This is a genomic window from Serratia liquefaciens (assembly GCF_027594825.1).
Classification (GTDB): domain Bacteria; phylum Pseudomonadota; class Gammaproteobacteria; order Enterobacterales; family Enterobacteriaceae; genus Serratia; species Serratia liquefaciens_A.
Window position 1 is genome coordinate 4,726,011 of sequence record NZ_CP088930.1, and the last position, 230,686, is coordinate 4,956,696.

Annotated in this window: 214 protein-coding genes and 6 tRNA genes (2 of these 220 only partly in view); 107 read left to right on the forward strand and 113 right to left on the reverse strand. The window is 54.9% G+C overall.

The window, feature by feature from the left end:
• The 6 genes from aat to trxB all read right to left on the reverse strand — a co-directional run.
• Positions 1-380 carry the 5' portion of a leucyl/phenylalanyl-tRNA--protein transferase gene (gene aat, locus LQ945_RS21800; protein WP_122078100.1) on the reverse strand. 346 nt of this gene lie to the left of the window's left edge, so only the first 380 of its 726 coding nucleotides appear in the window; it begins with the start codon at positions 378-380; the stop codon falls past the left edge of the window.
• A gap of 30 nt (positions 381-410) precedes the next feature.
• Positions 411-2,147, reverse strand: a complete 1,737-nt coding sequence (cydC, locus tag LQ945_RS21805) for a heme ABC transporter ATP-binding protein/permease CydC (protein ID WP_270101718.1) — start codon at positions 2,145-2,147, stop codon at positions 411-413.
• 2 nt (positions 2,148-2,149) lie between these two features.
• Positions 2,150-3,916 (reverse strand): heme ABC transporter permease/ATP-binding protein CydD, encoded by a 1,767-nt coding sequence (cydD, locus tag LQ945_RS21810; protein WP_270101719.1) that lies wholly within the window; start codon positions 3,914-3,916, stop codon positions 2,150-2,152.
• A gap of 176 nt (positions 3,917-4,092) precedes the next feature.
• Entirely contained in the window at positions 4,093-4,710 is a 618-nt protein-coding gene (gene gstA / locus LQ945_RS21815) for a glutathione transferase GstA (RefSeq protein ID WP_270101720.1), read from the reverse strand.
• A gap of 98 nt (positions 4,711-4,808) precedes the next feature.
• A complete protein-coding gene (locus LQ945_RS21820; RefSeq protein ID WP_269933949.1) occupies positions 4,809-5,696 on the reverse strand; it encodes a LysR family transcriptional regulator in 888 nt (295 codons plus the stop codon).
• 80 nt (positions 5,697-5,776) lie between these two features.
• A complete protein-coding gene (trxB, locus tag LQ945_RS21825; RefSeq protein WP_044549490.1) occupies positions 5,777-6,748 on the reverse strand; it encodes a thioredoxin-disulfide reductase in 972 nt (323 codons plus the stop codon).
• A gap of 660 nt (positions 6,749-7,408) precedes the next feature.
• Here trxB and lrp point away from each other — a divergent pair.
• The 10 genes from lrp to LQ945_RS21875 all read left to right on the forward strand — a co-directional run bounded on the left by lrp (position 7,409) and on the right by LQ945_RS21875 (position 21,499).
• Positions 7,409-7,903 (forward strand): leucine-responsive transcriptional regulator Lrp, encoded by a 495-nt coding sequence (lrp, locus tag LQ945_RS21830; RefSeq protein ID WP_004928318.1) that lies wholly within the window; start codon positions 7,409-7,411, stop codon positions 7,901-7,903.
• Positions 7,904-8,023: 120 nt separating this feature from the next.
• Positions 8,024-11,608: a DNA translocase FtsK 4TM domain-containing protein gene (locus tag LQ945_RS21835; RefSeq protein WP_270101722.1), complete on the forward strand. Its 3,585-nt coding sequence runs from the start codon at positions 8,024-8,026 to the stop codon at positions 11,606-11,608.
• A gap of 322 nt (positions 11,609-11,930) precedes the next feature.
• Positions 11,931-12,542, forward strand: a complete 612-nt coding sequence (gene lolA / locus LQ945_RS21840) for an outer membrane lipoprotein chaperone LolA (RefSeq protein ID WP_044549499.1) — start codon at positions 11,931-11,933, stop codon at positions 12,540-12,542.
• Between the two features lie 7 nt (positions 12,543-12,549).
• Complete coding sequence (locus tag LQ945_RS21845) at positions 12,550-13,893, forward strand: replication-associated recombination protein A (RefSeq protein ID WP_270101723.1); 1,344 nt, start codon at positions 12,550-12,552, stop codon at positions 13,891-13,893.
• A 109-nt stretch (positions 13,894-14,002) separates the two neighbouring features.
• The gene (gene serS, locus LQ945_RS21850) at positions 14,003-15,295 is read left to right on the forward strand and encodes a serine--tRNA ligase (RefSeq protein ID WP_044549504.1); all 1,293 of its coding nucleotides are present in this window, start codon (positions 14,003-14,005) and stop codon (positions 15,293-15,295) included.
• A 271-nt stretch (positions 15,296-15,566) separates the two neighbouring features.
• On the forward strand, positions 15,567-18,020 hold the full coding sequence (gene ynfE / locus LQ945_RS21855) for a selenate/tellurate reductase subunit YnfE (protein ID WP_270101724.1): 2,454 nt from the start codon (positions 15,567-15,569) through the stop codon (positions 18,018-18,020).
• A 10-nt stretch (positions 18,021-18,030) separates the two neighbouring features.
• The gene (locus LQ945_RS21860; RefSeq protein ID WP_044549510.1) at positions 18,031-18,648 is read left to right on the forward strand and encodes a DMSO/selenate family reductase complex B subunit; all 618 of its coding nucleotides are present in this window, start codon (positions 18,031-18,033) and stop codon (positions 18,646-18,648) included.
• A gap of 1 nt (position 18,649) precedes the next feature.
• The gene (locus LQ945_RS21865; RefSeq protein ID WP_269933943.1) at positions 18,650-19,510 is read left to right on the forward strand and encodes a dimethyl sulfoxide reductase anchor subunit family protein; all 861 of its coding nucleotides are present in this window, start codon (positions 18,650-18,652) and stop codon (positions 19,508-19,510) included.
• A 52-nt stretch (positions 19,511-19,562) separates the two neighbouring features.
• Entirely contained in the window at positions 19,563-20,180 is a 618-nt protein-coding gene (gene dmsD, locus LQ945_RS21870) for a Tat proofreading chaperone DmsD (RefSeq protein WP_044549517.1), read from the forward strand.
• Positions 20,181-20,353: 173 nt separating this feature from the next.
• Complete coding sequence (locus LQ945_RS21875; protein ID WP_270101725.1) at positions 20,354-21,499, forward strand: MFS transporter; 1,146 nt, start codon at positions 20,354-20,356, stop codon at positions 21,497-21,499.
• 52 nt (positions 21,500-21,551) lie between these two features.
• Here LQ945_RS21875 and pflA read toward each other — a convergent pair whose 3' ends face one another.
• The 4 genes from pflA to ycaO all read right to left on the reverse strand — a co-directional run bounded on the left by pflA (position 21,552) and on the right by ycaO (position 28,014).
• The gene (gene pflA, locus LQ945_RS21880) at positions 21,552-22,292 is read right to left on the reverse strand and encodes a pyruvate formate lyase 1-activating protein (RefSeq protein ID WP_044549519.1); all 741 of its coding nucleotides are present in this window, start codon (positions 22,290-22,292) and stop codon (positions 21,552-21,554) included.
• Between the two features lie 304 nt (positions 22,293-22,596).
• Complete coding sequence (gene pflB, locus LQ945_RS21885) at positions 22,597-24,879, reverse strand: formate C-acetyltransferase (protein WP_182821511.1); 2,283 nt, start codon at positions 24,877-24,879, stop codon at positions 22,597-22,599.
• Between the two features lie 54 nt (positions 24,880-24,933).
• Complete coding sequence (focA, locus tag LQ945_RS21890) at positions 24,934-25,794, reverse strand: formate transporter FocA (protein WP_020826123.1); 861 nt, start codon at positions 25,792-25,794, stop codon at positions 24,934-24,936.
• 456 nt (positions 25,795-26,250) lie between these two features.
• Positions 26,251-28,014 carry a 30S ribosomal protein S12 methylthiotransferase accessory factor YcaO gene (gene ycaO, locus LQ945_RS21895; RefSeq protein ID WP_270101726.1) on the reverse strand — a complete coding sequence of 588 codons (1,764 nt, stop codon included), beginning with the start codon at positions 28,012-28,014 and terminating at the stop codon, positions 26,251-26,253.
• A 148-nt stretch (positions 28,015-28,162) separates the two neighbouring features.
• Here ycaO and ansB point away from each other — a divergent pair, with 148 nt between their 5' ends.
• From ansB to lpxK, 9 genes are all read left to right on the forward strand, one after another.
• Complete coding sequence (ansB, locus tag LQ945_RS21900) at positions 28,163-29,209, forward strand: L-asparaginase 2 (protein ID WP_044549525.1); 1,047 nt, start codon at positions 28,163-28,165, stop codon at positions 29,207-29,209.
• A 283-nt stretch (positions 29,210-29,492) separates the two neighbouring features.
• The gene (serC, locus tag LQ945_RS21905; protein ID WP_020826127.1) at positions 29,493-30,578 is read left to right on the forward strand and encodes a 3-phosphoserine/phosphohydroxythreonine transaminase; all 1,086 of its coding nucleotides are present in this window, start codon (positions 29,493-29,495) and stop codon (positions 30,576-30,578) included.
• Positions 30,579-30,692: 114 nt separating this feature from the next.
• Positions 30,693-31,979 carry a 3-phosphoshikimate 1-carboxyvinyltransferase gene (gene aroA / locus LQ945_RS21910; protein ID WP_269933893.1) on the forward strand — a complete coding sequence of 429 codons (1,287 nt, stop codon included), beginning with the start codon at positions 30,693-30,695 and terminating at the stop codon, positions 31,977-31,979.
• A gap of 277 nt (positions 31,980-32,256) precedes the next feature.
• On the forward strand, positions 32,257-32,946 hold the full coding sequence (gene cmk, locus LQ945_RS21915) for a (d)CMP kinase (RefSeq protein ID WP_020826129.1): 690 nt from the start codon (positions 32,257-32,259) through the stop codon (positions 32,944-32,946).
• Between the two features lie 181 nt (positions 32,947-33,127).
• Positions 33,128-34,804: a 30S ribosomal protein S1 gene (rpsA, locus tag LQ945_RS21920; RefSeq protein ID WP_182821503.1), complete on the forward strand. Its 1,677-nt coding sequence runs from the start codon at positions 33,128-33,130 to the stop codon at positions 34,802-34,804.
• Between the two features lie 63 nt (positions 34,805-34,867).
• Positions 34,868-35,152, forward strand: coding sequence for an integration host factor subunit beta (gene ihfB, locus LQ945_RS21925; RefSeq protein ID WP_004942652.1), 285 nt, complete (start codon positions 34,868-34,870; stop codon positions 35,150-35,152).
• 337 nt (positions 35,153-35,489) lie between these two features.
• A complete protein-coding gene (locus tag LQ945_RS21930; RefSeq protein ID WP_270101727.1) occupies positions 35,490-37,703 on the forward strand; it encodes a ComEC family protein in 2,214 nt (737 codons plus the stop codon).
• Between the two features lie 35 nt (positions 37,704-37,738).
• Entirely contained in the window at positions 37,739-39,487 is a 1,749-nt protein-coding gene (msbA, locus tag LQ945_RS21935) for a lipid A ABC transporter ATP-binding protein/permease MsbA (RefSeq protein WP_270101728.1), read from the forward strand.
• Positions 39,487-40,467 (forward strand): tetraacyldisaccharide 4'-kinase, encoded by a 981-nt coding sequence (gene lpxK / locus LQ945_RS21940; protein WP_270101729.1) that lies wholly within the window; start codon positions 39,487-39,489, stop codon positions 40,465-40,467. The genes msbA and lpxK overlap by 1 nt, the downstream gene beginning before the upstream one ends.
• 1 nt (position 40,468) lies before the next feature.
• Here the strand turns inward: lpxK and LQ945_RS21945 are convergent, their stop codons facing one another.
• Positions 40,469-41,875 carry a VOC family protein gene (locus tag LQ945_RS21945; protein WP_270101730.1) on the reverse strand — a complete coding sequence of 469 codons (1,407 nt, stop codon included), beginning with the start codon at positions 41,873-41,875 and terminating at the stop codon, positions 40,469-40,471.
• A gap of 527 nt (positions 41,876-42,402) precedes the next feature.
• On the opposite strand from LQ945_RS21945, the gene cspE reads away from it, so the two are divergent.
• The 6 genes from cspE (at position 42,403) to LQ945_RS21975 (ending at position 46,652) form a co-directional block, all read left to right on the forward strand.
• The gene (cspE, locus tag LQ945_RS21950) at positions 42,403-42,612 is read left to right on the forward strand and encodes a cold-shock protein (RefSeq protein WP_020826136.1); all 210 of its coding nucleotides are present in this window, start codon (positions 42,403-42,405) and stop codon (positions 42,610-42,612) included.
• A gap of 220 nt (positions 42,613-42,832) precedes the next feature.
• The gene (locus tag LQ945_RS21955; protein WP_006320799.1) at positions 42,833-43,054 is read left to right on the forward strand and encodes a cold-shock protein; all 222 of its coding nucleotides are present in this window, start codon (positions 42,833-42,835) and stop codon (positions 43,052-43,054) included.
• A gap of 109 nt (positions 43,055-43,163) precedes the next feature.
• On the forward strand, positions 43,164-44,390 hold the full coding sequence (locus tag LQ945_RS21960; protein WP_270101731.1) for a winged helix-turn-helix domain-containing protein: 1,227 nt from the start codon (positions 43,164-43,166) through the stop codon (positions 44,388-44,390).
• 287 nt (positions 44,391-44,677) lie between these two features.
• Positions 44,678-44,860 (forward strand): Trm112 family protein, encoded by a 183-nt coding sequence (locus LQ945_RS21965; RefSeq protein ID WP_006320791.1) that lies wholly within the window; start codon positions 44,678-44,680, stop codon positions 44,858-44,860.
• Positions 44,857-45,606 (forward strand): 3-deoxy-manno-octulosonate cytidylyltransferase, encoded by a 750-nt coding sequence (gene kdsB, locus LQ945_RS21970; protein WP_020826139.1) that lies wholly within the window; start codon positions 44,857-44,859, stop codon positions 45,604-45,606. The genes LQ945_RS21965 and kdsB overlap by 4 nt, the downstream gene beginning before the upstream one ends.
• A gap of 149 nt (positions 45,607-45,755) precedes the next feature.
• The gene (locus LQ945_RS21975) at positions 45,756-46,652 is read left to right on the forward strand and encodes a YcbJ family phosphotransferase (RefSeq protein WP_262240041.1); all 897 of its coding nucleotides are present in this window, start codon (positions 45,756-45,758) and stop codon (positions 46,650-46,652) included.
• A gap of 6 nt (positions 46,653-46,658) precedes the next feature.
• Here LQ945_RS21975 and elyC read toward each other — a convergent pair whose 3' ends face one another.
• Positions 46,659-47,432 carry an envelope biogenesis factor ElyC gene (gene elyC, locus LQ945_RS21980; protein ID WP_270103017.1) on the reverse strand — a complete coding sequence of 258 codons (774 nt, stop codon included), beginning with the start codon at positions 47,430-47,432 and terminating at the stop codon, positions 46,659-46,661.
• A gap of 151 nt (positions 47,433-47,583) precedes the next feature.
• Here elyC and cmoM point away from each other — a divergent pair, with 151 nt between their 5' ends.
• The 7 genes from cmoM (at position 47,584) to LQ945_RS22015 (ending at position 58,353) form a co-directional block, all read left to right on the forward strand.
• Complete coding sequence (gene cmoM, locus LQ945_RS21985) at positions 47,584-48,369, forward strand: tRNA uridine 5-oxyacetic acid(34) methyltransferase CmoM (RefSeq protein ID WP_262240040.1); 786 nt, start codon at positions 47,584-47,586, stop codon at positions 48,367-48,369.
• A complete protein-coding gene (gene mukF, locus LQ945_RS21990) occupies positions 48,366-49,688 on the forward strand; it encodes a chromosome partition protein MukF (RefSeq protein ID WP_020826143.1) in 1,323 nt (440 codons plus the stop codon). The genes cmoM and mukF overlap by 4 nt, the downstream gene beginning before the upstream one ends.
• Positions 49,669-50,397, forward strand: coding sequence for a chromosome partition protein MukE (gene mukE / locus LQ945_RS21995; RefSeq protein WP_044549558.1), 729 nt, complete (start codon positions 49,669-49,671; stop codon positions 50,395-50,397). The genes mukF and mukE overlap by 20 nt, the downstream gene beginning before the upstream one ends.
• Positions 50,394-54,845, forward strand: a complete 4,452-nt coding sequence (gene mukB, locus LQ945_RS22000) for a chromosome partition protein MukB (protein ID WP_269933889.1) — start codon at positions 50,394-50,396, stop codon at positions 54,843-54,845. Before mukE ends, mukB begins: the two co-directional genes overlap by 4 nt.
• A 222-nt stretch (positions 54,846-55,067) precedes the next feature.
• Positions 55,068-56,909 carry a L,D-transpeptidase gene (gene ldtD, locus LQ945_RS22005; RefSeq protein ID WP_420136170.1) on the forward strand — a complete coding sequence of 614 codons (1,842 nt, stop codon included), beginning with the start codon at positions 55,068-55,070 and terminating at the stop codon, positions 56,907-56,909.
• A 181-nt stretch (positions 56,910-57,090) separates the two neighbouring features.
• On the forward strand, positions 57,091-57,639 hold the full coding sequence (locus LQ945_RS22010) for a YcbK family protein (protein ID WP_020826147.1): 549 nt from the start codon (positions 57,091-57,093) through the stop codon (positions 57,637-57,639).
• A gap of 66 nt (positions 57,640-57,705) precedes the next feature.
• Positions 57,706-58,353 carry an MBL fold metallo-hydrolase gene (locus tag LQ945_RS22015; protein WP_269933888.1) on the forward strand — a complete coding sequence of 216 codons (648 nt, stop codon included), beginning with the start codon at positions 57,706-57,708 and terminating at the stop codon, positions 58,351-58,353.
• Positions 58,354-58,423: 70 nt separating this feature from the next.
• Here LQ945_RS22015 and LQ945_RS22020 read toward each other — a convergent pair whose 3' ends face one another.
• The 5 genes from LQ945_RS22020 to LQ945_RS22040 form a co-directional block, all read right to left on the reverse strand.
• Entirely contained in the window at positions 58,424-59,614 is a 1,191-nt protein-coding gene (locus LQ945_RS22020; protein ID WP_270101733.1) for an amino acid aminotransferase, read from the reverse strand.
• A 246-nt stretch (positions 59,615-59,860) separates the two neighbouring features.
• Positions 59,861-60,967 (reverse strand): porin OmpC, encoded by a 1,107-nt coding sequence (gene ompC, locus LQ945_RS22025; RefSeq protein WP_270103018.1) that lies wholly within the window; start codon positions 60,965-60,967, stop codon positions 59,861-59,863.
• Between the two features lie 306 nt (positions 60,968-61,273).
• Positions 61,274-62,674, reverse strand: coding sequence for an asparagine--tRNA ligase (gene asnS, locus LQ945_RS22030; RefSeq protein WP_044549569.1), 1,401 nt, complete (start codon positions 62,672-62,674; stop codon positions 61,274-61,276).
• A 226-nt stretch (positions 62,675-62,900) separates the two neighbouring features.
• A complete protein-coding gene (pncB, locus tag LQ945_RS22035) occupies positions 62,901-64,106 on the reverse strand; it encodes a nicotinate phosphoribosyltransferase (RefSeq protein ID WP_270101734.1) in 1,206 nt (401 codons plus the stop codon).
• Between the two features lie 255 nt (positions 64,107-64,361).
• Entirely contained in the window at positions 64,362-66,062 is a 1,701-nt protein-coding gene (locus LQ945_RS22040) for a GGDEF domain-containing protein (RefSeq protein ID WP_270101735.1), read from the reverse strand.
• A gap of 446 nt (positions 66,063-66,508) precedes the next feature.
• On the opposite strand from LQ945_RS22040, the gene pepN reads away from it, so the two are divergent.
• Positions 66,509-69,124 (forward strand): aminopeptidase N, encoded by a 2,616-nt coding sequence (pepN, locus tag LQ945_RS22045; RefSeq protein WP_270101736.1) that lies wholly within the window; start codon positions 66,509-66,511, stop codon positions 69,122-69,124.
• A 30-nt stretch (positions 69,125-69,154) separates the two neighbouring features.
• On the opposite strand, the gene ssuB is transcribed toward pepN, so the two are convergent.
• Genes ssuB through ssuE form a run of 5 tightly spaced genes read right to left on the reverse strand, consistent with a single transcriptional unit; the run spans position 69,155 to position 73,469 of the window.
• A complete protein-coding gene (gene ssuB, locus LQ945_RS22050; protein WP_270101737.1) occupies positions 69,155-69,931 on the reverse strand; it encodes an aliphatic sulfonates ABC transporter ATP-binding protein in 777 nt (258 codons plus the stop codon).
• On the reverse strand, positions 69,928-70,722 hold the full coding sequence (ssuC, locus tag LQ945_RS22055) for an aliphatic sulfonate ABC transporter permease SsuC (RefSeq protein WP_044549580.1): 795 nt from the start codon (positions 70,720-70,722) through the stop codon (positions 69,928-69,930). The genes ssuB and ssuC overlap by 4 nt, the downstream gene beginning before the upstream one ends.
• Before the next feature lie 11 nt (positions 70,723-70,733).
• Complete coding sequence (gene ssuD, locus LQ945_RS22060) at positions 70,734-71,882, reverse strand: FMNH2-dependent alkanesulfonate monooxygenase (protein ID WP_044549581.1); 1,149 nt, start codon at positions 71,880-71,882, stop codon at positions 70,734-70,736.
• Positions 71,883-71,898: 16 nt separating this feature from the next.
• Positions 71,899-72,864: a sulfonate ABC transporter substrate-binding protein gene (locus LQ945_RS22065; protein WP_262240032.1), complete on the reverse strand. Its 966-nt coding sequence runs from the start codon at positions 72,862-72,864 to the stop codon at positions 71,899-71,901.
• A 26-nt stretch (positions 72,865-72,890) separates the two neighbouring features.
• Positions 72,891-73,469: an NADPH-dependent FMN reductase gene (ssuE, locus tag LQ945_RS22070; protein WP_044549586.1), complete on the reverse strand. Its 579-nt coding sequence runs from the start codon at positions 73,467-73,469 to the stop codon at positions 72,891-72,893.
• Between the two features lie 259 nt (positions 73,470-73,728).
• Here ssuE and pyrD point away from each other — a divergent pair, with 259 nt between their 5' ends.
• Together pyrD and LQ945_RS22080 are read left to right on the forward strand one after the other, a co-directional pair.
• Positions 73,729-74,739, forward strand: a complete 1,011-nt coding sequence (pyrD, locus tag LQ945_RS22075; protein ID WP_020826160.1) for a quinone-dependent dihydroorotate dehydrogenase — start codon at positions 73,729-73,731, stop codon at positions 74,737-74,739.
• A gap of 175 nt (positions 74,740-74,914) precedes the next feature.
• The gene (locus LQ945_RS22080) at positions 74,915-75,463 is read left to right on the forward strand and encodes a cell division protein ZapC (RefSeq protein ID WP_270101738.1); all 549 of its coding nucleotides are present in this window, start codon (positions 74,915-74,917) and stop codon (positions 75,461-75,463) included.
• 6 nt (positions 75,464-75,469) lie between these two features.
• Here LQ945_RS22080 and LQ945_RS22085 read toward each other — a convergent pair whose 3' ends face one another.
• The gene (locus tag LQ945_RS22085; protein ID WP_182821478.1) at positions 75,470-76,573 is read right to left on the reverse strand and encodes a YcbX family protein; all 1,104 of its coding nucleotides are present in this window, start codon (positions 76,571-76,573) and stop codon (positions 75,470-75,472) included.
• 103 nt (positions 76,574-76,676) lie between these two features.
• On the opposite strand from LQ945_RS22085, the gene rlmKL reads away from it, so the two are divergent.
• The 6 genes from rlmKL to rmf all read left to right on the forward strand — a co-directional run bounded on the left by rlmKL (position 76,677) and on the right by rmf (position 84,714).
• A complete protein-coding gene (rlmKL, locus tag LQ945_RS22090; protein WP_270103019.1) occupies positions 76,677-78,797 on the forward strand; it encodes a bifunctional 23S rRNA (guanine(2069)-N(7))-methyltransferase RlmK/23S rRNA (guanine(2445)-N(2))-methyltransferase RlmL in 2,121 nt (706 codons plus the stop codon).
• A 5-nt stretch (positions 78,798-78,802) separates the two neighbouring features.
• On the forward strand, positions 78,803-80,707 hold the full coding sequence (locus LQ945_RS22095; protein ID WP_270101739.1) for an ABC transporter ATP-binding protein: 1,905 nt from the start codon (positions 78,803-78,805) through the stop codon (positions 80,705-80,707).
• A gap of 73 nt (positions 80,708-80,780) precedes the next feature.
• Entirely contained in the window at positions 80,781-82,088 is a 1,308-nt protein-coding gene (gene pqiA, locus LQ945_RS22100) for a membrane integrity-associated transporter subunit PqiA (protein WP_270101740.1), read from the forward strand.
• Positions 82,075-83,718 carry an intermembrane transport protein PqiB gene (gene pqiB, locus LQ945_RS22105; RefSeq protein ID WP_270101741.1) on the forward strand — a complete coding sequence of 548 codons (1,644 nt, stop codon included), beginning with the start codon at positions 82,075-82,077 and terminating at the stop codon, positions 83,716-83,718. Before pqiA ends, pqiB begins: the two co-directional genes overlap by 14 nt.
• Positions 83,715-84,272, forward strand: coding sequence for a membrane integrity-associated transporter subunit PqiC (gene pqiC / locus LQ945_RS22110; protein WP_044549599.1), 558 nt, complete (start codon positions 83,715-83,717; stop codon positions 84,270-84,272). Before pqiB ends, pqiC begins: the two co-directional genes overlap by 4 nt.
• Positions 84,273-84,543: 271 nt before the next feature.
• Positions 84,544-84,714 carry a ribosome modulation factor gene (gene rmf / locus LQ945_RS22115; protein ID WP_071827009.1) on the forward strand — a complete coding sequence of 57 codons (171 nt, stop codon included), beginning with the start codon at positions 84,544-84,546 and terminating at the stop codon, positions 84,712-84,714.
• A 64-nt stretch (positions 84,715-84,778) separates the two neighbouring features.
• Here rmf and fabF (LQ945_RS22120) read toward each other — a convergent pair whose 3' ends face one another.
• The 4 genes from fabF (LQ945_RS22120) to LQ945_RS22135 form a co-directional block, all read right to left on the reverse strand.
• Positions 84,779-86,053 (reverse strand): beta-ketoacyl-ACP synthase II, encoded by a 1,275-nt coding sequence (gene fabF, locus LQ945_RS22120; RefSeq protein ID WP_270101742.1) that lies wholly within the window; start codon positions 86,051-86,053, stop codon positions 84,779-84,781.
• A complete protein-coding gene (locus LQ945_RS22125) occupies positions 86,050-86,577 on the reverse strand; it encodes a winged helix-turn-helix transcriptional regulator (RefSeq protein ID WP_270101743.1) in 528 nt (175 codons plus the stop codon). Before LQ945_RS22125 ends, fabF (LQ945_RS22120) begins: the two co-directional genes overlap by 4 nt.
• Before the next feature lie 129 nt (positions 86,578-86,706).
• On the reverse strand, positions 86,707-87,225 hold the full coding sequence (fabA, locus tag LQ945_RS22130; RefSeq protein WP_012006178.1) for a bifunctional 3-hydroxydecanoyl-ACP dehydratase/trans-2-decenoyl-ACP isomerase: 519 nt from the start codon (positions 87,223-87,225) through the stop codon (positions 86,707-86,709).
• Between the two features lie 68 nt (positions 87,226-87,293).
• The gene (locus LQ945_RS22135; protein WP_197022760.1) at positions 87,294-89,045 is read right to left on the reverse strand and encodes an AAA family ATPase; all 1,752 of its coding nucleotides are present in this window, start codon (positions 89,043-89,045) and stop codon (positions 87,294-87,296) included.
• 209 nt (positions 89,046-89,254) lie between these two features.
• Between LQ945_RS22135 and matP the strand changes: the two genes are divergently transcribed.
• On the forward strand, positions 89,255-89,713 hold the full coding sequence (gene matP, locus LQ945_RS22140; protein WP_044549607.1) for a macrodomain Ter protein MatP: 459 nt from the start codon (positions 89,255-89,257) through the stop codon (positions 89,711-89,713).
• A 108-nt stretch (positions 89,714-89,821) separates the two neighbouring features.
• Here matP and ompA read toward each other — a convergent pair whose 3' ends face one another.
• Positions 89,822-90,898: a porin OmpA gene (ompA, locus tag LQ945_RS22145; RefSeq protein WP_020826172.1), complete on the reverse strand. Its 1,077-nt coding sequence runs from the start codon at positions 90,896-90,898 to the stop codon at positions 89,822-89,824.
• 358 nt (positions 90,899-91,256) lie between these two features.
• Positions 91,257-91,763, reverse strand: coding sequence for an SOS-induced cell division inhibitor SulA (gene sulA, locus LQ945_RS22150; protein ID WP_270101744.1), 507 nt, complete (start codon positions 91,761-91,763; stop codon positions 91,257-91,259).
• A 232-nt stretch (positions 91,764-91,995) separates the two neighbouring features.
• Here sulA and LQ945_RS22155 point away from each other — a divergent pair, with 232 nt between their 5' ends.
• Positions 91,996-92,655 (forward strand): TfoX/Sxy family DNA transformation protein, encoded by a 660-nt coding sequence (locus LQ945_RS22155; protein WP_262240027.1) that lies wholly within the window; start codon positions 91,996-91,998, stop codon positions 92,653-92,655.
• Here LQ945_RS22155 and yccS read toward each other — a convergent pair whose 3' ends face one another.
• On the reverse strand, positions 92,656-94,791 hold the full coding sequence (gene yccS, locus LQ945_RS22160; RefSeq protein WP_270101745.1) for a YccS family putative transporter: 2,136 nt from the start codon (positions 94,789-94,791) through the stop codon (positions 92,656-92,658).
• Positions 94,792-94,817: 26 nt separating this feature from the next.
• Positions 94,818-95,270, reverse strand: a complete 453-nt coding sequence (locus tag LQ945_RS22165) for a YccF domain-containing protein (RefSeq protein ID WP_044549611.1) — start codon at positions 95,268-95,270, stop codon at positions 94,818-94,820.
• A gap of 166 nt (positions 95,271-95,436) precedes the next feature.
• Between LQ945_RS22165 and helD the strand changes: the two genes are divergently transcribed.
• Positions 95,437-97,491 (forward strand): DNA helicase IV, encoded by a 2,055-nt coding sequence (gene helD, locus LQ945_RS22170; RefSeq protein WP_269933875.1) that lies wholly within the window; start codon positions 95,437-95,439, stop codon positions 97,489-97,491.
• 33 nt (positions 97,492-97,524) lie between these two features.
• Here helD and LQ945_RS22175 read toward each other — a convergent pair whose 3' ends face one another.
• Entirely contained in the window at positions 97,525-97,983 is a 459-nt protein-coding gene (locus LQ945_RS22175) for a methylglyoxal synthase (protein WP_020826178.1), read from the reverse strand.
• 120 nt (positions 97,984-98,103) lie between these two features.
• Positions 98,104-98,775, reverse strand: a complete 672-nt coding sequence (locus tag LQ945_RS22180; RefSeq protein ID WP_041415293.1) for a DUF2057 family protein — start codon at positions 98,773-98,775, stop codon at positions 98,104-98,106.
• A gap of 261 nt (positions 98,776-99,036) precedes the next feature.
• Here LQ945_RS22180 and LQ945_RS22185 point away from each other — a divergent pair, with 261 nt between their 5' ends.
• A complete protein-coding gene (locus LQ945_RS22185; protein WP_270101746.1) occupies positions 99,037-99,450 on the forward strand; it encodes a CoA-binding protein in 414 nt (137 codons plus the stop codon).
• 66 nt (positions 99,451-99,516) lie between these two features.
• Here the strand turns inward: LQ945_RS22185 and hspQ are convergent, their stop codons facing one another.
• Positions 99,517-99,834, reverse strand: a complete 318-nt coding sequence (gene hspQ, locus LQ945_RS22190; protein ID WP_020826181.1) for a heat shock protein HspQ — start codon at positions 99,832-99,834, stop codon at positions 99,517-99,519.
• A 61-nt stretch (positions 99,835-99,895) separates the two neighbouring features.
• Positions 99,896-101,086 (reverse strand): 23S rRNA (cytosine(1962)-C(5))-methyltransferase RlmI, encoded by a 1,191-nt coding sequence (gene rlmI / locus LQ945_RS22195; RefSeq protein WP_270101747.1) that lies wholly within the window; start codon positions 101,084-101,086, stop codon positions 99,896-99,898.
• A 92-nt stretch (positions 101,087-101,178) separates the two neighbouring features.
• Here rlmI and yccX point away from each other — a divergent pair, with 92 nt between their 5' ends.
• Positions 101,179-101,457, forward strand: a complete 279-nt coding sequence (gene yccX / locus LQ945_RS22200) for an acylphosphatase (RefSeq protein WP_020826183.1) — start codon at positions 101,179-101,181, stop codon at positions 101,455-101,457.
• Positions 101,458-101,461: 4 nt separating this feature from the next.
• Here the strand turns inward: yccX and tusE are convergent, their stop codons facing one another.
• Together tusE and yccA are read right to left on the reverse strand one after the other, a co-directional pair.
• Positions 101,462-101,791: a sulfurtransferase TusE gene (gene tusE / locus LQ945_RS22205; protein WP_020826184.1), complete on the reverse strand. Its 330-nt coding sequence runs from the start codon at positions 101,789-101,791 to the stop codon at positions 101,462-101,464.
• Positions 101,792-101,902: 111 nt separating this feature from the next.
• Entirely contained in the window at positions 101,903-102,562 is a 660-nt protein-coding gene (gene yccA, locus LQ945_RS22210) for an FtsH protease modulator YccA (RefSeq protein WP_004942825.1), read from the reverse strand.
• Between the two features lie 229 nt (positions 102,563-102,791).
• On the opposite strand from yccA, the gene LQ945_RS22215 reads away from it, so the two are divergent.
• Positions 102,792-102,879 (forward strand) — tRNA-Ser (locus tag LQ945_RS22215).
• Positions 102,880-103,002: 123 nt separating this feature from the next.
• Here LQ945_RS22215 and LQ945_RS22220 read toward each other — a convergent pair.
• Positions 103,003-104,997, reverse strand: a complete 1,995-nt coding sequence (locus tag LQ945_RS22220; RefSeq protein WP_270101748.1) for a BCCT family transporter — start codon at positions 104,995-104,997, stop codon at positions 103,003-103,005.
• 476 nt (positions 104,998-105,473) lie between these two features.
• On the opposite strand from LQ945_RS22220, the gene LQ945_RS22225 reads away from it, so the two are divergent.
• Positions 105,474-105,689, forward strand: a complete 216-nt coding sequence (locus LQ945_RS22225) for a hypothetical protein (protein WP_182821452.1) — start codon at positions 105,474-105,476, stop codon at positions 105,687-105,689.
• A gap of 95 nt (positions 105,690-105,784) precedes the next feature.
• Here LQ945_RS22225 and LQ945_RS22230 read toward each other — a convergent pair whose 3' ends face one another.
• From LQ945_RS22230 to LQ945_RS22265, 8 genes are all read right to left on the reverse strand, one after another.
• Complete coding sequence (locus tag LQ945_RS22230) at positions 105,785-107,194, reverse strand: c-type cytochrome (protein WP_270101749.1); 1,410 nt, start codon at positions 107,192-107,194, stop codon at positions 105,785-105,787.
• Positions 107,191-108,846 (reverse strand): GMC family oxidoreductase, encoded by a 1,656-nt coding sequence (locus tag LQ945_RS22235; RefSeq protein ID WP_270101750.1) that lies wholly within the window; start codon positions 108,844-108,846, stop codon positions 107,191-107,193. The genes LQ945_RS22230 and LQ945_RS22235 overlap by 4 nt, the downstream gene beginning before the upstream one ends.
• A gap of 15 nt (positions 108,847-108,861) precedes the next feature.
• The gene (locus LQ945_RS22240; protein ID WP_262240016.1) at positions 108,862-109,422 is read right to left on the reverse strand and encodes a sorbitol dehydrogenase family protein; all 561 of its coding nucleotides are present in this window, start codon (positions 109,420-109,422) and stop codon (positions 108,862-108,864) included.
• A 409-nt stretch (positions 109,423-109,831) separates the two neighbouring features.
• Positions 109,832-110,629, reverse strand: coding sequence for a DNA/RNA non-specific endonuclease (locus tag LQ945_RS22245; protein WP_262240015.1), 798 nt, complete (start codon positions 110,627-110,629; stop codon positions 109,832-109,834).
• A 165-nt stretch (positions 110,630-110,794) separates the two neighbouring features.
• Entirely contained in the window at positions 110,795-112,255 is a 1,461-nt protein-coding gene (locus LQ945_RS22250) for a TrkH family potassium uptake protein (protein ID WP_269933870.1), read from the reverse strand.
• A gap of 139 nt (positions 112,256-112,394) precedes the next feature.
• The gene (locus tag LQ945_RS22255; RefSeq protein WP_269933869.1) at positions 112,395-112,706 is read right to left on the reverse strand and encodes a hypothetical protein; all 312 of its coding nucleotides are present in this window, start codon (positions 112,704-112,706) and stop codon (positions 112,395-112,397) included.
• 228 nt (positions 112,707-112,934) lie between these two features.
• Positions 112,935-113,534, reverse strand: coding sequence for an NAD(P)H:quinone oxidoreductase (gene wrbA, locus LQ945_RS22260; protein ID WP_269933868.1), 600 nt, complete (start codon positions 113,532-113,534; stop codon positions 112,935-112,937).
• 77 nt (positions 113,535-113,611) lie between these two features.
• The gene (locus LQ945_RS22265; protein ID WP_270101751.1) at positions 113,612-114,229 is read right to left on the reverse strand and encodes a LysE family transporter; all 618 of its coding nucleotides are present in this window, start codon (positions 114,227-114,229) and stop codon (positions 113,612-113,614) included.
• 68 nt (positions 114,230-114,297) lie between these two features.
• On the opposite strand from LQ945_RS22265, the gene LQ945_RS22270 reads away from it, so the two are divergent.
• Positions 114,298-115,221, forward strand: coding sequence for a LysR family transcriptional regulator (locus LQ945_RS22270; protein WP_270101752.1), 924 nt, complete (start codon positions 114,298-114,300; stop codon positions 115,219-115,221).
• On the opposite strand, the gene LQ945_RS22275 is transcribed toward LQ945_RS22270, so the two are convergent.
• The gene (locus LQ945_RS22275) at positions 115,205-115,675 is read right to left on the reverse strand and encodes a helix-turn-helix domain-containing protein (RefSeq protein ID WP_182821441.1); all 471 of its coding nucleotides are present in this window, start codon (positions 115,673-115,675) and stop codon (positions 115,205-115,207) included. The genes LQ945_RS22270 and LQ945_RS22275 overlap by 17 nt on opposite strands.
• 119 nt (positions 115,676-115,794) lie before the next feature.
• Entirely contained in the window at positions 115,795-116,370 is a 576-nt protein-coding gene (locus LQ945_RS22280) for a helix-turn-helix domain-containing protein (RefSeq protein ID WP_262240012.1), read from the reverse strand.
• 67 nt (positions 116,371-116,437) lie between these two features.
• On the opposite strand from LQ945_RS22280, the gene LQ945_RS22285 reads away from it, so the two are divergent.
• Positions 116,438-117,355: a DMT family transporter gene (locus LQ945_RS22285; RefSeq protein WP_270101753.1), complete on the forward strand. Its 918-nt coding sequence runs from the start codon at positions 116,438-116,440 to the stop codon at positions 117,353-117,355.
• 24 nt (positions 117,356-117,379) lie between these two features.
• Here the strand turns inward: LQ945_RS22285 and rutG are convergent, their stop codons facing one another.
• From rutG to rutA, 6 genes are all read right to left on the reverse strand, one after another.
• Positions 117,380-118,699 carry a pyrimidine utilization transport protein G gene (gene rutG, locus LQ945_RS22290; protein WP_270101754.1) on the reverse strand — a complete coding sequence of 440 codons (1,320 nt, stop codon included), beginning with the start codon at positions 118,697-118,699 and terminating at the stop codon, positions 117,380-117,382.
• A gap of 66 nt (positions 118,700-118,765) precedes the next feature.
• The gene (gene rutF, locus LQ945_RS22295) at positions 118,766-119,293 is read right to left on the reverse strand and encodes an NADH-dependent FMN reductase RutF (RefSeq protein WP_182821432.1); all 528 of its coding nucleotides are present in this window, start codon (positions 119,291-119,293) and stop codon (positions 118,766-118,768) included.
• A gap of 14 nt (positions 119,294-119,307) precedes the next feature.
• Positions 119,308-120,111 carry a pyrimidine utilization protein D gene (rutD, locus tag LQ945_RS22300; protein WP_270101755.1) on the reverse strand — a complete coding sequence of 268 codons (804 nt, stop codon included), beginning with the start codon at positions 120,109-120,111 and terminating at the stop codon, positions 119,308-119,310.
• A gap of 17 nt (positions 120,112-120,128) precedes the next feature.
• Complete coding sequence (gene rutC / locus LQ945_RS22305) at positions 120,129-120,515, reverse strand: pyrimidine utilization protein C (protein ID WP_270101756.1); 387 nt, start codon at positions 120,513-120,515, stop codon at positions 120,129-120,131.
• Positions 120,516-120,561: 46 nt separating this feature from the next.
• A complete protein-coding gene (rutB, locus tag LQ945_RS22310) occupies positions 120,562-121,308 on the reverse strand; it encodes a pyrimidine utilization protein B (protein WP_182821628.1) in 747 nt (248 codons plus the stop codon).
• A complete protein-coding gene (gene rutA / locus LQ945_RS22315) occupies positions 121,308-122,408 on the reverse strand; it encodes a pyrimidine utilization protein A (protein ID WP_270101757.1) in 1,101 nt (366 codons plus the stop codon). Before rutA ends, rutB begins: the two co-directional genes overlap by 1 nt.
• Positions 122,409-122,704: 296 nt before the next feature.
• Here rutA and rutR point away from each other — a divergent pair, with 296 nt between their 5' ends.
• Positions 122,705-123,343, forward strand: a complete 639-nt coding sequence (gene rutR / locus LQ945_RS22320; protein WP_044549657.1) for an HTH-type transcriptional regulator RutR — start codon at positions 122,705-122,707, stop codon at positions 123,341-123,343.
• 51 nt (positions 123,344-123,394) lie between these two features.
• Here the strand turns inward: rutR and cycA are convergent, their stop codons facing one another.
• Entirely contained in the window at positions 123,395-124,795 is a 1,401-nt protein-coding gene (cycA, locus tag LQ945_RS22325) for a D-serine/D-alanine/glycine transporter (protein WP_044549660.1), read from the reverse strand.
• 349 nt (positions 124,796-125,144) lie between these two features.
• Here cycA and LQ945_RS22330 point away from each other — a divergent pair.
• Positions 125,145-125,220 (forward strand) — tRNA-Lys (locus tag LQ945_RS22330).
• A gap of 378 nt (positions 125,221-125,598) precedes the next feature.
• On the opposite strand, the gene LQ945_RS22335 is transcribed toward LQ945_RS22330, so the two are convergent.
• On the reverse strand, positions 125,599-125,970 hold the full coding sequence (locus tag LQ945_RS22335) for a winged helix-turn-helix transcriptional regulator (protein WP_182821427.1): 372 nt from the start codon (positions 125,968-125,970) through the stop codon (positions 125,599-125,601).
• 83 nt (positions 125,971-126,053) lie between these two features.
• On the opposite strand from LQ945_RS22335, the gene LQ945_RS22340 reads away from it, so the two are divergent.
• Positions 126,054-126,836: an NAD(P)H-dependent oxidoreductase gene (locus tag LQ945_RS22340; RefSeq protein WP_270101758.1), complete on the forward strand. Its 783-nt coding sequence runs from the start codon at positions 126,054-126,056 to the stop codon at positions 126,834-126,836.
• On the opposite strand, the gene LQ945_RS22345 is transcribed toward LQ945_RS22340, so the two are convergent.
• A complete protein-coding gene (locus LQ945_RS22345) occupies positions 126,833-127,666 on the reverse strand; it encodes an endonuclease (RefSeq protein WP_270101759.1) in 834 nt (277 codons plus the stop codon). The genes LQ945_RS22340 and LQ945_RS22345 overlap by 4 nt on opposite strands.
• 149 nt (positions 127,667-127,815) lie before the next feature.
• Here LQ945_RS22345 and LQ945_RS22350 point away from each other — a divergent pair, with 149 nt between their 5' ends.
• The gene (locus tag LQ945_RS22350; RefSeq protein WP_182821423.1) at positions 127,816-128,016 is read left to right on the forward strand and encodes a hypothetical protein; all 201 of its coding nucleotides are present in this window, start codon (positions 127,816-127,818) and stop codon (positions 128,014-128,016) included.
• Positions 128,017-128,135: 119 nt separating this feature from the next.
• Positions 128,136-128,582: a cell envelope integrity protein TolA gene (gene tolA, locus LQ945_RS22355; protein WP_262240001.1), complete on the forward strand. Its 447-nt coding sequence runs from the start codon at positions 128,136-128,138 to the stop codon at positions 128,580-128,582.
• A gap of 13 nt (positions 128,583-128,595) precedes the next feature.
• Here the strand turns inward: tolA and LQ945_RS22360 are convergent, their stop codons facing one another.
• Complete coding sequence (locus tag LQ945_RS22360; protein ID WP_270101760.1) at positions 128,596-129,090, reverse strand: DedA family protein; 495 nt, start codon at positions 129,088-129,090, stop codon at positions 128,596-128,598.
• Positions 129,091-129,171: 81 nt separating this feature from the next.
• On the reverse strand, positions 129,172-130,485 hold the full coding sequence (locus tag LQ945_RS22365; RefSeq protein WP_269933854.1) for an MFS transporter: 1,314 nt from the start codon (positions 130,483-130,485) through the stop codon (positions 129,172-129,174).
• Between the two features lie 398 nt (positions 130,486-130,883).
• On the opposite strand from LQ945_RS22365, the gene LQ945_RS22370 reads away from it, so the two are divergent.
• Positions 130,884-131,183, forward strand: coding sequence for a putative quinol monooxygenase (locus tag LQ945_RS22370; protein WP_270101761.1), 300 nt, complete (start codon positions 130,884-130,886; stop codon positions 131,181-131,183).
• Between the two features lie 105 nt (positions 131,184-131,288).
• Here LQ945_RS22370 and LQ945_RS22375 read toward each other — a convergent pair whose 3' ends face one another.
• The 5 genes from LQ945_RS22375 to LQ945_RS22395 are packed head-to-tail and all read right to left on the reverse strand — an operon-like array spanning position 131,289 to position 137,147.
• Positions 131,289-132,008, reverse strand: coding sequence for an enoyl-CoA hydratase-related protein (locus LQ945_RS22375; RefSeq protein ID WP_044549677.1), 720 nt, complete (start codon positions 132,006-132,008; stop codon positions 131,289-131,291).
• Positions 132,001-133,173, reverse strand: a complete 1,173-nt coding sequence (locus LQ945_RS22380; protein WP_270101762.1) for an MFS transporter — start codon at positions 133,171-133,173, stop codon at positions 132,001-132,003. The genes LQ945_RS22375 and LQ945_RS22380 overlap by 8 nt, the downstream gene beginning before the upstream one ends.
• Positions 133,170-134,381: a 5-aminolevulinate synthase gene (gene hemA, locus LQ945_RS22385; protein ID WP_270101763.1), complete on the reverse strand. Its 1,212-nt coding sequence runs from the start codon at positions 134,379-134,381 to the stop codon at positions 133,170-133,172. The genes LQ945_RS22380 and hemA overlap by 4 nt, the downstream gene beginning before the upstream one ends.
• Positions 134,382-134,396: 15 nt before the next feature.
• The gene (locus LQ945_RS22390; RefSeq protein WP_270101764.1) at positions 134,397-135,608 is read right to left on the reverse strand and encodes an acetyl-CoA C-acyltransferase; all 1,212 of its coding nucleotides are present in this window, start codon (positions 135,606-135,608) and stop codon (positions 134,397-134,399) included.
• Positions 135,609-135,617: 9 nt separating this feature from the next.
• The gene (locus LQ945_RS22395; protein ID WP_270101765.1) at positions 135,618-137,147 is read right to left on the reverse strand and encodes a 3-hydroxyacyl-CoA dehydrogenase NAD-binding domain-containing protein; all 1,530 of its coding nucleotides are present in this window, start codon (positions 137,145-137,147) and stop codon (positions 135,618-135,620) included.
• A gap of 345 nt (positions 137,148-137,492) precedes the next feature.
• Here LQ945_RS22395 and LQ945_RS22400 point away from each other — a divergent pair, with 345 nt between their 5' ends.
• Both LQ945_RS22400 and LQ945_RS22405 read left to right on the forward strand, forming a co-directional pair.
• A complete protein-coding gene (locus LQ945_RS22400; protein WP_182821410.1) occupies positions 137,493-138,209 on the forward strand; it encodes an autoinducer binding domain-containing protein in 717 nt (238 codons plus the stop codon).
• A gap of 177 nt (positions 138,210-138,386) precedes the next feature.
• On the forward strand, positions 138,387-138,815 hold the full coding sequence (locus LQ945_RS22405; protein ID WP_020826219.1) for a universal stress protein: 429 nt from the start codon (positions 138,387-138,389) through the stop codon (positions 138,813-138,815).
• A gap of 52 nt (positions 138,816-138,867) precedes the next feature.
• Here LQ945_RS22405 and LQ945_RS22410 read toward each other — a convergent pair whose 3' ends face one another.
• From LQ945_RS22410 to LQ945_RS22430, 5 genes are all read right to left on the reverse strand, one after another.
• A complete protein-coding gene (locus LQ945_RS22410; RefSeq protein ID WP_270101766.1) occupies positions 138,868-139,881 on the reverse strand; it encodes an Ldh family oxidoreductase in 1,014 nt (337 codons plus the stop codon).
• 18 nt (positions 139,882-139,899) lie between these two features.
• A complete protein-coding gene (locus LQ945_RS22415; protein ID WP_044549693.1) occupies positions 139,900-141,465 on the reverse strand; it encodes an APC family permease in 1,566 nt (521 codons plus the stop codon).
• A gap of 44 nt (positions 141,466-141,509) precedes the next feature.
• Complete coding sequence (locus LQ945_RS22420; protein WP_270101767.1) at positions 141,510-143,120, reverse strand: aldehyde dehydrogenase (NADP(+)); 1,611 nt, start codon at positions 143,118-143,120, stop codon at positions 141,510-141,512.
• A 57-nt stretch (positions 143,121-143,177) separates the two neighbouring features.
• Positions 143,178-144,098 (reverse strand): dihydrodipicolinate synthase family protein, encoded by a 921-nt coding sequence (locus LQ945_RS22425; RefSeq protein ID WP_044549698.1) that lies wholly within the window; start codon positions 144,096-144,098, stop codon positions 143,178-143,180.
• Positions 144,099-144,305: 207 nt separating this feature from the next.
• Positions 144,306-145,151 (reverse strand): AraC family transcriptional regulator, encoded by an 846-nt coding sequence (locus tag LQ945_RS22430; RefSeq protein WP_044549699.1) that lies wholly within the window; start codon positions 145,149-145,151, stop codon positions 144,306-144,308.
• 388 nt (positions 145,152-145,539) lie between these two features.
• Between LQ945_RS22430 and LQ945_RS22435 the strand changes: the two genes are divergently transcribed.
• From LQ945_RS22435 to LQ945_RS22455, 5 genes are read left to right on the forward strand one after another with little or no spacing between them, the layout of a single operon-like run.
• Positions 145,540-146,487, forward strand: coding sequence for a 4-hydroxyproline epimerase (locus LQ945_RS22435; RefSeq protein ID WP_270101768.1), 948 nt, complete (start codon positions 145,540-145,542; stop codon positions 146,485-146,487).
• Positions 146,487-147,611 carry an NAD(P)/FAD-dependent oxidoreductase gene (locus LQ945_RS22440; RefSeq protein WP_270101769.1) on the forward strand — a complete coding sequence of 375 codons (1,125 nt, stop codon included), beginning with the start codon at positions 146,487-146,489 and terminating at the stop codon, positions 147,609-147,611. The genes LQ945_RS22435 and LQ945_RS22440 overlap by 1 nt, the downstream gene beginning before the upstream one ends.
• Positions 147,608-147,868 carry a (2Fe-2S)-binding protein gene (locus LQ945_RS22445; protein WP_270101770.1) on the forward strand — a complete coding sequence of 87 codons (261 nt, stop codon included), beginning with the start codon at positions 147,608-147,610 and terminating at the stop codon, positions 147,866-147,868. The genes LQ945_RS22440 and LQ945_RS22445 overlap by 4 nt, the downstream gene beginning before the upstream one ends.
• Positions 147,861-149,123 (forward strand): NAD(P)/FAD-dependent oxidoreductase, encoded by a 1,263-nt coding sequence (locus LQ945_RS22450; RefSeq protein WP_270101771.1) that lies wholly within the window; start codon positions 147,861-147,863, stop codon positions 149,121-149,123. Before LQ945_RS22445 ends, LQ945_RS22450 begins: the two co-directional genes overlap by 8 nt.
• Before the next feature lie 48 nt (positions 149,124-149,171).
• Positions 149,172-149,327 (forward strand): hypothetical protein, encoded by a 156-nt coding sequence (locus LQ945_RS22455; RefSeq protein WP_270101772.1) that lies wholly within the window; start codon positions 149,172-149,174, stop codon positions 149,325-149,327.
• 49 nt (positions 149,328-149,376) lie between these two features.
• Here the strand turns inward: LQ945_RS22455 and LQ945_RS22460 are convergent, their stop codons facing one another.
• Positions 149,377-149,733 (reverse strand): hypothetical protein, encoded by a 357-nt coding sequence (locus LQ945_RS22460; RefSeq protein WP_262239987.1) that lies wholly within the window; start codon positions 149,731-149,733, stop codon positions 149,377-149,379.
• Positions 149,734-150,195: 462 nt separating this feature from the next.
• On the opposite strand from LQ945_RS22460, the gene LQ945_RS22465 reads away from it, so the two are divergent.
• Both LQ945_RS22465 and LQ945_RS22470 read left to right on the forward strand, forming a co-directional pair.
• The gene (locus LQ945_RS22465) at positions 150,196-150,510 is read left to right on the forward strand and encodes a hypothetical protein (protein WP_262239986.1); all 315 of its coding nucleotides are present in this window, start codon (positions 150,196-150,198) and stop codon (positions 150,508-150,510) included.
• A 231-nt stretch (positions 150,511-150,741) separates the two neighbouring features.
• Complete coding sequence (locus tag LQ945_RS22470; RefSeq protein ID WP_270101773.1) at positions 150,742-151,173, forward strand: hypothetical protein; 432 nt, start codon at positions 150,742-150,744, stop codon at positions 151,171-151,173.
• A 14-nt stretch (positions 151,174-151,187) separates the two neighbouring features.
• On the opposite strand, the gene LQ945_RS22475 is transcribed toward LQ945_RS22470, so the two are convergent.
• Positions 151,188-151,529, reverse strand: coding sequence for a GlpM family protein (locus tag LQ945_RS22475; protein ID WP_044549716.1), 342 nt, complete (start codon positions 151,527-151,529; stop codon positions 151,188-151,190).
• Positions 151,530-151,641: 112 nt separating this feature from the next.
• Entirely contained in the window at positions 151,642-151,866 is a 225-nt protein-coding gene (locus LQ945_RS22480; RefSeq protein WP_020826235.1) for a DUF2594 family protein, read from the reverse strand.
• A gap of 777 nt (positions 151,867-152,643) precedes the next feature.
• Between LQ945_RS22480 and uvrY the strand changes: the two genes are divergently transcribed.
• From uvrY to LQ945_RS22510, 6 genes are all read left to right on the forward strand, one after another.
• Positions 152,644-153,300 (forward strand): UvrY/SirA/GacA family response regulator transcription factor, encoded by a 657-nt coding sequence (gene uvrY / locus LQ945_RS22485; protein ID WP_041414407.1) that lies wholly within the window; start codon positions 152,644-152,646, stop codon positions 153,298-153,300.
• Positions 153,293-155,125, forward strand: a complete 1,833-nt coding sequence (gene uvrC, locus LQ945_RS22490; RefSeq protein ID WP_262239984.1) for an excinuclease ABC subunit UvrC — start codon at positions 153,293-153,295, stop codon at positions 155,123-155,125. Before uvrY ends, uvrC begins: the two co-directional genes overlap by 8 nt.
• A gap of 58 nt (positions 155,126-155,183) precedes the next feature.
• Positions 155,184-155,732, forward strand: coding sequence for a CDP-diacylglycerol--glycerol-3-phosphate 3-phosphatidyltransferase (gene pgsA, locus LQ945_RS22495; protein ID WP_020826238.1), 549 nt, complete (start codon positions 155,184-155,186; stop codon positions 155,730-155,732).
• 145 nt (positions 155,733-155,877) lie between these two features.
• Positions 155,878-155,953: transfer RNA gene (locus LQ945_RS22500), tRNA-Gly, on the forward strand.
• 58 nt (positions 155,954-156,011) lie between these two features.
• Positions 156,012-156,085, forward strand: a tRNA-Cys gene (locus LQ945_RS22505).
• Between the two features lie 10 nt (positions 156,086-156,095).
• Positions 156,096-156,181 (forward strand) — tRNA-Leu (locus LQ945_RS22510).
• Between the two features lie 608 nt (positions 156,182-156,789).
• Here LQ945_RS22510 and LQ945_RS22515 read toward each other — a convergent pair.
• Together LQ945_RS22515 and LQ945_RS22520 are read right to left on the reverse strand one after the other, a co-directional pair.
• Positions 156,790-157,020 (reverse strand): biofilm development regulator YmgB/AriR family protein, encoded by a 231-nt coding sequence (locus LQ945_RS22515; RefSeq protein WP_269933840.1) that lies wholly within the window; start codon positions 157,018-157,020, stop codon positions 156,790-156,792.
• Positions 157,021-157,264: 244 nt separating this feature from the next.
• The gene (locus LQ945_RS22520; protein ID WP_262241142.1) at positions 157,265-158,407 is read right to left on the reverse strand and encodes a MurR/RpiR family transcriptional regulator; all 1,143 of its coding nucleotides are present in this window, start codon (positions 158,405-158,407) and stop codon (positions 157,265-157,267) included.
• 402 nt (positions 158,408-158,809) lie between these two features.
• Between LQ945_RS22520 and LQ945_RS22525 the strand changes: the two genes are divergently transcribed.
• The 5 genes from LQ945_RS22525 to eptB all read left to right on the forward strand — a co-directional run bounded on the left by LQ945_RS22525 (position 158,810) and on the right by eptB (position 164,147).
• Entirely contained in the window at positions 158,810-159,115 is a 306-nt protein-coding gene (locus LQ945_RS22525; protein WP_044549723.1) for a PTS sugar transporter subunit IIB, read from the forward strand.
• A gap of 134 nt (positions 159,116-159,249) precedes the next feature.
• On the forward strand, positions 159,250-159,552 hold the full coding sequence (locus LQ945_RS22530; RefSeq protein ID WP_044549724.1) for a PTS lactose/cellobiose transporter subunit IIA: 303 nt from the start codon (positions 159,250-159,252) through the stop codon (positions 159,550-159,552).
• Positions 159,545-160,846 carry a 6-phospho-beta-glucosidase gene (locus LQ945_RS22535; protein WP_044549726.1) on the forward strand — a complete coding sequence of 434 codons (1,302 nt, stop codon included), beginning with the start codon at positions 159,545-159,547 and terminating at the stop codon, positions 160,844-160,846. Before LQ945_RS22530 ends, LQ945_RS22535 begins: the two co-directional genes overlap by 8 nt.
• Before the next feature lie 55 nt (positions 160,847-160,901).
• Complete coding sequence (gene celB / locus LQ945_RS22540) at positions 160,902-162,263, forward strand: PTS cellobiose transporter subunit IIC (protein WP_270103020.1); 1,362 nt, start codon at positions 160,902-160,904, stop codon at positions 162,261-162,263.
• Positions 162,264-162,494: 231 nt separating this feature from the next.
• On the forward strand, positions 162,495-164,147 hold the full coding sequence (eptB, locus tag LQ945_RS22545) for a kdo(2)-lipid A phosphoethanolamine 7''-transferase (RefSeq protein ID WP_270101774.1): 1,653 nt from the start codon (positions 162,495-162,497) through the stop codon (positions 164,145-164,147).
• A 67-nt stretch (positions 164,148-164,214) separates the two neighbouring features.
• On the opposite strand, the gene LQ945_RS22550 is transcribed toward eptB, so the two are convergent.
• The 5 genes from LQ945_RS22550 to LQ945_RS22570 all read right to left on the reverse strand — a co-directional run bounded on the left by LQ945_RS22550 (position 164,215) and on the right by LQ945_RS22570 (position 171,010).
• The gene (locus tag LQ945_RS22550; protein WP_044549732.1) at positions 164,215-164,349 is read right to left on the reverse strand and encodes a hypothetical protein; all 135 of its coding nucleotides are present in this window, start codon (positions 164,347-164,349) and stop codon (positions 164,215-164,217) included.
• A gap of 261 nt (positions 164,350-164,610) precedes the next feature.
• Positions 164,611-166,113 (reverse strand): glycine betaine/L-proline transporter ProP, encoded by a 1,503-nt coding sequence (gene proP / locus LQ945_RS22555; RefSeq protein ID WP_270101775.1) that lies wholly within the window; start codon positions 166,111-166,113, stop codon positions 164,611-164,613.
• 407 nt (positions 166,114-166,520) lie between these two features.
• Positions 166,521-167,885 (reverse strand): TolC family protein, encoded by a 1,365-nt coding sequence (locus LQ945_RS22560; RefSeq protein ID WP_270101776.1) that lies wholly within the window; start codon positions 167,883-167,885, stop codon positions 166,521-166,523.
• Positions 167,886-167,888: 3 nt separating this feature from the next.
• Entirely contained in the window at positions 167,889-169,829 is a 1,941-nt protein-coding gene (locus LQ945_RS22565) for a MacB family efflux pump subunit (protein ID WP_269933834.1), read from the reverse strand.
• Complete coding sequence (locus LQ945_RS22570; RefSeq protein ID WP_270101777.1) at positions 169,826-171,010, reverse strand: efflux RND transporter periplasmic adaptor subunit; 1,185 nt, start codon at positions 171,008-171,010, stop codon at positions 169,826-169,828. The genes LQ945_RS22565 and LQ945_RS22570 overlap by 4 nt, the downstream gene beginning before the upstream one ends.
• Before the next feature lie 252 nt (positions 171,011-171,262).
• On the opposite strand from LQ945_RS22570, the gene LQ945_RS22575 reads away from it, so the two are divergent.
• From LQ945_RS22575 to LQ945_RS22590, 4 genes are all read left to right on the forward strand, one after another.
• Positions 171,263-171,357, forward strand: a tRNA-OTHER gene (locus LQ945_RS22575).
• A gap of 186 nt (positions 171,358-171,543) precedes the next feature.
• The gene (locus tag LQ945_RS22580; protein WP_122078556.1) at positions 171,544-171,843 is read left to right on the forward strand and encodes a hypothetical protein; all 300 of its coding nucleotides are present in this window, start codon (positions 171,544-171,546) and stop codon (positions 171,841-171,843) included.
• Positions 171,844-171,972: 129 nt separating this feature from the next.
• Positions 171,973-172,476 carry a YlaC family protein gene (locus LQ945_RS22585; RefSeq protein WP_044549743.1) on the forward strand — a complete coding sequence of 168 codons (504 nt, stop codon included), beginning with the start codon at positions 171,973-171,975 and terminating at the stop codon, positions 172,474-172,476.
• A gap of 68 nt (positions 172,477-172,544) precedes the next feature.
• On the forward strand, positions 172,545-172,676 hold the full coding sequence (locus LQ945_RS22590) for a hypothetical protein (protein WP_012006291.1): 132 nt from the start codon (positions 172,545-172,547) through the stop codon (positions 172,674-172,676).
• Positions 172,677-172,904: 228 nt separating this feature from the next.
• Here the strand turns inward: LQ945_RS22590 and LQ945_RS22595 are convergent, their stop codons facing one another.
• From LQ945_RS22595 to mdoC, 5 genes are all read right to left on the reverse strand, one after another.
• Positions 172,905-173,030, reverse strand: coding sequence for a hypothetical protein (locus tag LQ945_RS22595; protein ID WP_044549744.1), 126 nt, complete (start codon positions 173,028-173,030; stop codon positions 172,905-172,907).
• A gap of 274 nt (positions 173,031-173,304) precedes the next feature.
• Positions 173,305-175,026 (reverse strand): potassium/proton antiporter, encoded by a 1,722-nt coding sequence (locus LQ945_RS22600; RefSeq protein WP_262241151.1) that lies wholly within the window; start codon positions 175,024-175,026, stop codon positions 173,305-173,307.
• A 301-nt stretch (positions 175,027-175,327) separates the two neighbouring features.
• Entirely contained in the window at positions 175,328-175,555 is a 228-nt protein-coding gene (locus LQ945_RS22605; protein WP_020826300.1) for a hypothetical protein, read from the reverse strand.
• A 303-nt stretch (positions 175,556-175,858) separates the two neighbouring features.
• On the reverse strand, positions 175,859-176,875 hold the full coding sequence (locus LQ945_RS22610) for an acyltransferase family protein (RefSeq protein ID WP_270101780.1): 1,017 nt from the start codon (positions 176,873-176,875) through the stop codon (positions 175,859-175,861).
• Between the two features lie 218 nt (positions 176,876-177,093).
• Complete coding sequence (gene mdoC / locus LQ945_RS22615; protein ID WP_270101781.1) at positions 177,094-178,224, reverse strand: glucans biosynthesis protein MdoC; 1,131 nt, start codon at positions 178,222-178,224, stop codon at positions 177,094-177,096.
• A gap of 258 nt (positions 178,225-178,482) precedes the next feature.
• Here mdoC and LQ945_RS22620 point away from each other — a divergent pair, with 258 nt between their 5' ends.
• From LQ945_RS22620 to LQ945_RS22630, 3 genes are all read left to right on the forward strand, one after another.
• Complete coding sequence (locus tag LQ945_RS22620; protein ID WP_182825189.1) at positions 178,483-180,051, forward strand: glucan biosynthesis protein G; 1,569 nt, start codon at positions 178,483-178,485, stop codon at positions 180,049-180,051.
• The gene (mdoH, locus tag LQ945_RS22625; RefSeq protein ID WP_270101782.1) at positions 180,044-182,605 is read left to right on the forward strand and encodes a glucans biosynthesis glucosyltransferase MdoH; all 2,562 of its coding nucleotides are present in this window, start codon (positions 180,044-180,046) and stop codon (positions 182,603-182,605) included. Before LQ945_RS22620 ends, mdoH begins: the two co-directional genes overlap by 8 nt.
• A gap of 162 nt (positions 182,606-182,767) precedes the next feature.
• Positions 182,768-183,013 (forward strand): YceK/YidQ family lipoprotein, encoded by a 246-nt coding sequence (locus tag LQ945_RS22630; protein ID WP_156033798.1) that lies wholly within the window; start codon positions 182,768-182,770, stop codon positions 183,011-183,013.
• Position 183,014: 1 nt separating this feature from the next.
• Here the strand turns inward: LQ945_RS22630 and LQ945_RS22635 are convergent, their stop codons facing one another.
• Positions 183,015-183,563: a GNAT family N-acetyltransferase gene (locus LQ945_RS22635; RefSeq protein WP_115059163.1), complete on the reverse strand. Its 549-nt coding sequence runs from the start codon at positions 183,561-183,563 to the stop codon at positions 183,015-183,017.
• Positions 183,564-183,625: 62 nt separating this feature from the next.
• Positions 183,626-184,003, reverse strand: coding sequence for a MysB family protein (locus LQ945_RS22640; RefSeq protein WP_020826306.1), 378 nt, complete (start codon positions 184,001-184,003; stop codon positions 183,626-183,628).
• A 207-nt stretch (positions 184,004-184,210) separates the two neighbouring features.
• On the opposite strand from LQ945_RS22640, the gene leuA reads away from it, so the two are divergent.
• Positions 184,211-185,881 carry a 2-isopropylmalate synthase gene (gene leuA / locus LQ945_RS22645; protein WP_269933829.1) on the forward strand — a complete coding sequence of 557 codons (1,671 nt, stop codon included), beginning with the start codon at positions 184,211-184,213 and terminating at the stop codon, positions 185,879-185,881.
• On the opposite strand, the gene LQ945_RS22650 is transcribed toward leuA, so the two are convergent.
• The gene (locus LQ945_RS22650) at positions 185,866-186,627 is read right to left on the reverse strand and encodes an AraC family transcriptional regulator (protein WP_269933828.1); all 762 of its coding nucleotides are present in this window, start codon (positions 186,625-186,627) and stop codon (positions 185,866-185,868) included. The genes leuA and LQ945_RS22650 overlap by 16 nt on opposite strands.
• Positions 186,628-186,767: 140 nt before the next feature.
• Here LQ945_RS22650 and LQ945_RS22655 point away from each other — a divergent pair, with 140 nt between their 5' ends.
• From LQ945_RS22655 to LQ945_RS22670, 4 genes are read left to right on the forward strand one after another with little or no spacing between them, the layout of a single operon-like run.
• Complete coding sequence (locus tag LQ945_RS22655) at positions 186,768-187,079, forward strand: ArsR/SmtB family transcription factor (protein WP_269933827.1); 312 nt, start codon at positions 186,768-186,770, stop codon at positions 187,077-187,079.
• Positions 187,076-187,510: a YeeE/YedE family protein gene (locus LQ945_RS22660; RefSeq protein ID WP_269933826.1), complete on the forward strand. Its 435-nt coding sequence runs from the start codon at positions 187,076-187,078 to the stop codon at positions 187,508-187,510. The genes LQ945_RS22655 and LQ945_RS22660 overlap by 4 nt, the downstream gene beginning before the upstream one ends.
• Before the next feature lie 4 nt (positions 187,511-187,514).
• Positions 187,515-187,934, forward strand: coding sequence for a YeeE/YedE family protein (locus LQ945_RS22665; RefSeq protein WP_182825176.1), 420 nt, complete (start codon positions 187,515-187,517; stop codon positions 187,932-187,934).
• Positions 187,934-188,332, forward strand: a complete 399-nt coding sequence (locus LQ945_RS22670) for a VOC family protein (RefSeq protein ID WP_269933825.1) — start codon at positions 187,934-187,936, stop codon at positions 188,330-188,332. The genes LQ945_RS22665 and LQ945_RS22670 overlap by 1 nt, the downstream gene beginning before the upstream one ends.
• 49 nt (positions 188,333-188,381) lie before the next feature.
• Here LQ945_RS22670 and LQ945_RS22675 read toward each other — a convergent pair whose 3' ends face one another.
• The 4 genes from LQ945_RS22675 to LQ945_RS22690 all read right to left on the reverse strand — a co-directional run bounded on the left by LQ945_RS22675 (position 188,382) and on the right by LQ945_RS22690 (position 193,156).
• On the reverse strand, positions 188,382-189,935 hold the full coding sequence (locus LQ945_RS22675; protein ID WP_044549764.1) for a peptide MFS transporter: 1,554 nt from the start codon (positions 189,933-189,935) through the stop codon (positions 188,382-188,384).
• A 473-nt stretch (positions 189,936-190,408) separates the two neighbouring features.
• Positions 190,409-191,647, reverse strand: coding sequence for a multidrug efflux MFS transporter MdtG (gene mdtG, locus LQ945_RS22680; RefSeq protein WP_262241161.1), 1,239 nt, complete (start codon positions 191,645-191,647; stop codon positions 190,409-190,411).
• 199 nt (positions 191,648-191,846) lie between these two features.
• Positions 191,847-192,131, reverse strand: a complete 285-nt coding sequence (locus LQ945_RS22685) for a YciI family protein (protein ID WP_270101783.1) — start codon at positions 192,129-192,131, stop codon at positions 191,847-191,849.
• 104 nt (positions 192,132-192,235) lie between these two features.
• Entirely contained in the window at positions 192,236-193,156 is a 921-nt protein-coding gene (locus tag LQ945_RS22690; RefSeq protein WP_044549768.1) for a Kdo(2)-lipid IV(A) acyltransferase, read from the reverse strand.
• A 275-nt stretch (positions 193,157-193,431) separates the two neighbouring features.
• Here LQ945_RS22690 and LQ945_RS22695 point away from each other — a divergent pair, with 275 nt between their 5' ends.
• Positions 193,432-193,593, forward strand: a complete 162-nt coding sequence (locus tag LQ945_RS22695) for a histidine kinase (protein WP_071827010.1) — start codon at positions 193,432-193,434, stop codon at positions 193,591-193,593.
• Positions 193,594-193,611: 18 nt separating this feature from the next.
• Here the strand turns inward: LQ945_RS22695 and LQ945_RS22700 are convergent, their stop codons facing one another.
• Positions 193,612-194,709, reverse strand: coding sequence for an NADH:flavin oxidoreductase/NADH oxidase (locus LQ945_RS22700; protein ID WP_269933823.1), 1,098 nt, complete (start codon positions 194,707-194,709; stop codon positions 193,612-193,614).
• 208 nt (positions 194,710-194,917) lie between these two features.
• Here LQ945_RS22700 and LQ945_RS22705 point away from each other — a divergent pair, with 208 nt between their 5' ends.
• A complete protein-coding gene (locus tag LQ945_RS22705) occupies positions 194,918-195,988 on the forward strand; it encodes a rhodanese-related sulfurtransferase (protein ID WP_270101784.1) in 1,071 nt (356 codons plus the stop codon).
• 39 nt (positions 195,989-196,027) lie between these two features.
• Here the strand turns inward: LQ945_RS22705 and LQ945_RS22710 are convergent, their stop codons facing one another.
• Together LQ945_RS22710 and LQ945_RS22715 are read right to left on the reverse strand one after the other, a co-directional pair.
• On the reverse strand, positions 196,028-196,606 hold the full coding sequence (locus LQ945_RS22710; RefSeq protein ID WP_020826320.1) for a YceI family protein: 579 nt from the start codon (positions 196,604-196,606) through the stop codon (positions 196,028-196,030).
• A gap of 23 nt (positions 196,607-196,629) precedes the next feature.
• The gene (locus LQ945_RS22715) at positions 196,630-197,184 is read right to left on the reverse strand and encodes a cytochrome b (protein WP_182825164.1); all 555 of its coding nucleotides are present in this window, start codon (positions 197,182-197,184) and stop codon (positions 196,630-196,632) included.
• A gap of 426 nt (positions 197,185-197,610) precedes the next feature.
• On the opposite strand from LQ945_RS22715, the gene LQ945_RS22720 reads away from it, so the two are divergent.
• On the forward strand, positions 197,611-198,663 hold the full coding sequence (locus tag LQ945_RS22720) for an AI-2E family transporter (RefSeq protein ID WP_270101785.1): 1,053 nt from the start codon (positions 197,611-197,613) through the stop codon (positions 198,661-198,663).
• Here LQ945_RS22720 and LQ945_RS22725 read toward each other — a convergent pair.
• The 8 genes from LQ945_RS22725 to pyrC form a co-directional block, all read right to left on the reverse strand.
• Positions 198,650-199,627, reverse strand: coding sequence for a zinc-dependent alcohol dehydrogenase family protein (locus tag LQ945_RS22725; RefSeq protein ID WP_270101786.1), 978 nt, complete (start codon positions 199,625-199,627; stop codon positions 198,650-198,652). The two genes, LQ945_RS22720 and LQ945_RS22725, sit on opposite strands and share 14 nt — an antisense overlap.
• Before the next feature lie 4 nt (positions 199,628-199,631).
• Complete coding sequence (locus tag LQ945_RS22730; protein WP_012006315.1) at positions 199,632-199,748, reverse strand: DUF2770 family protein; 117 nt, start codon at positions 199,746-199,748, stop codon at positions 199,632-199,634.
• A gap of 132 nt (positions 199,749-199,880) precedes the next feature.
• Positions 199,881-200,507: a LuxR C-terminal-related transcriptional regulator gene (locus LQ945_RS22735; protein WP_020826324.1), complete on the reverse strand. Its 627-nt coding sequence runs from the start codon at positions 200,505-200,507 to the stop codon at positions 199,881-199,883.
• Positions 200,508-200,732: 225 nt separating this feature from the next.
• Complete coding sequence (gene solA / locus LQ945_RS22740) at positions 200,733-201,848, reverse strand: N-methyl-L-tryptophan oxidase (RefSeq protein WP_270101787.1); 1,116 nt, start codon at positions 201,846-201,848, stop codon at positions 200,733-200,735.
• A gap of 143 nt (positions 201,849-201,991) precedes the next feature.
• Positions 201,992-202,246 carry a biofilm formation regulator BssS gene (gene bssS, locus LQ945_RS22745; RefSeq protein WP_044549787.1) on the reverse strand — a complete coding sequence of 85 codons (255 nt, stop codon included), beginning with the start codon at positions 202,244-202,246 and terminating at the stop codon, positions 201,992-201,994.
• A 200-nt stretch (positions 202,247-202,446) separates the two neighbouring features.
• Positions 202,447-202,725, reverse strand: coding sequence for a hypothetical protein (locus tag LQ945_RS22750; RefSeq protein ID WP_044549789.1), 279 nt, complete (start codon positions 202,723-202,725; stop codon positions 202,447-202,449).
• Between the two features lie 134 nt (positions 202,726-202,859).
• On the reverse strand, positions 202,860-203,099 hold the full coding sequence (gene dinI / locus LQ945_RS22755) for a DNA damage-inducible protein I (protein ID WP_020826328.1): 240 nt from the start codon (positions 203,097-203,099) through the stop codon (positions 202,860-202,862).
• Positions 203,100-203,178: 79 nt separating this feature from the next.
• Entirely contained in the window at positions 203,179-204,225 is a 1,047-nt protein-coding gene (pyrC, locus tag LQ945_RS22760) for a dihydroorotase (RefSeq protein ID WP_270101788.1), read from the reverse strand.
• Positions 204,226-204,448: 223 nt separating this feature from the next.
• On the opposite strand from pyrC, the gene LQ945_RS22765 reads away from it, so the two are divergent.
• Complete coding sequence (locus LQ945_RS22765; RefSeq protein ID WP_262241220.1) at positions 204,449-204,736, forward strand: putative quinol monooxygenase; 288 nt, start codon at positions 204,449-204,451, stop codon at positions 204,734-204,736.
• Between the two features lie 62 nt (positions 204,737-204,798).
• Here LQ945_RS22765 and rne read toward each other — a convergent pair whose 3' ends face one another.
• Positions 204,799-208,218 carry a ribonuclease E gene (rne, locus tag LQ945_RS22770; protein ID WP_270101789.1) on the reverse strand — a complete coding sequence of 1,140 codons (3,420 nt, stop codon included), beginning with the start codon at positions 208,216-208,218 and terminating at the stop codon, positions 204,799-204,801.
• Between the two features lie 552 nt (positions 208,219-208,770).
• On the opposite strand from rne, the gene rluC reads away from it, so the two are divergent.
• Positions 208,771-209,733, forward strand: a complete 963-nt coding sequence (gene rluC, locus LQ945_RS22775) for a 23S rRNA pseudouridine(955/2504/2580) synthase RluC (protein ID WP_182825152.1) — start codon at positions 208,771-208,773, stop codon at positions 209,731-209,733.
• A gap of 11 nt (positions 209,734-209,744) precedes the next feature.
• Here rluC and LQ945_RS22780 read toward each other — a convergent pair whose 3' ends face one another.
• On the reverse strand, positions 209,745-210,326 hold the full coding sequence (locus LQ945_RS22780; RefSeq protein WP_270101790.1) for a Maf family protein: 582 nt from the start codon (positions 210,324-210,326) through the stop codon (positions 209,745-209,747).
• A gap of 141 nt (positions 210,327-210,467) precedes the next feature.
• Between LQ945_RS22780 and yceD the strand changes: the two genes are divergently transcribed.
• The 14 genes from yceD (at position 210,468) to ptsG (ending at position 222,789) form a co-directional block, all read left to right on the forward strand.
• Positions 210,468-210,989: a 23S rRNA accumulation protein YceD gene (gene yceD, locus LQ945_RS22785; protein WP_020826334.1), complete on the forward strand. Its 522-nt coding sequence runs from the start codon at positions 210,468-210,470 to the stop codon at positions 210,987-210,989.
• A 16-nt stretch (positions 210,990-211,005) separates the two neighbouring features.
• Positions 211,006-211,173, forward strand: coding sequence for a 50S ribosomal protein L32 (gene rpmF / locus LQ945_RS22790; protein ID WP_004943042.1), 168 nt, complete (start codon positions 211,006-211,008; stop codon positions 211,171-211,173).
• Between the two features lie 11 nt (positions 211,174-211,184).
• Positions 211,185-212,219, forward strand: coding sequence for a phosphate acyltransferase PlsX (plsX, locus tag LQ945_RS22795; protein ID WP_071827011.1), 1,035 nt, complete (start codon positions 211,185-211,187; stop codon positions 212,217-212,219).
• Positions 212,220-212,225: 6 nt separating this feature from the next.
• Positions 212,226-213,179, forward strand: a complete 954-nt coding sequence (locus LQ945_RS22800; RefSeq protein WP_270101791.1) for a beta-ketoacyl-ACP synthase III — start codon at positions 212,226-212,228, stop codon at positions 213,177-213,179.
• A gap of 16 nt (positions 213,180-213,195) precedes the next feature.
• Entirely contained in the window at positions 213,196-214,125 is a 930-nt protein-coding gene (gene fabD / locus LQ945_RS22805; protein ID WP_020826337.1) for an ACP S-malonyltransferase, read from the forward strand.
• Positions 214,126-214,136: 11 nt separating this feature from the next.
• Entirely contained in the window at positions 214,137-214,871 is a 735-nt protein-coding gene (gene fabG, locus LQ945_RS22810) for a 3-oxoacyl-ACP reductase FabG (protein ID WP_020826338.1), read from the forward strand.
• Positions 214,872-215,025: 154 nt separating this feature from the next.
• Positions 215,026-215,262, forward strand: coding sequence for an acyl carrier protein (gene acpP, locus LQ945_RS22815; RefSeq protein WP_004719003.1), 237 nt, complete (start codon positions 215,026-215,028; stop codon positions 215,260-215,262).
• An 82-nt stretch (positions 215,263-215,344) separates the two neighbouring features.
• Entirely contained in the window at positions 215,345-216,586 is a 1,242-nt protein-coding gene (gene fabF / locus LQ945_RS22820; RefSeq protein WP_041414447.1) for a beta-ketoacyl-ACP synthase II, read from the forward strand.
• A 172-nt stretch (positions 216,587-216,758) separates the two neighbouring features.
• On the forward strand, positions 216,759-217,556 hold the full coding sequence (gene pabC / locus LQ945_RS22825; protein ID WP_270101793.1) for an aminodeoxychorismate lyase: 798 nt from the start codon (positions 216,759-216,761) through the stop codon (positions 217,554-217,556).
• A gap of 13 nt (positions 217,557-217,569) precedes the next feature.
• On the forward strand, positions 217,570-218,595 hold the full coding sequence (gene mltG, locus LQ945_RS22830; protein WP_270101794.1) for an endolytic transglycosylase MltG: 1,026 nt from the start codon (positions 217,570-217,572) through the stop codon (positions 218,593-218,595).
• Complete coding sequence (gene tmk, locus LQ945_RS22835; RefSeq protein WP_270101795.1) at positions 218,585-219,220, forward strand: dTMP kinase; 636 nt, start codon at positions 218,585-218,587, stop codon at positions 219,218-219,220. Before mltG ends, tmk begins: the two co-directional genes overlap by 11 nt.
• On the forward strand, positions 219,220-220,227 hold the full coding sequence (gene holB, locus LQ945_RS22840; RefSeq protein WP_270101796.1) for a DNA polymerase III subunit delta': 1,008 nt from the start codon (positions 219,220-219,222) through the stop codon (positions 220,225-220,227). The genes tmk and holB overlap by 1 nt, the downstream gene beginning before the upstream one ends.
• A gap of 14 nt (positions 220,228-220,241) precedes the next feature.
• Positions 220,242-221,018 (forward strand): metal-dependent hydrolase, encoded by a 777-nt coding sequence (locus LQ945_RS22845; RefSeq protein ID WP_262241177.1) that lies wholly within the window; start codon positions 220,242-220,244, stop codon positions 221,016-221,018.
• Between the two features lie 337 nt (positions 221,019-221,355).
• On the forward strand, positions 221,356-222,789 hold the full coding sequence (gene ptsG, locus LQ945_RS22850) for a PTS glucose transporter subunit IIBC (protein ID WP_020826345.1): 1,434 nt from the start codon (positions 221,356-221,358) through the stop codon (positions 222,787-222,789).
• Positions 222,790-222,943: 154 nt separating this feature from the next.
• Here ptsG and LQ945_RS22855 read toward each other — a convergent pair whose 3' ends face one another.
• The 9 genes from LQ945_RS22855 to LQ945_RS22895 form a co-directional block, all read right to left on the reverse strand.
• Positions 222,944-223,165, reverse strand: a complete 222-nt coding sequence (locus tag LQ945_RS22855; protein WP_115182712.1) for an ogr/Delta-like zinc finger family protein — start codon at positions 223,163-223,165, stop codon at positions 222,944-222,946.
• Between the two features lie 73 nt (positions 223,166-223,238).
• Positions 223,239-224,330 (reverse strand): phage late control D family protein, encoded by a 1,092-nt coding sequence (locus LQ945_RS22860; protein WP_270101797.1) that lies wholly within the window; start codon positions 224,328-224,330, stop codon positions 223,239-223,241.
• Positions 224,327-224,791 (reverse strand): phage tail protein, encoded by a 465-nt coding sequence (locus LQ945_RS22865; protein ID WP_270101798.1) that lies wholly within the window; start codon positions 224,789-224,791, stop codon positions 224,327-224,329. Before LQ945_RS22865 ends, LQ945_RS22860 begins: the two co-directional genes overlap by 4 nt.
• Positions 224,792-224,802: 11 nt before the next feature.
• Positions 224,803-227,724, reverse strand: coding sequence for a phage tail tape measure protein (locus LQ945_RS22870; protein ID WP_270101799.1), 2,922 nt, complete (start codon positions 227,722-227,724; stop codon positions 224,803-224,805).
• Positions 227,717-227,839 (reverse strand): GpE family phage tail protein, encoded by a 123-nt coding sequence (locus LQ945_RS22875; RefSeq protein ID WP_112362424.1) that lies wholly within the window; start codon positions 227,837-227,839, stop codon positions 227,717-227,719. The genes LQ945_RS22870 and LQ945_RS22875 overlap by 8 nt, the downstream gene beginning before the upstream one ends.
• A gap of 11 nt (positions 227,840-227,850) precedes the next feature.
• Positions 227,851-228,204, reverse strand: coding sequence for a phage tail assembly protein (locus LQ945_RS22880; protein ID WP_270101800.1), 354 nt, complete (start codon positions 228,202-228,204; stop codon positions 227,851-227,853).
• A gap of 73 nt (positions 228,205-228,277) precedes the next feature.
• Positions 228,278-228,793: a phage major tail tube protein gene (locus LQ945_RS22885; protein ID WP_270101801.1), complete on the reverse strand. Its 516-nt coding sequence runs from the start codon at positions 228,791-228,793 to the stop codon at positions 228,278-228,280.
• Between the two features lie 10 nt (positions 228,794-228,803).
• Entirely contained in the window at positions 228,804-229,976 is a 1,173-nt protein-coding gene (locus LQ945_RS22890; RefSeq protein WP_270101802.1) for a phage tail sheath protein, read from the reverse strand.
• 297 nt (positions 229,977-230,273) lie between these two features.
• Positions 230,274-230,686, reverse strand: the 3' portion of a protein-coding gene (locus LQ945_RS22895; RefSeq protein WP_270101803.1) for a stationary phase or STEss regulating sigma factor. Its footprint extends 508 nt past the window's final position; only the last 413 of its 921 coding nucleotides appear in the window; the start codon falls outside the window, past its right edge; the stop codon is at positions 230,274-230,276.

Sequence of the window (230,686 nt, forward strand, 5' to 3'; positions counted from 1 at the left end):
CCGAGGCGGTGCAGGTGCAGATAAGCGCGCTGCACCTCCGGGCCAATCCAGGTGCCTTCCTCCGGCCGATCGGCACAGGCGGCGATCACCGCCGCAAAGTCGTGATTTAGCGTGACGCGGAAGGGGTTGCTGCGCAAAAAGCGTTTCAGACTGCGGCTGATATGGCGTTCGGCCGGGAACAACACCGCCCGTGGGTCGGGCGACCACCACAAAATGGCCTCCCCGGGGGAAAACCAGGGAAAAATGCCGCGCTCATAGGCAGCCAAGAGACGAGGCGCTGTCAAATCACCGCCGATAGCCAGCAAACCGTTAGGATCGCGCAGCGCGCCCTCAGGAGAGGGGAACGCCAGCGACTGCGATGACAGCTTAACAATGCGCATATAAGGTCTCAGCGTCCTCTACAGGCTCTTTTACAGCGGTATCCCGCTGATACGTTGACGGAACTGGGCATAACGCCCCCGCTGGCGCATCAGGGAGAGGTGGTCGCCTTGCTCAACGATGTGCCCACCGTCCATCACGCAGATCCGGTCAAGGTGTTCCAATCCATACAGGCGGTGAGTCACCAGGATCAGCGTTTTTCCCCGACAATGTCGGCGCAGCAGCGCCAGGATCTGCTGTTCGGTTTCGGCGTCCAGGCCTTCGGTCGGCTCATCGAGCAACAGCAGCGGTGCCTGATGCAGCAATGCACGAGCAATGCCCAGACGGCGCTGTTCTCCGCCGGAAAGCTGCCGGCCGCCGTCTCCCAGCCAGGCGTTGAGCCCTTCGTTTTCCAGCAGCTTGTCTAAACCGACCTGCTGCAACACTTCGCGCAGTTGTTCATCGGTCGCCGTTGGCGCGGCGATACGCAAGTTTTCGCGCAGCGTATCGCTAAAGATATGCACTCGCTGACTGACGACGGTGGTCATCTGACGCAGCGTGCTTTCATCGTAAGCGGCCAGGGGATGGCCGTTGAGCAGCATCTGCCCGCTGTCGGCGTTCCAAGCGCGGGTGAGCAATTGCAGCAGGGTAGATTTACCGCATCCGGTGCGGCCGAGCAATGCAATGTGTTCACCGGCGGCAATCTCCAGCGTGACGTCCTGCAGCACCGGCTGCGGTTGGCCGGGATAGGTAAAGGTGACCTGTTGCAGGCTTAGCATGGCGCCGTTTTCGGCGGCCGGGCCATTGGCAGGGAAGGTCACTTCCGGTTGCCGATCGATAACCTGCTTCACCCGCGTGGCGGAAGCGATCACCTGACCCATATGCTGGAAGGCGCCGGCTACCGGCATCAAGGCTTCAAACGAAGCCAGGGCGGCAAACACGAACAGCGCAATCAGTGCGCCGGGTTGGCTGTCGCCACCGATACCGGCAGCGGTGAGCCACAACATCAACGTTACCGTCAGGCCGCTGGCCAGGATCATCAAAGCCTGTGCCATGCCGCCCAACGAAGCTTGCTGCCACTGACGGCGCTGCCACTGTTTTTCAGTGGTATCCAGAGCCGCGCGGAAGTGATCCACGGCACCGAATACCACCAGCTCGGCCTGACCTTGCAGCCAGGCGGTCAGATCGGTGCGGTACTGGCCGCGCAGGGCGGTCAACTGGCCACCAATCGGCTTGCCGGCACCATAAAATACCGGTGGCACCAGCAGCAACAGCAACAGCAGGATGCCGCCCAGCGTCAGGGCCAGTGAAGCGTCCAGCCAGCTCAGGCCGTAAGTGACCACGACAATCACCACGGCGGCGCTGACCAGCGGTGAAATTACCCGCAGATACAGATGATCCAGCGTATCGACATCCGCTACGAGTCGATTCAGCAGATCGGCCTGGCGGAAGCGGGCGATGCCCCCCGGCGACAGCGGCAGGATCTTTTTAAAGGTGAAGACCCGCAGATGAGACAGCACGCGGAAGGTGGCATCGTGGCTGACGACCCTTTCGGCATAGCGCCCGGCGGTACGGAAAATGGCGGCACCACGCACGCCGGCTGCCGGCAGCATGTAGTTGAAGGTGAACAGGCCTGCCAGCCCGGCGAGGGCGGAGGCGGCGAGGAACCAACCGGACAGTGCCAGCAGGCCGATACTGGCCAGCAGCGTGATGATGGCCAGCAGAATGCCCAGACAAATCAGCAGGCTGTGGCGACGGTACAGCGCCAGGAACGGCAGTAAAACGCGCATGATTATAGGTCCCCGCGGCGGTGAGCGATCAGATTGGCAAACAGGCCCGGTTGGGCGCTCAGCGTGGCGTAATCGCCTTGCTGGACGATATGCCCGTCTTCCATCACCCAAATCTGGTCGTAACCTTCAGTATCTTCCAATTGGTGGGTCACCAGCAGGGTGGTTTGTTGATGTGAAGCCGCATTCAGCGCCAGCATGACTTGCCGTTCACTGTGGGCGTCCAGGCTGGCGGCCGGTTCATCCAACAGCAGCAAACGGCGCGGGCTGATCAACGCCCGGGCGACGGCCACGCGCTGAGCTTGCCCAACGGACAGGCGTGCGGCGTTATCGCCGACTTCGGTATCCAGGCCCTGCGGCAGATAGGGCAGGATCTCGCCGACATAGGCGTCCTCCACGGCCCGTTGCAGTTGGGCCTCGCTGGCCTGAGGATTGCCTAACAGGATGTTGGCCCGCAGCGTTTGCGCCGGCAGATGCGGATTCTGTCCTACCCAGCCAAGTTGCCGGCGCCAGCCTTCGGCCGCCAGTTCGCGCAGTTCGATACCATTAACCTTCAGCGAACCGCGATAGGGTAAAAACCCGAGCAGCAGGTTCAGCAACGAACTTTTTCCGGCGCCACTTAACCCGACCAAGGCAATGCGCTGGTTGGCGGGCAGGGTGAAGCTCAGTGGCCCGGCCAGCAGCACGCCATTTGGCGACAGGATCTCCAGATCCTGCGCTTGCAGCTCCAGCGGCGCATGGGTATCCAGGGATTGTGTGCCATTGCCCATTTGTTCGCCCTCGGCGCTGAGGAAGGTTTCCAGCGCTTCGGCGGCACCCACGGCTTGCGCCTTGGCGTGGTAGAAGGTGCCCAGATCGCGCAACGGCTGGAAGAACTCCGGTGACAGGATCAGCACTAGGAAGCCGGCAAACAGCGTGACGCCGGTGCCATAACTGCCGAAATTAAGTTCGCCAAGGAACGAGAAGCCAAAATAGACCGCCACCACGGCGATAGAAATGGAGGCAAAGAACTCCAGCACCGCCGATGACAGGAAAGCCAGACGCAGCACTTCCATGGTGCGGCTACGGAAGTCTTCGGAAGATTTGGCAATCTGCTCGGTTTCCGCCTGCGCCCGATTGAACAGGCGCAGCGTGTCTAACCCACGCAGGCGGTCGAGGAAGTTACCGCTCAGACGCGCCAGCGCTACGAAATTGCGTCGGTTAGCGTCGGCGGCGCCCATGCCGACCAGCGCCATAAACATGGGGATCAGCGGTGCGGTGGTCAACAGAATCAGACCGGCGGCCCAGTTGATCGGGAATACGGTGATCAGGATCAGCAGCGGGATAAACACCGCCAGATACATCTGTGGTAAATAACGGGAATAGTAGTCCTGCATATCCTCGATCTGTTCGACGATGATGCTGGCCCAACTGCCGGCCGGTTTTCCCTGGATCCAAGCGGGGCCAAGTTGTTGCAGTTTATCCAGCACCTGCTGACGCATGCGCTGGCGGATCACTTGTCCGCAGATAAAGCCGACGCGTTCACGCAGCCAGCTCAGCACGGCCCGCAGCGCGAAGGTGGCAGCCAACCAGATAAACGACGGGATCAACTGCTCACGCGGCGCCTGTTCGATAATCAGGGCGTGGAGCAGGGCGGCCAACAGCCATGCCTGAGCGACAATAAGCATGCCGCTGATTAGCCCCAACAACATGGAAAGGCGCAACCAACGCTGCGCCAGGGTGCTCTGAGTTTTGAGCCAAAGGGTTAACTGTTGCTGTCTGGTTTTTTTCATCAGATATGAGTCTGCGTCGCCGGTGCCTGTTGTTACAGGCAAGGTTAACGTACTGTTAAAAAAAGTGTTTGCCCCAACCTGAAGCGAACAAGTGAAGGCCAATGTTACCTCTTCACCCGGCAGACTGAAAATAATAAAGCGGTCAAATATCGCTATAACAGACCGCAATAGCAGGATTAGGGTACCGCTTGACTGGTTGCTTCCGCCGCCAGGGCGGCTTGCACGGATCTGCGCTGGCTAATCAGCGACATATAACGGGTTATCGATGGCCAGTATTTAAGGTCGATGGAAAACTGATCCATCCAGCGCAGTACGGTAAACAGATAGGCATCCGCGACGCTGAAAGCTCCCCCCAGTAGAAACGCCTGTTCGTCCAGCGTCTGAGCAACAAAATCGAGGCGGCGTCGCAGCTTGTCGCGAAACAGCGTTTTGACTTCTTCCGGCAGGGTTGAGTTGAACAGCGGGCTGGATCCCGCGTGGATCTCGCCGGTAATGAAGTTCAGCCACTCCTGCAAACGCACCCGTTCGAAGGTCGCATTTGGTGGGGCCAACCCGGCCTCTGGGCGCAAATCCGCCAGATACTGCACGATGGCAGTGCCCTCGGTGATCACCTGACCGTCGTCCAGCATCAACGCGGCGACGTAACCTTTGGGATTAACCCGATAAAAGTCTTCGCCGTCGGCGCTGCGCTTGGTGCGGTTATTGACGCGGATCAGTTCGAACGGCAAATCCAATTCCCGCAAAACGATATGTGGCGAGAGGGAGCAGGTATCGGGCGCAAAATAGAGTTTCATCGGCATATTCCTGAGGCACAAAGCGACATCGCTTGGTCGTCAGAATGCCGTCGGCGCCGCCAACAGAAAAATTAGAATCTCAGAAACCCGGTATCAGCTCAGCTACTGACGGGCAACGGCAGATGATCCTGTAGAAAGTGCAACAGAGTTTGCACTGGCGCGGAGCCTGCACCGGCGAAAGAACAAACCAGGCCAAAATGGCGATAAAGTGGCGTGCTCAGCGGCAAGGCGCAAATGCCTGGCGTATCGGCAGGTATGACCGATGCGGGCACCAGCGATACGCCGATCCCTTCACGTACCAGCGTCAGTGCGGTGTTCCAGTCACTGACGGTGACGCGGACATCCATCAGCGCCAAACCTGCCTGCTGCGCCAGCAACTGAGCATTGAGCCGGCAACCTCCGGTGGCCAAGACAAACGGCTGTTTGACCAGCTCGCTAAAATCTATCGGCCGGCGATTTCTGGCAAGCTTATGAGCAGTGGCCGTCACGGCAAGCCATAGGTCTTTTCCCAGCGGGTGGCTTTGCCGTTCCGGTTCCGGATTCAACACTATGCCAACGTCGGCAGCTTCCAATGCCAGCCAGTTTTCGACCTCCAGATCGGTGCCTTCCAACTGAACCAGTTCAATGGCGGGAAAGCGGCGGTGAAATTTGCGCAGCAACGGGGGCAACAGCAGAGCAAATGCCGAAGGGAAACTGGCCAGGCGTATTTTGCCGGCGTGCGAACTTTGCGCCTGCTGCGCGCAGCGTTGGATTGCATTGAGTTCGGCCAGCATGGTGCGGGCATGGGCGACGATTTGTTCACCACTTTGCGTTAGCGTAACGCTGTGCGGTAGGCGAACCAACAACGGAGTATTCAACGCCTCTTCCAACTGAGCGATGGCCTGGCTGGCGCCGGACTGAGTCATGCCGCATTGACTTGCCGCCAGGGTGATCTTGCCGCTGTCGGCTACGGCAACCAACAGACGCCAGTGGAGAAGATTCTGCATTGAAGACCCGCCCTGTGTTGTTTGAGAGACAAAAAAAGCGGCTAATAAATAGCCGCTTTTCAGGATGACAGTCTGTGCCGTTACAGAACTTCTGCGTCGGCAATACCATCCAGATAACGCTCTGCGTCCAGCGCCGCCATACAACCGGTGCCGGCGGAGGTGATCGCCTGGCGGTAGATGTGGTCCATCACGTCGCCGGCGGCGAATACGCCCGGGATGGTGGTTTGGGTGGCATTGCCGTGAATGCCGGACTGCACCTTGATATAGCCGTTTTCCAGCTCCAGCTGACCACCGAAAATGCTGGTGTTCGGGCTGTGGCCGATGGCGATAAACACGCCGGCCAGCGCCAGTTCACGCGTTTCATTTTCCGCTTTGGTGCTGCGAATGCGTACGCCGGTCACGCCCATTTCGTCGCCCAGTACTTCGTCCAGGGTGTGGTCGGTGTGCAGCACGATATTGCCGTTTTTCACTTTTTCCATCAGGCGGTTGATCAGGATCTTCTCTGAACGGAAGCTGTCGCGACGGTGGATCAGGTGAACTTCGGCCGCGATGTTGGACAGATACAGCGCTTCTTCTACCGCCGTATTGCCACCGCCAACAACGGCGACTTTCTGATTACGGTAGAAGAAACCGTCGCAGGTAGCGCAGGCGGAAACGCCTTTGCCTTTGAAGGCTTCTTCTGTCGGCAGGCCAAGATAGCGGGCTGATGCGCCGGTGGCGATAATCAGCGCATCACAGGTGTATTCGCCATTGTCGCCAAACAGACGGAATGGACGATTCTGCAGATCAACGCTGGTGATATGGTCAAACACGATCTCGGTCTGGAATTTTTCTGCATGCTCGCGCATACGCTCCATCAGCGCCGGACCGGTCAGGTCTTCGGCATCACCCGGCCAGTTTTCCACTTCGGTGGTGGTGGTCAGCTGACCCCCTTGTTCCATACCGGTAATCAGCACCGGGCTCAGGTTGGCGCGCGCTGCGTAAACTGCGGCGGTGTAGCCAGCCGGGCCGGAGCCCAGAATCAATAATTTGCTGTGTTTAGCCGTGCCCATGAATAACCTCTTTTCCCACAATGGCGGACAATGGATTCGATTGTAGGGAAAATGCGGCATTAAAAAAAGCGTCAGGGGATGTTGTTAACGATTTGTTTGATAGTCATTGCCTATTAATTATTGCTTTGCTGCTAAAGCGAGCGCAAAACGCAGCAATTTAACTTATGGAAGCCGCTGGCGGGCGTTGGGTCCTCAAGCGACCGGAAACAGCACATTAAGCGGGTTTAAGTGCCTTACCCACGGCGTTTTTAAGCCAGCGATTCATAACTAAAAACGGGGTGCTAATTTTTCATGACGGTACGTTCTTCTGATTTTGCTTCTTTTACTTTGACAATCCGCTGCGCATTTGCGAAAACATCATAGGAAGAAGAAATTATCCTCCCACCTGCAGTAAATCGTACGTATTTGCGGCGTTGGCGCAGGATTTTGCGCCGTTGCCGGATCCGCGTGCGGCAGGGGAGGAGCATCGCGCAAGCGAATGGCACCTTTCTTCTTGCTTAAAACACCTTGTGCAGAGTTTGACAGACAGGCTGCACAGCGGTGAATGATGGTAGTGAAGCATATGACAGGCATCGGGTCTTCGCTTGGAACGAGCCCTTACACATTGACGTTGGCTAGGGTGTGGCAAGTGCAGGGAAGAAAATAAGAGAGACAATAATAATGGCAGACAATAAGAAACGCCCGGGTAAAGATCTCGACCGTATCGACCGCAACATCCTCAATGAACTGCAAAAGGATGGGCGTATTTCGAACGTTGAACTTTCGAAGCGCGTGGGGTTATCCCCAACCCCGTGTTTAGAACGTGTGCGCCGCCTCGAGCGCCAGGGTTTTATTCATGGTTACACCGCATTGCTCAACCCGCATTATCTGGATGCGTCCCTGTTGGTCTTCGTGGAAATCACGCTGAACCGCGGTGCACCGGATGTGTTTGAGCAATTCAACTCAGCAGTTCAGAAGCTTGAAGAAATTCAGGAGTGTCATCTGGTGTCCGGTGATTTCGACTATCTGTTGAAAACCCGCGTGCCGGATATGTCCGCTTACCGTAAGTTGCTCGGCGAAACCTTGCTGCGTCTGCCGGGGGTTAACGACACCCGTACGTACGTGGTAATGGAAGAAGTGAAACAGAGCAACCGTCTGGTTATCAAAACACGGTAGGGTGCAGGTGCAAAACCTGATTAAATTGGTTACACTCCTGTTTATCCATACAGTTTCAGCGCCGGGGAAGCTTCTCGGCGCTGTTGCTATGTCAGCTAACAGGAACCTGGAGAGCCTTTCTTGAGCCAGGAATATACAGAAGATAAAGAAGTTACCTTGAGAAAACTCAGCAGCGGTCGCCGTTTGCTCGAAGCTGTGTTGATTGTGGTAGCCATATTTGCCATTTACCTCATGGCTGCCTTGGTCAGTTTCAATCCCTCTGACCCTAGCTGGTCGCAGACCGCGTGGCATGAGCCGATTCATAATCTGGGCGGTGGCGTCGGGGCCTGGATGGCCGACACGCTGTTCTTCACCTTCGGGGTACTCGCCTATGCGATACCGCCGATCATGCTGGTGTTGTGCTGGGCGGCTTATCGTCAGCGCGGCAGCGGCGAATACATCGACTATTTTGCGCTTTCCCTGCGCCTGATCGGCACTTTGGCGCTGGTGCTCACTTCGTGTGGCCTGGCGGCACTGAATGTCGACGATCTCTATTACTTTGCCTCCGGCGGAGTTATCGGCAGCTTGCTGAGCAACGCCATGCTCCCCTGGTTCAACGGCATTGGCGCAACTTTGGCGCTGCTGTGCGTTTGGGCTGCGGGCCTTACGCTGTTTACCGGCTGGTCATGGTTGGTGATTGCCGAGAGGATCGGCGGCGTGGTGCTGGGGACGGCCACCTTTATGACCAACCGCTCGCGCCGTGATGATCGTTATCACGATGATGACGACCGTTATGTCGAAGATCAGCCCGAATCGGCAGAGAAAGGGGCAGCGATTGCTGCGGCCTCGACCGCGGCTGCGGCCAATGCGGCGGAAGACGACGTCTTGTTCTCAGCGCCTTCGGTGACGGAAACCGCCAAAGTGGCGGCGGAAGAGGTTGAGGATCCGTTGCTCAGCGGCCTGCGGGCGAATGACGACGAAGAGGCCGATGTCGTGCCTGCCGTGCCAGCGGTGGCTCATGAACCTGTTACCGCAGCCCCGGTTGTGGCACAGGCTCCGTCGGTTATGGTAGCCCCAACGGCACCGGCTTCGGTGAACCAGAGCCCGATGAGCGCGCCAGCGGAAAACAGTGCTCCACCGCTGTATTCGTTTGAAATTCCTGAAGAGACGCCGACGCCGAAGGTAACGCGTCCGGCCGATCCTTACCAGGACGATGACGAACCGCGCATGGGGAACTGGGACGCGCCGGCAGCATCTCCGTCGCACGATCGTTCTCCCTTTGATTTCTCCGCCGCTCAACGCGATAGCGCTGACGTCAGTGCTCCGGCCGGTTTCAGTGCCGGTGAGTCTGCGGTGCCATCGTTCGGCAGCGTGAAACCTCAGGCGCAGGCTGCAGCAACGGCAGCTGCCGGCGCTGTTGCCGCCAATACCTTTATGCCGGCCTTTACGGCTACCAGCGACGCTAACTCGCAGGTCAAACAAGGCCTCGGTCCTGAGTTGCCGCGTCCGAATCCGGTGCGCATCCCAACCCGGCGTGAACTGGCTTCTTACGGCATCAAGCTGCCTTCGCAGCGCATGGCCGAACAGGAACAGCGTAACCGTGGGGACGACGAGCCATTGCCGAATGCGAATGCTCTCCCGTCAGATCAAGACGATGAAGCCTTGCAGGAAGCTGCGCTGCGTCAGGCGTTTGCCGAGCAGCAAAACCAACGTTATGGCGAAGAGTACGCGCAGGAGAGTCAGGACGACGAGGCTGCTTTGCAGGAAGCCGCACTGCGTCAGGCATTTGCCGAACAGCAAAACCAGCGTTATGGGCAGCAAGACGCTGCGCCATCGGTGCAGCCAACCACGCCGGTAGATACTCGCAATGCGTTTGGTTTCTCGCCGATGGATGATTTGGTTGACGATGGCCCGGTTGAGCCGTTGTTCACCCTTTCGCCACAGCTTGAGGAACGTATCGAGCAGCAAAGCGAACGTGAAGATGATGTGCCATTCGGCCAGTTTGAGCCAGCCGCGCCGGCTTATGCGCCGCAAACGCAACCTCAAACTCCGCCGGCACAATCCTATCAGTCTGCACCACCTGCTTATCAGCCGCAGCAACAACCGCCAGCGCAACAGCAACCACCGGCCTATCAGCAGCCTGCGGCGCAACCGGCGCCGACCGCTCCGCAGCAGCCGGCAATGGACAGCCTGATCCACCCGTTCCTGATGCGCAACGATATGCCGCTGCAAAAACCGACTACGCCGTTGCCGACGCTTGATCTGCTGACCGAAGCACCGAAAGAGGTTGAACCGGTGGATTCCTTCGCGCTGGAACAGAAGGCGCGTTTGGTGGAAGCCAGCCTGGCCGATTATCGGGTGAAAGCCGACGTGGTAGACATTTTGCCAGGCCCGGTCATCACCCGTTTCGAACTGGATTTGGCGCCGGGCGTCAAAGCGGCGCGTATTTCCAATCTGTCGCGCGACCTGGCGCGTTCACTGTCAACTTCCGCGGTGCGTGTGGTTGAAGTGATCCCCGGCAAGCCCTACGTCGGCCTGGAGTTGCCTAACGTTAAGCGTCAGACGGTCTATCTGCGAGAAGTGCTGGATTGCCCGGCATTCCGCGACAACCCGTCGCCGCTGGCTATCGTGTTGGGTAAAGACATCTCCGGCGAGCCGGTGGTGGCCGACTTGGCGAAAATGCCGCACCTGCTGGTCGCGGGGACCACCGGTTCCGGTAAATCGGTTGGGGTCAATGCCATGATCCTGAGCATTCTGTATAAGGCCACGCCGAAAGAAGTGCGCTTTATCATGATTGACCCGAAAATGCTGGAGCTGTCGGTCTATGAAGGTATTCCGCACCTGCTGACGGACGTGGTTACCGACATGAAAGACGCCGCCAATGCCTTGCGTTGGTGCGTCGCCGAGATGGAACGACGCTATAAGCTGATGTCTGCGCTCGGCGTGCGTAACCTGGCAGGGTACAACGAACGTGTCGATCAGGCCGAGGCGATGGGACGCCCAATCCCGGATCCGTTCTGGAAACCGACCGACAGCATGGACATCACGCCGCCGGTTCTGGAGAAAGAGCCATACATCGTGGTGATGGTCGACGAGTTCGCTGACCTGATCATGACGGTCGGCAAAAAGGTTGAAGAGCTGATTGCGCGTCTGGCGCAGAAAGCGCGTGCGGCGGGTATCCATCTGGTACTGGCAACTCAGCGCCCTTCGGTGGATGTGATCACCGGCCTGATCAAGGCCAACATCCCGACCCGTATCGCCTTTACCGTGTCGAGCAAGATTGACTCGCGAACTATCCTCGATCAGGGCGGTGCTGAATCGCTGCTGGGGATGGGCGACATGTTGTATCTGGCCCCTAACTCCTCCATTCCGGTTCGTGTGCATGGTGCATTTGTGCGCGATCAGGAAGTGCATGCGGTAGTTAAGGATTGGAAAGCGCGTGAGCGACCTCAATATAAAGAGGGTATCCTCAACGGCGGTGACGACGGTGAGGGCGGTGCAGGTGGCGGTCTGGAAGGTGACGAAGAGCTGGATCCGCTGTTTGACCAAGCGGTGGAGTTTGTGGTGGATAAGCGCCGCGCCTCTATTTCCGGCGTACAGCGTCAGTTCCGTATCGGCTATAACCGCGCCGCGCGCATCATCGAACAGATGGAAGCGCAGGGCATCGTCAGCGAGCAGGGGCACAACGGCAACCGCGAGGTACTGGCGCCGCCACGGCATGACTGACGAAGCTTTACTGGTTGTTATTTAATAATAAAGGGCCGCTTAGCGGCCCTTTAGACTGATGACAAACACCCGAAAAACGGGGTTTCGAATGTTTGGTGTAAACCTGAAACGTAATCCTTTGTTTTTATTAGTACACAAAACCTAACTTTTAAGTACAGAGGACTTTGGCAGCCCTTGTGCAAAGAAGCGTAAACCACCGGCTTCTCGGAACATTGACCTATCTGCCTGCGAATAGCTTCGGGTAGAGTAAGGGTGTTAAGGGTTAATTTGACCCGCACGGCACCGCCTTGCGGTAAACGCATTTCATAAGGTATCTGGAATAATGAAAAAACTGTTAGTTGCCTGTTGTCTGCTTTCGGGATTCGCGTCCACCTCTGTGCTGGCCGACGCCGCTCAGGATTTGCAAAGTCGTCTGGCGAAAGTGAACAGTTTCCACGCCAGCTTCTCCCAGACCGTGACCAGCAGCGATGGTGCTGCGGTGCAGCAGGGGGAAGGTGAACTTTGGGTGAAACGCCCGAACCTGTTTAATTGGCATATGACCTCGCCGGACGAGAGTGTGCTGGTGTCGGATGGCCAAACCTTATGGTTCTACAATCCTTTTGTTGAGCAAGTCACCGCGACCTGGTTGAAAAATGCGACCGGCAATACGCCATTTATGCTGATCACCCGCAATAACGCCAACGACTGGAAACAGTACAACGTTAAACAGAAAGGCGATGACTTTGAGCTGACGCCAAAATCCAGCAGCGGCAACCTGAAGCAGTTTGCCATTACCGTGACCAACAGCGGCACCATCCGCAGTTTTGCTGCGGTTGAGCAGGATGGCCAGCGCAGTTCTTACGCGCTGAAAAGTCAGCAGAACGTTGCTGCTGATGCCAGCAAATTCAAATTTACCCCGCCGAAGGGGGTGACGCTGGACGACCAGCGCCAGTGAGGTCTGCGTGAGTAATATGTCGCTCGATTTTTCCCAGAATGAGTTCCAGCCATTGGCCGCGCGGATGCGGCCAACCACGCTGGCGCAATACATCGGCCAGCAGCACCTGCTGGCTGCCGGTAAGCCTTTGCCGCGCGCCATTGAGGCGGGGCAACTGCATTCGATGATTCTGTGGGGGCCGCCCGGCACCGGGAAAACCACGCTGGCGGAGCTGATCGGCCGCTACGGCCAGGCGGACGTCGAGCGAATTTCCGCAGTAACATCGGGCATCAAAGAAATCCGTGAGGCGATTGAGCGGGCACGACAGAATCGTGACGCCGGTCGTCGCACCATTTTGTTTGTCGATGAGGTACACCGTTTCAATAAAAGCCAGCAGGATGCCTTCCTGCCGCACATCGAAGACGGCACCATTACCTTTATCGGGGCGACAACCGAAAACCCCTCCTTTGAGCTTAACTCGGCGCTGTTGTCTCGCGCCCGCGTGTATTTGCTGAAAGCGCTGACTGCAGAAGATATCAGCCAGGTGCTGGATCAGGCGATGCAGGACAACAGCCGGGGGTTTGGCGGCCAGAATATCGAGCTGCCGGAAGAGACCCGTCGCATGCTGTCGGAACTGGTGGGCGGCGATGCGCGCCGGGCGTTGAACAGCCTGGAGATGATGGCGGACATGGCGGAGCTTGACGCCAAAGGCATTCGCGTGCTGACGCCGCAGTTGCTCAAAGAAGTCTCCGGGGAACGCAGTGCGCGCTTCGACAATAAAGGCGATCGTTTTTACGATCTTATTTCGGCGCTGCATAAATCGGTGCGCGGCTCAGCCCCGGACGCCGCGCTGTACTGGTATGCCCGCATTATTACCGCCGGAGGCGATCCGCTGTATGTGGCGCGCCGCTTGCTGGCCATTGCTTCGGAAGATGTCGGCAATGCCGATCCCCGCGGTATGCAGGTGGCGATCGCCGCCTGGGACTGCTTTACGCGCGTTGGTCCGGCCGAAGGTGAGCGTGCGATTGCTCAAGCGATCGTTTACCTGGCCTGCGCGCCAAAAAGCAACGCCGTTTATACCGCCTTCAAAGCGGCCATGCGCGATGCTAAAGAGCAAGCCGATTACGATGTGCCCGAGCATCTGCGTAATGCGCCAACCAAGCTGATGAAGGAAATGGGGTTGGGCGCGGAGTACCGTTACGCTCACGACGAACCCAATGCCTATGCTGCCGGCGAGGACTATTTCCCGGCCGAAATGGCCAGGACGCGTTACTATCATCCAACCACACGCGGGCTGGAAGGTAAAATCGGCGAAAAGCTGGCATGGCTGGCTGAGCAGGATCAAAATAGCCAGACAAAACGCTACCGCTAGCGTTGCCGTTGCGGTAAGGTTAGCGGGTATCACTCTTCCTTTATGCGGCTTTTAAACAGCCGAATAAAACAACAAATTTTCTTTCAATAACAATAAGCACAGGATTAGCATGCTCGATCCCAATCTGCTGCGTAATGAGCTAGACGCAGTCGCCGTCAAACTGGCTCGCCGAGGCTTTAAACTCGATCTGGATCTGCTGCGTTCTCAAGAAGAGCGTCGCAAAGTTCTGCAGGTAGAAACTGAAATGCTGCAGGCAGAACGTAACTCCCGATCGAAATCCATCGGCGCGGCTAAAGCGCGCGGGGAAGACATTGAGCCGCTGCGTCGCGAAGTCAACGAGCTGGGTGACAAGCTGGATATTGCCAAGGCCGCACTGGATCAGCTGCAGACTGAAATCCGCGATTATGCGTTGGCGATCCCGAACCTGCCGGATGATTCAGTTCCTGATGGCAAAGACGACGGCGATAACCAGGAAGTCAGCCGCTGGGGCGAGCCGCGCCAGTATGATTTCCAGGTACGCGATCACGTTGATCTGGGCGAAATGGCCGGTGGCCTGGACTTCGCTGCCGCTGTAAAACTGACCGGTTCACGCTTTGTGGTGATGAAGGGGCAAATCGCCCGTATGCACCGTGCGTTATCCCAGTTCATGCTGGATCTGCATACCGAACAGCATGGCTATCAGGAAACCTACGTGCCTTACCTGGTCAACCATGCCACGTTGTACGGTACCGGCCAGTTGCCGAAGTTTGGTGAAGATCTGTTCCACACCAAACCGCTGGAAGAGGAATCAGACAGCAGCAACTATGCGTTGATCCCAACGGCAGAAGTGCCGTTGACCAACTTGGTGCGCGACGAGATCCTGGAAGAGGAATCGCTGCCGCTGAAGATGACCGCGCATACGCCATGTTTCCGTGCTGAAGCCGGTTCTTATGGTCGCGATACCCGCGGCCTGATCCGCATGCACCAGTTCGACAAGGTCGAGATGGTGCAGATCGTCCGTCCGGAAGACTCCATGGCGACGCTGGAAGAGCTGACCGGTCATGCGGAAAAAGTGCTGCAGCTGCTGAACCTGCCGTACCGTAAAATGTTGCTGTGTACCGGCGACATGGGGGCAGGCTCGTGCAAGACCTACGATCTGGAAGTGTGGCTGCCGGCGCAGAACACGTACCGCGAGATCTCATCTTGTTCCAACATGTGGGATTACCAGGCACGCCGCATGCAGGCTCGCTGCCGTAGCAAAACCGAGAAGAAGCCGCGCCTGGTGCATACGCTGAACGGTTCTGGTCTGGCAGTCGGTCGTACGCTGGTTGCCGTGCTGGAAAACTACCAGCTGGCCGATGGCCGTATTCAGGTGCCGGAAGTATTACGTCCGTATATGGGCGGCCTGGAATATATCGGCTAAATTATTGCCTGTTCTATGAAAAGCGCCTGCGGGCGCTTTTTTTATAAGAAAATTATTATCCCTTTGTTCGAAAGGGCTTTTTCTTTCATCTCCTTCCCCCGCTTTATTGATAGCAGACAAAGTTCACTACCCACTTCTGAGTAATATCCCTCTATAGAGGAGGGTTTTTTGCTCAAGCTCATCAGCAGACATCAGTTCTGTCTCCTCTGCTCGCCGCCTTGTGTCAAAGGCATGACGTTTATCAATACCAGGGTAAAACGTGGAGTGAGTTATGTCGGAAAAAAAAGAAAATAGCCAAGTGTCTGCAGGCGTCAGCCGTCGCGCCTTGGTAAAGTCCGGCGGTATCGTTGGACTGGCTATGGCCGTGGGTGGTATAGCCTTGCCGTTTAGTCGCCGGGCATTGGCGGATTCAATCAGCGAAAGTGTGCAAAAAACCGCGCAAGATAAAGTGGTTTGGGGGGCTTGCTCGGTCAACTGCGGCAGCCGCTGCGCCTTGCGCTTGCACGTGCGTGATAACGAAGTCTATTGGGTCGAAACCGATAACAGCGGACTGGACGCATATGGTGACCATCAGGTACGAGCCTGTTTGCGTGGCCGTTCTATTCGCCGCCGCATGAATCATCCCGATCGTCTGAATTACCCGATGAAACGTGTTGGCAAGCGGGGTGAAGGCAAGTTCAAGCGTATCAGTTGGGAGGAAGCTTTTGATGCCATTGCCGACAACCTGAAACGCATCGTCGGACAGTACGGTAACGAAGCGGTATATATCAATTACACCTCGGGCATCGTTGGCGGCAACATTACCCGTTCGTCGCCGAATGCGTCGCTGGTCGCTCGACTGATGAACTGCTATGGCGGTTACCTCAGCCAGTACGGCACTTACAGCACTGCGCAAATCGCCTGCGCCATGCCCTATACCTATGGCAGCAACGAAGGTAACAGCACGTCTGACATCGAAAACAGCAAACTGGTGGTGATGTTCGGCAACAATCCGGCGGAAACGCGAATGAGCGGTGGCGGCATTACCTATTATCTGGAGCAGGCGCGTGAACGTTCTCATGCGCGCATGATCGTTATCGATCCGCGTTACACCGATACGGCCGCCGGGCGTGAGGATGAATGGATCCCTATTCGTCCCGGTACGGACGCGGCATTGGTTGCCGGGCTGGCGCATGTTTTGATCAGCGAAGAGTTGGTCGACCAACCCTTCCTGGATCGGTATTGCATCGGCTATGACGAAAAAACCTTGCCTGCCGATGCGCCGGTAAATGGGCACTATAAGGCTTACATTCTTGGGAAAGGTGAAGACGGCGTTGAAAAGACGCCGCAGTGGGCGGCGAAAATTACCGGCATTCCGGCCAATCGTATTATCAAACTGGCGCGGGAAATAGGCACGGCGAAACCGGCCTATATCTGCCAGGGGTGGGGGCCACAGCGACAGGCCAATGGCGAACTGACCTCGCGTGCAATCGCCATGCTGCCCATCCTGACCGGCAATGTTGGCATCAATGGCGGCAACAGCGGGGCACGTGAGTCGACCTACACCATTACCATTGAGCGGATGCCGGTTCTTGCTAATCCGGTCAAAGCGCAGATCTCCTGCTTTAGCTGGACCGATGCCATAGTGCGCGGCCCGGAGATGACCGCCAAACGCGACGGGGTACGCGGGCAAGACAAACTGACCGTGCCGATCAAGTTCATTTGGAACTATGCCGGTAACACCATCACCAACCAGCATTCTGACATCAACAAAACCCACGATATTTTGCAGGACGAATCCCAGTGCGAAATGATCGTGGTGCTCGAAAACTTTATGACCTCGTCGGCCAAATATGCCGACATTTTACTGCCGGATCTGATGACCGTCGAACAGGAAGACATTATTCCCAACGACTATGCCGGCAACATGGGGTACCTGATCTTTATCCAGCCTGCAACCCCCGCCAAATTTGAACGCAAGGGCATCTATGAGGTGCTGAGTGAAGTGGCACGCCGGCTGGGGCCAGAGGTGCATCAGAAGTTTACCGAAGGGCGTACCCAGGCACAGTGGTTGCAACATTTGTACGCCAAAATGCAGGCCAGGGATCCGCTGTTGCCGGGTTATGAAGAGTTGCGCAGTATGGGGATTTACAAGCGCAAAGATCCCAATGGGCATTTCGTGGCGTACAAAAAATTCCGCCAGGATCCCGAAGCGAATCCATTAAAAACGCCGTCCGGCAAGATAGAAATCTATTCCTCCAGGCTGGCCGACATCGCCGGCAGCTGGCAGTTGGAAAAAGACGAAACCATCAGCCCATTGCCAATTTACGCCTCTACCTTTGAAGGCTGGGACGATCCTCTGCGCCACACTTACCCATTGCAAATGTTTGGCTTCCATTACAAGGCCCGTACCCACTCTAGCTACGGCAACATCGATGTGTTGCAGGCGGCCTGTCGCCAGGAGGTGTGGATCAACCCCCTGGATGCCCAGTCGCGCGGCATTATCGGCGGCGACCAGGTGCGGGTATTCAATGGGCGTGGCGAAGTACGTGTCGAAGCCAAAGTGACGCCGCGGATCATGCCTGGCGTTGTCGCTATGGGGCAGGGAGCCTGGCATCAGGCCGACATGCGCGGTGACCGTGTCGACCATGGTGCCTGCATGAATACCCTGACCACCCACCGGCCTTCGCCGTTGGCCAAGGGCAATCCGCAGCATACCAACCTGATTCAAATCGAAAAGGTATAAGGGGTAGCCAATGACTCAGCAATATGGATTCTTTATCGATTCAAGTCGTTGCACTGGCTGCAAAACCTGCGAACTGGCCTGCAAAGACTATAAAAATTTGACGCCGGACGTCAGTTTCCGCCGCATCTATGAATATGCCGGAGGAGATTGGTTCCAGGATGGCGACGGCTGGCAACAAAACGTATTCGCCTATTATTTGTCGATTGCCTGCAACCACTGTGAAGATCCCGCCTGTACCAAAGTGTGTCCGACCGGCGCAATGCACAAGCGGGAAGACGGCTTTGTGGTGGTGAATGAAGAGGTGTGTATCGGCTGCCGCTATTGCCATATGGCCTGTCCATACGGTGCACCTCAGTACAATGCGACCAAGGGCCACATGACCAAGTGCGATGGCTGTTATGAGCGGGTTGCGGAAGGCCATAAACCCATCTGCGTGGAATCTTGTCCACTGCGGGCCCTGGATTTTGGCCCGATTGAGCAACTGCGGCAGCAGCATGGCTCTCTGGCGCAGGTTGCTCCTCTGCCGGCGGCGCATTTTACCCGACCGTGCATGGTGGTAAAACCCAATGCCAACAGCCGCCCAAGTGGCGACACCACTGGCTATTTGGCCAATCCAAAGGAGGTTTGATATGGGCATGGGATGGCAAGAATGGCCGCTGATGTTGTTTACCGTATTGGGACAATGCGTGGTGGGGGCGGTTATCGTCATGGGGCTCGCCATAATTGGCGGTAACCTGAACGAACAGCAGCGTCGGGCAGTTCATCGTGCGATGTTCTTCCTGTGGTTGCTGATGGGCATCGCTTTTGTGGCTTCCACGCTGCACCTCGGTTCGCCGTGGCGGGCGTTTAACTCGTTGAACCGCATTGGCGCTTCGGCATTGAGTAACGAAATAGCCGCTGGCGCCTTGTTCTTCGCCGTCGGCGGTTGTTATTGGCTGTTGGCGGTATTGGGCAAAATACCGCCGTTATTGGGTCGCGTTTGGTTGTGGGTGACCATGGCACTGGGCCTGGTCTTTGTTTATATGATGACGCGGGTATATCAAATCGATACGGTGCCAACCTGGCATAACGGTTACACTACGCTGAGCTTTTTCCTGACGGTACCGATCGGGGGGCCAATGCTGGGCGTTTTGTTGCTGCGTTTTGCGGGGCTGGACGTTACAACCCGGCATTCACTGGCTACCCTGAGCGTGGTGGCGCTGTTGGTCAGTCTGGGGACTGTTATGATGCAAGGCTACGAGCTGGCCAGCATCAGCAGCTCGGTACAGCAGGCATCAGCGCTGATCCCACAGTACGGCCAATTAATGGTTGGGCGTTTGGTGCTGGTGGTGCTGGGGTTGGGCTGCTGGATCTGCCCGCTGCTGCGCCGCGGTAACGCCAGCGTGATGGGAATGGCTTTAGGTTTGATTCTGGTTATCGCCGGTGAGCTGGTGGGGCGGGGCGTGTTCTACGGCCTGCATATGACCGTCGGCATGGCGGTGGCCGGTTAATATTGTAGTGAGGCGCAGTGATAAACTGCGCCCTTAAAAGGATCCTTGATTTATGACGCTTGAAAATATCGCTTTAACGGGGCGGGTGCTGGGTGTGTTGCTGTACGCGCCGCCAGAAAGTGAAGACGGCCAACAGCTGTTGGCAACCCTGTCTGAATCTGAGTGGGTCAAAGAGTGGCCGTACGGCGATGCTGAGCAGCTACAGACGGCGGCCGCGCTGATTGCGACCGGTATTGAAGATCAACAGGATGAATCCCTGGCGGAAGCTTACCAACGTCTGTTTGTGGGGCCTGATACCTTACCGGCGCCATTATGGGGGTCGGTGTATCTGGATAAAGAGAACGTGCTGTTTGGTCATTCGACCCTGCGGCTGCGCAAGTGGTTACGGGCCAACGGCATTGAAGCTCAGCACGATCGCAATGAGCCGGAAGATCATATTGGCACTTTGCTGATGATGGTGGCGTGGCTGGCTGAAGAACGCCAGGGCGGATTGGTTGAGCAACTGCTGACGAAACATTTGCTGCCATGGGCGCCACGCTATCTGGAACTGTTGGAAGCCAATGCGCAGCATCCTTTCTATCAGGGATTGGCGCAGTTGGCGCAGATCACCCTGGGTGCCTGGGGCGCGGAATGCACTGCTGAAGTTGAATCTTTAGAACTGTATTTCTGATAAAAAATGAATGGCCGTCAGCTGCGCAAAACCGCAGGCGCTGACGGCTATTTTGCAGTCGAACAGGCCGCGTAATACAAATTGTGCGGTGTACATATAAGAGCTGATTGACTTTTTTATCGCCAGTGGCATGATGCGCGCACTCCCATTGCGTGTTCGGTTTCAATCTCACTATGTCCGCATATTCCCGCCCAGTGCTCCTGCTGCTCTGTGGCCTGTTGTTGCTCACGGTCTCTATTGCCGTGTTGAATACGTTAGTCCCTCTTTGGTTAACCCATGCTCAGTTGTCAACCTGGCAGGTGGGAATGGTAAGCTCCTCTTACTTTACCGGCAACCTGGTCGGTACGCTGAGTGCGGGCAAACTGATCCAGCGCATTGGCTTTACCCGCAGCTACCACCTTGCCTGCGTGGTGTTCGCCGTGGCGACCGCCGGTATGGCATTGTCGCTCGATTTCTGGAGCTGGATGGGCTGGCGTTTCTTCGCCGGTATCGGCTGTGCCTGGATTTGGGTGATCGTCGAGAGCGCCTTGCTGCGTAGCGGCAATCTGTCTAACCGCGGCCAATTGCTGGCGGCCTATATGATGGTTTATTACCTGGGTACGGTAGTCGGGCAATTGTTGTTGAGCAGGGTATCGACCGAACTGCTGAACGTGGTGCCGTGGGTTACGGCCATCGTGATCAGTGCCATGTTACCCATGCTGTTTGCCAGGGTTAACAGCCGGCACGATGAACCTCAACAGGCGGCGGTATGGCCGATGTTGAAGCGCCGCAGCGCACGGTTGGGGATTAATGGCTGTGTCATTTCCGGCATTGTGCTCGGCTCGCTGTATGGCCTGATGCCGCTGTATCTGTCCCATCAGGGTATGAGCGATGCCAACGTGGGTTACTGGATGGCGTTGCTGGTCAGCTCCGGCATAGTTGGACAATGGCCGGTTGGCCGTCTGGCCGATCGCTATGGTCGTTTGCTGGTGCTGCGTATTCAGGTATTTGTGGTGATTCTTGCCAGCATCGCCATGCTTGGCAACTATGCGATGGCACCCGCGTTGTTCATTCTCGGTTGTGCCGGGTTCACCTTATATCCGGTGGCGATGTCCTGGGCCTGTGAGAAGGCGTTGCCGCATGAACTGGTGGCGATGAACCAGGCGCTGTTGATGAGCTATACCATCGGCAGTCTGCTAGGCCCTTCGATGACGGCGCTGCTGATGCAAAATTATTCCGACCGCCTGCTGTTTGTGATGATTGCTGCCGTTGCGTTGGTGTATCTGATGATGCTGCTGAAAAAGCCGGATCGTCACCACACCCCGTTGGCTGCCGCCTGAGCATAAAAAAACCGGCCATTGCGTGCCGGGTTTTTTGTTATAGCTAACGGGCTCAGTAAATCACTTTATGGCCGTAGCTTTCCAGAATGCTTTTCACGCGATCCATGGTTTCCGCTTTCGGCGGATGGACGCCGTCCAGCTTGTACTCTTCACCCATCGCCACCCATTTATGCTTACCCAGTTCGTGATAGGGCAGCAGTTCGATTTTCTCGATGTTGGTCATGTCTTTGGTGAACTCGCCCAGCAGGTGCGTTGACTTGTCATCATCGGACCAGCCCGGCACTACCACATAGCGGATCCAGGTGCGTTGATTGCGCTTCGCCAGATAGCGGGCGAATTCTAGCGTGCGGTGGTTGGAAACGCCGACCAGATTCTGGTGAATGTCGTCGTTCATCTGTTTGAGATCCAGCATCACCAAATCGGTGGCATCCAGCAGTTCGTCTATCACCGGATCGTAACGGCGCACAAAGCCGTTGGTGTCCAGACAGGTATTGATCCCTTCTTCATGGCAGGCGCGGAACCAATCGCGGACGAATTCTGCCTGCAGTATGGCTTCACCGCCGGAGGCCGTTACGCCACCGCCGGAAGCATTCATAAAGTGACGATAAGAGACGGCGTCTTTCATCAACTCTTCTACGGTCACTTCTTTCCCGCCGTGGGTATCCCAGGTGTCACGGTTATGGCAATACAGGCAGCGCATCAGGCAGCCCTGGAAGAAGACGATAAAGCGGATCCCCGGACCGTCTACGGTGCCACAGGATTCGAAGGAGTGGATGCGACCTTTCACTGACATTGCGGGGTTTTCTCCAATATTGACTGTCAAACGCAGTCTAAAAGTAGGCTCATAACCGCCAGCCAGGGATCAGCGATGCAGCAACCGGGCAAGGCCCGACGACTGGGGTGAAACGATACCTGTTGGCCGGTTATTACGCCGGATAACTGTTTTGCCGGATATCCACCAATTCCATTCAGTATAGCTATCTGGCAAAACAGACTCTGGGTGAGTCAGGGTAGTGCATTTGCTAAAAAGGCCGGAAAGATCCGGCCCCGAATTTCAGCTTGACTACCGGGCGGGAAACCCCGCCCGGATGGGGCTATTACATCGACTGAGTGAAAGTACGAGTAATGACGTCTTGCTGTTGTTCTTTGGTCAGCGAGTTGAAGCGAACGGCATAACCGGATACGCGGATGGTCAGCTGAGGGTATTTCTCAGGGTTTTCCATCGCGTCCAGCAGCATTTCACGGTTCATCACGTTAACGTTCAGGTGCTGGCCACCTTCGATAGAAGCTTCGTGGTGGAAGTAACCGTCCATCAGACCCGCCAGGTTGGCTTTACGCACGTCGTCGTCTTTACCCAGCGCGTTTGGCACGATGGAGAAGGTGTAGGAGATCCCGTCCTTCGCGTAAGCAAACGGCAGTTTGGCTACGGAGGTCAGGGAGGCTACAGCACCTTTCTGGTCGCGGCCGTGCATTGGGTTAGCACCTGGACCGAATGGCGCGCCAGCGCGGCGACCGTCTGGGGTGTTACCGGTTTTCTTGCCGTAGACCACGTTAGAAGTGATGGTCAGTACGGATTGAGTCGGTACCGCATTACGGTAGGTACGCAGTTTCTGAATTTTCTTCATGAAACGTTCTACCAGGTCACAGGCGATGTCATCAACGCGAGCATCGTTGTTACCGAACTGCGGGTATTCACCTTCGATTTTGAAGTCTACGGCCAGGCCGTCTTCGTCACGGATGGTGGACACTTTAGCGTACTTGATGGCAGACAGGGAGTCAGCCGCAACCGACAGACCGGCGATACCGCAGGCCATGGTGCGATAAACGTCACGGTCGTGCAGCGCCATCAGCGCAGCTTCATAGCTGTACTTGTCGTGCATGTAGTGAATGATGTTCAGCGCGGTCACGTACTGTTTGGCCAGCCAATCCATAAAGTGGTCCATACGTTCCATGACTTTGTCATAGTCCAGTACGGTGTCCATCATTGGTGCTTCTTTCGGACCAACCTGCATTTTCAGTTTTTCATCAACGCCGCCGTTGATAGCGTACAACATGGTTTTCGCCAGGTTGGCACGAGCACCGAAGAACTGCATTTGTTTACCGACAATCATCGGGCTAACGCAACAGGCGATGGCATAGTCATCGTTGTTGAAGTCAGGACGCATCAGATCATCGTTTTCATACTGTACGGAGGAGGTGTCGATAGACACTTTAGCCGCGTACTTTTTGAAGTTCAGAGGCAGTTTTTCAGACCACAGGATGGTCATGTTTGGCTCTGGAGACGGCCCCATGGTGTACAGGGTGTTCAGGAAGCGGAAGCTGTTTTTGGTTACCAGAGTACGGCCGTCAACGCCCATACCTGCCAGGGATTCGGTCGCCCAGATTGGGTCACCGGAGAACAGCTCATCATACTCAGGGGTACGCAGGAAGCGCACCATACGCAGTTTCATTACCAGATGGTCAATCAGTTCCTGCGCTTGCTCTTCGTTCAGCTTGCCTGCATCGATGTCGCGTTGGATGAACACGTCAAGGAAGGTAGACACGCGGCCGAAGGACATGGCTGCGCCGTTCTGAGATTTAACCGCGGCCAGGTAGCCGAAGTAAGTCCACTGTACAGCTTCTTGTGCGGTAGTAGCAGGACCAGAGATGTCGCAGCCGTATTTGGCAGCCATTTCTTTGATCTGACCCAGAGCGCGGTGCTGTTCAGCAATTTCTTCACGCAGCTGGATGGTCATTTCCAGGTCTTCGCCGTTTTCCAGCTTGGTCTGCAGAGACTTGAACTGGTTCAGTTTGTCGGCCATCAGGAAATCGATGCCGTACAGCGCTACGCGACGGTAGTCACCGATGATACGACCACGGCCGTATGCATCTGGCAGACCGGTCAGCACGCCGGATTTGCGGCAGTTCAGGATGTCTTTGGTGTAAACATCGAATACGCCCTGGTTGTGGGTTTTGCGGTATTCGGTGAACACTTTTTTCAGCTGTGGATCCAGTTCGCGGCCATAGACCTTACAAGAACCTTCGACCATTTTGATGCCGCCGAATGGGATCAGCGCGCGTTTCAGAGGGGCGTCAGTCTGCAGACCTACGATGGTTTCCAGTTCTTTGGCGATGTAGCCGGCGTCGTGGGAAGTGATGGTCGCGGCAACGTTGGTGTCGAAATCAACTGGCGCATGGGTGCGGTTTTCCAGTTTGATCCCTTCCATAACCTTTTCCCACAGGGTGGAGGTGGCCTGAGTTGCGCCTGCCAGGAAGGATTCATCACCCTCGTAAGGAGTGTAGTTTTTCTGGATGAAGTCACGAACGTTGACTTCGTTCTGCCAGTCACCTTTGCTGAAACCTTCCCAAGCTTTGGCTAACTTCTCGTTAAGTTCGGTCATTATACACCTACCTTTAATTGTGGAGTTCTAACTCGGCGCGCGATAACTAACAGCTTAGTGCTGTTGTTCACCACCGCGCAGATAAATTACCCAGTAAGTCAACCCAACCAGCAGACCGCCGCCAATGATGTTGCCAATGGTGACTGGGATCAGATTGTCGATGATAAAGTTGCTTACGGTCAGATGAGCAAACTGCTCGGGTGCTGCCCCTATGGCTTGCCAGAATTCCGGCGTGGCGAAGTTTTTAACCACGATACCCATAGGGATCATAAACATGTTGGCGATGCTGTGTTCGAAACCGCTGGCGACGAACATGCCGACCGGCAGGATCATGGCGAACATTTTGTCCATCAGGCTGCGGCCTGAGTAGCTCATCCACACGGCCAGGCAGACCATCAGGTTAGCCAAGATGCCGAGGCAGACGGCCTCAACAAAGGTGTGATGCAGCTTGTGGTCAGCGGTTTGCAGGACGTTCAGGCCCCATTGGCCGTTGGCCACCATGTGTTCGCCGGAGAACCAGATAAGCGCGACGAAGAACAGGGCGCCGATCAGGTTGCCGATATAGACATTCAGCCAGTTGGCTGCCAGCTGGTACCAGCTGATGCGGCCGCTGGCCTTGGCAATGACAATCAGCACGGTGGAAGTGAACAGGTCGGCGCCTGAAACCACGACCAGCATTAACCCCAGAGAGAAGCAGATGCCGCCGACCAGTTTTGCCAGGCCGAAAGGCACACCGGCAGTGCCGGTAGTCGCAGTGATATAAAATACGAATGCGATTGAAATAAAGACGCCGGCAGTAATCGCCAAATAAAACGTTTTCAGCGGGTGCTTGGTGGCTTTATACACACCTGCATCTTCAGCGATTTTCGCCGTTGCTGCAGGTAATATCAGATCGAAGGGGTTGTCAGCTTTCACACTAACTCTCGCTTTTAAGGGTTAAAACAACGCAATGAGATACTAGCAAAGCAGTATAGGGTAAAAATTGATTTGGATCATAAGGCGGGAAACTAAAACGGTCAAAAACCAGATAAATCACAAGGTTTATTTAGTTAATTCATTGATTTTTAACCAAAAACATTTTTTTAATGTTTGCAAATAATTTTGAATTTACGACCGTACCAACCCCTGCTAGGTTAAAATTTAACGCATTTTGTCACTTTCTGAGCGGCAAGGTTTAATTATCGGTTAATTATTATTTTACCGGCCCGTAACAACTGCCGTTTTATTTATCTTGTTTGCCGTTAAGTGCGTAATTAGGTGAAAAAATAAAAGCAGAAAACAGGTTATTTAACCGCCAAAATAAAATTTTAATATTGTTATGGGACAAGGATGTTGCGCCGGCAGAAGGTCACCGGCGCACAGATACTGAGATTATGCCTGCGCCCAATGGCGACGCTTGGCGGTCTGCAGTTTTTCATAGGCCGCTAGCAGCGCCAGATGTGCCGGTAAGGCTTTCAGATCGCTATCGACAGCGAACAGGCCGTTAAAGCGTTCTTCACCGCTGATGGCCGCAGAGGCTGCATCCACCGTTTCCTGACCGTACATCTTCACGAAGGCGGAGTAGTATTGCGCCGGATCGCGTTCAGGCTCCTGCGTCAGCAGCAACAGGGTTTGCAAACAACGGTAGTAGTTGCTGCGCGCCGGGCTCAAAACGGAGGAGTTGAAGTCCTGCGTCCATTCGGCCCAGATCAGCGCCTGATCCAGATCGCCGCCGGCCAGCGCCAGCATCGACTTCAACTCGCCTATGCGCAGGGTAGACCAGGCGTTGTCTTTGCCGGAAGCAATCCCCAGCAGCTCGCGCACGCGGGTGAAGTCGTCCAGGCCTTCGTCGTCCATGCGTTCGATCAGAGCCAGATACTCCTGCGGCTCCCACTCGCTGCCCGGCAGCGCCAGCAGCGTATCACGCAGGTGCGCCCCCATGCTGTTGTTGGCCAGCAGCAGGTCTTCCGCCGGGTAGATATCGGACATGCCCGGCACGATGATGCGACAGGCGTACACATCCAAGTGCTCATAGTCGGCGATGTACACTTCAGCGTCTTCTTTGTCGAAGATGCTCATCAGCGTCGCGAATTCTTCCTGCGTGCTGCCGCTGAAGCTCCAGTCGACAAACGGGTAGTCTGCATCCTGCTTGAACATATCCCAGGAGATCAAACCGCTGGAGTCGATAAAGTGGGTTTCCAGGTTAGTGTGCTCCGCCACTTCTTCGTCGTCGAAGGTCGGTGCGGTGAACACGTCCAGATCTTTCAGGCTGCGGCCTTGCAGCAGTTCAGTCACGGTACGCTCAAGTGCCACGCCGAAATCAGGGTGGGCGCCGAACGAAGCAAAACAGGTGCCGTTAGCCGGGTTGAACAGCACCACGCAGATCACCGGATAGTTGCCGCCCAGTGAGGCGTCGTAAGACAGGATCGGGAAACCTTCTTCTTCAAGCTTGGCGATGGCTTCCACCACGCCAGGGTAGCGATTCAGTACCTCGGCCGGGATCTCCGGCAGGCTGATGGATTCGGCGATGATGCGGTTTTTTACATAACGCTCGAAGACTTCGGACAGGCCTTGCACGCGCGCTTCATTGGCGGTATTACCGGCGGACATGCCGTTGGACACGTACAGGTTACCGATGATGTTCATCGGAATGTAAACGGTCTGCTGGTCAGACTGGCGAGAGAACGGCAGGGCGCAAATGCCACGATCGCCATTACCGGACTGCAGATCGATCAGATCGCTCGCGTTGACTTCCTGGTCCGGGTTGTAGAAGGCGTGCAGACGCTCGTCGAGAATACCGGCCGGCAGCGAGTCATCTGCTGGGATCGGGAACCATTTCTCGTTCGGGTAATGCACGAAGTCGCCTTCGGCAATCTGTTTACCCAGATAGAAATCGGCAAAGAAATAGTTGGTGGAGAGACGCTCGAAGTATTCGCCCAAAGCGGAGGCCAGCGCAGCTTTTTTGCTGGCGCCTTTGCCGTTGGTGAAGCACAGCGGGCAATCGCGATCGCGGATATGAACCGACCATACATGAGGAACCGGGTTCAGCCAGGAGGCCTCTTCGATATTAAAACCCAGGTCGCTTAATTTCTGTTGGAAACGGGCGATAGAGTCTTCCAGCGCAGCGTCTTTGCCAGGGATAAAAGTTTGCGTCATTGTCTTCACTTTTTGAGCGTACTAAAAACGCGCAATGATACGGGGTTTTACGCGCAAGCTCCATGTATTCCTAAAGCGGTGGTAAAGTCACAGTTTTTTTAGGGATAAGGGCCATAATTCAGCGGGTTATCTATCATGGAGAAACTCAATGAAATCAGTGAAACTCAGCGCCGTGGCGCTACTGTTGGCGGGGGCGAGCGGTTCTGCGCTGGCCTTGCCTACCATTACCTTGTTGGCGACCGGCGGCACCATTGCCGGCGGTGGCGAATCGGCGACAAAATCCAACTACACGGCGGGCAAGTTAGGCGTTGACGCTCTGGTGAACGCCGTACCTGAACTGAAAAACCTCGCCAACATTCAGGGCGAGCAGGTGGTGAACATCGGGTCGCAGGACATGAACGATGAGGTGTGGCTGAAGCTGGCGAAGAAAATCAACGCCGACTGCGCCAAAACGGACGGCTTTGTCGTTACCCACGGCACCGACACGCTGGAGGAGACCGCCTATTTTCTGGATCTCACCGTCAAATGCGACAAGCCGGTGGTGATCGTCGGGGCAATGCGCCCGGCAACGGCGATGAGCGCTGATGGTCCGTTCAATCTGTATAACGCAGTGGTGACGGCGGCGGATCCGCAATCGGCGAAACGCGGGGTGTTGGTGGCGATGAACGACAGCGTGTTGGATGCACGCGATGTGACAAAAACCAATACTACTTCGGTGCAGACTTTCCAGTCGCCCAATTTCGGCCCGCTTGGCTACATCCACAACGGCAAGGTTGATTACCAGCGTGCGCCGCAGCGCAAGCACACCACCGAGACTCCGTTTGACGTGTCCAGCCTGACAGCATTGCCGAAGGTGGGCATTATCTACAATTACGCCAATGCTTCCGATGCTCCTGCGAAGGCTTTGATCGCCGAGGGGTATCAAGGCATTGTCAGCGCCGGGGTCGGCAACGGCAACTTGTATAAAACGGTGTTCGATACGCTGGCGACGGCCGCACATAACGGTGTCGCCGTGGTGCGTTCCTCCAGAGTGCCTACCGGCTCGACCACCGAAGACGCTGAAGTGGATGACGCTAAATTCGGTTTTGTCGCTGCCGGCACGCTGAACCCACAAAAAGCGCGGATCTTGCTGCAGTTGGCATTGACACAGACCAAAGACGCCAAACAGATCCAGCAGATGTTCAATCAATACTGAGTGTCTTTTCTTCATTTCGGGGGCCGCCGCGCCCCCTAGCCATGTTGGCTGAATACAGCATAAAAAACCGTGTTAACCCACTGAATTGGCCGCCTTCACAGCGTTTTATTGCAGAAAATACCGGTGATTTGGCAGAGCCTGTTATCGTCACGTTCAAGGCTTTCCCGGCGTCGGGCGAATAACCATTGCAGGCGGGGGGCGTGAGTGATAAAACCGATGGGTTACTTCGGGCGTATTTCGGTAGGCCAGTATCATTGGCGAATAGTGAATGTGGTGAGGGGAAATGACTCAGGTTTATAATTTTAGCTCTGGTCCGGCAATGCTGCCGGTTGAAGTGTTGCGTCGTGCGGAACAGGAGCTGTGCAACTGGCACGGCCTCGGTACCTCGGTGATGGAAATCAGCCATCGCAGTAAAGAGTTTATCGAAGTTGCCCAGCAGTCCGAGCAGGATCTACGCGATCTGCTGAAGATCCCCTCCAATTATAAAGTGCTGTTCTGCCACGGTGGCGCTCGCGCGCAGTTTGCCGCGTTGCCGCTGAACCTGCTGGGTGACAAAACCACCGCGGACTATATCGACGGCGGTTACTGGGCGCACAGCGCCATCACCGAAGCGCAAAAATACTGTTCGCCAAACACCATTGACGTGAAAACCAACGTCGACGGCCTGCTCGGCATCAAGCCGATGAAAGAGTGGCAGTTAAGCGATGACGCGGCCTATGTGCACTATTGCCCGAATGAAACCATCGATGGCGTAGCTATCGATGAGCTACCCGACTTTGGCGATAAAGTGGTGATTGGCGATTACTCCTCCACCATTCTGTCGGGGCCGCTGGACGTCAGCCGTTTCGGCGTGATTTACGCCGGGGCACAGAAAAACATTGGGCCGGCCGGCCTGACCCTGGTGATTGTACGTGAAGATCTGCTGGGCAAAGCCCGTCGCGAAGTCCCGTCCATCCTCGATTACACCGTGCTGGCCGAAAACGATTCCATGTTCAACACGCCGCCGACCTTTGCCTGGTACCTGTCCGGTCTGGTGTTCAAATGGCTGAAAGAGCAGGGCGGCCTGGTAGAGATGCACAAACGCAATCAGGCCAAGGCCGAATTGCTGTACGCGACCATCGACAGCTCTGACTTCTACCGCAGCCGGGTGGCGCATGCCAACCGTTCCTGGATGAACGTGCCGTTCCAACTGGCAGATTCTGCGCTGGATAAAGTCTTCCTCAGCGAAGCAGAGGCCATTGGTCTGCAGGCGTTAAAAGGTCACCGGGTGGTTGGCGGCATGCGTGCTTCTATTTACAATGCAATGCCATTGGCTGGCGTGAAGACATTAACCGACTTTATGGTCGACTTCGAACGTCGTCACGGTTAAGCCCGGTTGCCTGCAGTGAGCAGGCAGCCTTCGCTGTTGTCCTTTTGCGTTAAAGCGGCTCCGGCATTATTCCGGGGCCGTTTCGTTTATCAGATTTTGGAGATTTTTGTTCACATGGTGGATTCCCTGACGTTACAACCGGTTGCCTTGGTCAATGGCACCGTCAACTTACCTGGCTCCAAGAGCGTGTCCAACCGTGCTCTGCTGCTGGCTGCGCTGGCGGAAGGAACGACAACGCTGACCAACCTGCTGGACAGCGATGACGTGCGTCATATGCTGAACGCGTTACAGGCGTTAGGGGTGAGTTACCAGCTGTCAGACGATCGCACCACCTGTAAAGTCGAAGGCGTTGCCGGCCCGCTGGTAGCCAGTCAACCGCTTGAGCTGTTCCTCGGCAATGCCGGCACCGCGATGCGCCCCTTGGCGGCGGCGCTGTGCCTGGGCAGCAATGATGTGGTGTTGACCGGCGAACCGCGTATGAAAGAGCGCCCAATCGGTCATCTGGTGGATGCCCTGCGTCAGGGCGGTGCTCAGATTGATTATCTGGAGCAGACCGATTACCCGCCATTGCGCCTGCGCGGTGGTTTCAACGGCGGTGATGTGACCGTGGACGGCAGCGTATCCAGTCAGTTTCTGACCGCATTGCTGATGACGGCACCGCTGGCCGAACAGGACACCCATATCCATATCAAGGGCGAGCTGGTTTCCAAGCCGTACATTGATATTACCCTGCATCTCATGCGCACCTTCGGCGTTGAAGTCAGCCACGACAACTATCGCGTGTTCCATATTAGCGGTGGCCAAACCTACCGTTCACCGGGTGATTATCTGGTGGAAGGGGATGCTTCTTCCGCTTCTTATTTCCTGGCGGCGGCGGCGATTAAAGGCGGCACTGTGCGCGTCACCGGCATTGGTAAAAAAAGCGTTCAGGGCGACACCAAGTTTGCCGACGTGCTGGAAAAAATGGGTGCGCGTATTACCTGGGGCGATGACTATATCGAATGCAGCCGCGGTGAACTGCGCGGTATCGACATGGACATGAACCATATTCCGGATGCGGCGATGACCATTGCAACCGCGGCTCTGTTTGCCGAAGGCCCGACCACCATCCGCAATATCTACAACTGGCGGGTGAAAGAGACCGATCGCTTGGCGGCGATGGCGACGGAGCTGCGTAAAGTGGGGGCTGAGGTGGATGAAGGAGAAGACTACATTCACGTGGTGCCGCCGGCTAAGCTGAAATTTGCCGATATCGGCACCTATAATGACCACCGTATGGCAATGTGCTTCTCGCTGGTGGCGTTATCGGATACCCCAGTGACCATTCTCGATCCGAAATGTACCGCGAAAACCTTCCCGGATTACTTCGAACAGCTGGCGCGCATCAGTCAATTGGCATAATTCCACAGTCAGATGCATTTTTTTAAGGCCCTTAATTGGGCCTTTATCGTTTTTAACGCCCGCTGGCTGGGGGCGTCCACTATACTTTTGCGCGGAGATACGCTTATTTTCAACAACCAGACAGTTCCAGGGTAACAGTTAATCGTTTGGCAGCGTATAATGCGCCACCGTGACTGCCCCGACCGGGCAGGCGGCAGGGACGCTTTTAATTATGCTTTCGCATTGTGCTGACGGCAGGTTATGTCCCTGTGAGGTTTTCTACCTGAAGGAGAGAGAAATGACGGCTACAGCTCCGGTGATAACCGTTGATGGACCAAGTGGCGCGGGCAAAGGTACCTTGTGTAAAGCGCTGGCCGAATCCCTTGGTTGGCGTTTGCTGGATTCCGGTGCGATTTATCGCGTACTGGCACTGGCGGCACTGCATCATCAGGTTGATATCACTTCTGAGGAGGCGCTGGTTCCCCTGGCCGCACATCTCGATGTTCGCTTTGTTGCCGAAGGTGGCAAACTGCAGGTGATTTTGGAAGGTGAGGATGTCAGCAACGAGATCCGCACTGAAACCGTCGGCAATACCGCTTCGCAGGCAGCGGCTTTTCCGCGCGTGCGTGAAGCCTTGCTGCGCCGCCAGCGTGCATTCCGCGAGGCCCCTGGCCTGATTGCCGATGGGCGCGACATGGGCACCGTGGTATTCCCCGATGCACCGGTAAAAATTTTCCTGGATGCCAGTTCTGAAGAGCGCGCGCACCGCCGCATGCTACAGTTGCAGGAAAAGGGCTTTAATGTTAACTTTGAACGTCTTTTAGCCGAGATAAAGGAACGGGACGACCGTGACCGTAATCGGCCTATTGCGCCACTGGTGCCGGCCTCCGACGCCCTCGTGCTGGATTCAACCAGCATGTCGATCGACGAAGTCATCCAGCGTGCGCTGACATATGCACATGAAGTTTTAGCGTTGCCGCAGCAGTAAGCGCGGCGGCGTTATTGGCTTTTTGTCATATTTGTCATGGCAGTATCGAACTATATCGGGTAAAATTTTACCCCTGTAACCTAAACCCTGTCGGCATGGAGCCAATGGCGGGGTATGTGAAACAACCCCATTCGGCGGGATGCTAAATGGACGTTAAACTATAGAACCCTGAAGATTAAACATGACTGAATCTTTCGCTCAACTCTTTGAAGAATCCCTGAAAACAATCGAAACCCGTCCGGGTTCCATCGTTCGTGGCGTTGTAGTTGCTATCGACAAAGACGTAGTACTGGTTGACGCCGGTCTGAAATCTGAGTCTGCCATCCCGGCTGAGCAATTCAAAAACGCACAGGGCGAGCTGGAAATCCAGGTAGGCGACGAAGTTGATGTTGCGCTGGACGCTGTTGAAGATGGCTTCGGTGAAACTCTGCTGTCCCGTGAGAAAGCTAAGCGTCACGAAGCTTGGATCACGCTGGAAAAAGCTTACGAAGAAGCTGAAACTGTCGTCGGTGTTATCAACGGCAAAGTTAAGGGTGGCTTCACTGTAGAGCTGAACGGTATTCGTGCGTTCCTGCCAGGTTCCCTGGTTGACGTGCGTCCAGTACGTGACACTCTGCACCTGGAAGGCAAAGAGCTTGAGTTCAAAGTCATCAAGCTGGACCAGAAACGCAACAACGTTGTAGTTTCTCGCCGTGCGGTTATCGAATCAGAGAACAGCGCAGAACGTGATCAACTGCTGGAAAACCTGCAGGAAGGCATGGAAGTTAAAGGTATCGTTAAGAACCTCACTGACTACGGTGCATTCGTTGATCTGGGCGGCGTAGACGGCCTGCTGCACATCACTGATATGGCTTGGAAACGCGTTAAGCATCCGAGCGAAATCGTCAACGTTGGCGACGAAATCACTGTTAAAGTGCTGAAGTTCGACCGCGAGCGTACTCGTGTTTCCCTGGGCCTGAAGCAACTGGGCGAAGATCCATGGGTCGCTATCGCGAAACGTTACCCAGAAGGCACCAAGCTGACTGGTCGTGTTACCAACCTGACTGATTACGGCTGCTTCGTAGAAATCGAAGAAGGCGTTGAAGGTCTGGTACACGTTTCTGAAATGGATTGGACCAACAAAAACATCCATCCGTCCAAAGTTGTTAACGTGGGCGATGTAGTGGAAGTTATGGTTCTGGACATCGATGAAGAGCGTCGTCGTATCTCCCTGGGTCTGAAGCAGTGCAAAAACAACCCATGGCAGCAGTTTGCAGAAACCCACAACAAGGGCGACCGCGTTGAAGGTAAAATCAAGTCTATCACTGACTTCGGTATCTTCATCGGCCTGGACGGCGGCATCGACGGCCTGGTTCACCTGTCTGACATCTCCTGGAACGTTGCAGGCGAAGAAGCAGTTCGTGAATACAAGAAAGGCGACGAAATCGCAGCGGTTGTTCTGCAAGTTGACGCAGAGCGCGAGCGTATCTCCCTGGGCGTGAAGCAACTGGCTGAAGACCCGTTCAATAACTACCTGTCTATGAACAAGAAAGGTACTATTGTTACTGGTAAAGTCACTGCAGTTGACGCCAAAGGTGCTACAGTTGAATTAGCAGGCGGCGTAGAAGGTTACCTGCGTGCATCTGAAGCCTCTCGCGACCGCATTGAAGATGCAACTCTGGTTCTGAATGTGGGTGACGACGTTGAAGCTAAATTCACCGGCGTTGACCGTAAGAACCGCGTAGTAAGCCTGTCCGTACGTGCTAAGGACGAAGCTGACGAGAAAGACGCAATCGCTACTGTTAACAGCAACAAACAGGAAGAGAGCAACTTCTCTAACGCTATGGCTGAAGCTTTCAAAGCGGCTAAAGGCGAGTAATGACGGGGGGCGGTTTTTTAACCGCCCCGATACGGTAGTTTAGCTGCAAAGCTTGGAGGAACTATGACCAAGTCTGAACTTATTGAAAGACTTGCTGGCCAGCAATCTCATGTACCGGCGAAAGCCGTTGAGGATGCAGTGAAAGAGATGCTAGAACATATGGCTGCTACGTTAGCCGATGGTGAACGCATTGAGATCCGCGGATTCGGCAGTTTTTCTCTTCACTACCGTGCTCCGCGTGTGGGTCGCAACCCGAAAACTGGTGATAAAGTTGAGTTGGACGGCAAGTACGTTCCTCACTTCAAACCAGGTAAAGAGCTGCGTGACCGCGCCAATATCTATGGTTAGTCACTGACTTCCATAGAGTTGTTGCTTGTACTGAAATATAAAACGGCGCCCCCAGGGCGCCGTTTTTTTTGGCCTGAACGCTGAGATTGACAGGTTGTTTCTGCGCTTTCCTGCTTGCTTCATCGCAACATGTTGCCCCTGAAGGTAACGGTCGTCGTTATTATGCGGCGCCCCTCGCACGTCGTTTGATTATGGCTGGTGGAACCTGGCCTCGATGTGAACAATCCCGTGATGCTGGCGGCTTGAATAGCTGCCCCGGACCGGGAGAAAGCCTATCAAGACCTCGCTGGATTTGGCGATAATCGCGACTATCTGCGGCACACTGCCCCTGCTTTTTATGCCGCACCTGCCTGACGCACGAATAGTGCTATGCGTCATTCTGCCCATTTGTTGTTACCTGTGGCGCAGGGGCACCCTATGTCGGTTTGTGGCATGGGGGGCTTTGGGTTTTCTGTGGGCGGTATTCACTGCCGGAAACCTGGTCGATCAAATCAACCGCCTGAGCCAGGGGCCTGTAGTGCATGCCGTGGTCCAGGTTAGCAGCATTGCGCTTGCGGCTACGCCACGCAAGCAGACGGTAATGCATATAGAACAGATTAATGGCAGGTGGTTGGTGCCATCCATTGCCTTTTCCACACTGTGGCAACCCAAGGAGCAACCTTTGTGCGCCGGGCAGCGCTGGCAGATGCAATTGCGCTTGCGGCCGATGCACGGCAATTTAAATGAAGGGGGCTTTGACAGCCAACGTTGGGCGATGTCGCAGCGTCAACCGCTGACGGCGCAGGTAAAGAGCGCCACACTCCTGGATCCCGCCTGTAGCTGGCGACAGCGTATTATCCGCCATGCCGAAAACAATATTGGCACGGTTCGTTATCAGGCCGTTTTACTGGCTTTGGCCTTTGGTGAAAGGGGAGCGCTGGAGCCTTCACTGCGCTCACTGATGTTAAAAACCGGTATTGCTCACCTGATGGCCATTTCAGGGTTGCACGTGGCGATGGTGGCCATTTTGATTTGGGCTTTGCTGCGGGCAATGCAGTTTTGGTTACCTGCCCATCGAATTGGTTACCGTTTCCCTCTGATTGTCAGTTGGCTCGGGGCGTTAGGTTATATCTGGTTGGCGGGCGCGCACCCACCCGCGGTAAGAACCGGCTTGGCACTGACGCTTTGGATGCTGTTGCGCATACGGGGTATTCATTGTTCCTCATGGCAAGTCTGGCTGTGGTGTATCGGCTTGATACTGATCTGCGATCCGCTGGCGGTGTTGTCCGACAGCTTTTGGCTCTCGGCAACGGCGGTGTTATGCCTGATATTTTGGTTTGAATGGGTCCCTCTCAGCCCCCGGTTCCGCGTAGGGTGGTATTGGGCACCGCTACGTTGGTTGCATATTCAGTTCGGCATCACGTTGTTGCTGGTGCCGATGCAAGCAGGCTTGTTTCTTGGTCTCAGCATGACCTCAATACCGGCCAATCTTTGGGCCGTACCCTTGGTTTCCCTGGTGACGGTTCCGCTGATCCTTCTCGCCGTGGTACTGGGGATTTTCCCTCCGTTGAGTACCGGATTGTGGTGGGCAGCAGACCTCACACTAACTTGGGTTTTCACCCCATTATATTACCTGCAGGAGGGGTGGCTTGACCTTGGCGAGACATCGCTGGTTGTCAGCATTGTGGGCTGGTTGATGGTGATTTTCTGGCGTTTTCACTGGTGGCTGCGTTATGTCTCGGTACTGGTAACGCTGGCGATGTGCTGCGTGCTGTGGCGGGAGAAAGCTCCGTCATACCGTTGGCGCGTAGATATGCTCGATATTGGTCATGGCTTGGCCATGGTGGTTGAAAAGAATGGCCGCGCGATATTGTACGATACTGGACCCCGTTGGGGGACGGGCAGTGCGGCCACGCGTAACATTGTCCCCTTTCTTAACTGGCGTGGGCTGCCGGTGGATCAAATTATCATCAGCCACGATCATTTGGACCATATTGGTGGTCTTGAAGAAATACAGCAGGCATTCCCGTTGGCGACAGTGAGGAGTCCGCGGCTTGGTGCCGGCCACTTGCCCTGTGTCGCAGGGGAAAGCTGGCAATGGCAATCGCTGCAGTTCCAGGTGCTGTGGCCACCGAAGGCAGTAAAGGCCGCGGGAAATGACGACTCGTGCGTCATTCGTATCGATGATGGCAAATACAGCCTGTTGCTGACCGGTGATGCAGAGAAAAGGTCGGAAGCACAATTGGTACGGTATCAGCGCCATTTGTTGCGCGCTACGATATTACAGGTTCCCCATCATGGCAGTAAGACCTCATCTACTCCGCCATTTTTGCGTGCCGTAGCGCCAAAGGCGGCAATTGCTTCAGCTTCGCGTTACAATAAATGGCGATTACCGGCGGTTAAAGTCGTCGCCAGATATCGGGAAAATGGCATCATATGGCGCGATACATCGCGCTCCGGTCAGTTATCCGTACTTTTTTTCGACAACGATTGGCAAATTAAAGGCTTTCGTGAACAAATAATGCCCCGTTGGTACCATCAGCGGTTTGGCGTAGAGGGTGATAATGAGTAAAATGGGCCGCTATTTCTTCCGATGCTGGTATTTGCATGATGAATGATAAAGATCTCTCCACCTGGCAGACTTTCCGTCGCCTCTGGCCGATGATCACACCTTTTAAGACCGGGCTGATCGTGGCCGCCATTGCGTTGGTAATGAACGCAGCCAGCGACGCCTTTATGCTGTCTTTGCTTAAACCTTTATTGGATGACGGTTTTGGGAAAACGGAAAGCAGTATCCTGCTGTGGATGCCATTGGCCGTTATTGGTCTGATGGTGGTTCGCGGGGCGACGGGCTTCGTTTCCAGCTATTGTATTTCATGGGTCTCCGGCATGGTGGTGATGCACATGCGTCGTCGTCTGTTTGGCCACATGATGAGAATGCCGGTGTCCTTCTTCGACCAGCAATCCACCGGTACATTACTGTCTCGCATCACTTATGATTCCGAGCAGGTCGCTTCATCCTCGTCCAGCGCGCTGGTGACCGTGGTGCGTGAAGGGGCGTCGATCATCGCGCTGTTCACCATGATGTTCTATTACAGCTGGCAGCTTTCGGTGATCCTGATCGTACTGGCCCCGATTGTCTCTATTGCGATCCGCATCGTTTCCAAGCGCTTCCGTAATATCAGTAAAAACATGCAGAACACCATGGGACAGGTAACTACCAGCGCCGAGCAGATGCTGAAGGGCCACAAGGAAGTTCTGATTTTTGGCGGCCAGCAGGTTGAAACCGATCGCTTCAATTCGGTCAGCAACCGCATGCGTCAACAGGGCATGAAGCTGGTGTCTGCTTCATCCATTTCTGACCCTATCATTCAGTTGATCGCTTCGTTGGCGTTGGCCTTTGTGTTGTATGCCGCCAGCTTCCCAAGCGTGATGGCTACCCTGACTGCCGGTACCATTACCGTAGTGTTCTCTTCGATGATCGCCCTGATGCGCCCGTTGAAGTCCCTGACTAACGTCAACGCTCAGTTCCAGCGTGGGATGGCCGCCTGCCAGACGCTGTTCTCGATTCTGGACATGGAGCAGGAAAAAGACACCGGTACCCGCGAAGTGACTCGTGCGAAAGGTGACATCGAATTCCGCAATGTCACTTTCTACTATCCAGGCAAAGAAACGCCAGCGCTGCGTGATATCAACCTGAGCATTTCAGAAGGTAAAACAGTGGCGTTGGTGGGCCGTTCCGGATCGGGCAAGTCGACCATCGCCAATCTACTGACCCGTTTTTATGACGTTCAGGAAGGCGAGATCCTGATGGATGGTCACGATCTGCGCGAATATACGCTTGCGTCGTTGCGCGATCAGGTAGCCCTGGTTTCGCAAAATGTGCATTTGTTCAATGACACTATCGCCAATAACATCGCTTACGCGCGTGAAGAACGCTATACCCGCGAAGAGATAGAGAAGGCCGCGCGCATGGCCTACGCCATGGATTTCATTGAGAAAATGGAAAATGGCCTGGATACGGTGATAGGGGAGAATGGCGTAATGCTGTCCGGTGGTCAGCGCCAGCGTATCGCCATCGCCCGTGCCTTGCTGCGCGATTGTCCTATTCTGATCCTCGATGAAGCCACCTCGGCACTGGACACTGAATCAGAGCGTGCTATTCAGGCCGCATTGGATGAATTGCAGAAAAACCGTACTTCATTAGTGATTGCGCACCGTCTGTCGACGATTGAGAAAGCCGATGAAATCCTGGTGGTTGAGGATGGTCGTATCGTTGAGCGTGGTGAGCATTCTGCCTTGATCGAAAAGCAGGGGGCCTACGCCCAACTGCATCGCATGCAGTTTGGTCAATAATGATTGAGCGCATTTGGTCAGGCAGCTCGCTGATTTATCTGCTGCTGTTACCGCTGTCCTGGCTGTATGGCCTGGTCAGCGGCCTGATTCGGCTCAGCTACCGTTGCGGCCTGCGTAAAAGCTGGCGCGCGCCGGTACCGGTAGTGGTGGTGGGAAATCTCACCGCCGGTGGCAATGGCAAAACCCCGATGGTGATCTGGCTGGTGGAGCAGTTGCAGCAGCGTGGCTACCGGGTCGGTGTCGTTTCTCGCGGTTATGGTGGTAAAGCAGAGTCTTATCCTCTGTTGCTCAATGCGAGTACCACCACCCAACAGGCAGGGGATGAACCGGTCCTGATTTATCAACGTACCGCCGCGCCAGTCGCCATCTCACCGAACCGTGCCGAAGCGGTTCAGGCGCTGCTCAAGCAGCACCGACTTGATGTCGTGATTACCGATGACGGTTTGCAGCATTACGCCTTGCAACGCGATTTTGAATTGGTCGTGATCGACGGCGTACGCCGCTTCGGGAACGGTTGGTGGTTGCCTGCTGGCCCGATGCGAGAACGCGTTTCGCGTTTGAACAGCGTTGATGCATTGATTACCAACGGTGGCGTGGCCCAACCGGGTGAAATTGCCATGCGGTTGCAGGCACGCGAAGCGGTGAACGTTGCCAGTGGCGAACGCCGGCCCGTGGTTGAATTGCCGCATGTGGTGGCGATGGCCGGTATTGGCCATCCGCCGCGCTTCTTCGCCACGTTGGAAAAACTGGGTGTGGACGTTGAAAGAGAAGTGGCGTTTGCCGATCATCAGGAATACCAACATGACCCGCTGGCGGCGCTGGTAACCCCAGGGCAAACGCTGTTGATGACTGAAAAAGATGCGGTCAAATGCCGGGCTTTTGCCCAGCCCAACTGGTGGTATTTACCGGTTGATGCGGTACTTCCCCCCGAGCAGGCCGAGCAACTGCTGCAAGACATCGAAGCCTTGCTGAAGCAATAATTCAAACCGCCAGCGCGTGCAGCCCCAAAGCTTGCGCGCAGGCGTCTATCGAGCGTTGTTGTGTTTGCTGATACAGCGATAGCTCATCGATCACCCCTGCTCCCAAAGCCAATTCAAATGCCGCTTTGCTTGATGTCGCATTGTATTGCGCATGGCTGGTATCGCCGAGATTCGACTGGAAAATACCGGCGGCGCTGACCGGCAAGAAATCTTCATACACCAATGGCTGGAAGCGGATATATTCCTTGGCGATCAACTGTTCCAGCGTGCTGTGCTGATCCAATGAGTCTTTGGCTGCCAGCCCGCACTCGGTCGGAAAATAGCGGAACCAGGCCAACTGCTGCTCACGCAGGGTGGCATAATCATCCGGAAACGCCTGAAAATTTTGCGCCAGCAGTTGATTGTAGCGGTCTGCGTTTTTCTCGTTGGGCGGTGCCTGCAGTGCATCGTTAGTCGCCTGCAGCAGACGATCGTAGAGTGCGCGACCTTTCGTCGTCAGCGCAACGCCGCGCTGTTCTATTTCGCCGAAGCGGGCGGTATGGTGCCCATGAACGGCGCTGCCGTTATGCTCGACGAAATCGACGTTTTCCTCCAGCGCTTTAAAGCTGGTTTGGCGCAGCAGGATAGGGCGGCGACGCGGCGGTGGCCCTTCAATCACCGCTTTGGGGGTGATGCCCCGGCCAGGCATAGCCTGTTGAACCAGGTCGATATTAAGTGTGCGCGGCGTCAGGTGGTTGATGTGCGGGCCTTTGAACGCCACCACGTCAGCAATTAAACGGTGTTGGTCGTGCAACTGCTGATATTCGGCTGCGCTGACCGTCGCCCGGCTGTGCCAACGGAAGGTTTCCAACGCTTGCTCGACAAATTCATCCGCTTGGCTATCGTCCAGCCCCCCCTGGGCTTCTTGCAACACGATCAGTTCCAGCGCTCGTTCGGTAAAGATCTTGCGGCGCGCCAGCAGTTGTTGGGCCAGTTGGCGCAGTTCAGGGTTATCAATCAGCTCTAACCGCAATAGTGAGGTGAAGACCCGAAAGGGGCTGATTTGCAACGCGTCTTCATGCACCGCACGAAATGCGGTGGAGTGGACCGGAACGCCTGCTACTGCCAGATCATAATAACCGACCGGCGACATACCCATAACGTTAAACAACCGCCGCAGGTTCGCCAATTCTTGCGCAGTACCCACCCGGATAGCCCCGTGGCGCTCCATGGCCAGCCGTTCGATTTCGCCGGTAATTTGTAGTTGATGAGCCAATGCGGCATCTTCGCGCAGAACCTGTCGGTTGGTTTCCGCCACCAGTTCGAGCAAATCACCGTACAGAGGGACCTCTTTTTGGTACATCTCTGACATGGCGTGGGAGAATCTGGCGCGGATTTCATTCGGTGAGATGAACTGCTGGGCGGTCATGCGCATAGCTCCTTGATTCAGTATAATCTGAAAAATATTGTTTTTGACGGCAAAAGTGCTGACCGAAAGGCCATCCGCCTTGTTTTCACCTCAAGTTTAGCCATGTCGATTGGGTTTTGTTATAGCTTGGGCAAGCATATTAGATTTTTATGCGTTAGCTCTCATTTGAACCGAGAATAGCAAAAGTGCTGGCCGTCCAGAAGGCAATAACGCCAAGAGTTTTACATAAAAAAAGATAAATTAATTCACGCATAATCATAGACATAAAAACAAAATCTCAGGAAAGATAAAAATAAGGCAATAAACCCCTTGTGCAAAAGACAGATTTATGAGTAAATGCAATCCGGCCTGTGATTCAGACCTATTTATGTTCGAGTATAGAGTTAAGCAGTTCCTCCAAAAACGTTATCATCTGATTCCGCTTCAAAGACGAACCTTCTAAGTACCTCCCATAAGTAATGTTTCTAAAAACGGCCTAAATTGCCTTATGGCAGGTTTTGTATATATATTTAAAAGGTAAATGTGTAATGTCTAAGAAGACTGGTCAGGTGAAGTGGTTCAACGAAAGCAAAGGTTTTGGTTTTATTGAACAGAACGACGGTGGAAAAGATGTATTCGTACATTTCTCTGCAATCGCGACCGACGGTTTCAAAACCCTGGCTGAAGGCCAGCGTGTTGAGTATACCATCCAGGACAGCCCGCGCGGGCCGGCTGCCGCCAACGTTGTTGCTCTGTAAGTAAACAGGGAATAACGTAAACGATCTTAATACAACCATGATGATGCGTTAATGCTGATTCATTGCGGAAGATATTAAGTTCAACAAGCCCGCCATAGTGCGGGTTTTTTATTTTTTGCTCACGAGAGGTTTGTTACGAAAAACTTTAGGATGGGCTGGTAGCGTCCAACAATAATAAAAATGACGTTGTTAAGGATGCTCAAGTAAAAGGATATAAGTTATGTTTAAAAATACTGTGTTACAAATGGGCCGTGTGAAATGGTTTGATCAAGCCGCAGGCTATGGTTTTATTTCACCGGTAGACGGTAGCGACGAAATTTATGTAAGCCGTCGTTCTATCGCCAATACTAAAAATAAATCATTGAACGAAGGTCAGAACGTTGAGTTCTCGATCTATCGCAGCTCCCACGGGCTGTCAGCGGCAGACGTTATCGCGTTCTGACCCACCCCTTCCTCGCCAGTGCCGGTGCCGCCACCCCAAGCACTGGCGAAGATAAATTCCCCGATATCCACTATTATCAAGCGATTGTTCAATCACTTCGGATATCAGGATGAACACCCCCGTTATTTCTCTTACTGCCGCCCGTGCGCTCCACCTTGCCGCACAGGGGCTGTTAACCCCGATAAAACGTAAAGCCAAGCCCGACGATGTGGTTGCCGCCATTCAGCGTATGGGTCTCCTGCAAATCGATACCATCAGCGTTGTCGCGCGCAGCCCTTATCTGGTGCTGTTCAGCCGCTTGGGCGATTATCAGCCCGAATGGCTGGAACAGGCACTGGCTGGCCGCCGTCTGTTTGAGTACTGGGCACATGAAGCCTGCTTTTTACCCATCGAAGATTTTGGCCTGCTGCGCCATCGCATGCTGCAGCCTCAGGGCATGGGCTGGAAGTATTCCGAAGAGTGGATGCAGGAACATCGCACGGCAATCGACGCATTGCTGCAACATATAGAAGACCGCGGGCCGGTACGTTCGGCTGATTTTAGCGCCGAGAAGAAGGGGAATAGCGGTTGGTGGGATTGGAAACCGGAAAAGCGGCATCTTGAGATCCTGTTTACCGCCGGCAAACTTATGGTGGCCGAGCGACGCAATTTCCACCGCGTTTATGATCTAACGGAAAAGCTAATGCCCCATTGGGATGATAGCAGGCACGTGCTAGCAGCCGATCATGCGCGGCATGAAATGCTGACGCGTACCTGTCGCTTCCTTGGGATATTCAAGGCTGAATGGCTGGCAGATTACTACCGACTGAAGCGAGTGGCGCCGAAGGCACTCCTGGCCGGGTTACAGCAGCAGGGGGAAGTGCTGCCGGTGTTGATCGACGGATTGGACGGAGAGTTTTACGTACACCATTCGCTGGCCAAAGAACTGCACCTGGCGGAGCAAGGGAAGCTGAAATCAAGCGTAACTACCTTGCTTTCTCCTTTCGATCCGGTGGTTTGGGACCGTCGCCGTGCCCTGGAGTTGTTCGATTTTGATTATCGGTTGGAATGCTACACGCCGAAAGAAAAGCGGCAGTATGGGTATTTTACGTTGCCTGTGCTGCACCGTGGTGAACTGATTGGTCGTATTGATGCAAAAATGCATCGCCGGCAGGGGATCTTTGAAATCATCAGTTTTCATCCGCAAACCAAAGTTCGCTTTGGTGCACAGCGCACGCAGGATATTCGGCAAGCTATTACCCGCAGTGCAAAATGGCACGGCGCGAACCAGGTCATTCTGGGGGATGTTCCGGCAGCGCTGGCTACCCTATGGGGCGAGGGTTGGGATGTGGAATAACGAACGGCGTTGTTGGCGTGGGTAAAACGAATTCCAGCGCCGCTCGTTACAAGGGGGCCTCAGTTGCTGAAGTTGGCAAACAGGGCGATGATCTTGTGAATACGCTTGATCATGCTAAATGTCTTTTTGTGATCTGAATCACAAAATTCTACGCCTGCGCCGCAGCCAGTTCAATCCCCGGAGCCGATTAAAACGCGATGGCAAGGCAGCCGGTGATTAACCTGACGCATAGCGTTATGCTATCCTCACCCACTTTCCTTACGTAAGATCTCCACCCTGGAGGAAGCATGGACCACCGTTTACTCGAAATCGTTGCCTGTCCGGTCTGCAACGGTAAGCTCTATTTCAATAAAGAAAACCAGGAACTGGTGTGCAAAGTGGATGGCCTGGCCTATCCGCTGCGTGATGGCATTCCGGTTCTGCTGGAAAATGAGGCGCGGGCGCTGTCATTGGATGAGAAACACGCATGAGTTTCATCGCTATTATTCCAGCTCGTTATGCTTCTACCCGTTTGCCTGGCAAACCGCTGGCCGATATTCACGGTAAGCCGATGGTGGTGCACGTCATGGAACGTGCGCGCGAGTCCGGCGCCAGCCGCGTCATTGTAGCGACCGACCATCCTGCGGTGGCTGAGGCGGTTAAAGCGGCTGGCGGTGAGGTTTGCATGACGCGGGCCGATCATAATTCCGGCACCGAGCGTTTGGCTGAGGTGATTGAGCATTATGGCTTTAATGATGACGAAATCATCGTTAACGTCCAGGGTGATGAACCTCTTATTCCTCCGGTCATTGTGCGGCAGGTGGCTGAAAACCTGGCGGGAAGCCAGGCCGGCATGGCTACTCTGGCGGTGCCGATTGACAGCGCGGAAGAAGCTTTCAACCCCAATGCGGTCAAAGTGGTGATGGATGCGCAGGGCTATGCGCTCTACTTTTCACGCGCCACCATTCCGTGGGATCGTGAACGTTTCGCGCAATCCAAAGAGAGTATCGGCGACAGCCTGTTGCGGCATATCGGCATTTACGCCTATCGCGCCGGCTTTGTACGCCGTTATGTCACCTGGGCGCCAAGCCAGCTGGAACAAATTGAGCTGCTGGAGCAGTTGCGGGTGCTGTGGTACGGCGAAAAAATCCACGTGGCGGTTGCCAAGGCAATGCCGAGCGTGGGGGTTGATACGCCGGAAGACTTGCAGCGTGTCCGTGACAGCATGAAAAGCTGATCATTGAACGCCGGTGCGCCACACGGCGCGCCGGCGGCATTATTATTTCCCTTCTTCTATCCCCATTTTGTTGATCTGCGTTGAAGAATTTATCTGCTTAGCGTTCGATGATAGTTGCGTCTCTTCCTACCTCTTGAGGCTATTTCCTTATGGAGCAGTTACGCGCTGAACTGAGTATTGTGCTGGGTGAGTCTATCAGCCGACTGGAACGCGTCAGCGAGCAGCCTTATGCGCACATGTATTCACTGTACGACCAACAGGGGCATGCTATTCCGCTGATGGCGAAAAGCTTTGTCTGCCAGGGCATTGCCCAGCAGGAGGCTTATAAGTTGTCGATGCTGGCGCGCGAAGGCGATATTCGTTTGCCGACGGTGTATGGCGTGGTCTATACCCAGCAGTCACCCTATAAAGAGATCTTGCTGATAGAGCGTTTGCGGGGCGTATCCGCAGAAGCGCCGACGCGCACGCCGGACCGCTGGAATTCGTTGATGGAGCAGGTGGTCGACGGCGTGTTGGCCTGGCACCGTATCGACAGCCACGGCTGCGTCGGCACGGTCGACAGCACTCAGGAAAACGACTGGTTTTGTTGGTATCAACAGCGGGTTGAGGTGCTGTGGTCGACGATCGGCAACCTCAATTCGGCGCAGCTGACGATGGCCGACCGTCGCTTGCTGTATCGCACACGTGAAGCATTGACCCATTTTTTTGTCGGATTCGACGATCCCTGCGTGCTGGTGCACGGCAACTTGTCGTTACGCAGCATGTTAAAAGATCCCAAAAGCGATCAATTACTGGCGATGTTGAACCCTGGAATGATGCTGTGGGCGCCGCGGGAATATGAGCTTTTCAGGCTGTGTGAAGCGGGCATGCCCAGCCAACTGCTGTTTTATTATTTGCAACGTGCGCCGGTAGCGGAATCTTTCCTGGTGCGGCGCTGGTTGTATGTGGTGTGGGAGGCTGTGGGGCGGTTGATTCATACCGGCAAGCTGGATCGGCAACCGTTCGATTATGCTTCCAAACAGCTGCTGCCCTGGCTTGCCGGTTAATGCTATTCAGTCGACAGAAACGTCATCGGCACCTTTCAGCCATTGCCACAGGCTGCCGAGCGTTTCATACCAGGCGCGTTCGCTGTGGCCAAGGAACATCGCCGACGGCACCACGCGATCCCAGATATTCAGGCGTGAACTGATGGCCAACTGATTGGCTGGCGCCGGGATGGGGTGCAGCCCCTTGGCTTCAAAAAAGCGCATCGCCCTTGGCAAATGGTTAGCCGAGGTCACCAGAATAAAGGGCTGCTGCCCAACCAGTTTCGACACCTGCAACGCCTCTTGCTCGGTATCCATCGGGCGATCCAGCAGCACCATGTCGCTGCCTGGCACTCCCAGGCTTTCCGCTACCTTCGCCGCCGTCGCCGCGTTACTCAGAGTATTCGGGCCCCCGGCGCCGGTGAACACCATTTTCGCCCCGGGATGCGCGAGATACAGGCGTACGCCTTCCGTGACGCGCGGCAGGCTGTTGCCGATCAGATTGGAACTGGGGGCCCAATCGGGATTAAAGGTATAACCGCCGCCCAGCACCACGATATACTTTACCGGGTCAGTGCCGCGATAGGTGACATACTCCGATTCGATTGGGCGCAGCAGCCTGTCGGCCACCGGCTGCAGGCTGAAAAGCAGTAAAAACAGCCAGCTCAACGTCAAAATGACCCTGCCGCTTTTTTGCCAACGAGTGAACCACAGCAGCAACAGCGCCAGTCCCATCAACAGCAGCAACGCAGGTAACGGCATTAAAATGGCGCCAATGAACTTTTTCAGGTTAAACAGCATCAAAAATCAGGTCCTTTTGGGCGAAAAAACGACATCCGGGCACATTCAGGCCGCAAGAAGATTCATTCTAAGCCAGTCTGTGCCAAAATAGCAGGTTTGAATGGGCTGGCGCTTTGCCCCCAACAGAATAAGATCAGCGGAGCCGTTGTCCATGCAGGATCGCAATTTTGACGATATTGCTGAAAAGTTTGCGCGTAATATTTACGGCACCACCAAAGGGAAAATTCGTCAGGCGGTAGTCTGGCAGGATCTGACCACGCTGTTGGCCCAGTTGCCGCAGCGGCCGCTGCGCATTCTGGATGCCGGCGGCGGCGAAGGCCATATGGCCTGCCAATTGGCAGAATTAGGACATCAGGTGTTGTTGTGCGATCTTTCTGGTGAGATGATCCAACGCGCCGCGTTACTGGCTGAGCAGAAAGGTGTGAGCCAGAACATGCAATTCATACAAAGTTCAGCACAGGATATTGGCCAACATTTGGAACAGCCGGTTGATCTGGTATTGTTTCATGCTGTGCTTGAATGGATTGCCGAACCTGAAGCGGCATTGCGGGCGTTGTTCGACTGCCTGCAACCGGGCGGCGCACTGTCATTGATGTTCTTTAACGCCAATGGCCTCTTGATGCGTAACGTGGTGTTGGGTAATTTCCAACTGGTGAATCCCGAGGTCAGAAGACGCAGAAAGCGTTCGTTGTCACCGCAATATCCGCACAGCCCGCCGCAGGTATACGGCTGGCTGGAACAATTGGGCATGCGCATCAGCGGGAAAACCGGCGTGCGGGTGTTCCACGATTACCTGCAGAGCAGGCAGTTACAGACGCAAAAATTTGAAGAGTTACTGGCGCTTGAACAGCACTATTGCCGGCAGGAGCCGTACGTGAGTTTGGGGCGCTATATTCACGTCATGGCGCATAAACCAAACCTGAAGGACGAACTATGAGTGAATTTTCCCAGACAGTACCCGAACTGGTCGCCTGGGCACGGAAAAATGATTTCTCTATTTCGCTCCCTACGGAGCGTCTCGCGTTTTTGCTTGCTATTGCCACATTGAACGGCGAGCGGCTGGACGGCGAGATGAGCGAAGGTGAGCTGGTTGATGCATTTCGCCATGTCAGCAAGGGTTTCGAACAGACGCATGAAACGGTGGCGGTTCGCGCCAACAATGCGATTAACGACATGGTGCGCCAGCGCCTGTTAAACCGCTTCACCAGCGAACTGGCGGACGGTAACGCAATTTACCGTTTGACGCCGCTGGGGATCGGCATTACCGATTACTATATTCGTCAGCGCGAATTCTCCACGCTGCGTCTGTCGATGCAGCTGTCGATCGTGGCGCAGGAGCTGAAACGCGCCGCCGACGCCGCGGAAGAGGGCGGTGATGATTTCCACTGGCACCGCAATGTGTTTGCCCCACTGAAATATTCGGTAGCGGAAATCTTCGACAGCATCGACATGACCCAACGGGTGATGGATGAACAGCAGCAGGGCGTAAAAGATGACATCGCCGCGTTGCTGAATCAAGACTGGCGGGCGGCCATTTCCAGTTGTGAGATGCTGCTGTCCGAAACTTCAGGCACCCTGCGTGAACTGCAGGATACGCTGGAAGCGGCAGGCGACAAGCTGCAGGCCAACCTGCTGCGCATTCAGGATGCTACGCTGGGCGGCGCGGAACTGGGCTTCGTCGATAAGCTGGTGTTCGACTTGCAAAGCAAGCTCGACCGCATCATCAGTTGGGGCCAGCAGGCAATCGACCTGTGGATTGGCTACGACCGTCACGTGCACAAATTTATCCGTACCGCGATCGACATGGACAAGAACCGGGTGTTCGCCCAGCGTTTGCGCCAGTCGGTACAGAACTATTTCGACAACCCATGGACACTGACCCATGCCAATGCCGACCGTCTGCTGGATATGCGTGACGAAGAACTGGCGTTGCGCAGCGAGGAAGTGACCGGAGAGCTGCCGCCGGATCTGGAGTTCGAAGAGTTCAGCGAAATCCGTGAGCAGTTGGCGGCCATGATCGAACAGGCATTGAAGATTTATCAAGAGCAACAGATGCCGCTCAATTTAGGGGCGGTGATGCGCGATTATCTGGCGCAATATCCGCGTGCTCGTCATTTCGACGTGGCACGTATAGTGGTCGACCAGGCAGTGCGCCTCGGTGTGGCTGAAGCAGATTTTTCAGGGTTGCCGGCACAATGGCAGGCAATCAATGATTACGGAGCCAAGGTCCAGGCCCATGTCATCGACAAATATTGAACAAGTAATGCCAGTCAAGCTGGCCAAGGCATTGTCTAACGCGTTGTTCCCTGCGCTGGACAGCCACCTGCGTGCGGGTCGTCACATCGGTATCGATGAGCTGGACAACCACGCCTTCTTAATGGATTTCCAGGATGAACTGGAAGAGTTTTACGCCCGTTACAGCGTGGAACTGATCCGCGCACCGGAAGGATTCTTCTACCTGCGTCCGCGCTCCACCACCCTGATCCCGCGTTCGGTGTTATCCGAACTAGACATGATGGTGGGGAAAATCCTGTGCTATCTCTACCTCAGCCCGGAGCGTCTGGCGCACGAGGGGATTTTCAGCCATCAGGAGCTGTACGACGAGTTGCTGAGCCTGGCGGACGAAACCAAATTGCTGAAGTTCGTTAATCAGCGATCTACCGGTTCGGATCTCGATCGCCAGAAGCTGCACGAAAAAGTGCGCACTTCACTGAACCGCCTGCGTCGTCTGGGCATGATCTACTTCATGGGCAATGACAGCAGCAAGTTCCGTATCACCGAGGCGGTGTTCCGCTTTGGCGCCGATGTGCGCAGCGGTGACGATCCGCGTGAAGCGCAGTTACGTATGATCCGTGACGGCGAAGCGATGCCGGTTGAAAACAGCCTGTCGCTGAATGATGAAAGCGATGCTGAAGATTCGCAGCTTGATAACACACCGGACAGTGCAGAGGATGAACAGGAATGATTGAACGCGGTAAATTTCGCTCGCTGACGCTGGTCAACTGGAACGGCTTCTTCGCCCGCACCTTTGATCTCGATGAGCTGGTGACCACGCTGTCCGGCGGTAACGGGGCAGGGAAATCCACCACCATGGCGGCATTCGTCACTGCGCTTATCCCCGACTTGACGCTGTTGCACTTCCGTAACACCACCGAAGCTGGCGCCACCAGCGGTTCGCGCGACAAGGGTCTGCACGGTAAGCTGCGTGCCGGGGTGTGTTATTCCACCCTCGATGTGATCAACTCACGCCACCAGCGTGTCGTGGTGGGGGTGCGCCTGCAGCAGGTGGCCGGCCGTGACCGTAAAGTTGACATCAAGCCATTCACCATCCAGGGCCTGCCAACGGCGGTACAGCCGACCGAACTTTTGACCCAAACGGTGGGCGAGCGCCAGGCGCGCGTGCTGACACTGCAGGAGTTGAAAGAGCGCGTTGAAGAGATGGAAGGTGTGCAGTTCAAGCAGTTCAACTCGATCACCGACTACCACTCATTAATGTTCGATCTGGGCGTGATCCCGAAACGCTTGCGTTCATCGTCCGATCGCAGCAAGTTCTACCGCCTGATCGAAGCTTCGCTGTACGGCGGTATTTCCAGCGCCATCACCCGCTCATTGCGCGACTACCTGTTGCCGGAAAACAGCGGCGTGCGCAAGGCCTTCCAGGACATGGAAGCGGCGCTGCGTGAAAACCGCATGACGCTGGAAGCGATCCGCGTGACCCAAACCGATCGCGACCTGTTCAAGCACCTGATTTCAGAAGCCACCTCCTACGTGGCGGCGGACTATATGCGCCATGCCAATGAGCGGCGCATTCATCTGGACGGCGCGCTGGCACTGCGCAGCGATCTGTTGGGCAGCCGCAAACAGCTGGCTGCGGAGCAGTATCGCCATGTGGAAATGGCGCGCGAACTGGCGGAACAGAGTGGGGCAGAATCCGATCTGGAAACCGATTATCAGGCCGCCAGCGATCACCTTAACCTGGTGCAAACGGCGATGCGTCAGCAGGAAAAGATCGAGCGCTATGAAGGCGATCTGGAAGAGCTGACCTACCGTCTGGAAGAACAGAACGAAGTGGTGGCGGAGGCCAGCGAACAGCAGGCCGAAAACGAAGCGCGCGCCGAGGCGGCCGAGCTGGAAGTGGATGAGCTGAAAAGCCAACTCGCCGACTACCAGCAGGCGTTGGACGTGCAACAGACCCGCGCCATCCAATATCAGCAGGCGTTGCAGGCATTGGAGCGTGCTCGCGCACTGTGCCAACTGCCGGAGCTGACCGCCGAAAATGCCGAACAGTGGCTGGATACTTTCCAGGCGCGCGAGCAAGAGGCGACGGAAGCCCTGCTGATGCTCGAGCAGAAACTGAGCGTGGCCGACGCCGCGCACGGTCAATTTGAACAGGCTTATCAGCTGGTGGGGAAAATTGCCGGCCAGGTCAGCCGCAGCGAAGCCTGGCAGTGCGCGCGCGAATTGCTGCGCGACTGGCCATCGCAGCAACACCTTGCCGAACGCGTGCAGCCATTGCGCATGCGCCTGAGCGAGCTGGAGCAGCGCCTGCGCTCCCAGCAGGATGCCGAGCGTCTGCTGCAGGAGTTTTGCAAGCGCCATGGTCAGCAGTATCAGCCGGACGAACTCGATGCTCTGCAACAAGAGCTGGAAGAGCGTCTGGAGTCGCTGTCGCAAAGCGTCAGCGAGGCCGGCGAACGCCGGATGGAAATGCGCCAGGAACTGGAGCAAATTCAGCAACGCATTCGTGAGCTCACCACCCGTGCCCCTGTCTGGTTAGCGGCGCAGGATGCCCTGAGCCAACTCAGCGAGCAGAGCGGTGAACCGCTGGAAAGCAGCCAGCAGGTGACTGAGTACATGCAGCAGTTGCTGGAGCGCGAACGCGAAACCACCGTTGAGCGCGACGAAGTGGCTGCCAGCAAGCGTGCGGTTGAAGCGCAGATCGAACGCCTAAGCCAGCCGGGCGGTGCCGAAGATCAACGCCTGGTTACGCTGGCCGAACGTTTTGGCGGCGTGCTGCTCTCCGAAATTTATGACGACGTCACCATCGACGATGCGCCTTACTTCTCCGCATTGTATGGCCCGTCGCGTCACGCGATCGTGGTGCCGGATCTGTCGCTGGTGCGCGAGATGCTGGAAGGGTTGGAAGACTGCCCGGAAGATCTCTATCTGATCGAAGGGGATCCGCAGTCGTTCGATGACAGCGTGTTCGCCGTTGAAGAGCAAGACCGTGCGGTGTTGGTGAAAACCGCCGATCGTCAATGGCGTTACTCCCGTTATCCGGAAGTGCCGCTGTTTGGTCGCGCCGCCCGCGAAAACCGCCTGGAAGTGCTGAACGCCGAGCGTGAAACGCTGGCCGAGCGTTACGCTACGCTGTCATTCGACGTGCAAAAGACCCAGCGTTCGCATCAGGCCTTCAGCCGTTTCATCGGTTCCCATCTGGCGGTGGCGTTTGACGCCGATCCGGAAGCGGAAATTCGTACCCTCACTTCTCGACGTGGGGAAGTTGAGCGCGCGCTGAACAATCATGAAGCGCAAAATCAACAGCAACGTCAGCAATACGATCAGGCGAAAGAGGGCATTTCCGCACTGAACCGGCTGATGCCGCTGGTTTCATTGTTAAACGATGAAACACTGCAAGATCGCGTGGAAGAGATCCGTGAAGAGCTGGAAGAGGCGCAGGATGCCGCGCGTCACATTCAGCAGCACGGCGTTTCCCTGACCAAGCTGGAGCCGCTGCTGTCGGTGCTGCAAAGCGATCCGCAGCAGCATGAGCAGTTACAGCAGGATTACATTCAGGCGCAGAGCGTACAGCGTCAGGCTAAACAGCAGGCCTTTGCCTTGATCGAAGTGGTGCAGCGTCGCGCGCACTTCGGTTATACCGACTCTGCCGGCATGCAAAACGCCAACAACGATTTGAACGACAAGCTGCGCCAACGCCTTGAACATGCGGAAGCGGAACGTACCCGTGCTCGCGAGCAGTTACGTCAGTACCAGACCCAGTTTACTCAGTACAGCCAGGTGCTGGCGTCGCTGAAAAGCTCGTATGACGCCAAGCGCGATATGCTGAAGGAACTGAGCCAGGAGCTGGTGGACATCGGCGTACAGGCGGATGCCAATGCTGAAGCTCGTGCCCGTGCACGCCGTGATGAACTGCACGCCGGCCTGAGCAACAACCGCGCGCGCCGTAACCAGTTGGAAAAACAGCTGACCTTCTGCGAAGCGGAAATGGATAGCTTGCAGAAGAAACTGCGTAAGCTTGAGCGTGATTACCATCAGTTGCGTGAGCAGGTAGTGACCGCCAAGGCGGGCTGGTGCGCAGTGATGCGCATGGTGAAAGACAACGGGGTTGAACGTCGTCTGCACCGTCGCGAACTGGCCTATATGGACGGCGACGAGCTGCGCTCGATGTCGGATAAGGCGCTCGGTGCGCTGCGTCTGGCGGTGTCGGACAACGAACACCTGCGCGACGTGCTGCGCCTGTCGGAGGATCCTAAGCGTCCTGAACGCAAGATCCAGTTCTATATCGCGGTGTACCAGCATCTGCGCGAGCGAATTCGCCAGGACATCATTCGTACCGATGACCCGGTCGAGGCTATCGAACAGATGGAAATCGAGCTGGGCCGTCTGACCGAAGAACTGACCGCCCGTGAGCAGAAGCTGGCGATCAGTTCCAAGAGCGTGGCGAACATCATTCGCAAAACCATCCAGCGCGAACAGAACCGTATCCGCATGCTCAACCAGGGCCTGCAGGCGGTTTCCTTCGGTCAGGTGAAAAGCGTGCGATTGAACGTCAACGTGCGTGAAGCGCATGCGACCCTGTTGGACGTGCTCTCTGAGCAGCAGGAACAGCATCAGGATCTGTTTAACAGCAACCGCCTGACCTTCTCGGAAGCGCTGGCCAAGCTTTACCAGCGCCTGAACCCGCAGATTGATATGGGCCAGCGCACGCCGCAGACCATTGGTGAAGAGCTGCTGGATTACCGTAACTATCTGGAGCTGGAAGTGGAAGTATTCCGCGGCTCCGACGGCTGGCTGCGTGCCGAGAGCGGCGCGTTGTCTACCGGTGAAGCGATCGGTACCGGGATGTCGATTCTGGTGATGGTGGTACAGAGTTGGGAAGAAGAGTCTCGCCGCCTGCGCGGTAAAGATATCTCCCCATGCCGTCTGTTGTTCCTCGACGAAGCGGCGCGACTGGATGCCAAATCCATCGCGACCCTGTTCGAGCTGTGCGACCGCCTGGAAATGCAGCTGATCATCGCCGCACCGGAAAACATCAGCCCGGAAAAAGGGACCACGTATAAGCTGGTGCGTAAGGTGTTCCAGAACCACGAACATGTACACGTTGTGGGGCTGCGCGGTTTCGCTAACGAACCGCCTGCGGCACTGGGTGTCGCCGCGGCTGAAACGCCATAAGCGTAGAAAAGCCCGCTAATAATCTGAAAATAGCCGCCCTGGGGTGGCTATTTTTTTGTACGCATGGATGATAGTCCTGCTTTTTTATCCGCTTTTAAACGGGTAGCTTAATGAATTACAGTTATTCATTAGTGCCAAAGGGCAAAATGGCTTTTCTGTTCGTATACTGAAACTAATAAGCTGTCTTGGTTGTATTTTTTGTGAGCATACAGGGGGCAATGGATGTTGCTTAGAAATGGAAACAAGGTACGACGTTTGGCGTTGAGTTGCGCAATGGCATGTGGTCTTGCGTCGTCGTTACCCGTATGGGCAACCGTTCCTGCATTCCCGGTGGCGTCTTCCGGTATGTCAGTTGCGCAAAGTCGTTCGGAATTGCTCGCGGCGTTGCCAAAAGGCATTACGCCACATTATCTTTCAACGCTTGCTCCTTTGTACGCAGCGAACCGGATGCAGCTGATGTGGCAGGATCGCGAAGCGGTCCAGCAATTTCAGCAGCAGCTGGCCGAGTTGGCGATGTCTGGCGTGCAGCCGCAGTTTACGCAATGGGTGAAATTGCTGACCAATCCCGCCATTACCGGTGTGGCCCGCGATGTCGTACTGTCTGATGCGATGTTGGGGTATTTGCAGTTCGTTTCGTCGATCGGCGCCAATGGCAACAGCTGGCTGTACAGCAACATTCCCTACAAGCTCGGTTTGCCGCCCAATACGGTGATTAACCAGTGGCAGTTGGCGGTGCGTCAGGGTAAAACGGTGCCCTATGTCACCTCGCTGGCACCGCAGCACCCGCAATACGCCAAGATGCATCAGGCATTACGCGACAGGCTGGCCGATGGGCGCCCATGGCCACAGATGGCGAATGGCCCGAGTTTGCGCCCCGATCAACTGAGCGATGATATTCCTGCCTTGCGCGAGATCCTGGCGCGCAACGGTATGCTGACCACTTCCGCCGCGCCGGTAGAGGCGCAAGAGCCGCCAGCGGTGTTGACCGGTTCGCGCAATGAGCCGGATGACGGTGGCTTATCGGTAGATGAAGAGAAAAATCGCGAGGCTCAGAGCGCGGTAGTCAGCCCGGCCGCCGCGCCGGTAAAAGACCTGGCGCCGTCACCACAATCGCCGTTTAGTCAGCAGCAGGAGAGTCCGGTCACGGTCACGGACAATCGCTATACCGCCGATTTGGTTGAAGGCGTTAAGCGCTTCCAGAAATGGCAGGGGTTGAGCGCCGATGGCGTGATTGGCGTACGCACCCGCGAATGGCTTAACGTGACGCCGCGAATGCGAGCATCGCTGTTGGCGCTGAACATCCAGCGTTTACGCATTCTTCCCGGCCGCGTCGACACCGGAATTATGGTCAATATTCCCAACTACTCGTTGACCTATTATCTGAACGGCAATGAGGTGCTTTCTTCACGGGTGATCGTTGGGCGGCCCAGCCGCAAGACGCCGTTGATGAACAGTGCGCTGAACAATGTGGTGGTTAACCCACCGTGGAACGTGCCGACCACGCTGGTGCGCGAAGATATTGTGCCGAAGGCGATGCGAGACGGCAGCTACTTCCAAAAACACGGTTATACCGTGCTTTCCGGCTGGAGCAACGATGCTGAGGTGATCAATCCGGCCATGATCGACTGGAATATGGTGTCGGCCCGTAACTTCCCATACCGGATCCGCCAGGCTCCGGGGGCGACCAACTCGCTGGGGCGTTTCAAATTCAACATGCCGAGTTCGGACGCTATCTACTTGCACGACACGCCGAACCATAACCTGTTCCAGAAAGACATTCGTGCCCTTAGCTCGGGTTGCGTGCGTGTCAACAAGGCTTCGGATTTAGCGAATATGCTGTTGCAGGATGCGGGCTGGAACAATACCCGCGTTTCCTCGACCCTAAAACAGGGAAATACCACCTACGTAAATATCCGCCAACATATTCCGGTTAAATTGTATTATTTAACCGCCTGGGTCTCTGATGATGGAAAGCCACAATTCCGTACAGATATTTACAATTACGATGATACGGTGAGATCGGGTGCACAAATTTTGGCTCAGGCCGAAAAATTAATGCAATAAATGCAGTAATTATAAATAAATAACGGTCAGAATATCGGGCCATGATGCAGGCACTCATTCCGTGAGTGCCTGCAAACCGCGGGATATCACGGGTTGACTCAATCAGTGTGGGCGGTTATGGTTCAGGCAGTGCGCTGTTTTGTGCATATATTTTGATATTCTTGCCGGGTTTAACAGAAACATGGACAAAATTGATCATCATCGCCGTAAGTGGCTGGCGTTAGGTAGCGCCGCTGTGGGCATAGCGCTGCTCCCTGGGCAAGCCTTTGCCAGTCTTTCTACTTCGCGCCCGCGTATTCTTGTCGTCAATAATATGCATACGGGCGAATCCTTGAAAGCCGAATTCTTCGACGGCAAGGGATATAATAAAGACGAATTAGTTCGTCTTAATCATCTCTTCCGTGATTATCGAGCCAATAAAGTCAAATCGATCGATCCTCGCCTATTTGATCACCTCTATCGCCTGCAGGGGCTGTTGGGCACCAACAAACCGGTACAGTTGGTTTCAGGTTATCGTTCCCTGGATACCAACAATGAGCTGCGTGAACGCAGCCGCGGTGTGGCCAAGCACAGCTATCATACCAAGGGCCAGGCGATGGACTTCCATATCGAAGGCATCCAGTTGAGCAATATCCGCAAAGCGGCGTTAAAAATGAGCGCCGGTGGTGTAGGATATTACCCACGTAGCAACTTTGTACACATCGATACCGGCCCGGTGCGGACCTGGTAATCGCTGTGTACCATAAGTGAGTAGCGCCAGCCCGTCAGGGTGTGGCGCTGTTGTCGTTGGAGCCTTATGAAATACCAAATTATTCCCGTTACCGCTTTTAGTCAGAATTGCAGCCTGATCTGGTGTGAGAGTACCCAACAGGCGGCGCTGGTTGATCCCGGCGGCGAAGCGGAAAAGTTAAAGACCGAAATTGCTAAACAGGGCGTGACGGTCACGCAGATCCTGTTGACGCACGGCCATCTCGATCACGTAGGGGCAGCGGCTGAGCTGGCGGAACACTATCAGGTACCGATCTACGGTCCGGACAAGGAGGACGCTTTCTGGTTGGATGGTCTGCCTGCGCAAAGCCGGATGTTTGGTCTGGAAGAGTGTGCGCCTCTGACGCCAACTCGCTGGCTGGAAGAAGGGGACAGCGTGCAGGTGGGCGAGATGACGCTCAAGGTACTGCATTGCCCGGGTCATACTCCTGGCCATATCGTGTTTATTAATGAGCAGGCGCGGTTGGCGCTGGTGGGTGACGTATTGTTTAACGGTGGCGTGGGTCGCAGCGACTTCCCCCGTGGCGATCACCAGGCATTAATCAACTCGATCCGCACCAAGCTCCTGCCACAGGGGGATGACATGGCGTTTATCCCGGGTCATGGGCCGATGTCTACCTTCGGTCAAGAGCGTGAAACCAATCCGTTCCTGCGAGAAGAACCGGCCATCTGGTAAGGTTATTTCCCGGCAGAAATAACTAAGGGGCGCATTGAGCGCCCCTTTTGCTTATTTGGAACCCTAAGCTTTACAGCACGGCGACGATGGCTTCACACAGCGGCGCCATATTGTCTGGCGTCATGCCTGCGACGTTAACCCGGCCGGAGTTAACGGCGTAAACGCCAAATTCGTCACGCAGGCGCAGTACCTGTTCTTTGGTCAACCCGCTGAACGAGAACATGCCGTTCTGGTTGATGATAAAGCTGAAGTCCTGCTCTGCGCCTTTCTCCTGCAGAGTATTCACGAACAGCTGACGCATGCGGTGAATGCGTTGACGCATATCGGTCAGCTCCTGCTCCCAAAGCGCGCGCAGCGCATCATCACCCAGGATGGTCGCAACCACCGCGGCACCGTGTGACGGCGGGTTGGAGTAGTTGGCGCGAATGGCGGCTTTCACCTGGCTGAAGGCGCGATCAGCGGTATCCGCATCTGCGGCAACCAGAGTACAGGCGCCGACACGTTCGTTGTATAGGCCGAAATTCTTCGAGTACGAGCTGGCCACGATCAGTTCCTGATGCTTGGCGGCGAAAATACGCAGGCCCTGTGCATCTTCTTCCAGACCTTTCGCAAAGCCCTGGTAAGCAAAGTCGAACAGCGGCAGCCAGCCGTTAGCCACAGACAGCTCGGCTAACTGAGCCCACTGCTCTGGCGTAGGATCGATACCGGTTGGGTTATGGCAGCAACCATGGAACAGGACCACATCGCCTGCCTGAGCCTGTTTCAGGCTGTTCAACAGGCCATCGAAGTCCAGCGCATGATTAGCCGCATCGTAGTAGGCATATTCCAGCACTTCCAGGCCGACGGCGCCGAAGACGTTTTTATGGTTCGGCCAGCTTGGGTTGCTGATCCAGATGCGTTTAGCGCTGGTCTGGTTGGCGATGAAGTCAGCTGCCACACGCAGGCCGCCGGTACCACCAGGCGTTTGCGCGGTGCGCGCACGCTTGTTGGCAATGATTGGGCTTTGTTTGCCGAACAGCAGCTCTTGCGTGCAGTTGGCGAAAGCGGGGATGCCCTCAATGCCGAGATAGTTTTTGGTGGCTTCATTTTCCAGCAGATACTGCTCGGCTTTTTTCACGCTGGTCAGCACCGGCGTTTTGCCGGTTTCGTCTTTGTAAACGCCAATGCCCAAATTGATTTTGTTCGGGCGTGCGTCGGCGCGGAAAATGTCGGTCAGACCCAGAATCGGATCGGCAGGTGCAGCAGTGATTTTTTCAAACATGTCAGGTGCTTCCATGGCTCGGAGTTAAGCAGACAGAAGCATCAGGGTAGCGCCAGTTATGCGCTTTGCCAATCGTTTGCGAGAAAAACACAGCGATCTTGTGAAGGGCGCAGATTCGGCATAAAAAATGAGGAAGAAGGGGGCATTGGCAGGATAAAAATTTACGCGTAGCGCAAAAACAAAAACAGGGCCGAAGCCCTGTTTTTTTAACTTACTCGACGGTGAACCGTCGTTAAGTGAGACAACTTAGAACTGGTAAACCAGACCAACACCTACGATATCATCGGTAGCGGTGCCAGTGGCTTTAGTGAACTCGTTGTCGTCCAGCAGGTTGATTTTGTAATCAACATAGGTAGACATGTTTTTGTTGAAGTAGTAAGTGGTACCAACAGAAACATATTTAACCAGGTCGGCATCGCCGCCGCTGAAGCTAGAACCGTGGTTGGTGTGGCCAGCCAGGTTTTTACCTTTAGACTGCAGGTAAGAAACTTCTGGACGCAGACCGAAGTCGAACTGGTATTGCGCAGTCACTTCGAAGTTCTGAGTTTTGTTAGCGATACCTGCATCGAAATCACCGTATGGAGTCATGTTACGGGTTTCAGAGTACATGGCTGCCAGGTAGACGTTGTTCGCGTCGTATTTAGCACCAACGGTCCATGCGTCAGCTTTGTCGCCGCCAGCAGTGGAGTCGTTAGTTTGCTTGTCAGTACGGTCAGAAGATGCATATGCAGCACCGAAGCTTACGCCTTCGCCGATGTCATAGGTAGAAGACAGGCCCCAACCGTCGCCATTCTGTTTCTTCAGAGCGCGACCGTCGTTTTCGTTCTTACCTTGGTACTGAACAGCGAAGTTCAGACCGTCAACCAGACCGAAGAAGTTGTTGTTACGGTAAGTAGCAACGCCGTTGGTACGGCCAGTCATGAAGTTGTCGGTGTAGGTATAAGTATCGCCACCGAACTCTGGCAGCATATCTGTCCAGCCTTCTACGTCGTACAGTACGCCGTAGTTACGACCGTAGTCGAATGAACCGTAGTCAGCAAATTTCAGACCTGCGAAGCCCAGACGAGTCTTGGTGCCTTCGGTACCTTGTGCTTCGTCGTGGTTAGCCTGAACGTTGTATTCCCACTGGCCGTAACCGGTCAGTTGGTCAGAAATCTGGGTTTCACCTTTGAAGCCGAAACGAACATAGGTCTGATCGCCGTCATTGCCTTTGTCGTCTGAGAAGTAGTGCAGACCGTCAACTTTACCGTACAGATCCAGTTTGTTGCCGTCTTTGTTGTAGATTTCAGCAGCGTTAGCTGCACCAGCGGCTAACAGAGCTGGGATTACCACTGCAAGAATATTGCGCTTCATCATTATATTACCCTCATTGGTGTTATTCGGACACCTTTGCCACTGCCGCCAATAATTCTTTTGGAACTATTGTTGATAGATTGGTGTCGTCCTGTGTCTGCACGCAGTGTTCCATTCACGGGCAGGTTAATCTAGAACGAAAATGCTACCAATGTCCTAATGAGGTTTCAAAAAGAAAGTATTTGTAACCAAATGTAATATTCACGGAACTTTGTGACGCTCGTCAATATTAAAAAATGCGAAAGGCCAGCTAAGCTGGCCTTGGTTTTGTAACTAAATTAACTAGAAAATGTATTATCTGATTAATTAAAAGGTTGCATTACGTGGTGTGCGTGGGAAAGGGATCACGTCGCGCACGTTTTGCACACCGGTTACGTAGGCGATTAAACGCTCAAAACCTAAACCGAAGCCGGCGTGTGGCACGGTGCCATAACGACGCAGATCGCGGTACCACCAATAATCTTCTTTATTCAGGCCCATGGCTTCCAGGCGCTGATCCAACACGTCCAGACGTTCTTCACGCTGAGCACCGCCGATGATCTCGCCAATGCCCGGGGCCAGCACGTCCATCGCCGCAACGGTTTTGCCGTCGTCGTTCATCCGCATATAGAAAGCTTTGATGTCTTTCGGGTAGTTTTTCACCACTACCGGCGCTTTAAAGTGTTTCTCGGCCAGGTAACGCTCATGCTCGGAAGACAGATCGATACCCCAGGAAACCGGGTTTTCGAAAGTCTGGCCAGAGGCGATCAGAATTTCCACCGCTTCGGTGTAATCAACCTGAGCGAAGTCGGAAGAAACAAAACGCTTCAGGCGGTCAATCGCATCTTTATCTACGCGTTCTGCGAAGAACTGCATGTCATCCATACGCTCGTTCAATACGGCCTGGAATACATACTTCAGCATTTTCTCTGCCAGTTCCGCGATATCCTCGAGGTCAGCAAAGGCAACTTCCGGCTCGATCATCCAAAACTCGGCCAGGTGACGGCTGGTGTTGGAGTTTTCGGCGCGGAAAGTCGGGCCGAAGGTGTAAATTTTCGACAACGCACAGGCATAGGTTTCGCCGTTCAACTGGCCGGAAACGGTCAGGAACGCTTCTTTACCGAAAAAGTCCTGGCTGAAATCGACAGCGCCTTTATCGGTGCGCGGCAGGTTTTCCAGATCCAGCGTGGAAACGCGGAACATTTCGCCGGCGCCTTCGGTATCGGAAGCGGTGATCAGCGGAGTGGAAACCCAGAAGAAGCCGTTCTCGTGATAAAAACGGTGAATCGCCTGCGCCAGAGTGTGACGCACGCGAGCCACGGCACCGATCAGGTTGGTGCGTGGGCGCAGGTGCGCCACTTCGCGCAGGTATTCGATGCTGTGGCGCTTGGCTGCCATCGGGTAAGTGTCAGGATCGTCAACCCAACCGACCACTTTAATCTCGGTCGCCTGCAGTTCGAAACTCTGACCTTCGCCAGGAGAGGCGACCACTTTGCCGGTCACTTCAATCGAGCAGCCGGTGGTCAGATGCAGCACTTCATCCTGATAATTCGGCAGAGAATTATTAACGACGGCCTGTAACGGATCAAAGCAGGAACCGTCATAGACGGCCAGGAAGGAGATACCAGCTTTAGAATCTCTCCGGGTACGCACCCAACCGCGCACGGTGACTTCACTGTCAACCGCAGCACGGCCTTGCAGTACGTCGACTACAGGCACTACGCTCATAGATTTCTCTCTTAATAATTTGGTTTAGAAATAGCTTACAACCCAAGAATATGGGGATGTTGCTATGTTACTTGCCGCGGTGCAGAGCACAAGCAGAAATCGCCGGATTGATGCAACATTTCTTGGCTCTGGGCGAAAAGGGAGCACGGCGAAGTCTCTTATAAAGAAGAAAAAAGCCGGCATGAGGTCTTCAGCCGGCTTTTTCGCGTTGGCAGGGCAGTTGGGCTTAGCTGGCTTTCTTCACCAGCGGTAAATCGAAGGCCTTGCGCAAGGCTTTCACAAAGGCTTGATCCTGGCAGATGGTCTTGCCCGGGCTGTCGGAAAGTTTAGCTACCGGCTTGCCTTTGCATTCGACCAGCTTGATCACGATGTTCAGCGGTTTAACCCCAGGAATATCGCAAGTCAGACGGGTGCCGATACCAAATACCAGATTGACGCGCTGGTGAAAACGACGGTAGAGCGCCATCGCCTTGTCCAACTCCAGATTGTCGGAGAACACCAGCGTTTTGCTCATGGGGTCGATGCCCAGCTTCTGATAATGCGCAATGGCTTTCTCGCCCCATTCGAACGGATCGCCCGAATCATGGCGCAGGCCCTGATAACGCTGGGCGAACTGCGGACCGAAATCACGCAGGAAGGCGTCCATGGTGATGCAGTCGGTCAGCGCGATGCCGAGCTGGTCCGGGTATTCATCCAGCCAGGCTTGCAGCGCTGCGCGTTGGCTGTTGGCCAATACCGGGCTGATCTGCTGGTGCGCCTGGAACCATTCATGAGCCTGAGTACCCACGGGCGCCAGAGCAAGCTGGTGGGCCAGATCGTAGTTGCTGGTGCCGACCAGATAAGGAAATTCGTCTTTCAAGGTGCTGACAATCGCCTGCTGCACGCTCTGCGAGAAACGACGGCGGGTGCCGAAGTCCATCAGTTTGAAGCGAGAAATATCGACGTCAGCGCTCATGGCTTTAAAATGCTCGAGTTTGCTGCGCAGATGAGCGACGGCCATCTCAGGCGTGACCTCCGGGGAGCGGTGACGGTGCACCACCTCACTGATCACGGCCAGCAGAGGGACTTCCCACATGATCACTTCACGCCAGGGACCGGCAATGCGGATGTGCAACTTGCCTGTATGATTTTCAATCTGAACCTGTTGCGGATCGTAGCGAAACTCACGCAGCCAGTTCAGGTAATCTTCGCGGAAGAAAGGCAGCCCGGAAAGATAGTTGAACTCAGCGTCTGTCAGCGCCAATTGGCTCATCAGTGCGATCTGGGTACGGATCTCGTCGGCATATTCGCCAAGCAGCTCGTCACCGCGGCAGCGGAATTCCGCCGCCACGCTGATAGCAGGATAGCGATGGAACACTGCTTGCTGCATATGAAGCTTATAAGCATCAGTATCAAGCAGTGATGTCAAAATCGGGGAGGCGTATTGAGTCATAGCGCGTTACTGCATCCTCGTCAGGCGCGTGTCCAAATCCGGATAATCATAAAAAAGTGGGGGGAGTATACCCGGATTATCCTGTTATTGAAGCTGCATCACACCACAATTCATCGGAGCCGGTCGAGGATTAAACGTGCCTTTATCTCTGCTTGCCATCAGGATACCGACAGAAAAGTCAGATAAGCCTGTAAGGTGAATGACTTAGCCTAATTAGTCATAAAAATTATAATGTTAATTATTTTAAACAACAATTCAGATAAAACCGTTCTGGGTATGAATGCCTATCCGGTCTTTGCCGTTTTTCTTGCAAAAATAGAGCGCTTCATCCGCCTGCTTGATCGCCGTTGGCAACAAACGGATATCGCGTACCTGGGCAATGCCGCAACTGGTGGTGAAGCGGACGTTTTGGCCATCGGTTAATGTCAGGCTGAACCTATGAGTGCGTTCGCGTAGCTGTGACATCACTTCCCGCGCATTCTCCAGCGTACAGTTACCGAGGATCACGGCAAATTCTTCACCACCATAGCGACAGAAAATATCGCTGGACCGGAAGGTGCTTTGCAGCAGTTTGCCGAATGCCACCAGCACCAGGTCACCCACATGATGGCCGTAGGTGTCATTAAGGCTTTTGAAATTATCAATATCAATCAGGCAAAAGGCCAATGGATAGCTGCCTGCGGCCAACGATTCGCATTCGAGGAAGAACTTACGGCGGTTATAGATGTTGGTTAAAGGATCAAGGAACGAGGACGCCTCCAGTTCTTTGATCAGCAGATGTTTTTCATTTTCCAGCGTCACTTTTACCAACTGATACTGCTTGAGCTGCTTAATGGCGTCGCTGATGGCCATCAATTCCTGAGCGTAAAACACCTCGTTGCGGTCGATATTCATATTGCCACGTGATAGCCGCAAAATATTGTTATGGGTTTTCGTCAGCCAGCGGCTGATATTTGAGCAATACACCAGCGTTGGCAGAAAAATAAACAGCGCAATCAGACCGGCAAGGGAAATCATGCCGTAAATAGCGGTTTGACTGTGGTAAATCTTATGCTTTGACGCCGCAATTTCCATTTCAAAGGTACGCTGATAAAGCCGCTGTGAGAGTTCGCTCAGGTTTTTAACATATTGGTAAATCGAGTCGGCGGGATAGGGGGTATGGGTATTAATGGCATTATACAACCCTTCGGAAATGAATCTGGTCTGGTTGGCGGACAGCTGCGCCAGGATCTCATTGACCAGGGCGGTGGTTTGCACATCGTTATAGGTCAGCTTCATAAAAATCAGCCGGCTGTTTAACGCACTCAATACCCCGGTGAGCTGAACGGCTTTCAGATAAGCATCTTTGCGCTCCCGCTGGTTGGTATTGACATCAATGACCTGGTCGATCAGTTCGGTGACAGACATATTCAGCCGATTATTCAACCGCATGGCTTCCAGAAACAAAAACGAGTCGGCATCGACCATGCGGTTATCGTAGCTATAACGGTAATAACTTTTGCTGGCCTGAGAAATATAGTAGGCGCTGTTGATGTTAAACAGGTTGGCGTTGACATCGTTCACGTGAGAAAGCTGCAGGTTGTCATTATTCAGCAGTTGTTCCATCAGATTGAGCATGGAAAGCGCGGCGATTTTTTGTCGAATGCCGAGTTGCTGCGATATTTTACTGTCGAGGTGTGGCCGAAACTGGGCAATTTTTTCGCGCGCTACGCGGTCGGCATCCTGCCACTGTTGCGGGGTGATATGCGGATCAACCAGGCTCAAGCGCTTTAAACGGTGCGCCAATAACGTGGCCTGAAAAGCCGCTGAAATCTCTTTGGCACGGGTAATTTTGTACAGATTAAGTCGGTTGTCGCGGTAGTCGGTATTGGCCTCGGCTAGCTCATCGGAAATAAACAGGGCAAATGAGGACATCAGGGCAAAGGTAAAAAAATAGATCAGATATTTTACTTTCATATGCGCTATGCGTCCTTGAGCCCGATCTGCTAATTATATCACTGAGTCTCCCAACCTGTCTTGGCTATACCCAACCGGTGGGATTGCCTGCAAAGTGCCGTCGAACGGGAAAGACTGCCCCGTGAGATAGGGTAAGTTCGTACTTTTGACGTCAATGTTCTCATCTGGAATACGTGCGACCCCGCAGGGCATCTTTAGCATTTAATGCTGATTTTCATGCCGCATCAGGTGAAGGAACCTGATGGCGTGGGCAATTCTTCGACAGGATTACGATCCACCTCCGATTTCTCCGCTCCGGCGGCCCGGCATCTCTGGGTTTTTTTTTTAGCTGTGATACAGTTTATTTACAATCGGGCTCATCGAAATTTCTGCTCTTTTTCCATGGCGAAATACACCAAAGATGAAAGCCTGGCACCTGTAACTCACTGAGACGTCAAAGGGTTTTTATGACACAACTGCCACAGGCGAAGTATCGCCACGATTATCGCGCGCCAGATTACACCATCACTGATATTGACCTGAATTTTGAGTTGGACGCAGAGAGCACTCGCGTCACTGCCGTCAGCAAAATCAAACGCCAGGGCGCTGCCGATGCGGCGCTGGTGTTGAACGGTGAAGATCTGACGCTGGTGAGCATTGAGATCGACGGCCAGCCGTGGACAGCCTATCAGTTGCAGGATAACAAACTGGTTATCGAGCAATTGCCGGCACAATTTACCATGACCATTGTCAATGATATCCATCCGGCTAAAAACACCGCGCTGGAAGGGCTGTATCTGTCCGGCGAAGCGCTGTGTACCCAATGTGAAGCTGAAGGTTTCCGCCACATTACTTATTATCTCGACCGCCCGGACGTGCTGGCGCGTTTTACCACTCGCATCGTGGCCGACAAGGCGCGTTACCCGTTCCTGTTGTCAAACGGCAACCGCGTAGGTCAGGGCGAACTGGAAGATGGGCGTCACTGGGTGCAGTGGCAAGATCCTTTCCCAAAACCTTGTTATCTGTTTGCGCTGGTGGCCGGTGATTTCGACGTACTGCGCGACAGCTTTACCACCCGTTCCGGTCGCGAAGTGGCGCTGGAGTTGTTCGTTGATCGCGGCAACCTGGATCGCGCCGACTGGGCCATGACCTCGCTGAAGAACTCGATGAAATGGGACGAAACCCGTTTTGGCCTGGAGTACGATCTCGACATTTATATGATTGTCGCGGTCGACTTCTTCAACATGGGGGCGATGGAGAACAAAGGGTTAAATATTTTTAACTCCAAATACGTGCTGGCGAAAGCCGAAACCGCCACCGACAAGGATTACCTGAATATCGAAGCGGTGATTGGCCACGAATATTTCCACAACTGGACCGGCAACCGCGTGACCTGCCGGGACTGGTTCCAGCTCAGCCTGAAAGAAGGGCTGACGGTATTCCGCGATCAGGAGTTCAGCTCCGATTTGGGCTCACGTCCGGTCAACCGTATCGATAACGTGCGCGTTATGCGCGGTGCGCAGTTCGCCGAAGATGCCAGCCCAATGGCGCATGCTATTCGTCCGGACAAAGTGATCGAAATGAACAACTTCTACACCCTGACGGTGTACGAGAAAGGTTCTGAAGTGATCCGTATGATGCATACGCTGCTGGGCGAAGAACAGTTCCAGAAGGGGATCCAGCTGTACTTCGAACGCCATGACGGCAGTGCGGCAACCTGCGATGATTTCGTTCAGGCGATGGAGGATGCGTCCAACGTTGACCTGTCACTGTTCCGTCGCTGGTACAGCCAATCCGGTACGCCGCTGCTGACGGTACGTGACGAATACGACGCCGAGCACCAACAGTACCGTTTGCACGTCAGCCAGAAAACCGCGCCGACCGCCGATCAGCCGGAAAAACTGCCGCTGCATATTCCGCTGGATATCGAACTGTACGATGCGCAAGGTAACGTGATTGCCTTGCAGAGAAACGGATCGGCGATCAATAACGTGCTGAACGTCACCGAAGCGGAGCAGACCTTCGTGTTCGATGGCGTGGCGCACAAGCCGGTACCGTCCCTGCTACGTGAGTTCTCCGCGCCGGTTAAACTGGATTATCCGTACAGCGATCAGCAACTGACCTTCCTGATGCAGCATGCGCGCAATGAGTTTGCCCGTTGGGATGCGGCACAGAGCCTGTTGGCGACCTACATCAAACTGAACGTCGCCAAACATCAGCAGCAACAGCCGTTGTCGCTGCCGCTGCACGTTGTTGATGCTTTCCGCGCCGTACTGTTGGACGAGAAGTTGGATCCGGCGCTGGCTGCGCAGATCCTGACGTTGCCTTCAGAAAGTGAAATTGCTGAGCTGTTTGCCACCATCGATCCTGAAGCGATCGCCGTGGTGCACGAAGCGATCGTCCGCTGTCTGGCGAAGGAAATGGCCGATGAGTGGCTGGCGGTTTATCACGCCAACAAGACCGACGGCTACCGGGTTGAACATGCCGACATCGCGAAGCGCGCGCTGCGCAACGTGTGCCTGGGCTATCTGGCCTTTGGCGATGAAGCGCTGGCCGACCGATTGGTCACGGAGCAGTATCGTCAGGCGGATAATATGACCGATTCGCTGGCGGCACTGGCCGCTGCGGTGGCGGCGCAATTGCCTTGCCGCGACGCGCTGCTGTCGGCCTTTGACGAACGCTGGCACCAGGATGGCCTGGTGATGGACAAGTGGTTTGTGCTGCAGGCGACCAGCCCGGCGGCGGACGTGCTGACCAAAGTGCGTGGGTTGCTGAAACACCGTTCATTCAGCCTGAGCAATCCAAACCGCACACGCTCATTGATTGGGGGCTTTGCTTCCGCCAACCCTGCGGCGTTCCATGCGGCGGACGGCAGTGGCTATCAGTTCCTGGTGGAAATCCTCAGCGATTTGAACCAGCGTAACCCGCAGATTGCGGCTCGCCTGATCGAACCTTTGATCCGCTTGAAACGCTACGATGCTTCGCGCCAGGCGTTAATGCGCAAAGCGCTTGAACAGTTGAAAGGGCTGGAGAATTTGTCCGGCGACCTGTTCGAGAAAATCACCAAGGCGCTCGACGCGTAAGTCTAAAATGGGACGGCATGCCGTCCTTTTTTAATTTGCTGCACGGCGTGTGGCCTGGTTTAAGGGGGAGGGCGGAGACAATACTCTGTCCAGCACCTCGGCTTCCAGCTCTGCCAGTTTGACCGACCCTTTGCGCCGTGGGCGCGGCAGGTCGACGGTCAGATCCAAGCCGATACGGCCTTCCTCAATCAAAATCACGCGATCCGCCAGCGCAATGGCTTCACTGACGTCGTGCGTCACCAGCAATACGGTGAAACCGTGCTGTTGCCATAACCCTTCAATCAATCCCTGCATTTCAATCCGCGTCAAGGCGTCAAGCGCCCCCAAAGGTTCGTCCAACAGCAACAGGCGTGGACGGTGGATCAGCGCGCGTGCCAAGGCCACTCGCTGTTTTTGTCCTCCGGACAAGGCCGCCGGCCACTCGTTGGCGCGGTCGGCCAGCCCGACGGCTTCCAGCGCTTGCAACGCATCGGCACGCCAGTTGCCGCGCAGGCCAAGGCCCACATTGTCGATCACCTTTTTCCACGGTAGCAGGCGGGCGTCCTGAAACATCAAGCGAGTATCGTCTCTGGCGCTGGCAAGGGGCGCATTCCCGCTCAGCAAGGCGCCGCTGGTGGCTTTTTCCAGTCCTGCCATCAGACGTAGCAGCGTGCTTTTACCGCAGCCACTGCGCCCGACCACGGCGACAAACTGTCCCGCGCTGATGCGCAATTGAATATTGTCCAGCACGGTGCGGTTGCCATAGCGCTTGGCAAGGGACTCCAGTGTGACCGGCGTCCCTTGGGGAATTCGAGCGGGAGTCGTCATAGCGCTTCTCCTTGTTTCAGTTGATAGGCCGGGTGCCAGCGCAACCAGACGCGTTCCAGCAACTGTGCGCTGACGTCCGCCAGCTTGCCGAGCAGGGCATAAAGCACAATCGCCACCACCACCACGTCGGTCTGCAAGAATTCACGTGCGTTCATCGCCAGATAACCGATACCTGAATTGGCGGAAATGGTTTCGGCCACGATCAGCGTCAGCCACATAAAGCCCAACGCGAAACGCACGCCGACCATGATCGACGGCAGAGCGCCCGGCAAAACCACCTGAGCAAACAGCTGGAAACCACTCAGGCCGTAGCTGCGTGCCATTTCAAGCAGGCCGTGATCGATATTCTTGATACCGTGATAGGTATTCAAATAAATGGGGAACAGGGTGCCTAACGCCACCAGAAAAATCTTGGCGGACTCATCGATACCGAACCACAGGATCACCAGCGGGATCAGCGCCAGGTGCGGTACGTTGCGGATCATCTGCACGGAGCTGTCCAACAGGCGCTCGCCCCAACGTGACAGACCGGTGATAAAGCCCAGCGCCAGCCCAATGCTGCCGCCGATGCTAAAACCGATCAGTGCGCGCCAACTGCTGATCGTCAGGTGTTGCCACAACTCGCCGCTTTTGGTGAGCGTCCAGAAGGCGGTAACGACCGCGCTCGGTGCCGGCAGAATACGGTTTGACAACCAGCCCGCCTCAACGGAGATTTGCCAGATAACCACCAGCGCTACCGGCAATGCCCAGGGGGCCAGCCGGTGCAATATGCGTTGTGTACCCTTCGCCATAAGGGGGCTCCTCAGCTTTGCGACGCTTTTTGCGGAATATAAATATTGGCCACCACTTCTCCCTGGGCCTTGACCGGTTTGCGCTGAGTGGGGATTGGGTTTTCCACCAGGTCAAGATGGGGGAACAGCAGTTCGCCGACGCGATAGGCTTCTTCCAGATGCGGGTAGCCGGACAGGATAAAGGTATCGATGCCCAGATCGGCATATTCCTGCATGCGCGCCGCCACCGTCGGGCCGTCGCCGACCAGGGCAGTACCGGCCCCGCCACGGACCAGGCCCACCCCGGCCCACAGATTGGGGCTGATCTCCAGATTGTCTTTTTTGCCGCCGTGCAGCGCCGCCATGCGCCGTTGCCCTACAGAGTCGAAGCGGGCAAATGCCTTTTGTGCATCGGCGATGGTTTTTTCATCCAGATTGGCAATCAGTCGGTCTGCTGCACGCCAGGCTTCTTCCGTAGTTTCACGCACGATCACGTGCAGGCGAATGCCGAAGCGCACCTTGCGACCTTTGGCCGCAGCTTTGGCGCGGACCTCGGCTATTTTTTCTTTCACCTGCGCCGGGGGTTCTCCCCAGGTGAGATACATTTCAACCTGTTCGGCGGCCAGATCCTGCGCAGCGGCAGAGGATCCACCGAAATACAGTGGCGGACGCGGTTGTTGCACCGGCGGGTACAGCAGTTTTGCCCCCTTCACCTGAATATGCTTGCCATCGAAATCGACGGTTTCCCCTTCCAGCACCTTACGCCAAACGTGGGTGAACTCTGCCGAAGCCTCGTAACGTTCTTCGTGATTCAGATGCAGCCCTTCCGCCGCCAATTCTTCGGGATCGCCGCCGGTGACCAGGTTGAACAACGCCCGGCCATTGGAAAGGCGATCGAGCGTTGCCGCCTGGCGAGCCGCCAGGGTGGGTGAAATAATGCCGGGGCGTAAGGCCACCAGGAATTTCAACCGTTGAGTGACCGGGATCAGCGAGGCGGCCACTAACCAGGAGTCTTCACAAGAACGGCCGGTGGGGATCAACACGCCGCCGAATCCCAGCCGATCGGCCGCTTGGGCAATTTGCTGCAAATAGCCGTAATCGACGCTGCGTGCGCCCTCCGTGCTGCCGAGATAGTGGCCGTCGCCATGGGTCGGTAAAAACCAGAATACGTTCAGGCTCATCGTCAGTTCTCCAAAATTATTGTGCGCTCGGGCGCCAGATGCGTTGCGAAATATCGACTTTCACCGGCACCAGACGGTTGGCGTAAAACAGATCGGCGGTTTGCTGCTGAGCGGCAATGGTGCGCGCGTCCAGAGGCTTGATGGCGGTCGGTGGACGGTGATCCAAATAAGACGAGATCACTTTTTCCGGCAGGCCCATGGCGTTTGCCAGTAGCGTGACGCTTTGCGCTCGGTCGCTTTGGGTCAGCGCATCAGCTTTGGTCAACTCATCAAGCACCTGCTGAATGAACGGCCCGTTAGCTTCGGTATAAGTGCGTACCGCCAGATAGAAGGAGCCGGTTTGATTCAAATCGGTGCCGTCACCCAGCACCCGCACGCCGCCCTGCAGCAAGGCAGCGGAATAGTACGGGTCCCAGATGGTCCAGGCATCGACGTTGCCCTGCTGGAAGGCGGCGCGGGCATCGGCCGGCGTCAGATAAATGGGTTGAATATCGGTAAACTTCAGTCCGGCTTTTTGCAGCGATCGCAGCAGCAGGTTGTGGGAACTGGAGCCTTTCTGGAAGGCGACCTTGTGGCCTTTCAAATCAGCGACGGTTTTGATCGGGCTATTCTCCGGCACCAGGATCACTTCCGCCTTGGGTTTTGGTGGCTCTACGCCGACATACAGCAGATCCGCCCCGGCGGCCTGGGCAAAGATCGGAGGAATATCGCCGGTGCTGCCCAGATCGATACTGCCGACGTTCAGCGCCTCAAGCATCTGCGGGCCGGCGGGGAATTCGATCCAACTGATTTTGGTGGTGGGGAAACGCTGTTCCAGCAGGCGGTGGGATTTTGCCAGTACCAGACTGACCGATCCTTTTTGATAACCGATACGAAACTGCGCCGGATCCTGTGCGCTGGCGGAATTGATCCACGCCAGTGAGATGATGCCGGCTAAGGCGCCAGTGCCAAGCCAACGGCCAAATGATGAAAGTCGTGTCATCCTCTTTCCTTATATAGAGCGTGCTGTCAGGCAGTTTGACGTGAGAACAGGGAAGGGGAGAGCCGTGCCTGCGGTGGCTTACGGCGGCCGAGCGCCAGGTAGAAGCTTTCCAGGGCTTCTTCCAGCCGGGAAGCCAAACCTTCGGACAGGGTAATTTCCTCACCGTCCAGCACCACCTGGCTGTCATCGGCGAACACTCCATGCAGCACTTCCTGCGCTTTCAATGCCGCCAGCACCGGTTTCAGGGCATAGTCCACCGCCAGCATATGGCCAATGGAGCCACCGGTGGCCAGGGGTAACACCACCTTATGGTCCAGCGCACGTTCCGGCAGCAGATCCAGCAGGGTTTTCAGCGCGCCGGAAAACGAGGCCTTATACACCGGGGTAGAGACCAGCAGGCCGTCGGCCAAAGCCAGTTGTTCGGTAAAGGCTTTTATCGCCGGGCTATTGAAATTGGCGTACAGCAAGTCTTCTGCGTCAAAGTCGTGCAGGGTGTAGGAGATCACCTCCACGCCCTGTTGCTGCAACCAATTCTTACTCAAGGAAAGCAGGGCCGCTGAACGTGATGGGATGCGAGGGCTGCCGGACAGTGATATAACGCGCATTACCACTCCTTATAACTAAAAGTTAGGTTTAATTAGAAAATTGTCGAGAAGTGTTTTAAACCTATCAGCAAAGGGGCGGGTTACTTAAATCTCATTTTTTGATTTTGATATGCGTAAATGCGGATTGGCGGGGCTTTGGCTCCCTATCGGGGGAAACGATTGCGTTAAAAACGCTTTTTTTGCTTTTAATCAATTCCAATTGGCCAAGGGATACCGGATAATACGCCCCCGGTTTGCAACCGGGAAATCAGGAGAGTACATGTACTACCCCCTCATCAGAAAAGCGTTGTTCCAGCTCGATCCCGAGCGTGCGCATGAATTGACTTTTCATCAGCTCCGCCGCGTCACCGGCACCCCGTTAGAATTTGTTATTCGCCAGTCTGTGCCGACCAAGCCGGTAAGCTGCATGGGGCTCTCTTTTAAAAATCCTTTGGGTTTGGCCGCCGGTCTGGATAAAGACGGCGAGTGTATCGACGCATTCGGCGCCATGGGTTTCGGCTTTGTCGAAGTCGGCACCGTGACGCCACGCCCGCAGTCGGGCAACGACAAGCCGCGTCTGTTCCGCATCGTGGAAGCAGAAGGCCTGATCAACCGAATGGGCTTTAATAACCAGGGCGTGGATAATCTGGTTGAAAACGTTAAGAAATCTCATTTCGGCGGTATTCTGGGGATTAATATCGGCAAGAATAAAGACACCCCGGTCGAGCAAGGAAAAGACGATTATCTGATCTGTATGGATAAAGTTTATCCGTATGCCGGTTATATCGCGATTAACATTTCGTCACCCAATACGCCGGGGTTACGATCCTTACAGTACGGTGAAGCGTTAGACGATCTTTTGGCCGCCATTAAAAATAAGCAGCAGGAATTGCATGCGCGCCATCACAAATATGTGCCGGTGGCGGTAAAGATCGCGCCGGATCTTTCAGAAGAAGAATTGATCCAAATAGCCGACAGTTTGGTGCGCCATAATATAGATGGCGTGATCGCGACCAATACCACGCTGGATCGTAAATTGATCCAGGGGCTGAATTATTGCGAGCAAATGGGGGGCCTGAGTGGTCGTCCGTTGCAGGCGAGCAGCACTGAAGTGATCCGCCGTTTGTCACTTGAGCTGCAAGGGCGTCTGCCGATTATCGGGGTGGGCGGAATTGATTCCCTGATGGCCGCGCGGGAAAAAATGGCAGCCGGGGCTTCGTTGGTGCAAATTTATTCCGGATTTATCTTCAAAGGTCCGCGGCTGATTAAAGATATCGTTAACTACATCTAATATTTTTCCTTTCATTTTCAGCCGGGGGTTTATTTCTTCCCCCGGCTCGTCTATATTTTGTCCACTAGCATAAATATCGTTCGCGGAATTATCCGATGTTTAAGCGACTTGAGTGGTGATAAAATCACCTTTTAGGGTAAATACGGCGTGGCATGGGCAGCGAGAAGGATAAGACATGAAGATAAAACCTGACGATAATTGGCGTTGGTATTTTGACGCCGAACACGATCGGCTAATGCTGGATTTAGCCAATGGGATGATCTTCCGCTCGCGTTTTCCTGCCAAAATGTTAACGCCGGATGCTTTCGACGAATGCTCTTTCTGTGTGGACGACGCTGCGCTTTATTTTAATTATGAAGAGCAGTGCAAACAGATAAAGCTCAGCCACGAGCAACGCGCCGAACTGGTATTAAATGCCCTGGTAGCCTATCGCTTCCTCAAGCCGCTGATGCCGAAAAGCTGGCATTTCTCGCAGCAACATTATCCATTGCAGCCGAAAAACGGTGAGTTGGCGGCGGTGAAGGTGATGGAGAGCGGCGTTGAAGCCCGCCTGCTGGTGGTGGAAGCCGGCGACAACGCCAGCCTTTGCCTGCTGGCGCAAAACCAACTCTCCGTGGCCGGCCGTACCATGGTTCTTGGCGATGCCATCAAAGTGATGCACGATCGCCTTAAACCCTGTGCGCAATACGAGGCTTCCGCCCCGGCTTACGACAGGGCGGTATAACGGCGATTACGCCAGCGTCAAATCGCTTTTTGGAATACAGCTGCAGCAAAGGATGGTGCCATTGTTGGCGACCGCACTTTTCTTCAGCGGTGCCACTTCGCCACTGACCAAGGTGATGCGACAACTTCCGCAAATTCCCGCACGGCATGAATAAGGCACGCGCAGCCCTTGCTGTTCCAACTGCTCCAGCAAGATCTGCTGATTATTGCCGGTAAACACCGTTCCCGCGTATTCGATAGTGACGCTATGTTCACTGTCCTGCGGCGCCTGCACGCTCTCAACCACTTTTCCTGCGCCATAAGGGCGCGGTGGTTTGTTGGATAACACTTCCACCGTATCACCGACGCGGATAATACCACTGCTGCGCGCCACCATATTCTGGCCAAAATCGATATCGCCGTTGTCCGCCGTGCGGAACTTCTGCAGGGTGCTCAGGGGTTCGCCGCTCGGGTGCTTGCGGCCACGTTCGGTGCTGACGGTGGTCAACACGCAGCGGCTACAGGGTTTGACCAGATCAAACATCACGTCACCGACGCGGATCACCTGCCAACCGTCTTCGGCCCAGGCTGCAGCACCGGTCACCACCAGATTGGGGCGGAACTGCTCGAGCTTGATGCTACCTGGGCAACGCTGCTGCAAATCGTTGAATGAGGCTTCGTTGATCAGCAAATAAGGGTAGCCGTCGGCGAAAGAAAGGGGGATTTCCGGGTGTTTTTTCACGCGACGGGTCAGCTCGGGGCCAAGCCAACGCAACTGCACTTCACGCTGGAAATAACCGCTCAGCCAATTGTTAATCGCTGCCGGCGCAATTAAGGCGGTGAAATGGTTGCCCCAGACTTCGGTCGGTTGCGCCTCAGGGGCGAAATCGCTGAAGCGGATGGCAGCGCTTTCTCCGTCCGGCGCGGTCAGAAATAGCCCATCGGGCAGCAGAGCCGGGGTGAACATCACCATTTGCGGATATTGGCGTGCGGTAATAAAGGTGCCATCCGGTTCGGTGATCATAAAGTTACGGTCGAAAGCCAATCCACTGCTGGAAGCCTGCGCGTGCGAAAGCTGCAAACCACGAAGTGATTTCACCGGATGAACGTAAAGTTTCGAAAGCGTAATCACCCTTATCCCCGTGCGATTATTAAATAGAAGGGAGCAACTTTATGACAAGCGGTCTGGATTAGCTATAATGCGCAACAATTTTCTTTTTGGTGATAAGTACGATATGAACTCTCTGTTTGCCAGCACGGCGCGTGGACTGGAAGAACTGTTAAAAAGCGAACTGGAAGCGCTGGGCGCTCACGCCTGTAAAGTAGTGCAGGGTGGGGTACATTTTCAGGGTGACGATCGTCTTCTGTACCAAAGCTTGCTGTGGAGCCGTCTGGCCTCACGTATTTTGCTGCCGCTGAATGAATTCCGCGTGCACAGCGATCTGGATCTGTATCTGGGTGTGCAGGCGATCGACTGGACCAGCATTTTCGGCGTGGATAAAACCTTCGCCGTTCACTTCAGCGGCGTGAACGAAGAGATCCGCAACAGCCAATATGGCGCATTGAAGGTCAAGGACGCCATCGTCGACAGCTTTACGCGCAAGATCGATCAGCGCCCGACGGTGGCCAAACAGCAGCCGGATATTCGCGTCAATGTGTTCCTGCAGCGTGATATGGCCAGCGTAGCGCTCGATCTGAGCGGTGAAGGTCTGCATCAGCGCGGTTACCGCGATCTGACCGGTCAGGCGCCGCTGAAGGAAAGCCTGGCGGCGGCGATTGTGCAGCGTTCCGGCTGGCAGCCGGGAACGCCGATGCTCGATCCTATGTGTGGCTCGGGAACGCTATTGATCGAAGCGGCGATGATCGCTTCCGATCGCGCGCCAGGTCTGCACCGTCAACATTGGGGCTTTACCGCCTGGAATGGTCACAACGTCGACCTGTGGCGCGAAGTGATCACCGAAGCGCAGGTGCGCGCACGCCGTGGCTTGCAAGAAACCACCTCGCGTTTCTTCGGTTCTGATATCGATCGTCGGGTGATTGAAATGGCGCGCGGCAATGCCCGTCGTGCAGGCGTTGCCGAACTGATTACCTTTAACGTCAACGACGTAGCCAAACTGACTAACCCGCTGCCGGAAGGCCCGACCGGCACCGTGGTTTGCAACCCGCCGTACGGCGAGCGTCTGGAAAGTGAACCGGCGCTGATCGCCTTGCACAATATGCTGGGCCGGATCATGAAGAGCGCATTCGGCGGCTGGCAGTTGTCATTGTTCAGCGCTTCGCCGGAGCTGCTGAGTTGCCTGCAGCTGCGTGCCGAGCGCCAGTTCAAGGCCAAAAACGGTCCGTTGGACTGCGTGCAGAAAAATTACCAACTGGCGGAGAACCCACAGGGCTCCGGCGGCATTCAGGTGGCGGAAGATTTTGCCAACCGCCTGCGCAAAAACCTGAAGAAGCTCGACAAGTGGGCCAAACAGCAGGGCATTGAGTGTTATCGCCTGTATGACGCTGACCTGCCGGAATACAACGTGGCGGTGGACCGCTACGGCAGCAAGGTGGTGGTACAAGAGTATGCGCCGCCGAAAACCATCGATGCGCAGAAAGCACGTCAACGCCTGTTCGATGTGATCAATGCCACGCTGGCGGTGCTGGAATTGCCGTCCAATCAGCTGATCCTGAAAACCCGTGAGCGCCAGAAAGGCAAAAACCAGTATGAAAAACTGGCGCAGAAGGGCGAGTTCCTGCTGGTGGAAGAGTTCAATGCCAAGCTGTGGGTTAACCTGACGGACTATCTCGATACCGGCCTGTTCCTCGACCACCGCATTGCTCGCCGCATGCTGGGTGATATGAGCAAGGGCAAGGATTTCCTCAACCTGTTCGCCTATACCGGCACCGCCAGCGTGCACGCCGGGTTGGGGGGCGCGCGCAGCACCACCACGGTGGATATGTCGCGTACCTATCTGGAATGGGCGGAGAAAAATCTGCGCGTTAACGGCCTGACCGGCAAACAGCACAGATTGATCCATGCAGATTGCCTGTCATGGCTGCAAAATGCCGACGAACAATTCGACGTGATCTTTATCGATCCTCCGACCTTCTCCAACTCCAAGCGGATGGAGAACACTTTTGACGTTCAGCGCGATCACCTGGTGCTGATGCAAGATTTGAAACGGTTGCTGCGTCGTAACGGGACCATCATGTTCTCGAACAACAAGCGCGGTTTCCAGATGGATATGGCCGGCCTGAGCGCGCTGGGTCTGGAGGCGAAAGAAATTACCGCCCAGACGCAGTCGCAGGACTTTGCCCGTAACCGTCAAATTCATAACTGCTGGCTGGTTACCCACGCCGGCGAAGGAAAATAATTACTATGTCGTTAATTAGCATGTCCGGTGCCTGGCTGTCATTCAGCGATGCGCCGCTTTTAGATAACACCGAAATTCATATTGAAGACAACGAACGCGTCTGTCTGGTTGGGCGTAATGGTGCCGGTAAATCAACGCTGCTGAAGATCCTCGGTAAAGAAATTCCGCTGGACGATGGTCGGGTGATTTACGAGCAAGATCTGATCGTTGCGCGTCTGCAACAGGATCCACCGCGCAATATCGGCGGGACAGTCTTCGATTTCGTGGCCGAAGGCGTGGCCGAACAGGCGGAACACCTGAAGGCCTATCACGCGATTTCGCACCTGGTGGAAACCGATCCGAGCGAAAAAAACCTGACGCGTATGGCGCAGATTATGGAGATCCTCGATCACCAGGGGCTTTGGCAACTCGACAGCCGCATCAGCGAAGTGCTGTTGCAGCTGGGCCTGAACGGGGACGCGGAGCTTTCCTCGCTTTCCGGCGGTTGGCTGCGTAAAGCGGCGCTGGGGCGCGCGCTGGTCAGTTCTCCACGCGTATTGCTGCTGGACGAACCGACCAACCACCTGGACATTACCACCATTGACTGGCTGGAAGGCTTCCTGAAAGAGTTCCAGGGCAGCATCGTGTTCATTTCCCACGACCGTTCCTTTATCCGCAACATGGCGACGCGCATTGTCGATCTCGACCGTGGCAAGCTGGTGTCCTGGCCGGGCAATTATGATCTGTATCTGCTGAGCAAAGAAGAAGCGCTGCGGGTAGAAGAGCTGCAAAACGCTGAATTCGACCGCAAACTGGCGCAGGAAGAAGTGTGGATCCGTCAGGGCATCAAGGCGCGTCGTACGCGTAACGAAGGCCGCGTACGTGCGCTGAAGGCGTTACGTAACGAGCGTTCAGAACGTCGTGAGGTGATGGGCACCGCCAAAATGCAGGTTGAAGAAGCGGTACGCTCCGGCAAGATTGTGTTCGAGATGGAAGACGTCAATTATCAGGTCGGCGGCAAAGTGCTGGTGCGCAATTTCTCCGCCCAGGTGCAGCGCGGCGACAAGATTGCCCTGGTGGGGCCGAACGGCTGCGGCAAAACGACCTTGCTGAAGCTGATGCTTGGCCAGTTAAAGGCCGACAGCGGTCGCGTACACTGCGGCACCAAGCTTGAAGTGGCCTATTTCGATCAGCACCGCGCCGAACTGGATCCGGAACGTACGGTGATGGACAACCTGGCAGAAGGCAAGCAGGAAGTGATGGTCAACGGCCGCTCTCGCCACGTGCTCGGCTATTTGCAGGACTTCCTGTTCCATCCGAAACGCGCCATGACTCCGGTGAAAGCGTTGTCCGGCGGTGAGCGTAACCGTCTGTTGCTGGCCAAGCTGTTCCTGAAGCCAAGTAACTTGTTGATTCTCGATGAACCAACCAACGATCTTGACGTCGAAACGCTGGAGTTGCTGGAAGAGCTGATCGACGGCTATCAGGGCACCGTGCTGTTGGTAAGCCACGATCGTCAATTCGTCGACAACTCCGTGACCGAGTGCTGGATCTTTGAAGGCAACGGCGAGATCAGCACCTTCGTAGGCGGTTATTACGATGCGCACCACCAGCGCGCAACGGCAAAACCTATCCGTCAGGTCGCGGCGGAACAGAACAAGCCGGCGGCGGAGAAAAAGGCTGAACAGTCCAAGAAACCGGCGGCTAAACTGAGCTATAACTTGTTACGCGAGCTGGAACAGTTGCCGCAACGCCTTGAACAACTGGAAGCGGAAATTGAAGCGCTGCAGGCGCAAATGAGCGATGCTGACTTCTTCACGCGTCCTCACAGCGAAACACAGCAGGTGCTGACCGCGCTGGCCACCGCCGAAGGGACATTGGAAGAAGCCTTCGCCCGTTGGGAAGAGTTGGAAGCGATGAAGAACGGCTAACCGTTGAGATACCGTCCGCGCGCTGCTGCGGGCGGTATTGTCGTACCGGTGAGCGACGTTGTTAAGGAGGATTATGGTGTGTTCCCACGAGAATCACGAGCAGCACAGTCACGCAACACAGCAACAGGACAATCTGATGCTGTGTCCACAATGCGACATGTTGGTGGCGTTGCCGCCGCTGGCATACGGTTCGAAAGCGGTATGCCCGCGTTGTAAAACGACCCTCAGCTCCCGCTGGCAGGAACCCCGCAAGCGGCCAATCGGCTATGCCCTCAGCGCATTGTTTATGCTGCTGCTGGCGAATATTTTCCCGTTTATCAATATGCGCGTTGCCGGTCTCGGTAACGAAATCAAACTGATCCAGATCCCGCAGGTGATGGTGGCGGAAGATTACGCCAGCATGGCTACGCTGTTTATGGTGTTCGTGCAGTTGATCCCGGCATTCTGCATGGTGGCGATCATTGTGCTGTGTGCCAGAGTGCGCATGCCCCTTGGCCTGAAAGAGTGGATGGCCAAGATGCTGTTCCAGTTTAAAACCTGGTGCATGGTCGAAATTTTCCTCGCGGGGGTGCTGGTCAGCTTCGTTAAGCTGATGGCCTATGGCGATATCGGCATCGGCAGCAGCTTTGTGCCTTACTGCCTGTTTTGCCTGCTGCAGGTGCGCGCCTTCCAGTGTGTGGATCGCCGCTGGCTATGGAATGACATTGAACCGGCGCCGCGGCTCGACCGCCCCATGAAAGTAGGGCACATCGGGTTGCGCCAGGGCTTGCGCTCTTGCCAATGCTGTACGGCGATTCTGCCGGCGGAGATGACCCATTGCCCGCGTTGCCACACCAAAGGTTATGTCCGTCGCCGCCACAGTGTGCAATGGACATTGGCACTGCTTGTCACCTCGATCATGCTGTATATTCCGGCTAATCTGCTGCCTATTATGGTCACCGAGGCGCTGGGCAATAAAATTACTTCTACCATCATGGCCGGGGTGATACTGCTGTGGGGCGAAGGATCTTATCCGGTGGCGATGGTGATCTTTATCGCCAGCATCATGGTGCCTTCGTTGAAAATGTTGGCGATTGGCTGGTTGTGCTGGGATGCCAACGGCAAGCATAAACCCCGGGCCGACAGCGAAAGGATGCACCTGATTTATGAAGTGGTTGAATTCGTCGGCCGCTGGTCGATGATCGATGTGTTTGTAATCGCCGTACTTTCGGCGTTGGTACGGATGGGACAATTGATGAGCATTTATCCTGCTACTGGCGCGCTGCTGTTCGCCATGGTGGTGATCCTCACTATGTTTGCTGCCATGACGTTTGATCCCCGACTGTCCTGGGATCGCGTAAATGAAACAATAAAAAAGGAGCCGCAAGGTGACGGAAAATAATCATAGCGTCGCGGACGTTGAAAAGATCAAGCGCTGGTCGCCGGTGTGGATTATCCCCATCGTCACTGCGCTGATCGGCGCCTGGATCCTGTTTTACCATTTCAGCCACCAGGGGCCGCAGGTGACGCTGGTCACCACCACAGCCGAAGGCCTGGAAGCGGGTAAAACCAAAATCACCAGCCGCAGCGTCGACGTCGGCGTGGTGGAGACCGTGAACCTGAGCGACGACCTGAGCAAGGTGGTGGTGCAGGCCCGGCTAAACTCCGGCATGGAGAAATTGCTGCGCGAGGATACCGCCTTCTGGGTGGTGAAACCGCAGATTGGCCGTGAAGGCATTTCCGGTCTGGGTACCTTGCTGTCTGGTGCTTACATCGAGCTGCAGCCGGGCAAAAAAGGCAAAGAGAAAAACGATTACCAACTGCTGGATGCACCGCCGTTGGCTTCCCCGGATGCCAAAGGGTTGCGCATCGTCCTGGACAGCGAAAAGTCCGGCCAGCTGAATGCCGGCGATCCGGTGCTGTTCCGTGGTTACCGTGTCGGCTCGGTAGAGACCAGCTATTTTGATCCCAAGATGCGCGCCATGCGCTATCAGCTGTTTGTCTCCGCTCCTTACGACCAACTGGTGACCAGCAACGTTCGCTTCTGGAAAGACAGCGGCGTGGCCTTCGACATGTCCGCGCAGGGCATGCGGGTAGAAATGGGATCTCTGGCTACGCTGTTCAGCGGCGGCGTCAGTTTTGACGTGCCGGACGGTTGGGATCGTGGCGAGCAGGTGAAAGAGAAGACGGAATATCAGCTGTTTGATAACCAACGCAGCATCCAGGATTCGCTGTACACCGTGCACAAAGATTACCTGATGTTCTTCTCGGATTCGATTCGCGGCCTGCAGCCGGGAGCGCCTGTCGAGTTCCGCGGTATCCGTTTGGGGACCGTGGCGCAAGTGCCATTCTACAAAGAGGGTATGATGCAGCGGCTGGATAACGATTACCGTATTCCGGTGCTGATCCGCATTGAACCGGATCGTTTCCAGAAGCAGTTGGGCGGTAATTTCGATATTGAAGGCCACCTGAAAGATGCTGAATCACGCGGTATGCGCGCTTCTCTGAAGTCCGCCAACCTGCTAACCGGCTCCCTGTATATCGATCTGGATTTCTATCCGCAAGAGAAAGCCTGGAAGGGGCCGCGTGAGCTGTTCGGTTATCCGTTGATGCCGACCACCAGCGGCGGTTTGGCGCAGATCCAACAGAAACTGATGCAGACGTTGGATAAGATCAACTCGATGCCATTGAATCCGATGATCAATGAAGCGACCAAAACCCTGGCGGAAAGCCAGAAGACCATGAAGTCGACGCAGCAGACCATGCAATCGTTGAACGACATCATCGCCAGCAAAGAGATGAAGGCGCTGCCGCAGGATATGCAAAAAACGCTGCAGGAACTGAATCGCAGCATGAAAGGCTTCCAGCCAGGTTCACCGGCCTACAACAAGATGGTCGGCGATATGCAACGCCTCGATCAGGTGCTGCGTGAACTGCAGCCCGTGTTGCGTACCTTGAACGAAAAGAGCAACGCGCTGGTGTTTGAAGCCGCGGGCAGTAACGATCCTCAGCCGAAGAAGGCCAACAAATGATGAAATGGATTCCGGTAGCCCTGGCGTTGGTACTCAGCGCCTGTAGCAGCACCCCACAGAAAACCTACTACCAACTGCCGGCGCTGGGGGCGCCGACACAGGTGAGCGGCGGTGAGACTTCTCGCCAACTGTGGTTGGAACACGTCACCGTGGCGGATTATCTGGCGCAGAACGGCGTGGTTTATCAGACCAATGATGTGCAGTACGTCATTGCCCAGAATAACCTGTGGGCCAGCCCGCTCGATCAGCAACTGCAGCAAACGCTGGTCACCAACCTGAGCAGTGCATTACCGGGTTGGGTCGTGTCCTCCCAGCCGATGAGCAGCGATCAGGACGTGTTGAACGTGACGGTCAGCGGTTTCCATGGTCGTTTTGATGGCAAGGCGATTATTCGTGGCGAATGGGTGCTGAGTCATCAAGGCAAGCTGACCAAACGGCCATTCAGCCTGGAGCTGAAACAGGGCGAGGATGGTTACGATGCGCTGGTCCGTACGTTGGCGCAAGGCTGGCAGCAAGAGGCACAGTCCATCGCCTCACAGGCCGGTCGTTTTTAGTCATAATTTGGACTAAAAAGGTCTAATCCCTTCCGATGAAAAATATTAAAACTTTTCGTCGGGAGGGATTTTTATTTTATTTCAATTGGTTAACCTCTTTCCCGGCATATCAGCCACTTAGCAAATTCTGCGTGTGTAGCTCACAAATATGACATTGGCGTGAATTTTGCGCATTGATCTTCCCTTCATTTAGCGCTATTGCTTATACGTGGCTGCACAAAAAGCAGCCATTGTTTTCTTTCCACCAGACCAAATATGAGGGAAACGAGGCATGAAGAGACAGAAACGCGATCGTCTGGAAAGGGCGCATTCTAGAGGTTATCAGGCAGGTATTTTAGGGCGTTCGAGGGAATATTGTCCCTACCAATCATCTGTGGACGCCCGGTCTCAATGGCTGGGAGGTTGGCGAGAAGCCATGGAGGACAGGGCTGTGACCGCTTAAGCGGCTCCCTGTCAAAAAAAAGGAATAACCTCCGCTCCAGGCGGAGGTTTTTGTTTAAACAGCCTTACCCCTGCCAGCGTTTCAGCAAGATACTCGCATTCACGCCGCCAAAGCCAAAGCCGTTCGACAGCGCGTAGTCGATGGTCATTGGTTGTGCTTTATTGGCCACCAAATGCAACCCCTCGGCTGCCGGGTCCGGATTATCCAGATTCAGCGTGGCCGGTGCGATCTGATCGCGCAGGGCCAGCGCCGTAAATATGGTTTCCAGCCCGCCCGCAGCGCCGAGTAAATGCCCCGTAGCCGATTTGGTCGAAGTGATGGCTACGCCGCCCCCGGTGCCGAACAGGTGTTTAATGGCATTGATCTCGCCTAAATCACCGACGGGTGTTGAGGTGGCGTGGGCATTCAAGTGCTGGATTTGCTCCGGTGCGACACCGGCCTGCTTCAGCGCAATTTTCATTGCGCGATAGGCACCGTCGCCGTCTTCAGCACCGGAGGTCATGTGGTAGGCATCGGCGCTGGTACCGTAGCCGACAATTTCTGCCAGCGGCGTGGCGCCGCGTGCCAGCGCATGTTCCAGCGTTTCAATAACCAGCATGCCGGCACCTTCCCCCATGACAAAACCGTTACGCGCGCTGTCGAAAGGCCGAGAGGCTTTTTCTGCCTCTTCAGGTGACGTCGTGGACATGGCGCGCGCTGCGGCAAAGCCCCCGAGGCTGACGGTATCGATTGCGGCTTCTGTACCGCCACACAGCGCGATATCGGCCTCATCGTTACGAATCATGCGCACGGCATCGCCGATGGCCTGAACCCCTGCGGCACACGCAGTAACGGGGGCACCAATCGGGCCTTTGAACTGGTGCTTAATCGACACATGACCGGCCGCCAGATTGACCAGGAAAGAGGGAATGGTAAATGGCGAAAGGCGTTTGGCACCCCGGCTGTCGGTGGTACGCACTGCGTGAGCAATCGCCGGGAAACCACCAATACCTGAGGCAATCACGGTTGCGGTTCGCTCCTGCTTATCTTCCGTATCCGCTGTCCAACCTGCCTGACGAATGGCCTCATCGGCCGCCGCCATCGCCAGCAGAATAAAGCGGTCCATTTTCTTTTGGTCTTTTGGCGGTACAGCGCTGTCGGGGTCGAAACCCGCCTCGGGATCCTGTTCCAACGAAGGCACCTGCCCACCGATTTTTACCTGCAGGTCAGCAACGATCTCTGCCGGGAGCGGACGAATGCCGGACTGGCCATTCAGCAAACGCTGCCAGATAGCCTCTACGCCGCATCCCAGTGGCGAAACGGCGCCCATGCCGGTAATGACTATACGACGACTGTTCATAGTGACTCCTTGGATGATTCTGAGGGGAATGCAGAAAGGTTCTGCTGCATCAGGGCCGCGCGTTGGCGCATACCGTCGGTCGCCGCCGGCCCTGGCGCTAAGGTAATATTATGCAGCGCGATAGGCTGCTGGGTAATGCTGTCGATCAGTTCTAGGCGTATTGGCTGCCCTGTGCGGCGATCGACCAGTTCCGCGCTAATGCCGTCATCGGCCAGATGGGTATTTCCCCAATGGAGTAGGGCCGCAATCACCGGGAAGAAATCTTTGCCGCGTTCGGTGAGCAGATACTCATACCGCACTGGCCGGATTTGATATCGCTGCTTATGCAGAATGCCGCTTTCCACCAGGTATTTCAGGCGGCGGGTCAATATGGTGGGTGAAAGCCCCAGGCTTTGCCGAAACTCATCAAACCGCGACAGGCCCTGAAAAGTATCACGCAGTATCAGGATGCTCCACCATTCACCTACGCGATCCAGAGAACGGGCTACGGGGCATGGCACGTTGTCAAAACGGGTTTTCTGCATGGCATACCTCCTGGTAACTACAATAATTGTAGTAACTATTTAGCCGCCATGAACCTGAGGTTTAAAAGCTCAGAGCACAATAATGGCGGGAAAATAAACGGCGACCGGGAAGGGCCGCCGTGACTGCGATTAGAACGCAGCAGTGTCCTTGAACAGGCCCACTTTAAGATCGCTGGCGGTGTAAATCACCTGGCCATCGACCAGAACTTCACCATCAGCCACACCCATAATCAGCTTACGGATGATCACGCGTTTGAAGTTGATACGGTAGGTGACCTTCTTCGCGGTCGGCAATACCTGGCCGGTGAATTTAACTTCACCCACGCCCAGCGCGCGGCCTTTACCTTCGCCACCCAGCCAGCCGAGGTAGAAGCCTACCAGCTGCCACATGGCATCCAGACCCAGGCAGCCCGGCATCACCGGATCGCCGATAAAGTGGCAACCGAAGAACCATAGGTCCGGATTGATATCCAGTTCCGCTTCCACATAACCTTTGTTGTGGGTGCCACCGTCTTCGGTCATCTTGACCACGCGGTCCATCATCAACATGTTACCTGCCGGCAACGGCGGGCCGCCGGCGCCAAACAGCTCGCCACGGCCGGATGCTTCGAGGTCTTCTTTCGTATAGGAGTCGCGTTTTTCTACCATGTTCTCAGTAAACCTTATTTTAATGAAGGGCGCAGATTAGCTTACACGTGTACGCTGAACAAGTCCGATCAGCCGTGGTTGAACCAGTTGAGCCAACGAAGTGGCCACGGCCAGCGCCGGCGTTCCTGCGGATTCACCTGGGCAATCCGTTCCTGAATGGCAGCCAACAGATTAGGTTGCTGCTCATCAGAGTAAGGATAACCGGTGAGTAATGGCAAGGCCTCTGCGGCGCTGTCGACGGCCCACAGATGGAATTGCCCCTCGCGCACCGCATCGACTACGTCCTGGCGTAGACACAGGTGGCGCACGTTGGTGGCGGGCATGATGATGCCCTGCTTGCCTGTCAAACCGCGACGTTGGCAAACTTCAAAAAAGCCTTCGATCTTCTCGTTGACGCCGCCAATAGGCTGCACATTGCCGAATTGGTCGACGGAGCCGGTGACGGCGATCTGTTGGGTGATCGGCTGCGATGACAGCGCGCTGATGAGTGCGCACAGCTCAGCCAGTGAGGCGCTGTCGCCATCCACTTCGCCGTAAGATTGCTCAAACACGATTGAAGCCGAGAAGGGCAGCGGCTGGTCCAGTTCCAGTTCTGAAATCAGGAACGCCTGCATAATCATCATGCCTTTGGCATGCAGATTACCGCCGAGTTCGGCCTTGCGTTCGACGTCGGTAAATTCGCCATCGCCAAGATGCACGACACAGCTGATACGAGAAGGCTCGCCAAAGCTGCGCGGGTGACCGGGATATTCCAGCACCGACAGGCCGTTGATCTGGCCGACAACTTCACCTTCGGTTTCAATCAGGATTTGGCCCAGCTCAATTTCATCCTGCATCCGCTCTGCGAGGTAGCTTTCACGCCACTCGCGGGCATTCAACGCGGCTTCGAATGCTTTGGCGGTGATGCTCTCTTCCTCGGCATACAGCGCTGCTTCAGAAAGTTGTTGGCTGATCCACAGAGGGGAGAGCGGCAGATTGCCTTGATCGCCGCTGTGACGCACGGCTTGAACCATTAACGGGTACCAGGCATCGGCGGCCAGCGATGGTAATTGCTTCTCGTCGATAAGGGCGTTGACGTAGCCACACCACTGCACCATGTCATCGATTTCGGTGAGTTGCAGATCTTCTTCGTATTCGCCGTAGACCGCCTGCTCGCTCAGCTCCGGCTCGATATCATGGAAATCGGCCAGGCCGTGGCGATCGCCCACAACGATTAGCCGTAATTCCAACGGCATCGGGGGAATGGCAATCGGCAGCGGTCGCGTTTCATCCGGGGAAACCCAATGGAACTGGCGCTGAGTGATCATTTGCTTCAACCGCAGCCACAGTAACGGCTGAGCCAGCAGGGAGCGTGCCGACAGGATCAGCACGCCACCATTGGCTTTATGCACCAGGCCAGGTTGCAAGCTGATTTCATTGTTGTGGATCCTGACGCAGCCAAACAGCTGTTCCGGCTCAATCCATTCCTGAAATACGCAGGCGCCACCGGCCGCAAAGGCTTCATCACCCTGACTGGCGGGTTCAACGCTGACTTTGCTGCCCTGGATCACATAGTGACTGCCCTTAAACGCGGTATTCTGCGGTTGCAGTTGTTCAACTGCCTGGGCAATCAATGCCAGATACTCACGCGTTTCCTGCGCTTTCAACAACATGAAACGCGATGGCGACTGTGGATGGCAAAACAGCGTCAGTGCATTTTCCAGCCGAGGCTGAATGGAAGCAAAGGACACGGGCGCCAACTGCGCGGCGGTATCAAATATCGCTTGATAAGGCGTAACGTCCGGCAACAGTGATTGCCATTCAAGTCGGTTATTGGTCAAAGTGTTAGATGCAATCGTCAAAAAGGGAAAGGGCGATTATACAAGAATAATGACAGCTTGATACATGCAGAGTCGTAGTTGGTGTCAGGGAGTTTGACATCGTGCGATGACTGTGCAAAAAACAGTCTAAAAACGGGGTAATTGCCGGGGAAATTCGGCGTAAAGCTGTTATGCTTAATTAAAGTTACGCGGTCACTGAAGAGCTCACGATGAAATATCAGCAACTGGAAAATCTGGAGAGCGGTTGGAAATGGAAGTACCTGGTGAAGAAGCACCGGGAAGGGGAAACTATTACCCGCCACATCGAAAACAGCCTTGCTCAGGAAGCCATTGACGAGCTGCTGAAGCTGGAAAATGAGCCGGTTAAAGTACTGACGTGGATCAGCCACCATATGAATCCGGAGCTGGATAACCGGATGAAGCAAACAATCCGCGCGCGGCGTAAACGTCATTTTAACGCAGAACACCAACATACGCGTAAAAAATCTATCGATCTGGAGTTTTTGGTTTGGCAGCGTTTGGCCGGTCTGGCTCGTCGCCGTGGTGTGACTTTGTCAGAAACCGTGGTCCAGCTGATTGAAGATGCGGAACGTAAAGAGAAGTATGCCAGTCAGATGTCATCGCTGAAACAGGATTTAAAAGCCATTCTCGGTAAAGACGAACAGTAAGTCAGCTCGTCAGTCCCCGTCCTGTGAAAGGGGGCAACATTGCCAGTTACGCTGATTTAGAACGAAAAAAAACCCCGCATAGCGGGGTTTTTTACTAAGAGTGGTAGCTTAGCCTTGTGGCTGAGTTACAACGTCTTTGATACCTTTAACTTCGATCTCTACGCGACGATCTGGTGCCAGGCAATCGATCTGTGCTTTGGTAGCACGGCCAGCTTTGTAGCCACAGGTGTTACCAGTGACGGAATCAGCTTCGCCCATACCACGTGCAGAGATTTTGTCTGAAGGAATACCTTTAGATACCAGGTAATCAACAACGCTTTGAGCGCGTTTTTCAGACAGTTTCTGGTTGTACTGGTCAGAACCAACGGCGTCGGTGTAACCCAGAACTACAACAGAACCATCTTTAGGATCCATGGAGCTCAGCTGAGTGTACAGCTGGTCCAGAGCCTGTTGGCCTTCTGCTTTCAGAGTGGATTTGTTGAAGTTGAACAGCACGTCAGACTTCAGAGTGAAACGCTTGGTTTCAACAACTGGAGCTGGAGCCGGAGCTGGTGCTGGAGCAACAACATCATCCTGACCGAAACGGTAAGAAACACCCAGGCTCAGCATGGTGTTGTCTGGACGTGCGCCGACAGTACCTGCATCACCGATGTTGCTAACGAATTGGTAGTCCAGGCGAGTAGCCCAGTTTTTGGTCAGTGCGTACTCAACACCCACTGCAGCCAGCGGAGAAACGCCAGTGTCGTGGTCGCTCAGACGAGTGCCATTGCCGTAGTTAGCTTTGGAATCTGCACGCCATACCATACCACCCAGACGAGTGTAGATGTCCAGATCGTCGATGATTGGGTAGCTCAGTTTAGCTGCCAGTTGAACGCCCTGTGCTTTGAAAGCACCGTTGTTCACGCTGCCTTTGTAAGGCATACGGCCAAGCCAGTCATAGCCCAGCTCGAAGCCCAGGTATTGGTTCGCCTGGTAACCCAGGAACGCGCCAGCACCCAGTTGATCTTTATGGGTCGGACCATTGCCGATACCATTCTGGTAACCGTTGCCGTAGAAACCAGTGTCATGGTACTGGGACCAGCCCAGTTTAGCACCGGTGTACCAGGTATTATCTTTTGGGGCGGCTTGCGCTACGGTAGCGAAACCAGCCAGTGCCACTGCTAATGCGATAGCTGTCTTTTTCATTTTGCGCCTCGTTATCATCCAAATAGGCAATGAGCTTTAAAGCTGTTTTAAGCCCTTGGTTAAATTCCTTCGCCAAGGTTTGAGCCCTCGTTTGTTACTCGGCCAGTTTATCTGGCGTTATAGAGCAACCTTGGCGATGTAAAGTCTACAACGTGGCGCGAAAGTTACAAGTGTGATGTGATAAAGCTCTAAAAAAAAACGCGGAATCGTACATATTTACTAACATTAACCGGCAAAAAAACGAGCAATTTAGCCTTCGTTTTGGGCCGCGGAACCGCAGCCGCACTCGCTTTTCCCCTGATCCCATAAAGGTTCCCTTGCAGAACGATGAAAATGATGGGAAAAATCCTAAATTTACTTAATGATACAAAGAAGAGTGAATTTTTAGGGTGGAACACTGTCCGTGAATCGGGTTTATGTCACGCTGAGGACGCATAATGAACCCATAAGCGTTACCTAATTCTGCCGCACGTCTTAATTTTAGACGATCTTCTTCTGTAAGATCGGGTAGCCAGCCGAGTACGACACTGTAATTTCCCGTCAGTAACGCTTTTTCCATCGCTTCGACCGTGTCCAGCGGACTGATTTGGCTCAGCTGCACCACTTTCCCAACCGGCAGGCCGGACTGCTGCAGCCACCTTTTGCTCAGCTTTTGCTGTGGGGTCAGCCATAACAACCAGCGAGACTGCATGCCCAGTTGCTGTAGCAAAGGCAGCAGCAGTTGCGCCACTGCGGGCTGATGCTCGTTGTAAACAAGTTCACTGATAAGGCCATCTTTGTTGCCGGCATCTGTGTTTTCTGCAGCATTGTTCACCGCAAAAGAGGTGTGGCTGAAATGGGTTTTGTAGAGTGATTGAGTACGCATAAAGTATCCCGCCCGTAGTGTCACTGTATGTTTATACAGTACATCCAGTTGTCAGTAAGATCAACCCAAATCTTCGTAGCACCTCGCATAATTGCGATCATTTTTTATACGGCAGACTTTTGTGATTGGCATGCTCATGGATAGTGCGTATTTTTCTAATTACTTGTTCGCGTTAGTTTTATTTCATTGATACGAGAAATGATAGAACGGAAACTCACACCAGGAGAACGTTATGAAAGGGAAATCAACGGGAAGGATCGCACAAGCCAAGGCTTGTTTTTGCGCATTAGGCACTATCGCTACTCGCTCGCAGTTCGGGGGCTATGGGGTACTGGCCGACGGCATCATGTTCGCGGTTATCGCTGAAGGAGAACTTTATCTCCGCGCTACGGAGGGGCTGGAATCGGTCTTTCGCTCACGCGGCATGGTCAATATGGTTTACTCCAAACGCGGTGTGCCAATCACTATGCGCTATTACTGGGTAGATGAGACCTTGTGGCGTGATAGGGATGAGTTGGTTGGGTTAGCCTGGCAGGCCATTCGTGAAGCGCGCCGGGAGCTAGAGGTTAAAGCGGACAACCAGAGTCGGTTAAAAACCTTACCGAATATCGACATCAACATGGAACGTTTGCTGTGGCGAGTCGGTATTCGTAATGTTTATGATTTGCGCTTAAACGGGGCCAAGCGCAGTTATCTTCGGTTATTGCAGCAGCAAAAAAATTTAGGGTTGCGGGTGCTGCTTTCGTTGGGCGGGGCCATTGCCGGCTATCATCACGCCGCTTTGCCTTCGGAATTACGTAGCGAGCTGACACACTGGTTTGAGCGTACCATGATGTTGCTTAGCCACGGCCATAACCCAAGAGTCCGGGGCCTGACGAAAGGCCCCGAATGATTATGCCGATTTACCTATTTGCGCATTCAGCATCGTGAGTTCCGGCAAGAGCTCAATCACCAGCCCAATCTGCTGCAACACCAATTGATCTTTGCTTTCCGGTTCCGGCGCCGCGTGTTGAATTCGTTCAGCCAGGCTTTCCAACGCCTGAGTGATGCGCCCACTGTCCTGTTCTTCTTGATGCAGGGCACCATCGACATAACAGACAGCATCATTCAGCAGATCCAGGGTCGCAGTATTATTCAGGCGTTCACGGTGTGCCCCCAACGCAGAGATATAACTCAATAAGGTGTGGTTCAAACACAGCAGACGGAAAGCTGCATCCTGAACGTCTTTATTGGCCTTGGGATCGGCAGACATATTTGAAATCACCGATGCCAGCTCCGCGTCACTGTTGTGCGCATCCCGACGAGCGATACGATAGGCAAGGCCGTTGTCTTTCCCCTGATGGTATTGCACTAAAATGGCATCCAGATAACGGCAATTGGCGTTCAGCGTCTTGCTGACCACCGTGGGTAATTGCCGGAACTTCCAGTCTGGCCAGATAAAGCTGACTGCGGCCCAGGCGATGGCGCAGCCCAGCAGCGTGTCATAAACGCGTGGCGCGGCGACTTCGAAACCTTCGCCCAGCAGGTTAAAGCACAGCAATACCAACAGGGTGATAAACATCGTGGCATGTGCATATTGCACGGTGCGAAAAGCGAAAAACAAAACGCCGCTAATCACAATCAGCACCAGTTGACCTTCCACCGAGGGCACAAAATAGAGGATGGGCAGCCCGACAAGAATACCGGCCAGTGTGCCGATTATCCTCAATGCCAGCCTGCGGCGGGTGGCGTTGTAGTTGGGTTGGCAAACAAACAGGCTGGTTAACAGGATCCAATAGCCATGCTGCATGCCGGTAAATTGAATAAAGGCATAACCAATACACAGCACCACAGACATGCGAATGGCATGGCGGAACAAGGCCGATTGCGGCGTCAGATGGCGGCTGATGCGCAAGCGAATATCGCTCCAGCCGGTGAGCCGATCATCCGACAGGCTGTTCTCTTCCACCTGGCCGTTGGCCAATGCCTGTTCGGATTCAATATTTGCCAGCTGTGCGTCAATCGCGCGCAAATTTTTCAACAGGTGCGAAAGCGCCTTGGTTAATTCCCGATTTTCCGAGGTAAGCGTAATGCGAGCTAAAGCTTCATCAATGCGGCCAAAGGCTGGTTCGAAGCGAAGGTTGTGCTGATACTTTTGCCGCATCAAAATCGACTGGGCCAACTGTTGGCAAGCGCGAGCCTGCATGCTGAGCAAGCGCTGAAAGCGGAACAGGATATCGCTATGACGGAATTGTCGGCTTAGCGCCTGGTATTGAACGTGTGCGGAGCTGGCACGTTCATGGATGTCCTGCGCAACGAAGTAATAATGCAGTGTCCGGCGGGTGCCTCGCTGGCCGCGATCGCCTTTTAACCGCGTCAGCAATGAAGCCTTGGTTTGATTAAGGATGGTCACCAGCGTGCTGTTGGCCATGGCAACGTCCATCCAGGGCAGGTCTGCATCCTGTTCGGCGTCGGGATCAAACAGGTTGGCTTTGGCGTCCAGATAATTGGCCAACTGGTCGTAACAACGCGCCAGGTTTTCCTGTAAAGGACGGATAGGGAAGATCAAATGACCTATCAACGTCAGCAGGTTGTACCACAGCGCACCGATGATCAGCAGCATAGGCTGCTGATACCAGGCGTCATACATCGAGGCGCCGAGCATGGTGTAAACCGCGATCAGCAAGGCGCCAAATGCAATGGTGGCGTAACGTTGCCCCAGAGCACCTAACAAAATAAAGCAGCAGGTGGAGGTCGTCAGGCCGAGAGCGAACAGCCAGGGGTAAGGAAACAGCAGTTCAATGGAGGCGGAGGCAACAAAAAAGCACACCAGCGTGATCAGCAAGTTGCGAAGTCTGCCGGTCAGGCGGTCGTCCAAATCGGTCAACGCCGCAGCCACCACCCCCAGCGTCAGGGGAATGGTGAGTTTCGGAATACCGAGCCACCAGGGAACGGCGGCTGCGCCGGCCAGCGCAATAAAAATACGCAGGTCATAAAGCAGGTTGCTGTTGTAGGCATAACGACGTATTGCTGGTGCAAAAGAGAGCACAAAAAACTCCTCGGGCGGAGAAAAAATTAACGCTGCTGATACTGACGACGGGCATTTTCAGTTCTGGCCTGTTGCGCCATTTCTACTGAGACAACGCGCCGCCCAACCGGCCACAGGGCAATGGCGGCGATTTTGAAATTGGCAATGCCCACCGGAATGCCAATAATAGTTACACACTGCACAATACCGGCGGCGATATGCGACAGGCAGAGCCACCAGCCGAACAGGATCAACCAGACAATATTCAGCAGCGAGCCACTGGCGGAAAGCAGCACATTACTTTTTTCGGGATACAGTTCATTAACGTGAATCGCTTCGTTGCCGAACGGCAGCAGCGACAGCTTGGTGATCTCCCAGCAGGAGCGGGTCAGTGGCAGGGTGATGATCAGCACTACGCTAAACACCGTTGCGATCAACCAGCCCAGGGTGGTGAAAAAGCCGCCCAACACAAAATTAAGAATATTCAGTACAGTACGCATAGTCGTCATTCTGCTCTAATGATGGCCAAACCGCGATGCGGTTGCGTTTGCTATCAAAACGCAAAATCTATTCTACCCTTTTTTTAGCGCTAGAGTGCCACTGCTTATCGCAGGTAAACTGGCAGATATCCGTTATTTAATCTCAACATAGTCATGGCGCGAAGATATGGAACTTAAAGCGACATCGCTGGGGAAACACCTGGCTCAGCATCCTTATAACCGTGTGCGGTTGCTGCACGCCGGGGTCGAGGTGAGCGGTGAAAAGCATGAATATCTGATTCCTTTCAATCAGTTGATTCAGGTTAGATGCAAGCGTGGCATTGTCTGGGGTGAGCTGGAGTTTGAGCTGCCGGATGAAAAAGTGGTGCGCCTGCACGGGACTGAATGGCAGGAAACTCAGCGTTTCTATCATTATCTCCAGCAGGCCTGGCAGCAATGGAGCGCGGAGATGAGCGAAGTCAGCGCCGGCGTTTTGCAGCAACAGGTCGAACATATTCAGCGTATTGAGCAGCAGGATAAGTGGTTTAAGAAATCCGAACTGGGCAAATTGCAGCAACAGATTCGCCAGTCTTTCGGTGCTTTGCCAATGCCGGTTGCACGGCTGGAGGGATTTGACAACTGTCGGGAAGATTATCAACTCTGCCGCCAATGGCTGCAGCACGGGTTGCCAAGCGTGGATCAGCGTAACCGGCAGTGGACCGAACGGATGCTGGAGACGCATCAGGATTTCTTCCAGAGCATAGAAAGCTCACCGCTGAACGATTCGCAAAGTCGCGCCGTAGTTAACGGTGAAGACTCGGTGTTGGTATTGGCCGGCGCGGGCAGCGGAAAAACCTCGGTATTGGTGGCGCGCGCAGGTTGGCTGCTGCGTCGTCAGGAGGCTGAACCCGGACAAATACTGCTGTTGGCATTCGGTCGCCAGGCGGCGGAAGAGATGAACGAACGTATTCAGGAGCGGCTGGGCGGCGTGGCCATCCAGGCCAAAACCTTCCATGCGCTGGCGCTGCAGATTATCCAACAGGGCAACCGCAAGGTGCCGGCAATCAGTAAACTGGAAACCGACAGCAAGGCCCGGCGAGCTTTGCTGATTGCCCATTGGCAGCAGCAGTGCGCAGAAAAAAAAGCCCAGGCCAAAGGCTGGCGTCAATGGTTGATAGAAGAGTTGGAATGGGAAGTGCCCGAAGGCGATTTTTGGCAGGACAAGCGCCTGGCGGAGCGGCTGGCCGGCAGGCTAGAACGCTGGTTGGGCCTGATGCGCATGCACGGCGGTAGCCAGGCGGAAATGATCGAACAGGCGGATGAAGAGATCCGTGACCTGTTCTCAAAACGCATTCGCTTGATGGCGCCTTTGCTCAAGGCCTGGAAAGGAGCGCTGAAAGAGGAAGGGGCGGTGGACTTCTCAGGCCTGATCCATCAGGCGGTCAATATTTTGGAGAAAGGTCGGTTCGTCAGCCCGTGGAAGCACATCCTGGTGGACGAGTTTCAGGACATTTCACCCCAGCGTGCGCAATTGCTGGCGGCGTTGCGTAAACAAAATAAACAAACCTGCCTGTTTGCGGTGGGTGACGATTGGCAGGCCATTTACCGCTTCAGCGGGGCCGAGCTGACGTTGACCACCGCCTTTGCCGAAAACTTTGGCGAAGGTGCCCAATGTGCACTCGATACCACTTACCGTTTCAACGATCGTATCGGTGAGATCGCGAACCGTTTTGTGCAACAGAACCCGCATCAGCTGAAAAAACCGTTGAACAGCCTGAGCAAGGGCAATAAGAAATCGGTGGTTTTATTACCGAATGAGCAGCTTGAAAATCTGTTGGACAAGCTGAGCGGTTATGCCAAGCCGGATGAGCGCATTCTGGTGCTGGCGCGCTACCACCATTTGAAACCGCAGGCGCTGGCAAAGGCGGCGACCCGCTGGCCAAAACTGACCCTCGAGTTTATGACCATTCACGCCAGTAAAGGGCAGCAGGCGGAGTACGTAATCATCGCCGGTTTGCACCAAGGCAGCGACGGTTTTCCGGCGGTTGCGCGTGAGTCGGTATTGGAGGATGTTTTGTTGCCGCAGCCGGAAGATTTCCCGGATGCCGAGGAGCGGCGACTACTGTATGTCGCGCTGACTCGCGCCAAGCATCAGGTCTGGTTACTGCAGGATCGTGAACGTCCGTCGGTCTTTGTTGAACAACTGCAGGATCTCGGCGTTCCTGCACAGAAGAAGCCTTAAGCTTAAGGCCTGGCGGAAACCAGGCCGCGAGCGTTACTTCAGGCGATCCTGCAAATAGCGCTGATAGTCAGGAATGGCGATTTCCACTTCACGTTTGAAGAGCGAAGAATCGATCAGGAAATCCGCCGTTGAGCGGTTGGTGGCGACGGGAATGTTCCAAACCGTCGCCAGACGCAGCAGGGCTTTCACATCCGGATCGTGGGGAACCGCATTGAGCGGATCCCAAAAGAAGATCAGCATATCGATTTTGCCTTCGGCAATCAGCGCGCCAACCTGCTGATCGCCTCCCATCGGGCCGCTTAACATGCTCTGCACCGGAATGCCGCTGGCACGCTGGATCAGGTTACCGGTAGTGCCGGTGGCATACAGTTGATGGTGTTCAAGGACAGATTTGTTTTCTTCAACCCAGGCAAGCAGGGCTTGTTTACGGTGATCGTGCGCCACCAGCGCAATGTGTTTGCGCGCGGCGATAGTGCGGGTAGTAAATTCCATCTCGATGTCCTTCGCTAATCAGGGGATGTGCGACAGATTACTGAAACTGTTTTTCACTGCCTAGCGTTTACACCTGAAAATGCGAAGAAAGCGCGCCTTTAAATAAAGGCGCCGGCAATCTTAACGCACGGGCTGTTTATTCGCCCAATGGAGGAAACGCTTCTGCGTCTCTTTGTCCGCCTGCTGGAACCAGTATTGCAGCATCTGTTCGGAAACGTTTTCACCCTTTAAAGTTACCGTGGGGGAGTTTAAAGCGGCACTGGCGAGGGGAGAGGAAGGCGTGGCCGCACGCACCTGGGTGAAAGCCGGCACCGAGGCCGGGCGGTTTTGACTGTTGTAGTCCGCCATGACTTTTTCCAAATCGACGCTGAGCGTGGCACCGTCGGCGTGCAGCACGTCGTGTTTCATCGCCAGCGCGTTACCGTTCTTATCAATCACTTGATAGTTGAGCGTTTTATCGAATCTTTGGCCATCCCGTACATTTTCAATACGCGGCAGCTCAATGGCAACGGAGCTGACATTCTGCGTACTGAAGGTCGCGATAAGCGGTGGGGAGGTATAGGCAGTTTGCTCGTGCTGCCCTGAGCGTACAGACTTCGCCACTTTAAACAGCAACTGATGTTGCCCGCCATCCAGCTCCAGGCTGTCGGCACCTTTTAACAACGCTCCTGTCATTTTCTTGCCGTCGACCACCAGCAGATCGATGTCCGGGGAGAGTTTCAGGGTCGTAGCCACGGCAGGCATGCTGATACTGATGCTGAGCAGCCCCGCAACCATCAGACCAAATTTCATGGTTATCTCCTTATAAGTGGCATCGCTATTAGTGTTGAACACGCCATAGACTGTGTCAAAATTTTTCAGCATTACGGTTTGGTTTACAAATGTACATATTTATTTTCATTTGGACATTTATTCAGGCCGAATATGCTGGCAGTGACAGCATCAGACCGCAAAAGTGGCCGGGAGTTTCCACGTGGCTGCGTTTAGTCGATTTAAAGCCGATAGAGTACACTGGGAACAGGGAAATCCCCCGTTGATGATTGGGAGCCGAACATGCAAGACCACGAGATTGCCGACCTGCTCAAGCAGGTGAAAACCATTGCGCTGGTGGGTGCCAGCGATAATCCGGCGCGGCCGAGCTATGGTGTGATGGCGTATTTGCTGTCTCAGGGATATCAGGTAACGCCGGTCAGCCCCAAGCTGTCCGGGCAAACACTGCTTGGCCAGCAGGCCTATGCCACGCTGAAAGACATTCCGCATCCGGTGGACATGGTTGATGTATTCCGTAATTCAGAGGCGGCGTATGGCGTAGCGCAAGAGGCGATTGCGATTGGCGCCAAGGCGTTATGGCTGCAAATTGGCGTTATCAATGAGCAGGCCGAGGCGTTGGCACGTGAGGCAGGATTGAAGGTGGTGATGGATCGTTGCCCCAAAATCGAGATCCCTCGTCTGGGTCTGGAGCGCTAAAAGCCGGTAAAAGAAAAGGCCTGACAAATGCCAGGCCCTTATTGGGTGTTTCTCAGGCCTGGCGAATCAGTTGCGCAGGCGCGGGGCTTGGAGCTGGTGACGGATAGATTCCGCCAACTCGTCCAGTGAAGGTTGTTCAGGGTGGGCGTCCTGGGCTTCGCCATCCAGCTGTGCTTCCGCCAGATAGGTATGCACCGGTTGGCCTTCTTCGTCTTCCATCACCACGTGGTACCAAGGGGCGAAACGCAGATCGGTATTCGCCGCTATTTCATCGGCTTTAGGCTGTTCCATAGAGTATTCAGGGTCGATATCAATCACCACCCCCAAGTACCCCAGCAGCTTATGCCGAACCTGTTGTCCGATACCGAATTTGCTGGCAATCATGATGACCTCCTGAGAAACAGTGCCTTGTTCTCTATATGAGGGCAAAGCAGCGTATTTCAAGTTACATCACCCGACACGCAAACCCTTTCAAATACAGCCCTTCTGGATAAGTCGCGATAACCGGGTGATCGGCAGCCTGACGATACTGCTCTATAAATTGTACATCACGCCCGGCATCTACAGCGGCATCGGCCAAAATTTTCTGGAACAAGTCGGTTGGCATCAGTCCGGAGCAGGAGAAGCTCAGCAAAATACCGCCCGGGTTCAGCAACTGCAGTGCCAACATGTTGATATCTTTGTAACCCCGGCAGGCGCTGGCCAGTTGGTTTTTATTCTCGACGAACTTTGGCGGATCCATAATGATCAGATCGAATTTTTCACCCTGCGTACGGTAGGTGCGTAGCAGTTGGAACAAGTCATCGCGCACAAACTCGGCTTTGCTTAGATCCAGCCCGTTAAGTTCAACGTTTTGTTTGGCGATATCCAACGCTGCCTGCGACGTATCTACGCTGATCACCTGGGAACAACCGCCCATCAATGCAGATACCGCGAATGCGCCGGTATAAGAGAAGCAGTTAAGCACGCGGCGGCCGGCGGAATAGTTGCGGGCAGCCAGGCGGCTGTCGCGTTGGTCGAGGTAAAAACCGGTCTTGTGGCCCTGCTGAATGTCCACCAGCAGCTTCATGCCATGTTCGGTGATCGGCAACAGAGCAGGGGGCAGATCACCCAGTACCGGCCCTTGCGCCAACGGCAAGCCTTCTTTTTTACGCACCGCGACGTCTGAACGATCGTAGATGGCGCATTCCGGGTAACAATGCTGCAAGGCGGTAATCAGCGCAGCACGCTGATACTCGGCGCCGGCAGACAGCAATTGCAACACCAGGAAATTCTGGAAGCGATCGATAGTGATGCCCGGCATGCCGTCGGACTCACCGGCGATCAGACGGTAACCGTCCAACCCATCGCGCTTCGCTACCCAATCACGCCAGCTTTGCGCCTGCTGTAAACGGCGGATGAAGAATTCGATGTTAACGTCTTCATCCTGCTGGAAAGTCCAGACACGGGCACGGATTTGCGACTCAGGCGAGTAGGCGCCGCGCGCCAGCCATTTGCCCTGGGCGTCGTGAATATCGATGGTTTCGCCGGACAGGGCTTTACCTTCAATACGTTGAACGGCACCGGAGAAGACCCATGGGTGGCGACGGAGTAAGGACTTTTCACGTCCTTTGGCGAGAAACAGGCGTACGGTCATAATTAAGAATGCTGCCAGCTAGGTAAAAAGAGTGACATTGCCGTGCGAACGCACAGAAAATGCCATAAACGAAATTCGATAAGGGGCCGATTATGACACAAGTTTGCATTGCTGCGTATGTCTATGGCGTGGTGCAAGGGGTAGGGTTTCGCTACAACACCCAGCATCAGGCGACGGCGTTGGGGTTAAGCGGATATGCGCGCAATCTTGATGACGGCAGCGTCGAGGTGGTGGCCTGCGGCGAACAACCGCAGGTGGATAAGCTGGTGGAATGGCTGAAGAGCGGCGGCCCGCGTAGCGCACGTGTCGATCGCGTGCTGGTGGAACCGCGCGGTACGGCAGATTATCAAGGCTTCAGCATTCGCTATTAGCGTCTCAGATGCATTTTACCGGTTTCGGCAGACCGGCAATTTTCGTTGCCTGCTTGGCCGGGCCTTTGGGGAACAGCCGATAGAGGTAGCGGCTGTTGCCTTTCTCTTCGCCGTACTTCTGGGCCATGGCTTTGACCAACATGCGGATCGCCGGTGAAGTATTAAATTCCAGGTAAAAGCCGCGCACGAAGCGCACCACTTCCCAATGCGCCTCGGTTAGCGTGATTTCTTCCTGCTCGGCCAGCAGCGGCGCCAGGGCCTCGTGCCAGTCGGCGCTGTTTTTCAGGTAACCCTGTGCGTCAGTTTCAATAACCTGACCTTGATACTCCAACATACTGCCTCGGTAACGGGTAATTCAGAACGGCCGTCAGTTTAGCAAACTTTTACCGCCGCAAAAAATAAAGCCCCGCCGGAGCGGGGCTTTGGGTATCACTTAGACGCCGAGTCAGTTGCTGCGCGCGAAGCCCAGAATGCTCAACAGGCTGATGAACATGTTGTACAACGAGACGTACAGGCTGACGGTGGCGCGGATGTAGTTAGTCTCGCCGCCGTGAATAATGTTGCTGGTTTCCCACAGGATGGCACCGGCGGAGAACAGGATAAACAGTGCGCTAATCGCCAGGTGCAGGGCAGGGATCTGCAGGAACAGATTGGCGATAACCGCCACCAGCAGCACCACAAACCCTGCCATCATCATACCGGACAGGAACGACATATCCTTGCGGGTGGTCAGCACGTAGGCTGAACAGCAGAAGAACACCACCGCGGTGCCTCCCAGCGCCAGCATGATCAGGTCGCCGGCTCCGGTATTAATAAATGAACTGAGGATGGGGCCCAGGGCATAACCCATAAAACCGGTCAGTGCGAAGGCCGCCAGGATGCCGGCAGGGCTGTTAGCCAGCTTGTGGGTCAGGAACATCAGCCCGTAGAAACCGACCAGCATCAGCAGCAGGCCCGGCGCCGGTAGCCCCAGCATGGTGCTGGCGGTTGCGGTGAGCGCCGAGAAAGCCAGCGTCAGTGAAAGCAGAAAATAGGTGTTACGCAAAACCTTATGCGTACTCAGCAATGAGTCGCGCGAGGAGGATGAGACGACAATACGGTCCATAATGATCTCTCTTAGTCAGGTCATCACAAAATTAGTGACGATGATAGGCAGCGTAAGCGTTTGATTAAAGTTTGTTTACCAATCTTTACCCTTAGTTATCATTGCTGCAACCTTGAGCCGGAGTTGGCGGTTTCTTCAACGCTCACGCGTCAGGTGCTGGTTTTTCGTTCGGTTGAACGGCCTTGGGCTTTACAAGCGGATCAGCTCTGTTTATAGTTCGCCTCGTTGCGGAGGGGTGGCCGAGTGGCTGAAGGCAACGGTCTTGAAAACCGTCGACGGGAAACCGTTCCAGAGTTCGAATCTCTGCTCCTCCGCCATAAATTATGACCCCGTGCTCTCTGAGCGCGGGGTTTTTTGTTGGCTTTGAAACACGGCAGTCGCCGCCGTGAACCGATAAAAAAACCGCCCCGGCTGGGACGGTTTGTCTGGCAAAGCAACCGCTAACGAACCAAATGCAGGAAGTGCAGGTGTTTCTCGTACTGGTCGAGAATATCGTGAATGATCTGTTCTTGCGTCCAGCCCATCACATCGTAATCCTGGCCCCCTTCCTTCAGGTGTACCTCACCGCGATAGTATTTATGTTCCTCGTCGCGTTCCTCATCTTTCAACCCCGCCAGAGCAAAGGCCGGTTGAATGTAAGCGCGCAGCCGCACTTCATAGACAAAGTTCAGATCTTCCCCTAAATCGACTTCGAAACGGATCCGATCGTCCTGGGTATCGTCAATCGAGGAGGTGGTGTTTTGCTTGGCCAATTCGGCTTCCACCAGCGTCATCGCCGGTTGGACCACTTCACCGACAAAGCGCTTTACCTGAGAACGCTTCGGGAAATAGGCAATATTGCGCAAACGCCGTTGCCATGAGATCGGGTTGCGTGCGGCGGTCGGTGCAATGGTGGTCGTCGTCTGGCTGTCGCGTTTGTGGGCGTCGATCCGCAAGGCCTTTAATAGCCCGTAGATCGACACCAGCAGGATCATCGAGAACGGCAGGGCGCTGGCGATGGTCACGGTTTGCAATGCGCTTAAACCGCCGGCAATCAACAACGCAATCGCCACCAGCCCCATCAGGGACGCCCAGAATATCCGCTGCCATATGGGTGTTTGATCCGAACCGCCCGAAGCCAGCGTATCAACTACCATCGCCCCGGAGTCTGCCGACGTGACGAAGAACACCACGACCATCGCCATGGCGATAAACGACAGAATATTAGAGAATGGGAAGTGCTCCAGGAAGTTGAACAACGCCAGGGCTACGTCGTTTTGCACCGTATTGGCCAGATCGCGCGCCCCTTCGTTCATGATCAAATTAATGGCGCTGTTGCCGAAAACGGTCATCCACAGCAGCGTAAAGCCCGCCGGAACGAACAACACGCCGGTAACGAACTCACGAATGGTGCGTCCGCGTGAAACGCGGGCGATAAACATGCCGACGAACGGCGACCAGGATAGCCACCAACCCCAATACAGCAGTGTCCAGCCCCCCAGCCAGTTGCTGGATTTGGGCTCGTAGGCATACAGGTTAAAGGTTTTATTGACGATATCGGAAAGATAGCCGCCGGTATTTTCCACAAAGGATTTCAGCAACAGGACGGTTGGGCCGAGCGTACCCACCAGGACCAGCAGCAGCACCGCCAGGCCGAGGTTCAGTTCGGACAGAATGCGGATGCCCTTATCTAACCCGGACACCACCGACAGCGTCGCCAGCCCGGTGATCACCACGATCAGCACCACCTGCACCGTTGCATTGATCGGCAAACCGAACAGGTGGTTGAGGCCGGCGTTAACCTGCAACACGCCGTAACCCAGTGAAGTCGCGACGCCAAACACGGTACCTATAACCGCAAAAATATCCACCGCATGACCAATCGGCCCGTATATGCGATCGCCGATAATCGGATAAAGCGCGGAACGCAGCGTCAAGGGCAGGCCATGGCGATAGCTGAAGAATGCCAGGATCAGCGCCACGATGGCATAAATCGCCCAGGCATGCAGGCCCCAGTGGAAGAAGGTTAGGCGCATGGCCTGTTTAGCCGCTTCCACTGTTTCCGGTGTCCCGGTCGGGGGAGAAAGATAGTGCATCACCGGTTCGGCGACGCCAAAGAACATCAGACCAATGCCCATACCGGCGGAAAACAGCATGGCAAACCAGGAAACATAGCTGAAGTCCGGCTGGGCGTGATCCGGCCCGAGCTTGATATTGCCGTAACGCGATAAACCCAGATAGGTCACGCTCAGCAGGATCAGGGCGACCGCCAGAATGTAAAACCAGCTGGCGTTAGTGAAAATACCCTGTTGCAGCGTCTTGAACTTACGATCGGCTAACTCAGGATAGAAGGCGGCGAAGGCCACCAGGACGATGATTAAAGCGGCAGATATAAAAAATACCGGAGGATTGATATGGCTACGACGTGCCACAATTTCAGTGTCGTTTTGGCTCATAGAATACCTTCTTGCTAGTCCGTTAGGGAATGGGATAGTCCGTTAAAACAACTCCATAAAAAGAGGGGCAAACAGGCTGCCCAAGAAATTAAACTCCGCGAGTATATAGAAAAATCGGGGCAATTTACATTTTTATGGTCAAAAAGGCTGTTTTAAGTGGTTTGGTTAGACGTTTTAGCTATATAAAAACATTGCGCCGAGAAAGGGTAATTCACTCTTTTTGCAGGGAAAACCGGTGAAAAGGATCCTGCATGGTTTTCACTATGACAAAATGCGGGCAAAAACACGATCAGGCTGTGGGCAGGGTTTCTGAGATGGTTGAAGGGGGTTTTAGCGGCAGGTAGAGCAGATCATGATAGAAATCCCTATAACAGTGGCCTGAACCCGGAGGGATCTGCCGTTTACTATTGATCCGATCAAGCCAAGGGTTAAAATAGGTCCATTCGCTCGCGTTTAACGCTTTCATGGAGATAAAGATGAGCTGGTATCAAATAGCGTTATGGACCATGATCTTTCTGAAGTCCGGTGCCTTTCTGGTGTTCGTTTGGTGGTGGATGTTCAAACGCGCAACCAAACCTTATGTCCGCCCGCAGGATGTTGTGATTGACGAAACGCCGGATGATGAAAATCTGACCATGGAAGAAGTGATGAAGAAACACGGCATTACCCGTGTGGAAAATCAAACGCAATAACCCCGTTCTTTTCAGAATCGATCTGCGAACTATCCCTGTGGGAATGCGGCAATGTCTGCAAGCCGGGGATAGCTCCCCAGCCTGCAGACATCAATTCAGCGCCGTTTTCTCCCCAACAGCCATGCCATCAAGATCAACGCCACCACCGCAATGCCGATTGCCGGGGCCATATAAGGCTGCAGCATCGCCAGCAGCGGCACCGGGCCACCCAGGCGCAATACGGTCACGTCCGCAGCGCTAACCTTAACCGCGGGATTGCCGTACTGCTGCAGCACGTAATTGCTGATAGCGGCGATCTGCTGGTCGTTCAACGGATTGACGTACGACAGCGGGCCAAAGTTCGGCATCAGCACGTGCTGATCGCCCACCTTTCGCTCTACGCCGAACAGTATGGCCGAAATCAGGTTGGCCGGGTTGCTTGAACCGGTGGCGGTATTATTGAACAGCGAAGGGTAAGCCTGGTTTTTACTGCCGCTGCCGTCCGGCTGGTGGCAACTGGCGCAGTTGCCGCTGAACAAGGCCGCGCCGTCGGTAACGGTGTTGTTGGCATTGGCAGGCTGCAACCCGCGCAGCTGAGGCTCAACGTTCAATGGTTTACCGTAGCTGTCGGCCGCCTGGCTATCCTTGGCGTCTCTGATCGGCGTGGTGCTTTTCAGGTAAACGGCAATAGCCGCCAGATCGTCATCGGAAAAATATTGCAGGCTGTTTTCGATGGCTTCCGCCATGCCGCCCGCCGCCTGATTTTTGCCGACCACCCGGCCGGTTTTCAAATACTGCGCCAGTTGCTGTTCGCTCCAGCCGCCGATACCGCTGATCGGGTCTGAAGTGATATTGGGAGCGTACCAGCTGCCAACCATCCCGCCAGCCAGCGACTGGCTGCCGTCCTCAGCCATCAGCAGGTTGCGCGGGGTGTGGCAAGTGTCGCAGTGCCCAGGCCCGTTAACCAGATAAGCCCCCCGGTTCCATTGCTCGCTTTTGGTCGCATCAGGTGCAAAACGGCCGTCTTTGAGGAACAGCAGATTCCAGGCGGCCATGCTAAAGCGCAGGTTGAACGGGAAGGGCAGATCGGTCAGCGTATTTTTCTGATCGACCGGCTTCACGCCGTGCATAAAGTAGGCATACAGCGCCTTGATGTCCGCATCGCTCAATCGGGTATATGAGGTATAGGGCATAGCGGGGTAGAGGTGGGTGCCATCGGCACGGATCCCGTCCCTGACGGCACGAGCAAACTGCTCTTCGCTATAACTGCCAATGCCGTCAGCGTTTGATGGGGTGATGTTGGTTGCGTAAATCACCCCCATGGGGGAACTGATGCCATAGCCGCCGGCAAACGGGGTGCCGCCTCCGGGTTTGGTATGGCAGGCCTGGCAGTCTGAGGCGATAGCAACCTGCTCGCCTTTTTTAATCAACACCGCACCGTTTAATTCTTCGTTATCCGCCGCTTGCACGGCGCTGCCGCCGAGCAACAGCAGGGACAATAGCGTCAGTTTCGCCTGCTTTTTCATGGTTTCACCGCCAGTGCCCGCGCAATGTCATCGGCGGCCTTGATCCCCAGTGCCGCCATGGTCAAGGTGCTGTTCACCACGCTGGCGGAAGGAATTGCGCCGCCGCCCGGCAACCAAAGGTTGGCATGGTCATGGGTGCGGCAGTTGCCATCGACCACCGAGTCTGCGGGGTTATCGCCCATGATAGTGCCGCCCATGATGTGGTTATTGGCATTCAGACTGGTGGTGATGTTGAACTCTTCGGCGTCGAACAGCTGGCCGATATGTTCCAATTGCTTATGTGCGGCCTCTGCGCCTTTGCGTACGTAATCGCCGACATCGTAATGGATGTCCGGGCAGGGCAAGCCGTGGGCATCCTTGCGGGTTTCACTCAGCGTCAGGCGGTTATTTGGGTCTGGTAACGGTTCCAGACTGATGGACAAATCGACGCCGTAGGCGGCGCGGCGGCGTATTTCGGCATCCAATTCTTTACCGACCAAGCCTTGTTCCAGCGCCTTTTGGGTGGCAGGCACGACCCGGTTGATGTTATTGAGGATCATCTTGTTGGCCGAGTAGTCTTTGCGGAACTCACCGTCACGCGGGCCGACCAGACAGCTGCTCTGCGCCGGGCCACGTCCCAGCCACAGCGGCTCTTTTGCCAGGAAAGTACAGTGAAAACCGGAGTGGTCCATCATGTTGCGGCCAACCTGGTCGGAAGCGTTGGCGATGCCGTTCGGGTTGCGCTCATTAGCCGCCATCAGCAGCAGGCGCGGCGTTTCTATGCCGTTACAGGCCAGTGCGAAAGCCTTGGCCGTCGCCTGGTGAGACTGCTTCTTGCTGTCGAGCCAATGCACCGCAGTGACCCGATTCTGCTCATCGGTATCAATCTTGTAGACCACCGCTTCCGCCAGTACCACCGCACCTTTCATTTCAGCGCGTTCAACATGATGAATGCCGTTGTACATGGCGCCGATGGGGCAAATCGGCTGGCAGTTGTTGTTGCCGCAGCAGGTTGGACGGCCCTTCCACGGATGAATACTGCGCCCCTGTGGGATCGGGACTGAACGGTAGCCGTGCGGGTTAACCACTTCGGCAAAACGAATATCGCCATGCGCCCAGGGCACCATATCCATCGGGTAGGGTTTGCTGCGTTCAACCGGCGACTGCTGCTGCGGATCGTTGGGGCCCGCCACGCCAATTTCCTCTTCGGCCCGGCAATAGTAAGGCTCGAGTTCATCATAGGATATCGGCCAGTCGCGGCCAACGCCGTACAGGGTTTTCATTTGGAAATCGCTGGGCAGGTGGCGCCAGCAAGACGCAGCCCAGTGCCAGGTGGTGCCGCCGACGGTACGCAGATACCCTTGTTTGAAGCTCCCTGCGCTCGGGCCGCTCAGGGCGACATAGTTGTTTTCAGGAAAATAGAGGGGAGCGGTGGCGAACTCGGATTGCGGGTACAACCCTTGGTAATCGGAGCCGGCGCGATTATCAAAAGGCATATTGCGCCAGTTTTCTACGGCCTGGGCGCGTTCAATACGCAGACCTGCTTCCAGCACCAGCACAGAATAACCCTGGCTGACTAATTGATCGGCCATCATGCCGCCAACAATGCCGGAGCCCACGATCACGATATCGGCCGAGGCGTTGCCATCGGCAGTAAATTCAGGTTTTTTCATCAGAAGACTCTCAGATCACAGGGAAGCGTTGACCGCTGGAGGGGGCGCGGTCCACCACAACGGGCCATTGCCGCAGTAGGTGGGAACGATCAGCGCGTCGCTGGCGGGGCGATACATCAACGCGTCTTTATAGGCAATCAGTTCAGCCGTTTGGCCGTGGCCGACGGTGCCGGTATACCATGCGGTGATAATGGCGGTCACCAGGGGCTGCAAGCCGGCCTGAATGGCCAGTTGTTGCAGCTGTTTTGCGCTTTGGCCCGACTGCAATAGCCCACCAAGCTGCTCAACCTGCGTGGTGAACTGGTCATTCTGATTATGTAAGGCCGTAAAAATACGCGCTGACATTCCCTGATCGATATCCTCATGTTCGCTCAATGTCTGGGATATCTTGAAGAAACGGGCAAACTGCAGCGGGTTGGTCGCCGCGGTATGTTGTTCTGCCAGGCTGAGGAAAGGGTAACTGAGCAATGACGTCGCCAGCAGGGTTGAGGCCAGCCCCAGCAGCACTTCTCGTCGACTGAAACCGGTTCCATTTTTGATCGGTAACTCACCATCGTCTGATAACAAATTTTCCATGTGTTTTTCTCACAAAACAGGTGTTATTGCCCAAGCAGGCAAAAGAGAAGGGGTAAAGAGAGATAAAAAATAATCAACAATGGGATAAATCCATTGCTTACAGTTCTGCATCTAATAATTTGGCGGGATATTAACTTGCCGATAACTTTTCGGCAATAAACTTGCTCAGACGCGTGAATAAAAAAGCACAGAAAGAATAAAAAAAGCCGACGCTGTGGCCGCTTAGCGGCGGCGTGAACGGTATCGTTGCGGGTATTTGAAGATAATTAATGAGGGTAAATAACATTATTTACGCTATCAGGGCGGGTATAACAGGGCGTATTAATAAGTAATGTTTATATTTAAATTGCAGATGCTGTCATTATTTTGACCAATAAAAACCCGCCGTAGCGGGTTCCTGGTCATTATTTTAGCTCTTGCAACCCATCAGCTCTGGCAGCACGCCCGGCTTGGCTTTCAACGAAGCCTGTACGTCGTCGGGCAGACCAGCCCAGATAATCAGCCCGGTGCGTTTCTCGATTTCATTCACCGTGACACGATACTGGCAGAAATCGGCATTTTTCGGGGTGTTTTGGTCAAACAGAAACGCCGCATAGTGGTTCACTTCCGGGCTGTTATTGATAAAGATGACCTTCCAGTAAGCGCTGGGAATGGTGTGGGCTTTTTGAGTGCCCGGCAATTTTCCCATATTGCGTTCGTACAGCGGGCCGGTCACGGTATACACCGAACTGATGTCCGCCCGGTCAATCAGCTTGCGTTCCTGATCTTCCAGCCGTGCCCAAGAGCCCTGGTTAAGATCGGCCATCTGCGGGGTGATATTGGAAAGGTAGTTCAGCGACTCCCAGTCCGAGACGCCTGCCAGTGAGGCCAGCGGCGCCTGGTGCCCGCGGTCAACCTTCAGTGCCGCGTTGGCACCGGTGTAATCTGCCGGTACCAATGTATCTGCCGGGTTCAGTGCCGGATCGGTCTTCCAGTTGCGCGTTTTCCCGCTGGCCGGCGTGTCTTTGGTGATGTGATAGGCCACCCAGTTGGCGAACTTGGTGGTGCTGTTGTTGTTCAGCGTGTAAGCATGGCGAACGATGGACACGTTACTGCTGCCGCCGGTGGGACAACCGACCGCGCAGTTGTCGATAGATTCCAATGCTTCGGCGGAGGCCTGGGCGGTAAACAGCAGGGCTGCCAGGGCTAACATCTTGTTAAATCGCATATTCATATCCTCAATAAGTTTTAATGATACTGTATGTATTTACAGTATTTGTAACTTATCGCAATGAAACGAATACAACAATGCAACACATTCACGTTACGAATGTGTCAGCGTGGGCACAGCAAAGCGGGTTTAAAAAGCCGGTAACGGGTGGGCAGCAAAGCCTTAAAAACGCCAAAAGGCACGCGAGCACAATATCAGCATGGGGTAGATCTCAAGGCGGCCTAGCAACATCGCCGCGCACATCAGCCATTTTGCCGCATCGCTGAGCGTGCCAAACCCCGCCGCGGTTTCGCCGAAGCCTAACCCCATGTTATTGATGCAGGCGGCAACGGTGGCGAAAGAGGTCACCAGATCATAGCCCATCAGATTCAGCAGCCAGATGAAGAAGCAGCTGAAAAAAACGTACAGAAAGAAAAAGCTCCAGACCGACCGCAATACCCGATCGTGAATCGGCGCATTGCCCACTTTAATGGTGTAAACGGCGTTGGGATGAACCAGCTGATTGATCTCATGCCGGCTCTGTTTGTACATGATCAGAAAACGCAGCGCCTTGATGCCGCCACAGGTCGAGCCCACACAGCCGCCGAAAAAGCTCGCTGCCAACAGCAGCATAATGGTGTGAGAAGGCATTTTGGCGTAGTCGGCAGTGGCCAGGCCGTTGTCGGTCATCATCGAACTGGTGAGGAAGAAGCCGTGCACGAAGGAGTCTTTGGCGCCGTACATACCGGAGCGGTAGAGCTCGAGGCAGACAATCGCCACGATAATTGACAGCACCAGCAGGAAGAAGCGCAGCTCCGGGTTTTTATACAGGGGTTTCAGGCTGCGACGGCCGACGGCGACGAAATACAGGGTGAAGTTCACCGCCGCCAGAATGGAGAACATACCGCCGACCATTTCGACCGCCGAGCTGTCGTAATAGCCGAGACTCTCATTGCGGGTGGAGAATCCCCCGAGCGATACGGTGGAAATCCCATGGCAAAGGGCATCGAACCACGGCATGCCCGCGATGCGGAAAGCGACCGTACAGGCCAGCCCCAGTCCGAGATAGATCAGCCACAGGTTTTTCGAAGTATCGGCCAGCCGTGGCGTCAATCGTTCCTCTTTGAATGGTCCGGGCATTTCCGACTGATAAAGTTTGGCGCCGCCGATACCCAGCAGCGGCAGCACGGCCACGGCTAACACTATGACGCCGAGGCCGCCGATAAAGTTGAGTTGGGAACGGTAGTAGAGAAAGGATTTAGGTATGCCGGAGACATCGTTAAGTACCGAAGCGCCGGTGGTGGTGATGCCGGACACGCCCTCGAACATCGCGTCCGTCAGGCTGACGTTCAGCGTGTCATCCAGCCACAGCGGCAGGGCGCTGATCATTGAAAACAGCAGCCAGAACATGACGATAATCAGAAAGCCGTCCTGAGTGCGCAATTGCACTTTGGCCTGACGGGTACTGAACCAGCCTAATCCGCCGAGCGATCCGGCAATCACCAGGGTATAGAAAAAGGAGAAAACGCTTTTTTCTTTATAGAGCAGCGCTACCAGCAGGGGCGGGATCATTGACAGGCTGTAAAGGAAAACTAAAAAACTGCAAAGATGAATAACGACCAATATCTGCTTATTCTTGACCATAATACTTGCGCTCGAGCTGCCTGACGGCAATGAGTCAATTTATTGTTTAAGCCAGAAAGAATAAGGCAGGCGATATAAAAATAACGTAAAAATTTATATCGCCTGAAAGGGTTGGCACGTTTTTTAATCGCAATGGCGATTATTCCAACAGGGTATTCACGGTGCGACGCACGTATTGCGTCATTTGCGCCAGATCCTCGGGGGACACCGGCCCACCGCCGGCGCGTACCACCTGCTGTTCTATTTGAGCAATTTCCTGCTCGACCTTATTGGCAATCTGCACTTTGACGATCTTATCCACCGACGAGAGCAGCACCTTCAACACCACTTTCAGCGCCACATTCTCGCAGAACGAATCGTAGTGATGAACCGCAGGCGGTAGTGCGGGGGGCTCGGGTGCGCGCGGGGCCATAGCCTTGAAACTGTCTACATTTTCAATAATAAGATCCATGTCTCTTATTAGTTCATCAAAATCTTTAGACACTGACTTATTTCCCTTCGCTATGCGCAAAAACAGAACGCCCGTCATCAGGGCGCAGGCCGGTGATTGGCGGGCAGAACGAATTTCGACCGTGACGTTCAGGTAGTGAATGGCAGGCTGAGCGGCATTTTAACCTTGCCGGGGGTTGGCAACAAGATGGGGCCGAAGGAATCCGCGGCCCCGTCGGGCTGGTGATGGCTAACTTTTCAGCTTGGCGGTGATTTTCGCCACGTGTTCGCCCTGGTAGCGGGCAATGGCCAGTTCTTCCGCGCTGGGCTGGCGCGAACCGTCGCCACCGGCGAGGGTAGTTGCGCCGTAAGGCGTGCCGCCGCGAGGCTGGGAAACGTCAAACAGTTCAGGCGTGCCGTAACCGATAGGCACAATAATAAAACCGTGGTGCGCCAGCGTGGTCCAGGTGGAGCTGATGGTGTGCTCCTGGCCGCCGCCGGTGCCGGTGGAGGAAAAGACGCTGCCCACTTTGCCGTACAGCGCGCCGGAAGCCCAGAGCCCGCCGGTTTGATCGAGGAAGGTACGCATTTGGCCGGCCATGTTGCCAAAGCGGGTTGGGGTACCGAAGATGATGCCGTCGTAGTCGGCCAGCTCCTGCGGGCTGGCGACAGGAGCCTGTTGATTTTGCTTGCCGCCGGCTTTGGCAAAGGCCTCAGCCGGGATGGTTTCCGGGACCCGTTTCAGGGTGACTTCGACGCCACTGACCTTGCGTGCGCCTTCCGCTACCGCGTTCGCCAGGGTTTCAATATGTCCGTACATTGAGTAATACAGAACCAGAATTTTCGCCATGTTCCGTTCTCCGCTGTGGTGGATGAAAAAGATGCTTCCTAAGCATAGGAGTGAATGCGGAACTTAGCCTTGTGGCCTTATCTCATCCCGGCTATCGCCAGCAGTGCACCGAAGGTAATCAGCAGGCCACCGAATACCTTGTCTATGCCTTTGCGCAGGCGCAGCAGTCGCGCATTGATGCCCGGCGCGGAAAACAACAGTGCAACGGCGCTGAACCACAGGATATGAGCCAGGGCGATAAACAAGCCGTAGCCGATTTGCACCGCCAGCGACGTTTGCGGATTCACCACCTGCATAAACAGGCTGACGACAAAAATGGTGGTTTTCGGGTTCAGCGCATTGGTTAAAAAGCCGGTTTTCAGCGCGGCGAAATCGCTGGCGGCGGTAGGGGCCGCGCCGGCAGACACCGTGGGAGCACCGGCATTACGCAGCATGCTGACACCCAGGTAAATCAGGTAGGCAGCGCCAATCATCTTCAACAGGGTGAATAGCCACAGCGATTGCTGGATCAGCACGCCGACGCCGATCAGGGTGTAGCTCACGTGGATCAGCACTCCGGCGCCGATACCGCAGGCGGTCACCACACCGGCACGACGGGAAAGCAACAGGCTGTTGCGCGACACCATGGCGAAATCAGGCCCTGGGCTAATGACGGCAAGTAAAGTGATGGTGACGACAGCGATGAGTTCGGTCATAGTAATCCTGTAAATGAATCAGAAGAGAGTGGCTGATTTATAAAGGGAATGGCCGACGGTGACAAACGATGAAAACTGACGATTTCGGTGAGAAAAACTCACGCAAAATAAACCGGCCACTGTCATTGGGCGGATTGCGATGTTTTGAAGCGGCGGCCAGGCTGGAAAGTTTCACCCAGGCGGCGAACAGTTTAAACCTGACGCACGGGGCGGTTAGCCGTGCGGTCAGGGCGCTGGAGGATGAGCTGGGTATTGCGTTGTTTGAACGCCGTCATCGGCGGGTATATCTGACGCCCGCCGGGCGGACTTTGTTTCAGGCGTCGCAACAGGCATTCGGCATCCTGGAACAGACTGCGCAAAAGCTGCGGCAACAGGCGCAGGATGCACCGCTGGTATTGTCCTGTGAGCCGACGCTATTGATGCGTTGGCTGATACCCCGTCTGCCTGCGTTTCAGTTGGCGCACCCGGACATCCATCTGCAGTTGGTCGCTGGCGGTGGGCCATTTTCCTTCCACGACGGCATCAGCGCCGCCCTACGGCGCAACGATTTTGATTGGGGAGATAAACTGCACAGCCAGTGGCTGTTCAACGAGCAAGTCGGGCCGGTATGCAAGCCTGAAATGCTGCCGCGTTTTATCGCCTTCCACGCTGGTCAGCCGCAGCTGAGCCGCGATGCGGTGCTGCTGCACTCCGCCACACGGCCTGATGCCTGGCGGCATTGGGCTCAGCAGCAGAGTGTGTCGCTGGAAGGCTGGCCAGAGCAGCGCTTCGATCACTTTTACTTCAGTTTGCAGGCGGCGGTGGCGGGGATAGGCGTCGCTATCGGCCCCTGGCAGCAGGTGCGGGATGACGTGGACGGCGGGCTACTGAGCGCCCCCTTTGGTTTTACGTCGGACGGCAGCGGTTATTGTCTGCTGACACCGCAAGAAATCAGGCCGGGCAGCGCGCTGGCCCGGCTGGCGGACTGGCTGAAACTCAGTTCAGACGCTTGAGCTTTTGTTCCAGGCGCTGGCGTTGCCAACGGCTGAAGAAGTCGCGTAACAGCAGGGTGCGCGTTGCGCGCATAATCACTGCGATACTCATACCGGCCATGGCCCACAGCGACCAGAGATATTGCGGATGAGTAAACCAGTTAATGGCGAACAACAGCACCGCGATGAATGCGAACCTCACCATCATGCGCAGTAGCCTGCCTTCTTCTTCCACCTGTCGGCGAATCGCCTGCTCGGCTTGGCTGCTGTCGCTGTTTTCCTGTGGCGGCGGCTGGTTAAGATCGCCGATCCGCAATTCCAGCGCCGCGGCTATCGCAGACAGGGTTTCCAGACTGGCCTGCTCGCCATTTTCAAGGCGCTGAACGGTACGGGTGCTGAGCCCGGCAATGCTGGCCAATTGTTCCTGAGACCAGCCTTTTTCCAGCCGTAATTGCCGGATGCGGTAAGTTTGCATTGCACGCTCCAAAAATGAACCTTCATTGAGGCCAAGTGTAGGAGTTGAGGCCGCGGACCGCCACGACAGGCGTATGACATCTGTACGACAGGCAGGCGACAACCCGCTGAATACGCGGGCTAGAAGGTGACGTTACGGATAAAGCGCAGAGGGCTATCGGTGCGGTTGGCGTACGCATAGCGCTGATCGCTGTTGAACACCTGGGTTTGGCCGGCGTCCAGCGTCAGGGTGTGTTGCTCCAGCACCAACGTCAGGCTGCCGGTGATCACATAGATTATTTCACTCCAGCCTTCGGCGTCCGGCACCGAGTCGTAGTGTTCGCCAGGCATCAGCGTCCATTCCCAAAGCTCAACCCGCTGACGAGCCGGTACGCTGGCGGCGAACAGCGCCTGGCTTGCCGGTTGAACGCCTTGCCAGGCCAGTTCGCCGACCAAATGGCTGCCGCGCGCTTCGGGGGCCTGGATCAGATCGGTGAAGGCGATATTCAATGCCTCGGCCAATTTGTCCAACACCGCCAGGCTGACGTTGCGATCGCCGGCCTCAATGCCGGCCAGCATGCGGCGGCTGACGCCGGATTTTTCCGCCAGCATGACCTGGCTTAGCCCCGCCTGCTGGCGAAAACCGCGCAGGTTGCTGCTCAGGTATTGCAGCACCTTGGGGGCTTCAAGTTTACCGCTGTTCACTGTATTGCTCATCCCAGGGCTTTACCTCATACTGGCAGGATCTGTGCATTATATTGCACCCAGCAGGAAGGGCAAGCCGGTGTCTGCAGTAAAAAAATCCTTTATTTCCACCTTCATTCCCAGCATAAAGCGCCAGGAAGCGGTGTTGATTTTCATCACCATGATCTGGGGCGGAACCTTTCTCGCGGTGCATCTTGCCATGCAGGTCAGCGGGCCGTTTTTCTTTGTGGGTTTGCGTTTCGCTGCGGCTACGCTGGTGCTGATGTTGTTCTCCCTGCGCAGCTTACGCGGATTGACCTGGTATGAGCTGAAAGCGGGCGTGTTTATCGGTATCGCCATCATGTTCGGTTACGGCCTGCAAACCGTGGGCCTGCAAACCATCAGCAGCAGTCAATCGGCGTTCATCACCGCCATGTATGTGCCGATGGTGCCGTTGTTGCAGTGGCTGGTGCTCGGGCGTTTCCCCGGCGTGATGGCCTGGGTCGGCGTGTTATTGGCCTTCAGCGGCCTGATGCTCTTGGCCGCGCCAAGCAGTACCGATATGGCGCTTAGCATCGGCGAGATCCTGACGTTGGTTGGCACGCTGGGGATGGCTGCCGAGATCATTTTGATTGGCGCCTATGCGGGCAAGGTCAACGTTAAGCGGGTGACGGTGGTGCAATTGGCGACCGCCTCGCTGGCGGCGTTCCTGATGATGGTACCGACCGGCGAATCGGTGCCGCCTTACAGCAATTACCTGCTCTACAGCGCGGTGGGATTGGGGCTGGCCAGCGCCATCATTCAGGTGACGATGAACTGGGCGCAACGAAGCGTTTCGCCGACGCGTGCCACGGTTATTTATGCCGGCGAGCCGGTGTGGGCCGGGCTGGTGGGGCGCATTGCAGGCGAGCGTTTGCCGGGCGTAGCGCTACTGGGGTGCGCGTTGATCGTCTTGGGCGTGCTGGTCAGCGAAATGCGTATTCGACGTAAAGAAAAAGCGGCGGCGTTGGCTGAATAAGGCCCGGCAAGCCGGGCCGCGGTGCTAACGGGTAGCGCTGTCTGCCAGCGGCAAGATTTTACGGTTGCGCAATAGCGCATTGAGGATAATGGCACCGAAAGTGGCGGTGCCAATCCCGCCCATAGTGAAGTTGCCGAGGGTCAGCGCAAAATCCCCCGCGCCCAGCACCAGGGTTACCGCCACCATAATCAGATTGCCGTTGTCCCCCAGATCCACGTTGTTCTGCACCCAGATGCGTGCCCCGGCTACGGCAATCAAACCGAACACCACGATCGAAGCACCGCCCAGTACCGGACCGGGAATAGTGTGGATCAACGCACCGAACTTGGGTGAAAACCCCAGCACAATCGCCACCGCTGCGGCGGCGACAAACACCAGCGTGGAGTAGATTTTGGTGACCGCCATCACCCCGATATTTTCGGCATAGGTCGTCACTCCGGTGCCCCCGACAGAGCCGGAAAGCATTGTCGCCAATCCGTCGCCGACGAAGGCGCGACCGATATAAGGGTCAAGATCCCGGCCGGTCATGCCCGCTACCGCTTTCACATGCCCGAGGTTTTCCGCCACCAAAATGATCGCCACCGGGGCAATCAGCAGCATGGCATGCAGGTTAAATACCGGTGCGGTGAATTGCGGCAGACCGAACCAAGGGGCCAGGCTCAGTGCGCTGTAATCTACCGGTTTGCCGAGGCCGAAACCGTTGGTCGCCACGACGTAAATCAAATAGGCGGCGATCAGGCCAACCAGGATCAGCAACCGCTGTATCAGCCCGCGGGTAAAAACCGCCACCGAACCGATACACAAGATAGTGACCACCGCCATCCAACTGTCAAAATGGGAGGCTGAAACGCTGCGCACCGCAATGGGCGCCAGGTTGAGGCCGATAGCCATGACCACCGCCCCCGTCACTACCGGCGGCATCAGCCGCTCTATCCAACGGGTGCCAACGCTCATCACCACGAAACCGATCAGCAGATACACCAGCCCGCAGGCGATGATGCCACCGAGCGCCAGGGCAATATTGGGATTGGCGCCCTGGCCGCTGTAACCGGTCAGGGTGATGACCAGCCCGACAAATGCCGCGCTCGAGCCGAGATAGCTCGGCACCCGGCCGCCGACCACCAGAAAGAACAGTAGCGTGCCGATGCCGGACATCAGAATGGCCAGATTGGCGTCAAAGCCTATCAGCAATGGCATCAACACCGTAGCGCCAAACATCGCCACCGCATGTTGCAACCCCATCACCAGCGTTTGGCTCACCGGCAGCCGTTCATCGGGCGCAACAACCGCACCGTCCAGATTGCCTTGCTTGATGCGCCATTGGGGAAACCAGGTATTCGCCATCGTCATCTCCAAAATATTGAGGTGCAGGTTAGGGGTACAGATGCGAGCGTTGCGGCTGCGCGCCGATCATTGTTTCAACAGCGAGTGATAACGCCGGTCGAAATAGGCCAGGCCGTGGCTGTGGTCATTACGCGCCAATGCCACCGCCTGACAGAACAGAATGTCGTGGGTGCCGACGCTGACAATCTGGCTGATTTGGCAATCGAAAGAAGCCAGCGCGCCGTGCAAAATCGGGGCGCCGGTCACCAGCGTAGACCAGCGAGCGGCGGAGAATCGCATGTCCATCGGCGTTTTGCCGCCGAACAGATTCGACAACGATTCGTGCTCTGCCGCCAGCGTATTGACGCACAGCGTTTGGTTTTGCTTGAACACCGAATGCACCGACGCTGAGCGGTTCAGGCACACCAGCAACGTGGGGGGCGTGTCGGTGACGCTGCATACCGCCGAGGCGGTAAAACCTGCGCGGCCTGCGGGGCCGTCGGTGGTAATGATATTCACCGCCGATCCCAGGCGTGCCATGGCATCGCGGAAGTCCTGTTTTGTTACGGATGGCGTTTGCAGCGGTGCATCGGCAAACCCTGTTTGGCTTTGCATAAGGTCTCTCCGGGTCAGGGGGCTATGTGGCTGTTGGCGTTCGGCGCTTGCAGCAGCCAGCTCAGCAGAATGCGGTTAAAATTCTCGCTGTCGGTCACGCTCATGGCGTGGCCGCCATAGGTCATCTGCGCCAGCTCGCCATTGGGCAGGCTTTCCGCCAGCTGATGCGAGCAGTGATAGGGCACCAGCAGATCGTCACGAGAGCACAGCACCAGGGTCGGCGTGGTGATGTCCGCCAGGTGAGGGCGAAAATCGGTGTTGATCAACGCATTCAGGCGGCGCAGCAGGTTTTCTGTGCCCTGAAAATGCGCGGTTTGGTGCTGCAACTCTTCACCTAGCAAGGCTTCGTGCTGCGACAGCCAATAAGCGGGGAACAGAAATAAAGGTTGAGCGCGCACATAGGCTTCGACGCCGCTGTTGAGCAGCAGGTCCTGTCGGACATGGAAGCAGCGTCGGGTCTGGCTGTCCAGCGCCGGCCAGCCGTTGACCACCACCAGTTTTTCAACCAGCTGCGGCTGGGTGAGTGCCAACTGCAGGCCAATCATGCCGCCAAGTGCGTGACCAACGAAACAACAGCGTTCAATGCTGAGCGAGTGCAGTAGCCGCGCTACCTCATCCGCCATATCGGCCATGCTATAGCCGTCCGGTACCACGCCTTTGCTGCGGCCGGTGCCATAGTGATCGTAAATTACTACCCGGAAATGCCGGGTTAGCGCGTCAATCTGCGGTTGCCAGAAGCTACCCGAGCCGCCGAGGCCTGCGGACAGCACCAGCGTCGGCGCCAGTGGCGTATCTTTTCCTAAAATCTCAAAGTACATGCTCGATCCTCAATGGCTTAGCGGCCGATATGGGCCACGGAGGCGATTTCAATCAAGGCGTCCGGCTTCACCAACCCGCACTGAATGCAGTAGCGGGCCGGTTTATCGCCGGGGAAATACTCGGCATACACCTGATTGATAGCGGCATAGTTTTGCCAGTCGGTAAGGAAGATCGAGTTAAAGGTCACGTCGTTCATGCTGCCACCGGCGGTTTCGATCACGCTTTTGATGGTCTCCAGCACGTGGCGTGTTTGTGCCGCGGCATCACCCACGTGAACGACGTTATTGTCTTTATCGAAGGCCAGCGTACCCGAGACGTACACCACGCCGTCGGCCAGGGTGCCCGGAACAAAGGGAGCCAGCGGTTTACCTGTGCCCGGCGGAGTGATCACTGTTTTTGGCATTGTCGCGCTCCTGGTGAAGGTTCTTTTGGGTTTAAACAGGCAAAATTCATGCCGTCTGGCTAAGCGGGGCAGCGAGAACGTCACAGAAACTGTCGACGTCCGACACCCAGCCGAAAAAGGTTTCGATGTTATACAGCGCCGCCTGCTGGGCGAACGCCGGGCCGGCCTGGTGGGTGGCGTCGGCCAGCACAACGCCGAAATACTCGAGGAAAAAGCCGTCGCGCAGCGTGGACTCGACGCAGACGTTGGTGGCGATGCCGGTAAACACCAAATGGTGAATGCCGTAAGAGCGCAGCAGGCTGTCGAGCTGGGTGTTGAAAAAGCCGCTGTAGCGCGGTTTCGGCAGCAGGATATCGCCCGGTTGTGGTTGCAGTTCATCCACCAGGTCGTAGTCCCAATCGCCTTTGGCCAGCAGCTTGCCCATCAGTTCCGGGCGCTGGCGCATGGTTTTCAGCGCGTTGGACTTGTGCCAGTTAGGTGAACCTTCACCGCCGGCTTCGACGTACTGGTTGTCCCAGCCGTTCTGGAAAAAGATCACCTTAATGCCCGCGGCGCGCGCGGCAGTGATGGCGCGCTTGATGTTGGCTATCACCGGCGCGGTGGTCGAAACGTCGAACCCGGCCAGATCCAAATATCCTCCCTGCGAGGCGTAGGCATTTTGCATATCGACCACGATTAACGCGGTTTCCTGCGGAGCAAAGGCGATGGCCTCCGGCCGGGCGGGCAGGGTGACCGTCGTTGCGCCTTGCGGTGACTGGCGGCGTACCACAGCTTGTGTTTCAACAATTTTCATCATGCCACCTCACGGCTTGCTGCGGTTTGCGGGCAAACGTCAGCCCGGCTTTTCATCAGGGGTTGAATGCGTTCGCCGAAGTCTTCTACGCCTTGCACGAAGTCATCGAAGGTCAGCAGCACGCCTTCGGTGCCGGGCACGGTGGCGATTTCATCCATCATGCGCGCCACCTGGGCGTAGGAGCCGACCAGCGTGCCCATGTTGATGTTGACGGCGGAAGTGGGGTCGGCCATTTGGCGCACATTGGTATCGGCACCGGATTTTGTGTCTTTGCCGCTCTGTTCGGTGAGCCAGGCCAGGGCTTCGGTATCGGTCCCGGCTTTATAGCTTTCCCATTTGGCGCGGGCAGCCTCGTCGGTTTCATCCGCAATAATCATAAACAGCACGTAGCAGGCCACGCTGCGGCCTTCGGCGTCGGCGGCAGTTTTCAACCGGGCAGCGGTCGGCGCGAAAGCGGTGGGGGTGTTGACGCCTTTGCCGAAGCAGAAGTTGTAGTCGGCGTATTTGGCCGAAAAAGCCATGCCCGCATCGCTTTGACCGGCGCAAATCACCTTGATGTCCGCTTGGGGTTGCGGGCTGACGCGACAGTCATCCATCTGGAAAAACTCGCCCTTGAAATCGGATTTTCCGGTGCCCCACAGATCGCGCAGCACTCTGACGTATTCCGCCAGATAGTCGTAGCGACGACCAAAGTACTCGTCACCCGGCCACATGCCCATCTGCTCGTATTCCGGTTTCTGCCAACCGGTCACCACGTTCAGGCCAAAGCGCCCGCCGGAAATAGAATCAATGGTGGAAGCCATACGCGCTACGATGGCCGGCGGCATGGTCAGAGTGGCGGCGGTGGCGTAGATCTTGATGCGTGAGGTCACGGCAGCCAACCCGGCCATCAGGGTGAAAGACTCCAGGTTGTGGTCCCAGAATTCGGTTTTGCCGCCGAAGCCGCGCAGTTTGATCATCGACAGGGCGAAATCAAAGTTGTAGTGCTCGGCTTTCTGCACGATGGTTTTATTGAGTTCAAACGTGGGTTTGTACTGTGGGGCATTGCTGGAAATCAGCCAGCCGTTGTTGCCGATCGGAATAAATACGCCAATTTTCATTTGAATACCTCGGGTCAGTGAAGGGGACAATCACAGGCTGCTTGCCTGAACCAAAGCAAACCCGATGCCATGTTTTAAAATGGGTTATTTATCAATTTGTTATGATTTTTTTTGGCACCCGGTTATTGAGTGGATGGTCCAAAACAGACCATTTGGTCAAAATTAGCTGCACAAAAAACAGGCGCGCTTGCTCATTAAAGGTGCAAATAATCCTTCGGAAGGGGTAGGCAAAAGCGTGGGTTTCATCCAATGGCTTTGCTATGCTGGCCAGAATCAGATAGTGCCAAGGAGCCGCAGTGAAGCCACAAGCCGTTAAACCGCCCACGCGCCGCTCGCGTGCGGTAGCTGCAAAACGCAGTACCATCATGGATGCGGCGCTGGAGTTCTTCTCGCTGTACGGTATTCACGGCACCAGTCTGGATCAGGTGGCGGAACGCGCCGACGTTTCCAAAACCAACCTGTTGTACTATTTCCCTTCCAAAGAAGAGCTTTACGTGGCGGTGCTGAAAGGCATTCTCGATGTCTGGCTGGCGCCGCTGAAAGCGCTGCGCGCCGATCAGGAGCCGTTGCAGGCCATTCGTGAATATATACGGCTGAAGCTTGAAGTCTCCCGCCATCATCCGCAGGCTTCACGGCTGTTTTGCCTGGAAATGATCCAGGGTGCGCCCTTGCTGAAACAGGAATTGCAGGGTGGGTTGAAGACGCTGGTGGACGAGAAGTCCGCCATGATTGAGCGTTGGATTGCCGAAGGTCATATTGCGCCGATAGAGCCACATCACCTGATTTTTATGCTGTGGGCGACCACCCAGCACTACGCCGATTTTTGGGTCCAGATAGAGGCGGTAACCGGAAAAACGTTAGAAGACGAAGCGTTTTTTCAGCAGACGGTAGAGAACGTACAGAGGGTGATTATCGACGGGATACGCCCACGCTAGGCGCCAGGATAGGGGGGATTCAGGGGGATAGCGAACTATCCCCCTGTGGCGTTAGGCAGCTTTCTTCTTACGCAGGAATACGTAAGACAGACCCAGGATCACAAACCACAACGGCGTGACGATCAGCGCCTGGCGGGTGTCATCGCGCAGCGTCAGCAGCACCAACACAAACACGAAGAACGCCATACAGACCCAGCACATCAACTTGCCGGCCGGCATCTTGTAAATCGATTTCTGGTGCAGCGCCGGACGCTGCTTGCGATAGACCAGGTACGAACACAGGATGATGGTCCAGACAAACATGAACAGGATCGCCGAGACGGTGGTCACCAGCGTGAACACGGTCATGACGTTCGGGATCAGGTAAATCAGCACCACACCGCCCAGCAGGCAGATACAGGAGAAGGTCAGCCCGTTAGCCGGCACTGCCCGCTTGGACAGATTGGCGAACGATTTGGGTGCATCGCCTTCCTGTGCCAGACCGAACAGCATGCGGCTGGTGGAAAACACCCCGCTGTTGGCGGAAGAGGCGGCGGAGGTCAGCACCACAAAGTTAATCACGCTGGCGGCCGCCGGCAGGCCAATCAGCACGAACAGTTCCACGAACGGGCTCTTGTCGGCGACCACTGAACTCCATGGCGTAACCGACATGATCACGATCAGGGCGAACACGTAGAACATGATGATGCGGATCGGAATCGAGTTGATGGCGCGCGGCAGCACTTTTTCCGGATCTTTGGTTTCAGCCGCGGTGGTACCGACCAGTTCGATACCGACAAAGGCGAACACCGCAATCTGGAAACCGGCGAAGAAACCGCTGATGCCTTTCGGGAACATGCCACCGTCATTCCACAGGTGCGAGAACGAGGCGACGGTACCGGTAGGCGACTGGAACTGCATGGCGATCATGACCAGCCCGGCGACGATCAGCCCGACAATGGCGACGATTTTGATCATCGCAAACCAGAACTCCATTTCGCCAAACATCTTCACCGTCGCCAGGTTAAGGCCCAGCAACAGCAAGACGCACAGCAACGAGGCGATCCATTGCGACAATCCCGGGAACCAGAACTGGGCATAGGCGGTGATCGCCACCACGTCGGCAATGCCTGTGACCACCCAGCAAAACCAGTAGGTCCAGCCGGTAAAGAAACCGGCCCAGGGGCCGAGCAGGTCGGCGGCGAAATCGCTGAAAGATTTGTATTCCAGATTGGATAGCAGCAGCTCGCCCATCGCGCGCATCACGAAGAACAGCATAAAGCCGATGATCATGTACACGAAGATGATGGAGGGGCCGGCCAGGCTGATGGTTTTGCCGGAGCCCATAAACAGACCCGTACCGATGGCGCCACCGATGGCGATCAGTTGAATATGTCGGTTGGTTAGGTTTCTCCGTAGATGATCTTCTGACGCGGGGGCAGCGTCTGCGGCTATTTTAGAGTGATCTACCATCTGATGATGTCCTGTTTTACCTGTCATGAGTGAAATAGCGAGCTCTGAAGTGGCTCTTTTTTATACGATTATCCGGTTGGCCCGGCTTTAGTAAGGTAGTGCAATAACGCCACCTTTGTGCAACATGTTTACAACATTTATGCGAGGGATAAAAGTCGATTGTGCTTTACACCGAGGAGGCAAATCGGACGTCTTGGGGGCGGAAGATTACTCCTCGCTGTAGCAGATTAATAGCCCTGATCTGACTTATCTTGTTGATATAACAGGGTCTTGAAAATATCGCATGAGAAAAACTAATGAGTGTAAGCGTTTGACATCGAGGGGGCAGAGGAGAATAATTTACTCCGTTGGGTCGTTAGCTCAGCTGGTAGAGCAGTTGACTCTTAATCAATTGGTCACAGGTTCGAACCCTGTACGACCCACCAACAAATCATGCGGTTAGCCGTGATTTTTATTTTTCGGTTTTTCTCAAACGCACAGATTTGAGACGTGCTTCGCAAAAAACGCATCAATTTAGTGTGAATGTTCAGTTGAGTGATCTGGCGCAAGCTGCGTCCGTCCCCGCCTGTTTTTTTCGGCTTCATCCCGCCAATTTCCCGTAAAATTGATAATGGGACTCTTGCTTGAATTAACCCTCTCCCCCATGTGTGCCTTAAAGCATAAGGCCGGAAGATTTCGATGATTACGCGTTTTTTCGCCAGTCACCATTGGCAGCAACCTATGTTTGCGCAATCTCCCTGCATCACTTTTGGCAATGTCGGCACCGACGGGTATGAGTTCTGCTTCTGACCTCGTCTGCGTGGCTAAGCATTGTCGCTTTCTCGATCGTACCTGATTCTTGCAGCATCAAGTTCGGGAAAGTTAATTTCGGCCCACCGGTCAAGGGCAGCCAGTGTGTTTACCAGTGAGCCAGCAACCCCGGTCAGGCTGTATTCCACGCAGGCAGGTTTCTCACCATGATCAATCCTGGTCACTAAACCATGCCGCTCAAGTTGGCGCAGGGTCTGAGTCAGAACCTTTTGAGAAATGCCCTCAATTTTCCTCATCAATTCCCCGTTTCGCATAGGGTGCTCCGCCAAAGCAGGCAGAATAAGCATTACCCATTTGCCGGAGATCAGCGCCAGCGCATCACGTGCAGAACACTTATCTGAGTAAACATTACCTGGATATGCCATGTGTGGTTACCTGAAGGTGCGTAATTGAATCCTGAGTTTAAAGAAAACATGATGACAGTGGAAAACCCTTACGGAGAATTATCATGAACGTACTGATTATCACTGCTCATCCCGAATCGGATTCATTCAACACGCATCTGGCCTCCATAGCCGCCAGGACATTCGAAAAGCAGGGCGCTAGCGTGCAGTCGGTAAATTTATACGGTGAAAATTTCGAACCGCGTGAAGGGAAAAACTTTTACCCTGACAAGCAGGGATTCGAGAGGTTTGATCCCCTGCGAGAACAACGGCATCACTGGAATAGGCATAAGTTGCCCGATGACGTTATGAGACATATTTTTTTACTGAAAAACGCGGATCTGTTACTGCTGCATTTTCCCTTCTGGTGGTTTGGTATGCCGGCAATCTTGAAAGGATGGATGGACCGGGTATTTGTTTATGGCGGACTCTACGACAGCTTACACCGGCATGAAAATGGAGTGATGAAGGGAAAGCGGGCTCTACTTACAGTGTCTGCCGGTGCTTCTGCAAATGCCTGCGCGTTTAACGGACGTGATGGTGACATGCGTTTAATGTTATGGCCGCCGATCCATGCCCTGCACTATATAGGTTACACCCTGCTAGAACCGTATTTGATCCACGGTGTACGCGGCGGGCTTGATGGCTCAGGGAAAGAAAAACAGCAGCAATTTCTTGATGAAAAAGTAAAGGATTTCGAAGGCAGACTCGTAAATTTCAGTGAATGGCCGGTTATTCCTTTTAACAGACAAGAAGATTTTAATGATGACCTCACATTAAAACCCCAGGCACCAGAGTACAGCCCGTTTGTCCGTCACAGCCCCAACCGGTGGAGGGCGGGCAGCTAATAGGAGGCCGGGGGATCAATCAGGTGAATGTGCTCACGGCTTTCATGGAACAGTCTTCGACAAAGAATGCGATAACAGTCTCGGTCGAACTCATCGGCCGGGAAACTGAGCTTTTCGGCGGCAGACAGCGACGGTGCAGTACCGAGGTAGAACCAGTTGCTGATGACGTGGAAGGCTTTAAGTTGGCCTTGTCGTTCCTCGATGGCGATCCTGCCGGGGAATGGCCAGTGCCGCACCTGGGCCTGCTCCAGGGCGCCAAGCAGTCTGCTCTGGTGCGCTTGCGGGGTCTCTTTGCCACAGCATACGCCCGCGCATTTGCCTAATTGATGGCGAAAGCAGGGTTGTCCGGGGCGTCCTTTTTCAATATCCAGGTACGTCAGGCAGAGCTGTTCCCGATCGGCAATGTCGATCAGAAAATCGACGGCCGCCGCACGCCGCAGGAACAGGCCGTATAAGTTAGGCGTTCGGGAAAAGTCTAGCGCATCGCTGTATACGATACGCGTTTGGGAGTCCTGCACCTGCAGCGCGCATAGCCGGCGGATTTTACGCAGCCGCTTGTTGTAGAGCGGGCTTTGCTGTTTAACCAGGGAGGATTCAAGCAGCAGTGCACCAATCTCCCCCACGGTTTCGATGCAGGTTATGCGGCGGGTGGCGGCCAACAACCGAGCTTCGCGCGGATTGCGCAGATGAGACTGAACACGGCGGCGAATGTTGACGCTCTTACCTATGTAGAGGGGATGGGCGCCGTTGTCGCCGTGAAAGAAATAAACCCCGCAGCTCTGCGGCAGGTTGGCGACCTCTCCGGTCAGATGTTCAGGGTATTGATACATGGGCTATCAGAAACTCACGGCTTATAAGGAAGTGGGGCATCACGCCAATGATAATATTTTCTTATTATAATTCACACCCGGCTTTCGGCTAACGCTAAGAGTTGAGATTTGTTATCATTTGCAAAAATTTTATCTATAGGGAGATAGAGATGCGTAAAGCGCTAATAATGGCTCTGGGTGTGATGGTACTGTCAGGCTGTGCGGGTCAACAAGACGACTATGAGTCGCGTAACAAAGCCTCTGCAGATCCTTCGGGCGGCAAAGAGTGGAAGGAGTTTGTCGCGCCTTTGTCCGTCAAAACACAAACGCCGGGCGAGCGGGAAATGAAGCGCGCAACCCGCCAGAACTGATTTACTATAAAGCCCACTTGCGTGGGCTTTTTGCATTCTGAACAGGCTACGGGCAAGCGGATTGGTATCGCCTGCGATACCCCATCAACGAATAGGTCTGTTTTAAAAGGAAGGGAATCATGAGAAAAATTCATTCAGGATCCGAAACTCGCCTGTCGGCAGTATTGCTTGTTATTGCAACGCTGTTGTTAGCAGGCTGCTCGGGGACGGACACTGCGGCTAAACCTGAGGTAGCTGGAGGCGAAGTCGATGACCTTTTTGCTGGATTGGAAGGTAAAACGGCGCCAGCAGCACCTGGGCAAGAGATCAACCGATATCTCATGCAGATCACCGCGGCTATACAAAATCATTTTCACTATGACAGCGTTTACGCCGGCAAGGAATGCTCATTACGACTCAAGTTGGCTCCGGATGGCATGCTGTTGGATGTCCGGGCTGAAGGCGGTGACCCCGCGCTTTGCCGTGCGGCTGTAGTGGCAACCGCAAATGCCAGCTTTCCCAAACCCCCGACACCGGCGGTTTACGCTGTGGTTAAGAATGCCGCGCTGGAATTTCGTCCCCAATGATCCGGAGCCGCCGTTAAAACAGCTGACCGACGGACATCAGGGCCACGGCCCACACCCCGGCAGACAGCGCACTGGCACAATAGACCTGTTTGCGCGGCAGGGCGATCATGCCGGCAACCAATGGCACGGTATAGCGCATCACGGCCAGAAAGCGCGATATAAACAGCAGCGGGATGCCGTTGTTCTCTAACGCGGATTGCGCCTTGTTTAATGCGCCGTGGTATCTGGCCGGTAGCCAGTTCCCGCTTTGGCGCTTTTGCAGCCATGCGCCGCAATGGAAAGACAAAACGGAGCCGAGCAGGGCACCCAGGGTTATCGCCGCCCAGACATGAGCGTCGGCCAGCACCGGCTTGCCGGCGACAATGCCCAGCATCAACGTCACCGATGCGGGCGGCAGAACCGAAGAAACGAAAATGACCGACTTGCCCAACGCAAACAGAAAAATCAGCAGCAACAGGAAGCCGGGCTCCGGGCTGTATTGGGTGATAATAGCGGTTAATGTCTCCATGGATGACCCTCAAAAAATGTAGGGTCAGTGTCTCATTCACCGCTTCAATATAAGCTAAATCGAATGGGCTTCAGCCCAGGCTTATCCACTAACCTGAGCTTGACGTTCGGCGCTCTGCGTAGCCCACCCTTTGAGTGCAAAAATCAGCGCGGCGCACAGCAAAGAGAAAATTGCCAGTACGATCAGGCCTGCATGCGGGCTATCGAAGCGCAGTTCTGCCTCGGTGCGGATTAGCGGTGCCAGGAAACTGAACAGTGCGCCCAGCGTGGTGCAAAAACCGATGCCGGCCGCCAGCGCCGGGCCTGAAAGTATCTGCGCCGGTAAGGTCCAGAATATCGGCTGTACCGCCAGGAAGCTGACGGCGCAAAAGCACAGCGCAATAATGGCAATAGTCGGACCGGCATAGGACGAGACAACCAAACCCAGTGCGGCAATCACCATACAGCCGATGGCGATGGGCAAGCGGCGGGAGGTTTTGCGGTCGGCATAACGCGGGATGTAATAGACCCCAAATGCAGAAACGGCCCAGGGAATTGCCGCTACCAGCGATGCCTTAAACCCGATAGTGGTACCCATCAGCGAGGCCACCTGCGAGGGCAGAAAAAACAACAGGCCATACACGCCGACCTGAATGGTGCCGTAAATAAAAGCCAGGTGCCAAACCTTGGTATTTTTCAACGCCTCTCTCACGCTGCTGGCCTCGGTATTTTTTTGCTCCAGGGCCAACTGTGCCACCAATGCCTGCTTCTCTTCCGGGTTAAGAAATCGCGCCTTGGCCGGGCTGTCGTCAAGATAGAAATAGGCGAAGATCCCCAACACGACGGCCGGTAAGCCTTCCAGAACAAACATCCAGAACCAGCCTGGCCGCCCCAGCACACCGTGCATTTCGAGCAGCGCACCCGAAATGGGCGAGCCGAGCGTCAAGGCCGCGGGAACGCCAAGCACAAAAATACCAATCACCGAAGCCCGGACCTTGTTGGGGAAATAAAGGGAGGCCAGCAACAGAATACCGGGGTAGAAGCCGGCCTCCGCCAATCCCAGCAGGAAGCGCAGGGCAATAAATTGATATTCGTTGCTGACGAAACCGGTACAGGCGGACAATGCCCCCCACACCGCCGTGGTGGCGCTAAGCCAGACTTTCGCCCCCAGCTTGTTCATCATCAGATTGGCCGGGATCCCGAAGATGGCGTAAGCCGCGAAGAAAATGCCAGCGCCCAATGCGAAGGCGGATTGCGACAGGGCAATATCCACCGACATCGCCTCCTTGGCAAAGCCCACGTTTACCCGATCGATAAAGGCGACGAAATACAGAGAGAACATCAGGGGGATCAATCTGCGCCACGTTTTTTTAATCGCCGAATTGAGCGCGGAACTGGTGTTGGTCGTATTACTCACGGGTTACCCTCTCAAACAGGTTGAACGACTGGGGCCGGCGTAATACCGGCAGTTTGCCTGCACCCATTGCCACTGCGGAACATTCATCGTCGGTCTTGGCTTTCACTAAAGGCCTAAAGGACTAATGGTCAGGCCTTTAATGGCAAAAAAAACGGCGATGAACGCCATCCTGGCCTATGCAGCCACGGTAAATCTGTTGATAGAAACCAAAAATTGACAATTGGTTAACCTGAAATTCACACATGGCCGGTCGTGATTCAAGCCTGCTGATGAATATCTGTGCGCGTAATCACTGAATGACAAACTTTGAATTATCACTACGATTAATAAAGGCAAAGTCTGTTCTTCAAAGGTAGAGTGGCCCAGGATGACAGATAAACTGAAAGGGAAAAGACGCCATGCTAAAGGTGATTGCTGAAGATTTTATCAAGCTCGACCGCATTGAAACGGTGATGCCGCTGTATCAGGAATTGGTAGAAAAAACCCGTCAGGAGGCACTCTGCCTCTCTTATGAGTTGTTTATTGACCATCAGGATCCGGGGCATTTTATTTTCGTCGAGGAGTGGCCCGACCGGGCGGCGTTGGACGTGCACTGTCAAACCGAACATTTCAGACGCCTGGTGCCGTTAATCAATCAGCACCAGAGCAAACCTTGTACCTTTTTGTTTATGCAGCCTTTTCCCTCAGAGAAAAGTTAACCAGGCAAAAAAATCCCCGCACAGCGGGGTCAATGGCTTCTCAAACACGGTCTTGTAGTGATTAAAAATTAGACTGCGAATGATTGCCATTCCTTCAGAATGCTCTTAAAAGCCTTTTGCCGCCAACCGCACCTGATCGACCCAACTTTGTTGGTAATCAAAGCTGGGGGCCTCATGTTGCGCCATTCCATGACGAACTATGGCTTTTACCGCCTGGGTAGCCAACGGGTTTTTCTGGGCAATTTGCTGGGCGATCAGCCGTGCGTCCTCCAGAGCGCTTCCCTCGCTGATACGTGAAATAACCCCGTGCCGCCAGGCCTCCTCCGCGCCTATCAAGCGGCCGGTCAGCAACCAGTCGAGGGCGATATAGGGGGAGATGCGCGCCGGCAGGCGTGAACATCCTCCTTGTGCTGCAATCAGCCCCAGCCCGGTCTCCGGGAAACTGAATTGCGCATCTCGCCCGGCTACGATCAGGTCGCAGGCCAGCGCTATTTCAAACCCTCCACCGAAGGCGATACCGTCCACGGCGGCGATAATCACCTTGGTGAGCTGCGCATGCACCAGGCCGGCAAAGCCTTCCGGCTCGACCACCGGAAGTTCGCCCTGTTGAAATGCTTTGACGTCCATCCCGGCGGAGAACACCTGCGGCTGCCCGGTCAACAGGATCACCCGAACCTTGTCATCCTGCTCGGCCTGTTGCAGATAGCGTTGGATCAGGCGAGCCATCGCCAAATTGATGGCGTTCTTTTTTTCCGGCCGGTTCAGGGTAATCACGGCGATGCCGTCCTGTTGCTCATACAGCACCGGTGGCGGCAGGTCAGTCATGGGCTTTTTCTCCCTGGAAGAACACGAGCGTCAGCAGCAGGGCGATGGCCCCCAGCGGCAATGAAAACAGCGGCAGGTAATAGGCAGGCAAGGTATACAGCGTCAGGCCGCCGAGCATGCCCCCCGCCGCAATGCCGGCATACAATACCGAGCTGTTCAGCGACACCGTCAGCGCGCCAAAACGTTTGGACAGCGACAACAAGTGGTGCTGAATAGGTACCAGATACATCCAGCCGGTAATCCCCCACACCAGAAATATTGCCAGCACCCACCAGGGGGAAGTGACGTAAAAGGCCAGCAGGAACAGCGAGAGGGTTTGAATCGACACGGAAAACAGCAGGACAAATTTACTGCCGAAGGTATCGGTCAATAAACCGGAAACGAAATTGCCGATGACGGCCCCAATACCGAATATCAGCAGCGCGATGGGCAAAATCGCCTCCGGGCCCAACTGAGTATTCTTCAGCAATACGCTCACATAGCTGTAAACAATATGTTCGGAGCAGACGGCGAAGAAAGTGATCAGCAGCGTGGTCAGCACTGCCTTTTGCCGTAGCGGGGCCAACCGCTCTTTCAGCGTATGTTTCCCCGGCGCGGCGATGGCGTTCAGCGCCAGTGAAAGCCCCAGTAGCGCAACGGCACCTAACAGGGCGATCAGCAGGAAGATCTCCCGCCAGCCGATCAGCTTGGCCAGGAAGGTGCCAAAGGGAATGCCCAGCGCGATAGCCAGCGTCATGCCGCCATACACAATCGATATCGCCAGCCCGCGGCGTTTTTCCGATACTAATCCGACCGCGGCGGCGGCGGCCTGCGGCGTGTAGCAAGCCGCCCCCAGCGCCGCCAGTACGCGCCCGGCAGAGATTTGCAAAAAGCTGTTGGCGTAGGCGCAAACCAGGTTACCGGCGATAAACAACAGCAGAGCCAGCTGCAAGATATGTTTGCGGTTGAGGTTGCCCAGCAGCCAGGCGGTCAGCGGAGCGAACACCATATAGGCCAGGGCGAAGACCGAGATTAACTGCCCCGCCTGCGCGGGGCTGACGGCAAAGGTGCCGGAAATCTCGTCAAGTATGCCGGCGACGATAAACGCATCGGTACCGATGGCAAAGGTGCCGGTAGCCATCAGGCACAGCGTAAGAAAATGGCCGTTATAGTCCGTCAACTTCATCCTGCTCTCCGTAACGTATTGGCGGCCCAGACTTTGCTCAGCGCCGCCAGGAAATACTCCACATCCTCATGAGTATGGGCCGAGGTCGGCGTAACCCGCAAACGCTCGCTGCCGGCCGGCACCGTCGGGGCATTGACCGGTTGCACGTAAATATCGTACTCATCGAGCAGTTGTTTGCTGATGTGTTTGTTCCTGTGTGGATCGCCGACCAGCACCGGCAGAATATGGCTGTCCTCCGAGACCAGTGGAATACCGGCGGTGCGCAGGCCGGATTTCAGGTGATCGATAATCGCCAGCAGATGTTTGCGTTGGTTGTCATGCTCCAGGTTGTATTTGAAGCTGGCCAGCGCCGCCGCCACCACCGGCGCGGGGGAGGAGGTGCTGAAGACGAACGCCGGTGCCCAACTGCGCACGGCTTCGACCACCACGCGCGGCGCAGCGATATAGCCACCGGCAGCGCCGTAGGACTTACCAAAGCCCCCCTGAATGATGGTGATCTTGTCCAGCAGGCCCAGTTGTTCGGCATAACCCAGGCCCCGCTGGCCGTAAACGCCGGCGGAGTGGATTTCGTCCAGATAAGTCAGCGCCTGATGTTTCTCCGCCAGCGCGACAATCTGCGCCAGCGGGGCAAAGTCGCCGTCCATCGAATAGAGCGATTCGAAGGCGATCAGCTTGGGACGCTGCGGATCGGCTTCCTGCAGCAGCTCGGCCAGGTGCGCAACGTCATTGTGGCGAAAGATTTTCTTCTCTGCTTTGCTGTAGCGAATGCCGTAAATCATCGAAGCATGGTTCAGCTCATCAGAAAAAACGATCAGGTTGGGAATGGCGTCGCACAGCGTCGAGAGTGTGGCGTCATTAGCCCCAAAGCCGGTGGTGAACAACAGCGCGGACTCCTTGCCGTAGGCCGTGGCCAGCAAGGTTTCCAACTCGCTGTGGTAGATCGAAGTGCCGGAAATACTGCGTGCCCCGCAGGTACCCAGCCCGACACGGTTTACCGCCTCGGTGGTGGCCAGAATAACCTTGGGGTGATGGCTCATCGCCAGATAGTCATTGGAGCACCAGACGTTCAGACGACGCTCACCCTGTTGCCCGTGGCTGGTGGCCCAGGGTTTATCCAGTACGCTGCGTTCCAGGTTGAGGAACTCGCGGAACCGGCCCTGTTTTTTGGTTTCGGCCAGTTTTTCTTCAAGAATGTTCAATACGCTCATACGGAATTCCTTGCATTAGAGGGCTTTAATCACCAGTGAAACACCCTGGCCGACACCGACACACATTGTCACCAGCGCATTGTTTAATTGCCGGGTATGCAACTCCAGCGCGCTGGAAAGCACCAGTCGCGCGCCGGACATGCCCAGCGGATGCCCGAGGGCGATGGCACCGCCGTTCGGATTGACTCGCGCATCGTCGAAGTCGATGTGCCAGCTTTGCAGCGTCGCCAACACCTGCGCGGCAAACGCCTCATTAATTTCAATGATGTCGAAATCGTTCAGCGTAAAACCGGTTCGCGTCAGCAGGCGCTCGGTCGCGGCGATTGGCCCAATCCCCATCAACGAGGGGGCAACGCCGGCGCTGGCGCTGTCGCCAATTTCCGCCAGCGGCTGGAGTGACTTGCGCTTGACATAGCGACCGCTGGCCAGCAACAGCACGGCGGCGCCGTCATTGATACCGGAGGCATTCCCGGCGGTGACCGAGCCTTCGGCGGTGAAGGCCGGTTTCAGCGCCTGCAGTTTTTGCAACGTGGTTTGGCGCGGGAACTCATCTTGAGCGAAGGATTGGCGGGTTTTGCGATCGATCTGCACATCCAGCGCGGTGATCTCCCTGGCCAATCGGCCATTTTCGATAGCCCGCCAGGCCTTCTGCTGCGACGCCAGGGCAAAATTATCCTGATCCTCGCGGGATATGCGGTATTGCTGCGCGACGTTTTCGGCCGTGATACCCAATGGATCGCTGCCATAGCGTTGTGCCAACTGCGGATTGACAAAACGCCAGCCCAGCGTGGTATCGAACAGTTTGATCCCCTTGTCGAAAGGCGTTTCGCTTTTGCCCATTACATAGGGCGCGCGGCTCATGCTTTCGACACCGCCCGCCAACACCAGATCGCTAAGGCCGCTTTTGATTTTTGCGCCGGCATAAATCACGGCGTCCAGCCCGGAGGCGCACAGCCGGTTAAGGGTAATCGCCGGTACTCCCTGATCCAAACCGGACAACAACGCCGCCATGCGTGCGACGTTACGGTTGTCTTCACCGGCCTGATTGGCGCAGCCCAGCACCACCTCATCGATATCCGGCTCGCTTTCCGGGTGTCGTTGCAGCAACGCCCGAATAATCGAGGCCGCCATGTCGTCCGGACGGGTTAATGCCAGACTGCCGCCATATGCACCGATCGCCGTGCGCGTACCGTCGATCAGATAGACCCCATCGTCTTTAATCGTCATTATTTTTCCTCATGGCGCGACGGTCAGCTCGGGCCTGGTAGCGTGGAGCAACGAGTAGTGCGGGTAATAGCGGGCGGAATGCAGCAGTTGCGCCATATTATCCAGCGTCGATTTCACGTTTTTCTGCCCGAGCTGCGCCAGCCAGGCAAAAATGCCGTCGGCATAGTTGACGCCGGCCACGGCGGCGATATCGATGTCTTCTCGGCTACAAACCCCGCTCTCCACCATGATCACCGACTCATTGATCAGGCTGCTCAGAACCCGGGCGACAATCAGGCCTGGGGAATCTTTAACAAACTCCACCTGCGGGATCACCGTTTGCAGCAGCGTGAGGAACAGCGCTTTATTCGCCTCAGTAGCCTGTTGGCTGTGGGCCGCCACCAGAAAAGCGGTGTTGGCATAGTTCAGTGCAACGTCGACCACGAAGGTATCGAGACCCGCCAGCTCGGCAAGCTGATTGGCCGTTCGCCCGTCGGTGATTTTGACTGCCAGACTGTCATTCACCTGGATAAAACGGCCCAGAACCGGGTGTTCCGGCTGACGTGTTATTGCCAGGGGCGCCCAGGTCGCGAAGGCGTGCTGTTGCAGCAGATCAAACAGCGGATGTTCGCCAAAAAAATGCAGCGAGCTCAGCGTACCGCCGCCGGTAGCCGGTGGGTTGGCTGCGTCAGCCGAGGGGGAAAAAAAAGAGCGCCCGTTTTTCTTCCCCAACAGCCCGGCATCCACCAGCGAACGTTGCAAATGGCCGGGGGTATAGCGGGGGTCATACTGCATGTCCTGCCAAATCTGGCTGCTGACCTGATAATTAATGTCCTGACCGATAAAATCAGTCAGCTCCAAAGGCCCCATGCGAAAGTGGCCTCCGGCCTTCAGTGCGCGGTCGATTTGCGGTGCCAGCGCCACGTTTTCCTCCAGCAGGCGAAAACCTTCCAGATAAAAAGGTCGCGCCATGCGATTGACGATAAAGCCCGGCGTGGCTTTGCAGACCACAAATTTTTTGCCTATCGCCGTGACCAACTGCTGGCAGCGTAAGGTGGTGGCCCGGGCGGTAAAATAGGACGGGATAATTTCGATCAGCTTCATCAGCGGTGCCGGGTTGAAGAAATGAAGGCCGATAAAGCGCGAGTTGTTTTCTATCCCTGCGGCCAGTTTATTCAGCGACAGCGAAGAGGTATTGGTGGCGATAATCGCCTCTTTTTTTACCGTGGCGGCAATGGCCGCGAGGATCTCATGCTTGGTGGGTTCATGTTCCGCTATGGTTTCAATCACCAGGTCACTGTCGGCAATGGCGTCGAAAACTGGCGAGAAAACCAGATTGGCCAGGATCTCGCCCTTTTTCTGTTGGCTTATTTTTCCGTTGTCGATTTTTTTATCCAGGTCGCCGACAATATAATCCCGAGCCTGGTTAAGATGATTACCGTTACGATTATAAAGCAGGGTTCGTATGCCGTTCAGTGCCAAAAGATAGGCAATGCCTCTGCCCATGGTTCCGGCGCCAATCACGGCGACCGAATTTATTGCCGTATTATTCTCTGCCATAAAAATCCCCGTGAGTATTCTTCTGCTTTGCAAAATTCGCAAATGCTTATATTTTATTCGGATTTAAAAAGCACCAGGTGCCTATGGCGAAGGTAATTGGCGGCGGTGTGACTGTCTAACGGTAGAAGTGACAGGTTTACAATAAATAGGCTTTATGTTATTCGCGTAATTCGTGGCGCCGGTGAAATATAAAGTCGTTATTTATTAATAATGGCAGGGGAATAGCTGTTTTTGTTATAGCCATGGTATTTTTTATTATATGAAACGGCTGTTGTCGTTTTGAGCCCTCCACTATAGTTAACCTCACTTAATGATTGCGGCGCTGTACTCTGGAGAACCCGCGTTATGGACACTCATTTTCAGCCTTTGATGGATGATCTGCTTAGCAGCCTGTCTGACCGCGATCTTTTTTTAAGCCGTCTGGCACCTTGCGCCCAGGCGCTGGGTTTCGAGTACTTCTCTTATACGGTCTTTTCCTGCTACCCGGCCAGCCGACCCAAAATGTTGATTGAGGGTAACTATCCCGCGCAGTATCTGGAAGATTACCGCAAACTGCGGATCTATTTGCAGGATCCGATGATCGAGCAGGCCCATCACTCTACGCTGCAATTCTATTGGGACGAGCCGTTCTATCGGGACAAACCGGAGCTGTGGTGGCGCATGGCGCAGTACGGCATCCGCGAGGGATGGTCACAGTCCGTCAAGGATTGCTACGGTCGGCTGGGCATCCTTACTTTTGCCGGTAAGAGTATCCCCGCTCAGTCCCCGCAGGCCGGGGCTCGTAACGAAACTTTCTTTCTGTGGCTGGCGCAGATCGCCCACAAGACGCTGCGCGAAGCATTAATATCGGTAAACGACGAGGCGATAAAGGATGTGCTGACGCTGCGTGAGAAAGATATTTTACGCTGGTGCAGCGAAGGAAAAACTTCGGAAGAAACGGCGTTGTTAATGGGGCTGAGTGAGCGCACCGTAAATTTCCACATCGGTAACTCGATTAAAAAGCTGTCGGTGGCCAATAAAACCGCCGCCACCGCAAAAGCGGTGTATTTACAGCTGATTTAATCGACTTTGAAATAATTATTCGGCTAGCCGTTAGACAGGTTGTGTTTATATTTTGTTAAATAAGGAAATATCCCACTCAGTATTTACCGCCGATCACAAAAGCGTGACAAAGCGGTTCACCCTTATCCTTCCCGGCAGTACCCTGTGGGCACCACGGTTACATAGAAGGGATGTGATATGTACAAGACCATATTAGTGCCGATAGATATTGAAGAAGATCTGTTGACCGAGCATGCGCTGGAGCATGTGGTGTACCTGGCGAAAATGTCCGGTGCCAAAGTGCACTTTTTCCATGCGTTGCCGGACGCCTCGGCATTCGTGACCGCTTACTCTTTCGGCATCAAAGAGTTTGAGAACAAGGCGGAAGTGAAGGCGGTGGATAAGCTGAAGCAGATCATGGCGGAAATCGACCTTCCGCTGGAGCGGCTGGATTACACCGTCAGCTTCGGTTCGCCGCGCGATCAGGTACTGGAACTGGCAGAGGAGATCGAAGCCGATCTGATCATTATCGGCTCGCGCCGTCCGAGCGTGAAAACCTACCTGCTGGGTTCCAATGCGGCGGCCATTGTTCGCCATGCCAATATTTCGGTGATGGTCGTTCGGTAATCCTTTCAAATCAAGCCCGCAGTTTAACGCTGCGGGCCTGCCTCATTTTGCTTTAGCGGCACAGCGCCATAATCTCCTCATACAGCGTCTGCGGTAGGGTGACGCCGTGCTGCTCACTGTGTTGCCGCTGTTGAAAGCGCCGTTCCCCCGGGATGCGCGCGCCTTGTTCGCTTATATCAGCAAACAGGGCTTCTGCCCTGGCCAAATGCATCGCTTTATCCGGCCCCAGAAAACGTTCGGGATCCATGGCGATGATCAGCTCGCCGCCGTAGGGCGAAGAGCCTGTCTGCCGGTCGTAGGCCAGCGACTCCTTGCTGGTCATGTCGCCGATCAGGGGCCCGGCAATCAGTTCCACCATTGCTGCCAGCGCTGAACCCTTATGACCGCCGAAGGTCAGCATTGCGCCCTGTAACACGCTTTCGGCATCGGTTGAGGGCTGCCCTTGCCGGTCGATGCCCCATCCTGGCGGCAGCGGGGTACCGGCACGGCGATGCAGTTCAATCTCGCCTCGCGCGGCGGCGCTGGTGGCCATATCAAAAATAAAGGGGGGCCGCTGTGGTCGTGGCCAGCCGAAGGCGATGGGGTTAGTGCCGAACAGCGGTCGGGTTCCCCCTGCCGGCGTGACCCAGGCATGGCTGGGCGTGCAGGCCAGCGCCACCAGACCTTGATCGGTTAAAGGTTCGATATCGGCCCATAATGCCGAGTAATGCACGCAATGATTAATGGCCAGCGCGGCGATGCCGTTAGTGTGCACCTTTTCGATAAAGGCCGGCAGTGCCGTGCGATAGGCCAACAGCGAAAAGGCCCCGTGGGCGTCAACCCGCAAAATCGCCGGGGCTTGATCGAGTAGCGTCGGTCGGGCATCGGCGGACACTTTACCCGCCAGCAGCGAACGCACGCAGCCAAGCACCCGATACAAACCGTGCGAGGCGCAGCCATCGCGTTCACCTGCGGTCACATTCTGCGCGACGGCTTCGGCGTGCTCAACGCTAAAACCGTTGCTGCGTAATGCGCGTAGCGCGAGTTCATAGGCTTGGTCCAGCGTCAGGCTCTGGGTTGGCATCATCGAATATCTCCTCTGGGTTTACTCTTCTTCATCACCGGCAAAATTCGCCCGAGGCAAACAGGTATAGGCGCCCCAGTAGTAAATCGCCAGCGCAATGACCGCCACGGTGATGGTGTCCCATGGGTGACCAATAGCGTTGATACCGCCAAAACTGCCGAGGTAGGAAGCGATGATAATCAGCGCATAGAAGGCAATCAGCCACAGCGAAGACCAAACCTGCTGCCTGAGGCTGACGGCGTGGGTCGGCACCTTGTTTTTGAACAGGATATAAACCACGAACATCAGAATTTGCAGGCCGAGCAGCCAGGACACGGTGTTCCAACCGGACCAGTAGACGATCAGCGCCGAGATGATAAATGACACCGGGCCGAGCACGCAGAAACCGCGCACGAAAAATGGCCGAGGCAGGTCAGGGGCGTTGCGGCGCAGGCCGGCGGCGGTGACCGGCGCAATGGCGTAACTCAGGACCAGCGCGGCGGAAACCACACCGATCAGCTTCTCCCATGAAGGGAAGGGCAGCGTCCAGAAGATCGACAAGCCGAAAGTCAGCCAGAGAGCAGGACGCGGAATGCCGGACTCGCCGTCGACGCGAGTGAATATTTTAAAGAAGGTGCCGGCGCGCGCCCAACCGTATACCACCCGTGGTGTGGCGTTCATGTAAATGTTGCCGGTGCCGCTCGGCGAGATAATCGCATCGCTCACCACCAGAAAAGCCAGCCAGCCCATGCCCAGGGTGATGGCGATATCACGGTAGGGCAGCGAAAATTGCTGGCTGATCCCGGCCCAGCCGCCGCTCAGCATCTCGCTGGGAATACTGCCGAGGAAAGCCACCTGCAGCAGCACGTAAATGAGCGTAGACAACACGACCGACAGGATCAGCGCAATAGGAATGGTGCGCTGCGGGTTTTGCACCTCGCTGGCAACCGAGATAATCGGCGTCAGGCCCAGGTAGGCGAAAATAATCCCCCCGGCGGATATAGCGGCCTCGACGCCGGCGGAGCCAAAGGGAGCAAACCCCTGGCTATGGAAGTTTTCGGGTTTGAAGAAACTGAACAGTACGACGATCACCAACAGCGGCACCACGAATTTAATCACGCTGATCAGGTTGTTGGATTTGGCAAAGGTTTTGACGCTGTAGTAGTTCAGCGCAAAGAAAAAACACAGCAGCAACAGTTGGACCAGCCAGCCGATCAGCGTCGGATCGCCGGATCCCGGTTGGCTCAAAAAAGGAAACCAGGCGGCGGCGTACTGGCGGGCGGCCACGATCTCAATGGAGATCAGGCTGGAGAACGCGATCAGGGTAATAAAGCCCAGTAGATAGCCCATCAGTTCACCGTGGGAAAACACCGGGTAGCGGATAATACCGCCGGCGCGCGGCAGCGCTGCGCCCAGCTCACAATAGACAATGCCGAGCAGCAATACGGCCAGACCGCCGATCAGCCAGGAGTAAATACCGGCCGGGCCGGCAATGGAAGAGACGTGGCTGGCGGCGAACAGCCAGCCGGAACCAAAGATTGCGCCCAGGCCGATAAACGTCAGATCGGTGAGCGTAAGCTGCTTCTTGAATTTGCCTTGGGTTGTCATGGAATGACCCTTTTGTTATTAGGTGGCAGACAGATGCGATTTGGTTAGTCGTTGGCAGGTGAGCGAAGAGGATCACGGGTATAAATCCCGTTAACCAGCCGCAGCAGGCCCAGCGGATTGCTGTCTTGCAGCTGCGGGGGCAGCAGCGCCGCAGGGTAATTCTGCAAACAGACCGGGCGCAGAAAACGTTCAATAGCCAGCGTACCCACCGAAGTTCCGCGTGCGTCGCTGGTGGCCGGATAAGGGCCGCCGTGCACCATGGCATCGCAGACCTCTACCCCGGTCGGATAGCCGTTGAACAAGACCCGTCCCGCTTTTTGGGTCAGCCGTTGGGCCAGCGGTTCTGCATCAGTCAGATCCTCATTTTCTGTCAGCAGCGTGGCGGTCAGTTGCCCCTGCAGGCTGTCCAGTGCGGCGACCAACTGCCTATGATCTTCCACTGCCACCAGAATGGCTGCCGGGCCAAACACTTCCTCTTGCAGCAGCGGGTTTCCGCTGAGCAGCAAATCGAGATCGGCTTGATAGAGCTGCGCCGTGGCTAAATGCGGGCGCTGTTCGCGGTGACCGGCCAGGTGACGGATACCGTTTTGCTCATCAAGGGAGGCTAACCCGTGGCGATAATTAGCCAGCGAGCCGGCATTGAGCATGGCTTGCGCAGGTGCGGCGTTGACCTGCGCGCTCAGTTCGCGCACAAATTCGCTGAATGCTTCGCCGTGTTGCCCGATGATAAGCCCTGGTTTGGTGCAGAACTGGCCGCAGCCTAGGGTGAAGGATGCGACCAGCTCGCGGGCGATCTGCTGCCCACGGCGAGCTAAAGCCTGCGGCATAATGATCAGCGGGTTGATGCTCGACATCTCGGCAAATACCGGGATCGGTTGGGCGCGCCGCTGGGCCAAATCGAACAAGGCCCGGCCGCCCCGTAGCGATCCGGTGAAACCCACTGCCTGAATGGCCGGATGCTGCACCAGCTCCGCGCCAATGCGCTCCCCGTAAATCATGTTGAAAACCCCTGCCGGGATCTGCTGTTGTTCTCTTGCCCGTTCGATGGCTAGCGCGGTCAGTTCTGCCGTGATCATATGGCCGCTGTGCGCCTTGAACACCACCGGACAACCTGCGGCCAACGCGGCCGCAGTGTCTCCGCCGGCGGTGGAGAATGCCAATGGGAAATTGCTGGCGCCAAAGACCGCTACGGGCCCGAGGGCGGTGCGATACTGCCGCAGATCCGGGCGGGGCAGCGGCGTTCGTTGAGGTAATGCGCTGTCTATGCGCACGCCATGCACATCACCACGGCGCAGCAGGGTGGCAAACAGTCGCATCTGGCCGCTGGTTCTGGCCCGTTCACCGCTCAGTCGGGCTAACGGCAGGGCGGTTTCCTGCATGGCGTAGCCGAAGAAATCCTCATCCAGAGCGTCTAATTGCTCGGCAATGGCCTCAAGAAAGTCGGCTCGACGCTCGGCGCTGAGCTGAGAATAGGCCGTGAATGCTTGTGCGGCGGCATCGGCGGCGGCGGCGGCTTCTTCGTGACTGGCCGAGAAAAAAACGTGGCCGGTCGGCAGGCCGTTGTCGGCGCGCAGGCTGACAAGCTGGGCCTCGCCGCTGGCACGGCGTTGACCGCCGATAAACTGTTGGCCGCTGATGGTATGGGCGTTGGGCATGGGTTCCCCCGTTGGGTCAGTGACATAGCCCGGCAGGTCGCCGGGCGTGAGTGGCGATCAGAGGCCGACATCCGGCAGCGCAGGGCGGTTGGCCAGCGCTTTATTGACCACTGCTGTGACCTCGGCCAGGGTATCGCCCTGCAATGCCAGGCGTGGCGGGCGGGTAATGGCGCTGCCGCGACCCACCAACTCTTCACACAGCTTGATGCACTGCACCAGATCGGGACGCGCATCCAAATGCAGCAGCGGCATAAACCAGCTGTACAATGCCAGCGCCTCCTCGAAGCGTTTTTGCTTCGCCAGACGGAACAGGGTTTCGCCTTCACGCGGGAAGGCGTTGGACATGCCGGAGATCCAGCCTTCGGCGCCGACGGCGATGCTTTCCAGCACCACGTCATCCAACCCGGCGAACAGCACAAAGCGATCGCCCACTTCATTGCGCAAATCGATAAAGCGACGGGTGTCGCCGGAGGAGTCCTTGAAGCAGACGATATTTTCGCAATCGACCAATGACGTCAGGATGTCCGGCGTCACGTCGTTTTTATAAATTGGCGGGTTGTTGTAGACCATGATCGGCAGATCGGTGGCGGTAGCGACGCTGCGAAAATGCGTTGCGGTTTCATGGGGTTTGGCTGAATAGACTAACGCCGGCATCACCATGATACCGTCGACGCCGACCTTTTGGGCTTCGCGCGCCATATTGCGCGCAAAGGCGGTGGTGAACTCGGCGATACCGGCAATCACCGGGACCTGACCCTGAGCTGCGTCGCGTGCCACTTCAATCACCGACAGTTTTTCCTGAACGGTCAGCGAGGTGTTTTCACCCACGGTGCCGCACACCACCAGGCCCGAAACGCCGTCTTTGACCAGGTTTTTGATCACCGTATGGGTGGCGTCGAGATCCAGAGAAAAATCGCTGCGGAACTGGGTGCTGACCGCCGGGAATACGCCGCTCCAGCTAATGGCTTTATGGCTCATAGTGTTTTTCCTGTCGTCCAAGTTTGTTAATCAATGGTGAATTATTGGTAAAATACAATCACAGATTGACCTGTATTGTTCGCAGGGGCTTGACGGTTTTCGCCGAATGCCATGACGAAATTGGCACAGTAAGGCGGGACTGCAGACGAGAGGGAGCCTGATGCATAAGGCACCATGGCGATTTTTTTAATTATATAAATCAGCGCGTTAAAGAGTGATGGTGGTGCGGAAATCGCGCGGTGTTGAACCGGTCATGGCTTTGAATTGGCGGCTGAATGCGCTGTGATCGGTGTAGCCGCACTGCAAGGCGATGTCGGTAATAGGCATATCACCGGCCAGCAGTTCGGTGGCTTTTTCCAGCCGCACCTTGTGGATCATCTGGCGTGGGGTGAGATGAAAAATACGTTTGCAGTAACGTTCAATCTGCGCCACAGAAAGTGCCGTGAGCGCCGTCAGTTCCTCAAGTGCGATCGGTCGGGCGTAATGCTGGCGAATGTAGACATCGATGGCCGCCAGCCGTTGATAGGCTGGGTGATTGGCCTTGGCTTCCTGCAGATCGTGCGAAATGCCGGCCATGCCGATGATTTTGCCCTGCGCGTCGTACAGCGCCAGCTTTTGCGTCAGACACCAACCGGTCTCGCGGCCGTTATACAAGTGCATTTCCAGTTGATCCTGGATCAGCTCCCCGTGGCGCAGCACGCGCAGATCCTGCTCGGTATACCCCGATCCGAGCTGGGCCGGGAAAACGTCCGCCGAGGTTTTGCCCAGCAACGGCGCGACGGTTTTAAACCCACAGCGTTTGGCCAGCGTCAGATTGGCGAACAGATAACGGGCTTGCACGTCTTTGATGAAGAACACCACGTTGGGTATGGCATTGAGCAGCGGGGCGATCAACGCCAGTGAATTCAGCAGATCGCGCAGAGTATTCGGCCGTTGCTGTGCCAGGCCATCACACCAGCGGGAAAGCTGTTCAACGGCGAACGCATCATCTTCCTGTTCATCGAAAGCGGGCCGGGTGTCAGTGATAACCTGGTGGTGTTGAGTTAATCGCATGGCAATACCTTTTCCCGCTGAATGGCACAGAATCTGGAGTGGCCAGGTCGGCCATCTTTAACGCGCCTCATCAATATTAACTTTCCTATAACTTTTCAAGCGGAGCCTTCAATTATGCGGATCACCGCAAACTTTTTCCCTCCGTGACGTATTCCATACAGAAAAAATGACCTCTTTCGCACCGGTCTAGAGATAGCATGAAAGTAACAAATTGATAAATAACTCATTATTATGGTTGCTCACTTTTCTCTGTTCGGCGCTAACCGGATATCCAATTAAGGACTGTGCTGATTTCTGCATGCGCCGAGCCGAAATGCATCAAGCGGCGATCGGCAGATTCGGTCAGGCTAATGTCATCGGTAACATTTCATTAACTCAGGAGGCTCCGATGGCACTTTCTTCGCATTTCACCGCGCTGCGGGCGATCGATTCCCATACCGCCGGTGAACCCACCCGGTTGATCATCGATGGGTTTCCCGATTTGGGTACCGGCAGTATGGCGGAGCGCAAAATCCGATTCGCCCAAGAGTATGACGACTGGCGCAGTGCCATCATTCTGGAGCCGCGCGGCAATGATGTCCTGGTCGGGGCTCTACTCTGCCAGCCCTGTTCGCCACAGGCCGCCGCCGGGGTGATTTTTTTCAACAACGCCGGCTATTTGGGCATGTGCGGCCACGGCACCATTGGCCTGGTGGCCTCATTGGCCTATCTGGGGCGAATTGGCGTGGGGGATCACCTGATTGAAACGCCTGTCGGCACGGTCAATGCCAGGCTGCATGAGGATGGCAGCGTGACGGTGGAAAACGTACCGGCCTATCGTTACCGCCGACAGGTAAGGGTGGAGGTGAGCGGTTATGGCCCGGTGGTGGGTGATATTGCCTGGGGCGGGAACTGGTTTTTCCTTATCAGTGAACATCAGCTGGCGATCGATACGCAAAACCTGGACGCGCTCACCGCTTTTTGTTGGGCGGTGCGGGTGGCGCTGGAGTCTGCGGGGATTTATGGCGAAGACGGCGGGGTTATCGACCATATTGAACTGTTCGCTGCCGATCCGCAGGCGGACAGCCGTAACTTCGTGCTTTGCCCGGGTAAAGCCTATGACCGCTCGCCGTGCGGGACGGGCACCAGCGCAAAACTGGCCTGTCTGGCGGCTGACGGCAAGCTGCAACCGGGTGAGATCTGGCGTCAGGCGAGCGTGATCGGCAGTCAGTTCAGCGGTTATTACCAACGCAACGGCGATCGCGTGACGCCGTTTATCCGTGGGCAAGCCTATGTGTGCGCTGACAGCCAACTGCTGTTGGATGAGCGTGACCCTTTCGTTTGGGGTATCCGCTGATGGCTGCCGACAGGCCTGCTGAAGCGATTGTGGTGGGGGCCGGTATTATTGGTGCCGCCTGTGCCTGGCGTCTGGCGCAACAAGGGCTGCAGGTGCTGCTGGTGGATAATCAGCGCGCCGGTGCGACCGCCGCAGGCATGGGCCATTTGGTGTGTATGGACGACAACCCTGCCGAGCTGGCCTTAAGCGCCTACTCGCTGCAGCTGTGGCGCAGCTTGGTGGCGAGAATGCCGGAAAACTGCGCCTGGCGTGGCTGCGGTACGCTGTGGCTGGCAGAGCGGGACGATGAAATGGCGATTGCCGAAGCCAAGCTCCAGCGTATGGCGGAGTATGGCGTGACCGGCGAAATGCAAAGCGCCGCACAGGTGGCGGGCCTGGAACCTATGCTACGCCCCGGTTTGGCGGGCGGACTGCGAGTGCCGGGCGATGGCATTGTTTATGCGCCTAATGTGGCCCGCTGGCTGGTGAGCGACGCCGGATCGGCAATCAGAATCATTACCGGGGAGGCTTGTGCGTTGGAAGATCGGGCCGTCGTGCTGGCGAGCGGTGAATGTCTGACGGCACCTGTAGTGGTGTTGGCCTGCGGTCTGCAGGCCAACGGGTTGCTGGAACAGCCCCTACTGCGGGCCAAGAAAGGGCAGTTGGCGATTACCGATCGCTATCCGCAAAGGATCCATCATCAGTTGGTTGAATTGGGCTATGGGGCCAGCGCCCACGCCAGCGACGGGACTTCGGTGGCGTTTAACGTTCAGGCGCGCCCAACGGGCCAGTTGCTGATCGGCTCTTCTCGCCAGTTTGATGCTCCTGACAGTGACATCGATTTGCCGTTGCTGGCCGCAATGTTGGCGCGTGCCAACGCTTTTCTGCCCACGCTGGCACAGATGAACGTCATTCGCTGTTGGACCGGCCAGCGTGCCGCCTCCGCCGACGGTTTGCCGCTGTTGGGCCCGCATCCGCAACACCGCTGGCTGTGGCTGGCGCTGGGGCACGAAGGGTTAGGCGTCACCACCGCGTTGGGCAGTGCTGAGCTGATTGCTGCGCAGATCCTCCATCATCGCCCGGCGATTGACGACACGCCTTATTTGGCTGCACGCATGTTCAGTACGGAGGCGTTAGCGGTATGAGCCAAAAACAGAATCAGCTGAGGGTGACCCTTAACGGTGAAAGCCTCTGGGTTCCGGAAGGGGTTAGCGTGGCGGCGGCGCTCAGTCTGAGGGGTGAGGACAGCTGTCGTGTTTCGGTCAGCGGACAAGCGCGCACGCCGTTTTGCGGCATGGGGGTCTGCCAGGAGTGCCGCGTGACCGTAAATGGCTTGCGGCGACTGGCATGCCAGACGCTCTGTCAGCCGGGAATGCAGATTGAGAGGACGGAGAATGAGTGACCTCGTGTGCGATGTGCTGGTTATCGGTGCTGGCCCGGCCGGGCTAGCGGCGGCCCGCGCGGCGGCAGAAAGTGGCCAGTCAGTGCTGGTACTTGACGATAACCTGCGGCCGGGCGGGCAGATCTGGCGTGACGGACCCAACGTGGTATTACCGGCATTGGCACATTGGTATCGGCAGGGTGTGGAGGCCCCGAGTAATCTGACCTTGCTTAATGGGATGAAGATTATCGCTCAGTGTGGGCCGCAGAAAATGCTCTACGAAGATGCGACAGGCAGCGGAGTGGTGGACTATCAAACATTGATCTTGTGCTGTGGCGCGCGTGAGTTGCTATTGCCGTTTCCCGGCTGGACATTGCCTGGCGTGACCGGTGCCGGTGGGCTGCAGGCGCAGATCAAACAGGGATTGCCGATCAAAGGGGAGCGGGTGGCGATTGCCGGCAGTGGCCCGTTACTGCTGGCGGTGGCCAACAGCGTGATCAAGGCCGGAGGAGAAGTGGTGAGGGTAGCAGAACAGGCCTCCGCCACGCGCCTGACGGCGTTTGCCGGCGGGTTGTGGCGTTGGCCGGCCAAGTTACGCCAGTCATTTACCCTGATCAACCGCCATTACCGCCCTGGCAGCTTTGTGCTGGAAGCAATAGGTGATCAACGGTTGACGGCGATACGGCTGCAGACTGGCACTCGAGTGGCGACGCTGGCCTGTGAACGCCTGGCCTGCGGTTTTGGCCTGGTAGCGAACGTCGAACTGGCGATGCTGCTGGGCTGCCGCCTTTATGATGACGCCGTTGCCGTGGACGATAACCAGCAGACCAGCCAGCCGAAAATTTATGCCGCCGGTGAATGTACCGGAATAGGGGGCAGCGAGCTGGCGCTGACGGAAGGGACGATTGCCGGGTATGTCGCCACCGGCAATCAACAACGGGCGAAGGGATTAATGCGGCAACGTGATCAATGGCGGCGATTTGCCGATGCCGTGGCACAGACTTTTGCGTTGGATCCCGCATTGAAAGCGTTGGCGCAACCGCAAACCCTGGTGTGCCGTTGTGAAGATGTTTCCTTAAGCCAGCTAAGCGGCTTTCCTGACTGGACGACGGCCAAGCTGAGCAGTCGCTGTGGCATGGGGGCTTGTCAGGGGAAGATTTGCGCGACGGCGGTGCGTCATTTGCTTGGCTGGCCGCTACCGGCTCCGCGGATACCGCTGACGCCGGTAAGGGTCGAAACCCTGGCGCGATTGAACGGCATCGAGACTGACCAATAAGCCTGCTACACTCAGGCAAGATGACCGGACAAATCGGGCGGATAACGGATGATAAATGCATTGATCACGCTGGGGCTGTGCCTGCTGTTGATGCCGCTATTGTTGTGGTTGATTGGCCGGGCGCTATCGGCCGCAAAAGATAAAAAGCCGGAAGGGGACAAGCGAAAACCCAGGACCGGCATGCCGCACGGTGATGATGAGTGAACTCAGTGGCGCGTGAGGCGATGTGCCGGCCGCGCCGCTGTTATTACGGCTACTGTGGCCAATAATAGGTTTTCTCGTGCCAGCCTTTCCCATACATACATGCCTGAATGGTTGCCGATCGTGCATCTTCGTTACGATCGTTCTGCACTGTTTTAAACGAAGGCTGCTTATCGTAACGGTAGCCTGCCGGGCAGTCCTTCTTGTTTTTCTCGCAGGTCTGGTATTGGTTCTCGTAGCTAAATTCAAAATCTCTCACCACATCGGGCGGAAAGCGTTCATAACCACGCCCTTTGCATTCGGCATAGTCGGCCTCGCGAGTGGTGCTGCTTGCGCCAGGCTTTTCCCACTGGGTACAGGCAGTCAATGTCATTAATGGCAATATAATCAAAAAACTAAACGTCTTCATGGTATCCCTAACTCTTCCTTTCATCCTGTATTCACACGCTAAGAATCTTCCTAGGCGAGAGAGGGCATGAGTGTAATAAACTGATGTTAAAATTGGAAATGATAATAGTTATTGTTTAGGCGAGGTTGATGTAATACCGACAGTGCAGGGCTGAAAACGTCATTTCTAATAATGAAATAGTACCCATTGTTATAATGTACCTGCTAACTTTCATTGGGTGCGTATTGATTCTATTTCTTTAAGATATTTACCTAAAGATTAATTCTTATTATTGGTAACGCAAGGGTATTTGAAGAGTCATGAATTAGAATAGGGTTTCTTCTATTGCTTTTTATGAATTATAGAAAATAAAACTATTATTCAATTTGCCGGTAATACGATTGCAATTCATGTGTAAATTTTTTAGATTCAGGATCGAGAAGCAGTTGTCATGATGATGAAGATGTTAAAGGGAGTTTTATTTTGGCGAATAAATCTGAAGTACCTAAAGACAGTGCTGATTTACCTTCATTATCAGAAGATTGTGACAGGTTAAGAAACCTTTCCGATGTCGGGGATTCATTTGGTTATGGTCGTACTCGTTTTTATCAATGGTGCCGGGGGCGCGGCTTTCTCACGCTGATGAATGCGCCTTCTACAGAGATGATCAGTGCGGGTTACATGGTGACGACGTTATCAGAGAATGGTTACTCACGCGTTTATGTGACTGAGGATGGTTTTAATTTTGTGGGCGGTGCCTTTCGAGAAGACATTCAAAAACGTATGGTCAAACTTTAAAGGGATTATAAAAATCTTATTCATTTCAGTATTCTAACTACGGAATTTTCTTATGTCAGCCGGCAGTTTTGGCCGAACAGCATCACGGCCGGTGAAGGTAAGCGCATGGCCTTTACGATTAGCTTGGGTATACGGTAAGTTATCCTATTTTTTCATTGATGATGCTCTGGCGCTATAGCCGCAGGCTATTGTGTTGCTACTATAAAAGTTGGTTTTCCCCAGGAGCTCAGGATGAAGCATTACGCCGCGTTACTTGTTACCACCGTGCTGTTGTCTGGCTGCGCCACGCAGTCTGTTCCGCTACAACAGGCCGAATTAGCGCCTCCTAGCCGGCTGTTGCTTTATCAGAATATGCCGCAGACCCCTTTTGCCACGATAGTGGTGGTACGTGACAGTGGGATGTTGGCTGGCAGTTGCCGAACCGGGGTTTATATCAACGGGGAGTTTGCTGCGTCGCTGGCGGCGAAAGAAAAGGCCGAATTCCGGGTGCCGGTCGGCAATAATGAAATCAGCATTGGGCAGGATATGATCGAAAACAGTCTGTGCATCTGGCGCGATACCAGCGGCCGGTTACCGATGACGTTGCGTGCCGGCGAAAGCCGCTATTTCCGCGTGGCGGGAGATATGCAGCGCGGGTTTGTTCTGCAGGCCGGCAGGCCGTAAGTCTGGTGGGGCACTCAACGCCCCTGCCACCATCCCCACAGGGTAATCAAAAGCCAGGCCGCCGCGATCCAACACAATACCGCTGCGGCCAGCGCCCAGGACAATCTCATGCTGTTGATAAAGAAATACAGCGAAATCAGATACACCAGATAGGGTAAAACGGCCCACATGCCGAAAATCAGCGTGGTTCTCAACGCTTCGATCGAGCGTTCGCTGCCGACGATGTAATGGGCAATCAGTGCGAAGGTCGGGAACAACGGCACCAGACCGGCGATATAGTAGCTGCGGCTTTTGGCAAGCAGGCCAATGAGTACCACCACCAGTGCGCCAATCAGCGCTTTTACCACGATGCCCATATGTCTCTCTGGCGTAAATAAAAACACATTGCCTGAAATAACCAGGGTGATCAATCATCAGGAGGCTGGGGGTGGAACGGGCCCGCGGTGACGGCAGGCCGGAGGGGATAGCTTATTGGCGGTAGGCGTGCTTAATCTGCTGAATGCTGTTTTTAAAGATTTCGGCCTGGGTCGGATCTTCAATCTGCGCGATAAAGCGTTCCATGTTGATAATGACTTTCCCGGCGTCGGCCTGGCCGATCGATTTCAGGATCAGCGTCAGCGTGGCTTTAAGACAGGCGACTTCTGTCGCCAGCGTTTCCGGGTTTGCAGACGTAGTAAAGTCAACGTTGCTCATTTTCTCTCCTGATTTTGAGGCCGAAGCCTGAAACAATGTGCTTTGTGATGCGCACCCGCACCGGTTTCATTCAACCAGACGTGCAGATGCGTATTTAACTGGGCGCGGAGTATAGCATAGTATGCAGATATCCATCTGTACCGATAGCGCGATATCCGTGTAGGTATGGCTAACGTGGCATCGATCGCGGTTTTATCAACTTCCACATTATAGTGCATACTGACTAGTGATTATTGAATAGACTGTTGGTAGTTTGGTACCGGAGCCGCCGAGGAATAATAGACAAGTTATTTTTTACGAGTTAATAAGTATTTGCCTGTCGGGTTATTGTTAACTTGTCAGGGTTATTTAAATCATCAACCCTGGCGTCTCATAGACGTCTGGAGCAAGTAATTTCTTTGCGCAATGATTCTTGCTGAGGAAGATAAAAACCAATTTGCTATGTTGTTCTATTTCAATGGATTACAATCTTGTTGTGTTAGTGTTAATATTATCCGTGTTGCGATTGCTTACACTGATTTTACCTTCGCTTCGGGATTGTCGCAGTCCCATGGGGCCCGGTTCAATCGGGGTAATATTGACATCGACGGCTTTTTATCTGCAAACAAGGGTTTTATCAGGCGACCTGAGTGACTAAAATTCAAAAATCTGGCCCACTGCGCAAAGTTAATCGGAAGTAAGTATTAATCTGTGTTCATTCTTGGCAGAAAAACAAGTAATATCGCAGGCTATAACAAAGGCTGATTGCGTTACTCCCTTCTTTTTGGAGATTTTTCCTTGATTAGCGTTCTTCTTGTTGATGACCACGAACTGGTGCGCGCAGGGATACGACGCATTCTTGAAGATATCAAAGGTATAAAAGTTGTCGGGGAGGCCCAGTGCGGTGAAGACGCCGTGAAATGGTGCCGTGGCAATGCTGTAGATATCGTTCTTATGGATATGAACATGCCGGGTATTGGCGGGCTGGAAGCCACGCGCAAAATTGTACGCTATGCGCCCGACGTTAAAGTCATCATGCTGACTATTCACACTGAAAATCCCTTGCCGGCTAAGGTGATGCAGGCCGGAGCCGCAGGTTATCTCAGCAAGGGTGCGGCGCCGCAGGATGTGGTGAATGCCATTCGTACGGTGCAGGCCGGGCAGCGTTATATCGCGTCCGATATCGCACAACAGATGGCGTTGAGCCAGTTGGAGCCGCAGACGGAAACCCCGTTCAGCTGCCTGTCTGAGCGCGAACTGCAGATCATGCTGATGATCACCAAAGGCAAAAAAGTTAACGAGATCTCGGAACAGCTGAGTCTCAGCCCGAAAACGGTGAACAGTTACCGTTACCGCATGTTCAGCAAGCTGAATATCAGCGGTGACGTCGAATTGACACACCTGGCTATCCGACACGGATTGTTCAATGCGGAGACGTTGTTAAGCAGTGAGTGACCGTTTTGATGCCAAAGCATTTCTCAGTACCGTAACCAGCCAGCCTGGCGTCTACCGTATGTATGACGCTACTGGCACGGTTATCTACGTCGGTAAAGCCAAAGACCTGAAAAAACGTCTCGCCAGTTACTTCCGCCAACAGGTTGGCAGCAGGAAAACGGAGACGTTGGTTAAAAATATCGCTCAAATAGACGTAACTGTTACTCATACTGAAACAGAAGCGCTATTACTGGAACATAACTACATAAAGTTATACCAGCCACGATATAATGTTCTTTTGCGAGACGATAAATCTTACCCGTTGATCTTCCTGAGCGCGGATAGCCACCCACGGCTGGCGGTTCATCGCGGCGCCAAACACGCCAAAGGGGAGTATTTCGGGCCTTTCCCCAATTCTTATGCCGTGCGTGAAACGCTGGCGCTGTTGCAGAAATTGTTCCCGATACGCCAGTGCGAGAACAGCGTGTATCGCAACCGTTCGCGTCCTTGCCTCCAATATCAGATTGGGCGTTGCCTGGGGCCTTGCGTCGCCGGGTTGGTGAGTGAGGAGGAATACCGGCAGCAGGTGGATTACGTGCGCCTGTTCCTGTCCGGTAAAGATCAGCAGGTGCTGCACCAATTGATCGAAAGGATGGAAAACGCCAGCAAGGCATTGAACTTTGAAGAAGCGGCGCGCATCCGCGACCAGATCCAGGCGGTACGCAGGGTGACCGAACGTCAGTTCGTTTCCGGCAACAGCGACGATCTGGATGTGATTGGCGTAGCTTTCGAGTCCGGCATGGCTTGCCTGCACGTGCTGTTTATCCGTCAGGGGAAAGTGTTGGGCAGCCGCAGTTACTTCCCGAAAGTGCCGGGCGGTACCGACATGAGCGAAGTGGTGCAAACCTTTGTCGGGCAGTTCTATCTACAGGGCAGCCAGATGCGCACCTTGCCGGCGGAAATTCTGTTGGACTTCACCCTGCCGGAAAAAGACCTGCTGGCCGAGTCGCTTTCAGAACTGGCCGGCCGGAAAATCCAGATCCAGAGCAAACCGCGAGGGGATCGCGCGCGCTACCTTAAACTGGCCCGTACCAACGCAGCAACGGCGCTAACCACCAAGCTTTCCCAGCAGTCGACGATCCATCAGCGGCTGGCAGAATTGGCGAAGGTGCTCAATCTGACCGAAATTAACCGCATGGAGTGTTTCGACATCAGCCACACCATGGGGGAGCAAACTGTGGCCTCCTGCGTGGTATTTGACTCGAATGGTCCGCTACGTTCTGAATATCGGCGCTATAATATCACCGGTATTACCCCTGGGGATGATTATGCCGCGATGGCGCAGGTGTTGAAGCGTCGTTATGGCAAAGCCCTGGAAGAGAAAAAAATCCCCGACGTTATTTTTATCGACGGTGGTAAAGGTCAGCTTGGTATGGCGATTGACGTATTCAATTCGCTGAACGTGACCTGGGATAAAAACAAACCCTTGCTGATTGGCATCGCCAAAGGCGCCGACCGCAAAGCCGGGTTGGAGACGCTGTTCTTTGTGCCGGAAGGTGAGGGCATTGCCTTGCCGTCGGATTCACCGGCGCTGCATGTGATCCAGCATATCCGCGATGATTCGCATAACCATGCGATCACCGGGCATCGGCAGAGAAGGGCAAAAGTAAAGAATACCAGCGCGTTGGAACTGATCGACGGCGTTGGGCCAAAACGGCGACAGGTGCTGTTGAAGTATATGGGCGGACTTCAACCATTATTGAACGCCAGCGTTGAGGAAATTGCAAAAGTGCCGGGTATTTCACAAGCATTGGCAGAAAAGATCTACAATGCATTGAAACACTGAGGGCAATGTAGCAACATACTCTTAATTCCCACTCCAGCCAGATAGTTACCTTAGCATTATGCAATTGAATATACCGACTTGGCTTACTCTGTTTCGCGTAGTTCTGATCCCATTCTTTGTTCTGGCATTTTACCTGCCGTTCACCTGGGCTCCGATGGTTTGCGCCGTCATCTTTGTGTTTGCTGCCATAACCGACTGGTTTGACGGCTTCCTGGCCCGACGCTGGAAGCAAACGACCCGTTTCGGGGCGTTCCTCGACCCGGTGGCGGACAAAGTGATGGTGGCGGTAGCGCTGGTGCTGGTGGCGGAACACTATCACACCTGGTGGATTACCTTGCCTGCAGCAACCATGATTGCCCGTGAAATTATCATCTCGTCGCTGCGTGAGTGGATGGCGGAGATCGGTAAACGCAGCAGCGTGGCGGTGTCCTGGATTGGCAAAGTCAAAACCATGGCGCAAATGATGTCGCTGGTCGGGCTGCTGTGGCGTCCCGATCGTACCGTCGAGTACGTGTCTTTTGGTTTGCTGTACATCGCGGCGGTGCTGACTTTCTGGTCAATGTTCCAATATTTGAACGCTGCGCGGAAAGATTTGCTGGAACCCTGATCAAAGCGATGCAAAAATCGTCAAACGAACGTAATGAGACAACAATTTTATTGACTCATTACGTCAGGTAAGTAGAATGCATCGCATCAGACGGCAGCAGTGATTTGCCGAAAGATAGCAAAAAAATCAGTAAGTTCTGATTAATGCGGGAATAGCTCAGTTGGTAGAGCACGACCTTGCCAAGGTCGGGGTCGCGAGTTCGAGTCTCGTTTCCCGCTCCAAATTTGATGAAGCTGGTGTTTCACGAGCTTTAGCCTGATAAAGGCAAACAAGAATTTAGGCGCGTTAACAAAGCGGTTATGTAGCGGATTGCAAATCCGTCTAGTCCGGTTCGACTCCGGAACGCGCCTCCAATTTTCCCGAGCCCGGGTGGTGAAATCGGTAGACACAAGGGATTTAAAATCCCTCGGCTTATGGCTGTGCGGGTTCAAGTCCCGCCCCGGGTACCAGGAAAATAAATTCCAGAATAATCAAAGCAATAAGCAGTAATGTCGTGACCGCCGGAAGGCGGTTTTTTTGTGCCTGAAATTCCATTTCGTCATATCACATCATAATATTCTTCTGCTATCACTGTTATCCTGTTGTCGGGCAAAGGCCAGTTTTAAAGACGCTTGGTAAGAAGTGATCTATAACCAAAGAGTGCAATAGATAAGGAGTGTTGGATGAAAGGGGGATTATTTTTATTGGCGATTATCATGCTGTCTGGCTGTTCAGGGTCTTTTGGATCGATTCTGGGTGTGATCCCGCAAAGCTCCGATGTTTGCCCTCAAGGGAAAAATGCGATCACCGGCGAATGCCGTTAGCTCGCATTGTCGGCTTTTTTTCAGCCTAAACCCTGCGTCCAGCCTGAAACTATGGCTGGCAACCCAATCAAGACATATCCGGCTGGTAGATCGCTGTGCCGATCGCCGGATACTGCCTGTTCCAGGCGTTAGAGCCTAGCCTCCACTTCCCAGTAGCGGAAGCCTATCCGCACTGCAGTTTGCCACCCACATCACCGCCACGACGACAGCGATGGAAATGATCGCGCACAGATCCGATTTGCGCATGCTTCTCCTTAGCGAGCATTGATTCCAATAACCTCGATTGCTGCTCTGTGCAGTTTCTGACCGTACTCGTCGGGTTGCCTTTCGATTTCAGCGATGAGGTAGGCGAGAATATTTTGCTTGCTGATGGGTTTGTTAGCGGAAAGCACCTGAATAATGCCTTTGCCGAGCAGGCTGTATATTTGTTCACGGTATGTCTCGATATCTCTATCGTGGAGACCGTAAAGGGAGTAATCGATCATAGAATTTTACCGCTGGTGAAATTTAAAGTGCCAGCCGAAGCTGGCAGAGAAGCCATTAAAAAAATAAAGTCGTGCAAATTTCACTTAGGTTGATAGCTAAGTGGAATGTTAACGATAACGTAGTAGGAATATTCCTATCAATAGGCAGCTGTAGTCCAGACCGCGAATTAGGAAAAACCTCAGACAACGCTGCGGCGCTGGGGTTTAGCGCTGAAAGTCCCCTCAACGGTGCACTGGCAGAGGCTCAATCTTCCGTCTGTGTCCCCAGGCTTTCGGGCAATAGCTGTGCCAGCAGCAGGTCTAGGGTCAGCATCAGTCCATAGCGTGCCGTACTGCCACCGCTGAGCGGCAACACTTTATCCGCCAGCCCGGCCAACGTGGTACCGGCCGGGGTCAGGGCGATACGATACGCGCCGGTGGCACCGGCCAGTTTGGCGGCGTTAAGCAAATCGCTGTTTTCCCCACTCATCGACAGCAGGATCACGCACTGTTGCGTGCTGAGCGTGGAGGCCGTCATGCGCATCAGCGCAGGCTCCTGGCAGACAAAAGCGGGGTAACCCAGACCCACCAGGCGTTGTTGCAGCTCATTGGCATAAAGCGCCATGCTGTTTACGCCAAAAATATGCACGCTTTTGGATTGGCTTAGTTGCTGGCAAGCATCGATCAGCGCTGCATGTTCTACTTGCTGCAGCTGTTGATGCAAAGTGGTTTCTACGTCGTTTACGCGCTGTAGCCACAGACGCGGTGGGCCATTGGGCGTGGCTTGAGCGGTCAAATAGCGTGAGCCGCTCACGCTGGCCTGAGCCAGTTTCATGCGCAGATCGCGAATATCGTCGCAGCCAATGGTTTTGGCAAAGCGGGTAATGGTGGCCGGGCTGACCCCCGCCTGGCTGGCCAGCAATTCGATGGTGGCGGAGGAAGCGAAGGCGATATCGTCCAAAATGGTCTGTGCGACTTTGGCTTCCTGCTGACTGAACTGGTTCTGCCGTGCACGGATCTGATAGACGATGTCGCCAATATCTTCACAACCGATGGATTTAGCAAAACGGCTGAGGGTGGCGGAGCTGACGCCAGGCAGTTTGCCGATGCCGGCAGCGGAGGCAAAGGCGATATCCATGCCGCCGAGCACGGGTTGGGCTACCTCTGTCGGGGTGGCTGCCAGCGCAGGCTGGGTGCGCATTAGCGCGATAAAGTCGTTAAGATCCTGACAGCCAAGGGATTGGGCAAAATGAGCGACGATCTCGGTGCTGACACCTGCTCGCTCTGCCAATTGCTCAATGGTTGCTGTTGAAGTAAACCCCGGGTTGTTCAGTATGGCTCGGGCAACTTTTGCTTCCTGGCGGCTGAACGGATCCTGGCGAAACTGAATGTGGTAAACGAGATCCATGACTGCAGTGTCCCTTCTGTAATGCCAACCGGCGATCTGTGCTTCAAACTAGCCTGTTTTTCACACGGCATAAAGCGATAACCATAAGAATAGGCTAATGAAAATAATTTTCAATCCGTACAGATTTAAAATGAGATACTCTTCGCATTGTTTATCGGTCAATGATTTATCACTCTGTTTTTAAACATAAAAGGCCATTTTTAAATTTTATGGTTATGAAAAATCAGATCGCCGATCACAGTGTTGAAAAAAATTTTCATGATGAAAATTGTTTAATGCATTGTTTTTAAACGATTAGCCAAAAGTCATAATCAAATCATATGGAATCAAGGTATTTACAAGCGTGTTACGGAACTGTTTTATATTTGCATCGCCAAGTGGCTAACAACCGGGATACTGAAAATGCAAACCATCGTCTTATGCTGCGCAGCAGGCATGTCGACCAGCATGCTGGTGCAAAAAATGAAAGCCGAGGCGCAAAAACGGGCGCTGGATATCGTGATTGAGGCCGTGCCGGTGGCGGATTTTGAGCGCATCGTCGAGCGTGCAGACATTGTGCTGCTGGGGCCGCAGGTGAAATATGAACATGCGCGTCTTAGCGAACTTGCTGCGCCAATGGGTAAAACTGTCGCAGTGATCGACATGATGGACTACGGCACCATGCGTGGAGACAAGGTGCTGGACAAGGCGCTCGGCTTGTTGGCCTGATAACACCCTGAGGGGCTTGGCCCCTTATATCCTTTTATTTATTCATTGACCGTGGGTTATTTCATGACTCTCGGCGGGATCACTACGCCTGAAATCAGGCCGGGGAGGCGAAGGTGGATTTGGAAACTAGCGTTATGGAGTTGCTGGTTCATGCCGGTAGCGCGCGCAGTTCGCTGCTTTCGGCACTGCAGCTGGCACGTCGCGGTGAGTTCGTGGCCGCAGAGGCTAAGTTGGAAGAGGCCAAGGCCGGCATCGGGAGGGCGCACGGCATGCAGACGGAGCTGATTGGCATGGATGAAGGGGTTGGGAAAATACCGGTCAGTCTGATTCTGGTGCATGCGCAGGATCATTTGATGAACGCCATGCTGATTCAAGATCTGGCCACCGACATGATCGAGCTTTATCGCCGTTTACCGCAGGGGCAAAGCAATGACTAAGATAACCGTAATTGGCGGGGGCAGCAGCTACACGCCGGAGTTGGTCGAGGGGCTGATCGCCCACTATCAGGATGTTCCATTAACCGAACTTGCCTTGGTGGATGTAGAGTCCGGCCGCGAGAAAGTGGGCATCATTGCCGAACTGACCAAAAGAATGCTCAAGCGCAACGGGCTGGAGCAGGTGGTGGTGTCGGTGCATTTCGCATTGGAACCGGCCATTCGTGGTGCCAGCTTTGTGCTGACTCAGCTGCGGGTCGGGCAACTGGCCGCCCGTGCTGCCGATGAGCGTCTGGGGTTGAAATACCAGCGCCTGGGGCAAGAGACCACCGGTGTCGGTGGTTTCGCCAAGGCACTGCGCACCATTCCTGTCATGCTGGAAGTGGCGCGTACCGTAGAAGCGGTGGCGCCGGACGCCTGGATCATCAATTTCACAAATCCTGCCGGTATTGTCACGGAAGCGGTCTCCCGTTACAGCAAGGCGAAGATTATCGGTTTGTGCAACGTGCCGATCACCATGCACCACATGATTGCCGACATGCTGAAGGCTCCCTACGATCAGGTGGACCTGCGCTTTGCCGGGCTGAATCATATGGTGTGGGTGCATCAGGTTACGCAAAGCGGCAAGGATGTGACCGCCCAGGTGCTGGAGATGCTGAGCAATGGCGAAACGCTGTCGATGAACAACATCAAGGATCTGCCTTGGCCGCCGGCATTTTTGCAGGCGCTGGGGGCGATCCCTTGCCCGTACCACCGCTATTTCTATCAGACGGCCAGCATGCTGGACGAAGAGCTGGAAGCGGCCGCCGCGCAGGGAACCCGTGCTGAGCAGGTGATGAAGGTTGAGGCAGAGTTATTTGCCCTCTATGCCGATCCGACGCTGGACAAAAAACCGGAGCAGCTAAGCTTTCGTGGCGGTGCCTTCTATTCAGAAGTTGCGGTCGAACTGATCCGCGCCATTCACAATAACAGCGGCAAGGTGCTGGTGGTGAACACCCGCAATAACGGCGCGATCCAGGGCTTGCCGGATGATGCGGTAATTGAAACCAACTGCGTGATCGACGCACAGGGCGCTCACCCGCTGAGCTTCGGACCGCTGCCGCTGGCCATGAACGGGTTGACTCAGCAGGTAAAAGATTTCGAACGCTTGACCATTGAGGCCGCGGTGCATGGCGATCGTCAGAGTGCGCTGTTGGCGCTGGTGGTGAATCCGCTGATTGGCGGCGTCGGTATCGCACAACCTTTGCTGGATGAGGTGCTGAACCTGAACCAAGCCTATTTGCCGCAGTTCAACTAAGTCGATATTCCATAATAATAATCATGCTAGCCGGCTTGGCCGGGCAGGGGGAATGATGGCGGGTTTAAATAGCATTCTGGAACGTTACGTATTGCCGACGGCGTTAAAAATCGCCGGGCAAAAACACATTTTATCGGTACGAGACGGCATTATTCTCAATATGCCGTTTATGTTGATCGGGTCATTTTTCCTGATCTTCGCCTACTTGCCGATCCCGAGCTATGCCAACCTGATGGGGGAGGTATTCGGAGCGGCGTGGAGAGACAAGCTGTTGTATCCGGTCAAGGCGACCTACGACATCATGGCGATTATCTCCAGCTTCGGCATTGCCTACCGGCTGGCGGAAAAATACCGCGGCATGGATCCGCTCAGTACCGGTGCCGTTTCGCTCGTGGCTTTTATCATGACCATTCCCCAGCACACGCTGTTTGCGCCGGTGAAGGGCGCTGCGGAGCAGATTGTCAAAGGCGTGCTGCCGATGAATTTTATCGGCAGCCAGGGATTGTTCGTGGCGATAGTGGTGGCGCTGTTGTCGACGGAAATCTACCGGTTCGTGCATAACCGCAATCTGGTGATCAACATGCCGGAAGGGGTGCCGCCGGCGGTGGCGAAATCCTTCCTGGCGTTGATCCCGGGGTTTTGCGTGCTGGCAGTGATCCTTCTGCTGCGCTTGATCGTCGAAGCCACGCCGTTCGGCGATATCAACACCATGATCGCCACGCTGATCGGTATCCCGATGCACCACGTGGGCGGAACGCTGCCGGGAATGATTTTCTCGGTGATCCTGATTGGCCTGCTGTGGACGCTGGGGCTGCATGGCGATGCTATCGTACTGGTGTTCATTCAGCCGGTGTGGTTGGCGAATATGTCGGAAAATCTGGTGGCTTTTCAGAACAACCAGCCTATCCCGCACATTATTACCCAGCAATTTTACGACTTATGGATAGCGCCCGGCGGAACCGGCGCCCTGTTGGGGTTGGTGATCTTCATGCTGGTGCGCAGCCGTAGCGCGCAGATGAAACAGCTGGGAAAAATCGCCGCGCCGGGCTGCCTGTTTAACATCAGCGAGCCGATGGTATTTGGTATCCCGCTGGTGATGAACCCGTACTTCTTCCTGCCGTTCATTTTGACGCCGGTGGTGCTGGTGATCGTGACCTACACCGCGATGGCAACCGGTTTGGTGACGCCACCGGTTGGTATAGCCTTGCCATTTACCACGCCGATTTTCATCAGTGGCTATCTGGCGACCGGCGGCCATATTTCGGGAACCGTGATCCAGGTGGTCAATCTGCTGATTTCAATGGCGATTTACTACCCGTTCTTCCGTGCCTGGGATAAGCAGAAATACCGCGAAGAAAATCAGGCCGCGGCATCAGCACCAAGCGCTGTGGTCGGTGAACAACCCCTGACGCCATAAAGAGCAAGGCACCTTTCTGCGGTAGCGAGCATAACTGCTGCCGCAGGAAGGATAAAAACCGCGTCACACACGAATTGTTACATCATAACAACGTTATTTTTCTCCCCCTTAGCAACGCCTGCCTAAATTGCCTGTCAGATAACCACCCAGCAGCAGGGGGAGAGAAACTCTCACAACAACCTGTATCTGGCAGATGGCTATGAACTCACTTTGGCGGGAATGGTATTAAAAATGCAGAAGTTCCGACGTTGGACCCAGTTGCAGGTCTCTTTCTTTATCGCTTTTTATCTCGGTGTTTTACTCAATATCCCTATATTTTATCGACGCTATCAACAACTCCACAACGACAACCTGCTGTCGATTGGCATTGAAGTCGTCGCTGCCTTTTGTCTGGTGTGCTTTATTACCTTGCTGATCTCGTTTTTGGGGCGCCGTTTGTTTCGGGTTTTGGCCTCGCTGCTGGTACTAAGCTCGGTTGCCGCCAGCTATTATATGGTGCTGTTCCACGTTGATATCGGTTACGGCATTCTGGCGGCGGTAATGACCACCGACGTTGATTTGTCCAAAGAGTCGGTCGGCTGGCATTTTGGCGTGTGGATGGTACTGGTGAGCCTGTTGCCGCTGCTGCTGATCTGGCTGGCCCCCATGCACGAAGCCGCATTCAAGCGCGGTAATCGGCTGGCATGGGGTAAAAAAGGCGGCATTATGTTGGCCGCAGGGCTGTTCTGCTGGCTACCGCTTCAGTTGATGGGCCAGGTGCAGGATCAACACGATCGTGAAAATAATCAGATGATGGCCAGCTATGGCGGGGTAGTGGCCGGCAGTTATTCGCCGTCCAACTGGCTCTCGGCCTTGGGTTTGCTGACTTACAGCTCGTACAGCCAGGCGGAAGACAGCCGTAATTTGTACGATCCGGCGGCGCATTTCACCTATCAGCCGCCAAAGGATGTCAACGATCTCTATGTGGTATTCGTGATTGGCGAAAGCGCCAGGCGCGATCATATGGGAGTCTACGGCTACCAGCGCGACAATACGCCGAATCTGGACAAAGAAGCCAACCTGGCGGTGCTGCAAGGTTATTCTTGCGACACGTCGACCAAGCTCAGTCTGCGTTGCATGTTCGTCAGAGAAGGTGGAGCTTCGGAAGAGCCGCAGCGCACACTGAAGGAAATGAACGTTTTCTCGGTGCTGAAAAAGCAGGGTTTTTCCTCCGAGTTGTTTTCCATGCAAAGCGAGGCCTGGTTTTATAATAAGACCCAGGCGGACAGCTATTCTCTTCGAGAAAGCATTCAGGCGGAAAAACGCAATGCCGGCAAACCCGTTGATGATATTGCGTTGATCGATGAACTGAAGGATTCACTGGACCGTCATCCGCAGGGCAAACATTTGGTCATTTTGCATACCAAAGGCTCGCATTATATGTACACCGAGCGCTATCCCCGGGCTTTCGCCCGCTACCAGCCGGAGTGCCAGGGCATTGATGACACTTGTTCAACGGAATCGATGATCAACTCTTACGATAACAGCCTGTTGTACACCGACTATGTTCTTGAGCAGGCGTTCAATCAGTTGCGAAATCGCAACGCTATCGTGTTTTACGCATCTGACCACGGCGAGTCGATCTCGGAAAATATGCATTTTCACGGTACGCCGCGCGATCATGCGCCGAAAGAGCAACGCACCGTGCCTATCATGGTGTGGGCATCTGACAAATTCCTCAGTCAGCCCGATCACCAGGCGGCGTTTAACCAGTTAAAGGCGCTGCAACAGGCTAAAACACCGGTGTTTCATGAAAAGCTGTTCGACAGCATTCTGGGCTGCATCGGTTATACCTCACCGGACGGCGGCATCGTCAAACAGCGTAACTGGTGTCAGGTCAACTGAGTCCCAAAACGCACTACCAACCGCCGTAAGGCGGTTTTTTTATGCGCTAAACCGGAAGGGCAATGCTTTAGCGGAGGCTCTCTATCCAGTGAAAGATACGCGCCAGGGTGTGTGCGATATCGCCAATGTTAAATAACGCGCCTATCCATATCGCAATCATGATGCCTACGGCAATAACGATCGGCATATCCATTCTACTCATTGGCTATCTTCTTCAATGGGTTAACTTGATTTCAAGCCTAGCATTAATCGTCGTCAGGATAAAATATCAGGCTAATAGTGCCAAAATTCAGTTTGCCTAAATCGTATTATGGCCGTTTTTATTCCGATTATTGCTGGCAGTGAAAAACGACGCTCGTACTCGGGGGCTGAGAAGGAAGGTTATACAAATTTGCGTTAGGACGTTGAGCGGATTACGACAATAAAAAAGCCACCCGGAGGTGGCTTGTCGCGAGAACGCTGTTTAGTCCAGTTTTGGATGCTGGTCGATCAACGTCTGTTTTTTCTTTTCCAGCTCGGCGATCTGCTCATTGATGTCTTCGACTTTTTGTTCGATGTTGTCGTAGTTTTCCTGCAGCAGTTCTTTGGCTTCCGAACGATCCGAGGCGGCCGGGGTGGCACCGCGCAGCGGTTTGTTGGCCGTTTCCTTCATGTACAGACCGGTGATCAGGCCGATGACGGCGACGACCATCAGATAGTAAGCCGGCATATACAGGTTCCCGGTCGATTCGACCAGCCAGGCTGCAACCGTTGGGGTCGCACCGGCAACCAGTACCGAGATGTTGAATGAAATCGCCAACGCGCTGTAACGAATGTGCGTCGGGAACATCGCCGGCAGGGTGGAGGCCATCACGCCGGTGAAGGAGTTCAGCAGCACCGCCAGCACCAACAGGCCGACGAAGATCAGACCAATCACATTACTGTTGATCAGAATAAAGCACGGAATAGCCAGTGCCAGCAGACCGACGCTACCGCCGATAATAAACGGCTTACGGCCGATGCGGTCGCTGGCCAGACCGATGACCGGTTGTACGAACAACATGCCGATCATGATGGCGATAATGATCAGTACACCGTGATCTTCCGAGTAGTGCAGGTTATGCGACAGGTAGCTCGGCATGTAGGTCAGCAACATGTAATAGGTCACGTTGGTAGAAATCACGATACCGACGCAGACCAACAGGCTTTTCCAATGCTTGGCCGCGATCTCTTTAAAAGAGGTCTTCGGCGGGTTTTCGATGGCGTTGCGATCTTCCTTCTCCATCTTTTCCACGTGCTGCTGGAACGCCGGGGTTTCTTCCAGCGCATGACGCAGGTACAAACCGATCAGCCCCAGAGGTGCCGCGATAAAGAACGGAATACGCCAGCCCCAGTCGAGGAAGTTGGTTTCACCGACGATACTGGAAATCAGCACCACTACGCCCGCACCCAGTACGAAACCGGCAATGGAGCCGAAATCGAGCCAACTGCCCATAAAGCCGCGCTTTCTGTCCGGCGAGTATTCGGCAACGAAGATTGCCGCGCCGGAGTATTCGCCACCTACCGAGAAGCCCTGTGCCAGTTTGGCCAGCAACAGCAGAACCGGTGCCCAGATGCCGATGGAGGCGTAAGAGGGGATCAGGCCGATACAGAAGGTACTCACCGCCATGATAATAATGGTGATGGACAGCACTTTCTGGCGACCGAACTTATCGCCCATCGCGCCAAAGAAAATACCGCCTAACGGACGTACCAGGAAGGGAACGGAAAAGGTCGCCAATGCGGCAATCATCTGCACGCCAGGGGTGGCGCCAGGGAAAAATACTTGCCCAAGGGCGTAGGCCACAAAGCCATATACACCGAAGTCGAACCATTCCATCGCGTTACCCAAAGCGGCTGCGGTAATGGCTTTTTTCAGCTTGCTGTCATCGATGATGGTGATGTCATTAATATGCATCGGTTTATGTCGTTTTTTTCTTAACTTCATATAATCATCCCTTAATCAATTTTAGTCGTACGTGAATTCGCAATCCTCGTTCACTTCTTCTGCCCAGTTATCAGCGTGGCTTATCTTATGGCTCTCTTGCCAAATCCGCCACTGCCTTTTTTGTGTGATGCGAGTCACGTAATAAGTCAATTTTCACCGGGAATATGTCATTTAGGTGACTAATTATTTTGCATCTATAGCTTAACGTTATATCTTGCGGCGATCAAATTTAGCAGTTTATCTTATGGATTTGCACCGATATAGCGCATAAATAGATTAACTATTGCGCACATTGGTGGTTTTTTGTCTGGTGGGGTGAGGCAAGTATAGGTAAGGTCTGCGGCAAAAACCGGCAAAATTAATGCCTGTGGGATAAAAAAGCCCGACGCGAACGTCAGGCTAAAGCGTTACTGTGCGGAGCCACCAAACTCCAGATAGAGTTGCGCCAGGTTTTGGTATTGAGCGAACCGGTTTTCATCTACTGCCAGTTCCGCCAACCGACGGCGATTTTGCGCATCCAGCCAGAAATTGATCGGCACCGAGCCTTGCCGGTAGCGGCTTTCATTCAACCGTTCAGATTTACGTGCCAGCACCAATGCCGTCTGCAGGTGTTTCTCCTGTGCCATCAGTTGCGTACGTAATGACAGGGCATCATCAATATCGGCCATGGCTTTATACAGCGCCTGCTTGAATTCCAGCACCTGCAGTTCATAGTCGCTGCGGGCGATTTTGATGTCGACGTCCATTTGCCGCCATTCGAGGAACGGCAGCGACAGTCCGGCACCTACCGTTGCCAGCGGATTGCGCAAAAACTCCAGCAATGCGGTGCTGCTGACACCCAATGAGCCCGTCAGGCTGAAGGCCGGGTAGTACTGGGTGCGTTTGATGTCCACGTTAGCCAGAGTTTCACGCAGTCGCCACTCTTTGGCGCTGATATCCGGCCGATGGCTTAGCACGCTGGCCGGAATGCCGGCATTGATTTGCGGCAGTGGGCCGGTCGGCAGGCGATCGGGCTCAACCAAGCTGTTCCCCGGTGGCGCACCCAGCAGTACCGTCTGTTCGTTCAGTGCCTGCTGACGTTCACGCAGCAGTGCCAGATGGCTGCTTTCCTGATTTATCAGGTTTTGTTCGGCATCCACCACGTCCAATGAAGAGACGCTGCCCGCGCGGTAGCGTGCCTTGACCAGCCCCAGTGTTTGTTGGGAATAGTCGATGCTTTGCTGACTGACGCGGATGCGCTGATTGATAAAGCCGATACGCCAGTAATTCTTGCTGGCGCTGGCGAGCAAAGCCAGGCGCGCACTTTGCAAATCCTGCTGCGTGGCCTGGCTGGCCCATTCCGCGGCGTCACGTTGCCGTGCCAATTTGCCCCACAGATCGACTTCATAGCTGACGCCGAGATTGGCGCCGCTGCTTTTATTCCAGGCTGAGGAGCCTGAAAGGGCGGTATTGGCTCCGCTGCTGAACGTTGCGTTCACACTTGGCGCGGTGCCGATGTCGGCCCGCTGTGCCGCCAGTTGGGCACGGTAGACGCGCAGTGCGGCGGCGGCCAGATCGTTGTTGGCTGCCATCACCTGCTGCAGCCATAGGTCCAACTGAGGATCGTGGAAATCACGCCAGTTAAAGGGCACTGGCGTGGTGGCTTCGGCGCTTTGCTGCCAGTGGGCTGGATACTGCACCTTTGGGGACTGATACTCGCTTTTCAGCGCATTCCCGCAGCCGGTACTGAGCAAGGCCGCGAGGCATAATGCGAGAGGGGATAAGGTTTTCATAAGTTACTCGCTGGCCAGAGAAATGACCGGATCCATCCGCGCCGCTTTGCGGGCCGGGAGATAACCGAAGATCATGCCAATCAGGGTGGAGCAGCAGAAGGCCACGGCGGCGGCCTGCCAGGAATAGATGGCGGTGAGCATGCCCCCTGCCAGCAGGGTAAACAGTGAGCCGGCAGCGAACGAAAGCAAAATGCCCAATGCGCCACCGATCAGGCAAACCAGCACGGCCTCGATCATAAACTGCTGCATAATATCGCTGCGACGTGCGCCAACGGCCATGCGTACGCCGATTTCATGCGTGCGTTCGGTCACTGATACCAGCATGATATTCATCACGCCCAGACTGCCGATAATCAGGGAGATCGAGGCGACCATCAGGATCAGCAGGGTCAGCGTCATCGAGGTGTGTTCAATCGATTTTCGGTATTTGTCGAGATTGAACAGCATAAAATCCTTCACGCCATGACGTTGAGTCAGTAACTGTTTAATGGCGGCGACGGCGGCTTCGTTGGAGACGTCCTCTTTCAATCGGACATTAATGCTGCTAAGCGTCGATTTACCCACCATGCGATACATCACCGTGGAATAGGGCATCCATACTTTGATGCGGTTGGGGGCCGAGTCCTGGTTACTTTGGACTACGCCGACCACCCGGGCCGGTACTGCACCGAGGAACACGATCTGGCCCAGAGGCTCAACGCCGAAATCGCCGAATAACGCCTGCCGCGCGTTTTCATCAATGATCACTTCCTGCAGCGCATTGCGGTCATCCAGGAAGTTTCGACCCTGTATCAGCTTGAGGCCGCTAACGCGCAGGTTATCGCGGCCCACGCCGCTGATTGTCGCATTGGCCGATTTGCTGCGATAGCGAATGCTCTCCGAGGCGCTGACTTCAGGGCTGACGCTGTCGACAAAGCTCTGGCTGGCCAGCGCATCGGCATCCGCCGGCACCAGAGTGCGGATGCTGTCGGTGCTGTCGTCAAAGAAATCGCGCCCGGGATAAATGCTGACGACGTTAGTGCCCAGATCTTTAATGCTTTCCAGCGTGCGCTGTTTGGCGCCTTCGCCCAAGGCGACCACCGTGACCACGGCGGCGATGCCGAAAATGATGCCGGTCATGGTCAGCGCTGTGCGCAAGCGATGGGCGTTCATCGCTTTCAACGCCATCTGCAGTGACTCCCGGGTGCGGTCGAGCAAACTTTGCCAATAGCCTTGTGCAACCGGCGCGCTCTTTTTCATTACCGGAGGAGGAACCGGCGATTGAGGGCCGCTGTCGGCAACGATTTCACCATCCTGCAGTTCGATGATGCGCTGCGCGTGTTGGGCGACTTTCATATCGTGGGTGACGATCACCACCGTATGACCGCGTTGGTTGAGTTCGCTGAGGATCGCCAACACTTCCTGGCCGGATTTGGAGTCCAACGCGCCGGTCGGTTCGTCCGCCAGGATGATTTCACCGCCGTTGATTAACGAACGAGCAATGCTGACGCGTTGCTGCTGGCCACCGGACAGTTGACCGGGCTTGTGGTGTTCACGGCCTTCCAACCCCAGGCGCGCCAACAATTGTGCCGCGCGCAGGCGACGTTGGTCGCGCTTGCTGTTGGCGTAAATCGCCGGGATTTCGACGTTGCCCAACGCGCTGATGTCCGGCATCAGGTGATAGCGCTGGAAGATAAAACCAATGTGTTCGCGGCGCAGTCTGGCCAATTCGTCCGGCGACAGGTGTGCGGCGTTATGGCCGCTGATGAAATAGTCCCCCTGATCCGGCACATCCAGACAACCGATGATGTTCATCAGCGTTGATTTGCCCGAGCCTGAGGCACCGATAATGGCGACCAACTCCCCGGCGGCAATCTTCAGATTGATGTTTTTCAGTACGGTTAATGGCTCGCTGCTGTTGGTATAGGTGCGGCCAATGCCTTTCAGTTCAATAATGGCGTTCACAGTACCAGACCTTCTTCGCCTGGCTTGGCACTTTCCTGCACCAGCACTACGTTTTCACCCGCTTTTAATCCGGACAGGATTTGTATATCGACGTTATTGGTAATACCGGTTGTCACCTCACGCATTTCCACCCGGTTATCCCCGGTCAGCACTTGTACCTGCTGTTTTTTGTCCGCGTTTTTATGCACTGCCTGAATCGGAACCAATAGCGTATTTTTTGCCTCACCCAACAGCAATGAAACCTGAGCCGTCATGGCAATGCGCAGCCGGTTTTCCGGATTGGGCACGTCGAGCAGCGCGTTGTAATACACCGAAGCGTTGGCGCTGCCGGAGCCTGAGGCAGAACCGCCGCCGCTGAGGGAGTCGTCTTTCATGACGGACTCAGGCGCCAATTCGACGGTGCGCAGCGTGGCGTCGTACTTTTTGTCCGGTTCGGAGAAAATAGTGAAGTAGGCTTTTTGTCCTTGAGTCACGCGGGTAATGTCGGCTTCGGAAATCTGCGCCTTGATGGTCATCACATCCAGCTGCGCCAGTTTGACGATGGTAGGGGCGCTCTGATTGGCGTTTACCGTTTGGCCTTGCTGGGTAATGACGGCAATCACAATGCCGTCCATCGGTGCCAGGATGCGGGTATAACTCAGATCAACCTTCTTCTTGTCCACCTCAATTTGCGCCTGAACAATACGTGCATTCAGCGCGATCAGTTCGGCGCGGGTGGCGGCAAGCGTGGCCTCTGCCGATTCAAAATCTTCGCGCGAGCTGGCTTCATCGTTCAACATGCGTTTCTGGCGTTTAAAGCGGGACTCTGCCTGCTTCAACAGTGCCTGTTTGGCCTGCAAATCCGCTTTGGCCGCGTTCAGCGCCGCTTCGGCGTTACGCAGGTCGTTACGTTGCGGCAGGTCGTCGATGTCGGCAATCGGCTGGCCTTTGGTGACCCGGTCGCCAAGTTTGACCTTCAGGGACTTCACCTGACCGGAAACCTGAGCACCGACGTTGACCCGTTCGAAAGCATCCAGCTTACCGGTGGCCAATACCGCGTTTTCGATATCGCCAAGGCGAACCGGCGCGGTGACATAGGGGGCCTGCGAGGGGCTTTGCAGTGAGATCAGTGTAACGACGGCAGTAATGACCAGCAGGACGCCGGCCAGAGTAAACGCCAAACGGCGCGGAGTGACTTTCATAATGTTATCCGTAACAGCAACGTTGATCCCAGAAGCCGCTATAGTGGCATCCAGCGCTTTAACTAACAATAAACATGCCGCAGACGGCGAGAGAAAAGTGCCGGTGTTTAACTATCGCGGAGTGAAAGTAATTGGTGGCTGAGGGAGGTATAGGCGAAAAAACAAGATTTCTCTTAAAATTCAGTTGTTCATAGCTACTTGCGTTGAATCCATAGCATTAATATGGATAATAACGCCCCGAAGCAAAGGAATGCGCTATTAACTCAGTTGGCAGAGTGGTTGGTTTTATAATGCTTTTTTGGCTACAAAATTGATAGACGCGGGTTCGAGTCCTGCATAGCGCGCCAGCTTCCTTTTCGGACCAGTTATCATAAAGCGCACCCGGGTTGATTTGCACTATCGGCTCCTTGTTGGGATTTTCGGGTGTGCTTTACCCTAACCGGTTCTCTTCTTTTGTTAATCTTCCTCTGTTGCAATCGATCTTTGCTAGACTCTAATCAGGCAGGTTCGCTGCCCGGCAACAGGAGATCGCCATGTCTGAGTCCGAGCAACTGCAGGAGTTATTGCAACGTGTAGCGGCACTCGAAGCCAGAGAGAAGTCGCTGACTGCCGCCTCCAACGCCTATCAGGCAATCATCACCACCATGCTGGGCAACCTGGCTCAACAGGAGCGCGACAAGATTATTGCGATGATCGATCAGGCGCATGAACTTGCTTATGCGCGCGCTATTCAGCGCTGTAACGAACCGCAAAAGCAAAAAATCAAACAGGCCGACGATATCGCCCAACGGATGTTTATGTTTGCCCAAGGCAAAAACTCGCTGCAGCGCTAGCTACTGAAGGTATAACAGTTACCGATATTAAATTGCATAACTGATCTACCTGGGCAAACTGTACCTGTGTTAGTTTGAGGAATGATTATTGATAGCAATAATGTCCCCCCAAGGCATAAGGTTGTAGCTATGGACGCGATTAAAAGCATCTTGGTAAAAGAAATCGAACGGATCAATCGGCAGGAAGGACGTGACGGCAAGTTGCGCTTCAATAGCGAGTTTGCTCGCGATCACCGTTATCTGTGTCTCGCCATGTTTGCCGGTTATTTTGCCGTGATCGCCGTGATGTATCAGGTTCCTTACATGGGCTTCATCTCGTTTTTGGCTTTCACCGCTTTCGTTCTGTTCATGTTCGCCATGCTGCTGATTGAAATCAAACCGGTCTATCGTTTTGAAGATATTGGCGTGCTGGATCTGCGCGTTTGTTATAACGGCGAATGGTATTTCACCCGAGCGCTGTCGCCGCAGTCGGTGAAAGCACTGCTGGATGAACCGACGATCGGTGCCGCGACGAAAACTCGCATGCAGGAAATCATCGCCAATAAAGGCGAGATCGACTTCTATGATGTCTACGATTTGGCGTACTCAAAGAAGCCGCAGGATGAGCAGCCTCAGGTGGCCGTGCTTAACTGAGGGTTTCCGCTCGCGCGGTTGTCGATTATACTCACGCATTGAAGTCAGATAAGCCTGAGGAATTTACGATGAGTGATGATATTTTCGATTTTGATATCGATGCCGAATTGGCGCAAGCAGAAGAAAAAGCGGCGCAGAAAGTGAAAGAACTCCCCGAGATCCTTGAGGACGAGGCGGATTGCGAAGGTTGCAAAATCTGATTGCCATCGCCTTTAAAGAACCGCTTCGGCGGTTTTTTTATGCTCAAAATTCGGGGGCTGCGGGCAAAAAAAAGCCCGTTTCAGGCGGGCCAACACTTAAAGGGTATGAGGGTTTATTTTTATAACTCACTGCGTCTAGCATACGCGCAATGGTTGGCAAGTGATGTCGGCGTTTTGTAACAAAACGGTTGTTGTAGTGTTGTGATGTTACTGCGTCAGCTGGGGGGGTTAATCCAGTACAAATCCCCAAATCAGCAACGCCGCCACGATTATCAGGCAGAGTGCGGAAACGGTAACCAGTATTTTTCCGAGAATGTCTTTGTCTTGCTGCTGTGCCACGTTAACGTTATCCAATTAAGAGTCTATGGACCAAATCGGCGACGCCCAGGTCCAGCACTATGACCGTCAGTGCAATCCCCAGCATGGCCGATAGAAATCGAGTTTTACTGTTCAAATCGATACCCATCACCGCGATGCGGTGTTCCCAGAGTAAAGGTTAAAACGTCGGGGCTGAATGCCCGGTTTGGGTTATTCCAGAGTTTAAGAACCTTCCCAGACGTATAAGTTCCGTCTGTTTGAAAGGTCCGCTGCGGGCATGGCCGCACAGCAGACCGGTTTTGCGGAGGGGTCAATCAGTAACAATTCTTACGCCGACTTTACTGATCGCATTGCCATCCATTTCGGCGATGGTCCAGGTCAGGCCATCCCATTCGATCTGATCGCCCACCACCGGTTCGCCGCCAATCAGTTGAATGACGAATTGGCCGAGCGTTTGCTGTTCATCCACGCCTTCGTGCAGATTCAGACCATAAACCTGTGAAATATCGCTCAGGCGGGCGTCTGACTGCAGGATAAAATCACCGAAGAAGCGTTCATCCAGCGTAACCACCGGTGCCTGGCTGAACAGCTTGCCCAGCACCGGCAGGTCATGCTCATGACCAATAACGCACAGAATGTCATCTTCGCGCAGTCGCGTGCTGCCGCTGGGGTGCAACAGTTCTTTTCCTCGGAACAATGCGGCAATGCGCGTACCCGGCGGCATTTTCAGTTCACGCAATGCGGCACCGACGCACCAGTTTTCTGACGAAAGCTGATAAACAAACTGCTCCCACTGGTTTTCCGGATGGACATCCAGCCCAACCCGCGAAATCGGCGCCAGTGCCGGCGGGACGATCACCTTGGCTTTTTTCGCGGCGAACGACAGGGTTGTCCCCTGCAGCAACAGGGAAACCAACACCACAAAGAAAGCCACATTGAAGAACAGCTGGGCATTGGGCAACCCGGCCATCATTGGGAAGACGGCCAGAATGACCGGTACGGCGCCGCGCAGGCCGACCCAGGAAATAAAGCTGCGTTCGCGCAGGGTAAAGCTGCGAAACGGCAGCAAGCCGATAAATACCGACAGTGGACGGGCAAACAGGATCATCCACAGCGACAGCAGCAGGGCAGGGATGGCGATGGGCAGCAGCTCATGCGGGTTCAGCAGCAGCCCCAGCACCAGGAACATGCCGATCTGGCTCAGCCAGGCCAGCCCGTCGAAGGTTTGGACAATGCCATGTCGGTTGCGGATCGGGCGATTGCCCAGCATCAGCCCGCACAGGTACACCGCCAGAATGCCGCTGCCGTCCAGTGCGGTGGTGAGGGCAAAAATCAGAATACCGCCGCTGACGGCCAGCAGCGGATACAGGCCTTCGGCCAGCTTAATGTGGTTGATCAACGTCAGCAGCAGCCAACCGCCGCCGAGACCAAAGACAATCCCCATCCCGAACTGCTGCAGCAGATGAATAGGGAACATCCAGCTCAGCGTGGTTTCGCCGGCGGAGATCATCGCAATCAGCGTAATGGTAAGGAACACTGCCATGGGGTCGTTGCTGCCGGATTCGATTTCCAGCGTGGCGCTGACGCGCTCATTAAGCCCTTTGCCGCCTAACAGCGAGAAGACGGCTGCGGCGTCGGTAGAGCCGATAATGGCGCCAATCAGCATGCCCTGCAGCAGATCGAGGTTGAACAGCCAGGCTGCGGCCAGTCCGGTGAGCCCGGCGGTGATCACCACGCCGATGGTGGCGAGAGAAAGTGCCGGCCATAACGCGACGCGGAATGAGCTGACGCGGGTACGCATGCCGCCGTCCAGCAGGATCACCGCCAGCGCCAGGTTACTGACCAGATAGGCTACCGGATAGTTGCTGAAAACGATCCCACCGGGTCCATCGACCCCCGCCAGCATGCCAATGGCCAGGAAGATCACCAGAATAGGAATACCCAGACGTGACGAAAATGAACTGAGAAGAATACTTGCTCCCACCAACACGGCACCGATGATGAACAAACTGTTAATGGTGCTGGCATCCAAAATGACGTTCTCCTGCAGGCTGGGGGGAAGGGCGTTGCGCGCAAGCGCAGATACTCCCTGATGATAGCCTGTTTTTCAGGTAAAACGCCAAGGCTGATTCATAAAACAATTTGGTATTTATTGTCATTTAAGCGGAGAAGCATGTGGAAGTGGGGGGAAACCGGTGAACTTCTTGCTTTTATCTATATTTATCAGCTTGCTGTGGTTGCCCTTGGGCAATAAATGGTGGGCGTCGCTGTGGCGAGGTAAGGAAAAACCATTAAACCCCCTCCAGGAGGCTTAATGGTTTGCAGGCGAGGCGTTATAAATGGTCGAGTGACTGCAGGGCCCGTCTGATCAGCTCGGCAGCCAGTTTTCTTTCTGACTCTGAAATACCGTCAAGATTAAGGCTGGAGAGCTCGGCGACCAGAATGCTGCGATCCTTACCGCTGATCGACGAATCCAGCGCGGAAAGCAACCGGCCAAGAATTTTCAGCAGGGTGGCGTTTTCTGGCACGGCTTCCTGAGCCGAAGTGTCTTTATCAGTCATTAAAAATCCTCTCTGTCGTGACGGAAGGGAGATGCTGCAAGCCTTGTCGCGATGATGACAACGCCGTTCCTTAGGGTTCATTGAGCCCAATCGCTACCGTAAGGCAGGGATGTGGATTTCCACTTATGCATTGCCGTTATAACAACTAGCGGCAATATGCTCCAGCATAACTTTGCCTTAACTTTCGCCACGGGGGTGAGCAATCTGTGCTCCAGACAGACATTGGTAGCAAGAACTTGATAGCAATCATCACGATAAAATAGAGGATGAGGGCGTTGGTATCGCCCTCATATATTCAGTTATTCAGAGGGTTTTTTCTTTACGCTGTACGTTATGAAAACGCGGTCGCTCCAGTAGAAAGTTGAGATGCATTTTTTGAATAAAGTAATAAGCAACCATCGGGACAATAAGACCAAATAAGGTGCCAGCGAGAACATGTGCTGACCAGTTGTTAACATGTAAAAACTTAGCCAGTACAATACGTAGGCCACTTGCGGCAAGAATGTGCATGAGGTAAATAACCATGCTCAGCTCACCCAAGCGCCGTAACCAGGCAATATCTGCCTTTGCCAGCAAAACGGACAGGCTAATGATAAAGATAATTGCCGCTATGGCCAGGATCATGGAGTACAGACCTGTATCGGTATACGTTAGGCCTAAGTAGCCATGAAATACCCATTCAAGCAAAACAAAGACGAGCGCGGCGATAAGACTGGTTGTGATGTTGATTCTTGCAATGGCGGCGGAATAGTGAATTGCCAACGCCCCGAGAAGGAAGAAGACCATGAAACTGGTTATATAACCGAAATGATAGGATTTGCTGAGGCTGCCTTGGCACACATACAATCCTGCACTGACAACAATCAAAATAGGGAGGATGTAGTTGAATTTATTCTTATTATACAATAGTGTGGCGATGAAAAACACCATAAATAAGGCATATAAAAACCAAAATTGTGCCCGAGGGTGTGTAAACAATCCTATCAGATCCTTTAGGCTGGCTGCATTGTTGGTATAGCGCGACAGGACAACTTCGACAGTACCTTGTAGCAATGACCAAATGATATAGGGATACACAATGGTATCAATTTTACTGATAATGAATCGACTTTTGCCCTTTCGGTCTAATGATTGAACAAAAAACAAACCGGATAGAAAAAAGAACAGCGGCATGTGGAAACTGTAAATAACGCTGTCAGTCAGTTGGTAGAATGATTCTGAAAGGTGGATACCAGCACTGTATAAACCGCGGTTTACGTGGCCAAAGACCACCAAAATGATACCAATTCCTTTCGCATAGTCGACCCATGCTTCTCTCATATGAATACCCAGCCCTAAAAAGAACAAATAATAACTTATAAGTATGCTTAATGAGCGTAACAGGTGATCGTCATTTTGCAATGTGATGAGAGGGTTAGGATGATTATTAGGAAAATACTCATTTTGAAAAGATGGGTAACATATTCAAAAGGTTAGCAAGTTGGCGTTTGCAGGCCTCAGGGCGATGAAGATTCGCCCTGAGAGTACTTCTTGATGGATTATTGCGGTTTACCGGAGAACAGGAAACGGAACAGCGGGATACGTTTGTGCAGTTCATATAACAGGAAGGCGCAAGAGAAGACAAACACCAATCCGGCCAGAAAACCCAGCAGGTTATTGTTGATATGCGGCGTCACAAAAGCGCCATATATCAGGGTCAGCGGATGGTGGACCAGATATATAAACAGCGATGCATTCACCAGATAAGTGATGCGGGGCGAGTGATAGTTCAGCAGATTATGTCCGAATGAGAAAATCACGTTGGCCATCAGGATCCCCAGCAGGGTTTTGATCAGCACTTCCAGCTCAAACATACAGCTGCTGTGGGCCAAAAACTTCTGATTCAGCATATAGGCAATGAACAGCAACAGCGAACCGAGCAGCGCGCCGAGGGACGGCTTGAGGAAAATCTCTTTCAGCCACACGTACTTAAAGGCATAAGCGCCCAGGATGAAGAACGGAAGATAGAACATCGTCTCCATCACCACGAAATTGAACAGGCCGTTGGAGAGTAAACCCGGGGCAGCAATTAGAATAATACGGTGCGCGCCCGCATAGCATAAAGCATAAATAAGAAAGATCAGTGAGATGTTTCTTAATCCGGTCATTTTATTTATCGGGTAAGGAACGGTATTATTTTTAAGTGCCTTGATTTTTTTGAACAGATAAAAACACAGGGTGGTCAGCAATGACAGGGTTAATAAAAACCACAGGTGAGAAACCAGCTCCCAAACTGTTACATTTATTTTCTGATAGAGCGAAAAATTTTCCCAACCGTTTAATTTGTCCGTGAAGTATTTCAGCATGAAAAACTGCGGCACTGTTATTAAGGGAATTGAGCTCAGCAGGGGGATCGCCACCCGCTCAAGCCTGACCTTCAGCCACTGGTGGCGCTCGTAGCGCTCATAGAGCATGTAAGAGAAGTAGCCCGAAATCACGAAGAACACCTGCATGCGGAAAGCATGGATGAAGTCGTTCAGCACCGTCAGCGAGAAGGAGGGGCTGGCGCTGTTCACCGCCCAGGCATGGCTTGAATAAATCAGAGAAAGATGAAAAGGGATGCCGAGCAACATCAAATAAGCCCGGATCGAATCGAGGAAAAACTCGCGTTGGTTGCTGCCTTTAGTCATAGGTTACCGCTGGTGATTTTATCGAATGGTCATTAACACGCTTAATAAGTCGGCAATGGTTAAATCGAATCTCAAACCCTACTATACCGTTTCACATTTTTCCATAGCGTCTTGTTGCGCGGCTTGCTACGCTGGTGTTTAGTCAGCTGCTTAAACTATGAGCCATAAACATGAACCATCCATTTATCATGTTGTCGGAAAGCTGAATAATCCATTAATATGGATTTAAATGATTTGAGCACACGAATAGGGGGGGATGTGCTAGTTAATATATTATCCAAAAAACCACGCGCCGCGAGCGTACGTTGGTTAGGTGCGACCGTATTGTTCACGCTGTTTACTTCGCAGGCATGGGCCTTTTCTATAGATGATGTGGCCAAGCAGGCGCAGGATCTGGCAGGAAAAGGCTTCGAAGCCCCGAAGAGCAACCTTCCTTCTCAATTCCGCGAGATGAAATTCGCGGACTATCAGCAGATTCAGTTCAATCACGATAAAGCCTACTGGAGCAAACTGAAAACCCCTTTCAAGCTTGAGTTTTATCATCAGGGGATGTACTTCGACACGCCGGTGAAAATCAATGAAGTTACCGCCACCAGCGTAAAACAGATCAAGTATAGCCCGGACTACTTCAACTTCGGTTCGGTAAAACACGATCCGGAGTCGGTAAAAAACCTCGGTTTTGCCGGGTTCAAGGTGATTTATCCGATCAACAGTGCGGATAAAAACGACGAAATTATGAGCCTGCTGGGCGCGAGCTATTTCCGCGTGGTGGGTAAAGGACAGGTGTACGGGCTTTCCGCTCGTGGCCTGGCGATTGATACTGCGCTGCCGTCCGGCGAAGAATTCCCGCGTTTCCGCGAATTCTGGGTTGAACGTCCGAAGCAGGGCGACAAGCATCTGGTCATTTACGCGCTGCTGGATTCACCGCGTGCTACCGGGGCTTACCGTTTTGTGGTTTATCCGGGCCGCGACACCACCGTGGACGTCGAGTCCAAAGTGTTCTTGCGCGACAAAGTCGGCAAACTGGGCATGGCGCCGCTGACCAGCATGTACCTGTTCGGGCCGAGCCAGCCATCGCCAACCCTGAACTACCGTCCGGCGCTGCATGACTCCAACGGCCTGTCTATCCATGCCGGTAACGGCGAGTGGATCTGGCGTCCGTTGAATAATCCGAAGCACCTGTCCGTCAGCACTTATCAGGTCGAAAACCCTAAAGGTTTCGGTCTGCTGCAGCGTGGCCGTAACTTCAAGGATTACGAAGATCTGGACGATCGCTACGATCTGCGCCCAAGCGCCTGGATCGAGCCTCGTGGCGACTGGGGCAAGGGCAAGGTTGAGCTGGTGGAGATCCCGACGGCGGATGAAACCAATGACAACATCGTTGCCTTCTGGACGCCAGACGTTCTGCCGGATGCCAAAACTCCACTGGCGCTGAGCTATCGCCTGCATTTCACCCGTGACGAAGACAAACTGCATTCGCAGGACATTGCCTACGTCAGCCAGACCATGCGTTCAACCGGTGACGTGAAGCAGTCCAACCTGATCCGCGAGCCAGACGGCAGCGTGGCATTCCTGGTCGACTTCGTGGGCCCGGTTCTGAAAGGTCTGGACGGCGCTACGCCGGTCGCCTCTCAGGTGAGCATCGGCGATAACGGTGAAATGGTAGAAAACAATGTCCGCTATAATCCAGTGACCAAAGGCTGGCGCCTGACGCTGCGTCTGAAAGTGAAAGACGACAAGAAGCCGGTAGAAATGCGCGCTGCGCTGGTCAATGGTGATAAGACCCTGTCGGAAACCTGGAGCTATCAGCTACCTGCCAATGAATAAGCCTACTCAACTTGCCCAGGATTATCTTGCGGCAATGCCTCTGACCGCTGAGCGGTCAGAGGCGCTTAAACCACAGCCGGGGGCGGATGACGCCCAGGCTTTTGAGGCGCTGCATCGCAAGATGGGCGCTGACGATGCCAACGTCGATACGCTGTCTGCCGATGACGTCACGCTGGCCTCGGTCAAAACACGAATCGAAGACGCCTGGCCGGATGCGGTCAGCGACAAAGATTTCGATACCGACGTGGAAGGGCGCAGCATTCTCAAGGCTACGCCGCCAATCAAACGCACCAGCATGTTCCCGGAAGCCTGGCGCACCAACCCGGTGGCGCGCTTCTGGGATTCTCTGCTGGGGCGCACGCCGCACAACCGTCACGCCTCCAAAGAGGAAGCCGCGGCGGAAAATCGCTGGCGTGTGGTCGGCTCGATGCGTCGTTATGTGCTGTTGGTGCTGATGTTGGTGCAGACCGGCATCGCCACCTGGTACATGAAAACCATTTTGCCGTACCAGGGCTGGGCGCTGATCGACCCGATAGCCATGCTGGATCAGGATCTGATGCAGTCGGTGCTGCAACTGCTGCCTTATGTGTTGCAAACCGGCATTTTGATCTTGTTCGCGATCCTGTTCTGTTGGGTCTCGGCCGGTTTCTGGACTGCGCTGATGGGCTTCCTGCAGTTGCTGATCGGCAAAGACAAATACAGTATTTCTTCCACCATCAAGGGCGATGAGCCGATCGATCCGACGCACCGTACCGCGTTGATCATGCCAATCTGTAACGAAGACGTCGAACGCGTGTTCGCCGGCCTGCGCGCGACCTATGAGTCCGTCGCCGCCACCGGCCAGCTCGAGCATTTCGATATCTACGTGCTGAGCGACAGCTACGACCCGGATATCTGCATGGCGGAACAGAAGGCCTGGATGGAGCTGTGTCGCGACGTAGATGGCCATGGCCGTATCTTCTACCGTCGCCGTCGTCGTCGCGTTAAACGCAAAAGCGGCAACATCGACGACTTCTGCCGTCGCTGGGGCGGCGAGTACAGCTACATGGTGATCCTGGATGCCGACAGCGTGATGAGCGGTGAGTGTCTCACCGGTCTGGTGCGCCTGATGGAAGCCAACCCGAACGCCGGGATCATTCAGTCTGCGCCGAAAGCCTCGGGCATGGACACGCTGTATGCTCGCGTGCAGCAGTTTGCCACCCGGGTTTACGGGCCGCTGTTTACTGCCGGCCTGCATTTCTGGCAACTGGGCGAATCGCACTATTGGGGCCATAACGCGATTATCCGCGTGAAGCCGTTTATCGAGCACTGTGCGTTGGCGCCACTGCCGGGCGAAGGGTCTTTTGCCGGTTCCATCTTGTCCCATGACTTTGTGGAAGCCGCGCTGATGCGCCGTGCCGGTTGGGGCGTGTGGATTGCTTACGATCTGCCGGGCAGCTATGAAGAACTGCCACCGAACCTGCTGGATGAGTTGAAGCGTGACCGTCGCTGGTGCCACGGTAACCTGATGAACTTCCGCCTGTTTCTGGTCAAGGGCATGCACCCGGTGCACCGTGCGGTGTTCCTGACCGGCGTGATGTCCTACCTGTCGGCACCGCTGTGGTTTATGTTCCTGGCGCTGTCTACCGCGCTGCAGGTGGTGCATACCCTGATGGAGCCGCAGTACTTCCTGCAGCCGCGTCAGCTGTTCCCGGTGTGGCCACAGTGGCGTCCTGAATTGGCGATAGCGCTGTTCTCTACCACGCTGGTGCTGCTGTTCCTGCCTAAACTGTTGAGCATTGTGCTTATCTGGGCGAAGGGTGCCAAGGAGTACGGCGGCGGCGTGCGCCTGTTCCTGTCGATGCTGATGGAAATGCTGTTCTCGGTGCTGCTGGCGCCGGTGCGCATGCTGTTCCACACGGTGTTCGTGGTCAGTGCCTTCCTGGGTTGGGAAGTGGTATGGAACTCGCCACAGCGTGACGACGATGATACCCCTTGGGGCGAAGCCTTTAAACGCCATGGCTCACAGATGCTGCTGGGTCTGGTCTGGGCTGGCGGCATGGCCTGGCTGGATCTGCGCTTCCTGTGGTGGTTGTCGCCTATCGTCTTCTCGTTGATCCTGTCGCCGTTCGTTTCGGTCTTGTCGAGCCGTGCGACGCTGGGTATCAAGAGCAAGCGCGCCAAGCTGTTCCTGATCCCGGAAGAGTATTCTCCTCCTCGCGAACTGCTGGCTACGGAAGAATATCTGCAGCTAAACCGTGAACGCGCACTGAGCAATGGCTTTATGCACGCGGTGGTCAATCCGTCCTTCAACGCACTGGCGACGGCGCTGGCTACCGCGCGTCACCACCTGCGCGGTGCCATCGAGCGTAATCGTGAACAGCGAGTGAACGAGGCGTTGGAGCTGGGGCCGGAGAAGCTGGTAAAAGGCAAACGTCTTGAGCTGCTGAGCGATCCTGTCGCGCTGTCGCGTCTGCATCAGCGCGTTTGGTTATTGCCGCAGGGCGCCGCCTGGCGGGAGTTCTACCAGCAATTGCCACACAATGAACGGGCTCATCCGGTGGGTCAGCGTTAAAAGCTGATCGGGTGACCCAAACGGGGAATGCGCAAGGCGTGTTCCCCGTTTTTTTTGGCTTTTAGCTTACGCAATGCTGACAAACTGGCAGGCAAAAACTGTGTTAAAATTCGCGCCGGGCGTTGTGGCCCCTCAAAACAACCCGGGGCAAAAGTCATTTTGGTGAATCTCTCTTCTCTTCTTCGTCTGGTAGTGGTGGTGGCAGGAGTCACGGCGTTAACCGGCTGCGGCAGCATTATCAGTCGCACGGTGCCGGGAGCCGGGCACGGCCATCAATATTATCCGGGCGTTCAGTGGGATCTGCGCGACAGCCCCTGGCGGTATATCACGGTCATTGATGTGCCGCTGTCGATGGTGGTAGATACCTTTATGCTGCCGTTTGACGCCCAACACGGCCCCTACGAGTAAGCTAATCCCCGGTGGCAAATACCACCAGTTGGTAACCCTGATCGCCACAGCGGAACGGGGCCAGCGCCGTCATCTGCAATCCCTGCACATGAGCCGCCAACGAATGCGGGTTACTGTCGTCGATAAAGAGTGCACCCACGTCGAACTCCTTGCGGGTACGCGCCTTGACGGCGGCGTAGAGCTGCTTCAGTACGCCTTTGCCACGCCAGGCGCTGTCAAGGCACACCGGACCATACAGAAACACCCGCTGCTCACTCAGTGGCCGTCCCTTGAATGATTGACCGGCCAGCGTGTCCAGCATCGCATCCACCACCGGCGGGTGCGGTTGCGCATTCGTCGGCATCAGGCAGACAAACCCGGCCAGGGCTTCACCTTCAACCGCTACCAAAATGCCCAGCCCCTGGTTAATGCTTGTGAGCTGCGCCTCATTCATGCGTGAGACGATAAACCCCTGGCGCTTTTGGCTGTCGCTCAAGTTTGCCGGGGTGTTTTGTGTTTGCAGTTGCAAAATTGCGGGGAAATCTTCGGGACGTGCCTGGCGGATAATCATGCAGCCTCTCAGAAAATCATAGGGTGAAGGGCGGGGGATTGTCTGCTCCCGCCCGTTATCATTCAACGCTCATCCCACTCGTCGGCGGCTGTTTGGCCCTCTTCGGTATCCAACGGCGGATCGAGCTGGAAGTCTCCTTCTTCCCACTCGTGCAGCGTATTTTCCTCAATCCATTCGGCGCTGATTTCGACTTCGTCATAATCCCCGTCGAAAATAGCCTGAGCAGCGGCGCCGCTGCGTAACGTCAGGCACTCGACCGATTCGCCTTCTTGTTCAAAGAATTCGGCCTGCCACATGATATCACCATCCAGCATCACGTATTTTTGCAGATTGAATTGTTGCGGCACCGGCGGTTCGTCGTCGTTACCGCCTTCGGCAGACTCGATAAACTCCTCGCGCGCCGCTTCAACGGCTTCTTCCAGGGTTGCATACAGGCTCATATTTTTCTCCAGTCAGGAAAAGCTTTGCTCAGGGGCTGGGGGCGCTGAAGCGCCATGGCAAACGTCAAAATTAATTGTTGCCGTACTGGCGCAGGATGCAAATTTTTTTGTTGTCCGTTTCGCGACGATGGTTGTCTGCTAAGCGGGAGCAGGGGAGATCGCGGCGGGAAATAATAGGGCATTGCTTATTACCGCCAGGAGAGTGCCATGTTAACCGACCCTTCCATCAAATACCGTCCGTTCCCGCCCGTGACTTTACCGGATCGCCAGTGGCCCGGCCGCACTTTGCAGCAGGCACCGCGCTGGTGCTCCAGCGATCTGCGTGACGGCAATCAGGCGCTGGCAGAACCTATGGATAACGTCCGTAAGCGCCAGTTTTACCAGATGCTTCTGGCGTGCGGGTTCAAAGAGATCGAGGTGGCGTTTCCTTCCGCCTCGCAAACGGACTTCGATTTTGTCCGCTCGCTGATTGATGAGCAATTGATCCCGGACGACGTCAGCATTCAGGTGCTGACCCAATCGCGAGACGATTTGATCGACCGTACCTTTGAAGCGTTGCGTGGCGCACCGCGCGCTATCGTGCACCTGTATAACGCTACCGCACCGATGTTCCGGGAAATCGTCTTCAAACAGGACAAGGCGGCGACGGTAGCGCTGGCGGTTAATGGCGCGCTGCGGATTCGTCAGCAGTGCGAGCAGCAGCCGGAAACGGCCTGGACCTTCGAATATTCGCCGGAGACTTTCTGTTTTACCGAGCTGGAGTTTGCGCTGGAAATCTGCGAGGCCGTTGCCGATGTCTGGCAGCCCGGGCCGGGGCGGCCGATGATCATCAACCTGCCGGCCACGGTGGAGGTCAGTACGCCGAACGTCTATGCCGACCAGATTGAGTGGTTCTGCCGCCGTTTCAGTCAGCGCAACCGGGTGACCATCAGCGTGCATCCGCACAACGATCGTGGCACCGGAGTGGCCTGTGCCGAGCTGGCGATGCTGGCCGGTGCCGATCGGGTCGAGGGCTGTCTGTTCGGCAATGGTGAACGTACCGGTAACGTTGATCTGGTGACGCTGGCGCTCAACCTGTATACCCAGGGCGTTGCCCCGGGGCTGGATTTCAGCCAACTGAAGCAGGTGGTGGAGGTGGTCGAGCAGTGCAACCAACTGCCTGTGCATCCCCGTCATCCTTACGCCGGTGAGTTGGTGTTCACCGCCTTTTCCGGCTCTCATCAGGATGCGATCAAAAAAGGCTTTGCCGCCCAACAGCAGAGGCAGGACGGCCTGTGGCAGGTGCCTTATTTACCGCTCGATCCGGCGGACGTCGGCTGCAGCTATGAGGCGGTGATCCGGGTTAACAGCCAGTCGGGCAAAAGCGGCGCCGCCTGGCTGCTGGAGCAGAACCACGGGCTGTCGTTGCCGCGTGGGCTGCAAATTGATTTCAGCAAGGTGGTGCAGCAGGCGACCGACGGCAGCGGCAAAGAGATGACCACCGCCGAGCTGTGGCGGCTGTTTAGAATCAGCTATGGTTTGGTTGAACAACCGCGGCTGCAGTTGCTGAGCTATCAGACCGAAAGCCACAGCATCGAGGCTTACAGTTTCAGTGCCAGGGTGTTGTTCGAAGGGCAACAGCAAAGGCTGCTGGGGGTAGGGAACGGTTTGTTGTCCAGCGCGGTGGATGCGCTGCGCCAGCGCTTTGGTCTGAATATGGCGATAGAGGACTACCATGAACATACGCTGGGGCACCAGAGCCAGAGCCGTGCCGTGGCCTATATTCGCTGCACGCTGGCGCACGGTGAGGCGGCTTACGGGGTCGGCATCGATGTCGATTCCGCCAGCGCTTCCCTGCAGGCGCTGTTCAACGTGGCCGCGCGTTATTTAGCGAAATAAGCACTGGGCGCTACGCCCAGCAGGCGGCGGAACATGGCGCTGAAAGCACTGGGGCTGTCATAGCCCAAATCCAGCGCCACTTCCAGCACCGAATGTCCGGCGGCCAGGGCATTCAATGCTGCCAGCAAACGGGCGCGGCGCACCCAGTCGCCAAAACGCAGCCCGGTTTCTCGTTGAAAACGTCGTGACAGCGTGCGGCCGCTGACGTTGATGTAGCGGGCCGCCTGCTCTAACTCCCAGGGGTGGGCCAGCGATTGCTGAATATGTCGGCACAGCGTCAACAAAGCATCGCTGCGTGGCTCAGGCAAATTCAGCGGCAAAATAGGCAGTACGCGCAGTTCATCCAGGATCAACTCCATGATCCGCTCTTCACGGCCTCCTGTGGGGTAATCCGCAGGAATGTCCATCGCGCAGATAATCAATTCACGCAGCAACGGTGATATCTGCACCACTTCGCAGCTTGCCGGCAGATCGGCGCGCGCCAGCGGATCCACCAGCAGCGCTCTCGCCGCCACTTTACCGGTGATCTGTAGGCTGTGTTCTACCCGAGCGGGCAGCCAGACGCCGCGACCGGGGGGCACCACCCAACTGCCCAGACGAGTATTCACCTGCACTACGCCGCTCAGGCTATGAATCAACTGTGCGCAATCGTGGTAATGCGGCGGCTCGAACTCGCCGTGCTGATAATCTTTGGCGACCGGCACAATCGAGCGGTTCGCGGGCACAGCGTCATGAAAAAGCAGCATTTATTGGGGCATCCCCGGTCCTCGGAAAATCATAATGGCAGCATGCCACGCCGATACCTTTCGCACCAGCCTCTGGTGCGGCGAGGCGTTATAGTCTATAAATAAACAATATATAATTTAGTAAATTGTTTGGGGGGACGATGAATATCGACAGTATGCGGCAGGCGGCAACGCAGGCCGGGGCGTTGCTGCGGACGCTGGGCAATGAAGATCGTTTGCTGCTGCTGTGTCAACTCAGCCAGGGCGAGATGTCGGTGGGGGAGCTGTCACAGGCGCTGGAGATCCGCCAGCCGACGCTTTCGCAACAGCTTGGCGTACTGCGCCAGGAAGGACTGGTGTCAACGCGGCGCGACGGCAAACAAATCTACTATGCCGTTTGCGATCGGAAGGCGCTGGCGCTGCTTAATACTTTATATCAACTCTATTGCCCGGCACGGGAGGAGAGGCCATGACCCTCGACTGGCTGCATTTTACCCCGCTGTCTGCGCTGGTCGGCGGGGGGATTATCGGCAGCGCGGTGGCGCTGTTGTTGCTGTTTAATGGCCGCATCGCCGGCATCAGCGGCATTACCGGTGGCCTGCTGACGCCGCTGGGCAAAGAGAAAGGCTGGCGGCTCGCATTTCTTGTCGGGTTGCTGGTTTCGCCCTGGTTGTATCGTATCGTCAGGCCTTTACCGGACATGCCGGTTAGCGGCAGCAGTTTATGGCTGATCGCCGCCGGGGTATTGGTCGGGCTGGGGACTCGCCTGGGCGGCGGCTGTACCAGCGGCCACGGTGTTTGCGGCATGGCGAGATTGTCTCCGCGTTCACTGATGGCCACGGCGGTATTTATGCTGTTGGGGTTTATTACGGTATGGGCCGTCCGCCAGTGGGGAGGAGTTTAACGTCATGTACCGATCCGTGTTTGCCTTACTGAGTGGCGCCATCTTTGGTCTTGGTCTGATCGTCGCCGGAATGGCCAATCCCGCCAAGGTGCTGGCCTTTCTCGATGTCACCGGCCACTGGGATCCGTCACTGGCCCTGGTGATGGTGGGAGCGATTGCGGTGGCGGCACCGGCGTTCTTTTGGGTTCGCCGCCGACCGCGTACCTTGCTGGGTGAAACAGTACAACTTCCGTCTTCCCGCCGCATCGACCGTCGCTTATTGGCCGGCAGCGCGTTGTTTGGCATCGGGTGGGGAATGGCGGGCATCTGTCCCGGCCCAGCCTGGGTACTGGCCGGTGCGGGCTCGTTAGCCGGCTGGCAGTTCGTTGCGGCAATGCTGGCGGGAATGGCGTTGTATGAAGTTATTCTGTTTTGGAGAAAATAATGCCGATAGCTAACGCGGTGTTGCGCATTGCGCGCCCGACCGACAGATTGCAGGAGATTGCGACCCTGTACTGCCAGGGCCTGGGCTTCGAACGGTTGGGTGAATTCCGCGATCATCAGGGTTTTGACGGCATAATGGTCGGGCACCCGCAGCGGGGTTATCACCTTGAGTTTACCCATCATCGGGGAGTGGCGGTGGGGCAGGCGCCGACGCAGGATCACTTGCTGGTGTTTTATTTACCGGATGAACAGGAGTGGGTTACAGGATGCCAGCGCATGCTGACCGCCGGTTTTCGGCGCGTTGCGGCATACAACCCTTATTGGGATGCCCATGGGCAGACGTTCGAGGATCCGGACGGTTACCGGGTGGTGCTGCAACAGCGGGCGTGGGGGGAATAAAAAAACCAGCGCACCGGGCGCTGGCTGAAAGGGTAAAGCGAAAAGGCTATCAGGCGTTGGTCGCCGGTTTCTGCGCGCTTTTACCTTGAGTATTTTCCATCATGCGACGGATAGGGACGATCAACAGGGTCAGCACCGCGGCACAAATCAGCAGCGCAATCGAGCAGCGTGCGAACAGGTTAGGCAGCATTTCCAGTTGGTCGGCCTTAACATGGCCGCCGATCAGGCCGGCAGCCAGGTTACCCAGCGCGCTGGCACAGAACCACAGGCCCATCATCTGACCGCGCATTCTTTCCGGGGCTAACAGGGTCATGGTCGCCAAGCCGATTGGGCTAAGGCAGAGTTCGCCCAGCGTCAGCATCAGGATACTGCCCACCAGCCACATCGGAGACACACCGGCACCGCCGTTGCTCAGAACGTTCTGCGCTGCCAGCATCATCAGGCCAAAGCCTGCCGCGGCGAACAGAATGCCGATAACGAACTTGGTGATGCTGCTCAGGCGTACCTTGTTACGTGCCAGGGCCGGCCATGCCCAGCTAAATACCGGTGCCAGCAGGATAATAAACAGGGCGTTGATTGACTGGAACCAAACCGCCGGGATCTCGAAATCGCCGATCATACGGTTGGTGTAGTCGTTGGCGAACAGGTTGAACGAGGTTGGTTTCTGTTCGAACGCGGACCAGAAGAAGGCGGCCGACACCAGCAGGATAAAGCAGACCAGCAGGCGGGCACGCTCTTTGCGGCTCAGGCCGGCAAACACGAACAGATAAATGAAGTACAGGGTCACCGAGGCGGCAATCACGTAAACCAGCATGCTGGCCACCGCTACCGGGTTAATCACGATGATGCCTTGGGCAATCAGGGTGATAATCACCGCCACGCCGACGGCTAACGCCAGCAGCCAGCGCCCGACACCGTTTTTCTTGGCGACCGGGTTATTCCAGGTGGAGTCCAGGCCGACTTCGCTGTCATAGCGTTTCATCGCCGGAACCGCAAAGACGCGGAAGATCACCAGCGCCACCAACATCCCGATCCCACCGATGCCGAAACCCCAATGCCAGCCGTGGGAACGGATCAACCAACCGGAGATCAGCGGGGCGATGAACGAGCCCATGTTGATACCCATATAAAACAGCGAGAAGCCACCGTCGCGGCGGTTGTCGCCTTTCTTATACAGCGTACCGACCATCACCGAGATACAGGTTTTGAACAGGCCGGACCCGAGTACGATAAACATCAGGCCGATAAAGAACAGGTTGTTGCCCATGATGGCGGACAGTGCGATCGACAGGTGGCCGAGCGCGATCAGAATCGAGCCGTACCACACCGCTTTTTGCTGGCCAAGCCAGTTATCCGCCAACCAGCCGCCCGGCAGGGCAGCCAGGTACATGCTGCCGGCGAAAATGCCGACAATCGCGGAGGCGTTTTCACGTGCCAATCCCATACCGCCGTCGTACACCGTAGCGGCCATAAACAGGATCAGTAATGGGCGAATGCCGTAAAACGAGAACCGCTCCCACATTTCGGTAAAGAACAGGGATCCGAGCGGATAAGGATGGCCGAAGAAGGTCCGGCTTTCTTGTTTATTAACAGAGGATTGCATAACGTCTTCCCAATAAAATGCGCCGCAATGATGCAGCTTATACTGTGGTATGTATGTGTATTTAAGGAAGGTGATCCACCCAATGTGGATTACCCGACAAAACCGTTGCCGCAGCGCCCGTTAACCGTGGAAAGCGCGTTAGCCTTTTTTCACTTGGCCAATGATTTACAACTGGCGTGATATTATTTAACCATTTGATAACTGGATGATGGTTTTGTCTAGTCCCTGTATCCCATTTTTTAGATGAAAAGTCGACAAACATCTCCTTTCCTGGTTTTTATGTTGGTTGGAGAGGGAATGTTATTGACAGGCGATTTATTGCGCTAAAAGTTGTTTATTTGTTTAAAAACAAATAATTATATGATTGTTTTTCTTGTGGTGAGCGTGACGAGAGGAAGTGAGGGTATCAACACGAAAAGTAGGGTAAACAGGCCGTCGACCCTTTATGAGGACAGAACTGGTGATAAATGCGGCTATTGCTCCTCTTGCAGGGTGTCTTCTCGCATTCGCCTCGGGCGACGTTGCAAACACCACCAGGAGTAAATTGCGTTGAACAGCACCACCATCGCGGTCACGCAGAAGACGGCTCGGAAGCCGTAACTGGCGGAAACCGCCGCGCCCATCAGCGGGCCGCTGACGTTGCCTATATCCCGGAATGACTGGTTATAGCTGAAGATCCGGCCTGCCACCTGATTGGTACAGTTATAGATCAGCAACGTTTGCACCGCCGGCAACAGCGCGCCATCGGCGGCACCAAGCAGGAAGCGCAACACGCCGAGCTGCCATGGGGATTGCACAAAGGCCATGGGGATCAGCAACAGCACCGACACGATCAGCATAAATACCAGAATGCGTTCCGGACCAATTCGGTCGCCCAGCTTGCCTAACCGCGGTGCGCTCATCAGCGCGGCGACGCCGGGGACTGAAGCGATAAGGCCGCTGACAAAGGCCAGGTTATGGATATTGCCGGCCAAATCGCGCACGTACAGCGTCAGAATCGGCGCAATGGAGCCTGTGGCAATTTGAATAATCATGGTGGTCACAAACAGGCTGAGGATCAGTTTGGGACTTTTCAGCGCCGCGAAAACCTGGCGAGCGTGCAGCATGTCTTTCTTCTGTACCGGGGTGAATTGCTCTTTGACGTACAGCAGCGTTAAAACAAAGCAGGCCAACAGTACGCCGGCGGTGATGTAGAACACTGGCCGTAAGCCGTACTGGTCGGCCAGCAAACCGCCGATCAACGGGCCAATCAATGCCCCGCTGACGCCGCCGGTGGACAGGGTGCCCAGCGCCCAACCGCTGCGGTTGCGCGGTACCTGGGTGGCAATCAGGGCATTGGCGTTGGGAATAAAACCGCCGAGCAGGCCCAACACTGCGCGCAACGCCAAAAACTGCCAGATATTCTGCGCCATGCCCATTAAAAGCATCACAATCGACATGCCTAGCGCCGATCGCAACAGCATCAGCTTGCGCCCGCGGCGATCGGCCAGACCGCCCCAGAATGGCGAAGCTATAGCCGAAAACAGGAAGGTGATGCTGAATACCAGCCCTGACCACATGTTCAGCGCTTCGTGGCCGGTAACGCCAAGGGTTTCCACATAGAGCGGCAGGAAGGGCATGATCAGGCTGAATGCGGCCCCGGTGAGAAAGCACCCCAGCCAGGTGACGAAAAGGTTACGTTTCCAGTTGATGGGTTCTGGTGCCGAAGCCATAAATTCCTGCTGCAAAAGGGGGAGCGCTTTGCGCGTGTGCACAGGCAATGGGGCAAAGCAAAAAAGTTAGCCTGATAAGTATGCGCTTAATTATAGGTGGCATCAATCGATGTGGCAGGGGATATTCTGAAAATGAAATAAAGTTTTAAAAATAGAATATAGACAGTATTCCGCGCTGTGCGCGCGGAAAAAAGCGTGTTTAAAGCCCGGCGAGCAGTTCAAAACCGCTGGAGGTGGTTGAGAGGGTCACGTCGGTGATCTCATAGTGAGCCACGGCGTTAAAGGGATCTTGCGCCACGATGGTCTCCAACTGTGAACGATCAATGCCTTTCACCAGGATCACTCCGCCGGTGCGCGGGTTTTTACGACCGGAGGCGATGAAGGTGCCGTCCTGGAAGTATTTTTTCAACCAGGCGATGTGCCTCTCAAGGTGGCTGTCGACTTCTTCTATCGGGCGGTGGTAGGTCAGGCTAACGATGTACATAACGGCTCCAGGATTAACGGTGAGGGCTTTACCATCCCACCGTTGCAGCCGTTTCTCAAGATCTGCGGCATAAAAAACTAACCCGCCAAACGGCGGGTCAGAAGTCAGTAGAGCGAAGGCTCGCCTTCCGGACGAGTCTTGAAGCGGCGGTGCAGCCACATGTATTGATCCGGTGCCATCAGGATCTCTTTCTCCACCACTTTGTTCATAAATGCGGCGGCTTCGAGCTCATTATCCAGCGGGAAGTTTTCCACCGCCGGCTGCATAATCAGCTCATACCCTTTAGCGTCCGGCAAGCGGCGTGGGGTAAAGGGAATAATGGCCGGTTTGCCCATTCGCACCAGCACGTAGCTGCCGGTGGTGGTGGCGGCTTTCTCTACGGCGAACAACGGGGCGAACACGCTGCTGCGCGGGCCGTAGTCGTGATCGGGGGCGTACCAGATGATGTCACCTTGTTTCAGCGCCCGGATCATGCCTTTCACGTCTTTGCGGTCCAGCATGGATTTGTTGGAGCGCATGCGGCCCCAGGTTTGCAGCCAGTCCATCAGCTTGTTGTCGTGCGGCCGATAAACGCCGATGCCCGGATTGTGAATGCCAAAGATGCGGGCACCCAGTTCGAGCGTCAGGAAATGCAGACCGATCAACAAAACGCCCTGATGGTTGTCTCGCGCTTTTTGAATGTGCTCCAGCCCGCTGACCTTGAACCACCGTTCGATACGCCAGTTCGGCCAAAACCACGCCATACCGGTTTCAAACAGCCCCATGCCGACAGATTCAAAATTCTGCACCACCAGCGCATCGCGTTCGGCCTGTGGCATATCCGGGAAACACAACACCAGGTTACGTTGGGCAATCGCCACGCGGCGCTTGAGAAAGCGCATGGAAAAGCGGCCAAGTCGCGTGCCAAGACGATAGATAATCGGGTAAGGCAGCAAGACCAATAAATAGAGCAAACCGATGCCGAACCAGGTAAGCCAGTAACGCGGATGCAGTAAAGAGCGATTAAAAGAGGGAACTTGAGTCATGTGTTCTCAGCTTAGAAGCAGTCATTTAATGATAATAACAGAGTGATAGTATGGCTTACATCCAGAAGAGGTTTGGCCGTCTATCCATTTTCTGCCGTTTATAACCGAGTATTGTGGCACTTTTATCGCACAACGTGAAAAAACACCGCATTAAAACATAATTTTTAGTGATGGATTGGGGATATTTGGCGATTAATTGGGCTAAAACGCCCTAAAGGCTAAGGTCGGTAAACCTGGAGTGCGTATAATTTCGCGCAACTATTTTAGGGGGAATCATGTTGGCTTCATGGTTGAGTGCGGGTTTATTGGTCACCGGAGCACTGTTGGGCAGCTTAGGCGCTCATCTGCAGTTTAATCCGTTGTTGTTGGTAGCGGGCATCGCCCTGTTGGCGGGGATGGTAATTTCCGGTTTTACCGAGTGCCGGGGCAGATGCTGAGCATCCACCCCAGAATCATCAGTCGTTTTTAAACAAGCCCTTCAATACGTGCGGCTCAGAACGCCAGTATTGCGGTGGCGCGCTGACCTTCTCGCCCAGTTTGGCGGCGGCGTGCCATGGCCAACGTGGGTTGTAAAGGATACCGCGCGCCAGTGCCACCATATCCGCTTGCCCGGTGGCGACAATCGCTTCCGCCTGTTCCGGCTCGGTGATTAACCCCACGGCAATGGTTGGCAGCCCGCTTTCGCGCTTGATGGTCTCGGCGAACGGTACCTGGTAATTTGGCCCCACCGGAATTTTCTGCAATGGCGAAAGGCCACCGCTGGAAACATGGATGTAGTCGCAACCCAGCTCCTTCAGCGCTTTTGCCAAGGCTACCGACTGCTGTTCATCCCAGCCCCCTTCGACCCAGTCACTGGCGGAAATACGTACGCCAAGCGCTTTATGAGCCGGAAACACGGCGCGCACCTCATTATAAATTTCCAGCAGCAGGCGCATGCGGTTTTGCAACGAGCCGCCATACCGATCGTTGCGATGGTTGGACAGCGGTGACAGGAACTGGTGCAACAGGTAGCCGTGCGCACCGTGCAGCTCAATCAGTTCAAAACCCAGTCGGTCGGCGCGTTTTGCGGCAGTAACAAACTGCGCTTTCAATTGCTCGATTTGCTCAAGGCTCATCGCCGCAGGATTGGCGTCAGCCGGTGCGAAGGGGATGTCGGAGGCCGACAGCGTCTGCCAGCCGCCGTCGGCCCTGTTCAACTGGCCCCCTCCGGCCCAGGGAACGGCACAGGATGCTTTGCGCCCGGCGTGGCCGAGCTGAATGCCCAGTGGCAGGGTAGCGTGTTTTTTTACCGCCTGTACCACTTCGGCCAGCGCCTGTTCCGTTGCGTCGTCCCACAGCCCAAGATCGCTGGGGGTGATGCGCCCTTCAGGGGCGACCGACGTGGCCTCGACAATCAACAGGCCTGCGCCGGACAATGCCAAATGGCCGAGATGCACAGTATGCCATTCGGTGGCCTTGCCGTTATCGGCGGAGTATTGGCACATCGGTGCGATCACTATACGGTTGGGCAAACTCAGTTTCCCCAGCGTAATCGGGGTAAATAGCTGACTCATGACGTCCTCCTGGTCCGTGGTAAATTGGCGATAAGCCCCCCTTAAGGCTTATCGGGATTTGTGAACAGCGTCAAGTTTCCTGCGTTGGGTATCCCCAGCGCGTTAATGCTGTTTTGAGCCCCATTTTCGGGTATTATGTGCGCCGCGCGTGGGCCTGCGGCCGGCGCGCATCCAAATCAGTCACCTCCGAAAGACAGGAAAGTACACCATGCCAGTGTTACATAACCGAATTTCTAACGAGGAACTGAAGGCGCGCATGCTGGCGGAAACCGAGCCGCGCACCACAGTTTCTTTTTATAAATACTTCACCCTCGACGATCCCAAAGCGTTTCGCGACAGCCTCTACGTCCAGTTCGACCAACTGAAGGTGTTTGGCCGCATTTACGTGGCGAAAGAGGGCATCAATGCGCAAATCAGCGTACCGCAGAACAAGTTCGAGGCGTTTAAAACCGCGTTGTTTGCCTCGCATCCGGCGCTGGATCAGGTGCGTCTGAATATCGCACTGGAAGACGACGGCAAATCCTTCTGGGTGCTGCGCCTGAAAGTGCGCGATCGCATCGTCGCCGATGGCATCGATGATGAAAGCTTCAATCCAGCGAATGTCGGTGAGTATTTACAGGCCGATCGCGTAAACCAGATGATTGACGATCCGAATACGCTGTTTGTCGATATGCGTAACCACTACGAATATGAAGTCGGCCACTTCGAAAACGCCATTGAAGTGCCTTCAGATACCTTCCGCGACCAGTTGCCGATGGCGGTCGAGATGCTGCAAGACAATAAAGACAAAAATATTGTTATGTATTGCACCGGCGGTATCCGCTGTGAAAAAGCCAGCGCTTACATGCTGCATAACGGCTTCAAAAACGTTTATCACGTGGAAGGCGGCATTATCGAGTACGCGCGCAAGGCGAAAGAGCAGGGGCTACCGCTGAAGTTCGTCGGTAAAAACTTTGTGTTCGACGAGCGTATGGGCGAGCGGATTTCTGACGATGTTATCGCGAACTGCCACCAGTGTGGCGCGCCCTGCGATACCCATACCAACTGCAAGAATGACGGCTGTCACCTGCTGTTTATTCAGTGCCCGAGCTGCGCCGCCAAATTTGAAGGTTGCTGCAGCGAGATCTGCCGCGAAGAGCTGAAGCTGCCGCGTGAAGAGCAGCGTGCACGCCGCGCCGGCCGTGAGAATGGCATCAAGATTTTCAATAAGTCGAAAGGGTTATTGCAGACCACGATGTATATTCCGGAACCGGAAGAGGATAAAGGCCCAGCCAACTGAGCCTGAACAGAAGCGCGGCAGCTTTGCCGCGCTTTTGCATTACTTCGCGCGAACGCCTTCCACGGAAATAATCAGCTCTACGTCCTGAGACGCCGGGCCGAGATCGGTGGTGATGCCGAAGTCTTTCAGCTTGATTTTACCGTTAGCTTCGAAGCCGGCACGGTAACCGCCCCAAGGGTCATTGCCTTGACCGATCAGTTTGGCGTCCAGCGTTACCGGCTTGGTCACGCCGTTCAGCGTCAGGTTACCGACAACCGCATAGCCTTCACCGTTCTTTTTCACTTCGGTAGATTCAAACTTGGCCTGCTTGTTCTTCTCCACGTTCAGGAATTCTGCGCTGCGCAGGTGTTTGTCGCGCTCAGCATGGTTGGTGTCGACGCTGGCGGTGTTGATGGTGACGCTAACCTTGTCCTTGGACGGATCTTTTTCGTCGAAGGTGAAGCCGCCGTCAAAGTCTTTGAAGGTGCCGTACAGCCAGCTGTAGCCCAGGTGCTGGATGCGGAATTCGATAAAGGCGTGCTGGCCCTGTTTGTCAATTTTGTAGTCGGCAGCCAGCGCGGAACCGGCGCTCAGCAGCAGTGCACCTGCGGTCAAGCCCAGTACGGTTTTCTTCAACATAGCAATCTCCATAAATCCAAAGGTTAATCGGCGCTGCTACCCAGCATCCGTTTCAAAGTAACATCACGATCAACGAAGTGATGTTTAAGCGCAGCCAGAGCGTGCAGTACTGACAGCACCACGACGACCCAGGCCAGGTAAAGGTGGATGGTACCCGCGGTGTCGGCCTGCTCCGCCATGCCTGTGACGGTTGCGGGGATATCGAACCAGCCGAATACGCTGATTGGCTGACCGTCGGCGGTGGAAATCAGGTAGCCGCTGATCAGGATACTGAACAGCACCACATACAGCGCCAGATGGGCCAGAATGGCACTCACACGGGTAAAGCGACCGTAGCTGGCCAGCGGTTTGGGCGGCGGCGAAACAAAACGCCAGATCACCCGGACCACCATGACGATGAACAGCAGCGTACCGATGCTTTTATGAATTTCCGGCGCCTGGTGATACCAGACATCGTAATAACCCAATGTGACCATCCACAGGCCCAGGGCGAACATGCCGTACACCGTCAGCGCAACCAACCAGTGGATCAACACTGAGATATGACCAAAGCGATTGGCGGTATTTTTCCAAAGCATGGTGTTTCCTTACTTTCCACATTTTCTGGCTGCAATAATTAAACTTTAAGAAACATAAAATCAATAATAAATTTAACTATGTTACTTCTTTAAAATATTAATCAGTGAATTTGGCCGAGATTGCGTCAGGTTAATCAGTGAAATCGTTGAAGTGAATACTTTTTCTTGCATATGTGTATTTTGTTATTAATTGAAAAATAATGATTTTATTTATTATTGTCAGCTTTTGTCATTTTACGTAAATAGCGCGAGTTGTTGTGGCGAATAAATCGCTAGTCAAGGTTGTCGATTATTTCCAGTCAATGTTCGGCAAAAAGGGATTTTATCCGTGCCACAATACCCCTGCGGCATGACATCAGAGTTTGCTAACATAAGTCATCATCGGATGACCCTCTGGGTCAGCGCAATTAACACAAAGGAAATGTCATGGGTCGAACCCTGTTGACCGATCGAAGCCTGCGTTTGGCCATTATGCTGGCGATGTTGGTGATTATCCTCGCCGGCGTCAAAGCGGCTGCGGAAGTCGTGGTGCCATTCTTGCTGGCGGTGTTTCTCTCTATGGTATTGAACCCGTTGGTGGTGCAGTTGGAACGCTGGCGGATACCGCGCGTGCTCGGTGTGACTTTACTGGTGGTGCTGGTCGTGGTGGCGTTGATGTTGTTTATCGGCATATTGGGCGCCTCGCTTAACGAATTTGCCCGTTCGCTCCCCCAGTACCGCGGCATGATGATGGAAAAATTGAGTGAGCTGCAGCATTACGCCGATCGCCTCAACATCACCATCTCCCCCGAAGCGATGCTGCAGTATGTTGACCCCAGCTCGGCGATTAATTTGATCACCCGCCTGTTAAGCCGTTTCTCGGGCGCCATGACCAATATTTTTCTGCTGCTGATGACCGTGGTATTTATGCTGTTTGAAGTGCAGCTGTTGCCTTACAAACTGCAGCAGGCACTGGATAAACCCAGCGAAGGCATCGCCAATATTCGGCGTGCGTTGGACGGCGTCACTCGTTATCTGGTGATCAAAACGGCGATCAGCCTGGCAACCGGCGTTATCGTCTGGGGATTTTTAGCTGCGGTCGACGTGCGCTTTGCTTTTATTTGGGGGCTGCTGGCGTTTTTGCTGAATTATATTCCCAACATCGGCTCGGTGATCGCTGCGGTTCCTCCCCTGATCCAGGCGCTGTTGTTTAACGGCTTCGGTGATGCGCTGGTGGTGGCCGCAGGCTTTATCGCCATCAATCTGGTGATTGGCAACATGCTGGAGCCGCGTGTCATGGGGCGGGGACTTGGGTTATCGACGCTGGTGGTCTTCCTGTCGTTGATCTTCTGGGGCTGGCTGATGGGGCCGGTGGGGATGCTACTGTCGGTGCCGCTGACCATTATTACCCGCATTGCCCTGGAGACCACCGAAGGGGGGCATAAATTGGCGGTTATTCTCGGCGATGGTCAGCCAGGCAAACCGGTTACTCCGGAGTAAAGAAGATTTTCCCCTGAGTTTTGCTGTCGGCGGCGTGTTGCAGCGCCTGTTTATATTGCCGCAACGGATAAATAGCCGCCGGACTTTGCAACACCAACTGGCCGCGTCTCATCAGATGGAACAGCTGTTGGAATGCGGCCTGCCACTGCACCGGCGTTGCCTGAGCATTCCATTTACGCAGGTGAAACAAAGAGGTTCGAAGCCTGAGTTGGCGAGCAAGATACTGCCAGTCCACCTGCCGGTTGCCGAGCAACCCCAGGGCGACAAAATCACCGGCCACGCTGACCGAAAGTGCCAGATGCAAGCCGTCTTCACCGCCGACGCAGTCGATAGCGGCACGCGCCGCATGGCCCGTGAGCTGTTGCAGCCGGTATTGTTGCAGTAATTGTCCTTCCACAACCCGCCAGGCACCGGCATTCAACAGCGCCTGGCGATGGGCGGCATTACGTACTACAACCACCAACCTGATACCGCGCAAAACCGCCAACTGACAAAACAGCAGGCTGATCGCCGAACCGCCGCCGTTAATCATCAGGATGTCCCCCGCGTTTAGCGGCAGCCATTGTGTCAGCAAGACCCAGCAGGTCAGCGGATTAATGTAGATTTGCGCCGCACTGGCGTCGTCGATGTCGTCCGGTACCCAAATGGTTTTGGCGCTATCGATCGTGACAAAGCTTTGCCAACTGCCATCGCCCATGACTGTCAGCACGCGCCTGTCGGTAGGTTGACCGCGAGGATCAATCGCGACCCCAACCCCTTCGTAGCCAGGAACCTGAGGCAGGAGAGTACGGTGCGCATACTGGCCATAGATTGGGATCAAATCCGATGGATTTATCGGTGCGTAGCGCATCTGCAGTAGCAGTTGATCGGGCTGCAGCGCTGGAATGACGGCGTCTTCCAGGGCAATCACCTGTTCCGGCGAACCGAATCGGCTAAAGCGCAAACGGGAAAAAGTCTGCGGCATGGGGTTAAGGCATAAAGAAGAAATAGACGTCCAGCGCCAACAGCACCAGCCACAGGCAGATATACAGCACCAGATGTTCGCGGACGTTGTTGACGATCGCCGACAGTATTTTGTTTAGCATTCTCAGCAGCCAAAAGATAAGGACTGGCAGATTATAGTATTTTTGCTGCCAGCGTTAATACTGCCGAGAAGGCAAAGTCGGGTCTCGGGGGGATCTTGGTGTGAAAACGGCCTGCTTTGCAGCAGGCTTCGGTTATACCGCCATCAACGAAGGTGACATAGCGCTGACGGGAACGCTCGGCGGATAAAAATAGCGCAGCACGTTATACAGCGAATAAAATTCGAGCCGATTACGGGCGTTGATTTTCTCTGTGATGTGGCGCTTGTGCACATAAACGGTGTGCGAGCTGATTTGCAGCTTTTTTGCGATACGGTAATTGGGCATTTCCGCCATCCAGTGTTTCATCACCGTCAGCTCCTGCGGGCTGAACAGAGAGTGCTCCACGCTGCAATCCATCAGTGAGACCGGCTTTTCACGCATCATGCGCAGGGTTACGGGTAATGTGGCTTTGTTGAACAGGAAAGCGTGGTCAGCGATGCGCATCGGCGTTTCGCTGTAAGGGTACGGCGTGTCCAGATAAATAAACAGCAGTGCGGATGGGGTGGCCTCGATAAAAGCCTGCAGTTGAGCATCATCCTCACTGTAACGACAGTGTTTGGTCAGGTTGACCAGGATATGGCTTGGGCGGTAGTGATCCAGTAGCGGAGTGGCTTGTTCCAGGCTGTGGCAACATTTTACCTGGCTGAAAACATTGTCCGTAAAATAGTTATCGATACCGACCCGGGTGAAGCAGCATTCGTCCACGACAAGCAGTTTCATGGTGACGTCCTTGTTGAGCGAGAAATTACCAGGGGCATATCAGCTGTAAAATAGAACTTACACCACGGGGGATCAATTCGGAAATCCGGATACTTGCGCCAGAAATTTCCGTTGAAATATTATTCCCAATATATTTCAAATTGATACGCTGAATTCAGCGTGTAACTGCGGGACATAACCGCCTCCAGGCGTGTTGGCGGAGGCGATTATGTCCATGGAGGAGGGTTATTTGAAGCGTTTGAGCGTAAAGGCAGAGATATCTACCGGTAAGGTTTTATCCTCGGCAAACAGGGCGGCGATCTCGCCCAGCACGCTGGCAAACTTGAAACCATGCCCGCTCAGGCCGCTGATGACCATCAAGCGATCGCAGTCCGGCAGGGTATCAATAATGAAATCTTCATCTGGACTCATATCATAGCTGCATGCTTCACCGTGTAAACATACCCCTACACCCGGCAAAAATTGGCGTAAAAAGTGAAACACCTCGGTTCCGTCACTGGTGAAACTGCCAAAAGGCTTGCGTTGATCCGGCGTTTCCATCGGTTGCCCGCCATCGTGCTTGCCGATTTTCAGCCCGTCGTTATCGGCAGGGAAGCCGTAATAATGGCTGCCGTCCTGGGCTTCGGCGGTGAACGCCGGGAAACGGTTGTTGATGCTGTAGCGGCCATCGGCCTGATGCCAGGAAAATACTTTGCGCAGCGGCGAAATCGGCAATTGCGGCAGCAAAGCTTTGACCCAGGTACCGGTGGTGACCACGGCCTTGCGGCCTTGAAAACGACCTTCGGAGGTGACCACTTCGACACCCCCCTCGACAGGTTGCACCCCCGTTACCGGGCAATTGAACAGTTGGCTGCAACCGGCTTCTTTGGCAAGTTTGATCAGGCTGGCGACCGCCTTTTCAGAACGCAGGAACCCGGCGTCAGGTTCAAACACGCCAACGTAACCTTCCGGAGCATTGAATTCCGGCCAGCGTTGGTTAATCTGTTCTGCGCTCAGATTTTGTGTATTAAGACGGAATTTCTTCGTGCTGTTTTGCGCATTGCGGATGAATTCAGACTGCTCCGGTCCCATATTCAGCACGCCGCAGTCCTGAAACAGCTCTTCGCCGGTTTGTTTTATCAACGCATTCCATAAGGCCTGGGCGCGGAGAATGAGCGGGACATATTTTTCGCCTTCGCCATAGGCATGGCGGATGATGCGGGTATCACCGTGGTGGCTGCCGTTACGGTGTGGGGGCATGGCGCTGTCTATCATTAACACTTTCAAGCCGGCCCGGGTCGCATAGTAGCCTGCCGCTGCACCTACCGAACCGCTGCCCACAACAATTAAGTCATATTCCACGTGCCGTAACCTCTCTGTTATACGTTTCTTATTTCGTTATGATAAAAGGTTGAGCGCCGCAATGCACCCGTTGCGCTGCCCGTGGGCAAAGAAAAAGGCGCCAGAGAAAATCGCTGGCGCCTTAGGTTTTTTGGTGCGGTGAATTAGTGTTTTCTACGATCAAGGTCCTGGTAATCCGTTGCTTCAATCTTGGCGATGCCGGCTTCTAAGATATTGATTAATTGACGTGCGACATCTGTGGTTAGCCAAAGCGTTCTGTCTACTTGGGCGTCTTCGGGCGTCTGGTCTAGTGAAGACAGGTAATGAAGGCGTATCATCATGGCGTCATAAGCGTCGACAGTACTGATATCCCAACCAACAAGCGGGTGCGTCTGAATTACTTCATCATTTCTGTCCATAAAGACCCCTTATTGAGTAGTAACTACCGTGAGTGACTAACGAGGATCAATGCGGCCCATCATCATGTGAGCCATTACAGTATACGCATCTGGTATCACTGGTGGAGCTTTTCCCTGCTTATTTTTTAAAATAAATATTTATATTGGACGATTATTCTGCAGCGTGACTTGCCAATGCGTACCGGACGGGTATCTCGTCGTCATTCAACTTCAGAAGGGGGTGGGGCGGCGTGCAGCCGTTTTTCCAGCTCGGTGGCCAAATGGGCAAAGTGCTTTTGCGTTTCGGCGTCACGATTTTGATTCTGCGATTCCAGCTTCAGGCTGTGAATCAATAGCTGATTGGCTTTGTCATCCAAACCAAAGGCCAGGTAGGAAAATGCCACTTCAAGTACGCTCAGGCGTCGTTTTTGATCGGCAATCAGCGCCAGCAGTTCGCCAAAGGTCATCGCTTCTTCGGTTTTAACCTTGTCCGGGGCCATGTCAAAGATCTCCTGTTAAAGCATTCAGTACAGACCAGATAAGGCTTTTCTTCCAGCAGAAATTTAAGCGCGGTGCCGGGCTTCAGATACAAAAAAGCCGGAGAGCGACCCCCGGCAAAAACTACCTTGCAGTATTATTCTGCGCTAAACCAATCGTCGGCGCTCTCCCAGGTTTCCTGGAGAATCTCCTCGATCAGGTCTTTATCTGTTTTCAGGCCGCCCAGTACTGAAAGCCCGTTAGAACCGGCATAACGCACCTGAACCACGGCATCTGGAAATTGGCGGTTTACCCGTTTACCCAGCTCGCCAGTCAGCGCTTCAATGGCGCCTGCCGGTAGCGGTTTGGTTTTATCTATAGTGACTTCAACACGCATAATTGCCCCCGAAGCGATTTACTGGATATTTATACAGTTAACCGTGTGCGGGAGCAATAGGCTGCGTTAAAAAAGAAGATTATGCTTTCACTGACCACTTCAACGTCTCTCCGGCCAGGAAAGGCACCACCGTTTCGCTGCCCATGGCGATCTCTTCCGCCTGAGTGGTTGGCACGCGCTGCAGTTCGATGAAATCGGTATTGACCGGCAAACCATAAAAGCCTGGCCCGTTGAGGGAACAGAAAGCTTCCAGGTGCTCTAGTGCGCCCAGTTCCTCGAACACGCTGGCATAGGCCGGAATAGCGTTAGGCGCATTGAATACGCCAGCGCAGCCGCAGCTCGATTCCTTACGGTGTTTGGCATGAGGGGCGGAGTCGGTACCGAGGAAGAAACGATCCGAACCGCTGGCAACGGCTTTGCGCAGCGCATCCTGGTGAATATTACGCTTGAGGATCGGCAGGCAGAACAGGTGCGGACGAATGCCACCCACCAGCATGTGGTTGCGGTTAAACATCAGATGCTGCGGGGTGATTGTCGCGCCAAGGAATCGATTGCCTTCTTGCACGTACTGCGCCGCTTCTTTGGTGGTGATGTGCTCGAAGACAATTTTCAACTCCGGGAACTGGCGACGAATGGGCTCCATAACCTGATCAATAAAGCGAGCCTCGCGATCGAAAATATCGACGGCGGCATCGGTCACCTCACCGTGAATCAGCAGCGGCATGCCGATTTTTTGCATTTGCTCAAACAGCGGGTAAATGGCCTTCACATCGCTGACGCCATGGCTGGAGTTGGTCGTGGCATTGGCAGGATAGAGCTTGGCCGCAGTGAAAACGCCTTGCTCAAACCCATTAACCAGTTCTGCAGCGGCCAGTGAATTGGTCAGGTAGCAGGTCATCAGCGGGGTAAAGTTGTGCCCCTGAGGGACTGCTGCCAGAATGCGATCGCGATACGCTCGGGCGGCTTCTACGGTAGTAATTGGCGGAGCCAGGTTCGGCATCACAATCGCCCGGCCGAACACCTGACTGGTATAGGGCAAAACCGTTTTCAGCATATCATCGTCACGCAGATGAATATGCCAGTCGTCAGGGCGGCGGATTTTCAGGGCTTGAGGCTGTGCGGTCATGGTACAAGGCTCCGGCGGTTAGATACGGGTCTGAGTAAAAGCGAATAATGGGGGCTTATTCACGCCGGGGTACAAGGATAAGCGGAAAGCGCCCGCGATGCATCTGTTTGTTCACGGCAAGTTGAAATCAATGGGTTATCGGGTGCATAGTGGCAGGGATTTTAATGATCCCCGCGTCATCACTGTCGGGTTATCAACAATCACATTGGAATGGGAGAATAAAATGGAAGTGCGAGTTATTGCCACCCTGCAGGCTAAACCTGAGTTTGTTTCGGCCGTCAGCGATGCGGTGCATGAGATTATCGATCCAAGCCGTCAGGAACTGGGCAATCTGCAATATGATCTGCACCGCGACCTCGAAAAACCAGGCACCTTCGTGTTCTTTGAACGCTGGGCAAGCGCTGAGGCGCTGGAAAAACACAACGCTACCGAGCATTTTAAGCAGTTTGTTGCCAACATTGACGGCAAGCTGGATTTGCTGGATATCAAGCAATTGAAGAAAATTGCCTGAATTTATTTTTGGGCAATAAAAAACCCGCCGGATGGCGGGTTTTTTTATCGAAGCAGATTAACTTATTCGTTAACCGGCTGCGGTTTGGTTGCCGGTGCGGTCGCTTGATTTACTGCCGCATGGCCACCGGCTGAGCCTTTACCTTCGAAGGCGAAGGAAGGGCGCTGCCAATCGCTGTGTTGCTGCTGCTCCGGCACATAGTCCGGTGCAGGGGCCTTGGTCATTGGCGCCGTAGCGATATGCTTGTACAGCGTATCAGCCTGTACCGGTGCGGGTTGCTGTTGCACTGCCGGCGCTTGTTTTTCAACAACGGCCGGCGCTACAGTTTCCTGAACCGGGGCAGTTTCAACCACAGGTGCAACAGGCTCGATGACGGCTTCTGCCACGGTTGCCGTTTCTTCCACCACCGATACCGGCGCTGCTTCTGCCACTGGAGTTTCTTCAACCTCAGGAGCAGTTTCAACAGCGGGTACAGCTTCAACGGCTGGAGTTTCTTCGACCACGGCGGCTGCTTCAACCACTGCAGTTTCTTCAACCGCTGGTGTTTCAGCTGCTACCGGAGTGTCTTCAGCCTGAGCAGCGATGATTGGCTCAGCGGTTTCAATAACCGGTTGGGCTTCTTCAACCGCTTCAGCCGCGACTGCCACAACTTCCGGCTGGTTAACCGGGGCGATGGCCTGTTCAGCAACCGCGGCAACCACTGGAGCGGCCACGCTGACGGCTTCTGGTGCCATGACGTTATCGGCAGCGATTTCACTAGCTTCGGCCTGAACTTCAGCTTCTTCAATCACTTGCGCAGTTTGTGTGACAGGGTAACTCACCCAGACCTTGCCTGACGCCATCTCTGGTGAAGCAAAAGCGCCCGCCAGTGGCATTGGCGACTGAGTTGGGTAACGCTCGTCACGGTAACGACGACGACGCTGACCGCTAACGCGCAGGTGACGTGGAGAACGACGTGAGCGGCGTGGCATGCCGTTTTCGCCATTAGCGCGGTTGTCACCTTGTGCATCGTCTTCAGCCTGTGCTTCAACGGTTTCCGGCAGCAGTTTAACGCTGTCTTCAGCCTGAGCAGGTTTCGCGTCCTGAGCTTTCGCTACAGGCGTTTTAGGTGCCAGCAATTCTTCCGCTGCGCGATGCAGTTCTTCTTCTGCAGACAGCACACGAACCTTCTGCGACAGAGGACGACGTTGACGACGTTGCATATTCTGCATCTGACGTTCTTCGTGATCTTCATCGCTGGCGGTATTGGCAGTAGCAGCCTCAGTGCTTTCCAGTGCGGCGACTTCCTGCTGAGCCTGACGCTTTTCTTCCTGACGACGGCGTTGGCGTTCGGCACGCTGTTCACGGCGCTGTTGCTGCTCTTCGCGCTGTGCCTTGGTGGCTTCTTCAGACTGTGGCTCATCGGTAACTGCAGCGGTAGTTTGCTGCGCATTGCGACGGTTGCGGCGCTGCTCGTCACGCACTTCGCGTGTTTCACGGCCTTCGCGGTTATCGCGTGGTTCACGATTTTCACGCGGCTCACGATTATCACGATCGCGGTTATCACGGCCTTCACCGCGCTCTTTGCGTTCTCCGCGTTCTGGACGATCGCTACGTTCTCCGCGTTCACCGCGGTCTTTACGACCGGTACCCTGACGGCGTTGACCACGACGATCCTGGCGACGGTTTTCACCGTTGCTTTCGGTTTTAGGCGCTTCGACGACAGGTTTGGCTTCGACAGCCGGTTGTTCTTCACCGGCAAACAGCGCTTTCAGACCACCGAACAGACGGCCCAACAGGCCCGGTTTGGCAGCGGCTGGTGCAGCTTGTTTGGTTACTGGTGCTGCAACAGCGGCCTGAGTAACAACGGCTTCTTCAGCCGGTGGTGGTGCATCGGCGGCCAGAGAGAACGAGGCCAGAGCCGGCTGTTCCGGGCGTTTGCGCTCCATCGGCGCATCTTCCAACGGCTGAGCCATCTCTTCTTCGTGCAGTTTCGGCAACAGGTAGCTCAGGGTTGGTGTTTCTTCACCCTTACGTACGCGCAGCACAGAGTAGTGCGGGGTTTGCATCTGATCGTTCGGCACGATGATCGCTTTCACGCCACCCTGACGTTTCTCGATCGCGCTCACCGATTCACGTTTTTCGTTCAGCAGGTAAGAAGCCACCTGGACCGGCACGATAGCGTGAACTTCCTTGGTGTTTTCTTTCAGCGCTTCTTCTTCGATCAAACGAAGAATGGACAGCGCCAGAGATTCGTTATCACGGATGGTGCCGGTGCCGTTACAGCGCGGGCAAACGTGATGGCTGGATTCACCCAGTGACGGGCTGAGGCGCTGACGCGACATCTCAAGCAGACCGAAACGGGAAATGCGGCCGATCTGGATACGCGCACGGTCTTGACGCACGGCATCGCGCAGGCGGTTTTCCACTTCGCGCTGGTGGCGAACCGGGGTCATATCGATAAAGTCGATAACGATCAGACCGCCGAGGTCACGCAGGCGCAACTGGCGAGCGATCTCGTCTGCCGCTTCCAGATTGGTATTGAACGCAGTTTCTTCGATATCGCCGCCGCGGGTTGCACGCGCGGAGTTGATGTCGATAGCGGTCAGCGCTTCGGTAGAGTCGATAACGATCGAACCGCCGGAAGGCAGGCGAACTTCACGCTGGAAGGCGGATTCGATTTGAGATTCGATTTGGTAGTGGCTGAACAGGGGGATTTCACCGCTGTACAGTTTGATTTTGCTGCTGAAATCCGGACGGCCCAGGGCAGCGATGTGCTCTTTGGCCAGATCGAGAACTTTTGGATTGTCGATCAGGATTTCGCCGATGTCCGGGCGCAGATAGTCGCGGAATGCACGTACGATGACGTTGCTTTCCTGATGGATCAGGAAGGGCGCAGCGCGGCCTTCAGCGGCTTTTTTAATCGCTTCCCAGTGCTTCAGGCGGAAAGAGAGATCCCACTGCAATGCATCGGCTGATTTGCCAACGCCTGCGGTACGAACAATCAGGCCCATGCCATCTGGGAGTTGCAGAGAAGAAAGCGCTTCTTTCAATTCAGTGCGGTCATCACCTTCGATGCGGCGTGAAATACCACCGGCACGTGGGTTGTTCGGCATCAGAACCAAATAACTGCCGGCCAGGCTGATGAAGGTGGTCAAGGCGGCGCCTTTGTTGCCACGTTCTTCTTTATCAACCTGAACGATCACTTCCTGGCCTTCGCGCAGCACATCTTTGATGTTCGGGCGACCATGGGAGGAGTAGTTACTTGGGAAGTATTCGCGAGCGATTTCTTTAAGAGGGAGGAAACCATGTCGTTCGGCGCCGTAATCTACGAACGCTGCTTCAAGACTTGGTTCTATACGAGTGATTTTGCCTTTGTAAATATTCGCTTTTTTCTGTTCATGACCCGGACTTTCAATATCCAAATCATACAGCCGCTGTCCATCTACGAGGGCAACACGCAACTCTTCCTGCTGAGTTGCGTTAATCAACATTCTTTTCATCTTAACTTACTCGTTATTTTTACATTATCGACAAAGCTGCGGGCAAAATAACCTCATGGCCGGATTAAAACCGAAAACCCCGTGTCTTCTCGCAAAGCCGTCAACCTCACGGTTGTCGCCTGCATAGGGGCGCATTATCTCGGTAAGCCTGTATTTCTTTGTGAAAAACAGCACTTTTACTAGGGGAATAGCCTCTGATTTACGTCGACAGATCTGATTCCATTTGCCGGCCAAGCTGCAACCCGCAGCCCGCTAATTGTTTGATTTCACATTACGTCTTACGCCATTGCTGCGTTTTTGCGCCATCAGACAAATTTTATAATTCCACCGTTTTCCCTGTTTAACGAGAATCAACGTGGAAAGTAAACGCATTATTCCACTGCTGATACTGTTATAGCAAGGTGACTTTTCCTTAACTGCGGAAGAAATCGCAAACGTTCAAACCGGCTTGCTGCCTTATTGTCCGCTAGGGTTTCTCCTGCAGTCAGAGAGACAGTTAAGCACAGAAAAAGAAGTGGCGCTATTTACGCGCTCTATTTAGAATCCCGCTCCATGAAAACGAACATTCCTGCAGTACAATTAATCACGATTTCTGACGACGAAGCCGGTCAGCGAATCGACAACTTTCTGCTTGCTCGCCTGAAAGGCGTGCCGAAGAGCATGATTTACCGCATCGTACGCAAAGGCGAGGTACGGGTTAATAAAGGGCGCATCAAGGCTGAATACAAGCTGGCTGCCGGTGACGTGGTGCGCGTACCGCCGGTCCGCGTTGCCGAGCGTGAAGACGCGCCGGTTTCCGCCAAGCTGGACAAAGTGGCAGCACTGGCCGATTGCATTTTGTATGAAGACGATCATTTGCTGCTGCTGAACAAGCCTTCAGGCACCGCGGTGCACGGTGGCAGCGGCCTGAGCTTTGGCGTGATTGAAGGCCTGCGCGCGCTGCGCCCGGAAGCCCGTTTCCTGGAACTGGTGCACCGGCTGGATCGCGATACTTCCGGCGTGTTGCTGGTGGCGAAAAAGCGTTCTGCACTGCGTTCGCTGCATGAGCAATTGCGGCTGAAAGGCATGCAGAAGGATTATCTGGCGCTGGTACGTGGCCAATGGCAGTCGCATTGCAAAGCCGTACAGGCCCCGTTGCTGAAAAACATTCTGCAAAGTGGCGAACGTATCGTGCGCGTCAACAGCGAAGGCAAGCCGTCGGAAACCCGCTTCAAGGTAGAGGAGCGCTTTGAACACGCCACGTTGGTCAAGGCCAGCCCGATTACCGGACGCACCCACCAGATCCGCGTTCACACCTTGCACGCAGGGCACCCGATAGCCTTCGACGACCGCTATGGCGATCGGGAATTCGATCGCCAGTTGGCAGGTACCGGGCTCAAACGCCTGTTCTTGCATGCCGCGGCACTGCGGTTCGAACACCCGGGCACCGGCGAAACCCTGCGTATCGAAGCGCCGATGGACCAGGAGTTGCGCCACTGCCTGCAGGTATTGCGCAAGCAGGCCAAAGGCCAGTAAGTAAAACTATTTTATACCAGCGGGTTGATGCCTTCAGCCCGCAGCATCTCCAGCAGGGCTATCAGCGGCAGACCGATCAACGCGTTCGGATCTCGCCCCTCCAGTTTATCGAACAACGCAATGCCCAGACCTTCACTTTTAAAACTTCCCGCGCAGTTGAGCGGCTGTTCAAGACGCACATAAGCGCTGATTTCTGCGTCGCTCAGCGCACGGAAATGCACATGGAAAGGTTCGCAAAGCGCCTGCAGATGTTGGCTACGGCTGTTGTACAGCGCCAGACCGGTATAAAACGTCACCCTTTGGCCACTGGCCTGGCGCAATTGCGCGCAGGCGTTCTCTTCGGTATGCGGTTTTCCGGTTATTTTACCGTCGATCACGCAGACCTGGTCGGAACCGATAATCAAATGATCGGGATAGGCGATGGCCAATGCCTGGGCTTTCGCCGTCGCCAGCCGCAAGACCAGCGCTTCGGCAGTTTCCCCGGCCTGCGGGGTTTCATCGACCTGCGGCGCGTCACAGGTAAAAGGCAGATGCAGTTTTTCCAACAGCATCTGGCGGTAGGTCGAGGTGGAGGCGAGGAGCAGTCTCTGCATAATTTTTTTCGTAAACCGTAGCGTAAATAGAGAGGGCATTTTAAACTGTCCGCCGCTGAGGAAGCGAATATTGGTGAAAGGTGCCGTTTTACGGCCTTTTTCTTTGACTCTAAGTCGTTACAAAGTTAATATGCGCGCCCTATGCAAAAGGTAAAATTACCCTTGACCATTGATGCGGTACGTACCGCTCAGAAACGCCTGGACTATGTTGGTTCCTATGCGCCTGAGCAGGTTACACGTGTTGCTGCCTCTGTGGTCAGTGTGGACAGTGATGTTGAGGTCTCGTTATCTTTCGATATTGATAACCAGCGCCTCGCGGTGATAACAGGGCATGCGGACGTCCAGGTAATGCTGATGTGCCAACGCTGCGGAGTCCCGTTTGAACACCATGTTCACACAACATATTGTTTTAGCCCGGTCGTCAATGATGAGCAGGCTGAGGCATTACCGGGAGCGTACGAGCCGATCGAAGTCGATGAGTTTGGCGAAGTCGATCTGCTGGCAATGATTGAAGACGAAATTATTCTTTCACTGCCTGTCGTCCCGGTACATGAATCTGAACACTGTGAAGTGTCCGAAGCGGACATGGTCTTTGGCAAACTGCCTCCAGAGGCGGAGAAACCAAACCCATTTGCCGTATTAGCCAGTTTAAAGCGTAAGTAATTAAGGAGTAAGGTCCATGGCCGTACAACAAAATAAACCAACCCGTTCCAAACGTGGCATGCGTCGTTCACACGATGCTCTGACCACCACCACTTTGTCTGTTGATGCGACTTCTGGTGAAACTCATCGTCGTCACCACATCACTGCCGACGGTTTCTACCGCGGTCGCAAGGTTATCGGCTAAGTAGCGGTACCTTGACTCGTCTAACCCTGGCGTTAGATGCAATGGGCGGGGACTTCGGTCCCTGCGTCACAGTGCCTGCTTCATTGCAGGCACTGGCCTCTAATTTACAGCTTCATCTTCTGCTGGTCGGCAATCCCGACACCCTCTCTCCTTTACTTGCCAAAGCCGATCCGGTTCTTCTGGAACGTTTGCAAGTCGTGCCCGCTGAATCTGTGATTGCCGGCGACGCCAAACCCTCACAAGCGATTCGTGCCAGCCGTGGCACTTCCATGCGTATTGCGCTGGAACTGACCAAAAACGGTGATGCGCAGGGCTGTGTCAGCGCGGGCAATACCGGCGCGCTGATGGGGTTGGCGAAAATGCTGATCAAGCCGCTGGACGGTATTGAACGTCCGGCGCTGATGACGGTGATCCCGAATCAGCTGGGCGGTAAAACCGTGGTGCTGGATCTGGGCGCCAATGTCGAATGCGACAGCACCATGCTGGTGCAGTTTGCGGTGATGGGCGCGGTGATGGCCGAAGAGGTGGTGGGGATTGCGCAACCTCGCGTGGCGCTGCTGAATATTGGTGAAGAAGAAACCAAAGGTCTGGATAATATCCGCGAAGCGGCTGCCGTGCTAAAAAATACACCGGCAATCAACTATATTGGTTACCTGGAAGGCAACGATCTTCTCACCGGGAAAACCGATGTGATGGTCTGCGACGGCTTTGTGGGTAACGTCACCCTGAAAACCATGGAAGGGGTGGTAAGAGTATTTTTATCGCTGCTGAAATCATCCGGAGACGGTGGCAAGCAGGCGTGGTGGTTAAAATTGTTGGGCCGTTGGTTGCAAAAACGGGTGGTAAAGCGGTTCGGCCACCTGAACCCCGACCAGTATAATGGCGCATGTCTGTTAGGATTGCGCAGCACCGTAATCAAGAGCCACGGCGCTGCGAACCCGCACGCGTTTGCAGTTGCAATCGAACAGGCTGTGCAGGCGGTGCAGCGGCAAGTCCCTGACAGGATTGCTGCGCGCCTTGAAGCTGTATTACCTAAGAGTGACTGATCGTACATGTATACAAAGATTCTCGGTACGGGGAGTTATTTACCCGTACAAGTGCGCACCAACGCTGACCTTGAAAAAATGGTGGATACCTCTGACGAGTGGATCGTCACGCGTACCGGTATCCGTGAACGCCGTCTCGCTGCTGCTGATGAAACCGTGGCGACGATGGGCTTCCATGCTGCTGAAAAAGCGCTGGAAATGGCAGGTGTGGCTAAAGAAGATATCGGGCTGATCGTTGTGGCTACCACCACTTCGAGCCACGCATTCCCAAGTTCTGCCTGCCAGGTGCAGCAGTTGCTGGGGATTAAAGATTGTGCGGCTTTCGATTTGGCGGCTGCCTGTGCCGGTTTCACTTACGCGTTGAGCGTTGCCGATCAGTACGTTAAGAACGGCGCGGTGAAACGTGCCCTGGTGATTGGTGCCGACGTGCTGTCCCGCACGCTGGATCCTGAAGATCGCGGCACCATCATTCTGTTTGGTGATGGCGCGGGCGCAGTGGTGTTGGGCGCTTCTGAAGAGCCGGGCATTCTGTCGACTCACCTGCATGCGGACGGCACCTACGGCGGTCTGCTGACCTTGCCGTTCAAGGATCGTCAGGATCAGGACAAGCCGGCCTATGTCACCATGGCGGGCAATGAAGTCTTCAAGGTTGCGGTTACCGAACTGGCTCACATCGTTGACGAAACGCTGCAGGCCAATAATCTGGACCGCAGCCAGCTGGATTGGCTGGTGCCGCACCAGGCCAATCTGCGCATTATCAGCGCAACGGCGAAAAAACTGGGTATGGGGATGGATAAAGTGGTGGTGACGCTCGATCGTCACGGTAACACCTCTGCCGCCTCGGTCCCCGCAGCGCTCGATGAAGCGGTGCGCGATGGGCGGATCCAACGCGGCCAACTGGTGCTGCTGGAAGCCTTCGGCGGCGGCTTTACCTGGGGCTCGGCGCTGGTTCGCTTCTGATTAACAGGAAGAAAAAATGACGCAATTTGCTTTTGTTTTCCCAGGCCAGGGCTCACAGTCCCTGGGCATGCTGGCCGATTTGGCCGCTCAATATCCGATCGTTGAAGCGACTTTCAGCGAAGCTTCTTCCGTGCTGGGTTACGACCTGTGGCAACTGGTTCAGCAAGGGCCAGCGGAAGAACTGAACAAAACCTGGCAGACGCAACCGGCATTGCTGGCTGCTTCCGTAGCGATCTTCCGCGTCTGGCAGCAGCAGGGCGGCAAAATGCCTGCCATCATGGCCGGCCACAGCCTGGGTGAATACTCGGCTTTGGTCTGTGCGGGCGTGCTGGATTTCCAAGCGGCAATCCGCCTGGTTGAGCTGCGCGGCAAACTGATGCAGGAAGCGGTGCCGGAAGGCACTGGCGCGATGTCCGCCATCATTGGTCTGGACAACGCGGCTATCGCCAAAGCTTGTGAAGAGTCAGCCCAAGGGCAGGTCGTTTCTCCGGTGAACTTCAATTCCCCGGGCCAGGTGGTGATTGCCGGCAATAAAGAAGCGGTTGAGCGTGCAGGCGCAGCCTGTAAAGCTGCCGGCGCCAAGCGCGCGCTGCCGTTGCCGGTGAGCGTGCCTTCGCACTGCGCACTGATGAAGCCGGCTGCAGATAAACTGGCCGTGGCGTTGCAAGACATCACCTTCAGCGCACCGCAGGTGCCGGTGGTGAATAACGTTGACGTCCGTGCTGAAAGCGATCCAGAAGCGATCCGCAGCGCGCTGGTGCGTCAGTTGTACAGCCCGGTACGTTGGACCGAGAGCGTTGAGTTTATGGCAGCACAGGGCGTTACGTCGCTGCTAGAGGTTGGTCCGGGCAAGGTTCTGACCGGTCTGACTAAACGTATTGTTGATACCCTGACGGCGGCGGCGGTGAATGACGCTGCCAGCCTGACAGCGGCGCTTGAACAATAAAGAGGAAAACAATGAGCTTCGAAGGTAAAGTTGTTCTGGTCACCGGCGCGAGCCGGGGTATTGGCCGGGCTATTGCAGAAACGTTTGTGGCACGCGGCGCAAAAGTGATCGGCACCGCCACCAGTGAAAGCGGCGCTGAGGCTATCAGCAGCTATCTGGGTGCGAACGGCAAAGGGTTTGCATTGAACGTGGTCGATGCTCAATCTATCGACAGCGTTCTGGCATCTATTCGTGCTGAATTTGGCGAAATCGACATTTTAGTGAATAATGCCGGCATTACGCGTGATAACCTCCTGATGCGTATGAAGGACGACGAGTGGCAGGATATCCTGAACACCAATCTGACTTCCGTATTCCGTCTGTCAAAAGCGGTAATGCGAGCTATGATGAAAAAGCGGTTTGGCCGGATCATCACCATCGGTTCCGTCGTCGGTACCATGGGGAACGCAGGGCAGGCTAATTACGCGGCGGCTAAAGCCGGTCTGATTGGCTTTAGTAAGTCTTTGGCACGTGAAGTTGCTTCGCGTGGCATTACGGTCAACGTCGTGGCACCTGGCTTTATTGAGACGGACATGACACGGGCGTTGACAGATGATCAACGCGCAGGCATTTTGTCATCAGTTCCAGCCAATCGGCTGGGGGATGCTAAAGAAATTGCCAGCGCTGTTGCATTTTTAGCCTCTGATGAGGCTGGCTACATCACCGGTGAAACGTTACATGTCAATGGCGGCATGTACATGATTTAAAAAATGCGAAAACTATTTGCGTTATTTGGGGTAAAAACCGCAAAATAGCGTAAAATCGTGGTTTGACCAGCCGGGATTTAGTTGCATCTTTTTCAACATTTTATACACTACGAAAACCATCGCGAAAGCGAGTTTTGATAGGAAATTTAAGAGTATGAGCACTATCGAAGAACGCGTTAAGAAAATCATTGTTGAGCAGTTGGGTGTTAAACAGGAAGAAGTTTTAAATAACGCTTCTTTCGTTGAAGATCTGGGTGCTGATTCTCTTGACACCGTTGAGCTGGTAATGGCTCTGGAAGAAGAGTTCGACACCGAGATTCCAGACGAAGAAGCTGAGAAAATCACTACTGTTCAGGCAGCTATTGATTTCATCAACGCTAGCCAGCAGTAAGAGAACATATCTAGGCGGTCACTCGACCGCCTAAGTTTTTTCTATCCCTAGTGTCATATTTTTCCCTCCTTGGAGGACAAACGTGTCTAAGCGTCGAGTAGTTGTGACCGGACTGGGCATGTTGTCTCCTGTCGGCAATACGGTAGAGTCCACATGGAACGCTCTTCTTGCCGGTCAGAGTGGCATCAGCCTGATCGACCATTTCGATACCTCTGCCTATGCGACCAAGTTTGCAGGCCTGGTAAAGAATTTTAATTCAGAAGATTTCATCTCCCGCAAAGATGCGCGCAAGATGGACGCCTTCATCCAGTACGGTATCGCAGCCGGCATGCAAGCCATGCAGGACGCACAACTGGATATCACCGAGGCTAACGCCAGCCGCATTGGTGCCGCTATCGGCTCCGGTATTGGCGGCCTGGGTTTGATTGAAGAGAACCACAGTTCACTGGTTAACGGTGGCCCACGGAAAATCAGTCCGTTCTTTGTGCCGTCAACCATTGTTAACATGATTGCAGGCCACCTGACTATCATGTACGGCATGCGTGGCCCGAGCATTTCGATCGCCACCGCCTGTACCTCAGGTGTGCACAACATCGGCCATGCCGCGCGTATCATTGCTTACAATGATGCTGACGTCATGCTGGCCGGTGGGGCAGAAAAAGCCAGTACCCCGTTGGGCGTCGGCGGCTTTGGCGCAGCACGCGCGCTGTCGACCCGCAACGAAGATCCGCAGGCAGCCAGCCGCCCTTGGGACAAGGACCGTGACGGTTTTGTTCTGGGTGACGGTGCCGGCATGATGGTGCTGGAAGAGTACGAACACGCCAAAAAACGCGGTGCCAAGATTTATGCTGAAGTTGTCGGCTTTGGGATGAGCAGCGATGCTTATCACATGACGTCTCCTCCTGAAAACGGTGCGGGCGCAGCGCTGGCAATGGAAAATGCGTTGCTCGATGCAGGTGTGACCACGTCACAAATCGGCTATATCAATGCGCACGGCACCTCAACGCCGGCTGGCGACAAAGCCGAAACGCAGGCGGTGAAGTCGGTATTTGGCAGCGATGCGCAGCGTGTGATGGTCAGCTCGACCAAATCGATGACCGGCCACCTGTTAGGTGCGGCAGGCGCGATTGAGTCGATCTTCACCGTACTGGCATTGCGTGACCAGGCCGTTCCGCCAACCATCAACCTGGATAATCCGGATGAAGGTTGCGATCTGGACTTCGTTCCGCACGAAGCACGCCAGGTGAGCGATATGCAGTACACGCTGTGTAACTCCTTCGGTTTCGGCGGCACCAACGGTTCTCTGATCTTCCGCAAGGTGTAATAACCTCTGCTGGCGGACGGTAAAAAAGCCCGGTTTTTTAAACCGGGCTTTTTTTATGGCGCTGACCTGCCGGGGCCCGGCTTGGCGATGCTTTTGTCGAACGGCCAACTGCTGCTAATGGCGTCGGCGCCTGTTATTCTGTAGTGGAAACCAAAGCGCTCAGGGGGAGTCTATGTACTGGATAAACGGGCAGCAACACGATGCGCTGGCGCCGAGCGATCGCGGTTTGCAATTTGGCGACGGCTGTTTCACTACCGCACGAGTGGTTGAGGGCAAAATTGACCTGTTGCCCTGGCATATCGAACGTTTGCAGCAAGCGGCGCAACGGTTGATGCTGCCGACCTGTGACTGGGCGGCTTTGGAATATGAAATGGTACGCGCGGCAGAATCTATCCCGCAGGGCGTGGTCAAAGCGATACTGACGCGGGGCAGCGGTGGGCGAGGTTACAGTCCGAAAGGATGTGAGCATCCCACGCGGATTGTTTCTCGCAGCGCCTATCCGCTGCACTATTTGCAATGGCGTGAACAGGGCATCAGCCTGGCGCTTAGCCCGGTAACGCTGGCTCGTCATCCGCTGCTGGCGGGGCTGAAACACCTGAATCGTTTGGAGCAGGTGTTGATCCGCGCGCATCTTGACCAGACGGCCGCAGACGAGGCGCTGGTGCTTGACACTGCCGGTATGCTGGTGGAATGCTGTGCGGCTAATTTGTTCTGGCGAAAGGGGAAAGCGGTCTTCACGCCGGATCTGAGCCAGGCAGGCGTGGCCGGACTGATGCGTCGCCGGGTAATTGAGCTGCTGGCAGGCAGTAAGTATTCATTGCATTACGTCAGCGAGCCGCTGGAGACGCTGGCCGAGGCCGAGGAATTGCTGGTGAGCAATGCGCTAATGCCATTGCTGCCGGTGAACATGGCACACTCCTGGCACTACTCTTCGCGCCAACTCTATGATTTTTTGCGCCCACATTGTTAACGATGGCTGATTGATGAAGAAAAGTAAGCTGAAGTTCGTTTCTATTATTGTTGTTCTGGTAGCGGGCCTGTTGTTTTGGGCATACCAGAAGGTCGAACGTTTCGCGGACACGCCATTGGCGATCCAGCAGGAAGCCATTTTTAAACTGCCGGCGGGCACCGGACGGGTGGCGCTGGAAGGGCTGCTGGTTCGTGACAAGCTGATCCGCAACGGCATGTGGTTCCCGTGGCTGTTGCGTGTGGAGCCGCAACTGGCGGAGTTTAAGGCGGGTACCTACCGCTTTACGCCTGGCATGACGGTGCGCGAGATGCTCAAACTGCTGGCCAGCGGCAAAGAAGCCCAGTTCAGCGCGCGCTTTATCGAAGGTTCTCGCCTGCGTGACTGGCTGGCGGTGCTGCAACAGTCCAAATACCTCAAACATACGCTGGCGGGCAAAAGCGAAACGGAAATTGCCGTGGCATTAGGCTTGCCGGAGGGGACTAACCCTGAAGGGCGCCTGTACCCAGATACCTATCTGTACACTGCGGGCATGAGCGACATTGCGTTGTTAAAGCGTGCTCATTTGCGAATGACCAAGGCGCTGGAAGAGGTCTGGCAAGGTCGCGACACCAGCCTGCCGTACAAAACGCCCGAAGAGCTGCTGACCATGGCCTCGATCATTGAGAAAGAGACCGCAGTGCCGGAAGAACGCACCAAGGTGGCTTCGGTCTTTATTAACCGCCTGCGCATTGGCATGCGTTTGCAGACCGATCCAACGGTGATTTACGGCATGGGCAATAGTTATAATGGCGATATCACCCGCAAAGATTTGGAAACGCCGACGGCGTACAACACCTATGTGATCAACGGCCTGCCGCCAACGCCGATTGCCATGCCTGGCAAGGCTTCGCTGGCCGCCGCCGCCAATCCGGCGAAAACCCCTTATCTGTACTTTGTTGCCGACGGCAAAGGTGGGCATCAATTTACCACTAACCTGGCCAGCCATAATCAGGCGGTGCGCGCCTATCGCCAGGCGTTGAAGGAAAAGAATGAAAAGTAAATTTGTGGTTATCGAAGGGCTAGAGGGCGCGGGCAAAACTACCGCTCGCGATACCGTGGTCGACGTACTGCGCCAGCACGGCATCAACGATATTGTCTTTACCCGTGAACCCGGTGGCACGCCGTTGGCGGAAAAGCTGCGCGACCTGTTCAAGCGCGGTGTGGACGGTGAGCTACCGACCATCAAAGCCGAGGTGCTGATGCTGTACGCAGCTCGCGTGCAATTGGTGGAAACGGTGATCAAACCGGCGTTGGCGCGCGGTGCCTGGGTGGTTGGCGATCGTCACGATTTGTCTTCGCAGGCCTATCAGGGCGGTGGTCGTGGTGTCGATCAACAACTGATGGCTTCATTGCGTGACACCGTGTTGGGCGATTTCCAACCGGACCTGACGCTTTATCTGGATTTACCGCCGTTAGTGGGGTTGCAACGCGCCCGCGCCCGCGGCGAATTGGATCGCATCGAACAAGAAGCGCTACCGTTCTTTGAGCGCACTCGCGCGCGCTATCTGGAACTGGCGGCGCAGGACGAGACCATCGTCACCGTTGACGCGGCCCAATCGCTGGAGCAGGTGACGGCAGCGATTCGTGACAGCCTCAGCAAATGGCTGCAGCAGGAAGGCGCGTAATGAACTGGTACCCGTGGCTGAATACCCCTTACCGGCAGTTGGTCGGGCAATATGCTGCCGATCGCGGTCATCATGCTTTGCTGCTGCATGCGGCGGCAGGCAATGGCGAAGAGGCGCTGGCCTACGGGCTGAGCCGCTGGCTGATTTGCCAGCGCCGTAACGGTGAGAAAAGCTGCGGCGAATGTCATAGCTGCCGGTTAATGCTGGCGGGCAATCACCCGGATTATCACGTGCTGACGCCGGAAAAGGGCAAAAGCAGCCTGGGCGTAGAGCCCATTCGTCAGGTGATTGAGATCCTTTACTCCCATGCGCAGCAGGGCGGAGCCAAGGTGATCTGGTTGCCGCAGGCGGAGCTGCTGACCGAGGCGGCCGCCAATGCGTTGTTGAAAACCCTGGAAGAACCACCGGAAAAAACCTATTTCCTGTTGAGTTGCCGTGAGCCTTCACGCCTGTTGGCGACGTTGCGCAGCCGCTGTTTGTACTGGCACCTGGCCAGCCCGGACGAACAGCTCAGCCTGCAGTGGTTGAACCGGCAAACGTCGGGTAATCCGGTCGATCTGCTGACCGCATTGCGTTTGCACGATGGCGCTCCTCTGGCCGCCGAGCAGTTGTTGCAGCCGGAACGTTGGCAACAGCGTAGCGCGCTGTGTGCTGCCCTGAACACCGCTTTGCCGCAGCATGACATGCTGTCCTTGCTGCCGGTGTTGAATCACGAAGACGTCGCCGAGCGGCTACACTGGTTATGCGCATTGCTGGTAGACGCCATGAAGTGGCAGCAGGGGGCGGCGAGTTTTGCCCTCAACCAGGATCAGCAACCCTTGGTGCACCAACTGGCCAGCCGTTTGAGCAGCAATTCACTGCAGCAAGTCGTGCAGCAATGGCTTAATTGCCGCCATCAGTTGCTCAGCGTGGTCGGCGTTAACCGTGAGCTGCTGCTGACCGAACAGTTACTTGGCTGGGAGCAGATGCTAGGCGCTACCGGCTATTCTCACCCTCATTCGCTGTAAAAGAGTTAAATATTATGTTGTTAGTAGATTCTCATTGCCACCTCGATGGCCTGGATTACCAAACCCTGCACCAAAATGTGGATGACGCGCTGGCCAAAGCCAAGGCGCGCGATGTCGGTTACGTACTGGCGGTCGCTACCACCTTGCCGGGCTATCAGGCCATGACGCAGTTGATTGGCCAACGCGACGACGTGGCTTTCTCCTGCGGTGTGCATCCGCTCAATCTGGAAGGCGGTTACGACTATGCGGAACTGCGCCGTTTGGCGGCGGCAGAGCAGGTGGTGGCGCTGGGGGAAACCGGGCTGGATTATTTCTATCAGAAAGACAATCTTGAACTGCAGCAAGCGTCGTTCCGTGAGCATATCCGCATCGGTCGCGATCTGAACAAACCGGTGATCGTGCATACCCGTGATGCGCGTGAAGACACGTTGGCGATCCTGCGGGAAGAAAATGCCCAGGACTGTGGCGGCGTACTGCACTGCTTCACTGAAGATTGCGCCACTGCTGAAGCCCTGTTGGACTTAGGGTTCTACATTTCCTTTTCCGGCATCCTGACCTTCCGCAACGCCGAGCAGCTGCGTGATGTGGCGCGTTATGTGCCGCTGGACCGCATTCTGGTGGAAACCGACTCGCCGTATCTGGCTCCGGTGCCGCATCGCGGTAAAGAAAACCAACCTGCCTACGTGCGCGATGTGGCTGAATACATGGCGGTATTGAAGGGCGTGAGCCTGGAAACGCTGGCCGAAACCACCACCGCCAACTTTTCACGCTTATTTCACATCGAACTCTGATCTTTGGCCTAGGCTATAGCTGTAGTCATCGAATCTGGAATTTTTTTTAAGCTCGTAATTAATCGCCGAAACGGGTAATGTTCCCACCCGTTTCAGGGCGAGGTGCGGGCGTTTTTTCCTCTTTTTTGACAAAAAATAGGCGATTTAAGAAAAATACCCGGTTTTGTTCATTGAAACGTGACTGCCATCAAACATTGCGCAGCCTATTTATTTTACTCTGCGTAAAAATTCAAGGGGTGCTCAGACACCCTGAATTGCAGGGGTTTTTCTCCCCCCCTTGCAACGCGAAGAATCGCGGAAAGTAGCAAAGCACTATTACTCAGGAGCACACTCAACTATGTTCAAGAACGCATTTGCAAACCTGCAAAAAGTAGGTAAGTCGCTAATGCTGCCGGTGTCCGTATTGCCTATCGCAGGTATCCTGCTGGGCGTCGGTTCCGCCAACTTTAGCTGGCTACCTGCGGTAGTCTCCCACGTGATGGCGGAAGCCGGCGGTTCCGTTTTCGCCAATATGCCGCTGATCTTCGCCATCGGTGTTGCCTTGGGCTTCACCAATAACGACGGTGTCTCCGCGTTAGCCGCAGTAGTGGCTTACGGCATCATGGTGAAAACCATGGCGGTAGTGGCGCCTTTGGTGCTGCACCTGCCGGCTGAAGAAATCGCGGCCAAACACCTGGCGGATACAGGTGTGCTCGGGGGGATTATCTCCGGCTCCATCGCGGCCTATATGTTTAACCGCTTCTTCCGCATTCAATTGCCGGAATACCTGGGCTTCTTTGCCGGTAAGCGCTTTGTGCCGATCATCTCCGGCCTGGCGGCAATCGTTCTGGGCGTAGTGCTGTCCTTCATCTGGCCTCCTATCGGTACGGCTATCCAGACCTTTTCCCAGTGGGCTGCGTATCAGAACCCGGTAGTGGCATTTGGTATCTACGGCGTGGTTGAACGTGCGCTGGTGCCGTTCGGTCTGCACCACATCTGGAACGTACCTTTCCAAATGCAGATTGGTGAATACACCAACGCGGCGGGCCAGGTGTTCCACGGTGACATCCCACGTTATATGGCGGGTGACCCGACTGCGGGTAAACTGTCCGGTGGCTTCCTGTTCAAAATGTACGGTCTGCCTGCTGCGGCGATTGCCATCTGGCACTCGGCCAAGCCGGAAAACCGCGCAAAAGTCGGCGGCATCATGATCTCCGCTGCGCTGACCTCGTTCCTGACCGGTATCACCGAACCGATCGAGTTCTCCTTCATGTTCGTTGCGCCGATCCTGTACGCAATCCACGCCATTCTGGCTGGCCTGGCGTTCCCGATCTGTATCCTGTTGGGGATGCGTGACGGCACCAGCTTCTCGCACGGTCTGATCGACTTTATCGTGCTGAGTGGTAACAGCAGCAAAATCTGGCTGTTCCCAGTGGTCGGTATCATCTACGGTCTGGTGTACTACACCATCTTCCGCGTGCTGATTGCCAAACTGGATCTGAAAACACCAGGTCGCGAAGACACGGCTTCTGAGCAGGTTGCCCAGGGCGGTTCAGAAATGTCTGCTGCACTGGTTCAGGCTTTCGGCGGTAAAGAGAACATCACCAACCTGGATGCCTGTATCACTCGACTGCGCGTTAGCGTGGCGGATGTGAGCAAGGTTGACCAGGCTGGCTTGAAAAAACTGGGTGCTGCCGGCGTTGTCGTCGCAGGCTCGGGGGTTCAGGCTATCTTTGGTACCAAATCTGACAACCTGAAAACGGATATGGACGAATACATCCGCAACCATTAATTCAGGTCAGGCAGGGGAGTTTTAAGGGAGGCGAAAGCCTCCCTTTTTTATTGTTTTTTCCATTGAATTATAAGTATTTTTTATTTTTATCGTCCACATTTAGACCACGGGATAAGCGAGGCTGTGCAACCGCCCACTTCTGCGGGCAGCTTAATTAGCCAAAGATTAATGAGGTTTGTCCGTTGCTTTTGGGGTGAGGCTGGACGGGATCCACGGTTTGCGGTTGGGAAATGGTACGGGTAAAGGTTTCATGGCTCACGAACGTGCAACCGCAATTGATATTGGTGCATTGGTTATAACGTTCTTTGGTGGTTGTGGTGATATAGCTTGATGAGCGAGTGTGTGCGGCTTGGCCGCACAGCGGGCAATGCATCATGGCGGGGTTCTCCGAGATGCCCTGACTATGGTCAGTATTGCTAATAATTATGCACAATTATTGCTGTTTTGCATCACTCCATTTCCAGATCATCAATCTTGACCTCCAAATCGAGGGCGGTAGTAAAACCGCTGTTGTTCAGTGAGTGAGTCACTTTAACCAACGTCCAGTTGGCCTCATCGATCTCTTTTTTGAAACCTGAAACAGTGACCGGTGCTTCTGGGTAAATGTCTGCACGTCCACGCGCAAGCTGAATAGAGAAGGTCGCAACACCACGCTGAATACGTTCCCAGTTGGCCTTTGCCGCGCGCTGTGCGTTATATTTTGATGCGTAGGTATGGCGCAGTACCAATACATTCTCATCACTGCCGATCAGGTATTCCCCCTGTTTTTCATCGACAACCACAGGTTTTTTTACCCGACGGCGTTTAACCTTCACCTGTTCGCTTTGCGCAGTGCGGGTATTCAGCCAGTTGGCCACAACGCCGGTATAAGCTCCCCTATCGGTTAGCGTGAATTGATGGCTATCACCTGACTGACGATTAATGATGATTGCCGGGATCGATTTTCCCCCGGCGGTCATATTTTGCCCCTGTTTAAAAAACAGCAGATTGCCGTTTTTTATGGCGGCCACAGCGCCATTCTCTTTTGCCAGTCGGGTGATAAAACTCCCGTCTGACTCGGTAGTTTGGTCGATATGCTCGATCTGAATGTTTGCCACATTCTTATTGATGATTGCCGCCAACTTATTGCGGCCGGCAATGGTTCGGACAATGTCCCCTATGGTTTTTTTATGGTAGGAGGCATCGCGTTGCACATTCAATGTTTGCCGAAAATCGGCACTGCGGGCTGTTATGGTCAATACGTCAGGTGCGCCAGCATGGCCGATTTCATCAACGACAAACGTCCCTTTATCGATCACCCCGGTATCTTTCCAGCCAAGTGCAACAGCCAGGCTGACGCCACGGCGGGGCAGCTTCAAATTGCCTTCGCTATCGTCAAGTTCAATATTTATCTGGTCAGCCTCAAAGCCCCGGTTATCCGTTAGCGTCAGGTTGATTAATTTTTCTTTCACCTTCCCGGTGATATCAACGCCCTCAATGCTAAGTGTGTACGCCGGGGTATTGTCGCCGCCGAATTTGTCTAACGTATCGATCAGGCTCATGACAGGTACCCGCCGACGGTATCGGAAACCTGCTCGGCCAGGTCTTCAAATTGCTGAGACAAATCGCCGAACATGTCTTTTAGTCCTTCATCCGTGCGCTTGAGCGTGATCGTGAACTCAATACGACGGGCGGAGCCATCCGCAAAGAATACAGTTTTGGTACGGCTCAGGCTCTCGATCACGAACATGCCATGTATTGCGCCACTCCCCTCAATCAATGACCAGGCCTTGCCGGTTTCCGCCATTAATTGGATAGCCATCAGGGAAACACGGCCCCCGGTTAATGCCGGCAGCAAAACGCCGCTTAGCGTGATGGTTTCATCATCCGGCCCCAGAAACTGGCTTTGTGGGCGAAGCCCGACGCGGCTATTGGTCGGATGCCGCCAGGCCATCTGGTGCTGAAACTCCTGGTATGGAACGGTTTGCAGCATGAATACGAACATGCCTAATGCCATCATCATAATGATCGTCCTCACTCGATATCGTTAAAACTGCTGTTCGCTCTGGATCTTGCCTGCCGTTCCCGTGCATCCAGTTGCCGAGCAACTTCCCGCGCAATGTCCTGCGGGTTGTGGTGGGCCTGAGCGACAATCTGAATAGGGGCGTGAATGTCGATGTAAGTAGCTCCGCCCTGGTGATGTGATGTAGTGGCCCCTCGTTGATACTGACTCCCCGGCAGGCTGTAGGGATGCAAGGGGGCGTCCGCAGCGGTGGCAGGGCCACCCATAAATAACGCGGCGACTGCCGCCATGGAGGCGGTATTCTTGCGACTGGTGACATTCGCCGGCCCGTTGACAATTTCCGGGCCATACTCACCCACGACGCCAAATTTCCCCAGGGGGATCCTGCCGCCGCTGTCATGTTCACCGGTGTAACGACGGCGTATGGCATCAGCAGAATTACCCTGCGCTGCCGGCGTCATAGTTACGCCAGCGCGGCGGGCTGCATCTGCAACGGCGGGATTGGTTTGCGCCAAGATGCGTGTTTTTTCCGATTTGTCCTTAACTTCATCCAGTTTGCCCAGTACCCACTTGATTGATTTTATGAGTAATTTTAGCGGTGTAAGTGCTAATTTAATGCTGGCTGCCAGAAATTCGCCGAACTTTTTCCCCGAGGATGCCGCGCCATTCAAATCTTCTTTTGTCGACTTTATCGGCGTGAGCAGGTCGGTAAACCAGCCCCACAGCGCTTTAACTTTGTCACCAATCCAGGTGAATATTGGCATCAGTGGCGCGAAGGCGTCTTTGATGGGGGCTGTCGCAGTTTTGAACCCATCAACTACACCACCCAGGAAAGCTTTGATGGGTTTCCAGTATTTATAAATCAGCAGGCCTGCACCGACGACAGCGGCAGTGATCAGGCCAAGAGGGCTAACCAAAATACCGAACATGCTCCCCAGGCTGCCCAGGGCGAAACGCAAGAACCGCAACGGGGACGTAGCCAGCCAGGTAAAGACGCGGCCAATGCCCTTAATCCCTTTGGTTGCAGTCTGTAGCGGTGATGATGCGAAAGACGCGACGGCGCGCCCGGCGCTGCCAAGGTGCTGTTTAGAAAAGGTCAGTGCATTCTTTCCCGCTTCCAGCAGTGAACGGCCGAAACTACCAACCTGTTTTGTGGTGATCGGGGTGGTGCTGGCAAATTTCAGCATGCTGAGTGACAGGTTGGGCAGCAGGCGGATCCCCAACATGCGTGTGCTGAATCGGAGCAGGGCGAACGGCCCCAACAGACCGACAACGGCGATGGCCAACGTACCGAAAACGGTGGTTGAAATGGCGGCCGCTGCGCCAAGCTTTACGAGGGCGGCGCTGATTTTTGGATGTGCTTTAAGGAACTCAGCAATGCCATGTAAAAAGTTGCTGATGCCTTTTGCTGTTTTGCGCAGCCAGGCGTCATTTTTTTCAAATAATTCAACGCTGATATTTTCCAGAGCGGCATGTAACATCGTCATGTCGCCTTTCATGTTATCCAGCATGGTATTGGAAACCCGCAGGGCCTCCCCGTCGTACTCACCTGGCGCGCCGCGCATCTGTTGCAGCTTGCCGTCTGACACTGCCCGCATCAGCTCACCAAATCCGGTGACGGCATACATACCGGCAATGTCTTTAAAAATCTTGCCGCGATCGACGTTCCCCATTTTTGACGTTTTTTTGTCGATATCTTTTAGAATATCGACCAAATCACGCATGTTGCCGTCTCTATCTTTGGTTGTTACGCCCAGCTTTTTAACCGTGGGGCTGTTACCGATACGGCTTAGAATGGCACGCATCGCTGTACCCGCCTGGCTCCCCTGAATGCCAGCATTACCCATAATTGCCGTGGCAGCGGATACGGTTTCCAGGCTTTGCCCATACTCACGCCCCACGCCGGCGGAATATTTCAGTGATTCGCCCAGCATGGGAATATCAACGTTGTTACGGGTAAACAGGGCGGTTAGCACGTCGGCCACCCTGTCCATTTTTTCCGCAGGGATCCCCATGGCGGTTTGGATGTTTGACGCAATATCGGCGGTGGTGCCAAGGTCAATGTCACCGGCAGCGGCCAGATTCAACATCCCCGGCATCGCTTTTAAAACTTGCTGGGGTGAATAGCCTGTTCTGCCAAGGAAATATTGTCCCTCGGCCACCTGGAGATCGGTGAATTTTGACGATAGCGGCAAGGTTCGCGCCTGGTGCCGCAATGACTGCATTTGCGGATCGGCTTTGGTTGGGATGCGCGTCACTGCCTGAGTTTTACTCATCATCGCATCGAAGTCATAGCCCACATGCAGGGCGTCAACCAGTCCACGGACCATGGCGCGCCCGGTAGCCATTGACGTATAGCCCACCCCGGCGGCCATCACTTTGCGCTGATTGCTTTCATCATACTGATGGCGCGCGGCATTCAGCCGCTTTTGTTGCTGTGCCTGCTGGTCTAATCGTTTCTGCTGCGCGGCTAATGCACCCGTCACCCCGGTGATGTTTGACCGCAGAGAACGCTGAGCCTCGCCCAATCGATTTGTTGCCACGCCGCTGTTTTGCAGGGCGGTGCGCTGGTTTTGCAGTGAAAGCCGTAAATCAGCGAATTTCTGTTGAAGCTTGGCCGCTTCTTCCCTGGCTTTCTGAAATTGGCGGGCCTGCTTGGCGGTCGGGCCGTCAGTGGATTTCAATGCAATGGCCAGATCGCGCGCTTTATCGCGGGCCGTGTTCAGCGCCTGCGCGGCGGCGGCAACCTGGTTTTTGGTCTTGCGGAAACCGTCAATTTTCCCGGCTTGAGTATCAAGCTGTTTTAGCTGGTCTTTTGTGGCTTTAACCGACGCGGCTAGCGCTTTATTGCTGGCCTGCATGGATTTAAACGGGCGGGTGATTTTATCGACCGCACTCAGTAAAACCTGCAATCGGAGGTTTTTGTCACTCATCACTTGCCCCGCTGCGGATAATGGCTCTGTGCCGCCATTCCAACAGCTCGGCCAGCGGCATCAGGTCGGTAACGGTTGGCGGCCAGTGGAAAACGGCGGCAATGTCCGCCGTCAGGTCTTCGACGGTTAGCTGTTTAGGAAATCGGATCTGACCGAACTCGGTAAGAAAAAAAGTGCCAACGCTTGGGACAACTGATACAGGTCTGCCGGATCCAGGCTGGCGACTTCGTTAGCCGTCAGGGCCGGGGAGGTGATACGCGGTAACACGGTGATCAGTGAATTGACGTCAGTTTCAATCAGCTCCTGCAAACGGGTGCCACGCAACGCACCGGCGTTGGGTTTGTTCACGGTTACTTCGGTGATCTGGGTGGTGCCGCGCAGGACAGGGATGTCCAGGATCACCGGTTTGTTCAACAATTCGGTAACGGCATTACTCTGGCCATCATCAATTTCAGTGTTTACAGTTTTATCGATTTTCATTGTTTAACCTTCATTTTGTCTGGTTTACTGGCCCCTCGGGGCATGGAAACACCTGTGCAAGTGAGCAGGGCGGTTACAGGCCGATAGCGCGGCGGTGTTCTGCCAGGCGGTCGACGCCATCCACGATTTCGATCATGTTCACCACGTCGATTTCAAGCAGGACAGTGCCGTCCATCGTCAGCTTGTAATAGGTATTTTTGGCGCTGAGTTTGGTTTGCGTGTTGTCACCCTGCTTGTAGTTGCCAAAATCAAACTCAGAAAAACGACCGCGCATGACCACTTCCACGGCGACAATTTCGCCGGTGTCATCGCGCTGGAAAGAGCCAACAAAACGCAGCAGTACGCCATCAACCTTGGCGATCCCCCACTGCTTATAAAGCTGGGCCTCAATGCCGCCAAGGGTGATTTCTGCGTCCAGCGCGCCATCATCGATCCCCAGATCAACGCCGGCACTGCCGTTCATGCCACCGCCGCGATACTGTTCAAGCTTTCGCGTCAGTTTCGGCAGGGTGATTTCTTCAACGACGCCCTGATAGTTGTTGGCGTCGTTGAATAGGTTTAGGAATTTCAGTTTGCGTGGTAAGGCCATCGCGTCCCCCTTAGCTGTTCACGTTCTGAGTGAAATTCATCAGATACTGGTCGGTGATACGCTGGCGCAGCAGCAGATTTTCCAGCGGCGGCACGGGCGTGTAGTTGTAGTCCAGGATCAGCTTGCCCGCCTTCAACGTGTCTTTATCGTTGGCCGCATCATCCATCCAGCAATCGCCGTCGATAATGTAGCCGCCGGATTTCAGCTCACGGAATTTGGCCTTGATGCCTTCGATAATGTCTTTGGCCAGGGAAGGGTGCATCGGCTGATCAACGGCCCACATTTGCGCTTCGGCCATGGTGTCAGCCAACACCTGCGCGGTGCGGGTGTAGTTCTCAAACTGGAACAGCGGATCATCAGAGCAGGTGCGGGAACCCCAGAAACGGAATCCATCTTTGCGGATCAACGTGGTGACGTCGTTTTGGTTCAGCAGATTGGCGTCGGTGGCCGTATCCTGCAAATCCCAATACACGTCAGCGCTGATGCCGGTCACGCCGTTGACGCCGACGTTTGACAGGGTTTTGTGCCAGCCGGTTTGCTCATCAATCTTGGCGCGCAGGCCTAATGCACGGGCCGTTGCGTAGGCTGTGGCGGATGCGTTGGTCACGCTGTCCCAGCTCAGGAAGTCTGGCCAGATCAACATAGCTTCACGCTGGCTGAAATTTTTACGGTAATCGATGGCTTCGGCCACGGTTTTACAGCCATAGGCGCTTAGGTACGCGAAGCCGCGCAGGCTTTGCGCGATAGCTAACAATTCAGAGGCTACAGCCTCATTATCATGACCGGGCACACCCAGAATGCGGGGTTTTACACCAAGCTGGCTTTGCGCGGCCAACAGGGCTTTCATGCCGGTTTTTTTGCCTTCGGTGGTCACGCCGCCGATGATGTTGGTGGTGGTTTCCGCTTCGGTGTCGCCCTGGGCGACACGCACCACAATAGTGACAGGTTTTGTCTGGTCGCCGATGGCGTCCAGGGAACGGGCCAGGGTGCCAGACTCGCCGGCTTTGCCGCTGGCGGTCAATACGTCGGTGAGCAATACGGGCGTGTTTAACGGGAAGGTTTTCGCATCGGCGTCATCACCGGTACAGACCAGCCCAACAATAGCCGTGCTGACGGTGGTGATGGTGCGGGTGCCTTCGTTGATTTCCTGCACGCGCACGCCGTGGTGGTAGTCTTGAGCCATTAGGTGGATCTCCTGTAACGGTGTTCCCCTATGGTGTCTGCGGCAGGCGGTTAATGCATGTGGTGGGCTTTGTGTGAGGGATGGCACAAGGTGCGCGGTGAGCGCTTAAGTGGAGGGAATGTATAACAATGACTGCGTTTAACGAAGAATGAAAGCCCCGTGCGGGGCTTATGTGTATTAGCTTAGACTTGACCTGACACAGCTATGGCACTGAGCCAAAATCAATCTGACAGGCAGCTCCGTGCCAAGAGCGGACGCTGTCAGTACCTTTCTCCTTAAATATAGGAATCAGGCCAGTTAATGGGTGAAAGTTTTCATGAGCAGATGAATTAAACTAAACATGCGATGATATAGGTATTCAATATGATCGCTCTCTTGAATTTTCACCTGATTCATTTCGGCGTGACGTATAAAATATTCGTTACCAATATCGGTCAAATATTTAGCTTCAACTTCCAAAATATTTCGAAATTCAGGTGTGGCAGCTGCATCATCAAGTAATTGTTTAGCTGATATTTTCTTATTTGATGGGTTGTGTACACTTTTCAGCCGCTCCCAGAAATCCCAGAGTTCTTTCACTGCGTCATAGCGAACTTGAACATCAAAATTTACGATTTTAGCATTTGCGCGAGCAAGTATTTTCTTTAGCTCAACTTCCGCAGGAACATTCACGCTGGACATCATTTGGACTAATTCAGGACTAAGAAGCC

Coding starts and splice junctions, on each gene's coding strand:
- cydC (WP_270101718.1), bottom strand. CDS start 2,147: ATGCGCGTTTTACTGCCGTTCCTGGCGCTGTACCGTCGCCACAGCCTG.
- cydD (WP_270101719.1), bottom strand. CDS start 3,916: ATGAAAAAAACCAGACAGCAACAGTTAACCCTTTGGCTCAAAACTCAG.
- gstA (WP_270101720.1), bottom strand. CDS start 4,710: ATGAAACTCTATTTTGCGCCCGATACCTGCTCCCTCTCGCCACATATC.
- LQ945_RS21820 (WP_269933949.1), bottom strand. CDS start 5,696: ATGCAGAATCTTCTCCACTGGCGTCTGTTGGTTGCCGTAGCCGACAGC.
- trxB (WP_044549490.1), bottom strand. CDS start 6,748: ATGGGCACGGCTAAACACAGCAAATTATTGATTCTGGGCTCCGGCCCG.
- lrp (WP_004928318.1), top strand. CDS start 7,409: ATGGCAGACAATAAGAAACGCCCGGGTAAAGATCTCGACCGTATCGAC.
- lolA (WP_044549499.1), top strand. CDS start 11,931: ATGAAAAAACTGTTAGTTGCCTGTTGTCTGCTTTCGGGATTCGCGTCC.
- serS (WP_044549504.1), top strand. CDS start 14,003: ATGCTCGATCCCAATCTGCTGCGTAATGAGCTAGACGCAGTCGCCGTC.
- ynfE (WP_270101724.1), top strand. CDS start 15,567: ATGTCGGAAAAAAAAGAAAATAGCCAAGTGTCTGCAGGCGTCAGCCGT.
- LQ945_RS21860 (WP_044549510.1), top strand. CDS start 18,031: ATGACTCAGCAATATGGATTCTTTATCGATTCAAGTCGTTGCACTGGC.
- LQ945_RS21865 (WP_269933943.1), top strand. CDS start 18,650: ATGGGCATGGGATGGCAAGAATGGCCGCTGATGTTGTTTACCGTATTG.
- dmsD (WP_044549517.1), top strand. CDS start 19,563: ATGACGCTTGAAAATATCGCTTTAACGGGGCGGGTGCTGGGTGTGTTG.
- LQ945_RS21875 (WP_270101725.1), top strand. CDS start 20,354: ATGTCCGCATATTCCCGCCCAGTGCTCCTGCTGCTCTGTGGCCTGTTG.
- pflA (WP_044549519.1), bottom strand. CDS start 22,292: ATGTCAGTGAAAGGTCGCATCCACTCCTTCGAATCCTGTGGCACCGTA.
- pflB (WP_182821511.1), bottom strand. CDS start 24,879: ATGACCGAACTTAACGAGAAGTTAGCCAAAGCTTGGGAAGGTTTCAGC.
- ycaO (WP_270101726.1), bottom strand. CDS start 28,014: ATGACGCAAACTTTTATCCCTGGCAAAGACGCTGCGCTGGAAGACTCT.
- ansB (WP_044549525.1), top strand. CDS start 28,163: ATGAAATCAGTGAAACTCAGCGCCGTGGCGCTACTGTTGGCGGGGGCG.
- serC (WP_020826127.1), top strand. CDS start 29,493: ATGACTCAGGTTTATAATTTTAGCTCTGGTCCGGCAATGCTGCCGGTT.
- aroA (WP_269933893.1), top strand. CDS start 30,693: ATGGTGGATTCCCTGACGTTACAACCGGTTGCCTTGGTCAATGGCACC.
- cmk (WP_020826129.1), top strand. CDS start 32,257: ATGACGGCTACAGCTCCGGTGATAACCGTTGATGGACCAAGTGGCGCG.
- rpsA (WP_182821503.1), top strand. CDS start 33,128: ATGACTGAATCTTTCGCTCAACTCTTTGAAGAATCCCTGAAAACAATC.
- ihfB (WP_004942652.1), top strand. CDS start 34,868: ATGACCAAGTCTGAACTTATTGAAAGACTTGCTGGCCAGCAATCTCAT.
- LQ945_RS21930 (WP_270101727.1), top strand. CDS start 35,490: ATGCCGCACCTGCCTGACGCACGAATAGTGCTATGCGTCATTCTGCCC.
- msbA (WP_270101728.1), top strand. CDS start 37,739: ATGATGAATGATAAAGATCTCTCCACCTGGCAGACTTTCCGTCGCCTC.
- lpxK (WP_270101729.1), top strand. CDS start 39,487: ATGATTGAGCGCATTTGGTCAGGCAGCTCGCTGATTTATCTGCTGCTG.
- LQ945_RS21945 (WP_270101730.1), bottom strand. CDS start 41,875: ATGACCGCCCAGCAGTTCATCTCACCGAATGAAATCCGCGCCAGATTC.
- cspE (WP_020826136.1), top strand. CDS start 42,403: ATGTCTAAGAAGACTGGTCAGGTGAAGTGGTTCAACGAAAGCAAAGGT.
- LQ945_RS21955 (WP_006320799.1), top strand. CDS start 42,833: ATGTTTAAAAATACTGTGTTACAAATGGGCCGTGTGAAATGGTTTGAT.
- LQ945_RS21960 (WP_270101731.1), top strand. CDS start 43,164: ATGAACACCCCCGTTATTTCTCTTACTGCCGCCCGTGCGCTCCACCTT.
- LQ945_RS21965 (WP_006320791.1), top strand. CDS start 44,678: ATGGACCACCGTTTACTCGAAATCGTTGCCTGTCCGGTCTGCAACGGT.
- kdsB (WP_020826139.1), top strand. CDS start 44,857: ATGAGTTTCATCGCTATTATTCCAGCTCGTTATGCTTCTACCCGTTTG.
- LQ945_RS21975 (WP_262240041.1), top strand. CDS start 45,756: ATGGAGCAGTTACGCGCTGAACTGAGTATTGTGCTGGGTGAGTCTATC.
- elyC (WP_270103017.1), bottom strand. CDS start 47,432: ATGCTGTTTAACCTGAAAAAGTTCATTGGCGCCATTTTAATGCCGTTA.
- cmoM (WP_262240040.1), top strand. CDS start 47,584: ATGCAGGATCGCAATTTTGACGATATTGCTGAAAAGTTTGCGCGTAAT.
- mukF (WP_020826143.1), top strand. CDS start 48,366: ATGAGTGAATTTTCCCAGACAGTACCCGAACTGGTCGCCTGGGCACGG.
- mukE (WP_044549558.1), top strand. CDS start 49,669: ATGTCATCGACAAATATTGAACAAGTAATGCCAGTCAAGCTGGCCAAG.
- mukB (WP_269933889.1), top strand. CDS start 50,394: ATGATTGAACGCGGTAAATTTCGCTCGCTGACGCTGGTCAACTGGAAC.
- ldtD (WP_420136170.1), top strand. CDS start 55,068: ATGTTGCTTAGAAATGGAAACAAGGTACGACGTTTGGCGTTGAGTTGC.
- LQ945_RS22010 (WP_020826147.1), top strand. CDS start 57,091: ATGGACAAAATTGATCATCATCGCCGTAAGTGGCTGGCGTTAGGTAGC.
- LQ945_RS22015 (WP_269933888.1), top strand. CDS start 57,706: ATGAAATACCAAATTATTCCCGTTACCGCTTTTAGTCAGAATTGCAGC.
- LQ945_RS22020 (WP_270101733.1), bottom strand. CDS start 59,614: ATGTTTGAAAAAATCACTGCTGCACCTGCCGATCCGATTCTGGGTCTG.
- ompC (WP_270103018.1), bottom strand. CDS start 60,967: ATGAAGCGCAATATTCTTGCAGTGGTAATCCCAGCTCTGTTAGCCGCT.
- asnS (WP_044549569.1), bottom strand. CDS start 62,674: ATGAGCGTAGTGCCTGTAGTCGACGTACTGCAAGGCCGTGCTGCGGTT.
- pncB (WP_270101734.1), bottom strand. CDS start 64,106: ATGACTCAATACGCCTCCCCGATTTTGACATCACTGCTTGATACTGAT.
- LQ945_RS22040 (WP_270101735.1), bottom strand. CDS start 66,062: ATGAAAGTAAAATATCTGATCTATTTTTTTACCTTTGCCCTGATGTCC.
- pepN (WP_270101736.1), top strand. CDS start 66,509: ATGACACAACTGCCACAGGCGAAGTATCGCCACGATTATCGCGCGCCA.
- ssuB (WP_270101737.1), bottom strand. CDS start 69,931: ATGACGACTCCCGCTCGAATTCCCCAAGGGACGCCGGTCACACTGGAG.
- ssuC (WP_044549580.1), bottom strand. CDS start 70,722: ATGGCGAAGGGTACACAACGCATATTGCACCGGCTGGCCCCCTGGGCA.
- ssuD (WP_044549581.1), bottom strand. CDS start 71,882: ATGAGCCTGAACGTATTCTGGTTTTTACCGACCCATGGCGACGGCCAC.
- LQ945_RS22065 (WP_262240032.1), bottom strand. CDS start 72,864: ATGACACGACTTTCATCATTTGGCCGTTGGCTTGGCACTGGCGCCTTA.
- ssuE (WP_044549586.1), bottom strand. CDS start 73,469: ATGCGCGTTATATCACTGTCCGGCAGCCCTCGCATCCCATCACGTTCA.
- pyrD (WP_020826160.1), top strand. CDS start 73,729: ATGTACTACCCCCTCATCAGAAAAGCGTTGTTCCAGCTCGATCCCGAG.
- LQ945_RS22080 (WP_270101738.1), top strand. CDS start 74,915: ATGAAGATAAAACCTGACGATAATTGGCGTTGGTATTTTGACGCCGAA.
- rlmKL (WP_270103019.1), top strand. CDS start 76,677: ATGAACTCTCTGTTTGCCAGCACGGCGCGTGGACTGGAAGAACTGTTA.
- LQ945_RS22095 (WP_270101739.1), top strand. CDS start 78,803: ATGTCGTTAATTAGCATGTCCGGTGCCTGGCTGTCATTCAGCGATGCG.
- pqiA (WP_270101740.1), top strand. CDS start 80,781: ATGGTGTGTTCCCACGAGAATCACGAGCAGCACAGTCACGCAACACAG.
- pqiC (WP_044549599.1), top strand. CDS start 83,715: ATGATGAAATGGATTCCGGTAGCCCTGGCGTTGGTACTCAGCGCCTGT.
- rmf (WP_071827009.1), top strand. CDS start 84,544: ATGAAGAGACAGAAACGCGATCGTCTGGAAAGGGCGCATTCTAGAGGT.
- fabF (WP_270101742.1), bottom strand. CDS start 86,053: ATGAACAGTCGTCGTATAGTCATTACCGGCATGGGCGCCGTTTCGCCA.
- LQ945_RS22125 (WP_270101743.1), bottom strand. CDS start 86,577: ATGCAGAAAACCCGTTTTGACAACGTGCCATGCCCCGTAGCCCGTTCT.
- fabA (WP_012006178.1), bottom strand. CDS start 87,225: ATGGTAGAAAAACGCGACTCCTATACGAAAGAAGACCTCGAAGCATCC.
- matP (WP_044549607.1), top strand. CDS start 89,255: ATGAAATATCAGCAACTGGAAAATCTGGAGAGCGGTTGGAAATGGAAG.
- ompA (WP_020826172.1), bottom strand. CDS start 90,898: ATGAAAAAGACAGCTATCGCATTAGCAGTGGCACTGGCTGGTTTCGCT.
- sulA (WP_270101744.1), bottom strand. CDS start 91,763: ATGCGTACTCAATCACTCTACAAAACCCATTTCAGCCACACCTCTTTT.
- LQ945_RS22155 (WP_262240027.1), top strand. CDS start 91,996: ATGAAAGGGAAATCAACGGGAAGGATCGCACAAGCCAAGGCTTGTTTT.
- LQ945_RS22165 (WP_044549611.1), bottom strand. CDS start 95,270: ATGCGTACTGTACTGAATATTCTTAATTTTGTGTTGGGCGGCTTTTTC.
- helD (WP_269933875.1), top strand. CDS start 95,437: ATGGAACTTAAAGCGACATCGCTGGGGAAACACCTGGCTCAGCATCCT.
- LQ945_RS22175 (WP_020826178.1), bottom strand. CDS start 97,983: ATGGAATTTACTACCCGCACTATCGCCGCGCGCAAACACATTGCGCTG.
- LQ945_RS22180 (WP_041415293.1), bottom strand. CDS start 98,775: ATGAAATTTGGTCTGATGGTTGCGGGGCTGCTCAGCATCAGTATCAGC.
- LQ945_RS22185 (WP_270101746.1), top strand. CDS start 99,037: ATGCAAGACCACGAGATTGCCGACCTGCTCAAGCAGGTGAAAACCATT.
- hspQ (WP_020826181.1), bottom strand. CDS start 99,834: ATGATTGCCAGCAAATTCGGTATCGGACAACAGGTTCGGCATAAGCTG.
- rlmI (WP_270101747.1), bottom strand. CDS start 101,086: ATGACCGTACGCCTGTTTCTCGCCAAAGGACGTGAAAAGTCCTTACTC.
- yccX (WP_020826183.1), top strand. CDS start 101,179: ATGACACAAGTTTGCATTGCTGCGTATGTCTATGGCGTGGTGCAAGGG.
- tusE (WP_020826184.1), bottom strand. CDS start 101,791: ATGTTGGAGTATCAAGGTCAGGTTATTGAAACTGACGCACAGGGTTAC.
- yccA (WP_004942825.1), bottom strand. CDS start 102,562: ATGGACCGTATTGTCGTCTCATCCTCCTCGCGCGACTCATTGCTGAGT.
- LQ945_RS22220 (WP_270101748.1), bottom strand. CDS start 104,997: ATGAGCCAAAACGACACTGAAATTGTGGCACGTCGTAGCCATATCAAT.
- LQ945_RS22225 (WP_182821452.1), top strand. CDS start 105,474: ATGAGCTGGTATCAAATAGCGTTATGGACCATGATCTTTCTGAAGTCC.
- LQ945_RS22230 (WP_270101749.1), bottom strand. CDS start 107,194: ATGAAAAAGCAGGCGAAACTGACGCTATTGTCCCTGCTGTTGCTCGGC.
- LQ945_RS22235 (WP_270101750.1), bottom strand. CDS start 108,846: ATGAAAAAACCTGAATTTACTGCCGATGGCAACGCCTCGGCCGATATC.
- LQ945_RS22240 (WP_262240016.1), bottom strand. CDS start 109,422: ATGGAAAATTTGTTATCAGACGATGGTGAGTTACCGATCAAAAATGGA.
- LQ945_RS22245 (WP_262240015.1), bottom strand. CDS start 110,629: ATGCGATTTAACAAGATGTTAGCCCTGGCAGCCCTGCTGTTTACCGCC.
- LQ945_RS22250 (WP_269933870.1), bottom strand. CDS start 112,255: ATGGTCAAGAATAAGCAGATATTGGTCGTTATTCATCTTTGCAGTTTT.
- LQ945_RS22255 (WP_269933869.1), bottom strand. CDS start 112,706: ATGGATCTTATTATTGAAAATGTAGACAGTTTCAAGGCTATGGCCCCG.
- wrbA (WP_269933868.1), bottom strand. CDS start 113,534: ATGGCGAAAATTCTGGTTCTGTATTACTCAATGTACGGACATATTGAA.
- LQ945_RS22265 (WP_270101751.1), bottom strand. CDS start 114,229: ATGACCGAACTCATCGCTGTCGTCACCATCACTTTACTTGCCGTCATT.
- LQ945_RS22270 (WP_270101752.1), top strand. CDS start 114,298: ATGAAAACTGACGATTTCGGTGAGAAAAACTCACGCAAAATAAACCGG.
- LQ945_RS22275 (WP_182821441.1), bottom strand. CDS start 115,675: ATGCAAACTTACCGCATCCGGCAATTACGGCTGGAAAAAGGCTGGTCT.
- LQ945_RS22280 (WP_262240012.1), bottom strand. CDS start 116,370: ATGAGCAATACAGTGAACAGCGGTAAACTTGAAGCCCCCAAGGTGCTG.
- rutG (WP_270101754.1), bottom strand. CDS start 118,699: ATGGCGAATACCTGGTTTCCCCAATGGCGCATCAAGCAAGGCAATCTG.
- rutF (WP_182821432.1), bottom strand. CDS start 119,293: ATGCAAAGCCAAACAGGGTTTGCCGATGCACCGCTGCAAACGCCATCC.
- rutD (WP_270101755.1), bottom strand. CDS start 120,111: ATGTACTTTGAGATTTTAGGAAAAGATACGCCACTGGCGCCGACGCTG.
- rutC (WP_270101756.1), bottom strand. CDS start 120,515: ATGCCAAAAACAGTGATCACTCCGCCGGGCACAGGTAAACCGCTGGCT.
- rutB (WP_182821628.1), bottom strand. CDS start 121,308: ATGAAAATTGTTGAAACACAAGCTGTGGTACGCCGCCAGTCACCGCAA.
- rutA (WP_270101757.1), bottom strand. CDS start 122,408: ATGAAAATTGGCGTATTTATTCCGATCGGCAACAACGGCTGGCTGATT.
- cycA (WP_044549660.1), bottom strand. CDS start 124,795: ATGGTAGATCACTCTAAAATAGCCGCAGACGCTGCCCCCGCGTCAGAA.
- LQ945_RS22335 (WP_182821427.1), bottom strand. CDS start 125,970: ATGGCATATCCAGGTAATGTTTACTCAGATAAGTGTTCTGCACGTGAT.
- LQ945_RS22340 (WP_270101758.1), top strand. CDS start 126,054: ATGAACGTACTGATTATCACTGCTCATCCCGAATCGGATTCATTCAAC.
- LQ945_RS22345 (WP_270101759.1), bottom strand. CDS start 127,666: ATGTATCAATACCCTGAACATCTGACCGGAGAGGTCGCCAACCTGCCG.
- LQ945_RS22350 (WP_182821423.1), top strand. CDS start 127,816: ATGCGTAAAGCGCTAATAATGGCTCTGGGTGTGATGGTACTGTCAGGC.
- tolA (WP_262240001.1), top strand. CDS start 128,136: ATGAGAAAAATTCATTCAGGATCCGAAACTCGCCTGTCGGCAGTATTG.
- LQ945_RS22360 (WP_270101760.1), bottom strand. CDS start 129,090: ATGGAGACATTAACCGCTATTATCACCCAATACAGCCCGGAGCCCGGC.
- LQ945_RS22370 (WP_270101761.1), top strand. CDS start 130,884: ATGCTAAAGGTGATTGCTGAAGATTTTATCAAGCTCGACCGCATTGAA.
- LQ945_RS22375 (WP_044549677.1), bottom strand. CDS start 132,008: ATGACTGACCTGCCGCCACCGGTGCTGTATGAGCAACAGGACGGCATC.
- LQ945_RS22380 (WP_270101762.1), bottom strand. CDS start 133,173: ATGAAGTTGACGGACTATAACGGCCATTTTCTTACGCTGTGCCTGATG.
- hemA (WP_270101763.1), bottom strand. CDS start 134,381: ATGAGCGTATTGAACATTCTTGAAGAAAAACTGGCCGAAACCAAAAAA.
- LQ945_RS22390 (WP_270101764.1), bottom strand. CDS start 135,608: ATGACGATTAAAGACGATGGGGTCTATCTGATCGACGGTACGCGCACG.
- LQ945_RS22395 (WP_270101765.1), bottom strand. CDS start 137,147: ATGGCAGAGAATAATACGGCAATAAATTCGGTCGCCGTGATTGGCGCC.
- LQ945_RS22400 (WP_182821410.1), top strand. CDS start 137,493: ATGGACACTCATTTTCAGCCTTTGATGGATGATCTGCTTAGCAGCCTG.
- LQ945_RS22405 (WP_020826219.1), top strand. CDS start 138,387: ATGTACAAGACCATATTAGTGCCGATAGATATTGAAGAAGATCTGTTG.
- LQ945_RS22410 (WP_270101766.1), bottom strand. CDS start 139,881: ATGATGCCAACCCAGAGCCTGACGCTGGACCAAGCCTATGAACTCGCG.
- LQ945_RS22415 (WP_044549693.1), bottom strand. CDS start 141,465: ATGACAACCCAAGGCAAATTCAAGAAGCAGCTTACGCTCACCGATCTG.
- LQ945_RS22420 (WP_270101767.1), bottom strand. CDS start 143,120: ATGCCCAACGCCCATACCATCAGCGGCCAACAGTTTATCGGCGGTCAA.
- LQ945_RS22425 (WP_044549698.1), bottom strand. CDS start 144,098: ATGAGCCATAAAGCCATTAGCTGGAGCGGCGTATTCCCGGCGGTCAGC.
- LQ945_RS22430 (WP_044549699.1), bottom strand. CDS start 145,151: ATGCGATTAACTCAACACCACCAGGTTATCACTGACACCCGGCCCGCT.
- LQ945_RS22435 (WP_270101768.1), top strand. CDS start 145,540: ATGGCACTTTCTTCGCATTTCACCGCGCTGCGGGCGATCGATTCCCAT.
- LQ945_RS22440 (WP_270101769.1), top strand. CDS start 146,487: ATGGCTGCCGACAGGCCTGCTGAAGCGATTGTGGTGGGGGCCGGTATT.
- LQ945_RS22445 (WP_270101770.1), top strand. CDS start 147,608: ATGAGCCAAAAACAGAATCAGCTGAGGGTGACCCTTAACGGTGAAAGC.
- LQ945_RS22450 (WP_270101771.1), top strand. CDS start 147,861: ATGAGTGACCTCGTGTGCGATGTGCTGGTTATCGGTGCTGGCCCGGCC.
- LQ945_RS22455 (WP_270101772.1), top strand. CDS start 149,172: ATGATAAATGCATTGATCACGCTGGGGCTGTGCCTGCTGTTGATGCCG.
- LQ945_RS22460 (WP_262239987.1), bottom strand. CDS start 149,733: ATGAAGACGTTTAGTTTTTTGATTATATTGCCATTAATGACATTGACT.
- LQ945_RS22470 (WP_270101773.1), top strand. CDS start 150,742: ATGAAGCATTACGCCGCGTTACTTGTTACCACCGTGCTGTTGTCTGGC.
- LQ945_RS22475 (WP_044549716.1), bottom strand. CDS start 151,529: ATGGGCATCGTGGTAAAAGCGCTGATTGGCGCACTGGTGGTGGTACTC.
- LQ945_RS22480 (WP_020826235.1), bottom strand. CDS start 151,866: ATGAGCAACGTTGACTTTACTACGTCTGCAAACCCGGAAACGCTGGCG.
- pgsA (WP_020826238.1), top strand. CDS start 155,184: ATGCAATTGAATATACCGACTTGGCTTACTCTGTTTCGCGTAGTTCTG.
- LQ945_RS22515 (WP_269933840.1), bottom strand. CDS start 157,020: ATGATCGATTACTCCCTTTACGGTCTCCACGATAGAGATATCGAGACA.
- LQ945_RS22520 (WP_262241142.1), bottom strand. CDS start 158,407: ATGGATCTCGTTTACCACATTCAGTTTCGCCAGGATCCGTTCAGCCGC.
- LQ945_RS22525 (WP_044549723.1), top strand. CDS start 158,810: ATGCAAACCATCGTCTTATGCTGCGCAGCAGGCATGTCGACCAGCATG.
- LQ945_RS22530 (WP_044549724.1), top strand. CDS start 159,250: ATGGAGTTGCTGGTTCATGCCGGTAGCGCGCGCAGTTCGCTGCTTTCG.
- LQ945_RS22535 (WP_044549726.1), top strand. CDS start 159,545: ATGACTAAGATAACCGTAATTGGCGGGGGCAGCAGCTACACGCCGGAG.
- celB (WP_270103020.1), top strand. CDS start 160,902: ATGGCGGGTTTAAATAGCATTCTGGAACGTTACGTATTGCCGACGGCG.
- eptB (WP_270101774.1), top strand. CDS start 162,495: ATGCAGAAGTTCCGACGTTGGACCCAGTTGCAGGTCTCTTTCTTTATC.
- LQ945_RS22550 (WP_044549732.1), bottom strand. CDS start 164,349: ATGAGTAGAATGGATATGCCGATCGTTATTGCCGTAGGCATCATGATT.
- proP (WP_270101775.1), bottom strand. CDS start 166,113: ATGAAGTTAAGAAAAAAACGACATAAACCGATGCATATTAATGACATC.
- LQ945_RS22560 (WP_270101776.1), bottom strand. CDS start 167,885: ATGAAAACCTTATCCCCTCTCGCATTATGCCTCGCGGCCTTGCTCAGT.
- LQ945_RS22570 (WP_270101777.1), bottom strand. CDS start 171,010: ATGAAAGTCACTCCGCGCCGTTTGGCGTTTACTCTGGCCGGCGTCCTG.
- LQ945_RS22580 (WP_122078556.1), top strand. CDS start 171,544: ATGTCTGAGTCCGAGCAACTGCAGGAGTTATTGCAACGTGTAGCGGCA.
- LQ945_RS22585 (WP_044549743.1), top strand. CDS start 171,973: ATGGACGCGATTAAAAGCATCTTGGTAAAAGAAATCGAACGGATCAAT.
- LQ945_RS22590 (WP_012006291.1), top strand. CDS start 172,545: ATGAGTGATGATATTTTCGATTTTGATATCGATGCCGAATTGGCGCAA.
- LQ945_RS22605 (WP_020826300.1), bottom strand. CDS start 175,555: ATGACTGATAAAGACACTTCGGCTCAGGAAGCCGTGCCAGAAAACGCC.
- LQ945_RS22610 (WP_270101780.1), bottom strand. CDS start 176,875: ATGAGAGAAGCATGGGTCGACTATGCGAAAGGAATTGGTATCATTTTG.
- mdoC (WP_270101781.1), bottom strand. CDS start 178,224: ATGACTAAAGGCAGCAACCAACGCGAGTTTTTCCTCGATTCGATCCGG.
- mdoH (WP_270101782.1), top strand. CDS start 180,044: ATGAATAAGCCTACTCAACTTGCCCAGGATTATCTTGCGGCAATGCCT.
- LQ945_RS22635 (WP_115059163.1), bottom strand. CDS start 183,563: ATGATTATCCGCCAGGCACGTCCCGAAGATTTCCCCGCAATTTTGCAA.
- LQ945_RS22640 (WP_020826306.1), bottom strand. CDS start 184,003: ATGAGCCTGTATGCAACCCTGGAAGAAGCCGTTGAAGCGGCGCGCGAG.
- leuA (WP_269933829.1), top strand. CDS start 184,211: ATGTTAACCGACCCTTCCATCAAATACCGTCCGTTCCCGCCCGTGACT.
- LQ945_RS22650 (WP_269933828.1), bottom strand. CDS start 186,627: ATGCTGCTTTTTCATGACGCTGTGCCCGCGAACCGCTCGATTGTGCCG.
- LQ945_RS22655 (WP_269933827.1), top strand. CDS start 186,768: ATGAATATCGACAGTATGCGGCAGGCGGCAACGCAGGCCGGGGCGTTG.
- LQ945_RS22660 (WP_269933826.1), top strand. CDS start 187,076: ATGACCCTCGACTGGCTGCATTTTACCCCGCTGTCTGCGCTGGTCGGC.
- LQ945_RS22665 (WP_182825176.1), top strand. CDS start 187,515: ATGTACCGATCCGTGTTTGCCTTACTGAGTGGCGCCATCTTTGGTCTT.
- LQ945_RS22670 (WP_269933825.1), top strand. CDS start 187,934: ATGCCGATAGCTAACGCGGTGTTGCGCATTGCGCGCCCGACCGACAGA.
- LQ945_RS22675 (WP_044549764.1), bottom strand. CDS start 189,935: ATGCAATCCTCTGTTAATAAACAAGAAAGCCGGACCTTCTTCGGCCAT.
- mdtG (WP_262241161.1), bottom strand. CDS start 191,647: ATGGCTTCGGCACCAGAACCCATCAACTGGAAACGTAACCTTTTCGTC.
- LQ945_RS22685 (WP_270101783.1), bottom strand. CDS start 192,131: ATGTACATCGTTAGCCTGACCTACCACCGCCCGATAGAAGAAGTCGAC.
- LQ945_RS22690 (WP_044549768.1), bottom strand. CDS start 193,156: ATGACTCAAGTTCCCTCTTTTAATCGCTCTTTACTGCATCCGCGTTAC.
- LQ945_RS22695 (WP_071827010.1), top strand. CDS start 193,432: ATGTTGGCTTCATGGTTGAGTGCGGGTTTATTGGTCACCGGAGCACTG.
- LQ945_RS22700 (WP_269933823.1), bottom strand. CDS start 194,709: ATGAGTCAGCTATTTACCCCGATTACGCTGGGGAAACTGAGTTTGCCC.
- LQ945_RS22705 (WP_270101784.1), top strand. CDS start 194,918: ATGCCAGTGTTACATAACCGAATTTCTAACGAGGAACTGAAGGCGCGC.
- LQ945_RS22710 (WP_020826320.1), bottom strand. CDS start 196,606: ATGTTGAAGAAAACCGTACTGGGCTTGACCGCAGGTGCACTGCTGCTG.
- LQ945_RS22715 (WP_182825164.1), bottom strand. CDS start 197,184: ATGCTTTGGAAAAATACCGCCAATCGCTTTGGTCATATCTCAGTGTTG.
- LQ945_RS22720 (WP_270101785.1), top strand. CDS start 197,611: ATGGGTCGAACCCTGTTGACCGATCGAAGCCTGCGTTTGGCCATTATG.
- LQ945_RS22725 (WP_270101786.1), bottom strand. CDS start 199,627: ATGCCGCAGACTTTTTCCCGTTTGCGCTTTAGCCGATTCGGTTCGCCG.
- LQ945_RS22730 (WP_012006315.1), bottom strand. CDS start 199,748: ATGCTAAACAAAATACTGTCGGCGATCGTCAACAACGTCCGCGAACAT.
- LQ945_RS22735 (WP_020826324.1), bottom strand. CDS start 200,507: ATGAAACTGCTTGTCGTGGACGAATGCTGCTTCACCCGGGTCGGTATC.
- bssS (WP_044549787.1), bottom strand. CDS start 202,246: ATGGACAGAAATGATGAAGTAATTCAGACGCACCCGCTTGTTGGTTGG.
- LQ945_RS22750 (WP_044549789.1), bottom strand. CDS start 202,725: ATGGCCCCGGACAAGGTTAAAACCGAAGAAGCGATGACCTTTGGCGAA.
- dinI (WP_020826328.1), bottom strand. CDS start 203,099: ATGCGTGTTGAAGTCACTATAGATAAAACCAAACCGCTACCGGCAGGC.
- pyrC (WP_270101788.1), bottom strand. CDS start 204,225: ATGACCGCACAGCCTCAAGCCCTGAAAATCCGCCGCCCTGACGACTGG.
- LQ945_RS22765 (WP_262241220.1), top strand. CDS start 204,449: ATGGAAGTGCGAGTTATTGCCACCCTGCAGGCTAAACCTGAGTTTGTT.
- rne (WP_270101789.1), bottom strand. CDS start 208,218: ATGAAAAGAATGTTGATTAACGCAACTCAGCAGGAAGAGTTGCGTGTT.
- rluC (WP_182825152.1), top strand. CDS start 208,771: ATGAAAACGAACATTCCTGCAGTACAATTAATCACGATTTCTGACGAC.
- LQ945_RS22780 (WP_270101790.1), bottom strand. CDS start 210,326: ATGCAGAGACTGCTCCTCGCCTCCACCTCGACCTACCGCCAGATGCTG.
- yceD (WP_020826334.1), top strand. CDS start 210,468: ATGCAAAAGGTAAAATTACCCTTGACCATTGATGCGGTACGTACCGCT.
- rpmF (WP_004943042.1), top strand. CDS start 211,006: ATGGCCGTACAACAAAATAAACCAACCCGTTCCAAACGTGGCATGCGT.
- LQ945_RS22800 (WP_270101791.1), top strand. CDS start 212,226: ATGTATACAAAGATTCTCGGTACGGGGAGTTATTTACCCGTACAAGTG.
- fabD (WP_020826337.1), top strand. CDS start 213,196: ATGACGCAATTTGCTTTTGTTTTCCCAGGCCAGGGCTCACAGTCCCTG.
- fabG (WP_020826338.1), top strand. CDS start 214,137: ATGAGCTTCGAAGGTAAAGTTGTTCTGGTCACCGGCGCGAGCCGGGGT.
- acpP (WP_004719003.1), top strand. CDS start 215,026: ATGAGCACTATCGAAGAACGCGTTAAGAAAATCATTGTTGAGCAGTTG.
- pabC (WP_270101793.1), top strand. CDS start 216,759: ATGTACTGGATAAACGGGCAGCAACACGATGCGCTGGCGCCGAGCGAT.
- mltG (WP_270101794.1), top strand. CDS start 217,570: ATGAAGAAAAGTAAGCTGAAGTTCGTTTCTATTATTGTTGTTCTGGTA.
- tmk (WP_270101795.1), top strand. CDS start 218,585: ATGAAAAGTAAATTTGTGGTTATCGAAGGGCTAGAGGGCGCGGGCAAA.
- holB (WP_270101796.1), top strand. CDS start 219,220: ATGAACTGGTACCCGTGGCTGAATACCCCTTACCGGCAGTTGGTCGGG.
- LQ945_RS22845 (WP_262241177.1), top strand. CDS start 220,242: ATGTTGTTAGTAGATTCTCATTGCCACCTCGATGGCCTGGATTACCAA.
- ptsG (WP_020826345.1), top strand. CDS start 221,356: ATGTTCAAGAACGCATTTGCAAACCTGCAAAAAGTAGGTAAGTCGCTA.
- LQ945_RS22855 (WP_115182712.1), bottom strand. CDS start 223,165: ATGATGCATTGCCCGCTGTGCGGCCAAGCCGCACACACTCGCTCATCA.
- LQ945_RS22860 (WP_270101797.1), bottom strand. CDS start 224,330: ATGAGCCTGATCGATACGTTAGACAAATTCGGCGGCGACAATACCCCG.
- LQ945_RS22865 (WP_270101798.1), bottom strand. CDS start 224,791: ATGATGATGGCATTAGGCATGTTCGTATTCATGCTGCAAACCGTTCCA.
- LQ945_RS22870 (WP_270101799.1), bottom strand. CDS start 227,724: ATGAGTGACAAAAACCTCCGATTGCAGGTTTTACTGAGTGCGGTCGAT.
- LQ945_RS22880 (WP_270101800.1), bottom strand. CDS start 228,204: ATGAAAATCGATAAAACTGTAAACACTGAAATTGATGATGGCCAGAGT.
- LQ945_RS22885 (WP_270101801.1), bottom strand. CDS start 228,793: ATGGCCTTACCACGCAAACTGAAATTCCTAAACCTATTCAACGACGCC.
- LQ945_RS22890 (WP_270101802.1), bottom strand. CDS start 229,976: ATGGCTCAAGACTACCACCACGGCGTGCGCGTGCAGGAAATCAACGAA.